This is a genomic window from Arthrobacter sp. SDR-2R (assembly GCF_057747955.1).
Genome location: NZ_CM173231.1, coordinates 3,755,206 through 3,984,359 on the forward strand (window position 1 = coordinate 3,755,206; position 229,154 = coordinate 3,984,359).

Genomic DNA, 229,154 nt, shown 5'->3' on the forward strand with positions numbered 1-229,154 from the left:
TGCACCGGAGGACACGTGGAAGGAGGGGGCGGGGGCAGCCGTGGCGGCGAACGTGTAGCTGTAGGCGGTCCGCGTGTTCGCCTTGGTGGGCGGTGTGGCCGCGGTGAACACCGGCGGTGCTGCGTCCACGGTGATGACCGATACCGTGTTGGAAACGGTGTTGACGACGTAGGCGGCCGACCCGTCCGGGGACACGGCAACACCGGTCGGATGCGTCCCGACCGTGACGGCGGAGGTCACCGTCCCCGAGGCCACGTCGATGACGGACACCGTGTCGGCACCGGAGTTGGTGACGTAGGCCGCCGACCCGTCCGGGGCGACCGCAACACTGTCCGGGGCAAACCCGACCGGGATGGTGGAGGTCGCCGTACCCGACGCAACGTCGATGACCGATACGGAGTCGCCCTCGTTGTTGGCGACGTAGGCTTTTGACCCGTCCGGGGTGAACGCCACGCCCGTGGGAGATGACCCGACCGGGATCGTGGAGGTCCACGTGCCCGAGGCGACATCAATGACCGACACCATGTTGGAGTCCTGCCCGTTGGTGACGTAGGCCTTGGACCCGTCCGGGGCGAACGCGACGGCATTCGGAAGCGGCCCCACCGGGATCGCGGAATCCACCGTGCCCGAGGCCACATCGATGACCGACACCGTGCCTGAACCGCTGCCGCCGCTGGTGACATAGGCAATCGACCCGCTCGGGGCAAACGCAACGGCGAACGGAGCCGCCCCGACAGGGATCGCGGAAGCCACCGTCCCCGAATCCACGTCGATGACCGACACCGCGTTGGAATCCCCGCTGGTGACGTAAACAATCGACCCGTCCGGGGCCACCGCAACACCCAGCGGACCCGCCCCGACCGGGATCGTGGAAGCCACCGTGCCCGACGCGACATCAATGACCGACACCGTGCCGGCTTCCCAGTTGGTGACGTAGGCTTTCGATCCGTCCGGGGTGAACGCGGCGTCCCTGGGGCTTGAGCCGACCGGAATGGTGGAGGTCACCGTGGCTGCAGCGGTTGCAGGGATAGTGCCCGCCAGGATGAGGGCCGCCAGGATCGTCCCGATAAGTGCCACACTCCGGCCGCGAAGGCGGGCAGCGGATGAAGGTGAACCCTGGTATCGCCCGGACCCTGTGCTCAGTAGCTGCATCACGTTTCCCCCATTTCGAGAGCAAATCCTGTTGTGGCGCGGGCGTTGCGGCCCGGACGAAGATCACCTGCTCAAGCCGGAGTCTATAGACCGGGCAACCCCAAGGTCACCGTTGGCCGGTACCTGTCTTTTGGGCTGCAACTACCTGTTTCGCTCCGCTTGGGAGGGCCGTTTAGTGTCACGTAAGCGGGGTGATGGGGGTTACGGAGAACGGTTCGGCCAGCAGTGACTGCACCCCTTTCACGAATTCCTTTACGTGGTCTTCTTCGTGGTGGGCGGCGAGGTCGGCGCGGCGGGCCCATCCCTCAAAAAGGATGAAAGTACCTGGCCTTTGACCATCGGAGAAGACGGTGTATTCCAGGCATCCGGCGTCTTTTCGGCTCGCGGACTGAAGCCCCATGAGTGCTTCATGAAGCGCGGCTTCGCGCCCTGCTTTTGCGGTGAACACTGGCATTAGCCAGGCTTGCGCTTCTACCTGGCTGACCGTTGTCTGTCCCAATTTTTACCTCCTGGGGTGCTCCTGTGCCGGCAGGAGGGGCGGCATGGCCGCCGCCCCTCCCTTTTGGTCATGCGTCGATCTGCGGAACCTCGACCCACGCTTCTTTTGCAGCGGACTCGACGATTGCGTCATCGATGAGGGCCACCTGGTAGCCGTCGGCGAAGCTCGGGCTGACGCTGCCGCCTTCCGCAATGGCCTTGAAGAAGTCGTGCGCCTCGATGATCTTCGTTTCGCCGTATCCAATGCCGAGGGCAGGGATGGGCCAGAGTCCTTCTCCGTAGGGGTGTGCGGGCCCGGTGTAAACGGTGCGGAATCCCCGGCGGTCACCCGGGTCGGATGCAAAGCAGACCTGCAGTTCATCCCGCCGCTCGTAGTTGAAGACGATGCTTCCTTCGGTCCCGTGGATTTCAAAGGTGATGTAGTTGTTCCGTCCGTGGGCATTGCGTGTTGCTTCCACCGAACCCACAGCGCCGTTGGCGAAGCGGATCATGGTCATGACCTCGTCGTCCACATCAACCTGGCCGCGTGGGCCTTCACCGCCGCGTACGGAGCCGAGCGCGTCGGCGCCACCGGTCTGCAGCGGCCGCTCGGGGATCCAGGTGGACAGGAGGGCATTGACGGCGCTGAACTCGCCGACCAGGTAGCGCGCCATGTCAATGACGTGCGTTGCGATGTCGCCGAGGGCGCCGGAACCTGCGATGGATTTCTGGAAGCGCCAGGACAGCGGGGAGTTGGGGTCGGCGCTCCAGTCCTGCAGGTAGGTGCCACGGAAGTTGAGGATTTGTCCGATTGCCCCTTCTTCGATGTATTTCTTTGCCAGCGCGACGGCGGGCGTGCGCCGGTAGTTGAAGGCGACCATGTGGACAATGTTCTTGTCTTTGACCGCGTCGTACATCGCTTTGGATTCTTCGCCCGTACGCGCCAGGGGCTTTTCGCAGATGATGTGCTTCCCTGCTTCGGCGGCGGCGATGGCAATCTCGGCGTGGAGGTGGTTGGGCGTGGCGATGTCCACCACGTGGATGTCCGGATCGTCGATGATGCTGCGCCAGTCCGCTGTGGAGTTCTCGAACCCGAAGCGGCGGGCCGCCTCCGCCGCGAGATCCGGGTTGGCTTCCGCAATGACTTTTCGGACCGGCATGGCTGGTGCGGGCCAGAAAAACATGGGCATGGCGGCGTAAGCCAGCGAGTGGGCCTTGCCCATGAAGCCGCCTCCGATGAGGCCGACGTTGAGGTTCTGCATGTGAATCGTGTTCCTTCCGGAAGGCGGGGCAGTTGCCGTCTGGGGCAGTCCCCGCGGTTGAAAAATTAGTGAGAGAGGAGCTTTTCGAGGTACTTCTTGCTGAGGGCCGCGGCTTCCCGGGGGTCACCGTCGTAGTTGTCGAGCTCCACCATGAGCCAGCTGTCATACCCGCTTTCCCGGATTGCGGCGATGATGTCCGGGAAGTCCAGCTCGCCCTGCCCCAGGGGGAGGAAGTTGAAGGGGTCCTGCTGGAAGTCTTTGAGGTGGACGTGCCGGATACGGTCCGGGTATTTGCGGATGACGGCGGCTGGGTCGGCCCCGCCGGCAGCAAGATGGGCCGTGTCCGGGCAGAAGCCGATCCGCGTGAGCGGCATCAGCTTCTCCAGCTCGTCCGGGCTCTCGACGATGGTGCTCAGGTGCGGGTGGTAGCTTGCCGACAGCCCGAAGCTTTCGGCGATGTCCGTTACCTGGTCCAGCGCGTCGCCGAGCCGGCGGTAGTCTTCGTCGGTGGTGCCGGCCGCGCGGCGTGCCCCGCCTCCCACGACAAGCCGTTCCGCTCCGAAGTTGCCAGCCAGCTCGGCGGCACGCCGGATCCGGTGCAGCTCGTCCGGAAGTATGTCGGCGTAGATGAAGTTCGCCCCGGTATAGACGCTGGTCAGCTCGATGCTGTTGCCGCTCAAGATCTCTTTAAGTTCTTCGGGCTTGTCGGCGTATTCGGCCAAGTTGCCGTCAAACATTTCAACACCTTGGTATCCGACTGATGCGATGTCCTGGACGGCGTCCCGCATGGACCCATGGGCCATGTAGAAGAGGTCCTTCACGCTCGTCACGCCTTGCGGGTGGCCGACCACGCCGCCCCAGGTGATGGAACAGTAACCGAGTTTCATTGCTTCTGCCTTTCAGCTGCCGGGGAAGATCTGAGTGATCCGATGAGGTTGTCTGTGTGGGGAACGTCGACCCACCGCTGCTGGGCAGCCGAGGCTACGACCGCCTCGGTAAGGAGTGCTGCGCGTAGTCCGTCGCGGAAGGTGGGCAGGCCAGCGGGTTCCTGACCGTGGACAGCCGCGTAGACGTCTGCGACGAAGGCGTTGAAGCTGTCCTGGTATCCCTGCGGGTGGCCCGGGGGAAGTTTGGCGTACCGCCGGCCGCCCGGGGTGGTGAGTGTTTGCGGGCCGACAGGGATTTCGGAGCGTGAGTCGATGCGGCCCACGTGCAGGGTGTCCGGCTGTTCCTGGTTGAAGCTGAATGATGCTTCGGTTCCGTCGAAAGAGAACCAGAGGCGGTTCTTCCTGCCGGGACTGACCTGGCTGACCACCAGGGACCCTGTGGCGCCCTTGTCCGTCTCGAACAGGAGCGTGGCGCCGTCCTCGGTGGCAACGGAGGACAACTGCCCGCCGGTTTCGCGTTGGTCGTACGCGCGGCTGGTCCTCGCCACGAGCCTGGTGATTCTGTGCCCGGTGGTGAATTCCATGAGGTCGCACCAGTGGACGCCGATGTCACCGAAGGCCCTGGAGGCTCCTCCGATGGTCGAATCCACCCGCCAGTTGGTGGATTCTGCGCCGGCCAGCCAATCCTGCAGGTACGAGCCGTGCAGGAGCCACAGGTTGCCCGCGTCGCCGCGTCCGATGCGGTCGCGTGCCTCGCGGACAGCCGGATAAAACCGGTACACGAATGGCACACCGGTGACCACGCCGGCCTGGTCCGCGAGGGCTTGCAGCTCCAGGGCATCATCCACGCTGGTGGCCAGGGGTTTTTCACAGATCACGGCTTTTCCTGCCGCAATGGCCTTGCGTGCCAGGTCGGAGTGGGTGGCGTTCGGGGTGCAGATGTGGACCACGTCCACGTCTGCTCGTGCGATCAGCGCTTCCGGGGATTCGGCTGCGAAGCGGGCACCGAGCGCGGATGCCGCGGCTTCGGCAGAAGCCTGGGTGCGTCCGGCGACTGCAATGACGTCACCGCCAGCTGCACGAACAGCGTGGGCGTGGACGGAACCCATGAAGCCTGTTCCGATAATTCCGGCGCGTAGTTGGGAAGCCACGGGTGCTACTTCTTCCGGGCCAGTGCGACGGCCAGGATGATGATTGCGCCGCGGACCACCTGCTGCTGGCTGCTGTCCAGGCCGGCCAGGATCAGTCCGTTGTTGATCAGGCCGATCAGAAGGGCGCCAAAGAGCGTTCCGATGATGGAGCCGAATCCGCCGAAGAGGCTGGTACCGCCCAGGATGACGGCGGCGATCGCGGAGAGCTCATCGCCCGATCCCCACTGGAACCGGCCGGACTGGAGGCGGCCGGCGTACAGCATGCCGGCAACGCTGGCCACCATGCCCGAGATGAGGAGCACCTGGAATTTGATGCGCTTGGTGTTGATGCCGGTGAACTCGGCAGCGTTGCGGTTACCGCCCGTTGCGAGGACCTGGCGGCCGAACCTGGTGCGGTTCAGGACGACGGCGCCGATGGCGACGAAGATTGCGCTCCAGACCACCAGGCCGGGCACCGGGCCAAAGTCTCCGGACCCGAACAGCGTGTTGAAGGTGTCGTCCAGGATCGGCTGCGGGGCCGAGGCGGTGATCCACTGCGCCACACCGACGGCGATGCCCAGCATGCCCAGTGTCACCAGGAAGGAAGGGATACCCAGGAGACTGACGAGTGCACCGTTGACGGAGCCCACCACGAGTCCGACGGCGAGGCCCGCGAGGATGCCGGGGACCAGGCCCCATTGTGCCAGGGCCATGGCCGTGCAGACGCTGGAAAGGCCTGCCACGGAGCCCACGCTCAGGTCGATTTCCGCGCACGAGATGACGTACGTCATTCCGACGGCGATGACCGTGATGGTGGCCGTCTGCCGGAAGATGTTGAGGAGGTTCTGCGGGGACAGGAAGCCCTGGTCCCGCAGCAGGACGGCGAAGAAGATAAAGACGACGACGAAGCCGATGTAGATGACGTAGCGCCGCCAGTCCAGCTCTTTCAGCATGGACCCGAAATTGCGGGGTACCGCGGCCTCGCGCGGGGTGATGGTGTTTGCGTTGCTCACTGGTCAGACTCCCTGGACTGCAAGTTGAAGATATTCCTCGTCAGCGATCTCGCTGCGGGGGATGTCACGGATGACGGAGCCGTCCTTGAGGACGAGGACGCGGTCACTGACCGCGAGTAGTTCGGGGTACTCGGACGAGATGACGATGACGGCTTTGCCGGCACTGGCGAGTTCGCGGATCATGTCCAGGATTTCGCTCTTGGTGCCGATGTCGACGCCGGCCGTCGGTTCATCGAGGATGAGGATGTCCGGGTTGGTGCCCAGCCACTTAGCGATGACCACCTTTTGCTGGTTGCCACCGGAGAGCAGCCGGACAGGACGGTGGGGGTGGGCCACCTTGACTGCGAACTTCTTGATCAGGGACGAGGACAATTCCTTGCCCTTGGCACCGTCCAGCAGGGGTCCCCGCTGAATCTGGCCCAGCAGCGGCAGCAGGAGGTTGTCGCGGACCGAATGGTCCAGGACAAGGCCCTGCGCCCGCCGGTCCTCGGGGATGAGGGCAATGCCGGCGTCGATGGCCTGCTGCGGTGAGGCTAGGGTGCTCTTCTTCCCCCGGATGAGGATGTCACCGCTGTCACGCCGGTCGATGCCGAACAGGGCGCGCGCAAGTTCGGTGCGCCCGCTTCCCATGAGCCCTGCCAGCCCAAGGATCTCGCCGGGCCGAAGCGTGAAGGAGATGTCCTTCACCCGCCGCCCGACGTTCAGGCCGCGGACCTCCAGCAGGGGTGCTCCCCCATGGGCCACGTCCGCCCGCTCGCGGTAGGCAAGTTGGCCTTCGATTTTCTTGCCAACGATGCCTTCGACGATCTGTTCGGGCGTCACCGCGCTTAAGGGTTCGGTCAGGAGCCGGCGGCCGTCACGGAGAATGGTGATCCGGTCCGCGAGCCGGTAGACCTCGTCCATCCGGTGGGAGATGTAGATGATGGAAATCCCGCGCTGCTTGAGCCGGTCAATCAGTTCGAAGAGCGCTTCGGACTCGTGCCGGGCAAGGCTGGCGGTGGGCTCATCCATGATCAGCACCTGGGCATTCTGCGAGAGTGCCTTGGCGATCTCGGTCAGCTGCCAGTACGCGGTACCCAGCCGGGAGACCTCAGCCTGGGGGTCTACATCGACCTCCATGTCGGCGAAGATCTCCTTGGCCCGCCGGACCGAGGCCCTGTCGTCAATGAACCCGCCCGCACCGAGTGGCTCGGCGGCAAGGAAAATGTTCTGGGCCACGGTCAGGCTGGGTACCAGGCTGAATTCCTGGAAGACCATGCCTATGCCCGCTGCCTTGGCTTCCTGGATCGAGTTGATGACGGTGGGTTTCCCGCCGATGAGGATCTCACCCGCGTCCATCTGGTAAACGCCCTGGAGGATCTTCATGAGCGTGGATTTTCCGGCGCCGTTGCCGCCTGCCAAGGCGTGGACTTCGCCCTTCCGGACGTCAAAGCTGACGTCCTTCAGCACGGAGACGCCATTGAAGCCTTTGGAGATCGAACGCATTTCGACGGCATTGTCTGCGGTGTTCATTGTTGCCCTTTCGGGACCATGCGGGGGCATTGCAGCCCCCGCACGGTCGGCTCTGGCTACTTCTTGTAGGACTCTTGGATGTCCTTGGGGGCGTCCTCGTGGTAGACCTGCTTCCAGGCTTCCAGGACGTTGGAGTGGTCCACCGGCAGTGCGCTCAGCGCCACGTAGGCCGGTGCCTGCTTGCCGATGAGGGCGCCTGCGGCCAGCCGGGCCTCAGTGACGCCCTGGTCGAAGGGAACCTGGGCGCCGAGCCCGACGACGAGCTGGTCTTTGGCCAGCGCGATGGCGACGTTCTTGCCGAGGTCCTCGGTGGCGATCTTCAAGTCCGGCCGGCCCGCGGCGCGGGCGGCAGCCATGACACCTTCGGCCGGGACATCCCATACCGCCCAGATGCCGGAGAGGTCGGCGTACTTGCTCAGCATGGCGTTTGCGGCTGCCTGCGCATCACCGGCGAAGTCCGGACCGGCGATCCCCTTCTCCTCGACGATCTGGATCCCGGGGTATTCCTTGGTGATCGTTTCCTTGAAGCCCTGGTAACGCTGCTTGGTCACAAAGAAGTCAGCCTGGTGGAAAACCAGCCCGATTTTGCCCTTGCCGCCGATGGCTTTGGCCATCTGGTGTGCGGAGACGACGCCGTTTCCGTAGTTGTCGGCGGAAACGACCGAAACGTAGTCCTTGCCGGCGGTCAGTCCCTGGGGGATGTTGTCCATGAAGACGAGCTTGGTTCCGGCGGCAGCGGCCTTCTTGTAGGCCGAGGAGGTGGCCACGGGGTCGGTGGGGATGGACACAATGATGTTCGGGTTCTGTGTCATCACGGTCTCGATGTCCGAGACCTGCTTGTCCGGCTTGAAGTTGGCGTCCGTTGTGGCAATCACCTGGATGCCGAGCTTTTCGAACTCGCTCTTGAGGCCGTTGGTCTGGGCGTTGGCCCAGTCGTTGCCGCCGTAGTGCATCACGATGGCGGCTTTGGCATTGAGTGCCTTGATTTTTCCAATCTCTTCGGGCGTCAGGTCCGCAGCGGAGGCCGGGGACGGAGTTTCGCCGTTGGGACCCTTGCTCATGACCTGTCCCTTGATCTTGTCGAGGGCCTGCTGGGCCTTCTCGGAAACGCCGGCATCAGGGGCATTGGAGGTGCCCGCTGCTGAGCTGCTGCAGGATGCGACGGAAAGGGACAGAGCTGCGGCCAAGGCCACCAGGGGAAGCCTGCGGATCATCATTGTTCTCCAGTGCTTGTTTGGAATGGGTGGTGTGGTTGTTTGAGTCAGGCCAGCGCTATGGCGAGGGCAGGGGGAACCGGCGACAGGACAAGGCCGCCTGCGGCTGCGGCTGTGCGGACAGCGGCCGCCTTGTCGGCAGCCTTCACGAAGGCTTCCGCGTGGACCTTGTCTACGAAAAGGCCCAATGAACACGGCCCGTGGTGGGTTTGCACCCACCGCACAGCCTCCCCTGCCACCTTTGCCATGCCACCGGCGGCCTGGACTACTGACCCCTGGATGGTCGTCAGTGACACAGGCGTGCCGGATTGGTCGAGGGAGACAACCAGGCTTGCCCACAGGATGTTGTCATCGAATACGCCGATAACTGCCGAGGAACCGGCGGGGACAAAAGTGCGGACAGCTGCTGCGAGATCATCACGTGCTGCGCCCGTAAGCAGTACCTCAAAATGAGCCCACTGGGCTTCATCGACGTTCCGGAAGCTGGTCCCTGGATTGAGTGAAAGAGCGGCCGCGATTGTGTCGCTCATACCGCTCACTCTCTAGTCCAAATTTGCCCCGTGAACGTTTACGAAGCTTCCGTGAACGTTTACGGTAATTAGCGTAAACGCTAACGGAGCGCGTGTCAACGATCACATGGCAGGCTGTTGCGGGGGCAGGGACGTAAGCTTAAGCGGGCTCACAGCTGTCCCAGGCTCAGCTCGCACAGCGCAGGACAAGGAGAGGCATGGCAGGCATGGCAGTCCGCCGGGAGGGCAATGACGGGCCTCCGGCAGCGCCGTCGCGCAGGAAACCCACCATCAACGATGTGGCGCAGATGGCGGGCGTCTCCTTTGGCACTGTCTCGCGGGTCCTGAACGACGCGCCGGACGTCAGCGCCTCAACCCGCGAACGCGTTCTCCAGATCATCAAGGACATCGGCTACCGGCGGAACCGGGCAGCCACCGCACTGGTCACCAACCGCTCGACGTCCATCGGCATACTCTCCGACGGCTCGCCGCGGTTCGGCCCCGTGGGAACGCTGCTGGCGCTTGAAAACGTTGCGCGGAAGAAGGGCTTCGCCACAACGGTCATCAGCGTCGAGAAACCCTACGAAGAGTCTGTCCAGGACGCCCTCGACAGCCTGGACGACAGCGGCGTGGGAGGGATCATCGTCATCGCGCCGGTTGTGGATATGGCGGCAGCCGTCTGGAACGCCACATGCCGTGTACCGGTGGAGATGATCGCCGCCGGAGCCTCCTCGACTCCCAATGTCTTCACCTACTCGGAAAACCAGGAACTCGGCGCCAGGCTTGCCACCCAGCACCTCATAGACCTGGGCCATACGGACATCGCCCATATTGCCGGGTCCATGGACTGGTTCGATGGACGGGTCCGCAAGCGTGGCTGGGAAGCGGCACTGCGGGATGCGGGGCTGGAGCCGGGGCTGTGCATCGAAGGCGACTGGAGCCCCAAGTGGGCCTATGAAACGGGCCTCCGGCTGGTACGCGAGGGGAAGGTTCCGCAGGCCATTTTCGCCGCCAGTGACCACACTGCGCTGGGGCTGATCCGCGCTTTCACCGAAAACGGCATCCGGGTTCCGGACGATGTCAGCATCGTGGGATTCGACGACGTTGAGGGGTCTGACTATTTCCTGCCTCCCCTGACCACCGTGCGGCAGGACTTCAACGCGCTGGCGCTGATGAGCACCGAGGTGCTCATCGGCGCCATGGAGGGGCGGGACGTGGACCGCACGCCCATCCCGCCCACCCTGGTGGTGCGCAACAGCGCCCGCCAGGCAGCCTCCCGCAAGTAGAAAGCTCGCAAAGGGAAGCACGACGGCGGCACTTGCGTCCCGCCGTCGTCCTTCCTCCCATGCCGGGCACCCGCCCGCCGGCCCCTACGGGTGCACCAGCACCTTCACCGCGGTGTCCTTGTGGTTGATGAGGGTGTCGAAGCCCTGCTCCACCAGGTCCTCCAGCGCGATCCGGCCGGTGATGAACGGCTTGAGGTCCACCTTGCCCTCCTGCACCATCTTGATCACGGCGGGATGGTCGCGGACGTAGGCGATGGTGCCGCGCAGGTCGATCTCCTTGAGCACAATCTTCTGCATGTCCACGGTGGCGGGCGCGCCCCAGATGGACACGTTGACCACCACGGCGGCGGGCCGGACGGAGTCGAGCATGGTGTCCAGCACCGCGTTCACGCCGGCACATTCGAAGGCGACGTCCGCGCCCGTCCCGCCGGTGAGCTCCCGCACCCGCTCCGGCACGTCCTCCTTGCTGGGGTCCAGGACGTGGTCCGCCACGCCGCTGGAGGTGGCCTTCTCCTTGCGCGCCTGGGTGAGTTCGCTGATGATCGTGGTTACCCCCATGCCCTTCAGGACCGCGGCGGTGAGCAGGCCAATGGGCCCGGAGCCGCCGACCAGCGCCGTGTCGCCCGCCTTCACGCCGCTGCGCGCCACCGCGTGGTGCGCCACGGACAGCGGCTCGATCAGCGCCGCCTCATCGAGCGGAATATCCCCGATGGGGTGCACCCACCGCTGGTCCACCACGATCTTCTCGCTCAGCCCTCCCCCGCCGCCGGACAGCCCGATGAAGCCCATCTGCCGGCACAGGTGGTAGCTGCCCGCCTGGCACATGTCGCAGGTCCCGTCCACAAAGTAGGGTTCGACGACGACGTTGTCCCCCTTCGCCAGGCCCGTCACCCGTTCGCCCACCTCGGAGACAGTCCCGGAGAATTCGTGCCCCAGGGTCACCGGGGATTCCTCGTGCGAGAGCGGGTGCGGGTGCCCGGGTGCCGGGCAGAAGATGGGGCCTTCCAGGTACTCGTGCAGGTCGGTGCCGCAGATGCCGCACCACGCGACGTCGATCTTCACCGCCCCGGGCCGGAGTTCGGGTTCCGGGATGTCTTCGATGCGGATGTCCTTTTGTGCGTGGAATCGGGCTGCCTTCATGATGGGTTCTTCCTTTAGCGGGTGTGGTGGCTGGGCTGCAGTTCGTACACCGGCGTCTCCAGCCCCTCCATCCGGGCCTTAAGCTGCAGCGCCAGGTAGGAGGAGTAGTGCCGACTCTGGTGCAGGTTGCCGCCGTGGATCCAGAGGTTGGGGACGTTGGTTGGTTTCCACATATTGCGCAGCTCCCCCTCCCACGGACCAGGGTCTTTTGGCGTGTCTGAGCCGTAGCCCCAGCATTTGCCCACGCGGTCCGCGATTTCGGGCGAGACCAGGTCCGCCAGCCACCCGTTCATGGACCCGTAGCCGGTGGCGTAGACAATGAGGTCGGCCTCCAGCTCGGTGCCGTCCGCCATCACCACGGCGTTGCCGGTGATCTTGGAAACCTGCCCGTTCTTCAGCTTCACCCGGCCGTCGATGATCAGCTGGGAGGCGCCGACGTCGATGTAGTAGCCGGAGCCGCGCCGCAGGTACTTCAGGAACAGGCCGGACCCGTCCACGCCGAAGTCCAGCTCAAAGCCGGCGGCCTCCAGCTGGGAGTAGAACTCCGCGTCCCGCTTGGCCATCTCCTGGTACACCGGCACCTGTGCCTCGGGCAGGATCCGGTACGGAAGGGACGCGAAGTGCAGGTCGGCCTTCTCGGTGGTGACGCCGTTGGCCAGCGCCTTCTCCGAGTACAGGTCCCCCAGCGCCAGGTCCATCAGGGATTCGCTGCGGGCGATGTGCGTGGAGGAGCGCTGGACCATGGTGACATCGGCGCCGTGCTCCCACAAGTCGGCGCAGATATCGTGGGCGGAATTGTTGGAGCCGATCACCACGGCCTTCTTCCCGGTCCAGTCCCCGCCGCCAGGGTGCTGGGAGGAGTGCCGCTGCTCCCCCAGGAAGCTCTCGGCGCCGTCAAAGGCGGGGATGTTCGGGTAGCCGGAGACGCCCAGGGCGAAGACGAGCTGCTTGGGCCGGAGGGTCACTGGTGACCCGTTGCGGAGGACGTTGACCGCCCATTCCTGCGTGCCGTCGTCGTACTCGGCGCCCACGCACTCGGTGCCGGACCAGTAGTTCAGTTCCATGATCCGGGTGTAGTGCTCCAGCCAGTCGCCGATCTTGTCCTTGGCGGCGAAAACGGGCCAGTCGTCCGGGAACTTCAGGTAGGGCAGGTGGTCGTACCAGACGGGGTCGTGCAGGTGCAGGGACTTGTAGCGGTTGCGCCAGGAGTCGCCCGGGTTCTGGTTCTTCTCGATCACGATGGTGGGCACGCCCAACCGCCGCAGCCGCGCCGCGAGGCCGATGCCGCCCTGCCCGCCGCCGATGATCACGCAGTAGGGCTGCTCCTCGTAGCCCAGCCGCGCCTCCTGCTCCTCCTTGAGCTCCTTCCAGGAGCGGCGGCCGCGGATGATCTCGTGCGCCACGCCCTGCTCGCGGCGCGGGCCCTTCTTCTCCTCGAAGCCCTTCAGCTCCTGCATGGTGGTGAGCAGCGTCCAGCATTTGCCGTTGCGCAGCCGGAGGTGGCCGTAGCCGCGGGCGGCGCCGGTCTCGAACGTGATCCAGGCTTCCACGGTCCCGTCCCGGCCCGCGTTGCCGGTGGCATCCTCCGCGAGCGCCCAGCCGGCGGCCTGAACATGGTCCAGCGTGGCTTCCAGCATCCGGCGGATGTCCGCCTTGCCTTCCAGCGTTTTCAGGTTCCAGGTGAACGCCACGAAGTCGCGCCAGTAGCTTTCCTCCTCAAAGAGGTCCAGCGCGGCGTCCACGTCGCGGCGCTGCAGGGCGCCATCCAGGCGGGCCAGCCAGGCCTGCGCGGCGGCGGTGGGTGTTTCGGTCATCTCCACTCCTTTGTGTGCGGTCCCTCAGGTGGTCCGGGCGGCTCCATCCCGCCGGGGTCCCTGCGGTATGCTGGGGCGGTCGTGAGCTGCATCACTATTGGAACGCGGCGGGGGTAACAAGCGCGTTACACGGGCGCTGCCGGCAAGGACGCCGGCGGTGAGGAGGAGACGGTGGACTACGGCCTGAGGTTCTCGGACCCGGCGAAGTACGCGCGTGCCCTGCGCCGCGCCCATGAACTGGTGATCTCCGGTGTCCCGCGCCCGGAGATCCCCACACCGCTGGCGGAATCGTGGCGACGGTCCATGGCGCTGGGCATCAGCCCGGACCAGCACAGCCCGCGGCACGTGCACGATCCGTCCGAGGTGGTTCAGCTGCGGCGCGAGCACCGGTTGCAGCGGGTGATGCCTGCGCTGCAGGACCTGCTGGCCGACGATTCCAGTTCCGGCCGCCACCTGCTGGTGCTCACTGACGCCACCGGGGAGATTCTGTGGCGGGTGGGCAGCCGGGAGGCCCTGCGCCGGGCGGACCGGCTGGAGTTCTCGGAAGGTGCGGACTGGTCCGAGGCGGGGATCGGCACCAACGCCATCAGCGAGGCACTGGTCAACGGCGGCCCGGTGCAGCTGTTCTCCGCCGAGCACCTGGTCCGCACCCACCACGACTGGGCGTGCACGGCCTCGCCCATTACGGACCCTTTGACGGGTGAGCTAGTGGGCGTGCTGGATGTCTCCGGGCCGCTGGACACCATCAGCGCGGACACGCTTCGGATGGTGCGGTGCGCGGTCCGGGTGGCGGAGTCGCTGCTGGGAACGCCCGACGACGGCGCCTCCCTGGGGGCGTCATCTTCCGTGCGTGCGTCGCGGCAGCCTGTCTTGCCCCGTGTTGCGGTGCAGCGGCTGGATCTCCTGGGCGACCGGCCAGCCGCTGTCTTTGCCGACGGAAGCCGGGTGCCGCTGACGCTGCGCCGGGCGGAGATCCTGGCGCTGCTGGATTCCCGCAGGCAGGGGTGGTCCGCGGACGAGCTGGCCTACGAGCTGCACGGCGATGTTGGAACGCCGCAGGGCATCCGCACCGAGATGTTCCGGGTGCGGTCGATGCTGGGCGATGCGGTGGAGTCAAACCCGTACCGGCTTGCTGCCGGACTTATTGGGTGCTCGGACTCGGGGCGGGTGTTGCGGCTGCTGCACGAGGGCCGCGTGGCCGAGGCGCTGGAGGCCTACACCGCTCCGCTGCTCAGCCGGTCCGGCGTCCTGGCGGTGCAGCTGCTGCGGGACCAGCTGAACCTGGCCGTTGGGTCGGCGGTAAGGGCCAATGGGGATGCCGGGCTGCTGATGCGGTGGTTGTCCACGGACATGGGTGCTGCCGATATTGAGGCGGTGGAGGCTCTGGGACAGCTGATGGGGCGCGGTGATCCCCGGTATTCGGCGTTCCGCGCTTCCTGTGCGTTCTTTGGCTGAGCCTGCCCGGACGCCGTAATTTAGCTTGGCAGGAGCCCGGTAATTGTGTTCGTCGGTTGAACGGGCTTCCACTTGTCCAACAAACGCGTCGGACGTTGAAGTAGGCTGGAAATCCCCGGACCACCACCACAAAAGCGAGGCTAAACGTGCACCAGGACGCCGCCCGGTTCCTGTCCCAGCCGGTGGCCGCCCAGCCCGGCTCGCCGCTGCGTGTGGCGGTGTACTCGCGCATCGCCGAGGCCATCCGCAACGGCCTCCTCACCCCTGGCTGCATGATCCCCACCGAAACGGAACTCGGCGCGGACATGAAGGTCAGCCGCACGGTGGTCCGCGAGGCCCTCATGCTCCTGGAGGAGGACGGCCTGATCAGGGCGCGGCGCGGCGTCGGACGCTTCGTCTCGGACACGCTCCCCCGCATCGGCATTGAACGCATCCGCCCCTTCGAGGAAGTCCTCGCCGGCCCCGGACAGACGCTCGAGGTCAAGCGCACCCAGGCCATCCGCCAGGCCGCGTCCGAGTTCGTCGCCCCCGGCATCGGCGTGGAGCCTGGCACCGACTGCTGGCTGTGGGAATCTGTCCTGATCCGCGACGGCGAGGCCATCGCCCACCTGCAGGAGAACGTCACGGCCCAGCCGGTCAGCTTCGGCAAGGGCCTCGCCGCGCCCCTTGAGATCAAGGACGACGGCGGCACCACTTTGCTTGCCGCGCTCAACAAGCAGCTGGGCAGGTTGGCCGGGCCGGGCGAATGCCAGATCAGCCTCAGCCAGGTGGGGCCCAGCCGGGCGAAGCTGCTGGACCTGCGCCCGTCGGACCCGGTACTGGTCCTCACGCAGTACGTGCGGCAGGGCAACCGGCCGTTCTACCTGGCCAAGTGCCTGGTCTCCGCCAAGGCAGGCCATCTTTCGGTGATGCAGCAGTTCCAGTCCTGACCCCAAGCCTCAGCGCGCCTGCGTCCCGTTCGTCCTTATCGGTCACGCATACACTGAGCCATGGCTACCTACACACCCGCGGAATTGGCTCGCGAGTTGGGCTACACCGATGAGCAGCGCCCGGGACTGATCGTTCGTGACTATCTCCGGAAAAAACCCTGATCATCCGAAGCACCAGCGGTGGCTGCTGGACGAAGCCCAGGCAGCCGACGTCCGCAACAACGTTCCACGAAAGCGCTGAACGCCGAGGCCAGAGAGCGAACCGGACGGAAGGCTACGCGATGACCTCGTCGCATATCGCTGGCAGTGGAGCATTTTCGAAGTGGCTGAGCAGCGTCTGCATCAGGTGCGGGGCGAAATCCTCCTCGAGCGACAGGACCAACCGGCACCGCGCGCTTTTCACCTCCGGGTACCCCGCGTACAGCCTCCGCATGTCGCACACCGTCTGCCCGTGGCCGGGCCCGTCAGAGGTGTCGACGGCGGCACGCACCACGGGTGCCAGCGCAGGCTTCACAGCGCCAACGGCGAGCGCCGCCGCCAGAGGATCGTGCATGGCGGAGCAGGGCCGGCCGTAGGTGCCCTCGTAGAAGCGGAAGTAGTAGCCCAGCATCTCCCCCAGCGCCCGCGGCACCGACGCAGCAGAAGCCAGCAGCACCTGCCGGTGGGACTCCTCCAGAACCGACGCCATGGTCACGTCCAGCGGCACCAGGGTCACGTCCCAGGCGGCGGACAGCATCAGGGCGGCGGCCTCGGGGTCGTGCCAGATGTTCGCCTCGGCCACGGGCGTGATGTTCCCCGGGGCCAGCGCGGCCCCGCCCATCACGGTCACGGACTCCACCAGGGACGGCAGCGCAGGCTCCAGCCGCAACGCCTGGGCAATGTTGGTCAGCGGCCCGATCGCCACCACCCGCAAGGTACCGGGATACGTGCCGGCCAGCCGCACCAGCATCTCCGCCGCGGACTCGGCAACAACAGAGGCAGCAGAAGGAGCCAGCACAAATTCCCCAACACCGTTCTCCCCATGCACCCATGGCGACCCGCCGCCAAAGGAGCCAACCAACGGATCGTGCGCACCGACGGCAACCGGCACAGAATCAGAGCCAGCCAACGAAAGCAGGTCAAGAGTGTTCCGGGCCCCGACGGCGGCACTGACGTTCCCGCTCACCGTCCCGATCCCCACAACGGAAGCAAGAGGCGAGGCGAGCAGGTAGGCCAGGGCGAGGGCGTCGTCGATGCCGGTGTCGCAGTCCAGGTAAACGGGGGCAGTCACAATAGGTTCCTTCGCAACACATTAACACTCGTGAATAGAACAAGTCAGAAGAACTGTATTTGTTCAACCGCCGGTAATACTCCCTTGGCAACGTGGCGCTCCTCGTTGATATCCAGCACTGAGGGCCATGCGACGCCATCGAACGAGAGCTTCTGAGCCAAATCGGTTACGCCTCGCCCGCTGCGGGTCTGGCTCCTGGGCAGAGTGTGATCTTCCGTTTAGCTTCTACGAGGAGCCGTGCCCACCTTCCTGGTTGCCATGGCCCTAGCCGCCCACCCGGAAGCATCGCGGCGGCAGCGTACCGGCGAGGCGTTCGAGTAGAAACACGCATCGCCCGCTGGGCGGCCGAGTGCCCGGGGAGAACATCCCGCTCGACGCCGGCTCCGCCGTGGGTGCCCTGGGGGGTTGAGGCGTTTTCGTAGTCGACCGGAGGAGGCAACCTCGGGGCGCAGAGACGACTACTCCTTCACCCGGGATACTGCTCGGAGGGTCGTCCTGCGAGTAGCGGAACCCAACTGCGGCAGCTGTGCCGCGAAGGCAGTGACTAGTGCAACTTACGTCCTGCCGCTTCTAGGATGGGTAGAATCCGGCACCTAACCCACCAGCTAAAGTTTGCAATATGACCGTTCTCAACACTGAAACTGCACTCTACGCCGCCTTAAAATTCCTCCCAGAGGGCACGACGATGACTGTTTATACGAAGGATAGCGGCCGCGCTCGAACGAACGTTGTGGCCAAGCTTCGAAAGGAGCCGGAAGGTGGATGGCACGACTGGCAGATTATTCGCCGCCCCGTCACTGCCGACGCTTCTCACCTCCCTGCGGATTGGCCCAACGAAGCCCCCGCCATCATCTCCACGCGAACGCTGGCGGACAGCCTCGAAGCGAATCCAGACCTATGGGCCGACATCGACGATTAGCTGTACCCGCTTATCGTCCGGTCCTGAGCTGAAACAGGAGTGCTGCGCGGCGTGGTGCCGTGTAATAAGTCTTAAGGGGTGAAGTGAGTCAGTTCAACCAGGAACTTCTGGATAAACGCAGGTGGAGAGACTTCCTTGACGTGCCAGCGAACACAGTGGGGGTCTCCGTAAGGGTAGATAACGACTCCCGACTGGCATGCCCGAACAGCGCGCTCATGACAGCCCACGTCATTAAATTTCTTCAGCGAGCGGGAATCAAATCTCAGTTCGCCGTGCCCGTCGGAGTTGGGGCACCGTCCGGATTCATACCTGGGGATGTCTTTCTGTTCATGAAGCTGATCGGGATCACCGCCCAGCTGGTGAAGGGAATACTTGCCTTGCTGGCATCCATCGCCAGGCGGAAGCGTAGAAAACTCCTGCCCCCAGCGATGGTCGTTCTGCTGGCCGATCACATCCAACCCAATCAGACAGGAGCAGATACATGGGAGGACATGGCCAGTTGGCTGGTGACTATCCTCCCCGATATGCAAAAGGACCTCGAAACAGAGTATCCAAGCTGCAACTTCCGATTTGAAGTTCGCGCCCGTGGCAAAAAGGTTTCAAGCTTTTACCTGAAAACGACTGGCGGAGTACCGGTCACGGACAGCAATGCCCTAAAGGTTCTCAAGTATCTCGATCGCGAAGTAGAAGACCTTACGCTCTTGCATTGTGAAGGGTGGTTTGCGCTACCGAAGGTTGTTGAAGCGACCATCGGCCTTAGGCCCACTCTGAACAACCCTGGGCCAGATCTCAACCCCAAGGGGTTGGGGGGTAGGCCCCCCTCGCAGTGACATTCCCTCCCCGCTCGGGTTAGCCGCTCCGTGCTTGTACGGGTTAGAAAGTCATCACTTTTTTGCGGAACGCCGGGTCTATCCAGCACTCCTAGAACGGCCTGGGATTCCAGCTGTATCCGAAGCGCAGTTCATAGCGCGTTGGTCAAGACGCGTGCGCGTTGGGCGCTGCCTTCCTAGCCGCTTATCACTGGCAATCTGAGCGGTCGGGAGAACAATGCTTACCTGCCAAGTGAATGCAGCAAGCCTGTGCGAAAATTCCCTGCAGCCGAAGCTACACTGAAGCGTCGGCAGCATAAGGAGGGCAAGAATGAGCGCATCGCTGAAAATTGAACCCGGCCTAAGCCGTCCGCAGCATCGGCTTGGGTCAGGAATGTATCCAGTCCAAAAGATGGTTAGAGCGCTCGAAGAGTTGGCTGCTGGCTCCCGGCACTGCTATAAGGGTACATTTCGTAAACGGTTCATCTCGTGCGCTTGACGGAATCACAGCCCTAACCAATATCTCCGACTATCGCAAAGTTCAGCGAGTTTTTCTTCACATCGTCTACGCAGACGGCTCGACAATTAGCGGAAACCCAGTCAACACGCTTAGGAGTGGGTTTCTGATCTTTGATCAGTTGCCTGGCGACGGGAAGGCAGGCCTTCCACACCCGGATGCAACCATCAGCTGTCAAAGAGGCGTGCGTTTCAAGGATCAATGGCAGCCCATCGAAAGTGGGATGGGAATCAGTTTCAAACGTACAGTCAAGTACATCAGCGCGTTTTTTGCCTTGGGCACGTTGTTTTGGGCCCTCGGTTCAGGGATTTTCATGCTGATGACAAGTTAGGTTGGCCTAAAAGTAACGCCCTTGGCACTGTCTCCTTCACGTACCACCTTTTCATCCCGGAAAAATTCTTCGCCACCCGTATTTACCGTCCTCAGGTGGGTCCTTTCTTAGTGAAGATGAAGGAAAGCATCAAAATAGGCCTCGGGGACAGGAAAGTCTTCCTGCGTACGCTCCTGGCCACCTTCGTTGCTCCTCTCCTGGCGGGTCTGATAGTGCCCTACACCGAAAAGGTACTTTGGTGGCGCACTCCCTACAAACCTCGCTCCAATTGGACTTGGCACAAAAGGGTGTAATAACAGTTCGGTCACGCGATGCCTCCTGGCACCGGCCGACCAGCCACCTTCCAGAAGAGATTGGCTGAACGAGCACCCTTTGAGCTTGCAGCCCATGCAGCAGCACTGGATAGACTTGAACGATGTCAGCGAGTGAAGGTTCATCCCGGCGATTTCTGACTGTGGAGCAGGTTGCGGAGGAACTGAACGTCGGCGTTCCACAGATCAGGGTGCTTCTGAAGTCCGGCGAATTGCGAGGATTTCAGATCGGGGGACGTGGCCTCTGGCGCATCGGCGTTGATGACGTTGAGGATTACATTCAGCGCGCATATGCACAAACCGCACAGCGTGTTAAGTCTGGCGAAAATCTCGGTACGGTCGATGAGCTCTGAAGAGTGGACCCTTAATATCGATTGGGCCTAACGCCACGGCGAATTGCCGCTCTTTGTGTGTACCGATAAGTCGTGTCAATCGGGCCTTGTTTTTGAGCAAGCATAGGGACCCACAACTAGGCGCCGAGCACGCAGACCATACATCTCAACAAGACCTAGGGGCCCGGCCTGCAGTGGCGGACACGGAGAGCTCAGTTTCTGGAGCTGCGGAACTTCGTTACTCGAACTGGCAGTTTGCCAGCTCTCCGTGGTTGAGGGTGAAACAGGTTTCGTGTCTTGAAAGCTGAAGGGCTCGTAGCCCTGCTGTGATGGATGTTTTCTACGCATTCATCAAGTCAGGAGCTACGAGCCTTGATCGAGCCTACTTCCCCGCGCCCCGATGCTGCCACCGCGATTTTCAACCTGCCCGACTATCGCGTCACCGATACTGAGGTCCTTGCCTTCGGTCAGCGGCGGATCCGCGTCGTGGCCACCGCCGAGGCCGGCTGCCCATCGTGCGGCGTGATCAGCAGCCGCGTGCATTCCCGCCGGCCACAACGCCTGCGTGATATCCCTGTCGCCGGTCCTGTCGACGATGTCTGGGCCAAGCGGAGATTCTTCTGCGATGAATACCTGTGCCCCCCGCCGGACATTCACGGAAGAGACCGCCCAGGTCCCGCGCCGGGCACGGTCCACCCGCCGGCTCCGTGAGGCCTTGGTGGCTGCCGTGATCGGTTCCGGCAGGGCCGCCGCTTCGTTCGGTGTCTCGTGGTGGCTCGTGCAGCGGGCTCTGGATTCGGCGGCGCTGACGCTGCCCGATGTCGACGCCTTGGCACCGCGGATGCTCGGCATCGATGAACACCGCTACCGGTCTCTGCGGTTCTTCCGCGACCCGGCCACCAAGGCTTGGAAACGCTACGAACCGTGGATGACCACCATCGTCGATCTGGACACCGGCCAGGTCCTTGGCATCGTGGACGGCCGCGACAGTGAGGGCGTCGGGGACTGGCTCTTCGCACGTCCGCTTCAGTGGCGCCTGGGCGTGCAGGTCGTTGCGATCGACCCGTCAGCGGCGTTCCGTAAGGCCCTGCGGATGTGGCTGCCGCGCACCGCTGTCTCGGTCGACGCATTTCACCTGGTCAAGCTCGGCAACGACATGCTCACCGAGGTCCGGCAGCGGCTCACCCAGCAGGTGCATGGCCGGCGGGGACGCTCCATCGATCCGGGCTGGGCCAATCGCAGACTGCTCTTACGCGCCGGGGACACACTCTCGGTCCGGGCACGGGACAGGCTCAGCACCGTGTTCGCGACCGATGACGCCACCGGAAAGCTGGAGGCCGCGTGGCTGGTCAAGGAACAGCTCCGTGCCCTGCTGACCACCGGCTCTCTTGCCGACGCTGCCGCCGCGAAAGACCGGCTGCAGGTCCTGGTCGAGCGGGCCGCGCAGCCGGAGACGAACCGGCTCTGGCGCACGGTCTGCAGGTGGTGGCATAGGGGCTCTTCACGGTTCGTGGGGAAGTGGATCCCTGGAATGAGCGTCATGCCGCCGTCCGGGCGGCACTTCTCAAGAGAATAACCGATGTGTAGTTTGGCGGGTTGCGGTAGCCGCGGGCCGTACGCTTGATGTTCTTGATGTTCTTGATGGCCGTGTTGTTGGCCTCGACCCTGCCTGTCGTGGCGCGGGCAATGACGAGCACCTCGATCTCCTTTCACCGGCTCTTCGCGGTTCGTGGGGAAATGGATCCCTGGAATGAGCGTCATGCCGCCGTCCTGACGGCACTTCTCAAGAGAATAACCGATTTGTAGTTGGCGGCGTTGCGGTACCCGCGGGCGGTTCGTTTGATGTTCTTGATTGCGGTGTTGTTCGCCTCGACCTTGCCTGTCGTGGCGCCGGTAATGATCAGCACCTCGATCTCCTTCCACCACCGGCAGACTGTACGGTACAGCCTGTTCGTCTCCGGCCGTGCGGCTTCCTTGACCAGCTCCTCGAGTACCTGCTTGGCCGCCGCGGCGTCCTCCAGGGAGCCGGTGCGCAACAGGGCGCGGAGTTGTTCCTTGACCTTCCAGACGGCCTGGAGGGTGCCGGTTGGATCGTCCAGGGCGAACACTTCCTCGAGTCGGAGGGCGGCCCTACACGTGAGGGTGTCACCGCCGCGCAGCAGGAGCATGCGGTGGGCCCAGGCCTTGTCGATGGCCCTGCCGCGGCGGCCCTTGACCTGTTGGGAGAGGTTCTGCCTGGTCTCGGTCATGGCCTGGTTGGCCAGCGAGATCAGGTGGAAGTGATCGACGGCGACAGCAGTGCGGGGAAGCCACATCCGTAAGGCTTTGCGGAACGCCGCGGAGGGGTCGATTGCGGGCTCTTCGCGGTTCGTGGGGAAATGGATCCCTGGAATGAGCGTCATGCCGCCGTCCTGACGGCACTTCTCAAGAGAATAACCGATTTGTAGTTGGCGGCGTTGCGGTACCCGCGGGCGGTGCGTTTGATGTTCTTGATTGCGGTGTTGTTCGCCTCGACCTTGCCTGTCGTGGCGCCGGTAATGATCAGCACCTCGATCTCCTTCCACCACCGGCAGACTGTACGGTACAGCCTGTTCGTCTCCGGCCGTGCGGCTTCCTTGACCAGCTCCTCGAGTACCTGCTTGGCCGCCGCGGCGTCCTCCAGGGAGCCGGTGCGCAACAGGGCGCGGAGTTGTTCCTTGACCTTCCAGACGGCCTGGAGGGTGCCGGTTGGATCGTCCAGGGCGAACACTTCCTCGAGTCGGAGGGCGGCCCTACACGTGAGGGTGTCACCGCCGCGCAGCAGGAGCATGCGGTGGGCCCAGGCCTTGTCGATGGCCCTGCCGCGGCGGCCCTTGACCTGTTGGGAGAGGTTCTGCCTGGTCTCAGTCATTGCCTGGTTGGCCAGCGAGATCAGGTGGAAGTGATCGACGGCGACAGCAGTGCGGGGAAGCCACATCCGTAAGGCTTTGCGGAACGCCGCGGAGGGGTCGATTGCGACGACCTGCACGGCCAGCCGCCACTGCAGGGGCCGGGCGAACAGCCAGTCCCCGACGCCCTTGTGGTCCCGGCCATCGACCACGCCGAGGACTTGGCCGGTGTCCAGATCCACGATGGTTGTCATCCACGGCTCGAACCGTGTCCACGCCTTCGTGGTCGGGTCCTGGAAGTAGCGCACGGACCGGAACCGGTGTTCATCAATGCCCAGCATCCGCGGACTGAGCTTGTCCACGTCGGGCAGCCGCAGCAGGCAGGCCTCGGTCACCGCAGCCCGGACCATCCACCAGGACACGGCGAAGCCGGCAGCTGTCTCCGAGAAAGCCCTGCCGGAGCGAATGACCGCGTCCACGAGCTGGTCCCGCAGCCGGCTCGTCGACCGGGCACGGCGCGGCACTTGCGGCGTGGATTCGAAGAACGAGAGCCGGTCGCACGCTGACTCTTCGCAGTACCAGCGGTACTTGGACCAGAGCACGTCCACCGGCCCGGCGACGGGAATATCGCGGAGCCGTTGAAGGCGGCGTTCCTTCCGCCGGGAGGCAATGACCCCACAGCTCGGGCAGCCCGGTAGCGCGTCAGTTTCGACGATGACCCGGCGCCGGCCATCGCCCAGCACACTGGCGGAGATGACACGGTAGTCAGGCAGGTTGAAGATGCTGGTGGCAGCATCGGCTGCGACCCCGGTAGGCTCATTCAAGGCTCGTGGTCCTGTTCCAGGTTGAATGCTAGACACACTCATCCCAGCAGGGCCACGGGCCCCTTTTTCAGCTACGACACGGAATCAATTCCCCACCAAACACGAAGAGCCCGATTGCGACGACCTGCACGGCCAGCCGCCACTGCAGGGGCCGGGCGAAGAGCCAGTCCCCGACGCCCTTGTGGTCTCGGCCGTCGACCACGCCGAGGACTTGGCCGGTGTCCAGATCGACGATGGTTGTCATCCACGGTTCGAACCTGGTCCACGCCTTCGTTGATGGGTCCTGGAAGTAGCGCACGGACCGGAACCGGTGTTCATCGAGGCCCAGCATCCGCGGGCTGAGCTTGTCCACGTCGGGCAGCTGCAGCAGGCAGGCCTCGGTCACCGCAGCCCGGACCATCCACCAGGACACGGCGAAGCCGGCAGCTGTCTCCGAGAAAGCCCTGCCGGAGCGAATGACCGCGTCCACGAGCTGGTCCCGCAGCCGGCTCGTCGACCGGGCACGGCGCGGCACTTGCGGCGTGGATTCGAAGAACGAGAGCCGGTCGCACGCTGACTCTTCGCAGTACCAGCGGTACTTGGACCAGAGCACGTCCACCGGCCCGGCGACGGGAATATCGCGGAGCCGTTGAAGGCGGCGTTCCTTCCGCCGGGAGGCAATGACCCCACAGCTCGGGCAGCCCGGTAGCGCGTCAGTTTCGACGATGACCTGACGGCGGCCAGCGGACATGGTCGTGGAGATGACACGGTAGTCGGGCAGGTTGAAGAGGATGGTGGCAGCATCGGCTGCGACCCCGGTAGGCTCGTTCAAGGCTCGTGGTCCTGTTCCAGGTTGAATGCTTAGACACACTCATCCCAGCAGGGCCACGGGCCCCTTTGTCTTCAACGACACGAACTCAATTCCCCATCAACCGCGAAGAGCCGGCATAGGTAAGGAGCGTTAGCCCGGGGAAACAGAGCAGAACGTTGCCGGCTGCCCGACACCATGCGCTTGCCTCAATTCCTGCCACTTCCTATGTCGCTTAGGGGAATTAGATGCGGCATAGGAAGTGGTCCAGATCCCGGTCCATCTTCGCTACAACGCAGTGACGGCAGCCTCTTCTGCCATGTCGTTGCGACGAACAGTCCAGACGGCATAGTCCCTAGGTTTGGGTGTGGCGGCAGCTGGTATAGCCATAGAGAAAAGAACAACCAGGTTTCCCGGGTCGGTCAGGACGCCAATGGGGTTACCCTCCCCGTCCCTCTTCCGATCGTCAACCAGGTATACAAGGACCGACCCTCGAGTCCTGCTTGGAGCAGCGAGCCCACCTGTTGGTCTTCCATGAGCTACCTTTTCGCAAACAGATCGATGCTTTATATCGCTACCGACAAAGTCCGTGCGCTTCGCTCGTCTCGAGCGCTTTATCACGGGAACCGGGAACTCGAACCCATCAATTGTGACCATCTCCGCCGACTTCGAAGGCTGTGGCCACACTATTTGCCAATCTTCGATAGTACCTTCCGCCGTCGCCTTTTCGATGAATGCCAGGACAGGCAAGAACTTTTCGGAGTAATCAGAATGCCATTTCATGAGCTTTAGCAATCTAAAGAAATCATTGCCCGCAATGACACCCGTGCGAGCGGAAAAGTGCGTCGAAGCACCAGGCAGATCGGACGCGAGTTGTGTTGTGTTGCGGCCTACAGAGCCCAACAACTTACGTCCAACTTGTTCAAAGTTGCTTTCCTTTAACTTTAGGTTGCGAAGATCAGGGTGATTGTAGAAGTCTTGCATTCGACCAGCAGTCGCCTTCTGGGCGAGCACGGCATTCCACATTTTATTGCGAGCAGTAGGCTTCAACCAAGGTAGATGCTGGCTGACCAGAGGAGGAATTTGACTCGGCAGCAAAATCGGCTGGCCGTCGTCATCGAAGCCATCGTACTGCTCCAGCTCGCGGCGGAATTTCTCCTCATCCATTAATAGGGCTTCAAATGCTTCATACAGATCCACATTATTGTCCCGCCTTATGAAGAGCCGAACCAGGTCGCGGTAGCCGCTTCGAAAACCAAACCAGCGTCCAGCCTGCATCAGAGTATCCCCTTGTCCCGCTTTCCTACGAAAATAGGAGATTGTCAAGCCTTCAACAGTAAAGCCACGAGAAAGCTTTGTACCGCCAATTAGGATCCGCCAGACCTGGTCGCGCTCAAAATCAAGTACCTTCTCAGTAACATCCTTATCGGAGTTAACAATCATGATGGGAGAGCCGTCTATAGTTATTTGCGCGACTGCTTCGCCTAAGTACGGGCGCAGCTCATCGAAAGAAGACGGAATGGGTTGCCCTTCATTGCGACTACGCATCACAGGAACGTAGTCCTTTTCCCAGAGGTCGCGTAGGCGGGCTATGCCTGCACCGGACGTGAAAGCGGCAGCATCCCAAGTCTTTTGGATAAAGTCCCTCGTTTGGATGTGCTCTTTGGTGTTTACCGACTCGTGGACGAGCATGGTGTGATGTCTGAAATCACGTCCCGTCAGTTGTGAACGATACTTCTTCACTGCACCACTAAGGACAAATGCGTCTAATGCATGGAGAAGTTCGCTCTGATATCGCTGGGGGTCGTCATCCTTGTCGCCTGACAGGGGCCGTATGTAGGCCATCTCATTGCAATTCTCCCAAGTGCGGTCTTCATCCTCCCAACGCTTATCCACGTCATGGAAGTCGCTGACGCCCATATAGCCCGGAGGACGGCGGATAGTCAGGAGAAAATCTGATGGAAAGAGATCCCGCTCATCATCTGGATCGATGAACACATTGGCAAACGGTGTCGCGGTGTAGCCAACATATTGCGATCTCTTGCACAGTTGCAGAACTTGAGAAATCAACTTATTTATCGTGGTCCGCTGCCGATCTTCTTTCGAGGGACGAACTGAGTTCCATCGCTTCGGGGAAGTGGTATCGACACTCGCTTCATCGGATTCATCATCGATAATCAAGACAGGAAGATTGTCAAGATCACCCTTGATTGGCGTTAAATCCTTGATCAGCTTTTCAAGAGGCGCCTTATTCTTCTTTACCACGGCAACATATGCATCCGCTGGGTATAAATTGTCGGGATGGTTAAACGGTTTGCTCTTATCCCGCCGTTCGAACCTGAGCTGAGTGCGTCCTTGACTGAGTCTCTCGTAGTCCTTCCCACGAGTAGTGAGTCGGCGAATGTAGGGCGCGTTTTGAACATCGGTCAGGTCCGTTCCGTGTTCGACAAACCTGCCCTTGATCCAATCGTCGTCATCCTGGTAGTCGAGCTCTTGCCTCACTTGGGGATCTTCAGGATCCTGTCCTGCTAGGATGTTTTCCCGCCCCATGAGCTCCATATCAAGCCGCCGTTGAGTTTGGGCGCGGAGTATTTCAATTCGTCCCGTAAGGACGATCACCATACGGTAGCCCGCATCCACGGCCTTCGCCACTACACCCGTAAAATTCGCGGTTTTACCACTCTGCACATAGCCGACAACGAGGCCCTTTGTCTGCTTGGCATCAACTCTGGTTGGATCGCTCAGCCGTTCAACGACCTCGGTCGTGGTCTCCTCAAGTCCCGCCAGCGCCTCAGCGTTCCAGCCCTTTACATCTCTTAGAAAGGCAGTGTAGTGATCCCAATACATGCTGGATCGGAGATTCTTCGACTCCCGATACCATGGTTCGAATGCCTTAGAAACGCGCGTGACGGGTTTCTCAAAAACGGGGCAACGCCGAGCGATAACTTCCCGAGACTTCTCATCTAGCTGCAGAGCACTATAGATCGAGTCACGTCTCTCGGGCGAGCGAGGCTCACCGCTTTCCTCAGTCACCGACAGATTGGGCAGCGAGTCCCATTTTGCTAGCGTTATTCTCAGTTGCGTCAGAGCTGCATCATTCTCGTCTGCACTATCAATGAATTCATTTAGCAAATCAAAACTAACGTCACCCCACAGCGCACTCAACACAGGAAGAAGCGGTCGCGGATTTTGATTGTACATTCCGACGAGTGCGTTATTGAGTGCACCCGCCCATTCTGGTCGATTACTCACGGTTACCCTCTCAGTTCCTGCTATCAGTTGTCGCTAAGGGCCAGACTGGCTTATTGCGGGCTGGATAATTTGTTAGGTCGATCTCATACCTGAGATCGGTTATATAGTCCATTGAAGGGACAACTGGCCTTAAAACATTAGGCGTGATGGCAGGAAAGTTTTCATCCACACGATAGGAGGCCGGTGTAGAACGAAGCTTCCAGGACGTGTGATAGAGATCGGCATGTTCAGGGTTCCAGCCAGCTGCCTCAAGCTTCATATCTAGGAGAACTACGTCAGTAAGCGCCTGATTCCGCAGGTCCCTCACCAGCTGGGATAGGGTTCTGCCACCGTCCGTTGTGCTCTTGGTGATCTGCAGCGAAAGAACAACTAATTCTGCATCTACGTCGGGCTCTAACTGCGTCCAACCAGAAAACCAATGGCGCCTGCGTTCCCTTGATGTGGTCTTGACCTCAATACAGGTGGAAGGGAATACAAAGTCATGTTCTTCCGAGTCCGGACCCATCCAGGTGTCAAGGGCAGAGTGCACGCCCACATCTGACATCAGGTATTCGAGATAAAGTAGCTCGCCATATAGGCCGACCTCTTGTTCGAGACTTAGCCCACCACGTCCTTCGAGGATTGATCGATGGGTTCTGAGCGCCACAGCCACGGCTGCGGCAAAGCTGATATGGCGGAGCTGCAGTTCATCCGCCACTAGGCAAAGAAACGAGTGGCCGGCCATTACTTGTTCTGAAACGTTCATGCGGAGTTCGCGCATCTGAGCCGAATCGTCCGTAACATGTAGTAGATCAATATTTTTCAACGCGGCAACGTCAGGATCGGGACCAGCGGCGGCCGTAAGCAATGAAATGCTCTGATGTTCTGGATTAAACTGAAGAATACATTTTGGGCTACCACTGATGGGTATGGCTATAGGGTTTCCCGCAGACCATAAACGCCGGAGAGTGTCATGAGACAAATGTCGACCGTCGGGAGCCTCAGCTGTCGCGCTCATACTTGTCAAACCCCTGCCATTCTACTTCCGCCGCAACTGCCAATATATCTTGCAAGTATTGCACCCGATCCTTGTCACGAGAACCCAGATACTGACCTTCAAAGACGCTGTGCGTCAACAGGAACACTAGTGTCTTCAGGATCTGAGCATCGTTTAGACTCGAAGATTCTCGGGAAAAGTGCGCTCGATACCTCATATTTAACCATACGGTTTTCGACTCGAAGTCGATTTCAAGGAAGCCGTTAGTTTTGAACTTCCGCCATCGCACATTGACGGGATCTACGTTCAGTAGCGGCACTTCATCTCGTTGGGCACGCCGTACCTGTGGCGCGAAGCCGCGGCCCAGGGGCGCAACTGCCTTACGCTTCTTCGTCCGAATGGAAGAAGTGCGAAAAACTGTCTCCGCAACCTCCAAGTATTCGGAAAACGAAAAGCCATCTTCGGTCGTCGCGTTACTTAGCCAATTGTGAAAGCCGGGATTAAATCGCACACCTCTTTTTTCAGAGTTCATGCTGATTTGAGAGCCATCTAAACTGTCAAATTCTATAGCGACACGAGCTAGTTGACGGGTTCGGCTGGGGTGGGCGGAGTTAGCCCAGCCACCCAAACTGAGAAGCCGGTTGCGTCTGTATACGTAAAAGCCTTGGAATTTTTCGCCTGGGACTCCTCCAATCCTGAAGCCGGTGATGTCAACCCGAGGAGGCCAGATGTGACATGTCAGAGCACTCGTGCCCGCTTCAGATGTCCCACTTGACGAGCTCAACTTTTTCGGAAAGTAGGGGTGACCACTCACCGGATAGGCGAAAGGGTCGATGGGTGGGCAGGGTTCTGCAACCGCCAGTTCAACGTCTTCCCTGGCAATCAATAGTGTAAAAATTTGTAGCTCTTTTGGCGTAAGCAGCCGGTGGAAGACCACCCCGAGGTGTGCCCGCAGCTCGGAAAGTGCTGATGTCAGCCAGGCAACGGCATCGACATCGCTTGCCCCTTTGTAAGCGTGGCGTAAGTCCTCCCACACAACAGTCGTCCCTGTGTTGCCAGGCAACAATTGTGACCGCAAGCCGAAAAATTTCTGCGCCAGCGATTGAAAAAGAAGTTCAATGCTGAAGTCTTTGGAGTACAGGCGTCGGTCCACCCGCCTCCCAGCGGGCTGCGAATCAGCGGACTTTGAGCACACCGTAGTGGTGTTGGCCTGGCTGAACGAAGCGGACTTGAGTCCGACACCGAAGTGTCCCAGGTCCCTGTCTGAATACTCGCGTGTGAAGCCGAGCGTCATAGCATGGTCAAGGGTGGTTTCGTCCATCCCCCTTCCGTTGTCTGCTATCTCGATGCGGACCAGGCGTTGACCCTCCGTCACGAAAGTTATGAGAACGACGCCAGCTCCCGCATCTACGCTGTTATCCACGATGTCTGCAAGGGCTGACGGAAGCGTGTGATTTCCTCCAAGGCTTTCACTCACGCCTCCGACGGGAGGAACCCTGCGGGTAGTCAGGGGCTCCTCGGGATGCACTTCCGTCGTTTCCTCTTTGGCCCAACTCGCGACGGTGTTCAGCTCCAAGGGTTCCACCGCCGAACACGACCCAGCTGGAGACAAAATTCGAACCGCGCTAGTGAGGGCGCGCGAAGGCTAGATAAGGCAATGTTACAGCCGTCGACACAGGTGTGAGCGTCCTTGCCGCCCAGCCGCCCGTCGCGCCCGCTCAAGCCTTCCTGCACTTCCAAACTGCCCCCAAGCTCCAATTTCTCAGGTGGATGCCAGCTGGCAGCCACTGCCCAGTCAAACTTACTACTGTGTCTATCAGTTTCATTCAAACCGGGCGGGTTGGCACGGCTTGTCGTTGCGGCCGGCTACTCTTGGTGGAATGAAGTTGAAAGATCGTGCAGCCCTAGCCCCAAGGAATATCCGAGTTCTCGACCTCTTTGCTGGCGCTGGAGGGCTTTCACGAGGTTTCACCGACGCTGACGAACGGTATGAGACTGTCAAAGCAGTCGAACTGGACATCGCTGCTGCTGCAACTTATGCGGCGAATCACCCTGGACAAGACCGTGTCTTCGCTGGGCGCATTGAAGACTGGCTATCGCAGGACGAGGTACCGTCCGTCGACGTGATCATCGGCGGCCCGCCATGTCAAGGTTTCTCAACCCTCGGCAAACAAGACGTCGAGGATGACCGCAACTTCCTTTGGCGCCATTATGCCTCAACAATTGTTAGAGCCAAACCAAAGTATTTTGTAGTAGAAAATGTTGCTACTTTCACTTCTTCCCCCCAGTTTGCCGAGTTTAAAGAGATGACTCAGCCTGGCGGGCTGCTTGAGCAGTATGCCTTCGACGCTAAGATTCTTAATGCTGCCGACTACGGTGCCGCCCAGTCTCGGAAAAGGGCTGTCCTTTTAGGGTGGCACCGTGATCTAGGCGCCCCGAATTTTCCAACCCCGACCCACTCCAAGGAAACATACGTCACTGTTGCCGACGTTCTCTCAGATCTCTCTACCTCAGTGTTCGAGACGGAGGCGCCAGTCCGGTCAATCGAGTTCCAAGGTTCCAAAATAAACGGCCTATTCAAGACAAACGAACTACATCTGACTCGCCGGTACCGCGATATTTCGATTGAACGTTTCAAGCATATAGGTCCAGGTCGAAACCGGTTTGATATACCTCCTCAGCTGCTTCCTGACTGCTGGAAGAATCACAAAACTGGAGCGGCGGACGTTATGGGACGTTTGAGTTGGAACAAACCATCCGTAACCATTAGGACTGAGTTCTTCAAACCGGAAAAAGGACGCTATTTGCATCCCACCGAAAATCGAGCCATAACTCATCATGAAGCAGCGCGTCTTCAAGGATTCCCCGATGAATATATGTGGGCCGGCTCGAAAACTTCGATCGCCCGGCAAATTGGCAATGCCGTGCCTATCCCCCTTGGTGCAGCCATTGCCCGCGAGCTTGCTCCAAGAATTCATCAGTGACTAAATAGCGGGGTATTGACGATTTTTGTTGCCATCGACAAATTCAATGAGTCACTAATTTTTCGCCTACAGCATCGAAAGTGCTGGTGGGACGACCGATACTGGGGGAGGGTCTTTGCGTGAACTAATTTTGAAGATTATGGACTTGCAACAGAGCTGGAGTGCGAAGAATACCGCAACGATGAAGATGCGGAGTTCACTAATCAGCCATCAACTTCCGACACAGCTCAAGGTTGCCCTTTCATCGTCAGCTGCGAGCCGGCACTTCGGCCTCGGCGACCTGCAGATTGAAGGCCGCGATGGAACAGGACTGAAGTCTGAGGTTCCCTGGGTTCGGCTCTATTCGGCTGCTCGTTCTCCCTCAGCTACTCAAGGGTGGTACGTCGTGTACCTCTTTAGCCCCTTCGGCGATCAAGTCTTTCTCTCACTGAACCAAGGGACGACACGCTGGGAGGAGGGCGAATACAAGGCAAGATCAGCAGAACAGTTGCAATCTCGCGTGGACTGGGCAAAGGGCGTTCTTGAAGCCGAAGCTAAAGCATACGTAGGCGCTCCAGTCGTACTCAAAGGCCGTGGCCGACCAGGCCTGGGCCGACAGTATGAGAGGGGAAATGTGCTTGCTTTTTCCTACAGCCGGTCAAATCTTCCGCCCGATTCGGTTATCAGAGCCGATCTCTTGACGGCGCTCGGTTGGCTCTCTGCTATTTACAGAGCTGGAGACGCATTGACCGTGAGCAATCCCAGCAGCTCCCCTGAGTTGTTCGATGTGAAGGTTGCTATATGTGACGAACTCGGCCAACCTGCCAATCGAAGTGATAGCTGGCCTCGACTAGACGCAACAGAGAAGGCGGTGGTCCAGCATCACGCGCGCCTTCGCGCCAGAGAACACTTCTTGGCCGAGGGTTACGATTCACCCGACCCATCGGCGAATAGTCAGCGGATAATGCAATTTATAAGGGGTGACACCGAGCTCACTGCCCTCATCGTTGGAACCGTATTTGGAGGGTCAAATATAGTTCTAAGCGAAGAAGAGGTGTCGACTTTAGACGGACAACGCGGGAAGTCCGCTTTAGTTATTGTGCATTCTATTGCCCTAGATCGATCCACCTACCCCCCTGTGGCGACGGCCGGCATCCTCAATATCCAACAACCATGGAGTCGACATCGCGATAAGATTTTTCCGATGGTTTATCGTTACTGTCCTGGGCAATTTAGCTACTAGTTTTTTCAGTACTTTGCATGAAAAGCTAAACAGGTCGGTCACCGTCCTTAGCCGCCATCTTCTTCACACGCGAGATGACAGGGTCATCATCGATTTAGGCTCTGTCCAGCCTCTTCCATGCGACGTCAATTGGATCGTTCGCCAGATACATAGGTTTACACTGGCGGAATGTCTGTTTTTCTTCATTGATTTGTATGTGGCTCTTTCTTTTCACGCAGTACACGCAGGGCCTTCTATGGAAATGAGGCAGTGGGGAAGTGACGAAAAAGTTGAGACGCAAGGCTCCAAATCTAGAATGGGTACTTATGTATCGGCGCGGCGTTACCACCGCGAAAATTGCTGCATTGGCGGAGACACCTGTTACTACTGTCAGGTATCACTTGCAGGTGGCTGCTCTCGTGGACCCCAATATTCGTAAGGAACATGCTGGGGCGCTCGAGTCCTTAGCACCCGAAATCTCAGAAGCAGGCCAGCGCAACATGGAGGAGATTGTTGCTTTCTTCCAGTCCGAAGGGCGGCTACCCTCAAACCGAGGTGCATCCTCTCGAGAACGTACATTGGGTGTCTGGCTCGCCCGGCGCCGCGCCGAGGCAGCCGAAGGTTCGCTCTCGCCCATCTATACGGAAGGCCTGGCCCGTATACCAGGGTGGAGCACGTCTACTACACAAACAGGAGAAAGAGATACACGCTGGCAGAAGCGCTTCGCGGAGGTCGCGGCCCTACGTGCGGCAGGGTCAGACTGGCCTCGTCATCAAAAGACGGATGACCTAGACGAACGGACTCTCGGCGTGTGGTTGCACGTTCAAAGGATAAATTACAACCAAGGTCGGCTGAGTCCTGCCAGGGAGTCCCTTTTGAACAATGAATTACCCGGTTGGCGCGAAGGAAGGCGACGGCGCAGCGGGCAGGGCCAAGAACAAACCTAGCAATTTTGGGACGACCTCAGGGAAATGTGATCTCCAGCCTAGCGGTGATTCGGTCTGTGATGGATGCGTATGTGTCGGCATTCGGGCCTGGCAATCCAGAAGCGTCTCCCAATAAAAGATGAGTCAGCGAAATAACTCAGGCGATTTAAAGCGGCGTCTCGCAGAGTAGATGACAGCATGCCGTTGAGTTCATCTTGTGACGTGTACCATCGCGAGGGCTCGATAGACCTTAGGACCAGCAACAACACGTTTGTGCTGTGGCCTGAGCGACCCGCGGCCGTCTAAGCTGATGCACCGAAACTGGCGACTGATAAGACATCATGAAACCTGTGAACCTTGCCCCAGAGCTACTGAACCGACTTGACCTTAAGCGCGCTGCCGAATTGGAACTGACGATGTCGAACCGTTTGATGCCCCGTCGACTCGATCGCAGCGCTCTGGCGGGGCAGGCAAACGAGGTGAGCCGACTGTTCCGCACTAATTATGCCAAGGGCCAGTTTGGTGACCCTGCTGACTTAATATTCATCGAAAAGAACCGGAGAGGCCGACGCCCCATAAGCGAACTGACTTTAAGAGACAAAGTGTTGTTTCGCGCGCTGGTCGATTTAATTGCTGAGTCCCTGCCGGCGCACCTCGTCACAAGGGCGCCGTATGAAGAGTTTAAAAAGTCTCCGTTGAAGGCAGACAAGGTGCGGTACGTCAGCAAGACCGATGTCACATCCTACTATGAGTATGTCGATCATGACCGCCTGGCAGATGAACTAGAGGCCCAGACTGGCGAAACGCCCGCCATCATTGCTTTGATTGATCTCTTGTCGCGTGTTATGGGCCGTCGAGTCGGCCTCCCTCAGGTCCATCAGTCAAGCGACATCCTAGGTGACACTTATATCGACCCGGTACGCCGGAGAATGCGCCGCGCTGGTTACCACGTAACTACCTACTCGGATGACTTCCGCATCGCTTCACCATCGCTCGGTCACGCACGGCAGGCGCTGGAGACATGCGCCCGGGAGGTTCGTTCGCTGGGTCTAACCCTGAATGAGGCGAAGACCTTCACCTACAGTGCACCCAACTACTTCATTTCGCTTGGCGCTTTCGTTGAAGCAGAAAAGAAGCTGTTTGAAGAGAGCGACGGTACCGATGAGGACTTTCGTCTGCTGTTCCTGGACGGCTATGCGGATGAAACGGACGAAGGTGCATCAGATGCCCCACACACGTTAGCCCTATCAGCGGTACAGCCCGCGCTTGAAGAAGATGTTCTGTTCTCCGCACCGCCGGATGAAGTAACTGTAGATAACCCTGAGCAGATGCGAGCTGCTCAGAAAGCCTGGAAAATTTGGCTGGACGAAGATGAATCAGAGTCGAAGCAGTCAACCACCGAGGCCGCCATTACCGAGACGCTTCTTGGACGGGCGCTTCCTATTTTGGGCCGTTCGGGCGACAGCGGGCCTGTAGCTAACCTTTCGCAACTCCTGCGCTTCGAACCTGCGCTCACTCCCCAGATCAGCACCTACATCAGTGAGCTGGCGGCCACTGGCCCAGCAGCTAGAACCCGGCTTCGTCGCACGTTGGATCTTCTAGTCGACGAGCAGAACTTCAGCGTGTGGCAGAAGGTATGGCTGGCAGAAGCAGCCGGAAGCATTCGTCCGGCTAAGGCGGCGCATAAGCACTACGCATGGTTGCAAGAGTGCGTGTCCGACACAAACCCGGCGCTTGCAGCAACCGCCGCTGTGGCCCTGAGCAAACTGCGCCGCGGTGACATCAGTAAGCTCACGGCTGCGCTGGATCAGGTCGGGCTAATTTGGCGGTCGCTGGTGCTTTGGGGAATCGCGCAAATTGATCTTTCAACAGCCCAGTCGGCCGCCGAGGACAAGATGGAGCGGCTCCTTTTGAAATCGCTTGAAGCATGACCCTGCCAGTTGTCCTCGGATGCGTGCGGAAGCAGCCTGCCGCCTTTTGAACCAGACTCTCGGGCTTCACCGAACGCAGATAGTCAACACTCGTCCTGCTACCGCCCCAGCTCGACTCGTGCCCCCTGCGTTTGATGGCGTGCAGGTACAGCGCCAGGCGACATTCTTACGGATGATCTCGATTACTGAAGCCTTTTGTGTGGACCGACTGTTGGACCTGGCGGAAGACGAATTCTCGCCAGCAGGTAACCACATCCGCACCATAATCTGGGACAAAGCGTCAACGTCGGCTGTTGGCAACTGGGCAGGCATCCAGGATGCCTACAAGAGCTGGTGCGGAATCAGGCCAGACTGGGCTCGCATCAATCAGTTGACCGAGGTTCGGAACGCTATAGCGCATGGTCTCGGGCAACTCACTCGTATGCAACTCGCCAAACACTCTTCGGTTGCCAACAAAATCCGCCAGGCCGGTATCCGCCTAAGTGAGAATCGCATAGTTCTCGAAGAGGACCACCTTCAGAACGTCAGAAACACATGCATTGATTTGATCTGCGAAGTTGACGGCCTCCTTCACGCGAAGACAGACGGCGCCAACTGAAGAAGACACTCCCGCCGTTAGTACGGTCGGACGACTATCCAGTAGCGCGCAACTGCAGCGTCGCTTCGAGTTTCCGGTGCCCGTGAGCAATCTATCAGCGCGTACGTGATGGATGAGGTCGAGTCCTAGGGGTCAAACGCATACGCTAAGGCCATGACGCGGCTGTCCCAAGCCGTGTGCAGCGCAACCAGAACTCGAACTCGCCGAAGTTACTCACGCTTGCCAACCTCGATGGCGCGTCCCGGATGGCGTTCTCCCGTGCCGAGCGACGTGAAGTGCCGCGGCGTTACAGGGCTCTTCGCGGTTCGTGGGGAAATGGATCCCTGGAATGAGCGTCATGCCGCCGTCCTGACGGCACTTCTCAAGAGAATAACCGATTTGTAGTTGGCGGCGTTGCGGTACCCGCGGGCGGTGCGTTTGATGTTCTTGATTGCGGTGTTGTTCGCCTCGACCTTGCCTGTCGTGGCGCCGGTAATGATCAGCACCTCGATCTCCTTCCACCACCGGCAGACTGTACGGTACAGCCTGTTCGTCTCCGGCCGTGCGGCTTCCTTGACCAGCTCCTCGAGTACCTGCTTGGCCGCCGCGGCGTCCTCCAGGGAGCCGGTGCGCAACAGGGCGCGGAGTTGTTCCTTGACCTTCCAGACGGCCTGGAGGGTGCCGGTTGGATCGTCCAGGGCGAACACTTCCTCGAGTCGGAGGGCGGCCCTACACGTGAGGGTGTCACCGCCGCGCAGCAGGAGCATGCGGTGGGCCCAGGCCTTGTCGATGGCCCTGCCGCGGCGGCCCTTGACCTGTTGGGAGAGGTTCTGCCTGGTCTCAGTCATTGCCTGGTTGGCCAGCGAGATCAGGTGGAAGTGATCGACGGCGACAGCAGTGCGGGGAAGCCACATCCGTAAGGCTTTGCGGAACGCCGCGGAGGGGTCGATTGCGACGACCTGCACGGCCAGCCGCCACTGCAGGGGCCGGGCGAACAGCCAGTCCCCGACGCCCTTGTGGTCCCGGCCATCGACCACGCCGAGGACTTGGCCGGTGTCCAGATCCACGATGGTTGTCATCCACGGCTCGAACCGTGTCCACGCCTTCGTGGTCGGGTCCTGGAAGTAGCGCACGGACCGGAACCGGTGTTCATCAATGCCCAGCATCCGCGGACTGAGCTTGTCCACGTCGGGCAGCCGCAGCAGGCAGGCCTCGGTCACCGCAGCCCGGACCATCCACCAGGACACGGCGAAGCCGGCAGCTGTCTCCGAGAAAGCCCTGCCGGAGCGAATGACCGCGTCCACGAGCTGGTCCCGCAGCCGGCTCGTCGACCGGGCACGGCGCGGCACTTGCGGCGTGGATTCGAAGAACGAGAGCCGGTCGCACGCTGACTCTTCGCAGTACCAGCGGTACTTGGACCAGAGCACGTCCACCGGCCCGGCGACGGGAATATCGCGGAGCCGTTGAAGGCGGCGTTCCTTCCGCCGGGAGGCAATGACCCCACAGCTCGGGCAGCCCGGTAGCGCGTCAGTTTCGACGATGACCCGGCGCCGGCCATCGCCCAGCACACTGGCGGAGATGACACGGTAGTCAGGCAGGTTGAAGATGCTGGTGGCAGCGTCAGGCGCCGCCCCGGTAGGCTCATTCAAGGCTCGTGGTCCTGTCCCTGGTTGAATGCTAGACACACTCATCCCAGCAGGGCCACGGGCCCCTTTTTCAGCTACGACACGGAATCAATTCCCCACCAAACACGAAGAGCCCGTTACAGCCGCCGCTGCCGGAACATCGGAAACGACTCCCGCACCCGCTCCACCGTCTCAAGCGAGACTTCCACCGCCCGCACACCGGGCTCCAACCCCAAGTCCGCTTCAACAACCCCCATCGGGTCCACCAGCACGCTCCGCCCAACCGACACCGGCGGCGCCTGGCACACCCCCGCCACGTACACGCTGTTCTCAATAGCCCGCGCCGCGTTCAGCGCCAGCCACTGTTCCGTCTCGTGTTCGCCCGGCACCCAGGAGGAGCAGACCAGCAGGACCTGCGCGCCGGCGTCGGCCAATGACCTTGCCAGCTCCGGGAACCGCAGGTCGTAGCAGGTCATCAGCCCGAACCGCACTCCCCCGTACTCGAACACCACCGGCTCGGTCGACGGGCCCGGCTTGATGAACTCGGACTCCCCGAAGCCCTGCGCGTCGAAAAGGTGGATCTTCCGGTAGGAAGCCAGCCGGCCGCCGTCGGGCCCGAAAGCCACCAGCGTGTTGTACGCCCTGCCCGGCTCATCCGAGGTTTCCACCACGCCCGCCACCAGCGCGATGCGGTGGCGGCGGGCAATGCCAGCGAGCTCCCGGCAGATCGGACCGTCGAGCGGCTCGGCCACCGCGGGAAACGTCGCGTCCACCTTTTTCTTCTCGTAGGTGGCGTACTCCGGGAAGGCGACCAGCGATGCGCCGTCGTGCGCTGCCTCGGCGGCGAACCGGTCGATCGCGGCGAGGTTCGCCTGGATGTCGGCGCCCGACTCCAGCTGCCCCAGCGCTATCCTCACGAACATTCCTTCCCTCGGCCCACCGGCCACCCTACAAACGAAACGGACTCACGCGGCTGCCTCGACCGTCGCCTTCTCCGTGGCAGCCATCTCCGGCGGCGCGGCCTTGAACCCGCGGGTGATCAGGGCCAGAACCAGGACGCCCAGCACCAGCCAGGACAGTCCCAGCGTAACGGCGTTGCTGTCCAGCTGGGAGAGCAGGTAGGCGCAGATGATGGCACCGATCACCGGGACCACCACGTAGGACACCGGGTTCAGCTGCTGCCCGGTCCGGCGCTGGCGCACATAGTGGAACACCACCGAGGCGTTCACCAGCGTGAAGGCGGTGAAGGCACCAAAGTTGATGAACGACGTCGACGTGGCCACGTCCAGGAAGATCGCGATCAGGCCCACGACGCCGGTGATCACCAAGTTCGCCACCGGGGTGTGGAACTTTTCGCTCAGCCGGCCGAAGACCGCCCTGGGCAGGACGGAGTCGCGGCCCATCGCGTACAGCAAGCGGGAGGCGCTGGCCTGCGCGGCGAGGCCGGAGGCGAACTGCGCCACCACCAGTCCGGCCAGGAACACGGCGCCGAACAGCTGCCCGCCGATCTGCAGGGCGATGGAGCTGGCCGCCGATGCCGAGTCCTCGAACAGACCGCCGGGGTGAACCAGCTGGGTCACGTAGGACACCGCCACGAAGATGCCGCCGCCGATCAGGGCCACGAGCATGATGGCGCGCGGCACGGTCCGGCGCGGGTTGATGGTTTCCTCGGTGAGGGTGGTGACGGCGTCGAACCCCAGGAACGAGTACGCGGCGATGGCCGCGCCGGCGGAGATGGTGGTGAAGCTGGCGGTGTCGTTGAAGAACGGCTGGCCGCTGGCCAGTCCCCCGGCGCCGTTGGCGGACACCACGCTGCCGATGGCCAGCGCCACAAAGAACACCAGGACCAGCAGCTGGAACGCCATCAGCACGTAGTTGGCCTTGTCCGCCACCTTGATGCCCAGGATGTTCAGCAGCGTGGTGACCACGATGAAGCCCACGATCCAGACGCCGATGGGGATGCCGGGAAACTGCGCGCTGAGGTAGGAGCCGCCGATGAGCCAGATGACCATGGGCAGGAACAGGTAGTCGAGCAGGACGGCCCAGCCCACCAGGAACCCGACGCGGGAGTCGATGGAGCGGCGGACGTAGGTGTAGGCGGAGCCGGCCACGGGGTAGGCGACGGCCATCCGGCCGTAGCTGTGCGCAGTGAACAGCATGGCCACGAGCGCCACGAGGTATGCGGCGGGCGCGGCGCCGCCGGTGGTTTCGGCGATGATGCCGAAGATCCCCAGGACGATGATCGGGGTCAGGTACGCCAGCCCGAATAGGACCAGCGAGGGCAGTTTCAGCGTGCGGGTGAGGGTGGTTGTCACGGTGTTTCCTTAGGGCTTGTAGGACGGCGGCGTCCAGGTGGCCGGGTTGATCCGGCCTTGGTAGACGGAAAGTTCGACGGCGGGCTCCCCCTCGCGGAACTGCGACCAGGGGCGGTTGAGGTTCTCCGTGCCATGCGTGCGGACGCGGTCGACGGCGGGAAGGTCCAGTTCCGCGGTGAGCAGTTGGGGTTGGTCGTCTGTTGCTTCTGTGAGGGTGTTGCCTTCCGGGTCCACGATGATGCTTTTGCCCTGGCCGGTGGGGCCGGCGCAGTTGACGCTGACCATGAAGACCTGGTTCACGATGGCGTTGGCCTTGGCGAGGATCAGTTCCTGTTTGCGGTCCGGGGTGGTGGTTTTGACCACGTTGAGGATCACCTCGGCGCCCATCCAGGCGAGCTGGCGGGACACCTCCGGGTACCAGGCGTCGTAGCAGATGTTCAGGCCCACCGTGCCGATGCCGGGCAGGTCCACGGTGGTGAACCGGTCGCCGGGATCGTAGGGCTCGAACGGGCGCCAGGGGAAGATCTTCCGGTAGTAGCCGGCGAGCTCCCCTTCCGGGGACAGGACCAGCTGGGTGTTGAACAGCTGGCCTTCGGGACCGCGTTCGCAGACGCTGCCGGGGAAGAGCCAGATGTTGAGGTCTTTGGCGAGCTGTTTCAGCTCTTTGACCCGGGGTCCGTCAAGGGGCTCGGCGCTCGCCTGGAGCATTTCGGTGCGCTGCAGGTCCGGGTCTTCATCGCCGAACAGGTGGAGCTCGGGGAAGACCACCAGCTTGCTGTGCGGCTGGGCTTCGAGGGCTTCTTTGACCTCATCGGCGAAGGCCGAGACGGGTTCGCCGATGAGCCGGGGCCTTGCTTGGGCTGCGACGAGGGGAAGGATGCGTTGCATGGGTTTTTCTCCGCTGTGGGGTGTGATCCGGGTTATATTAGATCAGAATGATCCAATAAAGGGAAGGGGGCTGGTGTGGGCCGTAAAGTAGCGGATATGACCGATCAGCTGGAGGACACCGCCGAGCCCGCGCGCCTAGGTTCCGGCAGGATGTCCGGGATGGAACGTCGCAGTGCCATGGATGCCGTGCGAATGCGGATCGGGATGGCGATTTCGCTCGGGCTGCTGAAGCCGGGTGAGCGGCTGCCGGACCAGGAGGACGTTGCTTTGGGTCTCTCGGTCAGCCCGATCACGGCGCGGCGAGCTTTGGCGAGCCTGGCGGAGCAGGGCGTGGTAGTGCGACGGCGCGGACGGGCCGGCGGAACCTTCGTGGCCGATGCGCCGCCTACGGATGTTCTGGCGGAACTTTCGGCTTCCCCGGCTGAATCCCAGGCGGTGAACCGGCTGGTGGACCGAAGGCTGCTGTTCGAATGCGCGGTGACGCACTATGCGGCCGTCAACGCCTCGCCGGAGCAGCTGGATGAGTTGGAGCGGCTGACTCGTGAGATGGCCGAGGCGACCGACTGGTCCTACTACCACCGGATGGACGAGCAGTTCCATCAACTGGTGGGTACTGCGTCATGCCTGGACTCCGCCGTCGAGGTTTATCACGAGACCCTCGCCGAGCTCTACGACTACTTCATCCCCTACCCCATCGAGAAGCTGCACACGTCCAACCAGGATCACATCGCGCTTGTGGCAGCCCTCCGTGCCGGCCGTGTTGAGGAAGCTGTGGAGGTCTCCCGGAAGCACGTGGACATCCTGCACCGGACGATGTTTATGGGACTAGCTCAGGGCGAACCCTCAGCCACGATCTCGGACTGATAGTGGCTGCGATGGCTAGTATCAGTCGGCTATCGACGTACGAATTTCCAACCAGGGCTTGGAATGAGGGCCCAAAAAAAGCATCAATAAATCGTCAAGATTCGCGACTAACAATCAGGATTCGCGCAGTTTTCTCCCAGAAACCAAAAAGGCGGCATTTTCTCAGATCTAATGAAATGACTTTGACGCTATTGGGGGAAGCGAAAATGTTGTTTCTGTCGGCTGGCTCGGTGTACCGCTTCTGCGGTCCACGCTCCACGCTGGATTTCCTCCATGTGTGTCCATCACTGCACCCAACCCCGCACGCTTTTTATCGCACGTCGGTCAGGTGTCCTATGGAAGGACTCTCATGAGCCAGCAACCCTATACCGCCCCCTATCCTCCGAACTACGGCTATGGTCTACCACCGGTAAGCAACAAGTCGTTCCTGGTGACCTGGCTGCTCTCGTTGCTCCTTGGTGTCTTCGGTGTTGACCGCTTCTACCTTGGCAAGGTGGGAACCGGCATCCTGAAGCTCGTCACCTTTGGTGGGCTTGGCATCTGGGCCTTGATTGACCTCATCTTGGTGCTTGCCAACAAGACCCGCGACAAGCAGGGGCTGCCGCTGGAAGGTTATGACAGGCATAAGAAGGTAGCCCTCATCGTCACCGGCGTTGTCTTTCTCCTCAGCATCGTCGTCAACTCGGCCCGCGCGGGCTCTGCACCCTCGTCAGCGCCCGTCGTCTCCACTCCCAAGGTCGCCACTGCAGCTCAGACCGCGTCTGCCACTCCAGCTCCCACAAAGGACCCCGCTGTTGCAGCGGCCGAAGCTGAGGCCGCTGCGAAAGCGAAGGCTGAGGCTGATGCAACGGCTAAGGCAAAAGCCGAAGCCGACGCTGCCGCCAAAGCGGAGGCAGATGCAGCGGCCAAGGCAAAAGCCGAAGCCGACGCTGCCGCCAAGGCCCAGGCTGAGGCTGAAGCCGCTGCCAAGAGGGGGACGGTCAGTCAGCAGAACGCTCTGCGTAAAGCTGCTGATTATCTCGACTACACCGCTTTCTCGCGCACGGGCTTGATTGAGCAGCTGGTGTACGAAAAGTATTCGGCCGAGGACTCTACCTGGGCAGTGGACCGCGTAACGGTTGACTGGAACGAGCAGGCGGCCAAGAAAGCCAAAGACTACCTCGACTACACCTCCTTCTCTCGCAGCGGCTTGGTCGAACAACTGCTTTACGAGGGTTTCACCCCTGAGCAGGCCGAATATGGAGTGAGCACCACCGGACTCTAGCTGGTCCAAAGACAATCCGTCCCATCGCGGCGCCGCGAAGAGGCTTCGGTGCCGAACTGGACAGCGAGCCGCAACGGGGCATCCAGATTTGCCAATACATTACGAGGGGAAATTAGGTTTGAAACTCACGACAACACTGGCCAGCGGCGCGCTCCTGTGCTTGGCCCTTTCGAGCTGCGCGGGATCACCGCAAGCAGCTCCGACCGTCACCCACACCGTAACTCAAACGGCCACGGCAACCGTCACTGCAACGGCAACAGTGACGGCGACCGCCACGGTCACCGCCGAACCTGTTGCTCCTGCCGTTGTGGCGGCCCCGGCACCGGCTCCTGCTGCACCAGCGACCGCCGTTATCCCGGCCAACGCCGCCGGAATGAATGCGGAAGCACTCGACGATGAATTGACCGCGCTTGGCTTCAAAAAGATCGTCTATAACTCTGACACCGGAAAGACCGTGCTGTTGCTCAGCAACTGGACAGTTACTGGAATCGACAACGCAGGAGCGGAACAAGCCGTCGATAAGGCAGTGGTAGTGCACGTAACCAAATAGCTCTGTCTCACGAAGGGGCGCGCCCGGCCAAAGCCGGATGCGCCCCTTCGTGGGCTCTGAACCCGCAACCGGGCCAACTCTACGACTACTTCATCCCCTAACCCATCGAGAAGCCCCACAAGTCCAACCAGCACCGCATCGCCCTCGGCACCGGCGATGTCCATGACGCTCGCTCCCGACCAGCCTCCGCCGTCGTACTTCCCGCCGTAAGGCGTGCTGCTGCCGACATGTCCCGCCTACCGCCTTCCATGCAGATACCACCACGGAAGAATGCCGCTCTCCGTGCACAGGCACGGCCCCCAGACTACGGCCAGGTGTCCCGGGTCACGATAGACTTTCGGTTACTAGTATGCATAAACGGAATCCGCTCGTATTCCTGCGTGGCGACCAAACGAGAGGTTGGAATGGCACAATCACTTTCGACAGGATCGGGCGTTGTCCTGGACCTGATCAGGTCCGGCCAGGCAACAACAAGGAATGACCTTCTGGAGCGGCTGGGGTGGTCGCGTATCACCCTTGCCCGGCGGCTTGAAGAGCTACTGAACGCCTCCATCATCATGAGCGTAGGTCAACTGGACTCCCGCGGCGGACGCCCACCCGAAACATTCGCGGTCAAGCCGGATTCCGGCGTGCTTCTGGCCCTTGATATCAGCGGCTCACACAGCATGGTGGCCATCACGGACCTGGTCTCCACCATCCTCAGCGTTGACGAGGCAGACATCGGGCCAAGCCAGGGGCCTGCTGAGATTTTCGAATGGGCAGGCCAGGTTTTCGACCACATGCTGCTCCGCCTGGGGAAGACCAGGGCTGACGTCGTGGGGATCGGAGTCGGCGTCCCCGGGCCCGTGGATGTCACAACCGGGTGTCTGGCATCACCGCAAGTCGATAAGCAATGGGACGGCGTGGCTGTCCGCGACTACTTCGCAAGCAGATATGGACATGCCGTCCTGGCAGTTGACCGGGACGTAAACACCATGGCCCTGGCGGAAGCAAGGCGGGGCAGGGTGGGATACCGGGACATCGTGGGCGTGAAAGCCGGCATCGGAATCGGGCTGGGGTTTGTGCTGGACGGGGCCGTGTACCGCGGCGCGCGCGGAGGAGCCGGCGACCTGAGCCGGCCCCGAATCGGTGGCGGCCGCCTCCAACGGCTCGAAACCGTAGCCAGCGGAGCGGTGATACGCGCCGAACTTGTGGCCCGCGGCTACAAAGTCAGGACAGGAGCGGACATTGTTGAGCTCGCGAACAACGGGGACCACCGAACCCTGACCCTCCTGGAGGAAACGGGAACCGCCCTTGGCCAGACGCTGGCCGACATCGTTGGACTGATCAATCCCGAGGCGGTCATTATCGGCGGAAGTCTCGCCGCAGCGGGCGAACCCTTCCTCACACCCATCCGCGAGGCTATCTTCGCCGGTGCGCGTGAATTCGCCACCCGGGAGCTCGTCGTCGAACGCTCCGGCCTTGGAGATGTGGCCGGCCTGACCGGAGCATCGCTGCTTGCGCAGGACACACTCTTCGCGCCCGACAGGATCAGCCGGCTTACCCACAGCGGAGCCAACTCTCTTGTCCTGGCATCCGGCTAGGAAGACCCGCCAACGAAAATACTTTGGTCTACTAATAGACTTAAGCCACCAATCCTTGCTACGGTGATATACCTCACATCGTCGTGATGTGATCCGTTACCTGAAGGATCCCCGTGGCTTTAAACCTCGCTGAAGAACTCTCGTCCATCGCCACCAATGTCGCCGCTTCCGACTGGAGGGAAGCCATCCGCTGTGCCGGAGATGGCCTGGTGGCAGGCGGAGTCACAACAGAGGACTACACCGAACAGATGATCGAGGCCGTCGAAGAGCACGGCCCCTACATCGTCATCGCCCCCGGAGTCGCCCTCGCCCACGCACGCCCCTCCGAATCCGTCAAAAAGGGAGGGCTCAGCTGGGTCAGCTTGGCCTCCCCTGTGGAGTTCGGGCACAAATCCAACGACCCCGTCTCCCTGGTCATCGGCCTGGCAGCCCTTGACCACACTGCCCACATCGAAGTCCTCAGGGCGGTCGCCGGAATCCTTTCGAATCCGGCGACCCGCAGTGGCCTTGACGCCGCGGCGAGTCCGGAAGAAGTTCGCTCCCTCCTGGCACGCGCCGCCTCACCGAAATAAGCAACTCCAACATCACCCCTGAATTGAAAGGCAACGAACCATGAAGATCGTCGCTGTATGTGGAATGGGCATTGGGACATCAGTGCTCTTGAAAATGAACGCAGAAAAGGTTCTCCAGGATCTCGGCATCGACGCCGATATTGAGGCCGCTGACATTGGGGTGGCCCGCGGTGCCGCCCAAACGGCGGACGTCGTGCTGACTTCCGAGGAGCTCGCACCTGAAATTGGCGACGTCCCCGCAGAAGTCATCGTTATCGAGAACTTCTTTGACCTCGATGAAATCCACAAGAAACTATCTGCCGCTGTCCGATAGTCACTGCCGGTGGTTCCGCCACCTGCAAGAACACAAGACCAATCAACTTTTCAGCAATAAGGGAGTGCCTACGGCATGGACTGGCTCGTAGTAGTACTGAATTTCATAGGGCAGCAAATTCTCAATGTGCCCGCGTACCTGATCGGCATCATCACCGCAGCAGGCCTGATCGCATTGCGGCGCAACTCGGGCCAGGTCATCGGAGGTGCGCTCAAGGCAACCTTGGGCTTCTTCATCCTTGGCGTGGGCGCCACCGTCGTCACCGGATCACTTGATCCCCTCGGTCAACTGATCCTCACCGTTACCGGCGCCCAGGGTGTCATCCCGACGAACGAGGTCATTACTGCAATGGCCCAGGAACAGTTCGGCGCCCAGAGCGCATACGTCCTGACCCTTGGCTTCCTCATCATGCTGGTACTGGCGCGCATCACTCCGTTGAAGTACGTCTTCCTGACAGGTCACCACATGGTGTTCATGGCCACCATGCTCACCGTGATCCTGTCCGTTGGCCTGGGAGAAGGCCTTGACTGGCTGGTGGTTCTCCTCGGAGCTGTCCTGCTGGGCGTGATCATGGTGGTCATGCCAGCATTCCTCCACCCGTGGACAAAGAAGATCACCGGCAATGACACCATCGCAATCGGCCACTTCGGTTCTTTGGGTTACATCGCAGCGGGCGCAGTCGGACAGGCCGCGGGCAAGCGCAGCAAGTCAGCCGAAGACATCCAGTTTCCCCAGGGGCTGAAGTTCCTCCGCGACTCCATGGTGGCCACGTCGCTGTCCATGGTCCTCATTTACATGGTTTTCGCCATCTGGGGTCTGATCGCCCTTCCGCTTTCCGAAGCGCTGGCAATCTTTGACGCCCCTGACGCGGGAGCCTTCATCATGGCGGGCTTCGAACAGGCGCTGCTGTTCGGCGTCGGTGTGGCCGTCATCCTCTATGGCGTCCGGACTGTTTTGGGCGAGCTCGTTCCGGCCTTCCAGGGCATTGCAGCCAAGGTGGTCCCAGGAGCCAAAGCGGCCCTAGATATCCCCATCGTTTTCCCGTTCGGCGCCAACGCCGTGCTCATCGGCTTCCTGAGCTCCTTCACCGGCGGCCTGATCGCCCTCGGCATTCTTGCTCTCTGGCTGAACCCCGCCTTCGGCCTGGCCCTGATCCTTCCCGGAATGGTGCCGCACTTCTTCACCGGCGGCGGAGCCGGCGTGTACGGCAACGCAACCGGCGGGCGCCGGGGAGCCATGCTCGGCGGCTTCGTGAACGGCATTATCATCACCATCCTGCCCGCCGTCCTGTTGCTCGTCCTAGGACAGTTCGGGCTCGCAAACAGCACCTTCGGTGACGCCGACTTCGGTTGGTTCGGCACCCTCATTGGCGTCAGCCTGAGCGGCGGCCCCGCACTCGGCGCCGTGCTTTCCATCCTTATCGCCACCGTCCTTGTTGCAGCCGCCATCGTCTTCCAACGGCGGGTTGTGGATACCGGATGGGTCCCCGGCGCGAGGCGTGATGCCTGGCTCGCCGAAGCCAAGGAAACCGAAAAGAGCGAGGCCGAACAAAAGAGTCCCGCCGCATAGCGGCACTTTCCCGGCCGTCCCCGCTAACCCACCCGAACTCCGAAACAAGGAATCAAATGCCCGAACGTACCGCAACGATCGCCAGCCGCGTGGGCCTCCACGCACGCCCCGCATCAGTTTTCGCTGAAGCGGTCAGCCAACTCGGCCTGGAGGTAACCATTGCCGCCGAAGATGCGAGCCCCGACGAAGCACTCGATGCGGCCAGCATCCTCTCTCTGATGAGCCTCGGCGCTTCCTGCGGCGACGTCGTCGTACTTCGTGCTGATGGGCCTGGATCGGATCAGGCCCTCAATCGCTTGGTTGCGCTTTTGGAGACGGACCTCGACGCAGAAGCGCACTAACCAGGACTGCGCTTCCAGGGGTGGCATGCACACGGTGCATGCCACCCCTGATGCTTTCCCCACGCTCCTGGAACGATGCCCGCATCCACACCGGAGGGCGCGTCCAGCAAACCGGACGCGCCCTTCGTATGCTCTGAACCCGAAAAGGGTTTGCGGCGGCCAGTTCAGTCGACAAGCACCGGCTGCTTGTCATCATCTGTAGATTCGACCCGCGCCCGGGCGTCCCGCTTGCGGTGGTTCATCCAGTTAGCCACCGCCAGAAGCGCAACGAGTCCGAAAGTGCTCAGGAGCTGCGGGCGGGAGTCCTCGCCGATGAAGCCCACCGTGAAGATCGCCGCGAGGATGAGCAGGCCGAACCCTGTGAGCCACGGGAAGCCGGGCATCCGCAGGGGAAGTTCCGTTCCCTCACGGTCGGCGCGGAGGCGCAGCGCGAGCTGGGCCAGAAGCGCGGACGTCCACACCAGCAGGCAGGTGGAGCCCACGATGTTCAGCAGGACGCCAAGGACCATCTCGGGGAACGCCAGCTCCAGCACCACCGTGACAACGCCGAAGGCAACGCTGGCCAGGACTGCGACCACCGGGACGCGTGCCTTGGATACCGCAGCGAGCAGCCGTGGTGCTTCGCCCCGCTCCGCGAGGGAGTACGCCATCCGGGAGGCGCCGTAGAGGTTGGCGTTGAGCGCTGAGAGCAGTGCGGCGACGGCTACCAGCGTGATGGCAGTTGCCGCGCCGGGCATGCCGGCGGCGTCCAGCACCGCGGCAAACGGGCTCTTCAGCCCCTCGGAACCAACCGGAACCACGGCCGCGATGATGAAGATGGCACCGATGTAGAACACCAGGATGCGCCACAGCACGGTGCGCACTGCCTTCTTCACGCTCCGGGCCGGCTCAGCTGTCTCAGCTGCAGCCACGGACACAATCTCGGTGCCGCCAAACGCGAACGCCACCACGAACAGTGCCGTGGCAATCCCGGCAAAACCGCTCGGCGCGAAGCCCTCGCCCATGAAGTTGGACAGGCCCGGCGACTGCACGCCCGGTACCAAGCCGAAGAGCAGTGCGAAGCCCACCAGCAGGAACGCCACGATGGCCGCCACCTTCAGCAATGCGAACCAGAACTCGAACTCGCCGAAGTTTTTCACACTGGTGAGGTTCACGGCGGTGAGCACCACGATGAATACGAAGGCCATCAGCCATACCGGCAGCGCGGGGAAGATGGTGGCCAGCAGGCCTGCCGCACCGAGGGCTTCGGCGGCGATGACCACCACGAGCTGGATCCACCAGAGCCAGCCCACAGTGGCGCCGGCCACCGGCCCGTAAGCCTTGGCGGTGTAGACGGAGAAGGCACCGCTGTCCGGATTGGCCGCAGCCATCTCGCCAAGTGCCCACATCACCAGAATGATGAGCGCGCCCGCCACGAGGTAGGAGATCAGTACGGCCGGGCCGGCGGCCTGGATGCCGGCGCCGGAGCCGATGAAGAGGCCCGCGCCGATGGCGCTGCCCAGTCCCATCATGGTGAGCTGGCGGGGTTTGAGGGCCGCGCCGAGGGCGCGGGCAGACGTCTTTGTCTGTTGTTCCATGGGGATTCCTCTTAGTTGTTGGTAACTGTTGGGGAGAAAAGTTCAGGCCGCGTGGGCTGCCAGGATCCGGAGCACGCGGTCGTTGGAGGCGGCATCGGCAACGGTGATCCGCACGCCGTCGCCCTGGTACGCCCGGACCATGATGCCCGCGCCATTGAACGCCTCCACCAGCGTCGCCAGGAGGGTTTCATCGGCACGGATCCACAGGAAGTTGCCCTGGCTTGGCTGCAGCGTCCAGCCCTGGGCTTCCAGCTCCGCGGCCATCCGGATCCGCTCCTCCTTGACGGCGGCCACCCGCGCTGCCATCTCCTCCCCCGCGTCCAAGGACGCGATGGCCGCCTTCTGCGCCAGCGCGCTCACCGAGAAGGGCAGGGCGGTCCGGCGCAACCCCTCAGCGATGGCCGGCGCCGCCACGGCGTATCCCACCCGCAAACCGGCGAGCCCGAACGCCTTGGAGAAGGTGCGCAGGATGCACACGTTCGGGTACCGGCGGTAGAGCGCCAGGGAATCGGGGCCGCTGCCAGCGTCGGCGTATTCCACATAGGCCTCGTCAATCACCACGAGGATGTCCGACCGGACAGCGCCCAGGAAGGCCTCGATGCGGTCGTGGCTGATCGGCACGCCGGTGGGATTGTTGGGGGTGCAGAGCAGGATGACCTTGGTCCGCTCGGTGACAGCCGCGGCCATGGCACTGAGGTCGTGGCCCTCAAGGTGGTCCAGCGGGATGCGGACCGGCCGGGCGCCCGCCAGCTCCACCAGGATGGGGTAGGCCTCGAAAGAACGCCACGCGAAAATCACTTCGTCCCCGGCGTCGCACAGTCCGGTGATGATTTGCTGGAGGACGCCCACGCTGCCGGGCCCCACCGCCACCTCATTGGGAGTGACGCCCAGGTGCCGGGCAATCCGTTCGCGGAGTTCGACGGCGGCCATGTCCGGGTAGCGGTTCATCTTGCCCGCCGCCTCGGCCACCGCAGTGATGGCTGCGGGCAGCGGCTCGTAATGGCTTTCGTTGCTGGCGAGGGCTGCAATGTCCGCGCCGGCGCTGCGCCGGCCCGGGACGTAGGACGGAAGGCCGGTGACGGCGCCACGAAGGGTGGGCAGCGCGGCGGCGGGAGCGGCCAAGAGTTGTTCAGCGGTCATGAGGACTGACTATGGAAGTGACCCGGCCCACATTGCAAGATACGCTCTAGCCATTGGGACTTCTGCTCAACTTCTAGTAACTGTGGTGAAAATATGACCATCGCGAACTCTCGCACCCTTGATTCGCTCGACGGCCGCATCATCCTTGCCCTCGACAAGGATCCCGAAGCCAGCGCCCTGGCACTCTCCCGGACACTCGGCGTCGCACGCAACACGGTCCACGCCCGGCTGGCGCGGCTAGAACGCAGCGGCGCGCTCCGCTCCTTCAGCCGGAGGCTTGACCCCGCCGCACTGGGCTACGAGCTGATGGCCTTCCTCTCGCTGGAAATCAGCCAGACGCGGTTCGGCTCGGTGGAAAGCGGGCTCGCCGCCATCCCGGAGGTCATCGAGGTCCACGCCACCACCGGGGACGCCGACCTCATGGCCAAGGTAGTGGCCCGCGGCACCGCCGACCTCTACCGCATCACCAACCAGATCCTGGAGATCGACGGGATCCAGCGGACCAGCACCGCCATCTCCGTCATGGAACTCATGCCACCCCGTTACGACGGCCTCATCAGCCGGCTGTCCGAGCAGGAATCACGCACGTCGGAGTAAGCGCGGGTGACGTGCACCACGTTTGGGCATTTTTTCACTTCTCCCGCCTGCGGCTGCCAAAAGTACCAACAGAATTTACCGGTATTGCAAATCTGAGATGCAGGCCACACGCTTCCTGCATGACTACTCTCACCGTCTCCGGCCGCGTGGCGCAGGTTCTCAGCAGCTATGTCAGCGACGTCTTCGGCGTCATGGGCAACGGCAACGTCTACTTCCTTGACGCCGCGGAGAAGCAGGGCCTCCGCTTCACCGCCGTCCGGCATGAAGGCGCCGCGATCGCCGCGGCCGACGCCTACTACCGCGCGTCGGGACGCCTCGCCGCGGGCACCACCACCTACGGCCCCGGCTACACCAACGCGCTCACCGCCCTCGCGGAGGCCGTCCAGGCGCAGATCCCCGTGGTGCTGGTCACCGGCGACGCCCCCACCAGCGGTGCCCGGCCGCAGGACGTGGACCAGGCGGCCATCGCCGCGGGCCTGGGCGCGGCCACCTTCACCGTCACCCGCGACGCCGCCGGCGCCGTCACCCGGCAGGCGGTGGAGTACGCACTCACCCGGCGCACCGCCGTCGTGCTTGCCATCCCCTACGACCTCGCGGCTCTCGAGGCTGCGGACGAGGAGCTTCCCGAGACGCACGCACCGAAGGTGACGGACGACGTCGACGGCGGCCTTGGGCAGGCAGCCCGCCTGCTCGCCGGTGCCAGGCGCCCGCTGATCCTGGCCGGCCGCGGTGCGCACCTCGCCGGTGCCGGCCCGGAACTCCGCGAACTCGCCGACCGGCTCGGCGCACTGACCGCCGGAACCGCCCTGGCGCTCAACCTCCTCAATGGCGAGGGGTACTTGGGCGTGGCCGGCGGATTCGGCACCGACACCGCGGCCGGGCTCATGGGCGAGGCCGACGTGGTCCTGGTGGCCGGGGCCAGCCTGAGCCCGTTCACCATGCGGTTCGGGCACCTGCTGGGCCCGGACAGCACCGTCATCCAGATCGACACCGCGCTGCAGCCGACCAACCCGCGGGTGGATGTGTTTGTCCAGGCGGACGCTAAGGCTGCTGCCTCGCGGCTCTTGTCTCTGGTTGAGGATGAGGCTGCTGCCGGTGCGTGGCGGGCCGAAGCTGTCCGACGTCTTGCTGCCGGACCGGGTCATTCTGCTGGGTCCAGCGAGACTGCGGACGGCCGGCTCGACCCGCGGGCCTTGGCCGCCGCGCTGGATGCTGTACTGCCGGAGCGCCGCACGGTGGTGCAGGACGGCGGGCACTTCATCGGGTGGGCGCCGATGTACTGGAATATCCCGCGGCCGCAGGACCTGGTGATGGTGGGGACCGCCTTCCAGTCGATCGGGCTGGGACTGGCGAGCGCCGTCGGGGCAGCGCGTGCTGTGGAGGACGGCCGCACCCTGGTGCTGGCCTCGGGCGACGGCGGCTTCCTGATGGGCCTGTCCGACCTCGAGTCACTGATCGGTGCCGCCCGCAGCGCCATTGTGGTGATCTACAACGACGCCGCCTACGGCGCCGAGATCCACCAATACGGCTCGCAGGGCCTAACCCAGAAGCCGATGCTGATCCCGGAGGTGGACTTCAGCGGGGTGGCTCGGGCTTTGGGTGCCGAGTCCGCGGTCATCCGCTCACTGGATGACCTGTCGGCGCTGCAGGAGTGGATCGATGCCGGCGCGAAGGGAACCTTCGTGGCCGACTGCCGGATCACGTCCACCGTCCGCGCGCCGTGGCTGACCGAGTGGATGAACGCATCCCGGGCGACCAAGGCGGCTGTGGCGGGGTAAGACCTATCGGTAACGGAAGGCCCGCAGCCGTTTTTGTCAGTCATCCGTCATAGGATTCCTTGCATGAGGATTGCCGTTGCAGGGGGAACCGGGACAGTAGGCCGCCACGTGGTGGCCGTCGCCAGGGAGCGCGGGCACCACGTGGTCAGCCTCAGCCGCGCCGAAGGGGTGGACCTCATCACCGGGCGCGGCCTCGACCAGGCACTCCAGGACGTCGACACCGTTATCGACGTCTCCGGCATCCAGGCCTTGTCCACCAAGAAGGCCGTGGATTTCTTCACCAACGCCACCCAGAACCTGCTGGCGGCCGGGAAGAAGGTCGGCGTGAAGCACCATGTGGTGCTGTCCATCGTCGGCATCGATAAAGCCAACTCGGGACTGTACGCCGGGAAGCTGGTGCAGGAGGACGAAGTCAGGCACGGCGGCATTCCGTGGACCATCCTGCGGTCCACCCAATTCCACGAGTTCGTGCCGATGTCCATCAAGGCCGCCTCCGTGGGCCCGCTGGCCTTCGTGCCCACGATGGTCACCCAGCCGGTGGCGGCAAAGGAGGTGGCCGCGGCCCTGGTGGACGCGGCCGAGGCCGGTCCGAAAGGTCGGCTCCCGGACCTCGGCGGCCCCCGGACCGAACACCTGAAGGGCCTTGTCACGGCCTACCTGGCCAAGACGAAGCAGAAAAAGCGGATCGTTCCGCTCCGGGTGCCGGGCGCCATGGGCAAGGCAATGCGCAACGGCGGGCTGATCCCGGCGCCGGGTTCCGCCGTCGGACGCCAGACGTTCCTAGAATGGCTGGAAGCCATCGACGCCGCGTAAAAGCCGATGCTAAATGGGGCAACTGCCCCATGCCCCTGCTGCGGCCCGGTCATAGTCTCGCCTCATAGAGAAAAGGAGGCGGCCATGACCATCTACCAGCCGCAGTCATCAGCAGAGGCAACACCGAACGTTGCCGACCTTCCCGAGGACCCAGCGGAGCACTTCGCCGGCTACGCCGTCCTGGGGCTGCCTTTCACCAGCGGCCACTACCTGGCGTTCCGGGATTTCCCGGTGAGCTCCGTTGGCCCCGGCTACCGCTCCGTCTGGCACCGCACGCCCGGCGGCGAGTGGACCATCTACGCCAATACCGCACCGGAGTTCAGCTGCGCCCGCTACTTCGGGGCGGCCGTCCACCATACGGTGGAGACCGACGTCGATATCCAGTGGAGCGGGCCCTTCACCGCCGTGATCACGGTCCCGGGAGTCCTCGACTGGGACCTGCAGCTGGGCACCTCCGCGGCCACCACAATGCTGACCGCCATGGCCGTGCGGATGCCGGAAAGCCTGTGGCGGAACGAGCTGGTGCTCCGGGCCATGGGGGCATTCGCCGGCCCGCTGCTCGGCGCGGGCAGGATGAAAGTATCAGGCGTTGTGCCCAATGGCCAGACGTTCCAGGCCCAGCCGCGGCAGCTGTGGCTCGTGACGGATTCCCAGGCCACCATCCGGGATGAGGATGCCGGAGTTCCGGGCCCACTGCCGGTCCAGGACCACCTGGCGGACTTCTGGCTTCCGCAGCGTGGACTGTTCGGAGCGCAGGTGGGCGTCAGGTTCCCGTCCACCGCACGATCCGCCGGACCAGGCCCCGTCCAGGCACGGACCGGGAAGAACCAGACGGCATAACAGCCGCACGCGTGGTCCCTACTGCCGTGGCTGGCGGCTTCCTAGAATGGCAGGTGTGATGCAGTCATCGGCTGCGCCCCGGCGCAGCGAAGTCCTGGCCGCGCTGTCGCTCGCCATTGACCTGGGGCTTGGGCAGCCGATGGAGCACATGCTGCGTGCGTCCCTGCTGGCGTTGCGGATCGCCGGGGCGGCGGGCGTGGACGACGCCGGCCAGGGCAGGATCTACTACGCCAACCAGCTGGCCTGGATCGGCTGCCACGCGGATTCCTTTGAACTCGCCGCGCTGTTCACGGACGATATCGCCTTCCGTGCCGACTATTACCGCCGCGACCAGCACGGCCTGCCCATGTACGCCGGCATGTTCAGCCACGCCGGCGCCGGCCTCCCGCCGCTGGCCCGCGTTGCCCGCTGGACGCGTTTCGCGGCGACCGGCAGCGGCGCGGTACGGACCATGATTGCCTCGCACTGCGTCTCCGCCGGGGTGCTGGCCAGCAGTGTAGGGCTCGACGACGGCGTGGCAGGTCTGCTCACCCACACCTTTGAGCGGTGGGACGGCAAGGGCCTGCCGGAGGGGGTGGCGGGGCCGGACATTCCATTGGAGATGCGGATCATGCACCTGGCGGATACGGCCGAGGTCTTCCTGCGGAGGGAAGGAGTGGCAGGCGCGGTGGCCATGGTGCGGGCACGCCGCGGCAGCCAGTTCGATCCCGCACTGGCCGGCCTGTTCATCGACCAGGCCCAGGCACTCACCGAAGGGCTCCTCGACGTCGACTGCTGGCAGGCGGCCCTTGACCTGGCGCCCACTGATGCTCCCCTGTCGGGCAGCCAACTGGATGTGGTGCTGCGCGCCATCGGCGACTTCGCGGACCTCAAGTCCCCCTACACGGCCGGACACTCCCGCGCGGTGGCGGCCCTGGCGGCCGCCGCGGGCGAGGAGCATGGGCTGCCGGCGGACGACGTCACGGAGCTCCGCCGCGCAGGCTGGGTGCACGACCTGGGCCGCCTGGGGGTATCCAACCAGGTGTGGGACAAGAAGGAGCCCCTCTCCGGGCTGGAGCTGGAACGTATCCGCATGCATCCGTACCTGGGCGAACGGATCCTCAGCCGCGTTCCCGGGCTGAAGGGCGAGGCGGCCCTCACCGGCTCACACCACGAGCGGCTGGACGGGTCCGGCTATCCACGAGGGATCGGCGGAAACGAGCTGGGGATAAAGCAGCGGATCCTGGCGGCAGCTGACTCTTACCATGCCTCCGTGGAGCCACGCCCGCACCGGCCCGCTCTGACGCCGGTCGATGCGGCCGCCAGGCTGCGGCAGGAAGTTTCGGCCGGGAGGCTCGCCGCCGGAGCAGTGGAGGCCGTGCTGGTGGCGGCCGGCCAGCAGCCCCGCCGTTCGCATGCCGCCGCGGCTGGGCTCACCCCGCGGGAAGTGGAAATCCTCGGCATGCTCTGCCGCGGCATGACTCCGGCCGAGATCGCCAGCGCTCTGTTTCTCGCCCGGAAGACCGTCCGCAACCACGTGGAGCACATCTACACCAAGATCGGTGCAACCAACCGGGTGGGGGCCACCTTGTTCGCGATCAGGAACGGCCTGACCGATTACGGGACGGCACCCAATTAGCGCCGGGCCGCGCAGTGCCCGCCTCGTGGGGCCCATCCCTTGGTGCTAGCGGGTGACAAGCCGCCACAATGATGTGACCTCGGCCGAGCGCGCCGCGAACAGGGGATCTTCGCGGTCCGAAGCTTTCGGATGCGTTGGCTTGGTGTCGAGCCGCTCCGTCACCTTCAGCCCGGCGGCTTCGACGGCGGCGAGCAGGTCCTCGCGCGAGCGGAGGCCGAGGTGCTCGGCCAGGTCGGACAGGACCAGCCAGCCCTCACCGCCCGGCTCCAGATGGCCGGGGAGTTCGGTCAGGAAGCGGAACAGCATCCTGCTCCCAGGGTCGTAGACGGCGCTGTCCAGGCTGGAATGCGGCGTGGCCGGAATCCAGGGCGGGTTGCACACGATCAGCGGTGCCCGTCCGGGCGGGAACATGTCGGTCAGGACGGCCTCGGCGCGGTCCTGGACCCCGAGGTTCCGGAAATTCTCCACGGCGCAGGCGATGGCACGTGGCTCGTTGTCGGTCGCGATCACGTGGCGGACGCCACGGCGCGCAAGGACGGCGGCGAGCACGCCGGTTCCGGTTCCCACGTCGAACGCGAGCGTGTCGGAGGGCAGTGCGGCCGCCGCCACGAGATCCACGTACTCGCTGCGGGTGGGAAAGAACGTGCCGTAATGCGGGTGGATGCGGCCCTCCAGGGCCTCGACGTAGACACCATTCCGCCGCCACTCGTGGGCGCCGATTGCCCCGACAAGCTCATGCAGGGACACCACGGACGCTTCGCCAATGCCTCCGTACGCTTCCGCCGCGGCTTCGCGGATGTCCGGTGCGCGGCGCAGCGGCACCACCGGGCCCGGATCGAGGGGAATCAGCAGCAGGCCCAGGATGCGTGCCCGGTGTGAGGCGGACTGCCGGTGCCGGTAGAACTGCTCGGCAGGGGTTCCGGCGGTCTTCTTTCCGGTACCTATCCGGCGGTCCAGGGCGTTGAGGATCTGCCGGGCGTTGTGGAAGTCGCCGTGCCAGAGCATCGCGACCCCCTGTGACGCCATGCGGTGCGCGTCATCGGCCGTGAGGGAGTCGTCCACCACTTCGACGCGTGCCGGTGCCGGCCTGCCATTGGCCGTATGCCACCGCGCGGCCATGCCGGCGCCGGCCTCATTCCAGGTCACGTATCCATCCACCGCAGCAGCGCGCGAAGGTTTGGGGTCAGCGGGTGGGATTCCCGCGGGAGCTGGGGTGTGAGTAGGGATGAAGATCCATTCCAAGATATTGGGGGCAATCGGATCCTGACGATTGCAGTGGCGGTTCGACGACGTCCAAGGCGGCGGGCCAGGATTCCAGACCGACATCCGGCAGTAAACCGGGCTTGGTCGATGGGGCGCTGAAGCCCTTGAACCTACCGTGTCAGGATACAGGAGCGGCACGGGATGCCTCTGGACGGAAATAGTCTGCGCGTAGATAATCTTTATATAGATCATCTGTCGAGGAGGCCACCATGTGGGAATGCGAGAACAGCAACGAAACCAGTGCCACGCCTGAGTCCATCTGGCGGCTGTGGTCCGACGTCGAGAACTGGGGCGCCTGGAACGGGGAGATCGAGAAGATCGAGATCAACGGCCCGTTCGCCACGGGCTCGCAGATCCTGATGACGCCCCCGGGCGACGATCCGATCCCCCTGGTCATCGCCGAGGCAGTCGAAAACGAACGGTTCGTGGACGAGGCCCGCTTCGGCGACCTTCTCCTAAGGACCACCCACCGCATCGACACCATCAAACCCAACCGGAACCGGGTGGTGTACCGGATGGAGATCACCGGTGACGGCGCCGACGAAGCCGGCCCGCAGATTGGGCCCGGCATCACCGCCGACTGGCCCGAGACCATGGCCGCGCTGGTCAGGATGGCGGGCGGCTGATGCCCCTCAACCCCGGCGAAAGTCCCGGATTCCTGCTCTGGCACACGACGCTGCGCTGGCAGCGGGACATCGCGGCAGCACTCGCGCCGCTCGACCTCACCCACGTGCAGTTCGTGCTGCTCGCCTGCGCCTGGTGGCTCAACAACCAGGGTGAGCACCCGAACCAGCTCGCCCTGGCACGGCAGGCCGGCACCGACGTCAAAATGGCCTCCCAGGTCCTTCGCGCGCTGGAAGCCAAGGGACTCATCGAACGGGAAGTCGATCCGGCGGACACCCGGGCCAAACGGCTGCGCGTCACCGACGCCGGAGCCCAGCTGGCGCCACGCGCAATCGCCGCCGTCGAACTCGCCGACGCGCAGTTCTTCCAGCCTGTGCCCGTCGACGATGCTGTCTCCCTGCTCCGCCGCCTGGCCCGTCCCGAGTTTGGAGCGCCCACGACGGCGGCCAAGGAAAGCCGTTCCAAGCACACTTGATGAAGCCGCGGTTACTTCCTCTTCGTCAGGGCAGGTCCATGGTCAGGTCCCGCTGCAAAAATCAGGCATGCCAGGCGATTGCGTTTTGAACAAAGGCGGCAATGCGTTGTACCGAAGCATCACCGGATGGATGGCCGGCTGAATAAGTAGCAGCCGCTTCCCGGACACAGCCGTCCAGTTCCGGCCAGGAGATCCAACAAAAAACCTCCGGTAGGCGGGCCATCAACTCGGATTCAGACGGAAGGGATACGTCGGCGACACGTTCCAGCACGGGACCGAGGAAGCGGCCTACGGCTTCGGCTAGCTCAAGTTGGCCAAGGCCTTTGACCCGAATCGGCGGGGCTGCACCCAAAAGAAAAAGCACAGGAGCAGCGGGCCCGGTTTTGGACATTAGGGTGATGTATTCGCGCGCCAATTGTTCGGGCTGAAAACTGCCGTACCTGATGCGTTTGGCTTCAACCAATGTGTACGTGCTTGGAGTCTCAAAGATTGCGTCCGGCTGGACTGTCAATTGGGCTTTGCCGCCACCCGCACCGAAAGGGCAAAGGTGCTACTCCCGGAACTTAATTCCGGGATGGCTTTTGACGATCCATGGCACGGGCCTTGAATTTCCCGGAGGTGTCACTCGTGAGAGGCTTGGAGAAACTCACATTGGGGGACACTGTGGATATTGCCTGGATGCTGTTGAATGCGGCGGTAATGGTTGTGCCTGTGGCACTTGGCGCAACTCTTTTGTATTGGATCATCCGGCTGGGCGTGAAGCATGGCCTGAGGTCGTACTACGCGCAGAGCAACCAGAAGCCGGACGCTGTCAGCCCGGCGCATCAGCCGGAGGGCTTGGGCTAGTCCAGCGCCCACACCTCGGCGCCGTCAGCCCCGCTGACCTTCCGGCGGCGGGGCAGCACCACAACAAGCAAGGCGGCGCCGCCCAGGAACAAAGCGCCCGCTCCGGCGGCGACTGCCGGAAGTGCCACATCGAAGGATCCCTGGGCGATGTCGGCACCTTCCGACCCGGCACCATCTGACCCGGCACCATCTGATGCGCCGCCGTCGGCTGCTGCTGCCGGCTCTCCCCCGCCCGTGGTGGGCGCCGCACCGGTGGCCGGTACGCCGTCGAGCACGGTCAGTGTCCTACCTATCCTGTTGACCACCACCACGGACCCGTCGCTCCGCTGCACCATCCGGGCAGGATCGTCCCCGGTGGCGATGGTATGCGCGGCAGCCGCCGCCCCGGCGGGAATGACGGACACGGTATCGTCCAGGCTGTTGGTCACGTACACGGTCCCGTCGGCAGCGGCCAGCACCTCCTGCGGCGCAGTGCCCACAGGAATCCGCCGCGCCACCGTTGTGCCGCCGGGCTCGATCACCGCAACATCGTTGGTGAGGATGTTGGCCACATAGACGGTCCCGTCCGGCGCTGCGGCGATCCCGTGCGGCTCGGCCCTGGGACCCACATCAATCGTGTGCGACGGCCACGGCGCACCGGCCGGAACCACGGTGACGGTGCCGGCCAGCTGGTTGGTGGCATAGGCCGTCCCGTCCCTGGCCAGTGCGACCTTCACCGGATACGGCCCGGCCTGGATGATCCGCTGCACCCACGCATCGCCCGGCTTCACCACAGACACCGAGTTCTGGTCCGAATTGACCACGTAGAGCGATCCCTCCGGCCCCACGGCCAGCCACCGCGTGCCGGCAGGAACCTTCATCACCAGCGAGACTTCGTCCGCGCCCGGTGCCACCACGCCGATTTCTGACTGCGCACCATTGCTCTGCGCCACGTACAGCGTCCCGTCCGGCGTTACGGCCAGCGAGGTGGGGAAGTGCCCGGTGGTGATGGTGCGGGACGGCACCGTCTCCCCCGGCCTGTAGGCGTTGACGCTGCCCGCCCAGTTGTAGTCGCTGAGGTACAGCGTGCCGTCCGGGCCGGACGCAATACCCAGCGGCTGGCCGACGGCGCCAATCACCTTCGGATCGGCCGCGGACGCGGGGGCGGCTACGACGGCGGATCCCAGCATGAGCGCGGCGCTGGCCAGCAGTGCCGTCCCGGCAGAAAAGGCCGCGCCTGCGGCACGGCGGAGCGGCAGATGCATCACGGTGTTCCCCCAAACGTATTGCCGACCCCCGCGGCAATCCTCCGATCCTACCTGCGGTCCACACCGTGGGCGCTCCGCTGGTCGCAGAAGTCTTTGGCACCGCGGAATAGCCCCACCTGCCGTGGTGCGCGTACGCGCACGCTGCCAAAAGGGCGCATAGTTAGAAGATGACAGGTCCTTACACCCGGGGTGACTCCTACAGCAGCGAGGTTTCCCGGAAACACATCAGGCAGGCGCTCGAGAACTACGGGGCAACGGACATCATCTTCAGCCAGCGGGGAAGCCTGGGCGCCGTCGCCTTCAAGGGCGACGGCAGGCAGTTCCGGATCGTCATGCAGTTGCTGCAGTCAGAAGGCGCCCTGGCCATCCGCGGGGACATCGCGGACAGCCGGCTCCACGAAGCGAACGCCAAGGTCCTGGAACGCGTCAACCGCAAATCCTGGCATGCCCTGGCGCTTGCCATCGACGCCAAACTCGGGGCGGCGGCAGCCGGCATTGCCACGCTTGAATCGGAATTCCTGGCCCATGTGGTTCTCCCCGGAAACCACACCGTGCTCGACGAACTCGAGCCCATCATCGACTCCGCCTACCGCTCCGGCCAGCGTCCCTCCTTCGGTCATCCAGCCCTGCCCTAGGGCCCACCGCCGGGTGGAACGCCCAAGCTGGCGGGCCGCCGTCGTAAATTCCCCGACGCCGGCCCACTGCAAAGCTGCAAACCCGCCTATTGTCCCGGGGCCCGGTAAGACGGCGTCTTCTTGGCGGCCTCGTCCAGGTCTTCCACGGTGAGGAGCGGCTTCAGGCGGACGTTGACGTTCCCGGTCGAATTGATCAGCAGCGACAGTGCCGCGGCACTTGCATCGTCCGGCGCCTCGAACACGCCAAGGACGTCATAGTAGCCAAACGCGTAGTAGAAGCTCTCCAGCGAGCCGCCCACGGACTTCAAGGCCTCCGCCAGGGCATCACGCCGCTTGGTACCGCCTTCCTGCATCAGCCCCTTGATCCCCTGGCCCACGTACGTTGCTTCAAACAAATACTTCGGCATGGTCTTTCCTCCCTGGCATGTGCATGCGACGGCGCCACATTCCGCGGATTACGGATGTCCGGCCCCGACAAGGCCGAAAGTATGCCTCCGGCTACAGGCAGTCAATATGCCGGGATACCTAATGGCGGGCGCCGTGGCAGCACCGCGATTAGGGGTATGCAGACGCTTCCGGAAGGCCGTTAGGCCCTAGCTGGCTCCCGGCGCCGCGGCACAGGCTGGAACATGTCAATTGCAGGGGGACGGCTCCCGGGACGCAGGCGGGTGTGCCGTCTGAAACGGCCGACGGCGATGCGCGGCAGGGGGACACAGTCATGACCTACGTCAAGGACTTGGGCGACGTGGGCCTGGACGACCTCGGCACAGCGGGCGGCAAGGCGGTGGGCCTCGGCGGCCTCATCCAGGCCGGCCTGCCGGTCCCGCCCGGGTTCGTCCTCACCACCGCCGCCTACTCGGAATTCGTCACCGGGAACAACCTCGATGCGGCCATCCGGGAACTGGCCTCCCTTCCACCCGACGCCTCGCCGGAGGACTACGAACACGCCTCCGGGCAGCTAAGGGCCCTGTTCGGCAAAGGCACCATGCCACCGGCCATCAAAACCGAACTCGCGGGCGCCTACCAACGCCTGGGCAGCGGGACCTCCGTGTCGGTGCGTTCTTCCGCCACCGCCGAGGACCTGCCGTCGGCCAGTTTCGCCGGGCAGCAGGAAACCTACCTGAACGTCCGCGGCCAGGACGCCCTGGCCCAAGCCGTGACCGACTGCTGGGCCTCCCTCTGGACGGCGCGCGCCATGGCCTACCGCGCCCGCGAAGGTGTGCAGCCCGGGCAGGTGCGGCTCGCCGTCGTCGTCCAGCAGATGGTGGAAGCCGGCGCCGCCGGCGTCATGTTCACCGCCAACCCCGCCAACGGCCGGCGCGACCAGACGGCGATCAGCGCCGCATGGGGCCTGGGCGAGGCCGTGGTCAGCGGAACGGTGACCACCGATGACCTGGTGGTTGAGTCCGCCACCGGCACGATCATCTCGCGGCAGACAGCCGACAAGGAGGTCATGACGGTTCCCGTGGAGAACGGAACCCGGGAGCAGCCGGTGGCGGAAGCCCGCCGTCGTGCGCCTGTCCTGGATGACGCGGCAGCTGCGGAGCTGGCCCGCTACGGCCAGCGGATCGCGGACCACTTCGGGTCTCCGCAGGACGTCGAATGGGCGCGGGCCGGCGGCCGGTTCTTCCTGCTGCAGTCCCGGCCCATCACCGCCCTTCCCGAACCCGCGGCCGACGTCCCCGAGACCTGGCCCGTGCCCTATCCCAACGGGCTCTACTTCCGGGCGAGCATCGTCGAGCAGATGCCGGACCCGCTCTCCCCGCTCTTCGCCGACCTCATTGACGGCTCGGTGTCCCGCTCGCTGTCCGCCCTGATGAACCAGGCGCTGGGCATTAACTCCCTCCGCGAAAGCGACGTGCGGTTCCCCACCATCAACGGCTACGCCTATTACTACTACCGCAACTGGGCCATGCTGCGGATGACGGGCCGGACGGTGCCGGCGATGGGGGCACTGTTCCGCGGCACGGCGCACATGGGCATCGCCGGGTGGCGCGACTATTCGCACCCGCGCTACCAGCAAGTGATCCGGGAGTGGTCGGTGAAACCGCCTTCGGAGCTCACCGGCGGGCAGTTGCTGGAGGGCGTTCAGGCCCTCCTGGACGCCGGAACCGTGTACTACACGGCCGTGCAGTCCATCATTCCGCTCGCCGCCATGAGCGAGATCTCGTTCCGGACGTTCTATGGCAGGGCCGTCCGGCGCCACGGCGATCCCCCGGCCCCGGCGTTCCTGCTGGGCTTCGACAGCGAACCCATCCGGGCGGAAAAGTCCCTCTACGATCTGGCGGGCTGGGCGCGCAGCGATCCGGGGCTGGCAGCGGCTTTGCTGGAGCGGCCGACGGCGGAGCTCGCCGGGAGCCAGCGCACCGGTGCCGCGCCGGAAGGGGTGGACGACGTCCTGTGGCAGGAATGGCGGCTTGCCTTCAAGGAGCACCTGGACCTGTACGGGCATGCCGTCTACAACCTGGACTTCGCCACCCCGGTGCCGGCCGAAGACCCGTCCGCCCAGCTGGAGACGGTGAAGTTCTACCTGCGCGGGCAGGGCACGGACCCGCACGAGCGGCAGCGGCAGCTCACCGAACGCCGGGAGGAACTGACCCGGGAGATGGCCGCCCGGCTGGGGCCGCGGCGCCGGGCCCTGTTCCACCGGCTGCTGAAGTGGGCCCAGGAAACGGCACCCGCACGCGAAGACGCGCTGGCCGACGTCGGGCTGGCCTGGCCGCTGTTGCGGCGCACGCTGCTGGAACTCGGCAGGCGCCTGGTGGACTCCCACGTGGTCGCGGCGCCGGATGACGTGTTCTGGCTCCGGCACCAGGAGCTGCGGAGCGCCGTCGAATTCGGTCTCGCCGAGCCCGGGGCTCCGGCCGCCGTGGTGATTGCCGGAGCTGCCCGTCCCGTCCGGGCCGCCGCCGTCGAGGAGCGCCGAATGCTGTGGCGGGGCCAGGCGAAGGCGAATGCACCGCAGATGCTTCCCGAGAGCAAGTGGATGGAACGGTCTTTCGGGTCGTGGATGCCGGCAGGCTCCCAGCACCAGGCCGGCGACGTGATCAAGGGCGCCGGCGCCAGTTCCGGCAAGGTCACCGCACCGGCGCGCGTCCTGCGCGGACCCGGGGATTTCGGCCAGATGCGGCCCGGCGAGGTGCTGGTGGCCCGCATTACTACTCCCGCGTGGACTCCGCTGTTCGCCATGGCATCCGCCGTGGTGACCGACGTGGGCGGCCCGCTGAGCCACAGCTCCATCGTGGCCCGCGAGTATGGCATCCCGGCGGTCCTGGGCACCGGGGTGGCGACGCAGCGGCTCAGCAGCGGGCAGCGGATCGCCGTGGATGGCGACGCCGGTACGGTCACCATGGGACGCCCCTGACCGGGCATCGGATGGCAGCCCCGCTGGCAGCCAGAAAATGCCAGGGCTTCCGGCACGTTGGAGCCCGCTATTGGGCGTACACTCAACGTACCCGGGACACCCGTGACTGGACATCCTGTCTCCGACAGTACGTCCCTTGGGTCCCTCCGCCGGGCAGCAGCCGACACTCTCTTCGACTCGCATCCGGCAACTGCCACGAAAGGCACACCATGACAGATCTGCGCATCCGCGACCACTGGAACCAGCTTCCCTCCGCTGTAACGCAGTGGCTGATGGAAAACCCGGGGTGCATGATCCTCCCGCGGACGCTCTCCGCGGAAATCAGTGCGGCCAATGGCGAAGCGGCCAACGACGACGTCCACGGCGAGACCACGCTGTCCCAGCAGGACATGGACTTCATCCGGATGAAATCACATGAGGCAGCGAACGGACAGCCGGACACCGGTTACACGTTCTTCGACTCCGTGCAGCCGTAACCACTTCCGGCCTGTACGCACGGGCGCAGTCCTGCGGCGAAGGGTCACAGAGTGGCCAGGGCACCCTTGGCGCTTTCCACCAGGACGTGCGTACCTGCCTGGATATGGACCACCTCGCCGTCGATCTGGCACGGCACAGCGTTCCGCGTGGAAAAGGCATAGCTGGTGACGCTGGGCTGCTCCCCCAGGCCCAGCGTCACGGCCCGGAGCGTCATCAGCGCCATCTTCATCAGCCCGGCGTGGGGCAGGGTCACTACCTCGAACCGGCCGTCGTCCGGATAATGCGACTCACTGACCGTTCCGTACTTCGCCATACGGGAGATGTTGGCCAGGATCAGGCTGTCGAACTTTGCCGTGGCCCCGTCGTCCCGCACCAGCTCGAACGGCCTCAGGTTCCGGAGCGTGCGGGCAACGGACACCAGTTCCAGGACTTTTCCCTTGCCGCCCTTTTCGATGCCGATGGCCATCAAGGGCGTCAGCCCGAAACCCACGTAGGAATGCGCGTACAGGACCTCCTCCCGGCCGCCGCTGCGGAACGTGACGCGCAGCAGGTCGATGGGCCGGACCGCTTTCTCCCGGATTGCCTGGCTGAGGGTCCGGGCGGGCAGGCTCCGATAATGGTCGTTGGCGTTGCCTGCAGGAATCACGGTGCACACCGCTTTGCTGCCGGAAACGTCCATCACGCCGTTGACCACCTCGTTGTACCCGCCGTCGCCGCTGACGGACACGATGAGTGGTGCACCCCGCCCAGCCTCGGTCCGCGCAAGCACGCGGGCGTGCCCCGCATACTCCGTGGGCAGCAGCTCAACCGGCAGGCCCGGCAGGTCTGCGGCCAGGTCCTGATGCAACGCCTCGATCCGCGCGTCCATCCCGGCCCTGCCCGGATTGAAGATCACAACGGCGCGGTCAAAGAGGGCCGCGGGTGCTCCGTCATCGGCCATGGCGTCCCGCTACTCCCCCATCCCGGGGTGGACGGGAACGTAGTCGACGCTGTTGCCGGAGTTGATCCGGCCCGCGGTGGTCCGGGAGTAGCCGCGCGCATCCAGCCCGTTTTTGGCGCGGAATTCCGCGAGCGCGGCGTCGTAGGCGTTGTTCAGGGTCCGGCCGGAGAACTCACCCGTACTGCCGTCTTTGAAAGCGATCCGGATCCGGACGCTGGCCGGGTAGTGCCGGTTCATCCGGATGAAGCCGTCTGCATCCTGCTCGAGGGTAATCAATTGGGTCTGCTTTCGTTCGTGGGAGCAGTCTCAAGTTTGCCGCAGATTCCTTGAAAATCCCTTTACGGCCGATGCCATACTGGTCCATGGCGATGGGAATGACCAGGCGCGGGGCGTGGCTGCGGTACGGACTGGTCTCGGTCCTGCTGATTTTGATCCACGTGGGCGCCCTGTGGTTCTTCTCCGACGGCGTCTACCACGGCAACGCAAACGTTCCTCTCTTCAAATTTCCGGAAGAAGTGGATGTCCTGTACATCCTGACGTTCACTCCCCTTTTCATCGGACTCAAGTACCGGGTCTACGACGCCGCGGTGCGGGCCGCCACCAGGAACTACAGGCCTCGCGCGGCGGTGGTCTGTTTCGTCGCCGGCTATGTGGTGGCCCTGGCGATGGACGTGGCATGCCTCGTCGCGGCGTCCAGGCCCATCGCGGATTCAGGGCTGTCCATCCTGGGCTCTGTCTTCCAGACGCCGCTGGTCCTCCTGGTTGCCGGCGCGCTCATTGCGGGGGCCGGTATGCAAAACGGCAGGCCACCGGAAACGGGGCCCGCTCCCTTCCCCGGGCGCTAAGTCCCGCGGCTACCCTTCGCAGGCCACCCCGTCGCCGTCGCCGTCCAGCCCGGCCCGATAGCCGGCCGTACCGGCATACAACGGAGCGGCTCCGCCAGCCACCGCCTCCGCGCAGTTCGCGTAGTAGACAACAGCCGCACCGGCGGCCGGTGCCACTGTTGCCGGCGCCGCCTGCCCGGGGCAGCTTCCCAGGACGCCGGCCATCGCGTCGTGCTCGGCCTGCGTCACCCAGAGGCCGTACCGCGCCTTGACGGACACCTGCCGGGCCACATACTCACATCGGAAGGCCTTGGCCGGCGGCAACCAGGTGGCCGCGTCGCCGTCGCCCTTTTGCTGGTTGGTGGGGCCGTCCGTTGCCTGCAGGTTCAGCGGATCATTCGCGAACGCCGTCCGCTGCTCGGTGGTCAGCTGCTGCGCGCCCTTCTGCCAGGCGTCACTGAGCGCCACCACGTGGTCGATCTGCACGACGCTGCTGGTGGTGGTGCCGCGGACGAAGTTGATGACCGTTCCGGTGTACGGGTCCGCCAGCACTCCGGTCTTGACCGTGCAGGTGACGCTGCCGGTGTAGGTGACCTCGGTAAGGTCCCGCCGCAGGATGTCGTTGCGGGTGTCGCAGCCGTTCTGGTCCACGTCCGCCCACGTCGGCCCGAACAGCGACCGCTCGTACCCCGTCTTCGGCGCCCGGCCCTTGACCGGGAGGGTCTCCAGCACATCGGCTGCATTGACGGCGACCGTGCTGCCGTCGGCAGCAACCGCCGGCAGGCCTGGTGTGAAGAGCGCCAACAACGCGGAAAGGACGACGGCGGCCGTCCAGCGCGTGCCTGACGCGGGCATTGTTTCGGGCAAGGACGTGAAGCTGGCGCTGCTCCCTCTTTCCGCGTTTCCCCGGGCGGCAAGGCCCCGGCGCATACTGGAACAGTCGCCCCTGCTGGGCACAATCCGCGTCCCGCCACCAGGACTGCCGAAAGGTATGCGCATGCCCGCCCGCTTCCTCCCCGCCCATCCGGCCAGGCTGCACCTGGTGCTCATGCTGGTCCTCACGTTTTCCACCGGGGTGCTCGACGCCGTCGGTTATCTGGGCCTGGACCGGGTGTTCACGGCGAACATGACCGGCAACGTGGTGATCCTGGGCATGGCGCTGCTGGGCGGGGACAACCTCCCGATCCTTGGCCCCATCGTGGCGCTCACGGGATTCATGACCGGCGCCGTCATCTCCGGCCGGGCGCTGCGGCCCACCACGTCAGGGTGGAACCGCCGCACCACCGGGCTGCTGGTGGGCGTCAGCGCTGTGATGGCTGTTGTGGCCACCCTCCTCCTCAGCGGCGTGCACCCCAGGCACAATGAAGCCCTGACCGTTGCCATCACCGGCACGCTGGCGGTGACCATGGGTGTGCAGGCCGCCACCGCGCGGCACCTCAACGTCAAGGATGTCCCCACCGTGGTGGTCACTTCCACCATCACGGGCCTGGCGGCCGACTCCCGCTTTGGCGCCGGCACGCACCCGTTCTGGGGACGGCGGCTCGCGGCGATCGGGCTCATCATGGCCGGCGCAGCGGTGGGCGCCGGGTTCGTGCAGCTCCACCTGGGGCTCGGGGTCCTGCTGACCGCACTCCTCACCCTCGGCGTCGCCCTGCTGGGCCGGACAGGCGTGCACAAGTACGGCGCAGACACGGCGACGGCGGCACCCGGGCCGGGTGCCGCCGTCGAAAGCCCTCCGGAGGCGGCTACGTAGGCTTCCGCTGCATCATCATTGGCTCCCGCTCACGGACCCGCCGGCCGCACCACGATGGCCGAGCCGCACTGGTTGATGAGCGTGCCCAGGCTTGAGGATGCCGTGGCGGCCTTCGTGCCGGTGGCGGACGTATCGGTCAGCGGAAGGGCGTTGACCTCAATGGCCGCGTTCGACTTGGCCGCGATATTGGAGGTGGCATCACCCAGCTCGGTGGTCCCTGCCGGGGGCGTGAAGGACGTGGTGGCCGAGTTGGTGCCGTTCCTGACGCCGTGGGCGGTCAACAACAGCGACCCCGGTGTTACCGGCGTGATGGACGGCGCCCGGACATCCGGGTAGGCCACCCCGCTGTTGGTGTCCGTGGTGGGCGTGACGTCCAGCGGCGTTGTGGTGTTTGCGCCCTGGACGGCAACAGTGGACCAGGCATACCGGGAGGCGGGCTCAGGCACGCTCGGCGCGGTGTCGCCGGCCTGCATCACCCGGTACCAGACTGCCTGGTGCGCCGAGGCGGAGCTGGCGCTGGTGAAATCGCCCACTGCCCGCGTCCACCCCGCCGGAGCGGTGGTGTTCGCGGACCCGGACACGGTTACCTGCGAGTACAGGAATACCGTGTCGCCAGGCTGCCAGCCTGCCGGCAGGGAGGGCGTATAGGACCCGGCCGCCGTCAGTTCACCCGATCCCGTGGCCGTCGACCGGACCGAGACGGCTGCCGCCGGGGGCGTCGTCGTCGTGGGCGTCGGCGTGGGCGTTGCCGTGTCAGTTGCGGTTGGTGTCGGGGTAGGCGTTGGCGTGGCCGTGGCAGTCGCTGTCGCAGTAGCTGTAGCTGTCGGCGTCGGGCTTGGTGAAGGGGCCGGCCGGGTGACCGAGAAATTGTCGGTGAACGTCCCGCCCGAGGCGCCGACGAATGACCCGCTCAGGGTGGTGCTGGTCACCGACACCTTCAGGAAGCCATACGTTGGATTGTTGTTGCTGCCCATGAACCGCTGGAAGTACGGAGCCGTCGTCGTGTTGCTCTCACTGTTGAGCGACCTGCCGCCCGAACCAACTGTGGCCAGGATGGTCCCGGTACCGGCGGCGAACTGCCCCGTCGGATCGGTGTCGGCCACACAGTCGGGATTGAAGCTGGTGACGGGGATGGACGTGCAGCTGCCCTTGAGCGCCAGCGGGTAGCTGCGAGCGTAGGCATGGTCGTGGGCCTGCAGGTACAGATCCACCTTCTTGGACACCAGCATGTTCATCAGGTCAGGACTGGCGGCACAGGGGTAGTTCACCATCGACAGGCAGTACATGTGCATGCCAACGATGATGAAGGGGATCCCGGCAGCACGGGCCGAGTCGATGGCCGACGTCACGAATTTGTAGCCCTGCGTCCCGGACTTGTAGGACCAGTCAAGGCCGCTACCGCTGTACGTCAGCTTCGGGGACACCATGATCAGCCGGACCAGGGGGCTGGTTGCCGGATAGTCCGTGTAGAACTGCTGGGCGTAATTCCCCACCGCGCCGAGCTTGTCCGGCAGGCACGAGGCGAAGTTGGACCAGACGCCGTCGGGCCCGTCGTCCTCGTGGTTCCCGGTGATGAACTCATAGGGCATGGTCCCGGCATGCTGCTTGACGAATGAACACCAGGCAGACTCCGGGGTGATCTGGGAGTAGGACAGGTCGCCGAGGTTGAACATGGCGGAGGTCCCGGCGTTGCGTGCCGCATCGATCACCTTGCCGGTGTTCGTGTTGCCGCCGGTGTCACCGGCGAACCCCAGGCTCACGGTGGTGGCCGCGGTGGCCTGCGGGTTCCACGATGTGGCAAGGAAGGAGACATTCGCAAGGACGAGGGCAGTGCCGAGAAGGACTGCCAGCGCCAAGCGCAGTGGGTGGCGCATGCGCCTGCGGGCGTTCACTTGCAGCTCCAAACAGTAGCGCGGCGCAGCCCGTTGGCTGCGGCGGAGTAGCCGGTGATAACGGTGGGGCCGGCCTGCCGTGAGGCCGACGTGGCCGCCCCGGACACTCCGGTGAACTGGCCGTCAGAGCCTGGCGGCAGGATCCGTGCGCTCTTGCCGATCCACATCACCGCTTGGGGGCGGTCCCCGCGGAAGGACGACGAACTGCCGGTTCCCACCGCGATGCCCGGAACGCCCGATGCCGCACTCGAGGAGGGGCCGGCTGCCGCGCCTGCATCGCTGACGGAGCCGGACTTGTCCCAGGTGGCAGCGTGGGTTCCCTCATTGACGGCGCTCTGGCCGATCGCCTGCCCGGCCGAGTCGATGGCAAGGACCACACCGCCGCGCCCGCTAAGGGTCGGAAGGGACGTCGGGGTACCGGCCGGCGACCACAGGACCGGCGTGCCGCCGCTGTCGAGGGCCACCCCGCCGATCGTGCCGTCCGGACCGATCGCGAAAGCATGCCCACCTTGTGCACCGGCGGGCAGGGTGAGCGCCCGGGGTGCCGTGGTCAGCGTGGACCAGACAGCGGGACGCTCGTCGTCATCGGCGCCCGGGCCGTCCGAGTGCTCCTCGTCGTTGATCAGCGCACCGACCACGACGCCGCTGTCCGAGACCATCGACGGGAGCGCGATGTCACCAGGGTTGACGGGAAGGGTGTGATAGACACCGTTCTGCCACCACCAGCCGACCAGGACCTCATTGGCCGTGTCATATCCCGTGCCGACGACTACTCCGTCCTTGTTTACGGAGGTGGGGACTGCGGCATCGAGTGGAATCGCCAACTGGGTGGGCTGGCCATCGCGCCAGAGCACCGGCGCGGATCCTCCGGAGGCAGTATCGGCGAGGCCTACCACCATGCCGTTGCTGCTCGACGCCACTGCGTTGCTGCCCTGGCCGCCGATGCCCGGGAGCAGGGTGGCCGAACAGTTTGTGGCAGCGGGCAATTGCGCGCCAGCGGCTGTCGCGGCAACCGGCACCATGACCATGCCGCCCTCGGCCGCAAGCAGGAGCGCCGTCAGCACCGCCCCGGGTTTCATGTCCTTCGGCCTGTTGAGCCAGGGAGGCCTGCCTCCGCTGCCCGGTAGACCCCTGTTGAAATTCCTATGCTTTGACAATGTCGCTCCCCGGAGTAGAACCCCACGTCCCCAGCAACGTGCAGCGCAAGAGGCCTCTGCATAACCGCACTGTCTTTCGAGACTACGTTGCCACCCGCCGCCGGGCACGGGTAAGGGGGTACTCGGATCGGAGGTTAGGGGCTACTTGCTTGGAGCGAACCGCCCTTCCAAGCCGCGACGGCGGCACCCAGCCCGGGTGCCGCCGTCGTACGTCCTGCCCAAAGCCCCTATTTGAGCTTGGGTACCAGCACGGGCGTGTTCTTCTTGTACTCCTCATAGTCCGCCTGGCCGCCCCACTTCTTGTCCGCCTTCTTCTCCAGGGGCGGCACGCCGCTGCCCTTGATCAGCAGCAGGGCCACGAAAACCGGGGAGATTAGGGCCGCCCACTGCCAGCCCTGCAGGACGGGCAGGGCGATGATGGCCACGCCCACCCAGAGCGTGATCTCGCCGAAGTAGTTGGGGTGGCGGGACCTGGACCACAGTCCGGTGCTGATGAAGCGGCCCTTGTTGGCGGGGTCGTCCTTGAAGCGGGTCTTCTGGAGGTCAGCCACGGTCTCGATGGCGATCCCTGCGGCCCATACCAGCAGGCCCACCCAGAAGAACCCGTCCAGGCCCACCTTCTGGTCGGACGTGATGGCCACCCAGGCCAGCGCCGCGGTGAGTACCACCCACAGGCCCTGGATGGTCCAGGTGTTCAGGAAACGGAAGAAGTCCGGCTTGAGCTCATCGAAGCGGTCGTCCTTGCCGTGCTTGCTGATCCGCATAAACAGGAAACTGCCCAGCCGCGCGGCCCACAGCACCACCATGGCTGCCAGCACCATGCCCCGCGCGTCCACGCCCGGGGAGGCCAGGACCAGGAACACCGTGATGGAGATGTAGGTCAGGGCGCCGGTAAGGTCGTAGAACTTTTCCGTCTGCGCCTTGTAGGACGGGATGAACACCAGCCACTGGATCACGAACGCGATGGCAACCCCCAGCGCGAACACCGGGAACCCGCCAATCCGGGAGCCGCCCTGGCTGCCGGCCAAGGCAATGAGAACCGCCACCACCACGGCAATTACGGTGCTGATGAGTGCCTTGCGGCTCTTTTCGTTCACGGACACGTTCCTTTCCCCTGGCCCGCCGCGCTCTGCTGCACGGCCGGTCCCAAATCATGCGGCCACCTTCATTCTCCACAACGCACGGCGCCTGCCACTTGGTCTTCGGAGCGGCGGGGGGCTTGTATGGGTGGCCCGCACGTTTGACCAGTCCATCCCTTGCCACGGCGCCGAACAGCTTCTGCAACCGTCACCGACACAAGGAGTCAAAGCATGGGCCCCCGCACCAGGAACTGGCTGATCACGTACGTTGTCAGCGCACTGATATTCGCGGTGCTGGATGTGGTGTGGATCCTGCTGGTGGCCAACCCGCTGTACCAGAGCCAGATCGGCCACCTGCTGGCGCCCAGGGCCAATCTGCCCGGCGCTGTCCTCTTCTATGTCATCTTCGTGGCGGGGATGGTGCACTACGGCGTCCGGCCCAACACCCCCGGCATTAGCCTGCGGCAGCGGGTGGGCGGCGCTGCCCTCTTTGGGTTCTTCACCTACGCCACATGGGCGCTGACCGGGTTCGCTGTGCTGAAGGATTTCACGGCCCTGGTGGCCGTGACGGACATCCTGTGGGGAGCCGCAGCCTGCAGCGTGGTCACGTGGCTGACCGCAACGGTGCTGCGCAGCCGGCTCGCCAACCCTGCCACGGCCTGACGCCTGGCGTGATGCGCGCCCAGAGTGGCCCAGTTTTCATGGTGAAACCCTGAGTATCGCGGGCGGCTCCCGTTGCTTGCCGACCAAAACTGGGCCACTGTGACGCACGGCCCAACGCTGGCCCAGCCCGGGCGGCTACCCGAACAGCGCCGCCACCTGGGTCAGCGTTTGGAAGACCCCAAAGGCCAGCGGGATTCCCACCAAAACCCAAGCCAGTACCAGCCTGCCGGTGGACCGGTGGACCGGCTGATGCGCGCCGTGGTTGTGTGCTGTGCTGCTCATTTCATGCCTCCAGGGAAGATTCGTGCCGCTCGGGGCGGCGTTCGTGGAACCGTGCGTCGACGGGCTTGACCAGCAGGTTGGCCACGAACCCGATGACCAGCAGGGCCACCATGGTCAGCAGCGCGGGCTGGTAGGACGCGGCATTCAGCTGCCCGGGCTTGCCCTGTGCGTCCAGGATGCTGTTGACGATCAGCGGCCCGGCCACCCCGGCCGCGGACCAGGCGGTGAGCAGCCGGCCGTGGATGGCGCCTACCTGGTACGTCCCGAAGAGGTCCCGCAGGTACGCCGGGACGGTGGCAAACCCGCCGCCGTAGAAGGAGATGATGACGAAGGCAAGCACCACGTAAAGGGCGGTGGCGGTGGATCCGGCCAACGCCAGCACCGTATACAGCACGGCACCTACGCCCAGGTACACCATGTAGATGCGCTTGCGTCCCGTGACGTCGGAGGTGGCGGACCAGGCGAAGCGGCCCGACATGTTGCCGATGGACAGCAGCCCGACAAAGCCCGCAGCAACGCTCGCACTGACCAGGGACTTTCCGTCGGACTGCCGGAAGAAGTCCTGGATCATGGGCGCCGCCTGCTCCAGAATGCCGATGCCGGCCGTGACGTTGCAGAACAGCGCCACCCATACCAGCCAGAACTGCCGGGTCTTGATGGCGTTCTTCGCCGACACGTTCTCCGTGGTGACGAGCTTGGCCGCCTTGACCTTGGCGGGGTCGAACCCTGCGGGCCGCCACCCGTCGGCGGGCACCCGGACGGTGAAGGCGCCGAACAGCATGTAGGCAAGATAGACGACGGCGAGGGTCAGGAAGAGCTTGCCCACGGCATCGCCGCTGGCCACCCAGCCCTGGGCGCCGGAGTTCGGATCGTACGCCTTCAGCAGGGCCTGGGACACGGGGCTGGCGATCAGCGCGCCGCCGCCGAAGCCCATGATCGCCATGCCGGTGGCCAGGCCGGGGCGGTCCGGGAACCACTTGATCAATGTGGACACCGGAGAGATGTAGCCGATGCCCAGCCCGATGCCGCCCACGAACCCGTACCCAAGGTAGACGAGCCACAGCTGGTGCGTGAAGATACCCACCGAGCCGATCAGGAAGCCGCCGGCCCAGAATATCGCGGAGGTGAACATCGCCTTGCGCGGGCCGTTGGTGTCCACCCAGGTGCCCATGACAGCGGCGGAAAGGCCCAGCATCACGATGGCGATGGAGAAGATGACGCCGATCTCGGTCAGGCTGGCCCCGAAGTGCTTGACCAGCGCCGTCTTGTAGACGCTGGTGGCGTAGGCCTGGCCGATGCACAGATGGACGGCGAGCGCCGCGGGCGGGACCAGCCAGCGGTTGAAGCCCGGCGGGGCGATGGAGTGGTCACGGTCCAGGAAGCCCATGGTTGATTCCCTTTGCTTGTCGATGACGTCGATGTCTGATCGATCCAGAGGCGAAAGGCCTTGTTGAACCCGGGCCCTTTGCCTTGGGCTATCATCATGCAAATCATCAGCAAACGTACTATTGGCGCGCCGAGCGGCAGGAATTGCGCGGCGAGCGGCTTGGTTGGCTGAGGCACTCCCCTGTCAGCCCTGCACAGCCCATCGGGCACGCACACGCAGCGCCTTGCTTTCCGCCCGCCGCGGCGGATGGCAGAGTGGGACGATGAGTGAGCAACCAGCCGCGCTGGTCCTGAACCTGGAGTGCACGGTCCCGTCTCCGCCGGAGACAACGTTCCTGCTGCTGACGGAACCTGCCCGGCTTGCCGAGTGGTGGGGCCCGCACGGCTTCAGTATCCCCGACGTGGACATCAACCTGGTGGCGGGCGGGCGCTACCGGTTCCGCATGGCCCCGCCGGAGGGCGAACCGTTCCACCTCTCAGGAGAGTTCCTGGAGATCGATCCGCCCTGGCGCCTGGTCTACACCTTCGCCTGGGAGGAACCGGCGCCGGACGACACCGAGACCGTCGTGGACCTCTCCCTCGCCAGCACCGGAACCGGAACCCGGGTGGTGCTCTCGCAGGGACCGTTCCTCACGGAGGAGCGGCTGGAACTGCACCGGAACGGGTGGAGCGATTCGTTCGAAAAGCTGGCTCGTGCCGCCGGGAGCGCCGGCCGCTCCGGTGCCGCCGGCAGCCGGGACAACGCCCGGTGACAGGCCTGGACGCGGACGTCATCATCATCGGCGGTGGCCTGGCCGGGCTGGTGGCCAGCAATGAGCTGGTCCGTGTGGGCAGGCGGGTGGCCATCGTGGACCAGGAAAACCCGGCCAACCTGGGCGGGCAGGCCTTCTGGTCCCTGGGCGGGCTCTTCCTGGTGGACACCCCCATGCAGCGGCGCCTGGGCGTGAAGGATTCCTTCGACCTGGCGTGGCAGGACTGGCAGGGTTCCGCCCGGTGGGACCGGCTTTCCGGCCTGCACCCCGAGGACGAGTGGGCGCAGCAGTGGGGCCGTGCCTATGTGGAGTTCGCCGCCGGTGAGAAGCGCGCGTGGCTGCAGGAACAGGGCATCCGGTTCACCCCGCTGGTGGGCTGGGCCGAGCGCGGCGACGGCAGGGCCGGCGGCCACGGCAATTCGGTCCCCCGCTTCCACGTCCCGTGGGGAACCGGCACCGGGGTTTCGGAGCCGTTCGCGGACAAGGCGCGGGCGGCCTCCGGGGCGGGCAGCGTCAGGTTCTTCTTCCGGCACCGGGTGGACGGTTTAACGTTCGACGGCGGCACGGTCACCGGGGTGCGGGGCGCGGTGCTGGCGCCTGATGATTCCCCGCGCGGGGTGTCCTCAAACCGGGATGTTGTTGCCGATTTCGAACTCCGGGCCCAGGCCGTGGTGGTCGCGTCCGGCGGAATCGGCGGCAACCACGGGCAGGTTCGGCGCTGGTGGCCTGCGCGGCTGGGGACGCCGCCGCGGAAAATGGTCACAGGCGTGCCGCAGCACGTCGACGGACGGATGCTGGACATCGCAGACGGGGCCGGGGTGCGGCTGGTGAACCGTGACCGGATGTGGCACTACACCGAAGGGATCCAGAACTGGAACCCCATCTGGCCGGACCATGCCATCCGGATCCTGCCCGGCCCGTCGTCCCTCTGGTTCGATGCCCTGGGCCGGCGCCTTCCCTCCCCCGGCCTGCCCGGCTACGACACCCTGGGCACACTCCGCCTGCTCCGGACAACGCCGGAGCTCCAGCAGCACGACCATTCCTGGTTCATCCTCAACCAGCGCATCATCGAAAAGGAGTTCGCCCTGTCCGGCTCCGAGCAGAACCCGGACATCACCAACCGGGACCTCAAGCTGCTGCTGAAGACCCGGCTGGGCCGCGGCGCGTCCGGTCCCATCGAGGCGTTCAAGGAGCACGGCGCGGACTTTGTGGTGGCGGACAACCTGGCGGACCTGGTCCGCGGAATGAACGGGCGGACTGACCAGCCGCTGCTGGACCATGCGCTGATAAGGCGGCAGATCGAGGAGCGCGACGCCGAGATCAGGAACCCCTTCTCCAAGGATGTCCAGGTGGCGGGTATCCGCAACAGCCGCCGGTACCTGGGCGACCGCCTCTTCCGTACCGTCAAGCCGCACCGGATCCTGGACCCCGCCGCGGGCCCTCTGATCGCCGTCCGGCTGCACGTTGTCACGCGGAAGACGCTGGGCGGGATCCAGACCAACCTTGACGGCCAGGCCCTCGGACAGGACGGCGCCCCCATTCCCGGGCTGTACGCCGCCGGCGAGGCAGCGGGGTTCGGCGGCGGCGGCGCCCACGGCTACAACGCGCTGGAAGGCACCTTCCTGGGCGGCTGTCTCTTCACCGGCCTGACCGCCGGCCGGGCGCTCGCCCGGGCGCTATGAACTGACTCCGCACTAAGCCCCGCGCTGCACTCAGGCGGGCGCTGCACTCAGGCCACGGGCCGCCGTCGAACACTATTGGCTGCTGCGCCGGACCAACCGGAACTCCGGCAGCCCCTCCCACTCGGGTGGCAGCGTGTTGCGCCTGCCGTCCGGCCGGAACCCCTGCTTCAGGTAGAAGGCCAGGGCGCGGGGATTGTTCTCCACCACCCAGAGGTAGGCCGGGCCGGAGCCGACGGCGGCGCTCACCAGGGCTGCCCCAAGGCCCGTTCCGTAGGTCCGCCGGAGGGTGTAGATCGAGTAGAGCTCCACCGCTTCGGGGCCGTCGTCGTCCCGGCCCGGGCCGGCGTCCGCGAAGCCCACCAGTTGGTTGTCGCCGTCCAGCGCGAGGATCCGCGGCTCGTCAATGGCCAGGAATGCCCGCCGGCGTTCCACCCGCTCGGGGATGCTGGCCCTGCGGCGGCGGAAGAATTCCGCAGAGAGCAGATGCGGGTAGCACTCCTCATGGGCCAGAGTCTGCATGAGCACCACCGCCTCGGCGTCCTCCGGTGTGGCCTGGCGAAGTCGAAAGTCCATGGCGCCAGCCTAACCAGTGGACCCTCGCTCCCACGCCGTGTTCCGCCGTCGAACCTCTATGCCTTGTCCGGTCCCCGGTGGGGCAGCCGGCGCACTTAAGATGAGGCATGAACTTCGAGGACGCGCTCCTGACGGTGATTGGTGCCGCGCTGATTCTGCTGATGGTCGCCGACGTCTTCCATACCCTGCTGTACCCGCACGGCTCGGGCCCGGTGGGCAGGACCATCATGCGCGGGTTCTGGCTGCTGTCCAGGAGACTCAGGGGCGGGGCCGCGTCCATCGCAGCCCCGCTGGCCATGGCGGCTGTCATCGCTGCCTGGGCGGCGCTGGCCGCCGTGGGCTGGGCGCTGCTGTACCTCCCGCATTTGTCGAACGGGTTCACCTACTCGGCCGACGTGCCCCGGCAGGCCGACTTTGCGGAGGCCCTGTACATCTCGCTGGTGGCCCTCTCCACCGCTGGATTCGGTGAGATCGTGGCCACGCACCCGCTGCTGCGGCTGGTGATGGCGTTCCAGGCTGTAGCCGGTTTCGGCCTGCTGACCGCCACGGTCTCCTGGATCCTGCAGACCTACCCGGCGCTGAGCCGCCGGCGCGCACTCGCCCACCAGTTGAACCTGTTCCGGGAAGCGGCGGGTCCGTCCGGCATCGCCTCACTTGATGCACGGCATGCAGCAGGACTGCTGGAATCCATGGCGGAAAACGTGGCGTCCGTGAGCATCGATCTCCTGTCCTTCCACGAGACCTATTACTTCCATGAGGTGGAGCAACGGGGTTCCCTTCCCGCCACCATCGCCTACGCCCACCACCTGGCCTCGGATGCGCAGGGCAGCGACAACCCCGAACTCCGGTTTGCCGGGCGGATGCTCTACGCGGCGCTGGACGACCTGGCCGAAGTGCTGCGCGGGAAGTTCGGCCACGTGGGAAGCACGTCCTCCGATGTGTTCGACCACTACGAGCTCCACCACAGGCACCGGCGGCCCCCGGAACCGCGGCCATAGCCGCAGGCGCTGCCAACCGTTTGCCGGCGGGTCACCCCCGCGGACCGGAGGACTCACGGACGATAAGGTCACAATCCACGATATGTACGCCCGGAAGGGGTATGCCGTCGAGCGCTGACAGCAGGGCCTCGCCCGCCCGCCTGCCAATAGTGGAGAGGTTCAGGTCAATGCTGGACAGATGCGGTCTGTACCCATCGGTGAACGGGGACCAGTTGTCCACGCCGATCAGTGCCACGTCGTCGGGGATCGACAAGCCATGCCGCTCAAGTTCGTAGGCGGCGCCACGTGCGATCTGGTCGCTGCCGCAGAAAATCGCATCGACGTCGGAGTGGCTGGCCAACAGCGCGCGGACCCCGTTGTGGCCCCATTCCTCCGTCCAACTGCCGTACCAGACATCCCCTACCGGCTCCAGTCCCTGGTCGGCCATTGCAGCGAGGAAACCGTCCGCCCGCAGGACCGCCGACGCGTGGTTTTCCAAGCCCGTGATATGGGCAATCCGGCGTCGCCCGGTCTTAACGAGGTGGTCAACGGCACGGCGGGCACCACCCCGCTCGTCCCCCGTGACGGAGCAGTCCCCCGGGTCCTTCGACGGCGCGAACGCATAGACTACCGGCACTGGCAGGTTTTCACCGAGCGGCGGCCGCGGATCCACTTTGCGGCCCACGACGATGATTCCGTCCACCTGCCGCGCCAGCAATGTACGCACGTAGTGCTGTTCCCGGATGGGATCATCCCTGCTGTCACAAAGGAAGCAAAGCATCTCGCCCAGGCCCAGGGCGTCCTCGACGCCGCGCAGGATGGGGATGCTGAAGCGTCCATAACTGTCGGTGGTGATAACCCCCACGGTGTAGGTCCTGCCACTGCGGATGCTCCGGGCGGCACCGTTCGGCAGCCAGCCCACCTCCTCCGCGGCGGCGCGTACCCGCAGCCGGGTCGATTCCCGCAGTTGGCCCGTCCCGTTCAGCGCCTTTGACACCGTTCCGGTCGATACTCCCGCCCGCGCGGCTACAGCCGCGATGCCGGAAGAACGGAAACTATTTTCCGTCACAAGTCCCCCTTTCACCGCCGGACCAATTCCTCATAGAGCCGAAAAGTCGCTTTTCCGCCCGCATAAAGCCTAGCAGAAGCCGTTGACAGGTGAGACGCAGGTCACTTAGGGTTGGGCCTCGGAAGACGATTTCCTGATTTTCCTTTTCCGGCTTTTCCGGATTCTGTCCCGTCTCCCTCCGATTCACACTTTGGAAGAGGTCATTGATGACATCTGTTCACCACAGTCCAGCACCGTCCGCAGGGCAGGGTACCGGCGGCGGGACCGCAGCGGGGCCCGTCGGGGCGACGACGTCCGGACACTACGCGCTGCGCCCGCTGGCCTTCGATTCCGTGCAGCTGCGCCCAGAGGGACATCTGGGCAGCTGGCAGGAGCTCAACCGGACCTCCACCATTCCGCATTGCATCGACAATCTGGAATCCAGCGGCGCCCTCGACAACTTCCGGCGGCTGGTCGGCGAGAGCGACGCGGCGTTCCGCGGATTCTGGTTCCAGGACTCGGACCTGTACAAGACGCTGGAGGCTGTGGGCTGGGAGGCCGGCAGGCAGGCGGATCCGCGGTGGGAAGAGTATGTGGCGTCCATGGGCGAGCTGCTGGCCAAGGTGCAGGAGCCGGACGGCTACCTGAACACCTGGGTCCAGGGCGTTGAGCCCGGGAAGCGCTGGGACAAGCTGCAGTGGAGCCACGAGCTGTACACCGCCGGCCACCTGCTGCAGGCGGCAGTTGCCGTGGCCCGCACCACAGGCAACGGAGCCGTCGTCGAGGTGGCCCGCCGCGTCGCCGACTGCATCGTGGAGAACTTCGGCCCCGGCGGCGCCGAAAAGATCGACGGGCACCCGGAAGTGGAAACCGCAATGGTGGAGCTCTACCGCCTGACCGGCGACAAGCGCTACCTTGAAACGGCCGTCCGGCAGCTGGAACTGCGCGGGCACGGCATCCTCCCCGACGACAGGTTCGGCCGCCAGTATTTCCAGGACCACCTTCCCATCCGCAAGGCGGCCCACGAGGCAACAGGTCACGCAGTGCGCCAGGTCTACCTCTCCACCGGAGTGGCCGATGCCTACCTCGAAAACGGGGACGTATCCCTGCTGGAGGCCGCGGAATCGCTGTGGGAGAACATTTTCACCCAGAAGGCCTACCTCACCGGGGCGCTCGGATCCCGGCACCGGGACGAGGCATTCGGCGACGCCTTCGAGCTGCCGCCGGACCGTGCCTACGCCGAAACGTGTGCCTCCATCGCGAGCCTGCACTTCAGCTGGCGGCTGCTGCTGGCAACCGGCAACAGCAAATACGCCGACGAGATGGAGCGGGCCCTCTACAACGGTATCGCCGCTTCCACCTCCGTTGAAGGCAACAGCTTCTTCTACTCCAACCCGCTGCAGCTGCGCACCGGCCATGACGGCTCCACCGAGGACGCGCCGTCGGAACGCCTGTCCTGGTATGCATGCGCCTGCTGCCCGCCGAACCTCGCACGCCTCGTGGCATCCCTGCACCATTACGTAGCCACGCAGGATGAGTCCGGCCTTCAGCTCCAGCTGCTGCACGACGGTGAGATCCGCGCCTCAGGTGAACCTTTCGGCGGCGAAGTAACTGTTGCCACAACCACCGAATATCCCTGGGACGAAAAGGCCAGCATCGAGGTCACGGCTCCTGCCGGCGAGTGGACGCTCTCCGTGCGCATCCCTTCGTGGTGCAAGGACCCGGAGGTGACCATCGGCGGGAAGCCCATCGAGGCAGTGACTGATGCATCCGGCTACCTCCGGCTCAGCCGCGACTGGGAAGGGAGCACCATCGTCTTGCTGACACTGCCGATGCCTGTCCAAATTGTTAGCGCTCATCCCCGCGTCGATGCTGTGCGCGGCACGGTCGCCCTGGTCCGTGGGCCCGTGGTCTACTGCCTCGAGCAGCATGACCAGGCGGACGGCGTCGTGCTGGAAGACCTTGCGGTCGACGCGGCCGCGCCGGTGGAAATTGCAGCGGCGGAGGGCATCCCCGGGGTGCGCACCGTGCTCAAAGCCGCAGGCGTCGCCCGTCCCCAGTCGGAGCAGGCGCTCTACCGCACCTCCGGAACGGAAGCCGCGGAACAGCGGCCCGTCGAACTGACTGCCATCCCGTATTTCCGCTGGGCCAACCGTGGGCCGGCCGCCATGCGGGTCTGGATCCCCCTCGCCTAGTTGCACCTCCCACCCATCCCTATGAAGAGGAAACGGTATATGAAACGCACAAAACTCGCTGCAGCACTGGCGCTGGCGGCATCCCTCACCCTCACGGCCACCGGTTGTGGCAGTTCCTCCGGCTCCGACTCCCTGCAGGCCTCCTCCGGGGAGCCGAGCGGGACCATCACGCTGTGGGCCCGCGATTCACAGAAGGGGTTCATGGATCTGCTCGCGGACGCGTACAACAAGTCCCACAAGGCGCAGGTCCAGGTCACCATCGTGCCCAGCGGAAACTTCGTGCAGAAATTCGGCACGGCAACCGCTGGCGGGTCGGGCCCGGACGTGGCTTCCATCGACCTGGTCTACCTGCCCTACTTCGCCTCCACCGGGGTCCTCCAGGACATCACCGACGACGCCTCGAAACTGCCGTACAAGGACAAGCTCAGCCCGTCGCACGCGCGCCTCTCCACGTGGGAGGACAAGACCTACGCCCTGCCCTTCACGGCCGAAGCATCCGTGCTGTTCTACAACAAAGATCTCTTCCAGAAGGCCGGCCTTGACCCTGCCAAACCGCCGGCAAACTACGAGGAGATCCTCAACGCCGCCAAGAAGATCCGCGCCCTGGGCCCCGACACCTACGGCTTCACGATGGCCGGCCAGTGCGGCGGCTGCAACATCTTCGAGTTCACCCCCAGCGTCTGGGCCAGCGGCGGCGACGTACTCTCCGACGACGGCAAGACCGCGAAACTGGACTCTCCCGAGGTCACCAAGGCGCTGACGTTCTACAAGCAGATGCACGACGCCGGCGTGATGCCGGAGGCGGCGAAGACCGACTCGGGCACCGCCCAGCCGGCCCTGTTCCAGGCTGGAAAAGTGGGCATGGTGGTGCTCGGCGCCTTCTTCACGCAGACGCTGAACACGGACAAGAAGGTTGACTACGGCATCGCCCCCATCCCGGGAGAGAACGGCGGCTCAGCTTCCTTCGCGGGCGGCGACAACATCGCGGTCACCACCGGGTCAAAGAACAAGCCTGCCGCATGGGACTTCGTAAAGTGGGCCACCGGCGACGAGGCCCAGACCCTGCTGGCGAAGAACTCCATCGTCCCGGTCAGGACTGACCTCGTAAAGAGCGTCTACGCCTCGGCAGACCCGCGCAACGAGATCTTCAGCAAGGCGCTGGAGACCGGCAAGACGCCGTACAGCGTCGTGGAAAACAAGCTGTTCAATGACAACAACGGACCATGGGCAACCATGATCAACGAGGCCGTCTTCGGCGGCGACATCCAGGCCGCGCAGCAAAAGGCGCAGCAGGCCGCCCAGCAGATCATCCAGACCGGACCCTGACATTTACGGGTGCTGCCGCGGACCCGCGGCAGCACCCGCCTCGTCCTCAAGGAGACCTACTTTGGCACACCACACCACCCTGACAACGCGCCCCGGCAAGCCCCAACGCCCAACGGCGCCCCTACGTCCGCCACGGAGCCGGCGGTCCCTCACCACCTCGCGCAGCAGGCTCGGCGCGTTGGTGGTCGCCCCCGCGCTGATCCTCCTCACCGTCTTCTTCTTCCTGCCCGTGGTCCTGATGCTGTGGATGTCCCTGAACCGCTGGCCGCTGCTGGGCAAGATCAGCTTCATCGGCCTGGGCAACTACGCGACGGCGTTCCAGGACCAGGACTTCCTGCGGGCAGCCGGGTTCACCCTCCTCTACACCGTGATCATGACTCCCCTGCTGCTGGTCATCGGGATCGCGTTGGCGCTCCTGATCCGGCGTCCAGGCAAAGCTTCCAGAATCTTCCAGTCCATCTATTTCCTGCCGGTGGTGGTCGGCTTCGCCGCCGCCGGTTACCTGTGGCTCTTCATGGCCCAGCCCAACATCGGGCCCCTGCTGGACCTGCTTACCCGCGGCGGGCTGGCCTCGCACTCGGACAACTGGTTCGGAAGCTTCGCCGGAGCGCTGGGCATCGTGTGCGCCATGGTGGTCTGGAAGGTTGCCGGCATGCAGATGCTGCTGCTGAACTCGGGCTTGCAGTCCATCCCCGTGGAGCTCGAGGAAGCGGCCAGGATCGATGGTGCAAGCCGAACACAGGTGTTCCGCTACATCATCCTGCCGCTGCTGCGGCCCACCCTCGCGCTGGTGCTCGTCTTTTCGGTAGCCGGCTCACTGCTGGCCTTCGACCAGTTCTACATCATGACCAGCGGCGGGCCGGCGAACCAGACCATCACCGCGGTGTACCACATCTACCGGGTGTCCTTCCAGGGTTTCCAGCTCGGCTATGGCGCCGCGCTCTCTGCCCTGCTGATGATCGTGCTCGCGGTCGTCAGCGCCATCCAGATGCTCATCCTCCGCAACTCGGACCACAACTAGTCCAATCCATCGGAAACGGACCCCTCCATGACTTCACTGCAGTCCAGACTCCGCCCGGTGCCGCGCACGGCCTGGTGGATTATCAACCTCAGCCTCGCGGCCCTGTTCCTCTACCCGTTCTGGGTAGTTCTCTCACAGTCGATCAAGTCCCCTGCCGAGGCTGCTGCCGCGCCGCCCACGCTTTTCCCGGGTTCCTTCTCGTGGGGGAACTTCGCGAAGCTATTCGGCAACGAGAACGGCGGTGCGGGCTTCGTCCAGCAGTTAGGCAACAGCGTCCTCGTCTCAGTTGGCGCAACGCTCCTGACGATCGTATTGAGCACGCTGGCCGGCTACGGCTTCGCCAAACTGCGCTTCCGCGGCAGCAACCTGCTGTTTTTCGCTACCCTCGCCACCTTCATGATCCCTTTCCAGGCGGTCATCACTCCGCTGTACCTGGTGCTGCACCAGATCGGCCTGACCAACAACCTCCTGGGCCTCATGCTGGTGTACACCACCTTTAACCTGCCATTCGGTATCTTCCTGATGAGGAATTCCTTCGCAGCGCTGCCGGCGAGCATTGAGGAAGCTGCCCTGGTGGACGGGTGCAGCGTGCTGCGTGCCATGGTCCGGGTGCTGCTCCCGGTGGCCATTCCGGGGGTGATCAGCACCGCGCTGTTCACCTTTTTCGCCTCGTGGAACGAGTTCTTCGCCGCGCTGATCCTCATGACAGACCAGTCCAAGTACACCCTTCCGGTGGCCTTGAACGTGCTCTCCAGCGGCACTTTCGGGACCTTGGACTGGGGGGCACTGCAGGCGGGCGTCGCGGTGACGATCGTCCCGTGCATCGTTATCTATGTCCTGCTCCAGAAGTACTACGTGGGAGGCATGCTTACGGGGGCGATGAAGTAAAGCCGCGTTCCCTTTCCGGCTTGCTAGGGTCTGCTTATGGCTTCCCACTCCCACTCGATGGACGACGTCATCAACGAACCTGCGCGTGTCCAGTTCGAGTTCTTCCTGGAGGAGCACCGGGCCGCGCTCAACGGGTGCCTGGACGGGCTGACCGAGGAGCAGGTCCGGCGTCGGCTGGTTCCCTCCCGCACCACCCTGCTGGGGCTGGTGAAGCATGCCACCTTCGTGGAGAAGGTCTGGTTCGACGAAGCCTTCACCGGCCGTCCCCGCAGCGAGATCGGCATCCCCGCCACTCCTGACGAGTCGTTCATCCTGGACGACGGCGACACCATCGACTCCGTCCGGAAAGCCCACCGGGACGCGTGCGCCGCGTCCCGGGCTGCTGCCGCCCCTCTGGGCCTCGACGACGTCGTGACCGGCAACCGGCGGGGACCGCTCCCGCTGCGCTGGTTGTACCTGCACATGCTGCGGGAACTCGCCCAGCACTGCGGCCACGCGGACATCCTGCGCGAACAGATCCTGGCCGGCAAGGGCGCGGACTGAGATGCCGCCTCGGCCGCGCAGCGCTCAGGCCGGCGCCGTCGTCGTTCTTCGATTCGTGAGGTCCCCGCGGCGGGCAAGGGCCACGGCAGCAACCAGCAGCCACATGGTGGCCGCCTGGCCCCAGGGATAGACCTGCTGCGGAATGCCAGGTGTCAGCGGGTTGAGGATGTACTGGAACGCCGCGAGGCTGACGTGCATCAGCGCTGCCAGGAGCACGCTGCCAGTATGGTCGTAAACCCACACCATGAGCACCCGGTACGCCGTAAGCTGGCCGACGAGGACGGCCACCAGCCACAGCGACAGGAAGATTCCCAGGGGCACCCCGCCATTGGTCCCGCCCCCACCCCAATAATTCACGAAGAAGTGCCACGCACCCCACAGCACCCCCACCAGGATTCCCGTCCGCAGAACACTGAACCGCTGCCTCGCCTTGGGGATGGCGAAGCCGGTCCAACCGATTTCCTCGAGAAATCCCGCCGCCAGCCCGATGGCCAGTCCAGTGATGATGGTGCCGCCCTTATCTGTAGCCGTGGCGATCCGAGGCGCGTAATCCGGGGACGCCAGCCAGAGCACCAGCACGAACGCGGCCAAACAGACCGGCGCCACCAGCAGGGCCAAATACCAGCGCCCGCCCACACGCCATCTCAGCAGCCGCGCCCGAAGATCCCGGTAGCCTGCCCGTCCCGACACAACTCCGGTAAGCACCAGGCTGGCCAACGCTGGTCCGAGCAGCATCGCCGGCACGGTTACGGGGATGGTGAGCTGGAACTGCTCCGGCGTAGGCGACAGGCCACCCGTGACCGCCCACACCGCGAGCACAATGGCGCCCCACGACAAGAGGAAGGTAACAACGTAGTACCACCACAGCGGGTGCGTGCGCACCGATTCCGCCAAGGCATGCATGGGATCCTCCGGTTGCCGGCTGTACCTCCAGCTTCCAGGGCGGGCGCCCCCGGACACAGAGTCCTCGGACCCGTTAAAACAGACTGCCCGTCAGGCCACGAGCCTGGCCACCAGCTCGCCCCGGCTGCCGACGCCCACCTTTTCAAAGAGCGACTTCAAGTGGTCGTGCACCGTGTGCGGCGAGATGAACAGGTGCCGGGCGATCTCCGCCGTCGAACTTCCGGCCAGCACCTCCAGGCAGACATCCCGTTCCCGGGCGGTCACGCCGTACGCCATCAGCAGCAGGGCCACGAGGTCGTGGGTGGTTGCCGGTTCCACGGTGACCACCATCTGTTCGGGATCATCGCCGGTGATGAGGCTGCTGGCCTGCAGCACCACCCAATTGTTCCCGGCGTCGCGCATCCTGGCCCGCGCCGTCCCGGATGCCGCCGCATGCGCCTGCGCCACCACCGAATAAAGCGTCTGGCTGAAGCGCCCGGGCGCAGCTTCCTCCACCTGGGCAAGCCAGGAGGCGGCGGCCGGCGTGGCCGCGCGGAGGTCGCCGTGCAGCCCGGCCAGGACAATGACAGGCCCGACGGCGGCCGGTCCCGCCGGGTGCGCCACGCGGACGGCGGCCCTGGTGGCCGACGCGAGCGTGGCAGTCACCGCGCCCAGGAATTCCACCTCCCGGTCGGTGAAGTCGCTGCCGCCTTCCCGGAAGATGCTCCCCACGCCCCAGCACAAGTCGTCCACGCGGAACGCGGCCCGCAACTCATGCTCGAAGCCCAGCGGCTTGATCAGGTCGTTGATCCGGACGCTGCGGACCACCTCACGGTGCGGCGCATCCGAAATCCTCGCGATGGGGCGGGGCCGGCGCAGCAGCTCGGCGAAGGTGTTGGGTTCCCGGCCTGTGTATTCGGACTGGGCAAAGCGGAGGAAATACTCCTCGAACTGGCGCCCACCCACCGGCCACGGCAGCCAGTTGGTAACGGAGGTCATCACCATGGAGGCGGGGTCGACGGCGGCCCAGCACCCTTGCTCGAACGGCACCTCCCGCTGCACCACGGCCAGCGCCGAGGTATAGAGGTCAGGCAGGTCCATCCCGCCGGCGGCCATGGCGGCGATGTCCCGCCGGGCACGCTCCGCGCGCTCCTCCCACACACCTCCAGTATCCGCCCGGCAGGCAGGCCGGCAATCCCCCAAATGGGTGGTTTTCCAGGCGCCCCGAAACCCCTGGTGCGGGGATCGCGGGGGTGTGTTCCGCCGCCGTACTTTTCCTTTTACGGACGCCGCACGAAGCGGGCCGTCCGTAGAGGAAAACCGGGAACCACAATGGAGGCTGCAATGGGACAGGCACGTGACGTCATGGGCCGGCTGATGACGGCCATGGACGCAAAGGACAGGGATGCGCTGGCAGGCTGCTACGCCGAAGGCGCCGTAATCAGCACTCCGGACCAGGGAGAGATCTCCGGCCGCGAGGCGATCACCAACTATTTCCTCCACTTCTGGGAGGCCATGCCGGACGTCACGTACCAGCAGGTGGCCACTCATGAGGCCGGGGACGTTGCCATCCTGGAGGGCTTCGTGGTGGGCACGAACACCGGGCAACTGAACCTGCCCACCGGCGGGACGCTGCCGCCGACAGGAAAGCAGGTCCGGGTGCGAAGCTGCGACATCACCAAAGTGGAGGCAGGCCTGATCACCGCGCACCACGCCTACTTCGACCAGATGGAACTTCTTGGCCAGCTGGGGCTGCTCCCCGAACCGTCCAACCAGTGAAACCGTCCAACCAGTGAAGGCGGTTCCGTCACCACCTGTCGGCAGTGGCGGAACCGCCCCTTTGATCGTCAAGCGTTCCCGGTCAGGCTGCCCCGACGGCGGCCACGGCTGCACCTTCCGAAGCGTCAGCTGAGGCCCCCGCGAGCCGAAGCCAGGTGTCCACCACGGTGTCCGGGTTCAGGGAGACGGAGTTGACGCCTTCCTGTACCAGCCACTCGGCGAAGTCGGGGTGGTCGCTGGGGCCCTGGCCGCAGATGCCGACGTACTTTTCGCGGGCCCTGCAGGCCTTGATGGCCATGCTCAGCAGCTTCTTCACGGCCGGGTCCCGCTCATCGAAGCTGTTGGCCACAATCGCCGAGTCCCGGTCCAAGCCAAGGGTCAGCTGGGTCATGTCGTTGGAGCCGATGGAGAAGCCGTCGAAGTACTCGAGGAACTCGTCGGCGAGCAGTGCGTTGGAGGGCAGCTCGCACATCATGATCACCTCGAGGCCGTTTTCGCCGCGGCGCAGCCCGTTCTCGGCGAGCAGTTCGATGACGCCCCGCGCCTCGTCCAGGGTGCGCACGAACGGGATCATGAGCTTGACGTTGGTCAGCCCCATCTCGTTTCGCACGAAAGAGAGGGCCTCGCACTCAAGGTCGAAGCAGTCCCGGAAGGACGGCTCCAGGTACCGGGACGCGCCGCGGAAGCCGATCATCGGGTTCTCTTCATGCGGCTCGTACGCCGGGCCGCCGATGAGGTTGGCGTACTCGTTGGACTTGAAGTCGGACATCCGGACGATCACCGGTTCCGGCGCAAAGGCGGCGGCGATGGTGGCCACGCCCTCGGCCAGGCGCTTGATGTAGTACTCGCGGGGGCTGTCGTAGGCGCTGATCCGTTCCCGGATCTCGGCGGCCACATCCGCAGGCTGGCTGTCCAGGTTCAGCAGGGCCTTGGGGTGGATGCCGATCTGCCGGTTGATGATGAACTCCAGCCGGGCCAGGCCCACGCCGTGGTTGGGCAGCTGCGCGAAGGTGAACGCCTGTTCGGGAGTGCCCACGTTCATCATGACCTTCACCGGCGCCTCGGGCAGGTTGGTGATGCCGGTTTCCTCAACGCTGAAGTCCAGCAGGCCCTCGTAGATGGCCCCCGTCTCGCCGTCGGCGCAGGACACGGTGACTTCCTGGCCGTCGGACAGCGTGTCCGTGGCGTTGCCAGTGCCCACGACGGCGGGAATCCCCAGTTCGCGGGCGATGATCGCGGCGTGGCAGGTGCGTCCGCCGCGGTTGGTGACGATGGCGGAGGCGCGCTTCATGATGGGTTCCCAGTCGGGGTCGGTCATGTCCGCCACCAGCACGTCGCCGGTCTGGAACGACGCCATCTGATCGATGGCGGTGAGGATCCGGACCTTGCCGGCCCCGATCCGCTGCCCGATGGCGCGGCCTTCCACCAGCACCGGGCCGGTTGCGTTCAGGCGGAAACGGCTCATGCTGCCCGGGGCCCGGCGGGACTGTACGGTTTCCGGGCGTGCCTGCAGGATGTACAGGCCGCCGTCGGTCCCGTCCTTGCCCCACTCAATGTCCATGGGACGGCCGTAATGCTTCTCAATGGCCACGGCGTGGCGGGCAAGCTGCTCCACGTCGTCGTCCGTCAGGCTGAAGCGCGAGCGCAGCGAAGCCTCCACCGGCACGAAGTCGATGGTGCGGCCGATCTCGCTGTTGTTGGTGTACGTCATCTGCAGGGCCTTCTCCCCCAGGCCGCGCTTGAGGATCGCCGGGCGGCCGGCCGCCAAGGCGGGCTTGTACACGTAGAACTCGTCCGGGTTCACCGCACCCTGCACCACGGCTTCACCCAGCCCGTAGGAGGAGGTGACGAACACGGCGTCCTGGAAGCCGGACTCGGTGTCCATGGTGAACATGACGCCGGAAGCGCCGACGTCGGAGCGCACCATGCGCTGGATGCCGGCCGAGAGTGCTACCTCGGCGTGTTCGAACTTGTGGTGCACGCGGTAGGCGATGGCGCGGTCATTGTAGAGCGACGCGAAGACGTCCTTGATGGCCTGCAGGATGTTCTCGATCCCGCGGACGTTCAGGAAGGTCTCCTGCTGCCCGGCGAACGAGGCATCGGGCAGGTCCTCCGCCGTGGCGCTGGACCGGACCGCCCAGGACAGGTCCGCGGAGCCGGCATGCTTGTCCACCAGCTGCTGGTACGCCTCGCGGACCTGTGCTTCGAAGTCGGGCAGGAAGGGCGTATCCCGGACCAGGGAGCGGATTTCCTGGCCGGCGGAGGCCAGGGCCGTCACGTCATCCGTGTCCAGCCCCACCAGGCGATCGGCGATCTTTTGGTCCAGTCCGGAGTCGGACAGGAACCGGCGGTAGGCGTCTGCCGTAGTGGCGAAGCCGTCCGGAACCTGGACGCCGGCCGAGGTCAGGTTCTGCACCATCTCGCCCAGTGAGGCGTTCTTGCCGCCCACCTTGTCCAGGTCCTTGAGTCCAAGTTCAGAGAACCACAGAACGTCTGTCGTCATGATTGCTGCTCCTTTGCAGTGGGTGGCGTAAGCAATGCTGGCCGTCACGGTAGTGCCGGCCGGAAGAAAAAACCCTGTCAACAGTGGCAGGTCTGCAGCGCACTTTCCACATGATGTGCGCTACGCCACGTTTGTGAAATGGCGCCTAGTGCTTGAGGTTCATCCGCTGCAGGATGGTGGCCGCCATTTCCTCCACGGAGACGGTGGCGGAGTTCAGGTACGGGATCCGGTGGGAAACGTACAGCTGCTCGGCGCTGCGCAGCTCAAAACCGCACTGCCGCAGGGATGCGTAGGGCGAGCTGGGGCGCCGTTCGGTACGGATCTGGCTCAGGCGCAGCGGGTTGGAGGACAAACCGAAACACTTCGACACGAAAGGCCGCAGCGGCTTGGGCAGCCCGTCCCGCTGGAAGTCTTCATCCACCAGCGGGAAGTTCGCCGCGAAGATCCCGTGCTGCAGCGCCAGGTACATGGTGGTGGGCGTCTTTCCGCACCGGGACGGGGCCACCAGGATCACCTGGGCCTTCTCCAGCGCACGCAGGCTCTGCCCGTCGTCATGCTCCATGGCGTACTCGACGGCGGCCATCCGGGACTGGTAGCGCGCGGCGTTCCCCAACCCATGCGCCCGGCCCGGCTCACCGCTGGCAGGGGTGCCCAGCGCCTGCTCCAGGACCCCCACATGGGTGCCGATCAGATCCACGATCACACCGTTGCAACCGCCAAGGATCTGCCGTATTTCGCTGTTGACGGCGGTGGAAAACACGAGGGGCCGGGGCCCGGCGGCAGCCAGGCCGTCGATGGTGCGGACCACGGACCTCGCCTGGTCGGGGGTGGTGATGAAGGGAATGGTGACGCGGTCGAAATTGTCCACCGGGAACTGCGTCAGCAGTGTATTGCCAAGTGTTTCCGCGGTGATGCCGGTACTGTCCGACAGGAAGTAGACAGGCCGTAGAGCAGCAGTGGTCATGGCACGACTTTAGCGGCCGCCGCGTTCCGCACCGAAAGTCCGGGCGTGCTGGGTCCGGCCCGCTCCTTGGCTGCGCGCGGGTCAGACAGCGGGTCAGGCCGCGGGTCAGGCCGCCTTTACAGGTGAGGGGCCGGCCGCGGACGCCGCCTGGTTCTCGCGCGCCAGGAACGCGGAAAGTTCGCCGATGGTGCTCATCAGCGGGGCGGGGAACACCACCGTGGAGTTCTTGTCCACCGCGATTTCCACCAGGGACTGCAGGTTGCGAAGCTGCAGTGCCAGCGGGTGGGCCATCATGGTGTCGGAGGCATCGCCGAGCGCTGCCGCAGCGATGGCCTCGCCTTCGGCCGCAATGATCTTCGCTCTCTTCTCACGCTCCGCCTCGGCCTGGCGGGCCATGGCGCGCTTCATGCTTTCCGGCAGTTGGATGTCCTTGAGTTCCACCAAGGTGACTTCCACACCCCATTCAACGGTGAGCACGTCGAGGATTTCGCGGATGTCGCCGTTAATCCGTTCGGTCTCGGACAAGGTCTGGTCCAGGGTGTGGCGGCCCACCACCTTCCGCAACGTAGTCTGGGCGATCTGGTCGATGGCGGAGGCCACGTTCTCAATGGCGATGACGGACTTCACGGCGTCCACCACCCGGTAGTAAGCCACGGCGGAGACGTCCACGCTGACGTTGTCCTGGGTGATGATGCCCTGCGACTGGATGGGCATGGTCACGATCCTGAGGCTGACCAGCGGCAGCCGGTCGATGATCGGAACAATCAGCCGCAGGCCCGGATCCCTGACGCCAATGACCCTGCCAAGCCGGAACAGTACGCCCTTCTCGTATTGCCGCACGATCCGGATGGACATTCTTGCAGCGATGAGAAGCAGGACAACGAGGACGATGACAACGATAGTGGTGGCGTCCACCAGGATCCCCTCCTGGTTACTCGAGTGGGACGTGCCGACGCCTGGGTGGCGCCGTGACAGGTGCCCTGCCTTTATTGTCCCACCAAAGGCGTGAGGGAGCCCAGGGAGGAGCTACCGGTTCCGCACATGGGGCCACAGCGGTGGCTTGTCGCCTCCTTGGAGGTCCTGGTTGCCGCCACCGGTGAGCAGGGCGGCGGAGAGCACGTCAGCGCGGAGTTGCGAAAGGGCCCTGTGCTCGTCCGGGCCTTGGAGTCCCCTGGCAATGGCGGTGGTGCGGCTCCAGACCGCCGAGGCTGTGGTGGCGGGCAGATAGGCGGAGATCCATGCCATCCCGTCACAGTCCGGCGTGTACTCCACGCGCCGGTCCGCTGCACTCCTGGCGTGGCATCCTTCCAGGGTCTCCGGGTGGTGGCGTTCGCGCCAGATGCGGGCTTTGGCCTTGAACCGGTGGGCCGGCATCTCTCCGACCGGGCAACCCCGGGCCGGGTTGCCCGTGTCAGGATCCAGGAAGTGCGCTTCCAGGGCGGCTGCGCCTGCAGGGTCCAGGCTGGCGGTTTGGTCCACCATGGTCCGGGCATGCTGCCAAGAGATATGCCCGGAGCGCAGGGCAGCAAGAGTTAAGGGCAGCGAACTGGCCAGCGCATATGTTTCGGCCAGCAAAGCACCAGCCGCGCGATGACTAATTGACAGTACGCACGCTGCCTCCGCCGCCACCGCCATCACATCCAGGCAGCCGTCGGCCAGCATTTTGGCGGGCGGGATTGACCGGGTCAACGGGGGTCCCGCGCGTCCCGCGGGCCGGCAAACCGGAGGCTAGACTGGCCGGGTAAGGACGGATTGGGGGATCCATGGCGGCGCTGCCGCTGTTCCGCTGGTCGGTCGCAGCCAGCGGACCCAAGGATCACCGTGACCTTCTTCCAGGACTTTCCAGTACCTCCGCTCCCACCGAGGCCGAGGTCTCAACGGTACGTCCCGCCGCCATGGGCGGGCGCCCCAGTCTACGAGCTGCCGTCCGTGGTCCACATCGGCAGGTTTGTGTCCAGGACTCCGTGGAGGGTGGTGGCGGTCAAAAGTGCGGACGTGTTCTCCACCGGCTGCGTGTTCAACCTGTCCTGGCTGTTCCGCCGTGACCAGCAATCCGACGAAGACTGGGCCGACCTGCAGCACCTCTTCTTCCAGCCGGGAAGGGGCATCCGCAGTGGCCGCGGACAACAGACCGGCCTGATGTTCGGCGTCCAGTTCCCCGATGGTTCCAAAGCCAGCACCGGCACCCTGGGTCCCCACGGCTTCGTGGAGCGTGGCCAGGAACCCGAACCTCCGGCGCTGGTCCTGAACAATGGCGGCGGCGGTGGCGGAGAGGATGAGTTCCAGGGCACCGGCTCGCTCTGGCTCTGGCCGCTTCCCCCTGCCGGCAGCCTCCGCCTGGTTTCCCAGTGGACCGATTTCGGCCTTGAGGAAACGTCCATCATGCTCGACGGCGGGAAGTTGCGGGATGCCGCAAAGGCAGCCCAGCAGTACTGGCCGGAGGAGGGCAGCAACCATGGGTGACTTCACAGGCTTGGTCCTGTTTGTCCTCTTCGGAGCGGTCTTCTTCTACATCCTCTACGGCGTCATCCGCGCCGCAGTCCGGGACGGAATCGGCCAGGCGGATGAGCGCCGCGCGGACCGGCGTCGTAGCTAAATCGAGGACACGATGCTTCCGTAGCCCTGCAGGAACATCCGGCGCCCCTGGCCTTCGTCCGTCCACACCCAAATGACCGAGTAGTCGGACGTGACGGCGTCCACCACCCCCGTGCCGGCCAGGGTTCCCTCGGCGAAGCGGACCCGGTCCCCCACCGCCAGCCGCGGGTGCCTGGTCCGCTTCCTCCTGGGCCGAAGCGTGGTGGACTCCTCTGCTGTTGCGGGGTCTGGCGGGCAGGTCGTGAGCTGCTGGCGCATGGGATTCCTTGGGCTCGCGGGCGGATGGTCAGCTCATTACAACCCTGCCCGCTGCTCCCAGGTCACGCACTCCGCGCGTGGTGATGCAAGACTAGCCCGCCACCGGCGTGGCATGCACCCACCAGACGCTCCGAACGGAGTGTGACTGGTGAGGGCGCCACGCCAGCCCGGGAATCAGTCGAGTTCAGCCACCGATCCCAGCGCATCCCACGCGAAGCTGGCCAGCCAGTGCGTGGACATGAAGTCCCCGCTTTCCAGTCCGGACAGCCCGGCCTTCAGGAGCGGGTCCAGCGCGTCGGACAGCACGGCCGCGGCGGCCGCGGCTTCCGGGCCGCTGGATTGACGAAGCGTGGCGATGATCCGTGCCACCTGTCCCGCGCGGGTCAGGTTCAGTCCGTGCAGGTGCACCAGGTAGCCGTCGGTCTCATCCGTCACGCTCACCGGCTGCAGGATGCGCGATGCGGTGGACAGCTCCGGCAGGAACCCCGCGAACCACCCGGCGAACTCGTCCGCGGAAAGCACGCGGCGCATCAGGTCCGCCTCGCTCAGGCCCGCGGAGAGGAAGTCCTGGCCGCTGAGCTCCCAGTCGCCCGGCCAGCCGCGGTCATCGGCAAACCAGGTGCGCGCCGCGTCCTCACACGCTTTGGCGGCATCAACCCTGCCCAGGGAGCGGAAGGCATCCAGCATGTACCCCACACCGAACGCGGCGTTGGTGTGCAGCCCGTGCCGGACGGGATACTGCGCCTTGGCCATCCAGGCGGCGCTGAGCTCCGCCACGGCATCCACCAGGGGTTCCAAAGCGGTGCCCCATTCGCGGATCTCCGCATCCGGGGAGGCGGAGCAGGTGGCGGCCAGCCGCATCAGCCAGGCCCAGCCGTAGGGCCGCTCCCAGGACGGGTTGGCCAGCAGGTAGTCCCGTTCCACTGCCAGCTTGGCCGGGGTCAGGTTGGCGCCCAGGGCTGCCCGGAGCGACGCCTCGGTGGCGGCATCCACCCAAGCCGCCGTGCCGCCGTCGGACGCTCCTGCCGCGGTAGTCCCAGCAAAGGGTGACCCTGGAGTGCCGCCCACCAGGCTCACCCCCAGCCAGTGCATGTGCACGCAGGAGTGCCAGTCGAAGGAGGTATAGAAGGCGGGGTGGATCTGCTCGGGGGTTGGCCTGTCGTCGGCTGACACCTGGGTGTGGTGGGCCGAGTGCGGGAAGGGCTCGGAAAGGTTGCCCAGCACCACGGCCGCGTAGTCCGGTGCCGCCTGTGCGCGAAGATCGTTGTCCATCATGCTCCTTTGAATGGCAGGGTCTGCGGAAGGGTTAGTGGAAGGCCAGGAAGTACATCAGCGCGATGTTCACCGCCAGCAGCGGGATGGCCGTGCCCACCTGTGCGGCGATGACGCCGTATTTGTTGTCCATTTCCAGCAGCGCGGACGGCACCAGGTTGAAGTTGGCTGCCATGGGCGTGCAGAGCGTGCCGCAGAAGCCGGCCAGCATGCCGATCGCGAAGACGATCGCGGGGTCACCGTGGAACGTCTCCACCAGCACGGGCCAGCCGATGGCAGCGGTCATGATGGGGAACGCAGCGAAGCCGTTGCCCATCAGCACGGTGAACAGGAACATGCCGATGCAGTAGACCAGCACGCCGGCGATCAGTGAGCCCTTGGGCAGCAGGCCGGAGGCGAGCGTGCCCACGGCGGTGCCCACGCCGGCTTTGGTGAAGAGGATGCCCAGCGTGGTGAGCATCTGGGGCAGCAGCGCGGCCCAGCCGATGGATTCGAGGATCCGGCGGCTTTCGAAGATGGGCGTGGCCGGGTTCTTGGGCTTGAGGATCACCAGGGCCACGACGACGGCAGCCACGGCGCCGATGGCCAGGGCTACCAGCGTGGTGTTCTTGGGGTCCAGCAGCGGGGTGCCGCCGATGGACAGCAGCGGGGCTGCGAGCACCAGGATGACGGTGACCAGGGGCAGCGTCAGGGCCGGGATGAAGAGCTTGTTGCCGAAGCGCTTGGCGAAGGCCTCGCGCTCGTGGCCGGTGGAGGTGCGGTGCTTGCCGTGGCCCAGCAGGCCGGTGGAGGCCAGCACCACCAGGACCAGGACGGCGATGCCCAGGATCCAGCCGGGCGCCGTGCCGGCCTGGACCCAGGTGCTGTAGAAGAAGCACAGGCCCAGCAGGCCCCAGAAGGAGGAGCTGCCCCAGCGGCGGGGGTGGTTGGTGTCGGCGGCAATGAGTGATGCCCAGGCGACGAACAGAAGGCCGATCAGCCAGTAGACGGCTTCAACGTTGATCATTTCGCTTCTCCTGCGGTTTCCTTCTGGGCGGTGAGCTCGTATTCGCGGTATTCCTTGTCCAGCTGCTTGTCCAGGCGCAGGAGCCGGAAGCCGTGGATGAGGAAGGCAGCAATGGCGGTGGGGATGGCCCAGAGGGCCAGCTGGAGCGGTTCCAGGTGGAGGTGGTACGTGGTGTCCACGAACGTGGTGATCAGCAGGATGGAGCCGACGGCGACGAACACGTCCTCGCCGAAGAACACGCCCACGTTGTCCGCCCCGGCGGAGTGGCCCTTGATCTTCTCGCTGATCTTGTCCGGGACGTGCCCGTAGCGGCGCAGCGCTGCGCCTTCGGCCATGGGGAACACCAGCGGGCGGACGGTCTGGGCGTGGCCGCCGATGCTGTTCAGGCCGACGGCGGCGGTGATCTGGCGGACGGCCAGGTAGCCGATCAGGACCCGGCCTGCCGTCAGCTTGGCGAGCCGGCCGATGAGGACTTTGGCCTGTTCCTGCAGCCCGAAGAACTCGATGATTCCCACCACGGGCAGCACGGCCACGAAGATGGTGACCGAGCGGCTGCTGGCAAAACCGGTTCCGAACGAGTCGAGGATCTGCGCGGGGTTCATGCCGCCCAGAAGTGCGGTGACGATACCCGCAACGGTGACGACAATCAGGGGGTTCAGGCGGATGGCGAAGCCAACGATCACCAGCAGCACCCCGATGAGTACAAGCATGATTATCCCTTCCCAGGGGACCCGTGACGGGTCTGCGAAAGTGGGGGCCGGCGCGTCCGTGAGTGTGGTGGTGGGGGTGACGGCGCCGAGGGGCGGGAGCCCCGGACACGTTAGGGCTGCAGGGTTAAGTGAGCTGCAGAACAACGGTGTGATCTAAAGCATAGCTTTTTGTTCAACAATCCTGCAACCCCCTTTTTTGGGGAAGGGTTGGCTAGCGGCCGACGGCGGCGAGCAGCTGCGCTTCCGCGCGGTCCAGGTAGGCGGCCAGGAAGTCCGCTGCCGCGGCCAGTTCGCCGGCTTCCAGGAGGTCCACGATCCGGGCGTTGTCCTCCACGTAGGGCTCGTGGAAGGCAGGGTTGGCCGCCATCGAGTGGAACACCAGGCGCATCTCGGCCAGCACCTGGTCCATGAGGCTGTTGAGCCGCTCGCTGCCGGAGCGGTCAACGATGGCGCGGTGGAAGTCCTGGTTGGCGCTGGCCATGCCGGGGATGTCGCCGTCGGCGGCGGCCGCCCTGGCGGCCTTGATGATTGCCGCCAGGGGCTCCAGCGGGGCATCGCCGGACCACAGGACCGCCGCGGGCTCCAGGAACCGGCGCACCCGGTAGATTTCGCGGATGTCGTCTGCCGTGGGGTGGGCCACGAACACACCACGGTTGGGGATGCGGGTCACGATGTGTTCGGCATGGAGCGCCGTGAATGCTTCCCGCAGGGTGTTGCGGGACACGCCGAGGGCCTCGCGGAGGGCTTCCTCGGCGAGCTTTGATCCGGGAGCCAGCTGCCCGGCGGCGATGCGGCTGCGCAGCTGGGCGGCCACCCAGAGGCCCGTTTCGGCGTGCTTTGTGGTCCTGGCCTGGGCTTGGAGATCGGCCAGTACCTCGTCAAACGTCATGGCACCACGATATCGGGCAGGACAGCGGTGCCCTGTCCGCACCGGACGTATTCCGCCATCATGGTGACCATGACGTGGCTTGACGGCCTCCGGTTCGACCCGATCGCCCCGCTGCTGTCCAGCGGTCACCCCGCCGTGCGCTCCTGGGCCGTCCGCGAGCTTGTCCCCGGACCGGGAGGGCTGCCGGCCACCCCGGCGGCCGATGAGGCACTCTGGGACCTTCCGGTCCCGCGCCGGATCCTGCGGCACCAGGCGGCGGACGGGTCGTGGGCCTATCCGGGAAGACGGCCCCGGGACCGCATGGATTACGACCTGCTGGAGACCTACCGGCAACTCGGGTTCCTCGTGGAGATGTTCGGGCTCACCCGCCGGCATCCGGCCATCGCCGCGGCCGCCGGTTATGTGCTTTCACACCAGTCCGAGCCAGGTGACATTCGGGGGATTTACGGCAACCAGGTGTCTCCCAACTACACGGCGGCCCTCATCGGGCTCCTGTGCAAAGCGGGGTACGGCGACCACCCGCGCGTGGAACGCGCGTTCAGCTGGCTTGAGGCGTCGCGGCAGGACGACGGCGGCTGGGCCCTTCCCCTCCGCACCCGGGGGAGGAAGCTGGACGCGCTGGACGAGCCGCAGACCATCACCGGCGATCCGTCGCAGCCGTTCTCGCACCTGATCACCGGGGTGGTGCTCAGGGCCTACGCGGCCCATCCCGCGCACCGCGCAAGCACCTCCGCACAGAAGGCCGCGGAAATGCTGGCGGGCCGCTTCTTCGAGCCGGACGCCTATCCTGATAAGGGCCGCGTCTCCGACTGGACCGAGTTCTGCTTTCCCTTCTGGATGACGGACCTCGTTTCCGCCCTCGACGCGATCAGCATCATCCACCCCGGCCTTCGAACGGAAAAAACCGGCCAGGCGCGCGACTGGCTGGCCGCGCACCAGGAGCCGTCAGGGCTCTTCACCGGCCACCTGCTCCGGGACAGGTTCCACGACCTCCAGCTCTGGTTCAGCCTGGCGGTGTGCCGCGTGTTCGCGCGGATGCCCTCGTGAGGTGCGTTCAGGAAATGGTGGTGAGCACCTGCCCGGGCCCGACGGCGTCTCCGGCCGCCGCGTACAGCTCACCGACGGTGCCGGCGCGGTGGGCGGCCACGGCCGTCTCCATCTTCATGGCTTCGAGCACCAGCACCGCTTCGCCTTCCTCGACGCTGGCCCCGGGCTCAGCCAGCCACTTGACCACGGTGCCGGCCATGGTGGCCAGCAGGTCGCCGTCGTTCTTCTCCGCCGCGGCCTCCCCGCCGGCCTGCGGAGCCGCTGCGCGTCCCCTGCCGCCGCCGTCGAGCAGGGAATCGAGCAGCGCCTTGGGGAGTCCCAGCTCCATCCGCTTGCCGTCCACCTCGATGCCGATGGTCCGGCGGGGCTCTTCCGGCGCGGCGGGACTGAAGGCCGGATCCGCCTCAAGGGCGGTGGTGAATTCGTTTTCGATCCAGGTGGTGTAGACGCCCAGCGTGTCCGTCCGGGTGAAGTCCGGCGCGTCCACCACCGCGCGGTGGAACGGCAGCACGGTGGCCAGGCCGCCGATGCGGAACTCCCGCAGGGCGCGGCGGGCACGGCGGAGCGCCTGCTGGCGGTCCGCCCCGGTCACCACGAGTTTGGCCAGCAAGGAATCGAACTGCCCGGGGACCACCGAGCCCGAACGGACGCCGGTGTCCACCCGGATCCCGGGACCCGTGGGGGCTTCGAAGGTTTCCACGGTGCCGGGGGACGGCAGGAAGCCGCGGCCCGGGTCCTCGGCGTTGATCCGGAACTCAAAGGCGTGCCCGCGCGCCTCCGGGTCCTCGAGGATGGGAAGCTTCTCCCCCGCCGCGATGGACAGCTGGGCGGCCACCAGGTCCACCCCGGAGGTCTCCTCGGTGATGGGATGCTCCACCTGCAGGCGGGTGTTGACCTCCAGGAAGCTCAGGAAGCCCGTGCCGTCCAGCAGGTACTCCACGGTGCCGGCACCGACGTAGCCCGCCTCGCGGCAAATGGCCTTGGCCGAGGCGTGGATGGCGGCCCGCTGCTCAGCGGTGAGGAAGGGGGCGGGGGCTTCCTCCACGAGTTTCTGGTGGCGGCGCTGCAGCGAACAGTCGCGGGTGCCCACAACCACCACGTTGCCGTGCGTGTCCGCGATGACCTGGGCCTCCACGTGGCGCGGCCGGTCCAAAAACTTCTCCACGTAGCATTCGCTCCGGCCGAAGGCGGCCAGGGATTCGCGGACCGCGGAGTCGAAGCTTTCCTCGATGTCAGCCTGGTCCCGGACCACCTTGAGGCCACGCCCGCCGCCGCCGAACGCCGCCTTGATGGCCACGGGAAGGCCCACCTGTTCGGCGAAGGCGCGGACCTCTGCGGCGCTGGCCACCGGTCCGTCGCTGCCGGGTGCCAGCGGGGCGCCGGCCCGGACCGCCACCTCGCGGGCGCTGACCTTGTCGCCCAGCAGCCGGATGGTCTCCGGGGAGGGGCCGATCCAGGTCAGGCCGGCGTCGATTACGGCCTGGGCGAAGCCGGCGTTCTCGGACAGGAAGCCGTAGCCGGGGTGGACGGCGTCGGCGCCGCTTTTCGCCGCAACGGCGAGGAGCTTGTCGATGTCCAGGTAGGTTTCCTGGGGCCGGGAGCCTGACAGCGAGTAGGCCTCGGTGGCGGCGGAGACGTGCAGCGCGTCGGCGTCCGGATCGGCGTAGACGGCCACGCTTTCCAGGCCTGCATCGTCGCAGGCCCGGGCGATCCGGACGGCAATTTCGCCGCGGTTGGCAATGAGGACTTTACGCATGGGGGCTTTCCTTAGGTGTTTCGGGCAGTTCTGCCGGAGGAGCTGCGGCGGTGAACCGGACGGTTGTGCCCGGGGGAAGCTGGGCGGCCTTGTCCAGGTCGGCATGGACGACGACGGCAATCACCGGGTACCCGCCGGTCACCGGGTGGTCGGAGAGGAACAGGACGGGCTGGCCTTCCGGCGGCACCTGCACGGCGCCGCGGACGGTTCCTTCGCTGGCGAGTTCGCCGTCCCGGCTGCGGCTGAGCGGCTGGCCGTTGAGGCGCAGACCGATCCGGTTGGACTTTGGCGTGACGGTCCATTCCTGGGCCAGGAAGTCCTGCAGTGTGTCGGTGCTGAACCAGTCCTGCCGGGGTCCGGGGACCACCCGCAGCACGGTTGCCCCGTCCTGAATCGGAAGGGGGGACACTTCCGGGTGGCCCACCACGCTGCCCGGTTTGGCGGCGTGCACCGGCAGGATGGTTCCCGCTTCGAGCAGCTCGGGGCCGATCCCTGACATGGTGTCCGTGGAGCGGCTGCCGAGAGCATCGGGGCCACCGAGTCCACCGCGGACGCCGATGTAGGAGCGGAGCCCTGCCGTGGGGGTGCCCACGGTCAGCCTCTCCCCCGCCAACAGCGCGAAGGGGGCGTCGCACGCTGGGTGCCGCGCCGCCGTCGTCCGCTGGATGTCCTCTTTTGAGTCTGCCCCCGGTGTGATCTGCAGCGGGACGGCCGCTCCGGCGACGGCCAGGACCTGGTCGGTGAGGGCCTCGAGCTCGAGGCCGCCGAAGAGGAGTTCGATGCCGGCTGCGCCTTCGGCGTTGCCCACCAGGCGGTTGGCGCGGCGGAGGGCTCCGCGGTCCATGGCGCCGGCGCTGCTGACACCCAGCGAGGCGAAGCCCGGCCGGCCCAGGTCCTGGACGGTGGCCTGCAGCCCCGGTTTGCGGACGGCAAGTCCTGCGTTCCCCTGGTGCTCTGCCGTCCGGTTGGCGGGGACTTTGGGCCGTTCCGTCATGATGGCGTGGCTGCGGACGGCCTTGAAGCGGACGGTATCGCCGGGGCGGATGAGGGCGGGATTTTCCCGGTCCAGGTCCCACATGGCGGCTTCGGTCCGGCCGATCAGCTGCCAGCCGCCCGGCGACTGCCGCGGGTAGACGGCCGAGTACGCGCCGCCCAAGGCCACAGCGCCGGCGGGCACGGCCGTGCGCGGGGATCGGCGCCGCGGGACTTCGAGGCTGGGGTTTTCGCCGCTGAGGTAGGCGAAGCCCGGTGCGAATCCGGCAAAGGCTGCGGTCCAGAGCTGGCCGGCATGCGCGGCCACCACTCCCTCACGGCCCAGTCCGGTGAGCGACGCCACCTCGTCCAGGTCCTCGCCGTCGTACACCACGTCGATGGTGACCAGCGCGCTCTCGGTGTCCGCTGGCGCCTCAAGGTCCAGCCCGCGGACGTGCGCGGCCAGCGCCTGGACTGCTTGGGCCGAATCCGCGGTGACAAGGACGGTTGATGCGGCTGCGATGACGTCGATCTGGCCCGGCTGCGGGTGTGCGGTCAGCTGCGCCTGGAGGCTGAGGACGGCATCGAGGGAGGACAGCTCCACCAGGATGGCCCGGTCACCCGCGCGCCGGATCCCGGTCAGCTCCGGGCGCGGGGCAGTGGCGGTGCGCTGCTGCTGCGTGGCGGCCATGCTAGGCGAAGCTTTCGATCCGGATGCCGGCGTCCACCAATGCGGCACGGACGGCGGCAGCCATTGCCACGGCACCGGGGGTGTCACCGTGCAGGCAGATGCTTTCGGCGTGGACGGGAACCAGCGATCCGTCGATGGCGCGGACTACGCCATCCCCGGCCAGGCGCAGTACGTGCTCGACGACGTCCTCCACCTTGTGCAGCACGGCGCCGGGTTCGCGCCGGGAGACCAGGGTGCCGTCCGGGTTGTAGGCACGGTCAGCGAAGGCCTCGGCCACGGTCCGCAGGCCCGCGGCTTCGGCCTGGCGCTGGATCTCGGAGTTGGGGAGCACCATAAGGGGCAGGGTGGGGTCCACTGCGAGGATGGCTGCCACAACGGCCCCAGCCTGCTTCGGGTGGGTGACGATGGTGTTGTAGAGCGCGCCGTGCGGCTTGACGTAGCGGACGGCAGTGCCGGCGGCGAGGGCCACGGCCTGGACTGCGCCGATCTGGTAGACCACATCGGCGGTCAGCTCGGCCGGGGTCATGTCCACGAAGCGCCGGCCGAAGCCGGCCAGGTCCCGGTAACCGGGGTGTGCGCCCACGGTGACGCCGGCCTTCACGGCGGCCTGGCAGGTGGCCATGATGCCTACAGGGTCGCCGGCGTGGAAGCCGCAGGCCACGTTGGCGCTGGACACGCTTTCAAAGATGGCCGCGTCGTCACCGAAGGACCAGTTCCCAAAGGACTCGCCGACGTCGCTGTTCAGGTCGATGCTGGGCATTGTGATCTCCGTCTCGGATTGCTGTTCATCCAAGAATGCCCTAAAAACTCGGATTGTTCAACAATTCTGAAGCCCCCTATTATGCTTCCGGCCCGTGACGCGCCATCACATCCTGCGGGTTTTCCATGATGCGCCATCACATCCTGTGGGTTTTCGAGGGATGCGCCATCACATCCTGCCCGTTCGCCGGCCACGCCTCATCACTTCGTGAGAGTCTTCTGTCGTGGCGCGGGACGTGGTGTCGCGTCACCGGTGGGGGAGGAAAGCTGATGTCGCGTCACCCATAACCGCACAGGACGTGGTGTCGCGTCACCGGTGGGGGAGGAAAGCTGATGTCGCGTCACCCATAACCGCACAGGACGTGGTGTCGCGTCTGCGGTGAGGGGACGAAAGCTGATGGCGCGTCACGGGGCCCAGGTGCGGGATCGCGTTGTGGTGTTGGTGGGTTAAATACTTTGGTGATTGGTGGGTTAAATGTGGGAGGCCCCAACCTGGTGGTTGGGGCCTCGACCAATGTGTGTCCGGCGGTGACCTACTCTCCCACACCCTCCCGGGTGCAGTACCATCGGCGCTGTGGGTCTTAGCTTCCGGGTTCGGAATGGGACCGGGCGTTTCCCCCACGCTATGACCGCCGTAACCCTTGTACCCGCCCGCCCGGTGTTTTGTTCGGGGGTGGGAAGTTTGGTGGTTACAACATTGTGGTGTTGTTATTCAGTTGTGGTGGTTCCGTGCCGTGACAACCCGTGTGTTGGGGGGGTTGTTGGTTGGGAACCACATAGTGGACGCAAGCAGAGTTTGTATGTATCTGTGTGGTGTAAGTTGTTGGCCTATTAGTACCGGTCAGCTTCACGAGTCGTTAGTCCTCGCTTCCACATCCGGCCTATCAACCCAGTGGTCTGGCTGGGGGCCTCTCACACCCGAGGGTGTATGGAAATCTCATCTCGAAGCGAGCTTCCCGCTTAGATGCTTTCAGCGGTTATCCCATCCGAACGTAGCTAATCAGCGGTGCACTTGGCAGTACAACTGACACACCAGAGGTTCGTCCGTCCCGGTCCTCTCGTACTAAGGACAGCCCTTCTCAAATTTCCTGCGCGCGCAGCGGATAGGGACCGAACTGTCTCACGACGTTCTAAACCCAGCTCGCGTACCGCTTTAATGGGCGAACAGCCCAACCCTTGGGACCTACTCCAGCCCCAGGATGCGACGAGCCGACATCGAGGTGCCAAACCATGCCGTCGATATGGACTCTTGGGCAAGATCAGCCTGTTATCCCCGAGGTACCTTTTATCCGTTGAGCGACGGCCATTCCACAATGTACCGCCGGATCACTAGTCCCGACTTTCGTCCCTGCTCGAGATGTCTCTCTCACAGTCAAGCTCCCTTGTGCACTTACACTCGACACCTGATTGCCAACCAGGCTGAGGGAACCTTTGGGCGCCTCCGTTACTTTTTAGGAGGCAACCGCCCCAGTTAAACTACCCATCAGGCACTGTCCCTGACCCGGATTACGGGCCGAAGTTAGATGTCCAAAGTGACCAGAGTGGTATTTCAACGATGACTCCACCCGAACTGGCGTCCGGGCTTCAACGTCTCCCACCTATCCTACACAAGCCACTCCGAACACCAATACCAAACTATAGTAAAGGTCTCGGGGTCTTTCCGTCCTGCTGCGCGTAACGAGCATCTTTACTCGTACTGCAATTTCGCCGAGTTTATGGTTGAGACAGCGGGGAAGTCGTTACTCCATTCGTGCAGGTCGGAACTTACCCGACAAGGAATTTCGCTACCTTAGGATGGTTATAGTTACCACCGCCGTTTACTGGGGCTTAAATTCTCAGCTTCGCCTTGCGGCTAACCGGTCCTCTTAACCTTCCAGCACCGGGCAGGAGTCAGTCCGTATACATCGTCTTGCGACTTCGCACGGACCTGTGTTTTTAGTAAACAGTCGCTTCCCCCTGGTCTCTGCGGCCCCGATCCCCTCCACACCGCAAAGGGTGTATCAAGGTTGGGGCCCCCCTTCTCCCGAAGTTACGGGGGCATTTTGCCGAGTTCCTTAACCATAATTCTCTCGATCGCCTTGGTATTCTCTACCTGATCACCTGTGTCGGTTTGGGGTACGGGCGGCTAAAACCTCGCGTCGATGCTTTTCTCGGCAGCATAGGATCACCAAATCCCCCCAAACGGGGGTCCCATCAGATCTCAGGCACCATGAGTGGCGGATTTGCCTACCACTCGCCCTACATCCTTAGACCGGGACAACCATCGCCCGGCTCGGCTACCTTCCTGCGTCACACCTGTTAATACGCTTGCCTCCCGGGATCAGGTCCTGCGCTCCACCAAAACCCTCACACCACAAGGGCGCTCGGGCAGGCTTCGGGCAGTTAGTATCCCCCGCTCAGCATGGGCGGTTTTTCGCCGGTACGGGAATATCAACCCGTTGTCCATCGACTACGCCTGTCGGCCTCGCCTTAGGTCCCGACTTACCCAGGGCAGATTAGCTTGACCCTGGAACCCTTGATCATTCGGCGGACGGGTTTCTCACCCGTCTTTCGCTACTCATGCCTGCATTCTCACTCGTGTAGGCTCCACCGCTGGTTTACACCGCGACTTCACCGCCCACACGACGCTCCCCTACCCATCCACACGCCTGAACCACAAGGGCTTAGCTAAAATGTGAATGCCACAACTTCGGCGGTGTACTTGAGCCCCGCTACATTGTCGGCGCGGAATCACTTGACCAGTGAGCTATTACGCACTCTTTTAAGGGTGGCTGCTTCTAAGCCAACCTCCTGGTTGTCTGGGCAACTCCACATCCTTTCCCACTTAGCACACGCTTAGGGGCCTTAGTTGGTGGTCTGGGCTGTTTCCCTCTCGACTATGAAGCTTATCCCCCACAGTCTCACTGCTGCGCTCTCACTTACCGGCATTCGGAGTTTGGCTGACGTCAGTAACCTTGTAGGGCCCATTAGCCATCCAGTAGCTCTACCTCCAGCAAGAAACACGCAACGCTGCACCTAAATGCATTTCGGGGAGAACCAGCTATCACGAAGTTTGATTGGCCTTTCACCCCTACCCACAGCTCATCCCCTCCATTTTCAACTGAAGTGGGTTCGGTCCTCCACGACGTCTTACCGTCGCTTCAACCTGGCCATGGGTAGATCACTTCGCTTCGGGTCTAGATCACGCCACTCACACGCCCTATTCAGACTCGCTTTCGCTACGGCTGCCCCACACGGGTTAACCTCGCGACGTAACACTAACTCGCAGGCTCATTCTTCAAAAGGCACGCCGTCACCAGAATCAGACTGGCTCCGACGGATTGTAAGCACACGGTTTCAGGTACTGTTTCACTCCCCTCCCGGGGTACTTTTCACCTTTCCCTCACGGTACTGGTCCGCTATCGGTCATTAGGGAGTATTTAGGCTTATCAGGTGGTCCTGACAGATTCGCACGGGATTTCTCGGGCCCCGTACTACTTGGGATACTCTCACAGGCGGTACAAACACATTACGGTTACGGGACTAACACCCTCTCTGGCCGGCCTTTCAAAACCGTTCACCTATGCGCGCACATCACACCCCACCAGCCCGGCAGAACTGGTATGGAAAGTCCCACAACCCCGACCATGCAACGCCCGCCGGCTATCACACATGGAACGGTTTAGCCTGATCCGCGTTCGCTCGCCACTACTAACGGAATCACTATTGTTTTCTCTTCCTGCGGGTACTGAGATGTTTCACTTCCCCGCGTTCCCCCCACGCACCCTATGTGTTCAGGTACGGGTCACCGAGTCACTCGCGCGCTCGGCGGGGTTTCCCCATTCGGACACCCTGGGATCACAGTCCGGTTATCGACTCCCCCAGGCTTATCGCAGATTCCTACGTCCTTCTTCGGCTCCTAATGCCAAGGCATCCACCGTGTGCTCTTAAAAACTTGACCACAAAGATCAAAAACATTTCTCGAGAGAACCACAGAAACCAACCACACCCCAACACCCAAAGGGCATCAACAGCGCAGCCAGATCCAGGTTCATTAATCTTGGAAATTGCTTCTTATACAAGATGCTCGCGTCCACTATGTAGTTCTCAAACAACAACCCCACACCACACACCCCACACACCCACAACAGGCGCACGGAACGTCACGGCAGGGAAACCAGAAACAAACAAACCCGACAAGGAACCACCACGACCAAAGCCGCAGCAACCCCTCCCCGGCCCTGTTGCCTCAGGACCCAACAGTGTGCCAAACACTACCCAGCAACCCAAACCAGCCGCGTTCCAGAACACCCGCCCTCCCCCGAAGAGAAGAACAAAACATTCGTACTAACCACACCGGTCCGTGCCACCAGGCACCTATTTGTTGATATTCCACCCATGAGCACCCGCCACGGAACAATCGTCCATGCTGCGGGCTTGCTTCCTGACAACCCCCCACACCGGCATTCACCAGCACAGAAGAGTTGGAGGTGCTCCTTAGAAAGGAGGTGATCCAGCCGCACCTTCCGGTACGGCTACCTTGTTACGACTTAGTCCCAATCGCCAGTCCCACCTTCGACAGCTCCCTCCCACAAGGGGTTAGGCCACCGGCTTCGGGTGTTACCAACTTTCGTGACTTGACGGGCGGTGTGTACAAGGCCCGGGAACGTATTCACCGCAGCGTTGCTGATCTGCGATTACTAGCGACTCCGACTTCATGGGGTCGAGTTGCAGACCCCAATCCGAACTGAGACCGGCTTTTTGGGATTAGCTCCACCTCACAGTATCGCAACCCTTTGTACCGGCCATTGTAGCATGCGTGAAGCCCAAGACATAAGGGGCATGATGATTTGACGTCGTCCCCACCTTCCTCCGAGTTGACCCCGGCAGTCTCCTATGAGTCCCCACCATCACGTGCTGGCAACATAGAACGAGGGTTGCGCTCGTTGCGGGACTTAACCCAACATCTCACGACACGAGCTGACGACAACCATGCACCACCTGTAAACCAGCCCCAAAGGGGAAACCACATTTCTGCAGCGGTCCGGTTCATGTCAAGCCTTGGTAAGGTTCTTCGCGTTGCATCGAATTAATCCGCATGCTCCGCCGCTTGTGCGGGCCCCCGTCAATTCCTTTGAGTTTTAGCCTTGCGGCCGTACTCCCCAGGCGGGGCACTTAATGCGTTAGCTACGGCGCGGAAAACGTGGAATGTCCCCCACACCTAGTGCCCAACGTTTACGGCATGGACTACCAGGGTATCTAATCCTGTTCGCTCCCCATGCTTTCGCTCCTCAGCGTCAGTTAATGCCCAGAGACCTGCCTTCGCCATCGGTGTTCCTCCTGATATCTGCGCATTTCACCGCTACACCAGGAATTCCAGTCTCCCCTACATCACTCTAGTCTGCCCGTACCCACCGCAGATCCGGAGTTGAGCCCCGGACTTTCACGGCAGACGCGACAAACCGCCTACGAGCTCTTTACGCCCAATAATTCCGGATAACGCTTGCGCCCTACGTATTACCGCGGCTGCTGGCACGTAGTTAGCCGGCGCTTCTTCTGCAGGTACCGTCACTTACGCTTCTTCCCTACTGAAAGAGGTTTACAACCCGAAGGCCGTCATCCCTCACGCGGCGTCGCTGCATCAGGCTTTCGCCCATTGTGCAATATTCCCCACTGCTGCCTCCCGTAGGAGTCTGGGCCGTGTCTCAGTCCCAGTGTGGCCGGTCACCCTCTCAGGCCGGCTACCCGTCGTCGCCTTGGTAGGCCATTACCCCACCAACAAGCTGATAGGCCGCGAGTCCATCCAAAACCACAAAAGCTTTCCACCAACCACCATGCGATGGAAGGTCATATCCGGTATTAGACCCAGTTTCCCAGGCTTATCCCAGAGTCAAGGGCAGGTTACTCACGTGTTACTCACCCGTTCGCCACTAATCCACCAGCAAGCTGGCATCATCGTTCGACTTGCATGTGTTAAGCACGCCGCCAGCGTTCATCCTGAGCCAGGATCAAACTCTCCGTTGAAGTAAAACAAAAACAGACACAACCACAACCACCGGAAATAACGGCAGAAACAGCTGCACAAAATTTGAAACCAGCTAAAAACACCATGCACACCACGGGGTGGCGGCACAGCACAATCAACCAATTACATACATAATCGGTATCAACAAACTTGGCACACTATTGAGTTCTCAAACAACAGACACACCCGGCACCACCCAAACCAACGTCCAGGCTCGCTCCGGAGCAACTTTCCAAACTTACCCGGTTCCAACAAGCTTCGCAAATCAGCGTTACCGCGATCCACTCCACTCCGAAACCAGCCCCACCCGCGTCCGGCACGCCAAGAGGCGAACCATTTCCAGGCCGTTCAGTAAGGGGTTTGGCCGCTATCTTTCCGCTTCAGCGGCGGCGACTCAGAAAACAATACCCGCCCCCACACCCAACCGCAAATCGACCCCCTAGCGGGTGAAGATCCGCGGAATCCCGGAGCAGGAACGGCCGTCGGGGCACCCAAGCGGCCTCCCGCCGTCGTAACTCCCTGGTGTGTGCTGCCGCACATGCTGTCTGGCCTCCCCCATCTCCGGCCCGACCTCAATTCCCTCGGTTGGCCCTTAAAGCCACGAGCCGCGGATACCTCCGGAAAGGAGGATCCGCGGCTCGCCTTGTTGCCCATAATGGTGGCCGAGTCAGCCCTGAGACAAGGACCTACCCAACCGAGCCAGCGTGGGCTACTTGGCAATGCCACCGTGCCTGCTACAGGCCCCCTGCCGCGTGGTGCCGGGCCAAACATAGCCGTCGCTGCAGATAATGGCTCCCCCACTATTGGGAACTGCCACAGGAGCAGGTGCGGGAGCCTGCGCGGCCTGCTTGGCAGCTGCAGCCCGCGCAGCCTGGTCGGCGGCAGCCTTCGCAGCGGCTGCCTGATCGGCGGCGGCCTTGTCGGCAGCGGCTTTCTCAGCGGCCGCCTTCGCAGCAGCAGCCGCCTTCTCGGCCGCGGCCTTGTCAGCTGCCGCCTTGTCGGCCGCAGCCTTCTCCGCCGCAATATCGTCAAGGCTCTTGACGCCGAGATGCACCGTGGACCCCTTGTCAGCCTTTGCACCGTTGGCTGGGTCCTGGGTGGTCACCTGCCAGTTGCTCTTGACCATGATCGACTTGCCGTGGGCCGTGTCCTTGGCATCAACTTCAAACCCAAGGTCTTTCAGCTGGTCCGTGGCCTTGTCCAGGGCCAAACCCGTCACGGACGGAACGGTGACGGTCTCGATCGTTTGCGCAACAGAGGTTGCGGCTGCTGCAGGCTGCGTCGCCGCCTGCTTGCCGCCGCAGCCCGTCAGGATGAGGCCGGCAAGCACAGCCAGAGCCAGCGTCTTCTTCAACCTGCCGGCGGCAGGCATGGGACTTGTTTTCATGATTCCCCCTAGGAATGCGTGTGATGGTGTTGAAATCGCGTCCGGAGAGTCCGGACAAGAACGGGCCTACTCGCAGGCGATGCCGTCGGAGTCGCGGTCCAGCGCGGACCGGTAGCCGGCCTGGCCGGCGTAGAGCGGCGCAGCTCCCGCAGCCCTCGCCGCAGTGCAGTTGGCGTAGTAGACGGCCGCAGGTGCCGGTGCGGCGGGAGCAGGTGCGGGTGCAGCCGGCGCAGGTGCCGCCGGGACAACGGGCGCGGGCGCCGGAGCGACCGGTGCCGGTGCGGGGGCAACCGCCGCCGGAGCAGGAGCAGCCGCGGCAGGCGCCGGTTCAGCCACCGCCGGTGCGGGAGCCGGGGACTGTTGGCTGGTCGGAGCCAACTGTCCGGAGCAGTCACCGAGGATGCGGGCCATCGCGTCGTGCTCCGCCTGTGTCACCCACAGCCCATATGTCGCCTTCACCGAGATCTGCCGGGCCACATACTCACACCGGAAGGGCTTGGCCGGGGGCAGCCAGGTGGCCGCGTCGCCGTCGCCCTTTTGCTGGTTGGTGGGTCCGTCCGTTGCCTGGAGATTCAGCGGATCATTCGCGAACGCCGTCCGCTGCTCGGTGGTCAACTGCTGCGCGCCCTTCTGCCACGCGTCGCTCAGCGCCACCACATGGTCGATCTGCACGGCAGTGCTGGTCCCCGAGCCACGGACAAAACTGATGGTCTTGCCCGTGTAGGGATCCGCCAGGGTCCCTGTCTGGACTTTGCAGGGAACACTGTTCGTGTAAGTGATGCCGGTGAGGTCCCGCCGGAGGATGTCGTTGCGGGTATCGCAGCCATTGCGGTCCACGTCCAGCCACGCCTGGCCGAACTGCGCCCGGTCATACCCCGTTTTCGGCGCCCGGCCCTTGATGGAAAGGGTGGCCAACAGATCGACCGCCTTTGTGGCGTAGGCCGGCTGCGCGTTGGGGGCGGTGGCGGTGACGCCGGCGGCAAGGACGGCCGGGTTCTCCGGGTCCAGCGGCTCACCAGTGCTGTCAGCGGTGGGAGTGGGCGTGGACGACGGCGAAGCCGTGGCTGTGGCGGTTGGGCTCGCTTTGGCGGACGCCACCTTGGCGGTGCTCTCCGAGGAGGCTGCCTCCAGGTCTGCGCTGGCAACGTGCGGCAAGGCGGCGGCCCCGCCGATGAAGAGGGCGATGGACGCGGCGATCGCGATGGCGCCGGCCTTGCGTTGCGCCGGGAGCCAGGCCCAGGAGCGCCGCCCTGTAAGCAGGACGTAAAGGCCGGTGAGTGCGGTTGAAACGCCCAGGAAAATCAGGGCTCCGCCCACTCCGCCGCTCAGCGCGCCCAAAAGCATGAACAGTGCGGTGATGCCGGCAACAATAAACGTTGAAATGCGTGGTTTCCGCGGCGGCTTCGGTGCCGCCGCAGGTGGAACAAACCCGAAAAGGGTGTCGTGGTCGGGCATTCTTTCCCCATTTTCACGGGGTCCCCATATGGGTCCCCCACATTTGGCGGGCCTGCTGCTAAGCCCGACAAACTCATCGTCATGAGCCTATGGTCCAACCGAAACCGAAAACGGGCGTCCTGCGCGTCCTCGGCCAACATTCAGCAAGTCTTGATCGGACCTTGAGGAAAGCCCGACGCAATACCGTGTGAGTGCTTCATAATTCGCGGTTTCGCGTGGCTAAACCCGTCTGTTCGGCTCCCATTCCCTTGCGTGAGCCGCAAAGATAGAGTGGCCGGATGCAGATGCGTCTTGAGGTTGTCCAGGTCCCGGTTTCCGACGTCGACAGGTCGAAAGCGTTCTATACCGAAAAACTTGGCTTCGTCCTGGACCACGACGTGGAACACATTCCGGGCATGAGGGTGGTCCAGCTGACTCCCCCGGGTTCGCCCACATCAGTAGTCATCGGCACCGGGATGACCGCCATGACGCCGGGCAGCCTGGAGGGACTGCAACTGGTGGTTCCGGACATCACCGAGGTCCGGGCCGAACTGGTCAGGCGGGGCGCGGACATCAGCGAAATCCAGGACCTGGGCGGCGTCCTGTTCGCCTACTTCAGCGATCCCGACGGCAACCGCTGGGTGATGCAGGGCCAGACCCCTGCGGACATCCGGGACGCGCACAAACCCTAAAAGAAGCTGCCAAAAGGGAGCGGGCGCCGGAGGGTGCGGACTACTTTTTAGCCGGCGGGGCAGTGGAACCCCGGACCACCAGCTCGGTGCCGAGCTCGATCCGCTGCGGCAGTTCCTCGTCACCATCCAGATGCCGAAGCAGGGCGCGCATGGCAGTTTCGGCCATCTGCACTACCGGCTGCCGGATCGTGGTCAGCCCCGGCTCGATCCACTCGGCCGCCGGAATGTCGTCAAACCCAATGACGGACAAGTCTTCGGGAATGCGGAGCCCGGCGGAACGCGCAGCCCGGTACGCACCCAAGGCCTGGTCGTCGTTGCCGGTGAAGATCGCCGTCGGACGGTCCGGCAACTCCAGCAGCTTGCGGGTTGCAGCCTCGCCCGCTTCGATGGAAAAGTCGCCGGGAACCATCAACGCCGTGTCCAGGGCTATGCCCGCGCGGCGCAGTGCCGAGATGTAGCCATCCTCTCGGGCGCTGCTGCACTGCAGGTCCTCGCGGCCGCCGATCATGGCGATCCGCTTATGCCCCAACTGCAAAAGGTGTTCCGTGGCCGAATAGCCACCCTCCCAATTCGCCGCCCCCACTGTCATCAGGTCCGGGCCAGGCTGGCCCACAGGATCGATCAGCACCACAGGTATCCCCAAGGACTTGATCCGCTGGATTTGCTTGGCATCCAACTGGTAGACGGCCATGAGCAGCCCATCCGATTTCCGCTCCGCGAGGTTGGCCAGCCACGGCCGGATGCGCGAGCCGTCCAGGCTCAGGCTGCTGACCACAGTCCCGTAGCCGGCGTCCTGTGCCACACGTTCTACGCCCTCGATGATCTCCAGGGCCCATTCCGAGCCCAGCCCCGGAAACACCAGGTCCACCAGGCCGGCCTTTTGCCTGCGTTTGGCAGGGCGGCGCGCATAATCGCGCCGGGCAATGATCTCCTCCACCCGGGCACGCGTCTCTGCCGCCACGTGCGCGTGCCCGTTCAGCACCTTGGACACGGTGGGAACCGAAACCCCGGCTTCACGGGCAATCTCACTGATCGTCGCGCGCCTGGTGTCCTGCTTGCTCACCACGGAAACCGCCCTCTCACCCGGGTCACGCGCCCGGTGCTATGTATCGGAAAGTTCCCACGTCTGGATCCGGCCACACATGCCGTAAATTCTGCGGTTTTCCCGTTTTCCCATCGTAGTTCGCGCACCGGCCAGATAGATACTTTCTGCCGTGTCCAGAGAGGCCAGCTGCTGCCGGGTGACTTCCGCCTGGCGGGCAGCTCCCTCCGCCAGAACGTCTGCCCAGGCGCTGGTCCTGTCCGAGACCAGACGGGCAGCGGCAGCATGGAAGTCGGCCAGTGCTGCCGGGCCGGAAACCAGCACGGCTTGCTTAAGCGCAAAGTAACCTTCCAGGGCCAAATCACGACGGCGGCGCGCGGCGTGCTCGCCCGCGTCCGGCCCAGCGTCGGCGTCCTTGTGTTCCAGCGCCGCTGCGCTCCGGTACTTTTCCGCGTGCGCAAGGTACTCGGGCGGAAATGTCATCACGGCATCGCCGTGTTCGGGCAGCCCGGCATTCTGCATGACTACAAGGACCTTCAGGTCACCCGAATCATTGATGGCGCGATGCACGGTGCCGGGGGTAAACCAAAGCACCACCCCAGGCGCCAACGGTGTCGAGGTGAAGCCGCGCGAGTCAAGTGTCTCCAGCCTGCCGATTCCCTGGAGCACCACGTACGCCTCCGTGGAAGCGGTGTGCACGTGCGGCGACCCGCCGGCTGCACCGTCGGCGCCCGGCCAGTCGTAGATGCTGATTTCGGAGAGCCCAGTGGCGCCCGGAAACGTTGAGGCCATCCGTTACGCCCAATCGCGAAGCGCTGCTTGCGCAGCATCCGCCAGCGCCTGGGCGCGTTCGGCGTCCACACCGCCATCGGCAATCACCACGGCGTAGCGGTAGGAAAGCGGCGCACCTTCACGGAGGGGCACCTCCTCGCTGAAGAAGGGGGCTGAGCCCAGGCACGCGAACATGGACGACCTGGCAAACCACTGGTTGGGTGCACCGGGGTTATTTCCGTCCTCCACGAACGCGATGGTGGAGGCCCGGCAGGTGACGTCATGCGTACCGGTGAAGGCGATCCACGGCGAGCGGGTGCCCATGAATTCGTCCGTACCCGCATCCTCCTGGTTGCGGAACACGCCGCCTGTAAAGGACCTGGGGCCGCGCCAAAAGAGGCCACCGTATCCGGCGTTGTGCCGGCCTTCCGTAGTGGGGCTGCCGATGCGGATCTCTTCGCCGGAGATATTGCTCATCCTGGTCTCAAAGAGGATGGCGTATGCCCCCTCGGTTTCGCTGTTCTCCGTGGCAGCGTCTTCCACCAACCGGAGGCTGAACCGGCGGCTCTCCGCAATGACCGGTTCCCCTTCCTGCGAGGTCCAGGTCAGGGATTCCGACGCCGTGATGCCGGGGCCGGATTGGTCGATGCCCGTGAAGGATCCGTGGGTCATGGCACCATTGTTGTCCAGGTTGGCGTACTCCGTGGCGCGTGTGTAGGTGGCTCCGCCCCAGAAATTGTGCTTGCCCACGTTGGGCAGCGCCCAGGAAAGTCCCTTATGCCAGACGTGGTCCCACGGGCGGGAAATTGTCACCTCGTCCCCGCCCAGGGTGGTCAGCGGATGGAAGAACGGCCGCGGACTCTCGTACTGGTCGTCCGTGGGCTTGTAGGTATAGGTGGCGATAGGCCTGCCTTTGGCTGTGAAGGTGAGGGCCGCTCCATCGTCGTGGAAACTGAGTGATGCCGCGGACACAGCGGAAAGGGACGCTGCTGTGGGGGTGGTCATGATGGTGCCTCCTTGGGTATGGGCTCAGACGCTGGTGGCTTTGAGGGCGGTCAGGTTGAAGGCTGTCTCCTCGAGGACTTTCGCGCCCAGCCCTTCGCCGTCCATGCCCCCGTAGAAGGGGTGGCCGGTGACGATCTCGCCGCGGTGCACGGATTTTCCGGTAAAGGCGGAGGCGTAGAGGGCGGCAGCGAACTCCAGAGTTTGCCGTGCGGAGTCTGCCCCGGCCGGAAGAGGGCGGCCGGCGTCGAGCGCGCCATACATGGCCAGGAACTGGGCCGCGTGTCCGCTTCCCTGATCCAAGGGCTCGCCGTTCCACGCTGTTCCTACCTGGTCCTCGTGGCCGGGCGCTGCCGTAATGGTCCAGTTGTCCGTGCTGTAGCCGTAGAGGTGGCTCAGCTCCACAGTGGCAAATTCGCAGTCGATTCGGATGTCCGAGGTTTCCCGCGGCGAGAGCAGCGAGTTGATAATGGTGGCCACGGCTCCGTTACTGAACCGGACCAGGGCGGCGGACAAGTCTTCAGTGGAAGTAGGCCGTGCCTGCCGGCTGGCGATGGCGGTGATTTCCTCCCACGGACCCAGCAGGTGCAACAGCAAATCGAACTGGTGAATGCCGTGACCCATGGTGGGCCCGCCGCCCTCGGCTTCCCAGGTTCCGCGCCAGGGAAGTTCCCAGTAGCTGTCCGGCCGGTACCAGAGGGTGTCGCACCGGGCCACCAGGGGACGGCCGAAGTCACCGCCGCCAATCAGCCGGCGGGCCGCGGCTGCCGCATCCCCGAACCGGTGCTGGAAGACGCAAGAGAACTGGGCGCCGCCCTTTGCCTGGGCGGTCTCCAGCCGGTCGAAGTCAGCGAGGCTTAGCGCCGGGGGTTTTTCGGAGAGGACATGGACGCCTGCTTCGAGGCATTCGATGGCCTGGCCGATGTGGAACATGGGCGGCGTGCAGAGGTGGACAATGTCCGGTTTGGCCTCTGCCAGAAGATCGGCCAGGCTCAGGTACGTACCAGGGATGCTGTGCTTCTCCGCGAAGGCATCCAGCCGGCCCTGGTCCACGTCGCATGCCGCCACCAGCTCCGCCCTGCCGTTTGTCCGGGCCAGGTTGTCAGCATGGACCGCCGCGATCCCGCCGGTTCCCACGATGGCCACTCTGTACGTCCGCATGTTTTCTCCGTCGTTGCAGTGATGTAGGTAGCGCCCCAGGGCTTCGAAGTGGTCCGAAGTGCCTCCGGGCGCCTGGTCCCAAAGTCAATGGAAAGTTTCTATTCCATTCACGAAGTTTCGTGGGTTCCGTCGCAGACTTATCCCACTCCCATCGTCAACCGTAGGAGGATTATCTTTGAAGAGTCAATGCTTTAGGACCTAGAAAGTAAACGATAGTTTCTGATAGTTTCTTAGAAACTTCCTACGATCCCAGGAGACGCCCGTGACCAGCGGTGCCGCCGAAAAGCAAGCCATCACCTCCCCGGCCTCCGGCAACGGCTCCCGTGACGCCGTCGAACGCCTCTCCATTGATGAGCTGGTGCGGCACATGACCCTGGAAGAGAAGCTGGCCCAACTGGCAGGTGTGTGGGTTAATGCGTCCACGGACGGAGACTCCGTAGCGCCTCTGCAGAATGAGATGGCCGGCGACGCGCGCTCGTGGGAGGAGATGATTGCCTCCGGACTGGGGCAGATCACCCGCATGTACGGCACGGTGCCCTTGGAACCTCTCGAGGGCGCCCGGCGGCTGGCCGCGGCGCAGGAACAGATCATGGCGGCCTCACGCTTCCGGATTCCGGCGCAGGTCCATGAGGAATGCCTCGCCGGCTTGGCTGCGTGGAAGGCCACGGCTTTCCCCGTCCCCCTGGCGTGGGGCGCGACCTTTAACCCTCCGCTGATCCGGCGGATGGCGGGTCTCATTGGTGGGCAGATGCGGGCACTCGGCGTCCACCAGGGGCTGGCTCCCGTGCTGGACGTTGTGCGGGACCTGCGCTGGGGCAGGGTGGAGGAGACCATCGGCGAGGACCCCTACCTGGTGGGCACGGTAGCCAGCGCCTACGTCTCCGGGCTGGAAGGGTCCGGAATCGTGGCCACGCTCAAGCACTTCGTTGGCTACTCTGCGTCCCGCGCCGGACGCAACCATGCACCGGTGTCCATGGGCCCGCGCGAGTTGGCGGACGTGATGCTGCCCCCGTTCGAAATGGCGCTTAAACACGGCGGAGCCCGCTCCGTGATGCATGCGTACACGGACACCGACGGCATTCCTGCAGCCGCCAACCGCGCACTGCTGACCTCGCTGCTGCGCGACGAGTGGGGCTTCGCCGGCACCGTGGTTGCCGACTACTTCGGCATCGCCTTCCTGCATGTCACCCACGGCGTTGCCGCCGATTCCGGCGATGCAGCCGCCTTGGCACTCAGAGCGGGCGTTGACGTGGAGTTGCCTACAGTGAACTGCTATGGCACGCCCCTGCTTGAGCGCGTGCGCTCCGGCGAGGTCCCCGAATCCCTGGTGGACACCGCCCTTCGCCGGGTGCTGCGGCAGAAGCAGGAGGCCGGGCTGCTCGCGCCGGATTTTGACCCCGCGCCCCCGGTCCTCAGCGCCGGAGCCGTCGACCTGGATCCAGCCGGGAACCGGGCTTTGGCCCGCGAGATCGCCGCCCAGTCATTGGTGCTGCTGACCAACGGGATGCACGACGGCGGCGCCAGCCTCCCGCTGCCCGTTACGGCGTTGGCCTCGCTTGGCGTGGTGGGGCCCCTGGCAGAGGATCCATTCGCAATGCTGGGCTGCTACTCATTTGACGCGCATGTGGGCGCATCACACCCGGACGTTCCCATGGGTGTCCACGTTCCCACCGTGGCCTCGGCAGGCAGAAACCGTTTCGGATCGCTGCGCAGCGCTGCGACCGGCACCTGCGAGGCCATCACGGACGAACAGATCGCGGAGGCCTGCCGGACTGCCGCGTCGGTGGACACCTGCGTAATCGTGGTGGGCGACAACGCCGGCCTCTTCGGCCGCGGCACCTCCGGGGAAGGCAACGACGCAGCAGACCTTCAGTTGCCCGGGGACCAGCACCGCATGCTCGACCAGGTGCTCACCGCGGCCGAGGCTGCCGGAACGCGCACCGTCGTCGTGGTCCTCAGCGGCCGGCCTTACGCCCTGGGCGACTTCGCGGACCGGGCCGGGGCGATCGTCCAGGGCTTCTTTCCCGGCGAAGAGGGCGCGGAGGCGCTCTGGGACATCCTGACAGGGGCCGTCAACCCGTCCGGCAAACTGCCCGTTTCCGTACCCCGAACTTCCGGCGGACAACCCGGCACCTACCTGCACAGCCGCCTGGCTGGGCCGTCCGGCGTCAGCGCGCTGGACCCCTCGCCACTGTTCAGCTTTGGGCACGGCCTGTCTTACACGACCTTCGACTTTTCCTGCCACTCGGCCAGTGCGGACGCCATGTCCACAGCGGATGCCGTCACCGTGGGATGCACCGTGACCAATACCGGCCCCGTTGACGGCGCCGAAGTGGTGCAGCTGTACCTCGAGGACCCGGTGGGCGAGGTGGTGCGGCCCCTCCGCGAACTGATTGGCTACGCCCGGGTGGACCTTGCCGCCGGCGCATCGGCGAGGGTCGAGTTCACGGTGCACGCCGACCGGACGTCCTTCACAGGGGTGGATCTGAAGCGGGTGGTGACGCCGGGCCTGGTGAAGCTGCACGTGTCGACCTCCAGCAGCCGGGACACCCACAGCCACGAACTCATCCTGCAGGGCGGTCGCCGCGTCGTGGGTTTTGACCGGGACATGCTGACACCGGCAACGGTGGCGCCGCTCCGGGCGTGTACTGACCCGAGAGGTTGATTGAGGACTCACCCCCGGCCGTGCACCGGCCTGGCGTTTGCCGGGGGTTCCCCAACCTCATGGATGCCATGGCCACTGCAGGCCGTCTTGGTGACGCTGGCCCGCTCGATACGCGAAACGGTGAACCACCGCATGGCGTTGCGCAGCCGGCACCACCCAACCAGGTACCACTGGCCGTTGGTGGCTGCGAACAGCACCGGCTCGACGTCGCGGGTGGTGGTGGTCCCGTCCCCGGATGTGTAGCGAAGGCGAATCACGCGCTGCTCGGCCATCGCCTCCTCCAGTACCGACTTGATGGCCCGCGACGAGGAGGGAAGGGCGTTGACCCAGACACGGTGGGCCAATGCGTCGGCTCGTGCCCGTGTTTTGGGATCGAGGACATCCATGATCTTCCGGACACCTGCTGCTGCCAGATCGGCGTAGGGGGCATCCGACGCAGCGGACACCGCTGCCATGAGCGCCACGGCCTGCGCCGGGGACAGGCTGACTGGCGGCAGGGACCCGCCTGCAGCCAACCCATAGCCACCGCCCGGACCTGGGCGGGACCATACCGGCGCACCGCTGTTCTCCAACGCATCGAGGTCCCTCTTGATGGTGCGAACAGATACCTCAAGTTCTGCAGCCAGCCGCCCGGCAGAAACCCCCTGCCTGCCGCTGCGGCGCAATATCTCGGAGAGGGCATGGAGCCGTTCGACCCGCTTCACCGTTTAAGCCCGGGCAGATTCATGACATAAATAGTGACACACCCTTGTCCAAGGCGGCTGCGAGGGTATTGGCATGACAACTACTGCAAGCCGTCCCATCATCATTCTCATCGCCGGCCACTGGCTGGGCGCCTGGGCGTGGGATGAAGTGCTGGAACACCTGGCAACCGACCAATCCCGCGCCGTCGCGATGACGCTGCCCGGTCTCGACGGGGACGATCCCGGGCGTGCGGCAAAGACCCTCGACGACCAGGCCGCGGCGGTCCTGGACGTCATCAGCCAGCTCGGGGCCTCTGGGGACCAGCCCGCCACTCTCGTCGCCCACAGCGGGGCAAACGCCCCCGTCAGCCTCGTCCTGGACCGACACCCTGAGCTTGTCCATCGAGTGGTGTGGGTCGACTCCGGCCCTGTGGCACCGGGAAGCGCCTTCGGCCCGGGCATCCCGGAGGAGTTGGCGGAGCTTCCGCTGCCGCCCTTCGATGTCCTGGCCCAGCAGGCGAGCCTCGACGGCCTGGACCCAGAAGTCCTCGAGCGTTTTCGGGCCGGGGCTGTCCCTGAACCCGGCTGTGCTTCGTCAGGCTGTCGAGCTCACGAACGATGCCCGCCACAAGGTCCGGACCACCCTGGTGTGCTGCTCGATCCCGGGCGCGCAGGTGCTGGAGCTCGCCCGCTCCGGGCATGCCATGTTTGCCGAAGTGGCGAACATTGAACACCTCGACGTCATCGACCTCCCAACGGGGCATTGGCCCATGTGGAGCCGTCCCCGCGACCTCGCCGGGGCCATCCAGTCAGCGGCTTCCCGGACCAGCTGAACTGCACCCATGACCGGTCAGGCGGCGGTGAATTTCTCCTCAACCAGCGCCAGCAGCGGCCGGGAGTTCAGGCACACCAGAAACACTACGGTGCCGGCGAGAACCGGCAGCAGGTACGCAGTGGTCACCAGCAGCAGGGTTCCCGCGACGAACAGGATCCCGGCGTTGCCCAGTGAAACCCGCTTCCGGGCACTGAAGCTGTACAGGGAGAGCCGGTAGAGGTCCCGGGTCCGGAACGAAAACCTGGACAGCAGCAGCAAAGCATTCAGGCCGGCGGTGGCCACGAGCACTGCGAGGAGCAGCATCGCCGGCCTGAGCGCGGGCGTGGCCGGGTTGCCCGGATGCAGCGAGGACAGCCCTGCCAGGTTGACCGCGATGACGGCCAGAACCAAAAGGTACGGCACCCAAACCTGCAGGGCCTGCCCCAGATTCATCCGGTACCCGCGGACGAAGTCCTGGTAAACCCCGCCCTCATGGCCGGCGGCCATTCGGTTGAATGCGTACATGCACGCCACCAGGGCCGGCCCCGCCGGAACGAGTGCCACCACAAGGGGCCAGGCCCCCGCGATGGGTGCCGCCACCAGGGCCGGCAGCAGCAGGATATTGGCCAGCCCCAGGAGGACCGAGCCCATCATCACGCCCGCAACGGTGCCGGCCGCCCTGAACAGGGGGCCGGCTCCGTACTCCGCCTTCTTCTGAACCACTGACTGCCTTTCGGTCACCGCGGAAGGCCCGCGGCCGCCGTCGTACGCCCTACTTCTTTTCGACGTATGCCTTGTAGGCCTTGTTGGCCAACTCTACGTATTTGCCCATGCCCTTGCTGTCCAGCTCTTTGACGTAGGCGTCGAACTCCGAGAGGCTGCGCTGGCCGGTGATGAACTTCAAGGTGTTCTGCTTGACGTGGTCCTTCAGTGGCGTGAGAGTCAGGGTGGCTTGCTCCCGGTCGGTGTCGCTGAACGGCACGGGCGGGGCAACGGGCCTGGGCTTCTTGCTCTTCATGGCCTTTTGGAAGGCCAGCTCTTCCTCATTGAAGGTGGACTGGAGCAGGTCCGTGGTGCCCCCGTAGGCGAAGTTGCCGCCGGAGAAGCCGTAATCCACGCGCAGGTCTTTGGTGCCGCCCGGATTCAGGCCCTGGAAGTTGATGTCCTTGGCCAGGACGCGTTTGCCGCCTTCCTTGTTGTAGGTGGTGCCCTGCACCCCCCACTTGGCGAACTCCTGGCCTTCGTCGCTGTAGAACAGCCAGTCGATGTACTGCATCAGCGCCACGAAGCTGTCCTTGTCCTTCACGGACGCGTTCAGCATGATGCCGTTTTCCAGCCGGGAACCGCCAATGACATCGCCTGCGGGGCCGCCGGGAACCGTGATCTTTCGGACGGCGAAGTTGCCCTTCCCCAGAGACTGCTCCATTGACGTGCGGTACGTGATGATGTTTTGGGAGTTGGCGCTGATCACAAACGACTTGCCCGAGGTGAACTTCTGGATGGCCGAATCATCGGTCTGCGTGAAGCTTTCCGGATCCATCAGCCCCTCCGAAACCAAGGAGTTGAAGTAGGTCACAAGATCCTTGAACTGGCCGCTGCCGGCACCGAAGGCGAACTCCTTCTTGCCTTCATCGAACGTCAGTCCGTCCACCAGGCCCCAGCCTGCCACGGTGCCAAAGGCGGTGCCGGCAATGTTCAGCACGCTGTTGCCGTTGAACCGGTCGGAAAAGGGCACCACATCGGGATGGTTCTTCTTGAGTTTGCGCAGCACCTCCCGGAACTCGTCCCAGGTCTTGGGCTCCGCGATCCCGTCCTTCTCCAGCACGTCGGTCCGGAACGCCAGTGTGTAGTCCGGCCAGAGTTCCTCGTGCAGACCGGGCAGGACGTAGTACTTGCCGTCCTCCTGGGTGAGGCCTGCAATCTCAGGCTCCAGCTTCCACTTCTTGATCTTGTCCTGGTAGTGCGGCATGAGGTCCACGTAGTCGCTGACGGGAAGGACGGCGCCGGAGGATACATACGCGCTCTCCTGCCCCGGGTAGGTCTTGGCAATTATCTCCGGAGCCTTGCCCGAACTGATCAACAGGCTGCGCTTCTGCTCGTAGTCGCTGCTGGGAACGATGGTCGGTTCCAGGGTGACGTTGTTGTCGCTGGCCATCTTGGAGAACAGGAGCCAGTCCTTCTTGTATGGGTAGGTGGGCTGATCGCTGAACAGGAAGGTGAAGCTCAGCGGCGCCGTCGCCTTGAACGTGTCCCCAACCCCAAAGCTGTCCATCGCACCATTGCGGGCCTTTGAGGTATCGGCCTTGCTGCCGGAGTCAGAGTCACATCCCGCCATCACCAGGCCGAAGGCTGCGAGCGCGGACAGGCCGAGGAAATCTCGTCTGCGGATCATGGGTTTTCCTTTCATAAGGGTTATTCCTTGACGGAGCCGAGCATGACGCCCGAAAAGAAGTACTTCTGGACAAAGGGGTAGACGCAGAGGATGGGGATCACGGTCAGGACGATGGTGACGGACTGGATGTTCGCGGCAATCTGGCCCACGTTCTCCGCCGTACCGCCGGCGGAGCCTGCCGTGGTGACGCCGGCAATCATGTTGCGAAGGTAGATGGTCACCGGGAACAGATCGGGGTTGTCCAGGTACAGGAACGCCTGGAACCAGGAGTTCCAGTTGGCTACTGCGTAAAACAGGACCATGGTGGCAACGATTGCCTTGCTCAGCGGCAGGACCACCTTGAAAAGCACCCCGTACTGGGTAAGTCCGTCAATGGCGGCCGCTTCCTCCAGTTCACGCGGCATGTTCTCGAAGAACGACTTCATGATGAGCAGGTTGAAGACGCTGATGGCGTTGGGCAGCACTACGGCCCATAAGGTGTCCCGCATTCCAAGCGAGGTGATGAGCACATAGTTGGGGATCAGGCCGCCATTGAAGAACATGGTGAACACCGCGATGCCGATGAACAGGCTGCGCCCCTTCAGGTCCTTCCTCGCGATTGCATACGCGAAGCTGGTGGTCAGCACCATGGAGATAGCCGTGGCCACCACGGTGTACAGAATCGTGTTGCCGTAGTTCCGCCAAAAGACCGAGTCGGCCAGGATCAGCTGGTAAGTCTCGGTGTTGAAGCCCATGGGGAACAGGTTGACCTTGCCGGCGTTAATGAATCCTTCGCTTGAGAAGCTCTGCGCCAGGATGTTCAGGAACGGATACAAGGTCAGGAACACCACCACCAGCAGGAAGGCCAGGTTCACCACCCGGAACAGCCGCATGCTGCGTGAAACCTTCATGTCCTTGACCAGGACACCTGTGTCCTTTGGTGCTGCTTTCGCGCCGGGTTCTTTCACGGCTGTCCCTTTCACAGTTGTCCCCTTCACCACAGGCTCGTTCCGGCGAGCCGCTTGGATATGGCGTTGGCGGAGAGAATCAGCGTGAGGCCGATGACGGATTCGAACATGCCGATCGCCGCCGCGTAGCTGAAGTTCGACGATTCAAGGCCCACCCGGTACAGGTAGGTGGAGATGACATCCGAGGTCTGGTAGTTCAGCGGGTTGTAGATCAGTAGGATCTTTTCGAAGCCCACGGCCATGAACGTGCCGATGTTGAGGATCAGCAGTGTGATGATGGTGGGCCGGATGGCCGGCAGGGTCACATGCCAGGTCTGCTGCCAGCGGTTGGCGCCATCGATCCGGGCTGCCTCGTACAGCGATTCGTCCACCCGGGTCAGGGCGGCCAGGTAGAGGATGGCTCCCCACCCCATGGTCTGCCACACCTCGGAGCTGATGTACATGGGCCGGAACCACGCGGCGTCCTGGGTGAAGTTAACCGTGGTGCCGAACAGCGAGTTGGCAATTTGGTTTACGGTGCCTGTCATGGAGAAGTTCTGCAGGATCATGCCGGCGATGATCACCACGGACATGAAGTGCGGCAGGTAGGCCACGGTCTGGACGAACTTCTTGAACTTCTGCGAACGCAGTTCGTTCAGCATCAGCGCGAAGATGATGGGCATCGGGAAGCAGAACAGCAGTGTCAGCACGCCCAGGATGATGGTGTTCTGGAACGCCTGCCAAAAGCTGGGATCGTTGATGAAGAGGGTGACGTATTTCAGGCCCACCCATTTCTCGCCGAAAATGCTGCCGCCGGGCTGGAACTGCCGGAACGCGATCACGTTGCCTGCCATGGGCAGGTACCGGAAGATGGCGAAGTAGGCCAGCGGCAACAGCACCAGGGTGTAGAGCCGCCAGTCCCGCCTGAAGGCCAGCTTCCAGCCTCCGGGTTTGTTCCGCGGTTTTTCAGTTCGCGCATCGGCGTCCGTGGGGACCGCCTCGGGAGGTACTTCCAATCGCATGGCCATGACTGCCTCCTACCGGCCCGTTTCCGCGGTTGAGTCTTTAGTGGGTATTTCCTCCAGCACCAGCACGCCGTTGGCGGCGAGCTCCACCGTGCCGGTGACATTGGCTCCGGTGAGCTGGTCTGTGCCGCCGTGCCCCACGTCCACCCTGGCGGGTGCATCGTTGTGGTTCAGGACCAGCAGGTAGCTGCGTCCGTTGCCGGCACGACGGCGGACCTGCACTCCCAGCGGCGCATCCAGTTCCGCGCGGATTCCCGCAGCGGCACGTTCAGTTGAGAGCAGTTCCGCAAGGAAGGAGCTGTCCACCCTGGCCGACAGGTACACGGCAGTGCCGGCGCCGAAGCTGTTGCGGGTGACGGCGGGCGAGCCTTCCAGCCGGCCGGAGGCATAGCTCGCAACAACGTCAGCCGTGGTGGTGTGCAGGTGCTCGGTCCAGTAATCGGCTGAGGCCGTACCGCCGTCGGCCGTTGAAAGCTTGACTGCCTCGCCCTCCCCGGCCAGCGGATGCATCTCCTCGCTCCACACCCCCAGGACGTTGCGCAGCGCGCCCGGGTAGCCGCCCAGGAGGATGGTGTTGTCCTGGTCCACGATGCCGGAGAGGTAGCTGGCCACCAGATGCCCGCCGCGGGCCACATAGTCCTCGATGTTCCCGGCGGCCTGGTCGGTGAGCAGGTACGACGCCGGCAGGACCACCATGCCGTACTGGCTGAGGTCGCTGGTGGTGTTCACGAAGTCCACGGATATGTTGGCGTCGAAGAAGGGGCGGTAGAGGCGGAGGACTTCCTGGGCGTAGTTCAGGTCCGAGCGCGGGGAGTTCCCCAGTTCCAGGGCCCACCAGCAGTCCCAGTCGAAGACCAGCGCGACCTTGGCGCTGGAGCGTGTGCCGGTGAGGCCGGCCAGGCCCTTGAGTTCCTGGCCCAGTTCACAAACTTCCCGGAAAATGCGCGTATTGGGCCCGGCGTGGTTGACCATGCCGGAGTGGAAGCGTTCGGTGCCGCCCCTGGCCTGGCGCCACTGGAAGAAGAGGATGGAATCGGCGCCCTGCGCGATGGCCTGGTAGGAGCCAAGCCTCATTTTGCCGGGCAGCTTGGAGACGTTGACGGACCACTGGCTGACGGCGCCGGTAGCCTGTTCCATCACCAGCCATGGCTGGCCGCGGCGGAGCGAGCGCATCAGGTCGAAGTTGAGCGCCGCGGCCACGTGGGCGTCTTCCTCGCGCGGGTCCGGGTAGATGTCCAGGGCCGCGGCGTCCTCCTCAGCAGCCCAGGCCCAGTAATCGTTGTTCTTGTAGAAGCGCATGAAGTTGGTGACAATCGGCAAATCTGGCGTGTACCGGCGCAGGATGTCCCGCTCGGCCTTGTAGTGCTCCAGCATGCTGTCCGAAGTGAACCGGTGGTAATCAAGGCGGCGGGACGGGTTGGACCACGTGCGCGGCCGGGCGGGTGCGTTCACCTGCGACCAGTCGGAGTAGCGCTGTCCCCATACGTCGGTGCTCCATGCCTGGTTCAGGTTCTCCAGGTCGCCGTATTTTTCCTGCAGCCATGCCCGGAAGGCGCGGTCGGCGTACGGGCCGTACGAGACCGGTCCGTACTCGTTGTTTACATGCCACATGCGCAGGGCCGGGTGGGCAGCGTAGCGCTCCCCCATCTTCTCTGCCATGGCCAGCGATTTTTCCCGGTAAGCAGGATGGGAGACGTCGAAGTGCTGTCGGGAGCCGAAGCCGAACGTAGAGCCGTCGGCCAGGACGGGCAGGATGTCCGGGTGCTGGGCGATCAACCAGGCCGGCGGGACGGCGTCCGGAGTGGCCAGGTCCACGCCGATGCCGTTCCGGTGCAGCAGGTCCATCACCTCGTCCAGCCAGCCAAAGTCGTAAAGACCGTCGGCTGTCTCAAGCCGGCTCCAGGAAAAGACGGCCAGGGTGACCAGGTTGACGCCCGCTTGCTTCATGAGCCGGACATCCTGGTCCCACACCTCGCGTGGCCACTGTTCGGGGTTGTAGTCACCCCCGTAGGCGATGCCGCCCAGACGTTCGTGCAGGCGTTTGAAGCGGTGTTCGGAGGTGCTGGTGCTGTGCTCGCGGGTCATCATCGTCCTTTTGTTGGCATCATGGCCGCGGGCTCCCACCAGTGCGACCTGCATCACAGTGAGAAACTATCGTAAAGTTTCAGCAATAACAACAGAAAACGGAAAGTGGGAGGAGACTCCGCGCCCCCTGCAACCACCCATAAGGGCGCCACTACCCAGAGAATGGGGCAGCGGAGTGCGGACTGGCCATCCTTTATGCATGGTTGCCCGAATAGGGATCTTTCCGGGCAGGCAGGAAAGTATCGGGTGGGGAGGGGGAAAGAAACCTACAGCGCTGCTTCCAGCTAAGCGCCCGGTGCCGTTCCACCCGCCTGGGGTTCCAGGACATCCTGGACAACCTCATTGTGGCGCAGGAACTACGGCTTGAACGGCGGGTCGAAGCGGGCGAATCTCGGCGTCCCCACGGGAGTCAGCCCGGCCAGGGTGAGCGCAGCCTGCAGGCCGTCGTTGCGCTTCTGGAAAGCCGATGCCGAACCGCTGCCGGAGAATCCCAGCACTGCGGCAAGGGAACCTGGCACCGCGCGGATCCTGACCATGGGATCGGCAGGGACCGGAGCGCCGTCAGCTGTCACGCCGGCCGGAAGGACGAACGCCACTGAATATTCGGCAGGCTCCCCCGACCCCGGCACCGGACCGGACTGGAGTACGGGGGTGGTCATTGCCAGTTTCCGGGGCCCTGGTTCCTGGAGCACCGGAGCGGTCATGGCCAGTTTCTGCCGGGCATTATTGCTGCCGCTGATGTAGTTGAAGAGATGCCGGAAGGCGGCATTGCCGGCGCGGTCAAAATCCGCGGTGACCGTCACTTCGGCCACCACGTAGTCCGGATACCGGCGCAGCTCGAAATGCGGATAGCGCCGGATCAATTCAAAGGGCTGCTGCTCGGTCATGGTGGACCGAGCCTACGCCCGCCGAGCCGCAGCGGCCAGACCCAAGAGCCGTGACAGTCTCAGACCACGTGGTTTGTGGCGGGTTTCCGGAATTTGGCACGGAGGGCCGCGGTGCCAACCCCAAGGCAGAGCAGTCCCAGCCCGCCGAAGATGACGGTCAGCACAATGCCCACGCCACGGAACCACACACCGTCGCTCTCATAACCCAGCACAACGGCCCTTGCCGGGTCATTTTCGGCATAGACCACCGTGGCTTCGCTGCCGACGACGGGATGCTGGTCGTGGTCAACGGCCGCGAACGTCCTGTGGGGCAGCCCGTCCGCCGCCGTGAATTCAACCTGCATCCTGCGCGAGGAGGCTTTGGCGACGTCCTTGAAGTGGACGATCGTTCCGGTGGCCTGTGTCCCGGTCCGCGCAAGCTCCTCGTCGGCGTTGATCATGAAACTGCCCACGCCAATCAGGATCGGGCCCAGGCAGATGACCAGGACGGCCACCGCAAGGTTCGCTTTTCCTTTCCACGACAACGCGGATTTGCGCTTTACATCAGCTCTGCCCCCAGTCACGCATCCCATTCTGCCGGAGCATGTCACCAAACCCACACCGCAGGCTGTTGCCCATTGATAAGCAAGCAGACCATAATAGTTAGCAGAACTAATTAGCACTGCTAAGGAACGTCAGCAGGAGGCGCACCCGCATACATGTCACCCACCCAAACGAAGAACACAGCAACCGCAGACCCCACCACGCCCGATACCCTCGCCATCGAGCTCCGCACCGCCGTGATGCGTACTTCACGCCGGCTCCGCGTTGAGGCAACGGGCGACATCATCACCCCCGGGCAATACACAGTCCTGGCCCTGCTGAACGGCAGCGGCCCCAGCACGCTCCGGGCACTTGCCGAGAGTGAGCACGTCCAGGCGCCGTCCATGACCAGGATCGTCAACGCGCTCGCCGACCAGGGCTTCGTCACCAGGAGCGCAGACCCCGACGACGGGCGGCAGGTCCGCGTGGACATCACGGATGCGGGAAGGACAGTCCTCGCCGAGGCGCGGAGCCAGCGGACGGCCTGGCTGGCCCAGCGGGTGGCCGGGCTCAGCGAGGACGACAGGCTTACCCTCAGCCGGGCGGCCCGCATCATGCAGGAAATGAGCGGCAAATGAGCGCGATGTTCCGGGCCCTCGAAAACCCCAACTACCGCATCTGGGCCAGCGGTGCGATCGTTTCCAACATCGGCACCTGGATGCAGCGCGTGGCCCAGGACTGGCTGGTCCTGACCGTTCTCACCGACCACTCAGGCGCCGCCGTCGGCCTCACCACGGGCCTGCAGTTCCTGCCCATGCTGCTGTTCGGCCCTTACGGCGGAGTCCTGGCTGACCGGTACCGGAAGCGCATCATCCTCATGTGGACGCAGTTGGCCATGGCATCCACCGGCCTCGCCATCGGCCTCCTGGTGGTGACCGGCACCGCCCAACTGTGGCATGCGTACGTGGCGGCCTTCTGCCTGGGCGTTGCCAGTGCCGTGGACGCACCGGCGCGCCAGGCCTTCGTCTCGGAACTGGTGGGGCAGGAGAACATCTCCAATGCGGTGGCCCTGAATTCCGCCTCCTTCAACACCGCCCGGCTCACAGGCCCCGCGATCGCGGGGGTGCTCATCGCCTGGGTGGGAACGGGCCCGGTGTTCCTGCTCAACGCGGCGAGCTTCGCGGCCGTCCTGGTCTCGCTGTTCAGGATCCGCATTACCCAGCCCGCCCCGGTGGCAAAGGGCGAGCGGAACAAGCACCAGGTGGCTGAGGGCATCCGCTACGTGCGCCGAAGGCCGGATCTGATGCTGATCATGGTCCTGGTGGGCGTCCTGGGCGCGTTCGGCATGAACTTTCCCGTCATCAACTCGCTGATGGCCACCACCGAATTCCGCATGGGCCCGGGTGAATTCGGGCTTCTCGGTTCCATCATGGCGGTGGGCACCCTGGCCGGCGCCCTCCTGGCGGCCCGCAGGTCCCGTCCTCGGCTGAGGTTCCTGCTGGGCGGGGCGCTGGGCCTGGGTGTCTTCACCATCCTGGGCAGCGTCGCGCCGTCTTTCTGGGCCTACGCTGCCCTCCTCATTCCCGTGGGGCTGGCGTCCATCACGTTCCTGAACAGCTGCAATACCAGCATCCAGCTGTCCGTGGAGCCACAGTTCCGCGGTCGCGTGCTGGCCCTGTACCTGGCCATCCTGCAGGGCGGCACCGCCCTGGGTTCACCGCTGGTCGGTTGGATCGGGAGCCAGTTCGGCGCCCGCTGGTCCGTGGCCGCAGGCGGGATCGTGGTGCTGCTGGCGGGTGTCGCAGCCGTCATCGCGGTAACCAGGCGGAACCGGCTCACCCTCCGCGCCGCCCTGCGGCTGGCGCTGGGGCGGCGCCAGCCCGCCGTTTGAATTGGCTGGCGGGGGAAGGAACAGACGGCTTATTTGGGCCGTGGGCCGGTCCCCCAATGTCACACGTTACCGACCCACGGCAGTCTTAGTCCCCCGAAGCGGGCGGGAGGGCCAGCCGGCGCGTGAGTTCGTCGTCGACCAGGCAACGGAGAGCGGACGCGTGGTCCGGTTCGGTGGAGGAATCTTGGCCGACTAGCGCGTGGCGCAGCAGGAGCAGGTCGGCGGCCGGGACGAGCGGCCAGCGCCGGAAGGCATGGAACACCCTGTCCTGTGAGCTGGTGCCGGGACGGATCCTCCCGGAAGGTGGCTGGTCAGCAGCGGCGTCCATCAGTGGCTCCCATGAGTAACTTGCCAGCTGACTGCTCAACCACGGGTATGCACAAGATACCCAGAACACGGCGGATAAGCCACCGGTTTCCACAGCACGTGGATTTATGACGGAAGCTTGGTGACGATATCCACGGAGACTTCCACCGCCGGGACCGTCCCCCTGTTCTCCAGCCAGTGGGTGGTGTTCCGGTCCTCCGGCCAGCCCACTCCGGGCCCATAGTCCGTGGCGGCGCCGTCGCGGTGGTCGGTGATGGTTCCCTGCAGGATGAAGACGGTTCCCGGACGCCCCACATGGTCATGGAGGGGCCCGAAGACCCCGCCGGGGTCGATCGTCACCCTCCGCATCCGCAGCTGCCGGCCTTCCATCCCGTCCATCTCGCCATCAAGGTCTACGGCCGCCAGCAACTCCACCGAGACGCCTTTTGTCTCCGGAACCATCTCTTCCGCGCCCATTCCCGCGCCTTCCTTTCAGGCCGCTTACGACGGCGGCGCCGGCCTGCCGCTGCCACGCACCCGGGTGCGGGTGCTTTGGGCGGCACGTGCCGGCGTCGTACTTATGGCTTTGCTGCCAGGTGATTGAGTATGCGCCTGTGCAAGGCGGATGGCTACGTGACGGGGATCGAGGAAATGTTCAGGATGTTGCCCTCGCTGTCGAGGAACCACGCACCCTTGCCCATGCCTTCCATCGTTGCGATGCCGTTCTCGGTCTTGAGTCCCGGCATGTCGTACTCCTCAAAGACGACGCCGCGGCCCCGCAGTTCCTCCACTTCCTTTTCGACGTCATCGACGCCCCAGGACATCTGGGTGTTCTTGGCCGAACCGGCGTTGTCCGTCTGGTAGAGCAGGAAGCCCGTTCCCTTGCCGCAGCGGTAGATAAGGTTGTCGTTTTCGACCGTCTGGACCGGCTCCAGCCCCAACTTGTCCCGGTAAAACTCCCGTGCCCGGTCAATATCCTTGGCCGGCAGCACAGCCATGATTTCCCTATCCTTGAGCATGACAATTCTCCTTGTGCATTTAGTGGCGTTGCTCTCCCCCTGAAACAGTCCGGCCGTCCCGGCCGGGCCTCGTGGCCGTCCTTCCCGCCGATTGCCGGGGCGGCCACCTGGAACCCCTGGTTCCGCCGTGGCACAGGACAGCGGCGGGAGGTTCCCGAAGTCTACGAGGCCATTATGGAACCGAATTACCGGGGACGAAATAGGGGAATTTTATGGAATGCCGGGCCGCCGGCCGGCGCTTATTTCCGGGCCGAGCGCGCCGCTTTCCGGAACGCCGCGCCGGCCACAGAAACCAATGGGACAAGGCACACCAGCATGGCGATGGTGTTGGGGCGGAAGACCGCGCGCCCATTCACGGTCCGGTACACGCCCAACGGGACAACGAAACCGCCGCCCCCGCCGCCCGATGCCCCCTGGTCCGATTCCGTGCCGCCGCCAAAACCGAAGGACACCAGCGCCACCGGCACAATGTCCTCCCCGCCCACATTTACGGGAGAGCCGTACGCGCGGGCAACGCCCATGTTCTTGAAGGAGTCTGCGAGGGAGGAGAGAGTATCAGCCATGGCACCACGCTATGCACTGGCGCGGCCGGCTGGAAGGACCATAGGTCCCGCCGTCGTCCTGCGCCCTATTTCCGTATTTCCGCCATCCGCAGCCGGACGATGTCAGCGAGCACGTCGTCCGGCACTGGATGGTCCGCCGTGAAGCGGATGGTTCCCTTGGACAGGGAGTACCCCTCCAGCCGGGCGGCCACTGCCTCCACCACCGCGGAGGAGAACGGGAAAACCGAGAGGTGCTTTGCTGCGGCCACGGCCGCCACCAGCGGTTTGCCGTCCAGTTTGAGGGCGGGCATGCCGTAGCTCATGCCCTCCGTGGCGTCGGGAGCCAGGGACCGCGCAATCTCCACCACGTGCTGGAGGCAACTGCGGTCCGGTCCGCCAATCCTGTCCAGGGCTTCGTCAACGACACCCATGTGGCGGCCTCAGCTCTTTCGTGCCGCCACTGTGGCAGCCAACGCGGCCAGGCCGCGTTCGAAATCGGCGCCCACCATCTTGTCCATGTTCATGAACAGTGCGAACACCCTCCCCAGGCCCTTGTTCTCGCCGGTCATCCGCCAGGTCACTTCGGTGCCGCCCGGGGCAGGGGTGAACGTGAAGGTGGTGGGGTTCAGGGCCTTGAAGGGCTTGGTGAACTGCAGCCGGATCCGGACCAGGTTCGACGGCACCGACTCCTCGATCTCCATGGTGCCGCTGCCCGCCTTGCGGTTGCCGCTCCACTCATACCCGGCCCCCGTGCCTGCTTCAGTGCCGAAGTAGCGGCGGCTCATGCCGGGGTCGATGGTCTCCCAGGGGGACCAGGCAGTCCATTCGTGGAAGTTGTTGACGAGCGGAAAGATGTCTTCGGCGGCGGCAGGGATGACGGAACTGCGGCGGACTTCAAAAGTGGACATGGGCCAAGCATAGGGGCGGGAACCGCCGCGGTTAAGGGAGGACCACGTTCACCGGGTCCTTGCCCTCCAACAGCAGCCCGATCTGCTTCCTGAGCAACCGGACCATCCGGGGGAACATGGCCGAACTGGCGCCGCCCACGTGCGGTGTGATGAGCACGCCGGGAGTGGTCCAGAGCGGATGGTCGGCGGGCAGCGGCTCCGGATCGGTGACGTCCAGCGCGGCCCGGAGCCGTCCGCTTGCGGTCTCTGCCAGCAAGGCCCCGGTATCCGCCACCGGGCCGCGGGCGACGTTGACCAGCAGGGCCCCGTCCGGCATGGCCGCCAGGAACTTCGCATCCACCAACTGCCTGGTGTCTTCGCCCAGGGGGACGCTGACCACCACAATCTCGTGCAGCGGCAGCTGCTGGTACAGCGAATCGATCCCGAGGATGGTCCCGCGCTCATCGTCCCGGGCGCGGCTGGCCATCCGGGTGACGTCGGTTTCGAACGGCAGGAGCCGGGCCTCGATGGCCTTGCCCACTCCCCCGTAACCCACCAGCAGCACGCGCCGGTCCGCCAGGCTGGGCCGCTGGCTGTTGTCCCACGTACCGGTTTCCTGGTTCCGGACAAAGTCCGGAATGCCGCGCTGGGAAGCAACCATCATCCCCACGGCGAGCTCCGCCGTCGAGGTTTCATGGACTCCCGCCGCGTTGGCGAAGGTGACGCCGGCGGGCAGCACCGAGGCGACGCCGTCGTACCCGATGGACTGGCTCTGCACCAGGCCGACGTCCACGCCCTCCAGTGCGGCGAGCGCCGCCGGTTTGCCCATGTAGCCGGGCACCAGCAGATCCAGCCGGCCGTCCGGCGCCGGCCCGGTGAGGTCCCACAGGACAAAGTCGACGCCGTCAATCGGCGCCAGTGCGTCCAGCAGGTCCCGGGACGGCAGGCACACGCGCAGGCGGGCCGTCATGCGGCAACCATCAGCTTGACGTTGGCGGCGCGCAGGGCTGTCTCGATCTCCCGCGGCGGCGGAGCGTCCGTGACCAGGATGTCCACCGCGTCGAACGCCGCCAGCCGCGCCAGCGCGTACCGCAGCATCTTCTGGTGGGTTGCCACCACCACTACCTGTTCCGCTGAATTCATAAGGGCGATCTTAGTGGCGCGCTCCACGTCGCGCTCAATATAGAACGCCTCGTCATGGATGCCGCTGACGCCAATAAAGGCTGTCTTGGCACGGAGCCCGGAGGCGGCGCTGACGGTCATCGGTCCGTTGAACGCCTGGCTGTCCAGCAGCAGCTCCCCGCCCAGGCAGATGGTGCGCGCCGCCGTCAGCTGCAGGCAGCGCTGGATGGCGGGCGCGGAGTGCGTGATGATGGTGCCGGTGAACGACGTGGGCAGTTCCTGCGCGATCTGGTACGTCGTGGTGCCGGCATCAAGGATGATGGCATCCCGTTCGCCAATCATCGAGAGGCACACCCTGGCCACCCGAAGCTTCGCGTCCGCGTCCTCCCGGACGCGCGCGGCGAAGTTCGCGTTCTGGCCATGACCGTCCACGGCGCTGACGCCGCCGTGGACCACCCGGGCCAGTCCGCGCTTGGACAGCACCCGGGTGTCCCTCCGCACCGTCATGTCGGAGACGGCAAAGGTCTCCGCCAGATCATTTGTTGAAATGAACCCCCGGCGGCCCAGCTCATCGAGGATGGTGCGCTGGCGGGGTGTCAGCGGCGCCTCTTTATCTGCGGTGCCCATTGGCTGTTCTCCCTCCCCCGTGCGCCGGGCAGGAGCCTGGCGGGATGTTGCAATTCCAACATGTATCTTCTTATGAACGTACCCCGAGGGCGGCATTGCCAAGCTCAACGGGGCGTCCTTCCGTAATAGAGCGTTCGGCGGCCAGGCCCATGCGTACGGACCGCAGTCCGTCCGCAATGGTGACTTCCACCGGCCCCTCGCCCAGGATGGCCTTCCGGAAGCCCTGGTGCTCATAGTAGGTGGAGCCGTGGTGCGCGCCGGCCGCCAGGACAGCCTCATCCACCGGAACCTCGTGCTTTTCGGGACCCAGCGGGGACCGTGGGCTGAATTCAACCGTCGCTTCAGCGTGGTCACCGGGAATCCAGTGGTTGGCGGCCACCGGGATGAGGGTTTCAATCTTGGCAGCATCCCCAACAATGGAGATGCGTTCCTGGAACTTGGATCCCTCGGCGAACATGGACAGCTCCAGCATGGCGCGGCGGCCGCCCTTGAAATCGACGATCACATAGGCGTTGTCCAACATGTCCGACACCCGGCCGTCGTAGACCTCATCCATGTGGTTCACGTCGTGGCCGCCGCTGGCGAAGACGCGTACGGGCTCGTCCTGCAGGATCAGGCGCATCAGGTCAAAGAAGTGGCAGCACTTTTCCACCAGCGTCCCGCCGGTCCGTTCCGCAAAGCGGTTCCACGCATCCACCTTGTGCAGGAACGGAAAGCGGTGCTCCACGATGGAGAGCATGTGGATGTTGCCCAGCCTGCCGCCATGCGCCGCCTGGATGATCTCCTGGACCGGCGGCATGTACCGGTATTCCATGGCCACCCACACCGGGGCCGGGTAGCTGCCGGCCAGCGCCTCCAGTTCGTCCGCCTGCTCCGCCGTGGTGCACACCGGCTTCTCCACGAGGACCGGAAGGTTGGTGCCGCTGGCGAAGATGTCCTTGAGGATGCCCAGGTGGGTGTCGTTGGGGCTGGCGATCACCAGCGCGTCCACCAGGCCCGAGGCCAGCAACTCCTGGTGGGAAGGGAAAGTCCGCACCTCATGGCCGATCTCCTTCACCGTCTCTTCCAGTGAAGAGGGTGTGGGATCCGAGACTGCGGTGATGCGGCTTCCCGGGATCAGGGCAAGGTTCCGGACGTGTTCGCGTGCCATATGGCCCGCTCCAATGAGGCCATACCGGATGGTCCGGACCGATTCCGCAGTAGGCAATGACATGAGCTGCTCCGTTTCTCTACGTTGAGTGGGCGGGACCGCGGCGTTGCATCCCAAACACAACTATACAGAAAGTGTTGTTTTTCCAACATGCTATGTGTATATTTCTTCAGTATCAGCCGGAACTACAACGAGGTGGAACGTGCCCCAACCGTCAACCGGAACCCTGCTCTTCGTAGGCTGCGCCACTCTTGACGCCATCGCCCTGGTGCAGGATTACCCTGCCGCGGACAGCCGCACCGTCGCCACGGACTTTGCCACGGCGGGCGGCGGACCCGCCGCCACGGCAGCCGTAGCGGCCGCCCGCGCCGGAGCCAGGACGGCCTTTGCCGGCGTCCTGGGAACCGACGAAGAAGGGGACCGCATCGTCAGCGGCCTTCAGGCAGAAGGCGTGGACACCTCCGCCGTGATCCGCGACGCCGGCGTCAAGACCGGTGCCAGCGTGATCGTGGTCAGCAGGGCCACCGAAAGCCGGGCCATCGTCACCCGTCCGGTCCCGCCGGTCAGCTTCCCCGGGGACAGCCGCTTCTCCGAACTGCTCCAGTCAGCGGCCTGGGTCCACACGGACCACCTGGGCTGGAACGCGGTGGCCAATGCCCCCGCGCGGCCGGCCGGCCTGGCCATCAGCGTGGACGCCGGCAACCCCATCCCCGCCTTCAGCCCCCGCGGCGTGGCCCTGTACGTCCCCACCATCGAAAGGCTCCGCGCAGAATACGGCGAGGACCTCTCCCCTGAGTCGCTGCTCCGGAAGGCAATTGACGACGGCGCCTCCGCCGTCGTCGCCACCGCCGGCTCCGAAGGTGCCTGGGTTTTGGAACGCGGCGCCGAACCCGTCCACGTCCCGGCCACGCCCGCCACCATCGTGTCCACCCTCGGTGCCGGCGACGTCTACCACGGCGCCCTGCTCGCCGCCGTCGCTGCCGGACTTCCACTGGTGGAAGCCGCCGTATTCGCCGGGCGCACCGCCTCCGCCTCCTGCGGCGGACTGGACGGCCGGTCCGCCATCCCGCACCAAACCGTCAATCTTGTCCCAGCGTCCAACTGACCACCGAAAGAAGCCACCCCATGAGCCATACCGACCTCTCCCCGCTCCAGCGCCCCTCAGGCGCCTTCGCCATGCTGGCCGTGGACCAGCGCGAAGCCATGCGGAACATGTTCGCCGAACACACCGACCAGCCCGTCACGGACCAGGACCTGCGCGACTTCAAGCTTGAAGCGGCCCGGATCCTGACCCCGTACGCCTCCGGCATCCTGATCGACCGTCAGTTCGCCCTGGACCAGGCCATCGAAGCCGGCGTCGTGGACCCCAACTGCGGGCTCATCGCCTCCGCCGACCACTTCGAATCCGCCCACGGCGAGCTCGTTGGCGAGGTCACCATCGACCGGCTGGTGGATCCGCAGAAGTACGCGGCCCTGGGCGTGAAGGCCCTCAAGCTGCTGGTCCTGTACCGCCCGGACGAGCCCGCCGAAGGCCGTGTGGCCATGGTCCGTGAATTCGTGGAAAGCTGCCGGTCCGCCAGACTGATCAGCATCATCGAGCCCGTCTCCCGCAAGCCCCTGGCCGGCGGCGACTTTGACTGGGATGCCGGCATCCTGGCCGCAGCCAAGGAACTCGGAAGCCTGGGCGCCGACCTCTACAAAGCGGAGGTCCCCTTCCACGGCCAAGCCCCCGAAGACCAGGTCCGCGCCGCCTGCGCCGAACTGACCAAGGCCATCGACGGCCCCTGGGTGGTCCTGTCCTCCGGCGTCCCCGAGGACGTCTTCCCGGATGCCGTTCGGTGGGCCTGCCTGGAAGGCGCCAGCGGCTTCCTCTCCGGACGCGCCGTCTGGGCATCCTGCATCGGTGCCCCCGACGTCGTCGAATCCCTCTCCACCGACGCCGTCCGCCGGCTGCAGCGCCTCTGCGCCGTCGTTGACGACGTCGTCTCCGCGCAGAGGACGCACGCGTAGCCATAAGTGGCGCGCACCAACGTCCTGACCGGGGCACACCCTTTCCGCAGTAAGCAAACAAGGCACACCAAACACTCAACGAGGAGATTATTGTGAGTCAGATTTCACGCAGGCAGGCAGTCGCCCTTCTGGGAGCCATGGGCTTCGGCGCCGCTGCGGCAGCGTGCGCCGGGCCCGGCGGTTCCACCAAACCCGGCGGTGCCACCGGACCGGCGGCACCCTCCACCGGCGCCGTGACCGGCAGGGTGTCGTTCGCCCACTGGCGCGGCGAGGACAAGGCCGTGTTCGACGAACTCATCAAGCGCTTCGCCGCCCAGCACAACGGCGTGGAGGTTGCCCAGGACATCTCCACCTCCAACGACTACAACGCCCAGGCCCTCCAGAAGCTGCGCGGCGGCTCGATCGGCGACGCTTTTGCCACCTTCCGCGGCGCCCAGTTCAAGAACTTCACCGAAGCCGGCATCTACACCGAGCTCAAGGACAGCAAGGCGGTGGGCAACTACCAGAAGGGGCTGCTGTCCGCGGGCCGGAACGGCGACAGCCAACTGGGCCTGCCCTACCAGGTGGTGTTCCCCATGCCCATGGCCAACGTGGATCTCTTTGACAAGGCCGGTGCGGAGATCGCCCCCAAGAACTGGGATGCGTTCCTGGGCATGTGCGAGAAGCTGGCCTCCGCCGGTGTCATCCCCATCTCCTGGCCGGGCGGCGATGTCGGAAACGGCGGCCAGCTGTTCAACTGCATGATTGCCAACAACGCCCCCGTTGACGACATGTGCGCCCAAATCGAACAGGGCAAGCTCAAGTGCACCGACGACTGGTTCATCAAGATGCTCAACCAGTACAAGGACCTGAAGCCCTTCGTTCAGCCCAACGCCACCGGCACCGCCGTGGAACCGGCCCAGAACCTGTTCTCCCAGGGCAAGGCCGCCATGCTGGCCACCGGCTCCTACCACATCGCCGCCGTGCGGGGACTCGGCGCCAAGTTCCCCATCGACCTGGTGTTCCCCAACACCACTTCCGACGGCAACGGCAAATACGAAGGCGCCTACAACGCCACGTTCATCCTCGGCGTCAACTCGGCCAGCAAGAACCAGGCCGCCGCGGCAGCCTGGATCGATTTCCTCTCCGAGCCCGAAAACGCCGGCTACTACGCCAACCAGACCGCCCAGCACGTGTCCGTGGACAAGGTGGAGTACACCAACCCGGACCTGAAGCGGCTGAGCCCCTGGCTGCAGAAGAAGACCGCGCTCGCAGCCCGCTTCCAGTTCCAGAACCTCGACGTCCGCAATGCGGTGGAGGCCAGTGCCACGGCGGTCATCTCCGGCACCAGCCCGGAACAGGCAGCCGCCGCCGCCCAGAAGATTGTTGATGAACGGCTATGAGCATCCATCCCGGAACCGCAGCCAAGGGCAAGGCGCCGGAGAGCCAAACCTCCGCCAACGCCCCCAAGGTGCGCCGGCGCTCCCCCACCCGGGTGAATCCGGCACTGTACCTCTTCCCACTGCCCGCCGTCGCCGTCGTCGCCTTCTTCCTGGTGATGCCCACGCTGCAGGCCTTCCAGTACGCCATCACGGACTGGAACGGCTTCTCGGCGGCCTTCAACTACGTGGGCCTGGACAACTTCATCCGTGCGTTCACCAAGGACTCGCTGTTCACCAATGCCCTGACCAACAACCTGAAGTTCGTGCTGCTGGTGGTCATCGCCCAAACGGCGTTCTCGCTGGTCCTGGCACTGCTCCTCACCCGGAACTCACGCGGCAGCATCCTGCTCCGCGCCCTGTTCTTCTTCCCCACCATCCTGTCTTCGGTGTCCGTGGCCTTCATCTGGAAGTTCATCTACGACCCCAATTTCGGTCTGGCCAACTCGGTCCTCAGAACCGTGGGGGTGGACGGCGGGGCCTACCTCGGCAATGACGCCCAGGCCCTCTACTGGGTTGCTGTCACCCAGGTGTGGTTCCATTCCGGCCAGATGATGGTGGTCTATATCGCGGGGCTGCAGGCCATCCCCAGGGAACTCTACGAAGCAGCCGAAATGGACGGCGCCAACAAGTGGCAGCAGTTCAAGTCCATCACCTGGCCATTCGTGGCCCCGGCCACGTCCATTGTGGTGGCCTACACCACCGTCCAGTCGTTCAAGGCATTCGACCTGATCCTCGGTATCGCGGGCAACCCGCCCAAGGCTGCCCTGGACATCCTGTCCACCCGCATTTACAGCACCTTTGCCAACTCGGAGTTCGGCTACGCCGCCGCCCAGTCGATCATCTTCATGGCGATGATCGCCCTGGTCACCTGGCTTCAGCGCCGACTGCTCCGGCTGACCCCGAAGGGGGAATAGCAGCATGCTCGCCTCACTAAGCCGCCGCGCCATCCTGGCCATCTATGCGGTCATCATCATCGTTCCACTGACCGTGGTGGCGTTCGGCAGTTTCAAGTCCACGCAGGAACTGTTCGCCGGGCCATTCAGCCTGCCGCACTCCCTCTCCGCCGACAACTTCGCGGAAGTGGTGGGCGGCCAGAACCTGGGCTCATCCTTCATGAACAGCGCGATCGTCACGGGTATCTCCGTGCCGCTCACCCTGTTCCTTGCCAGCCTGGCCGGCTACGCAGTGTCCCGGCTGAAGGGATTTATGGCCTGGGCCATCTTCGGGTTCCTGGTCCTGGGCATGGCCATCCCGGCGCAGGCCAACATGGTGCCGCTCTATGTGCTCTTCGGCCGGCTTGGCCTGCTGGACAACCTGGCCGGCCTGGTCGTGGCCAACGTGGTCTCCACGCTGCCCATCGCCGTGTTCATCCTGGGCGGGTTCATGCGGACCCTGCCCAAGGAACTCTACGAGGCCAGCTCCATCGACGGCAGCGGACCGTGGAAGACCTACTTTTCCATCGCCCTGCCGCTCTCGGCGCCCTCCATCGCCGCAGCCGCCATCTTCCTGTTCGTCATCCACTGGAACGAGTTGCTGTACCCGCTGCTGTTCATCCAGTCCCCCGGCAACCGCACCCTGCCGCTGGCTCTGCTGAGCTTCCAGGGCGAGTTCCAAACCAACTACCCGCTGCTGTTCGCCGGCGTGATCCTGGCATCCCTGCCCGTCGTCATCGCCTACGTCTTCCTGCAGCGCTACTTTGTAGCCGGCATCACCGCCGGTGCGAGCAAGGGATAAGGAACCAGGCCCCGGGCCCGGCTTTGGCGGCCGCCCGGAACTGCCGAATCTTTTCCCAGCCCTACGAAAGGCACAATCCATGAACCTCAAATCCGCCCGGCACCTCATTAACGGCACCTGGCACACCTCCGGAACCGCCAAGGACGTGATTGACCCGGGCAACGGCACCACCGTGGGAGAGGTAGCCTGGGGCACGGCCGACGATGCCACCAAGGCCGCCGGCGCCGCCGCGGAGGCCTTCAATTCCTGGTCCGGCTCCACCGTCCGCCACCGGGCAGACCTGCTCCGCAACGCCGCCGACCTCCTGGCAGAACGCCGCGACGAACTGGCCCACACCCTGGCACTCGAAGCCGGCAAACGGCTTCCCGAAGCGCAGGGGGAGGTGGACTTCTCCGTGGAGTACTTCCGCTGGTTCGCGGAGGAGGCGCGCCGGGCCACCGGCACCGTCAGCCCGCCTGAACTGCGTGGCCGCCGCCATCTGAGCCTGCGCAAACCCATCGGAGTGGCGCTCAGCCTCACCCCCTGGAACTTCCCGGTCTCCATCCAGGCGCGGAAGCTCGCCGCGATGCTGGCCGCAGGCTGCACGGTGGTGGGCCGGGTGTCTGAGAAGGCGCCGCTGGCTGCCACGGGACTGTTCGAAGTCCTGCACGACGCCGGCTTCCCCGCCGGCGTGGTCAACGTGGTCCACGGCCCCTCCCGTGACATCACCGCCGCCCTGATGTCCCACCCCGCGGTCAGGGCCGTCAGTTTCACCGGATCCACCGGCGTGGGCCGGCAGATCATGGCCTCAGCCTCGGAACGCGTGGTCCGGCCACTGCTGGAGCTGGGCGGCAACGCACCCTTCATCGTGTTCGAGGACGCCGATTTGGACGCCGCCGTCGACGGTGCCGTCCTGGGCCGGCTCCGCAACACGGGCCAGTCCTGCGTTGCCGCCAACCGGTTCCTGGTCCAGGAGGGCATCGCGGAAGAGTTTGCACAGAGGCTGGGCGCCCGCTTTGATGCGATGAGCATCGGCCACGGCGTTCCCGACGGCGGCGCACCGGTTCCGGAGCTCGGTCCCGTTATTGACGCCGAAAGGGTGGCCGCGGTTCAGTCCCTGGTGGACGACGCACTCAGCCGGGGCGCCCGGCAGGTCACCCAGCGCACCGACGTCCCGGCCAAGGGGTCCTTCCTGGCACCCACCCTGCTGACGGACGTCCCGGACGACGCACGCCTGGTGACCGAGGAAGTCTTTGGCCCGGCGGCCGGCGTCGTCACCTTCTCCTCCGAAGAGGACGCCATCAGGAAGGCGAACGCCACCGAGATGGGCCTGGCTGCCTACGTGTGGACCAGCAGCGCCAAGCGCGGCTGGGACATTCCCGAACGCCTCGAAGCCGGCATCGTGGGCGTCAACGATCCCCTGCCCTCCGTTGCTTTCGCTCCCATGGGCGGCGCCAAGCAGTCGGGCCTGGGCCGGGAAGGATCAAGCCTGGGCCTCGAAGAGTTCGAGGAGGTCCAGTACGTGGCCTGGCGGCCGTAAGTGCTGACCACCGGACTGGTGCTGGGTGCCGTCGTCATGGGCGCCGGGATGCAGCGGATCACCGGGATGGGCTTCGCTCTGGTGGCCGCGCCCTTCCTGGTCCTGCTCCTGGGCCCGGTGGAAGGAGTAGTGCTGGTGAATGTGTGCGGCGCCGTGACGGCGGGCGCCATCATCTTCCGGGTGGTGCGGGACATCGACTGGAAGCGGTACCTGATGCTCGCGGCCTCGGCGCTGCTCGGCATTGTCCCGGCCGCATTCCTGATCCGGCTGGTCCCGGCGGCGGTCCTGGAGATTTCCATCGGGGTGATCCTCGCCGCCGGACTGACCATCCTGCTGGCCCTGAAGTCCGCCACGCTGCCGGCGCGCCGGCGGTACCTGCTCACCGCCGGCAGCCTGAGCGGGTTCATGAACACAGCGGCAGGAGTGGGCGGTCCAGCCGTCAGCATGTATTCCATCGCCACCCGGTGGCAGCACAAGTCCTTCGCGGCCACGATGCAACCGTACTTCTTCACCATCGGCGTCTTCTCGCTCATCTCCAAGGCCATCACCGCGCCCCAGACGTTCCCCGTGATGCCCTTGGCGATGTGGCTCGCCGTCGCCGTCGCCTGCCTGGCCGGCCTGGTTCTCGGCGACCTCGCCGCCAAGCACGTCCCCACCCGCGCCGCGCAGATACTGCTGATCGTCCTGGCCTACCTGGGCGCGGCCGCCACCATCATCCGCGGCATATCCGATGCCGTCGCCTGATCCGACATTTTCACCTGCACCAGCACCAGAGAGAGGAATTAACATGACGTGGCTCGACAGTGCCGCCCACGCACGATGGCTTGAGGCGGAGACGGACCGGCTGGTCCGCTTTGCCGAGGCCTCCAAGGTCCCCACCGGATTCGGCTGGCTGGACAACTACGGCAAGGTGTTCGCCGACAAGCCCACCCATCTGTGGATCACCGCCCGGATGACGCACAGTTTCGCCGTCGCCGCGCTGATGGGCAGGCCGGGTGCCGCGCTCCTTGTGGACCACGGCATCGCTGCGCTCAACGGCCCCCTCCACGACGATGAGTTCGGCGGCTGGTACGCCGAGGTGGACGCGAACGGCCCCGTGAACGATACGAAGTCCGGCTACCAGCATTCCTTCGTGCTCCTCGCCGCTGCCAGTGCCGTCGCCGCAGGGCGGCCAGGGGCCCGCGAATTGCTGGACGAGGCGCTCCGGGTGGCTGACACCAAATTCTGGGACCACCAGGCCAACATGTGTTTCGACTCGTGGAACCGGGAATTCACGGAAACCGAGGCATACCGTGGCGGAAACGCGAGCATGCATTCCGTGGAGGCATACCTCATTGTGGCCGATGTGACCGGGGAGAACCGCTGGCTCGAACGGGCCCTGCACATCGCCGAAGTGCTCATCCACAACTTTGCCCGCAACAACAACTACCGGGTGTTCGAGCACTTCGACCCGGAGTGGAACCCCATGCCGGAGTACAACACCGATGACCGGGCCAGCCAGTTCCGGGCGTACGGCGGCACCCCAGGCCACTGGGTTGAGTGGGCGCGCCTGCTCCTCCACCTCCGTGCCGGGCTCGAAGCCCGCGGCCTAGACGTCCCGGCCTGGCTGCTCGACGATGCGCGCGGCCTGTTTGACGCCGCCATCCGCGACGCCTGGGAACCGGACGGCCACCCCGGCTTTGTGTACACCGTTGACTGGGAGGGCAAGCCGGTGGTCACCACCCGCATCCGCTGGGTGCCCGCCGAGGCAATCGGGGGTGCGGCAGCCCTCTACATCGCCACGGGGGACCAGAAGTACGCGGACTGGTATGAGCGGATCTGGGACCATGCCCGTGACTGGTTCATCGACTACGAGCATGGGTCCTGGAAGCAGGAACTCGACGAGAACGGCAATGTCTCCTCCACCGTATGGTCGGGCAAGGCGGACATCTACCACCTTTGGCACTGCCTGGTGGTCCCCCGCCTTCCGCTGGCCCCCGGGCTGGCACCGGCGGTCGCGGCAGGATTGCTGGACATACGCCTTAACCAAACCCTGCAGGCCAGCGAATCAGCCGGCCGCTGATTCGGCACTTCGTCCCGGGCGGCACGCCCCCGGCTTGCCACCCGGAAACACTCCTCCTGAACAATCCCCCTAAAACGACCCCCTTCCGAAAGGACAGCGATGTCTGCCATCTCCCCCGAAGAATCACTCCTGCGCGTCGCCGCTGCGGACCATGAGCCCGTGACCCTGCACCTGGACGCCGCGCGGCCGACGGCGGTGCGCATCGAAGTGCAGGGCACCTGTACCTGCCAAGGCAGTGCGTCCGGCCGGCCGGGGTCGTACACGGACACCGATTTCGGCCGCCGGTAGGACTTCCTGACCGGAATCACGGTTCGGGGATCACGGCCGGGGACCAGGTTCGGGGAGCCTGGCAGCGGGTCCCGCACGGCAGGAGCGGGAGCACGATCAGGACAACGTGTCATGTCTGTGACAGACCCTTCGATCCGGTAAATTTATGGGAGGAATTGTCAGGCGAGCAGCGCCGCATTCCACACCCTCCCCCTTGAATGGACGCTTCCCCCATGTCTTCCGCGATCCCTGCGCCGGAACCTGCCCGTTTTCCGTATGCCGCGATGGTGGTCCTCGCCACCATCGCTTTTACGGCCATCACCACTGAACTCCTGCCGTCCGGCCTGCTGCCCCAGATCAGCACCGGCCTGGGAGTGTCCGAGCCGGTGGCTGGCTACCTTGCCGCCGCCTACGCCGCCGTCATTGTTGTCACGGTGGTTCCGGCCGCCCGGTTGCTGGGGAAGATTCCCCGCCACGCCCTGCTGGTTGGGCTGGTCCTGACCTTCGCGCTCAGCAACGCGATGGTGGGACTCGCACCGGATTTCACCGCCGCGATGATCGCGCGTTTGGTGGGCGGGCTGGCGCATGGGCTGTTGTGGACCACCATGGCGCCGTTCGTATCCCGCGTGGTCCCGGCGGACAAGGTGGGCAAGGCCCTGGCCATCGTGTTCAGCGGCAACAGCCTGGGCCTGGCCATCGGTGCCCCCGTGGGTACGGCCCTGGGCGTATTCCTGGGCTGGCGCGCAGCGTTCCTGGTGCTCGCCGGGTTCGGCGTGGTCCTGACCGTGCTGGCGTTCTGGCTGCTTCCCCGCGTCCGGCGCATTACCGATTCGGTCCGGCCGTCACTGCGCAAGGCCATCGGCCAGCCCGGCGTGAAGTCGGTGGCCACCGCCTGGCCGCTGCTGGTCCTGGCCCACTTCGCGCTGTTCACCTATATCGCGCCGTTCATCCGCGAGGCGGCCCTGCCGGACTACGCCATCAGCCTCTCGCTCACGGTACTGGGCGGGTCCGGACTGCTGGGTATTTGGATCGCTGGACTCACCGTGGACTCGCGTCCCCGCCGCTCGCTGCTCATCACGACGGCGGCCATCGCAGCATCGATGTTCCTCCTGCCCCTCGCCGTGGGGAACCTGCCCGCGGCCCTGGTGCTGATGACCATTTGGGGAGCCGGCCTGGGCGCGATCGGCATTTACAACCAGTCGGCGATCCTCCGGGCCGGCGGCGAATACAGTGAGGCCGCGAACGGGCTCACCGTCCTGACCATCCAGCTGGGCATCACCGTCGGGGCACTTTACGGCTCCGCGGCCCTGGTGGTTGGCGGCCCGCTGCTGGTCCCGGCGGCGGCGGCGATTCCTGTGGTTGCCGCCCTGGTGATCACCCTTGCCGGTAAGCGCTACGCCTACCCACCAGGCCCCCGTGAACGCATCTGGCTGGAGCCCCGGCCGGTGAAGGACACCGTCAAGGACCCGGCCTGACCCTGGGTCAGTCCCGGTGCTTGGCCACCGTGAACAGGAAGGTGGAGTCCTCCTCTGCGTGAAGGCTGTGCAGACCGGGCGGGACGATCAGCAGGTCGCCGGACTTGCCCTGCCAGGATTCCCCGCCGGCGCGAAGGCTGACGCAGCCCCGGATCACGAACACCGTGGCGTCGCCCGGATTCTGGTGCTCACTCAGCTGCGTTCCCGCGGTCATCGCCATGACCGTCTGCCGGAGGATCTTTTCGTGGCCCCCGTACACCGTGTCCGCAGCCCTTCCGTTCGGGGAGCCGATGGCTGCTTCGAGCTGCTGCCGGGCCAGCGCGTCAATCGATATCTTCTGCATGGGCCCAAGGCTACCCACGTGGTGGGGAGATGAACACGTGCCAAACGGCCTTCCGGTGCGAGCGCGGGCGCCAGCGTCGGCGTGGGCGTCCAAGATCCCCCAATCCGGGGATGGAGCAGCCCGCAGGCGCAGCCCTACGCTGCAAGCATGAACGCCGCAGCGCAGGTCTTCGCGGTACTCGCCGCAGCCATCTACATCGTCGTGTTTCCAGTGGAGAGCTTCCTCCTCCGCCGTCACCGGTGGGCTCAGAAGTTCCTGAGTACGCCGCCGGAAAATGTGCGTGCAGTGATGATGTGGGCCATCCCCACCGGTTACAGGAACCTGGTGATTGCGCTGGGGGTGATCGCCGGAGTGGTTGCCGCCAACGCCGGGCAGCTCGTGGTGGGCTACACACTGGTGGTCTACTGCTGCGCCAACATGGTCCTCACCGCCCCCACCATGCTGCTCGCCGACATCCAGGGCCACTACCCAAGTAAATGGGAGAGTGTGCCGGGAACCCTCGCGGCCACCGTCCCGGCACTCGTTGCCTTGCTCCTGCTGCCGCTGGGGCCATAAGCGGGGCACGCCAAGGCGCCGGCGCGATTTCGGTCCTGCCGCCGAAGTTGGTAGTGGTTAACGGATGCCAGACCTACTTAACCGCGCCATACCCTTCCTTGCCGTCGCCGTGGCGGTGGCCGCCGGACTGGTCCTGTCCTGGCTCCTCCGCAAGGTGGTCCTCCATCTGAACCGGAACCGGCCCGAGCTGCAGGCAACCTCCCGGGTGGCCCGGCAGCCCTTGCGGCTGGCACTGTGCCTGGTGGGCGTCCGTGCTGCCCTCAGGCTCACGGCCAACAACGAAAGCTGGCACGCCGGCGTCGACCATCTCCTGCTGATCGCCCTCATCGGCGCGGTCGCCTGGCTCGCCGTCGCGGTGCTGCTCATCGTGGAAGCCGTGGTGCTGAACCGGCACAGCGTGGACGTGGCGGACAACCGGCGGGCACGGCGCCTGCGCACGCAGATGATCCTGGCACGGCGCATTGCCGTGGCACTGGTGGTGGTGCTCGCCGTCGGCACCGCGATGCTGACCTTCCCCGCCATCCAGGCGCTGGGCGCGGGGCTGCTGGCGTCCGCCGGGGTGATTTCCATCGTTGCGGGCCTCGCCGCGCAGACGTCGCTGGTGAACGTCTTTGCCGGCATGCAGCTGGCGTTCACCGATGCCATCCGCGTGGACGACGTGGTGGTGGTGCAGAAGGAATGGGGCCGGATCGAGGAGATCACCCTCACCTACGTGGTGGTGCACCTCTGGGACGACCGGCGGCTCATCCTGCCGTCCACCTACTTCACCACCACGCCGTTCGAGAACTGGACGCGCCGCCAGTCCGAGGTCATGGGCACCGTGGAGTTCGATCTCGATTGGCGCGCCCCTGTGGAGGACATGCGCACCGAACTGCGCCGCGTCCTGGCGGAGACCGAATTGTGGGACGAGCGCGTGGGCGTCCTGCAGATCACCGATGCCACCGGCGGCTTTGTCCGTGTCCGGATCCTGGTCAGCGCCGCGGACAGCGCCGCGCTCTTCGACTTGCGCTGCCTGGTCCGGGAAACAATGGTCATGTTCCTGCAGCAGAACCATCCGGAAGCCCTCCCGCACCAGCGCTGGGAGCAGGCGGCGGACGACGGCGGCACGGCCACACGGCGCAGGGCACCACTGCGCGGGCTGGGTTCGCCTCCGGCCGGCGGTGCCCGTCCCCCGGCGGACCCGCACGAATCGCAGCTGTTCACCGGCTCCATTGAGGCAGTGGAGAGGTCGCGCGCATTCACCGGGCCAGGCGATGAGGTGTTCGAGGAGCGGGACAGGAACCTCGCCTCCCGCAACTGAGGCAGGCAAAACCCCTTGATAGGTGACTATTAGGTCACATATCATTGCTGTCATGGACGACGTGTTCAAGGCACTCTCCGACCCCACCCGCCGGGACCTGCTCGATGAGCTCTACCGCGAGGACGGCCAAACCCTGAGCGCCCTTGAAGCCCGGTTCAGCATGAGCCGGTTCGGGATCGCCAAGCACCTCCGCATCCTGGAGGACGCAGGCCTGGTGGTGACCCGCCGTCGGGGGCGGGAAAAGCTGCACTTCCTCAATCCTGTCCCCATCCGCCTGGTCCACGACCGCTGGGTCAGCAAATACGCAGAACCATGGGCCGCTGCCCTCAGCGACCTCAAATCCAGATTGGAAAGTCCCATGGAAAAAATCTTCGAGATCTACATCAAGACCACGCCCGAACGGCTCTGGGAAGCCATCACGGACAGCGACATCCGCAGCAAGTACCAGTTCGGCAACACCATCGAGTCCGATTGGTCACCGGGCGGACGCTTCGTGATGGGCAACCCGAAGGCCGGGGAGGCCCTCGGCGAAGGCGAAAACCTGGAGGTGGACCCGCCGCGCCGCCTGGTCCAGACCATGCGCGCCCTGTGGGGCGAGGACGTCAAGGCCGAGGGCACGTCCACCATCACCTGGGAGATCGAACCGGTCGGCGATTCCTGCCACCTCACCGTCACCCACAGCGACCTGCGCGAGGGTGCCAACGAACAGCTTTACGGCGGCTGGCCGATGATCCTCTCCGGCCTGAAGACATGGCTGGAAACCGGCGAAAAACTCACTACGCCCGGCTCGCTGATGTACACCTAAGCCATAGATTTTGAGGTAACGCACGACGGCGGCGGGTGCTGCCCGCCGCCGTCGGTGTCTGGGCAGGGCTGCAGCGGAGTCCGTCGAAGGCAGGCGCCGGCGGGTCCGCGGCTGGGTAAGGTCGTGTCATGGACAGCGGCACCCTGGTTAATATCGCTTTGGTTCTCGGTTTCGTGCTGCTGGGCGGGGTGTTCGCGGCGGCGGAAATCGCACTGGTCTCCCTGCGCGAAAGCCAGGTGCGCCGCATCGAGAAATCCGGTGACACCGGCGCCCGGACTGCCGCCCTTGCCCGCAACCCCAACCGTTTCCTCTCCACTGTCCAGATCGGCGTGACCCTGTCCGGATTCTTCTCGGCGGCGTATGGGGCCTCGGCGATCGCTCCCGCCGTCGTACCCCTCCTTGAAGCCCTCGGACTTGGTGCGGCTGCCGGGCCCGTGTCCTTCATCGGCATGACCCTGCTGGTGGCTTTTCTTTCCCTGGTCCTGGGCGAACTCGCCCCCAAGAGGCTGGCGCTGCAAAGCCCTGTTGCCTTCACCCGCATCCTGGCCCCGCCGCTGATTGCCCTGTCGCATGCCATGCGGCCGGTCATCTGGCTCCTGTCGGTCTCGACGGACGCCGTGGTCAGGCTCTTTGGCGGTGACCCGCGCGTCAAGCGGGAAAGCATCAGTTCCGAGGAGCTCTGGGACATGGTGGCCGAGAACGAACTCCTCGAAGAGAGCAGCCGCCACATCCTGGCCGACGTGTTCGGCGCCGGCGACCGGACGCTGCAGGAGGTGATGCGCCCGCGCACGGAGGTGACCTTCATCGACGGTGCCATGACGGTGGCGGACGCCCGCCGGATGGTCAGGGACGGCCCGTACTCACGGTTTCCGGTGATCGGGCGCAGCCCGGATGACGTCCTGGGCTTCGTCCACATCCGCGACCTGATGCCCCGCGACGAGGTGCAGGACCATTCGCCCGTGCGGGACATCGCCCGGGAGATCCTGCCCCTGCCCGGCACCAACCGCGTGCTCCCCTCCCTCTCACGGATGCGCAAGACCAACCAGCACATCGCTTTGGTGGTGGATGAGTACGGGGGCACCGACGGCGTGGTCACGCTCGAAGACCTGGTGGAGGAACTGGTGGGCGAGATCTACGACGAATACGACACCGGCGCCGAGCACGAGGACCGGGTCAACGTGGCCAACGGAACCATCGACGTGGACGGCGGCCTGATCCTGCAGGAGTTCAAGGCCGCCGCCGGAATCGAACTCCCGGAGGGGCACTACGAAACGGTGGCCGGGTTCGTGATGGACCGCCTGGGCCGCCTCCCAAAGGCAGGCGACCGGGTGCAGATACCGGGGTACGTGTTGACGGTCCTCAGCATGGACCGGTTACGGATTGCCCGGATCCGGGTCACGCCGGTGGCACCCACTTAGCCCCTGACTGCTCACCCCAGCCTGATCCTGCGCCAAGGGCCGGCATCGGGGACCAATGGCCCTAGGGGGCGGATGGGGCGGCGGCCAGAATTGGAGCTCTCCATACCCCCGGCAGGCAGGACGAATAAGGATGTTCACGAAACGCACCGCCCTTATTGGCACCGCAGTGGCGCTGGCCGCTGCGGCTTTTGCGGGACCGGCACAGGCAGCAAGCAGCGATGGCGCGCAAGTCAGCAAGCCCGGCGAATGCGGCACCTACAGCGATCCCCGGTTCTGCCATTCAGGTGTCACAGTCAGCACTGACGTCTCCACACCCAGCGGCCTGGAATCGTCGTCGTACAACTCCTCCAGCACCTATCCGGACGATCAGTCAGCCGGTTCCACCGTCCGGACCCGGATCAATACCCATAGCCTCGATCGGAATGGGGAGTCCATCGAAGTGGGCCAGCACTATGCGCAGACCACCGGGCGGTGCACCGACCGGGAAGACAGCCAACAGGTCAGGGACCGGCTCCTGTACAACCGCGAGGTGTACTACTGCAGGTGAGCGCAGGCTGGACACACCTTTCCGGGGGCACCCGCGCAACGCACCTAGGCCTTCTGCTGCCGCCAGAACACGGAGATCCCGAACGTCACGGCACAGAGCACCAGCATGGCCAGCACCATCCGCATCCAGCTGTCCTGGTGCACCCCGCTTGATGCGAACACGCCGATCATCACGGTGGCGGTGATCGCGCCCACGTAGCGGCAGGTCTGGTAGATCCCGGCCGCCACCCCGCGGTCCTGCGGCCGGGTGGACACGAACATGCCCTGGTTGGAGGCGATGCTGACCGTGCCGTACGGGATGCCCATCAACGCGGTCAGTACCACCACAACGGGGATGGCCAGCGTGCCGGTCAGCAGCCACATGAGCGCCGCCACCACGGTCAAAAGGACGACGCCGGCAAGCAGCACCCGCCGGACACCGAACCTTCCCATGGCGGAGACTGCCCACGGGGTGGCTACCACGGACATGCCGGCCAGGGGCAGCATCAGCAGCCCCACCACGCCGGGGTCGTAACCGCCGGCTTCCTGCAGCAGCTGCGGGAGGCCGAAAAAGACGAAGTAGTACACGCTGCTGAACACGGCGAACGCCAGGTACACGAGCATCAGCGGCCGGTTCCGGCCCAGCAGCCGCAGGTTCAGGAAGGGTTTGGCGAAGCGCAGCTCCCGCCAGGCAAACAGCCCCGCGACCACGGTTCCGGCGGCCAGCATCCACCACCGGTAGTCCGGCGCGACGTTCAGCGCAGCCATCATGACCAGGAGAAGGGCGGCGATGAACCCGGCAATCCCCGGGACGTCGGAGTCCCGCACCAGTTCCGCCACGCTGCCGCGCTCCCGGACCTGGTCCGGCGGTGCGGCCTTCCGCACGGTCAGCAACGCCGCGAGTGCCAGCGGGACGTTGACCAGGAACAGCGACTCCCAGCCCACGAAGCCCACCAGCAGGCCACCGACCACCGGGCCCACCGCGGCTGCGGACGTGTTGGCCATCTGCAGCCGGCCCAGCGGGCGGGCCGAGTCCACCTTGGCCCGGTGCGCCAGAGCGCCCACCATCACCACGGCACTGGGATATGCGGTGGCAGTTCCCAGAGCCATGACCGCCCGTGCCACGCACAGCAGCGCGAAGTTCGGGGCCAGCGGGGCCAGCGCGCAGGTGACGGCTACCAGCCCCATGCCCAGCATGAACATCCGCCGCGGGCCGAACCGGTCGGCGAGCCGGCCCATCACCGGCTGCCCGGCTGCGGAGGCCAGGTAGAACGAGGTGACCACCCAGGTGACGGCAGCAACGTCGAGCCCGAAGTCGGCGCGCAGCACCACCAGGGCCACGGCGATCATGGAGGAGTTCAGTGGGTTCAGTGCCGTGCCCAGGCTGAGTCCGGCGACGGCCAGGGCAGTCCGGGGGTTGTTGCTCACGGTAACAGTCTGGCCTAAAGCTTCCACCGCAGGCGACTCGGCGGGCTCCCGGGCGGTGTGGCGTGCGCTATTTTCCTGCCACTCCCACCGGGAAGAGTGCGTCCTCCACCGCCCTGGTCAGGTCCCGGATCACCTCGGCCTGGCCCTCATCCGCCCCGCCGGCGGGGTTCTCCGTATAGATGACCAGGGCGAAGGTCGAACCGCGGTAGCTCAGGAGCGCGGCGTCGTGCAGTTCCCCGGACACTTCCCCGTACTTGTGGTACACGTCCACTCCGGACCGTGATCCCGCCGGGATGAGGTCCTCGTTGTTGGTGTCCTGCATGTAGCTGAGCAGCTGCGCCGTGTTGTCCTTATCCAGGAGTTCGCCTGCATAGAGCTTCTTCAGGATCAGGGCCATGTCCGCCGCGGTCAGGAGGTTTTCTTCGGGGTCGTAGGTGACGCCGATGGAGCCCGCGTAGGCGATCAACTGCGGGTACCCCACGGCATCCATCAGCAACAGCCAGGAGTCGTTGTTGCTGTCGTTGACCATGGCCTTGAGTTGGAACGCGGCGTCGTAGTCGCCCATGGGATCCTCCAGGCCCGCCTGCCCGTTTTCCACCAGGTGATAGTAGGCGGCAGCAGTGAGGATCTTGGCCGTGCTGGCCGCGGTGAACGTGTCCTGGTCGCCGAACGTCCGTTCCGCACCTCCGGACACATCGGCGAGCGCCAGCCCAATCCGGTATTCGGCCGCGTCACTGAGGATGTCGTCCACGCTGTCCTGCAACGACGGCGGAGCTGCCGCCACCGGCGCTGCGGGTACGGCCGGCTGGGTGGGGACCACGGCACCGGTGGGTGGCTCGGACCGGACCACGGCCAGGGTGATGGTCCCGACGATGACCAGTACTACCGCAAGGGCCAGCCACAGCAGCCTTCTGTGGCCCCGGTTCCTGCCCGGAGCTGGCTTGCCGTTTGATGGCCTGCCCGGCGGTTGCAGCGGAGCACCGCGGCCTGGTGTGGGCACCATGGGGTGCACGGACATACAAGGGCTCCTGTCCCGCCTCGGCAATCAAAAACAACACCAGCGCGGCGGTGAGCCGCGCTGACAGATGCTGATTAAATCACCGGCGGTTGGGAGCTTCCTGAAGGCTTGCGGGGTGTTCCGCCGGCTGTAATAGGGATGCGCTAGCCGCGGGCGCGGGCGGACAACGCGCTGTCCAGGAATTCCAGGTGCGCCGGCGCCACAGGCACCACGTTGGCCGAGTATTCCGGGTGCTTTGCAAGGAACTTCTTGATGAACGGGCATACCGGGATGATGCTGCTCCCGGCCTGGACCGTGCTGTCCAGGGCAGCCGTGGCCAGCCGCCCGGCAAGGCCCTGCCCGCCGTATTCCTCGTTGATCACCGTGTGGTAGAAAATCCGCTGCGGCGACTCCCCGCCGTCGTACTCCTTGTACACCGCCTTGCCGATCACGTTGCCGGCGTCGAGGATCTCGAAGCGTTCGCGCCCGGGATTGTGGCGGACGGTGATGTCACTCAAGGGAAACTCCTTCGTTTGCGGTTTGTGTTGCCCGTGCAAAGCCTAACCCGGCCCGGGCAACAGTTATTTCCGCAAGCAAGGGGCCCTTGGTGGCATCCCCGCCCGCCGCCGCGTCAGCTTAAGTAGCCGTTGGGATTGAGGACGTACTTGGTGGCTGCGCCGGCGTCGAACTCCGCGTAGCCCTTCGGTGCCTCCTCCAGCGGGATGGCCTTGGCGTTGACGTTCTTGGCGATGTTGACCCTGTCATTCAGGATGGCCATCATCAGCTGCCGGTTGTACTTCATCACCGGGCACTGGCCAGTGGTGAAGCTCAGCGATTTTGCCCAGCCGGTGCCGAGGCTCAGTGACAGTGCGCCCTTCTTGGCGGCCTCGTCGATGCCGCCCGGATCGCCCGTGACGTACAGGCCTGGGATACCAAGGGCTCCACCAGCGGCCGTGAGCTCCATCAGGGAGTTCAGGACCGTTGCCGGCGCCTCCTTGGCATCGTGGCCGTGGCCCTTCGCTTCAAATCCCACGGCGTCGACGCCGCAGTCCACCTCCGGGACGCCCAGGATCTGCTCGATCTGGTCCTTCGGATCGCCCTTGGTCAGATCCACGGTTTCGCAGCCGAAGCTGCGCGCCCGTGCCAGCCGGTCTTCGTTCATGTCGCCCACGATGACGACGGCGGCCCCCAGCAGGTGCGCGCTGGTGGCTGCCGCAAGACCCACGGGACCGGCCCCGGCAATGTACACGGTGGAACCGACGCCCACCCCTGCCGTGACTGCGCCATGGAACCCTGTGGGGAAGATGTCCGAAAGCATGGCCAGGTCCATGATCTTCTCCATGGCCCGGTCCTTGTCCGGGAACTTCAGCAGGTTCCAGTCTGCGTACGGCACCAGAACGTAGTTGGCCTGGCCGCCGACCCACCCGCCCATGTCCACGTAGCCGTACGCGGCTCCGGGGCGCGCGGGATTCACGTTCAAACAGATGCCGGTCTTGCGCTCCTTGCAGTTCCGGCAGCGGCCGCAGGCGATGTTGAACGGCACCGAGCAGAGGTCGCCCACCTTGATGAACTCGACATCGCGGCCCACCTCCACCACTTCGCCGGTGATCTCGTGGCCCAGCACCAGGTTGGGCGGAGCCGTGGTACGGCCGCGCACCATGTGCTGGTCCGATCCGCAGATGTTGGTGGCCACCGTTTTGAGGATCACTCCGTGGTTGACCGGGCGTCCCACGTTCGCGGGGTTGACACCTGGCCCGTCCTTGAGCTCAAACGTCGGATAGTCAATGTCGATTACTTCCACCTTGCCGGCTTCTTTGTAGGCAACGGCTTTGTTCCCTGTCATCTATCGCTCCTGTAGTCAGGCGTCCGGTGGGACGGCCGTGATCTGGTTGGGTGGCACATCCCGCGAGGGGAACAGCCCTGGCCGATTGGTGCGTCCTGATATGTGAAGTGGTCAGGCAACGGTTCCGGGTGGGGATTCGCCCAGTCTAGGCACGGCCCACCAAGGGGTCTAGGGGTATGAAGCCCCTTGTTTAGGGGAGCAATCCATGAGGGAAACCCCTATAGTGGCGTACGCTGCACCAACCGGTTCCGCTGCCCTGGAAACGGACGCTGCCGGCTGGTTTCCGAACACGTTCTACCGTTGAGGAGCACCCATGAAAACGCGCACCATTGGACAACTCACAGTGTCCGCCCTGGGCCTTGGCTGCATGGGCATGAGCGAGTTTTACGGCGACGGCGATGAGCAGGAGTCGATCGCCACCATCCACGAGTTCCTGGATGCCGGCGGCTCCTTGCTGGACACAGCGGACATGTACGGCCCCTTCACCAACGAAAAACTGGTGGGCCGCGCCATCGCCGGCCGCCGCGAAGAAGCGGTCCTCGCCACCAAGTTCGGAAACGAGCGCCGCGAAGACGGTTCCTGGGTGGGCATCAACGGCCGCCCCGAATACGTCAGGTCCGCCTGCGACGCCAGCCTCCAGCGCCTGGGCGTGGACCACATCGACCTGTACTACCAGCACCGGGTGGACAAGACCGTTCCCATCGAGGACACGGTTGGCGCCATGGCGGAACTGGTCCAGGCCGGAAAAGTCCGGCACCTTGGCTTGTCCGAAGCATCCGCCGCGACCATCCGGCGGGCCCACGCCGTGCACCCCATCACCGCCCTGCAAACCGAGTATTCGCTGTGGGAGCGGGAGCCTGAAACCAAGGTGTTTCCCGTGCTCGCGGAACTGGGCATCGGTTTTGTGCCCTACAGCCCGCTGGGCCGTGGGTTCCTCACCGGGCAGATCCGCAGCGTGGACGATTTCGCCGAGGACGACTTCCGCCGCCACTCCCCGCGTTTCCAGGGCGACAACTTCACCCGCAACCTGGAACTCGTGGACCGGGTCACGGAGCTGGCCGACAGGAAACAGTGCACTCCCGGCCAGCTGGCCCTCGCCTGGTTGCTGGCGCAGGGGGAACATATCGTCCCCATCCCGGGCACCAAGAAACGTGAACGGCTGCGCGAGAACCTGGGCGCCGTGGACATCGAGCTCAGCCAGGACGAGCTTGAGCTGCTGGACCAGCTGGCACCGGCCGGGACAACTGCCGGCGCCCGCTACCCCAACATGTCCACCATCGACACCTAAACGCACCAACGGCGCTAAGGAGAACCCCATGGCAATGAACGACGACGAAGCACGGGTGCTGGACCAGTGGAGCCACCGGCTGGCCCAGGCACTGCAGATCCTTGACCTCAACATGGACCAGGAGCTGCTCCTTGACCTGGCCCGCAAATCCTCCGAGAACGTAATCCATGCCGCCGCCCCCGTCACCACGTTCCTGGTGGGCTACGCGGCAGCGCTGGAGGCAGGCGCGGGCAGCGCCGGGAACAGGGAAGCCGCTGGTGCAGCCATCGAGAAGGCTGCCAAGGTGGCGTTCCAGCTGATCGACGACGGCGCCCACGGCGGGCCGGCGGGCAGCGGGTGGGCGGACACCGGTCAATAGCCGGCGAGAACAGTCAGCCCGCGGCGGTGGGCTCGTCCTCCAGTACCTTCACCGGCTCCAGGCGGACGATGACCGCCTTGGACACGGGTGTCTGGCTGCCCTCGGCCACGCTGTCCAGCGGAACCAGGACATTGGCCTCGGGGTAGTACGCCGCGGCACAGCCCTTCGCGGACGGATAGGACACCACGCGGTAGTTCCAGAGGACCCGTTCCACGTTGTCCTTGTATACGCCACGGATGTCCACGCGCTGCCCGTCGGCCAGCCCCAGTTCGGCAAGGTCTGCCGGATTGACGAAAACCACTTCGCGGCCCTTCCTGATGCCACGGTAACGGTCGTTGTTGCCGTAGATGGTGGTGTTGAACTGGTCATGCGAGCGCATGCTCTGCAGGATCAGGGTGCCGGCGGGGCGTTCCACGTGCTCAAGTTCGTTGACCGTCAGGATGGCCTTGCCGGTGGGAGTGTGGAAAGTCCGTGAATCCCGCGGGCCGTTGGGCAGCACGAAGCCGCCGTCCTGCCGGATCTTGCGGTTGTAGTCCCCGCACCCGTTGACAACGCGGGAGATGTGGTCCCGGATGAGGTCGTAGTTCTTCTCGAAGCCGGCCCAGTCGGCGTTGATGGTGTCTCCCAGCGTCGCCTGGGCCAGCCGGCAGATGATCGCCACCTCGGACAGCAGGTTGGGTCCCACCGGTTCCACCGTGCCGTGGGAAGAGTGCACCGCGCAGACGGTATCCTCCACTGAAACAAACTGCGGCCCGGTTTCCTGGCGGTCGATCTCCGTCCGGCCCAAGGTTGGCAGGATGAGCGCTTCAGCCCCGGCGACTCCATGCGAGTGGTTTAGCTTGGTGGAGATCTGCACGGAAAGTTCGGTGTTCTCCATGGCGCTCTCGGCCGTTGAGGTGTCCGACATCGCGCCCACGAAGTTGCCGCCAAGCCCCACAAAGACCTTGATGCCACCGTCGCGCATCTGCCGGACGGTTTCCACGGCATCCGCGCCGTGTTCCCGGGGCGGTTCGAAGCTGAACTCCTTGCCCAGGGCGTCCAGGAAGGCAGGCGGCATCTGTTCCCAGATGCCCATGGTGCGGTCACCCTGGACGTTGCTGTGGCCGCGGATTGGGGAAGCCCCGGCGCCGGGTTTTCCGATGTTGCCGCGCAGCAGCAGGAGGTTGATGATCTCCTTGATGGTGGCGACGCCCTTTTTCTGCTGGGTTATGCCCATGGCCCAGGTGATGATGACCTTGTCCGCAGCCAGATAGCGGGCGGCCAGTTCATCGATTTCCCCGCTGCGCAGACCCGTGGCTTCGAGGACCGCGGCTTCGTCGAGGTTGGCCAGGTGCGCCCGGAGTTCAGCCAGCCCCTCGCAGTGTTCCTGGAGGAAGGCGTGGTCCAGGACGTTGCCCGGATTGGCATCCTCGGCATCCAGCACCCGTTTCGAAACGGCCTGCAACAGGGCCATGTCCCCGCCGATCCGCACCTGCAGGAACTGGTCGGCAATCTGGGTGCCGTGGCCGATGACGCCCTTGACCTTTTGCGGGTTCTTGTACCGCATCAGTCCGGCCTCGGGCAGCGGGTTGATGGCGACGATGTGGCCGCCGGCCTCCTTGGCTTCTTCCAGTGCCGTCAGCATGCGCGGGTGGTTGGTGCCCGGGTTCTGGCCCATGACGATGATCAGGTCGGCCTTGCCGAAGTCGTCGTAGGAGACGGTCGCTTTGCCCACGCCGATGGTCTGGCCCATGCCCCAGCCCGAGGACTCGTGGCACATGTTGGAACAGTCGGGCAGGTTGTTGGTGCCGTAGGCCCGGATGAACAACTGGTACAGGAAGGCGGCCTCGTTGGAGGTGCGGCCGCTGGTGTAGAACGTTGCCTGGTTGGGGTTGGGCAAGGACTTCAGCTTGTCCGCGATGATCGTGAAGGCATCCTCCCAACTGACCGGACGGTAGTGGTCCTCCCCCGCGGGCTTGTACACCGGTTCGGTGAGCCGGCCCTGCATCCCCAGCCAGTACTCGGTGCGCCGGCGCAGTTCGCTGACGGGATGCCCGGCCCAGAATTCGCTTCCGACCACCACAGGGGTGGCTTCCCAGGTGACCGCCTTGGCCCCGTTCTCACAGAATTCGAAGGTCTTGCGGTGGCCCGGGTCCGGCCACGCGCAGCTCATGCAGTCAAAGCCGTCCTTCTGGTTCAGCGCCAGCAGGGTCTTGCGCGAGCGCTCCACGCCCATGTGCTTGAGGGCAGGCTGCATCGAGTGGTAGACGCCGGGCACGCCGGCAGCCCAGGTCTTGGGATGGCCGCTCACCTCAAGTTCGGATTCGTCGGGTTCTTCGACCTTCGGGTTTTCGCGCGCCACGTTGGGTTCTCCTTGCTTGCCGGTCCCAGATGCGCCTGCTGCCCAGCCGTTTCGGTAATTTCCACAGTTGTTGAGGCTGCCCCTGAAGTCAAGGACGGCCGCCGGCCGGCAGGCCCGTGGGCTGACACCCTGTCCGGCCTGCTTTTCCACATACGCCCGAAGGTTTACGACGGCGGCGCGGGGCTGGCGTAGGGTGGTTCCTACGGCTGAAGCAAGCGGCCGCAGTTTTCTTCTGTGCGGAGCCGCTTTCCATGGCCGACGAACCAGCCCTCCGGGCCCTTGCTGAATCACCCTTCTCGCTGCCCCACCTGCGGGACGGCCAATTGGCCGGCATGGCAGCCCTTGCGGACGGCCGCGACGTCCTGGCCGTGATGCCCACCGGATATGGCAAATCCGCCATCTACCAGGTCGCCGCCCTGCACCTGCACAGGACCACCGGACGTCCCGCCGTCGTGGTTTCACCGCTTATTGCCCTGCAGGAGGACCAGTTGGACGGCCTGGCCCAGGCGCTCGGGCCGGATGCCGCTGTGGCCATCAACTCCTCGCACAGAGACGCCGAAGTCGAGGCTTCATGGCAGGCCGCCGAGGATGGCCGGGCCGTGTTCCTGTTCCTCGCCCCCGAACAGCTGGCCAAGCAGTCAACCGTGGACCGGATCAAAGCCCTAAACATCTCCCTCTTCGTGGTGGACGAGGCCCACTGCGTTTCCTCCTGGGGCCACGATTTCCGACCTGACTACCTCGCCCTCGGCAATGTCCGGGAACAGCTGGGCAATCCGCCCGTGGCTGCCTTGACCGCTACGGCCTCCCCGCCGGTCAGGGACGAGATCGTGGAGCGGCTGGGCATGAACCAGCCACTGGTCCTGGTCCATGGCTTCGACCGGCCCAACATCAGCCTCGATGTGGTCCGCCACCATGAGGACAAGGGCAAGCGCAAGGCCGTCCTTGAGCAGGTGGCGGAGCTGGCCGGGAAGGGTCGAGGCCTGCTGTATGCGGCCACCCGGAAGGACACGGAGAAATACGCGGCCAAGCTGGTCAAGGAGGGGCTGCGCGCGGAGGCTTACCATGCCGGCCGTTCCGCGAGGGACCGGGAACACATCCATGAGCTGTTCCTGGCTGACCAGCTGGACGTCGTGGTTGCCACCACGGCGTTCGGCATGGGCATCGACAAGCCGAACGTCAGGTTCGTGGTGCATGCCGACATTCCGGAGTCGCTGGACTCCTACTACCAGGAGATCGGACGGGCAGGCAGGGATGGCGAATCCGCATCCGCCGTGCTGCATTACCGCTCCGAGGACCTCGGCCTGCGGAAGTTCTTCGGCACCCACTCCCCCGACCCCGGTTCCCTCCTGGCCGTGCTGAAGATCCTCAAGGCCGCCAAGGCTCCCGCGCCGAAGGCGTCCCTGGCCGAGCTCACCGGGTTACCCGCCCGCCGCATCACGGGACTCATCAACCAGCTGGAGGAGGTTGGCGCCGTCAGCACAGGCAAGCGGGGCATCCGGCTGACCTCCAAAGCCAAGCTGCCCGCACTGGTGGACGACGCCGTCGAACTCGCCGAAGCCCGGCAGCGCGTGGACCAGTCCCGGCTGACCATGATGCGTGCGTACGCGGAGACGGACGGCTGCCGGCGGCAGTTCCTGCTGGGCTACTTCGGCGAGGACCTGCCGGAGCCGTGCGGAAACTGCGACGGGTGCGCTGCTGCCGCTTCGGGGGACGCGGGGCAGCTGGGCGAGGGGAAGGCGGGAAAGAAGTCCCAGGCCAAGCAAAAGCAGGGGAAGAAACAGCCGGGCAAGGCGTCCGACGGCGGCGGGCCGGCTTCCGCCGCCGCCGAGCCTTTCCCGCTGCAGTCCGCCGTGGTGCACAAGGAGTGGGGGCCCGGCCTGGTGATGCGGCACGAGGACGACGTCATCACGGTGCTCTTTGAACAGGAGGGGTACAAGACGCTGTCCCGGACCGCCGTCATGGAGCACGAACTCCTGAAGCCCGCTTAGGTAGGCTGGAGGGACCCTCCGACGAAAGGCCCGCCGCGTGGAAGTATCTGCTTATATCTGGACCCTGACCATTGCGGGAATCGTGGGGCTGCTGGCCTTCGACTTCTTCTTCCACGTCCGTAAGGCGCACACGCCCTCCCTCAAGGAATCCGCCACCTGGTCCGCGATCTACGTGGGCATTGCCGTGCTGTTCGGGCTGGCCGTACTGGTGTTCGGCGGACCCGACATGGGGACGGAATATTTTGCCGGCTACGTGACGGAGAAGGCGTTGTCAGTGGACAACCTCTTCGTCTTCCTCATCATCATGGCCAGTTTCAAGGTGCCCCGCGCGGACCAGCAAAAGGTGCTGCTGTTCGGCATCGTGTTCTCCCTGATCGCCCGCACGGCGTTCATCTTCCTGGGCGCGGCACTGATCAACAGTTTTGCCTGGGTGTTCTACATCTTCGGGCTCATCCTGCTGCTCACCGCCGGCAACCTGCTCAAACCCGACAGCCACGACGACGACTCCGAAGGCCTGGTGGTCCGGCTCGCCAGGAAGCTCCTGCCGGCGTCGCAACACTACGACGGCGACAAACTCTTCACGGTGGAGAACGGCAAGCGGGTCCTGACGCCGATGCTGCTGGTGATGGTGGCCATCGGCGGCACGGACATCCTGTTCGCCCTGGATTCAATTCCGGCCATCTTCGGCCTCACCCAGAACGTGTTCATCGTGTTCACCGCCACCGCGTTCTCGCTGATGGGCCTGCGCCAGCTGTTCTTCCTGATTGACGGACTGCTGGACCGGCTGATCTTCCTTTCGTATGGCCTGGCGGTCATCCTGGGTTTCATCGGCGTGAAGCTCATCCTGCACGCCCTGCACGAGAACACCCTTCCCTTCATCAACGACGGCAAGCACGTCAACGTGGTGGAGGTCAGCACCGTCGTCTCGCTGGGCGTCATCCTGGGTGTCCTGGTGGTGACCATCCTGGCGTCCATCTTCAGCCCCAAGGGCAAGGCCAAGAACGCGGTGTCCGGGGCGCGGCGCCACGCCACGGAATACATGGACCTCAACTACGAGACGGACATGGCCGAACGCGACAAGATCTTCGCCAAGATGTGCCGCGAAGAAAACCAGATCCGCAAGCTTCCCGAGAAGTACAAGCGGCTGGTCCGCAACGAAACCGAGTTCATGGAGCTGCTGCGCAACGCCCACGCGGAGCACGACAAGGCCCAGGTCCGGGCTGCCGCAGCCGAGAGCTGACGCCCGGCCGGCTTGCGGGGATGGGTTACCGGCCCAGCGCGGCCGCCCCGCTGGCCAGGCTGGTGATCCGCGCCCAGTCCTTGGCCGCGACGGCGTCCGCCGGAGTGAGCCAGCTGCCGCCCACGCAGGCCACATTCGGCAGCCGAAGGTAATCCGGGGCGGTGGCCAGGCTGATGCCGCCGGTGGGGCAGAACTGCACGTGTGGGAGGGGCGCCCCGATGGCCGCCAGATAGGACGGACCGCCTGCAGGCCCGGCGGGGAAGAACTTCATCGCATCCAATCCGGCTTCCAGGACGGCCATTACCTCGCCCACGGTGGCGACGCCGGGCAGCACCGGGACGTCCAGGGACAGCATGTGCTTGAGCAGGGCCGGGGTGACACCGGGGCTGACCAGGAATGTGGCACCCGCTTGGACGGCGGCGTCGGCCTGGCCCGGCGTGAGGATGGTGCCGGCGCCCACCAGGATGTCCGGCACCTCCTCGGCGATCAGCTTCAGCGAGGTCAGCGCGGAGTCGGTGCGCAGCGTCAGCTCGATGGTCTTCACGCCGCCGTCCACCAGGGCACGGGCCAGGGGCACCGCATCCTGGGCGTCGTCGATGGTGACCACCGGGATGACAGGTGAAACGCCAAGGACGCCTGATGCGTCAGCCATGGTTGATCTCATTTCCCAGGCCGTCCGGCCCGTTGGTTTCGATGATGCGGTACCAGTGCAGGAGCAGGTTGCGGAAGCCGCCATGTTCCGCCAGGTCCTGGTCAAAAACGGGCCGGAAGCCCAGCAGTGCAGGCACCACGCTGTCGGCGTCCCTGGCGGCCGGCAGTGTTGCGTTCAGCTCCGCGGCCAGCGGATCGTTGAGGTCGGTTTCCAGGGTGGCGGCCACATGGTGCATCCACGCGGCAATGGCGAGCGCAGCCCAGCGGGGTTCGCGACCGGCGTCGAGCGTTCCCCTGATGGTGGGCAGCAGGCGCAGCCCTATCTTCTGGGAACCGTCGCTGCCCACTTTCGCGGTGGTGTGGCCCAGGGCGGGGTTGGCGAAGCGGCGGAGCACCTCGTCGCAGTACTGCTCCCCGCCCAGCCCGGCCGGGAGGGTGATGGTGGGCAGCGCTTCCTGGAGCATCATGCGCCGGCAGGCGGTGTGGAACGCGTCCACGGCCACGGCGTCGCTGATGGTTTCCTTGCCCGCGGCGAGCCCCAGATAGGCCAGCATCGAATGGCTGGCGTTCAGCAGCCTCAGCTTTGCTGCCTCCCACGCGGCGACGTCGGTGCTGAACACCGCCCCGGCATCCTCCCAGCGCGGCCTGCCGGCGGCGAAATTGTCCTCAATCACCCATTGCTTGAAGGGTTCGGCCACCACGGCGGCTTCGTCCCGAAGGCCAAGTTCACGTTCGACGCCGGCCAGGTCGCCTGGCATGCTGGCCGGCACCATCCGGTCGACCATGGTGTTGGGGAAGGTTGCGTTTCCTGCCAACCAGGCCAGCAGGGGTTCGCTTTCAGGTGCGGGCAGGGCGGCCGCGAAATTCCGGACCAGGGTTCCGGTCAGTTCGCCGTTGCCGGGCAGGTTGTCGCAGGACACCACGGTGATGGCTCCGGCACCCGTGAGTGGCCGTTGCTGCAGGCCACGGACAATTTGCCCGATGGCGGTACGCGGCGGGCGTCCCGAGAGGTCCGCCTGGACATCCGGGTCCTGCAGGTCAAGGGTGCGGGTTTTCGGATCGAACCGGTATCCCTTTTCCGTGATGGTGAGGGTGACGATCTTTGTGGCCGGTGCGGCGATCCGCTCGACCACCAGTTCCGGGTTGTCACGCCCGGATATGGCGTCGACGATGCTGGAGACCACACGCAGCGGGGCGGCGTTGCCTCCCCGTTCTGCCACGGTGAACAAGCCATCCTGGGGCGCCAGTTGCCGGGCCACGGTGCTGGAACGCTGGGTGACCCCGATGATCCCCCACTCGAAGTCGCCGGCGGCAAGCATTGCGTCTTCCGTGAAGACCGCGGTGTGGGCGCGGGCGAAGGCTCCCAGGCCCAGGTGGACGATGCCGGGCTGCAGTTTGTCCCGCTTGATGCCGGCGTGGTGTCCGCTGGTTGCCAGGGAAGATGTAGTCAGGCGTTCGATGGCTGCGCTCCTTCGGAGAAGTTCCCGGAGGCGTGCGCCCTGGTCTGTTCGAATGTGGGGATGCAACCGGTACCGCCCTTACCGCCCACCACCAGCGACGATGCGGCAGCTCCGAAACGTGCCGCCGTCGGGAAGTCGTCGCCCAGCACCAGACGCGCGGTGAGCGTCCCAACGAACGCGTCCCCGGCACCGGTCTGGTCCACCACGGCGGGGGCGGGAACCGCCGGCACCCACGCAGAGCCGGCACCTTGGGCGGCGTCGCCGCTCCATTCGAGCTGGACCCCTTCCGCCCCACAGGTGACGGCAACGTTGGCGGTACCCAGCGAGCGCAGCTTGGCCGCGGCCTCCTGCGGAGAGGCAACGCCCAGCAGCGCATCCGTCTCGCCGGGGAATGACGGCGTGACCAGGAAGGCCTGCGGCGCCAGGGCGGTGAGTGCCGCCGTCGCCTCTTCCACGGTGGTGAGGCGGGGGCGGTAATTGGGATCGTAGACAAAGCGTGTGGCCAGGCCGGCAGCTTTGACGACGGCGGCGCGCGACGTTGGTGAAATGGCGCAGGCGATGCCGCCCGCCACCAGGGCCCCGGCTGCCGCGACAACTTCGGGATCGACGTCCTCCGGGCCCAGGGTGGAACCCACGCTGCCGCTGCGGGCGTAGGAGAACTCGCGTTCGCCGGCGGGATCGCTGTGGACCAGGTAAACGCCCTGCTGGCCGCGCCGGAACTTTAGAAGGTCGGTCGAAACGCCCAGTTCGGCGATACGGGCGGCAATGGCGTGGCCCAATTCGTCATCGGTCAGCACGGACAACAGGCCTACCGTGGCGCCTGCGGCGGCGGCGGAGGCTGCGACGTTGAGGGCGTCGCCGGAGATGCCAAGCTGCGCGGGAACGCCGTGGGCAAAGGGAAGGTCGGTGGCGACTTCGACGAGGATCTCCCCCATCACCACCACGTCAAAGGGTTGGTGGGCTGCAGTGTTCACCAGTCGTGCACCGATCCGTCCAGGCGCCGGTTCACCGGCAGGTACTTGGGGTCGAAGGGGAAGCGTGCGGCGGCTTCCTCATTGAACTCTACGCCGATGCCGGGAGCGTCCCCGGGGTGCATGTAGCCGTCGCTGAAGGTGTAGGAGGTGGTGAAGACTTCCCCGGCGGGGTCGCGGTGGCCCATGTATTCCTGGATGCCGAAGTTGGGGATGCTCATGTCAACGTGCAGTGCGGCTGCGAACGAGGCCGGCGACAGATCACCCGCGCCGTGCGAGCCGGAGCGGACGCCGTAGAGGTCCGCGAGCGAGAAAATGCGGCGCAGGTGCGTGATGCCGCCGGCGTGCGAGACGGAGGTGCGGATGTAGTCGATCAGGCGTTCGGTGATGAGCTGCTGGCAGTCCCAGATGGAGTTGAACACCTCGCCCACAGCCACGGGCGTGGTGGTGTGCTGGCGGATCAGGCGGAATGCCGACTGGTCTTCGGCCGGCGTCGGGTCCTCAATCCAAAACGGCCGGTACTGCTCAAGGGAGGCGCCAAGCCGGCCTGCTTCGATGGGCGTGAGCCGGTGATGGACATCGTGCAGGACGTGGACGCCGTAGCCGAACTCCCCTCGGACGTGGGCCATCATTTTCGGTGCGAAGTCCAGGTAGGCGGTGGTCTCCCAGGTGTCTTCCTGGGGCACGTTGCCGCTGGCCGGCTCGTAGAGTCTGCCGTCCACGGGGGCGATCCCGTAGGTCTTGTCCAGGCCGGGCACGGCTGCCTGGGCGCGGATGGCCTTGTAGCCAAGGTCCAGGTGATGCTGGAAGTCTGCGCTGAGGTCCTCAAGGGTAGTGCCGCTGGCGTGTCCGTAGACCATCACGCCCTCGCGGGCCGCGCCGCCCAGGAGTTCATAGACCGGCATGCCGGCCGCCTTGCCCTTGATGTCCCAGAGTGCGACGTCGATGGCTGCGATGGCCGTCATGGTCACCGGGCCGCGGCGCCAGTAGGCGCCCTTGTAGAAGTACTGCCAGGCATCCTCGATGCGGCGGGCATCGCGGCCGATGAGCAACGGGCAGAGGTGCTCGGAGAGATAGGAGGCTACAGCCAGCTCGCGACCGTTCAAAGTGGCGTCGCCGATGCCGGTGATGCCGTCCTCGGTTTCAATTACGAGCGTGACGTAGTTCCGTCCGGGCGACGAAACCACAACCCGTGCGTCGGTGATCTTCACTGGGAGTCCTTCTCATGGTGGTATGCAATGTTCGGTGGCGGTAAGTGCCCGCTGTGAGGGTTCAGAACGGGCACTTACCGCTGTTTTGGTGGGGGTGGGTGTCAGTCCGAGCTGAGGCGGAGCATGACCTTGCTGCTGCCGGCCGCGGGGTCCGCGGCCGTTTGCATGGCTTGCGCCGCGTCCTCGATGGCGAACTTGTGGGTGATGATGGGCGAGACGTCCAGGCCGTCCTTCATGGCCTGCAAGGCATCGGTGATTTCATCCACGAACCTGTAGGACCCGATCCAGGTGATTTCCCGGGTGACCAGGTCCCCCAGCGCGGAGGCCGCAGGGGTGCCGGGCAGGTTGCCCACCTGGACGACGGTGCCGCCGCGGGCCGTGGCGCGCAGGACTCCGCCCAGGACTGCGGGGATGCCGGTGGCCTCGAAGACGAGCTCCATGTCCGTGGGAAGTGCCCCGTGCGAGACGTTCAGTACCTCGTCGGCGCCCATGGCCTTGGCAATCCGCAGAGACGCGTCGCTGATGTCGGTGGCAATCACGGTCCGGGCTCCGGCGTACTTGGCGGCCGCCGTGACCAGCGACCCGATGGGCCCGGCACCGTTGACCAGCACGTCCCGGCCTTGCAGGCTGCCGGCGCGGCTGACGGCATGCATGGCGACGGCGAGCGGCTCCGCCAGTGCCCCACGGAGGGTGTCCACCCCGTCCGGAAGCGGCCGGACCTGGAATGCCTTGGCGAGTTTCCGTTCGCTGAACCCACCGTCGGTGTGGGGGTCGAACGCCGCCGAGCCGAAGTAGCGGATCTGCGGGTAGAGGTTGGTCCGGCCCCGGAGCCGCTCCGGCAGCGCGCCGTCCCCCACCAGTTCGGCGGGATGCACCGTGACGGGCTGGCCCACTTCGAGATGTTCGACGCCGGCGCCCAGCTTGGCGATCCGGCCCGCCACCTCGTGCCCCAGGACGAGCGGTGACTTCAGCGCCGCGGTACCCGACGCTCCGTGGCGCCAGTACGAAAGGTCGCTGCCGCAAATGCCGCCCCATTCGACGTCGAGCACTACCTCTCCGGGCCCGGCGACGGGCTCGGGCCGGTCATCGATGCGGAGGTCGTTGGCACCGTGGACGACGACTGCCTTCATACTGCGTCCTCCAGGCGGACCATGTCGCGGCCGCGGACCTCGGGGCCAACAGCTGCGGAGACCAGGGTGATCAGCGAGTAGCCGATGACCATGGCGGCGAGCGGCCACCAGTGTCCGGTGACTGCGGTAAGCGTTGCCGCCAGCAGCGGGCCGATGGCTGTGGCCAGGATGCCGCCGATCTCCTTGGCGAGCGCCAGTTGCGTGAAGCGGGTGCGGGCACCGAAGAACTCGGCCATGGTGACGCTTTCCATGGCGAAGAGGCTCAGCACGCCCAGGTTCAGGCCGATGACCATGGCGATGGTGATAAGCGCCGAATTGCCGCTGGTGATCATGAGCATCATCGGGATGGCGTAGAGGGCAGTGAGGGCGCTGAGCACCAGGTACAGGGGGCGGCGGCCGAAGCGGTCACCAAGGAGGCCAATCAAGGGGATGGTGACGAAGCCGAGGATCGAGCCGTACATGATCGCGTTGGTGCCCACGCTCTTGTCCGTCATCAGGACGGTGGCCAGGTAGCCCACCAGGAAGGTCTGCACCAGTCCGGAGTTGCCGGCCTGGCCAAAGCGCAGGCCCAGTGCGATCAGGAACGCCTTGCCCTTCTTCTGGTGCAGGGCAGCTTCGATGGTGCTGGTTCCCGCGAGTTCGGGGGCCTTTGCGGCTGCGCTCTTGATCTTGTCCTTGGTGAGTGCCACGCCGTCAACCACGTCGGCACGCTGTTCGAAGACCGGGCTTTCCTTGATGGAGCGGCGGATCCAGACGGCGAACAGCATGATCACGAAGCTGGCAAGGAACGGGACGCGCCAGCCCCAGCTCAGCAGGTCCTCCTGCGAAAGGGAACTGACCAGGATGGCCCACAATGCCGAGGCGCCCAGGGTTCCGGAGTTGGTGCCCAGGCAGACCAGGGAAGAGATGATGCCGCGTCGGCGAGCCGAAGCGAACTCCGCCAGCATCACCGTGGCACCCGCGATTTCCGCGCCGGCCCCGAAACCCTGGATGAGGCGCAGGGCCACCAGGAGGATGGGTGCCCAGATGCCCACCATGGCGTAGGTGGGAAGTACGCCGATCAGGGTGGTGGAGGCACCCATCAGGGCGATGGTGATGTACAGGACCTTCTTGCGGCCGATGCGGTCGCCCATGCGGCCGAAGTAGACAGCACCGAAGAGGCGGGCAACGTACCCCACGCCGTAGGTGGCCATCGCGGCGATCAGGCCGATGACGGGGCTGACGTCCGGGAAGAAGATCTTGTTGAAGACGATGGCGGCTGCCAGGGAGTACAGCTGGAAGTCCATGAATTCCATGGCCGTGCCAAGCCAGCCGGAGACGGCCACCTTTGCGAGGTCGCGGGTGTTCCGGGCTTCAACCTTGCTGCTGGTAGGCGGTGCAATGCTTTCGGTCATCAGTTGCTCCTTTGCAGGTGATGCTGTCTAGGGGGAGGAAAAACGTTGAAGGGGATTGAACAGCGGAAAGCTGTGGACTGCCCGGCCGGGCCCCTCGGATGGGCATCAGTGAACCGGCAGCACTTCGATTTCTACTACCATACAAGCACTACCATTCTAGTGTGTCAACGGGCTAGACTAATGGCATGGCAACGGACAAAAGAGGTGCTTCCCCCCGGCTTTCGGTGCGCGACCAAACCCTCGAGACGCTCCGCAGCAGGATCATCTCGCTGCAACTCCCGCCGGGCGAGCCCCTATCCGAGAACGAGCTGGCGCAGGAGCTGGGCGTCAGCCGCACGCCGGTACGCGAGAGCCTCATCCTGCTCCGCGAGGAAGGACTGGTGCAGGTCTTTCCCCAGATCGGCTCGTTCGTCTCGCTGGTGGACCTGGCGCGGGTCTCCGAAGCGCAGTTCATCCGCGAAGCCATCGAGTGCGCGTCGCTCCGGGATCTCGCCGTGGACGCGGAAGGCATCGGCGTCCTGCGGGGTATTCTCAAGGCGCAGTCGGATGCTGACGCCAGCGGCGACGTGGAGGAATTCTTCCGGCTGGACGAGGATTTCCACCGGGAACTCCTGCGCCTGGCCGGACACGAATCCGCCTGGAGTGCGGTCAACTCCGCCAAGGCACACCTGGACCGGGCGCGCCGGATGAGCCTGCTGGACACCCGGCCCGTTTCCACCTTGATCGAGCAGCACACGGCCGTGGTGGACGCACTGGAAGCCAACGACCTTTCCGATGCGGACAGCCGCCTGCGCCTTCACCTTCGCGCCGTCTTCGAGGACGTCCAGCGCATCCAGGAATCCACCCCGGAGCTGTTCTCCGACGCCGCCGCCCGGCGTCCTTCACGGCGGAGCGTTGCCCGCCTGACTTAAGTCACCCAAGGTGTGCGGCCGACGACGGCGGGAAGTCCCGCCGTCGCGCGCGCCCTGGTCAGGCTGGCTGATCAGGAGCTAATCAGGAAGGCATGCCTCCATCGAGCCGTAGTGCAAGTGCGCACCGCCTTGGACGAATTGCCCGAAATTGGGTGCGTCTTCGTCATCAGCCAGGTCCTTGAAGTAGTTCACGTCAAGCTCCCCTGCCTGCGCCTGGGTGGAAACAATAATTCCGACGCAACTGGCGGCGTCGTTGGTTGCCTGGGCCGGAGCGGCGCTCCCAGCGAGGATGGACAGCCCGGCGAGGCTGAAGATGGCAGCGCGGCGAAGAAGGACAGTCATGACTGGAACCGTTTCTGGGATATGGGATTTCCGTTAGCTGCCGGCGGCGGCCAAGGCCCGCAGCAGCCGATAGGGCCGGTTGGTTGCCCCCAGATCGCAGACCCAAACGCGGCGCCGGAGTTGGATGGGCGCCTTCTTCATCTCCCGGCCAGGCGCTTGTGGCGGCTGCCCGCACTGAAAGGGTACTGCTGCGGGACTCCGGCGTCCACGGAAATTCCAACCACCCAAATGGGCTAACCAATTACCCACGGTGCCTGTTTGTCAGTCCGTCTTGCTAGGTTTGATTCCAGGCCAGGGAAACCGTCTCCGGGCCCGCAAACAGTTGGGGAGGCCCCGTGTTTCTGCTGGACGCTGCCGGTCATCATGCCGGATCCGCTGCGCCGTCGGACCTGGTCTTCTCCGCCAGCGACCTTGTGGCAGCTTCCGAGTGTGAGTACCGCACGCTGCGAATCCTGGACGAAAAGCTGGGGCGTACTCCCAAGGCAGAGTTCCCGGTCGATGAGATGCAGAAGCGCGCCGGCGAACTGGGCGACCGGCATGAACAGACCGTGCTGGCCAGCCTGGTGGCCAAGTACGGCCAATGGGACGCGGGCCGCGGGTCCGGCGTCTACTCACTGGACCGCGGCCAAAACCTCCGCGGCGAGCTTCAGGCGAAACACGCAGAGACCGAACTTGCCCTGCGGTCCGGGGCGGACGTCGTGTTCCAGGCCACCTTCTTCGACGGCGAGTTCCTTGGTTACGCGGATTTCCTGGTCAATGAGGCGGCAGGCACCGGGAACCCCGGCCGGTACGAGGTCTGGGACACCAAGCTTGCCCGGCACGCCAAGGTGGGGGCCCTGCTGCAGCTGGCTGCCTACGGCGACCAGCTCCTCGGGATGGGGCTGGATCCCTCCCCCGCCGTCACGCTGGTCCTCGGCACCCGCGTCGGCGACGATTGGCTGCGGAGCAGCCATTCGCTGCCGGACCTGCTGCCCGTTTTCCGTGAACGACGGCGGCGCTTCCGCCAACTCACAGCCACCCACCGGGCGGCCGGTGGTCCCGTCCAGTGGCAGCAGCCCGGCGTTATGCATTGCGGGCGCTGCGACTACTGCGCCGAGCAGGTGAAGTTGCACAGGGATCTGCTGATGGTGGCGGGCATGTCCGTGGTCCAGCGACGGAAACTTCATGCTGCGAAGATCACCAGCATCGATGAACTGGCAGCCATGCCGGCCGGCGAAGCCAGGAACTCCGTGGCCCGGCTCCGCGCCCAGGCGAGGATGCAGCTGGGCCTGGACCAGCCCGCAGGCTCGAGGACATTTACCAAGGATGGCCAGCCGCACACGGTCTCCTACACGGTCCTTCCGGACAACACCATCGGATCGCTGCCCGCCCCCAGTGCCGGGGACATCTTTTTCGACTTCGAGGGCGATCCGCTGTGGCAGGACCCGGCCACCGGCGCGTGGGGCATTGAGTACCTCTTTGGCGTCATCGAGGCCCCGGTGCCTGGTGCGGAAGGCGATCCCGTCTTCCGCCCGTTCTGGGCGCACTCCCGTTCCGGGGAGCGCCGCGCCTTCCTGGACTTCCTGGACTACGTGGAGAAGCGGCGTGCCCGGTACCCGGACATGCACGTCTACCACTACGCCCCGTACGAAAAGACCGCGCTGCGGAACCTTTCGCTTGCGCACCAGGCGGGCGAGGACACGGTGGATGACTGGCTCCGGCAGGGGCTGCTGGTGGACCTGTACGCCACGGTGCGGCATTCCCTTCGGATCTCGGAGGCGTCGTACTCCATCAAGAAGCTTGAACCGCTGTACATGGGAGACAACCTCCGGTCCGGGGACGTCAAGGACGCCGGCGCTTCGGTGGTGGCCTACGCCGCCTATTGTGCCGCCCGCGATGAAGGGCGGCAGGACGAGGCCGACACCATCCTGGCGTCGATTTCCGACTACAACCGGTACGACTGCCTCTCCACCCTTCGGCTGCGTGACTGGTTGCTTCGAATCGCTTCCGTGGCCCGTGCGGACGCCCAAGCGTCAGGGGACGCCCCTGCGGCGGCTGCTTTGACCGTTGCTCCCCCGACAGATCCCGCAGTCGACGGACGCCAGGATGCACAGGACGAAACCGCCGAAGAACGTCGGCTCCGCGAGTATCTTGCCGGCCTGCCGGACAACCGCCCGTGGACTGACGACGAGCGTGCCATCGCCATGGTTGCGGCAGCCACCGGATATCACCGGCGTGAGCGCAAGCAGTTCTGGTGGCAACACTTCGACCGGGTCGAGGCGCCGCTGGAAAACTGGTCCGACCAACGCAACGTGTTCGTTGTATCGTCAGCGGAAGTCGTCTCGGACTGGGCGTTGGCCAAGCCCCGGGAACGGATGCAAACCCGCGTCCTGAAGCTCCGAGGCACCATGACGGAGGGCTCCGATTTCCGCGCCGACTCCAACTGGTGCCGGCTGTACGACGCCCCGGGACCTGATGGCATGACCGCCCCGGACGCTGCCCCGGGGACCAGGGCCTACTCCTTCGGGACCAGGATCAGCGAACTGGAGCCGGCACCGGACAGCCCGGAACACTTCGTGACCATTGCCGAGCGGGAGACCGGGAAAGTTCGCGCCTATCCGCACCTTCCGGTGGCACTGACGGAGGACCAGCCCCTGGCCACCGCCAGCATTGAAGCAGCCATCGCGGACATCGCCAGCGCTGTCGGGGCTTCGGTGCCGTCCCTCCCCGCGCAACCGGGCCTGGACATCCTGCGCAAGTTGCCGCCGCGGTTCCACTCGCTGCCAGGGCCGGCGGACGTCCGGCATGGCGACGATGGTTCAGCCGATTACGCGCCGGCCATCACCGAATCTTTGCGGGACCTGGACCACTCCTATCTGGCCGTCCAGGGTCCGCCAGGGACAGGCAAAACCTACGTTGGTGCCCATGTCATCGGCAGGCTGGTGGCCGAGGGCTGGAAGGTCGGGGTGGTTGCCCAGTCCCACAACGTGGTGGAAAACCTGCTCTGCCGGGCAATCGAAACCGGCGGAGTGGACCCCCAGGTGGTGGGCAAGAAACTGGCCGCACCCCATCCTGTCCCCTGGAACCTCACCTCAGAAGGCGACGTGTCCCGCCTGCTGGCATCCCCGGGCGGATGCCTGGTGGGCGGCACCGCCTGGACCATGACCGGCAAGGAAGTCCCCGCCGGGTCCCTCGATCTCCTGGTCATTGACGAGGCCGGGCAGTTCTCGCTGGCCAACACCCTGGCGGTCAGCGTCGCGGGTACGCGGCTGCTCCTGCTTGGCGATCCCCAGCAGCTCCCGCAAGTCACCCAGGGCGCGCACCCGGAACCAGTGGACCAGTCCGCGCTTGGCTGGCTCGCGGCCGGCCACGCCACCCTTCCCGTAAGCCTGGGCTACTTCCTCGCCGATACCTGGCGGATGCATCCGGACCTGTGCCGGGCAGTGTCGAACCTCAGCTACGAGGGAAGGCTGGCATCGGCTCCGGCCGCGTCCCTTCGCGAACTGGAGGTCCTGGCGCCCGGGGTGGAGACGGTGTTCGTCAACCACACCGGCAACGCCACCGCGTCAAAAGAAGAAGCTGCAGAAGTGGTAAGCCAGGCCCGCCGGCACCTTGGCCTGAAATGGACCTGCGGCCCGGAGACCGAATCCCGCCCCCTCGGGCAGCAGGACCTGCTGGTGGTGGCCGCCTACAACGCCCAGGTCCACCTGATCCGCAGGCACCTGGCGGAGGCCGGACTGCCCGATGTCCGGGTGGGCACCGTGGACAAGTTCCAGGGCCAGGAAGCTCCCGTGGTGCTGGTCTCCATGGCATGCTCGGCCGTGTCAGAGGCTCCGCGGGGAGCGGAGTTCCTGCTCAACCGGAACCGCATCAACGTGGCGGTGTCCCGCGGCCAGTGGCGCGCGGTCATCATCCGTTCCCCCGACCTCACCAGCTACATGCCGCACAAGCCCGCGGGGCTGGAGGAACTCGGGGCCTTCATCGGGCTTAGTCCGCGGGATTAGCGCGGGACAGGCCCCCTGACGGCGCCGCGGGAACGTCGCTGCCGCGGGAGCGACTCAGTGCGCCCGGAAGCCCCGGAATTGACCGGAGGCTTCGGACATCGATGCCTCCACGTTGTCCACCCGGCCCGGCGTGCGGCCGGATTTGAGCCACTCCAGGAGCTGGCGCACCTTCGGCTCGGGCCCCTCGGCCACCACGGAAACCGAACCGTCGTCGAGGTTCTTCACTTCGCCGGAAAGTCCAAGGTCCTCAGCCTGGCCCATGGTCCGGAAGCGGAAGCCCACAGCCTGCACCATGCCGGACACGCGCGCGTCCAGCCGGATATTGGCCTGCGCCGGGTTTTCCTGCGCGGGCCCTGCGTGCCTACCCATGGTGGACCTCCTCGTCCGCAGCTTGCCGTCCCGGCCGGGCCGCGCTACCTGTCACCGTTGTTTGGAAACGACAGTCAGCGCGGCCCGGCCGGGCGGATGCATTCCTTAGTTGATGGTGATGTCGCGGGTGGCGTGGTTGTAGCGGATGGTCACCTTGCCGCCGGCGTGGTGCAACTCGTGGTTGGGACCGTCGAACGTGCCGAAGGCACCGTAGTTCTCAGTCCAGGATCGGTTGAGGGCGATCTTGAAGGTGTAGAACCCGGCGGGAAGCTCGGCGCTCTTCTTCCACAGCTGGTCCAGGAAATCGAATTCCATCTGCGCTTCGTCGTACTGCGGTGCCCAGTTCTCCGGGGCACCCAGGATGGTGTTGAAGTCACCAGCCAAGGCCACAGCTTCGGGCTGCGGAAGGGTTTCAACGTCCGGGCCCTCGAACGGCTCGGTGGCGGCGGAGGTCTCGGCAGCGGGGGCTGCTGCTGGTGCCTTGTCCTTGGCCGAAGCCTTGCCCTTGCGTACTGCCTTCACTACGGGTTCGACGGCGTCTTCGATCGCCTTGGCTGCCTTGCCCACCGCCGAGGCGGCCTTCTTCGCGGGAGCCTTCCTGGCGGTCTTCTTCGGAGCCTCCTCCTTGGCCGGAACCTCCAGCGTCGCCGCGGCGGCGGAGACCGGGCGGACAAAGCCTTCGGGAGCCGTGGGAACGGGAGTATCGGCAGGGACGGGAGTGCCGGCGTCGAGCGCTGCGGCGAAGGAATCAGCGTCGGGGAAGGCGACGGTAGCGCGCATGCCGTCCTCGGTGATGGTCCAGCCCGAGCGGCCCTTGATCAGCCAGCCGGCCTTGACCAGCTTGGCGGTGGCGGAGGTGAGGGTCTTGTGGCCGCGCGGGATTCCGCCGCTGAGAAGTTCTGCCTCATGCTCGTTGAACGGCACGCGGGCAGTTGCTTCCGCCAGGACCTGGCCTGCATTCAGTGCATCGCCGGACCACACGCCTTCGGTCAGGACATCGAGCACGGTCTTGAGTCGAAGGTAGGTGTTTTCTGCGGTGGACTTGGCCATGATTCCCCTTATATAAAAGCGATCGGTCTTAGGCATCTTGCCAACAGCCGATTAAATCGCGCGACTTTAATTGGTAAATTCTGCGTGTCGTGACCGACTATGAAGCGGATAGTGCCGCAAGTGAGGCGGAGGTCTCGGGTAAGGGCTGTCTGCATAACCCTCAAGTGCTGGCATGGATGCTGCCCTGCACTCCCCAGACACGCCTGCGGCACTTAGTTTACCGGGCAGAAAGACCGGCTGTTGCCCCCGACACAGCAGCGGTCAGTCGGACACTTCCCTGCCGTTCAATTCCGCCAGCAGCTCCGCTTTCCGCTCCTCTGACGCGAACGAGGAATGGATGGAGTTCGCTGCAAGGCGTGCCCTGTCGAAATCAGAGAGTTCAAACACCGAAGTCAGCTGCGCAAAGTTGTCATCCACGTAGCCGCCGAAGTAGGCGGGATCGTCTGAGTTGACCGAGACGTTGAGTCCGGCGGCCAGCATCGCGGGCAACGGATGGTCGGCCAGAGTATCCACGGCACGGAGCCGGACGTTGGACAGGGGACAGACCGTCAGGGGAATGCGTTCGTCCACCAGGCGCTCCACCAGGTCGGGGTCATCCATGCAGCGGATGCCGTGGTCGATCCGCTCCACGCCCAGGAGGTCCAGGGCTTCGATGATGTACGACGCCGGGCCCTCCTCCCCCGCGTGCGCCGTCAACCGCAGGCCTGCTTCACGCGCCTTCGCGTACAGCCGCTCAAACTTGGACGGCGGGTTTCCCACTTCGGCCGAATCCAGGCCGATGGCACCGATGGGCGCATTCATGGCCAGCAGCCGGCCGAGGACTTCCAGCGCGGAGTCCTCCGGCAGGTCCCGGAGGAATGCCGCGATCAGGATAGTGGAGATACCGTAGTCCTCCTCCGAGGTCGCCAGCACCGATGCCACACCCCTGACGCACGCCTCAAGGGGAATGCCGCGGGAGAGGTGCGCCTGCGGGTCCATCATGATTTCCGCGTGCCGGACCCCGGCGGCAGCAGCCCGCTCCAAGTAGGCCCGGGTCATGTCCGCAAAGTCCTGCTCGGTACGCAGCACCGCCATGTTGGCGTAGTAGAGGTCAAGGAAGGACTGCAGATCCGTGAACTCATACTTCTCGCGGAGTTCGTCCAGACCGGAATACGGCAGCGCAATACCGTTGCGCTCGGCCAAGGCAAAGATGAGCTCGGGCTGCAGCGTGCCCTCGATGTGCAGGTGCAGTTCTGCCACCGGGAGGGGCTTGGCAGGGGCTGCGGGTTCCGCAGGGTCCGTTTCGGTTTCGGGCATGGTGCTGCCGCCGGCAAAGTTGTCCATCCGGTCAGGATAATGCCCCTCCCGGTTTTGCGCCTGCCCGGGACTTCGACGCCTTAAAGACCGCCGGCTCCCCGCAGATGCACTGCACCTACCCGACACCCCTGCTGGAATCTCGATTTGATAACGCCCAAGCGATGTCCTAGCGTGAAATGCATGCCCGCCCGGCGGGCTCTTTGATTGCCCGGTGCTGCCTCCACCAGAACTGCCCAGCGGCAGCCACCGACAGTGACCTCTATTTGTCAGGGGCGGGCAGTGGCGCGACGATCTCCGGGGACGGAACCAGCGCTGGTGGCCTTCAGGAGCATCACCATCATGAAAAACACCAAATTCCGTACTGCCGCACGCCGTGGAGTCACCCTGGCCGCCGTCTCCGCGGCAGGTTTGGCCCTCTCAGCCACGGCGGCCAACGCAGCCACCCCGACCTCCACCTGGGATGCACTCGCCCAGTGCGAGAGCGGCGGCAATTGGTCCATCAACACCGGTAACGGCTTCTCCGGCGGCCTGCAGTTTACCTCCAGCACCTGGGCCGCTTACGGCGGAACCGGCTCCCCCGCGGATGCCAGCCGTGAACAGCAGATCGCGGTAGCGGAGCGGGTCCAGGCCTCCCAGGGTTGGGGTGCCTGGCCCTCCTGCGCGTCCCAGCTCGGCCTGAGCGGGGGCGGCGGAGCCCCGGTCCAGAGCGCGCCCGTCCAGGCTGCTCCCACGCAGAGCGTCCAGGTTCAAAGTGCCCCGGCTCAAAGTGCTCCGGTTAAGCAGGCACCGGCGCCGCGGCATGCTACGTCGGTTGCCCTTAGCGGCGAGACCTACACGCTGCAGGCCGGGGATACCTTAAGCATTGTTGCCGACAAGCTGGGCATCCAGGGCGGCTGGCAGCATCTTGCCGACGCCAACCTGGACACCATTTCGGATCCGAACCTCGTGTTCGAGGGACAGGTCATCCAGCTTCCCGCGTAACGCCTGAGGCGGCATCCCCAGCGGCCCCCTGGCCGCCCGCCTTTTGGAAGGCGACACAGACAGGTCGGCGATAGACAAATTCCGTTGACCAAAAGACGACGCCGGCACACCCCCACAAGGGATGTGCCGGCGTCGTTCTTTTAATTCCCGGGCCGCTGCCGGAGTCGGCAGGGAACCGCCGGTCAGTTGGCCGGCAGTTCGCGGACGATCCGCACCTTCCAGGCGGAGTCATCGCTGGTGTCCAGCAGGGCAACCGTGCCGTGCGCAAGGTTCAGGGCGACACGCTTGACGGCCAGCAACTCCAGGTAGAGGTGCTCGTTCATGCGGCTGGGGGTGTCGATCATGTATTTCACGGCGTCGCGCACCTTGCGGTAGTTGGCGCTGCGTTCGCGGTGCATGTGCAGTTCCAGGGCGGAGCGCTGCTTGAGCCGCGGTTCGTGCCGGTTGAGCAGCGTCACTGCTGCGTGGACCGCAACGACCAGGGCGAGTGAGACTCCGTAGATCCACACGCCGCTGGACAGCAGGAACAGGGGCAGGTTGCCGATGGCCACGAGCGCGATGACCACGCGAAGGGCGGCGATCCGCCGGACCGTCCTGGCCACGGTGGCCATGCCGTCGCGGAACCGGTGCTGGTCCTTGCGCGCGGCGGCGGGATCGATGGTGAACTCGTCGAGGACCAGGATTCCCTGGGCTTCCGGGGCCAGCATCTGCCCGAAACGGGGCAGGGCGGTGCGGGCGTGGGCGACTGCTTTGTCAGGTGTAGATGTCATGAGAGAGCTTCCGAAACGCGGTTGGGGTTGCGGTGATCTTAGTGGTTTAACCTGAACGTCGTATGCATGCGTCCACTATTTGGACATTAACCTCTCCGCGATGTGGCCGTTGGCACAGCAATTGGCACTTCCGCCGGGGACCGTCAGACTGAATAGATGCAAACCTTCCTCCCGTACCCTGACTTCCGCCAAAGCGCCAAAGCCCTGGACACTGCACGGCTGGGCAAGCAGCGGGTTGAAGCGCTGCAGACCCTCCGCGCCCTGGTGATTCCCGGGTACGGTTGGCAGACCCACCCCGCCATCCGCATGTGGATGGGCCACGTGCCGGCCCTCACCATGTATGGGCTGGCGATGGTGGACGAATGGATCGAACGTGGCCACCCGGACAACACCCGGGCGAACATCGCCGAGTTTGCGCCGCAGGCTGCCCATCCGGACTACGCCGCCAAGATCATCCTGCCGCCCTGGCTCGGGGACCCCGACTTCCACCTGAGCCACCGTTCCAAGCTGGTGCACAAGGAACCGAAGTTCTACACGTCCGTTTTCCCGGACGCCATTCCGGACATGGACTACGTCTGGCCAGAACCCCGGCACGAATTCCTGCCGCAGGAACCGGAGGGGGACATTCTCTGGATCCTGCGGGAGCCGCATGACGACGTCGACCCCCAGTCGCTCAGGACCGTTGCGCTTCCGCCGGTGAACCGGAGCGCTGCGGCCGCGGCCGCGATGTCGGCCGGAGATGACGGTTACTCCCCTGTCTACGTGGACGACGGGTCCCGCCGGCCGTCACGGGCGCCCAAGAAGGCGCCCCCGAAGCCTCAGGAGAAGAAGCCCACCCGCAAGCGCGCGGCGCAGGAGGAGGCGTTCCGGACCCTCCCGGGGAAGACGCCGGTTGCGGTTCCGTTCGAGAACGGAGCCAGGTTCGCCGTGGGACAGGTCGTGGGGCGCCCCATCACCCTCGATGACGGCCGCTTTGGCAGGAATTTCGAGGTCATGGAGATCATTGACCGCTCCGCGTTCGCGTACCCGGCGCTGTTGCAGGATCCGCGCGTGTTCTTCCCGGTTGAGGCGCCGTAGGCCGTGACGATTCTTTTGGCAGGGTGCGGCGACCTGGGTACCGAAGCGGGGCTCAGGTTCGCTGCGTCGGGGCACAGGGTTGTGGGCTGGCGCCGGTCCCCTGCGAAGCTTCCGGCAGCCATTGAAGGTGCTGCGGCGGACCTGGGCTCGCCCGAACTGCCGCCAGTCCCTGCGGACACCACCGCCGTCGTCATTGCCGTCGCTGCCGATTCCCCCTCGGAAGAGGCATACCGGACGGCGTATGTACGTGGTGTGGCACATGTCCTGGATGCGCTCGAGCGTGACGGCGTGCACCCGGACCGGGTGTTATTTGTTTCCTCCACGGCCGTCTACGGCGATGCGGGTGGCGGCTGGGTGGACGAATCCACGGCGCCGGATCCGGGCGGCTTCTCCGGACGGGTGCTGGTGGAAGCCGAGGATCTCCTGCACAACAGGCTTGCGGGAACCGGGACCACCGGTATTGCGCTCAGGTTGGGAGGCATCTACGGGCCGGACCGGACGCGGCTGATTGACCACGTGAAGACAGGCTCGGCCGTGGTTCCCGAGGACGTGCGCTACACCAACCGGATCCACCGTGACGATGCAGCGGCCGCCATTGTGCACCTTGCCACCATGGAGGCTGCGCCCGCGCCGGCATATATCGGCGTGGATGATGAGCCGGCCGAGCTGGGTTCCGTGTTGCGGTTCCTTGCAGCCGAACTTGGGCTTCCAGAACCCCGGGTGGGTGACGCCGGTCCCGCTCGTGGAGGCAACAAGCGTTGCCGTAACCACCTGCTCCGAAGCACCGGGTTCACCTTCACGTTTCCCACGTTCCGGGAAGGGTACAGGGACGTCATAGCAGGGAACGGCATCCGCCATCCGTGACGAAGGCCGCCGTCCAATGGGTTACAGCCAGGTTGGCCGCGGGATGCCTGGCCCGAGCTAAGGCGGGGCATGGAATTTCGGCAGGTCATTGAGGCAGTTGGGCAGCTTGTCGACTTTGCGGGAGTCGCGGTGATGGTGATCGGGGCCGTGGTGTCCCTCCCGCTGGCGATCCGTGGCCATCAGCCGCGCCAGCTTCCGCCGGGGGCCGGGAAGCTGGGTTTCTACCGGTCCTACCGCCAGTTGCTGGGCCGGTCCATCCTGCTGGGCCTTGAACTGCTCGTCGCCGCCGACATCATCCGCACCGTTGCCGTCACGCCCACGTTCGCCAGCGTTGGGGTGCTGGCCATCATCGTGCTGATCAGGACGTTCCTCAGCCTCTCCCTGGAATTGGAAATCACGGGGCGCTGGCCCTGGCAAAAGGAGCCGGCCGCGGCCCGTACCGGCTCCGCCGCCGCCCCACGCTGAGCACCCGGGGTTGGGATTTCCACATAGGGGTTTTGGGGGCTCTTGATTGTCGGTGGTGGCTGGCAGAGTTGGGTTATGGAGGCCATTGGGAAGCAGCTGGACGGGCCGTTCGGCGGGTTATACGGTGGGTTGTTCGGCGGGAACGCTGACGACGCCGGCAGCCGGCGGACGAGTCCGGCCCGCCTTCGCGCCGTCCCCGGCGGGGAGGGATCCGGCCCTGCCATCCTCGGGGCACTTGCCGAAGAACTCGCCACCGCCGCCCTGGCCGCCCCGGGCGTGCTGGCCACCGCCACCTATGTCGAGGCCGCCGATTACGCCGCCCGGGTCGAGAACCTTGCCCGCACCGTGGAGTACCTGCAACTCATCTCAGCCCTGACTGTGGACCGGACCCGCACCCAAGCCATCACCCAGGCCGCGGCCAGGACCACCCACCCTGCCGTGCCCTCCCCTGCCGATGACGGCTGCCGCAACACCGCAGAGTTCCTCCGCCTCAGGCTCCGCATCCCCATCCGCGAAGCACGCCGCCGCCTCACCCTCGCCCAGCACACCCTGCCCCGCACCAGCCTCACCGGCGAACCACTCCCGCCAACCCGGCCCCACCTCGCCACCGCCCTCACACCCCACCCCGGCACGGACAGGACCCCGCAACCGCCCACCGGAACCCTCCAGGCACCGGCCGTGTCCTCCCACGCCGCGACCCTCATCACCGCCACCCTGGACCGGCTCCAACACCACACCACCCCCCACACGCTGGACCGGATCGAAGAGCACCTCACCACCGCGGCCACCACCACCGACCCCGACTTCCTCGCCCGCCTGGCCCAACGCTGGACCGACACCATCGACGCCGACGGCACCGAACCCACCGAAGAAGCCCTCCGCCACACCCAAGGCGCCTTCATCCGCAAACCACGCCACGGCCTGCACCACCTCGAAATCTTCGCCACCACCGACCAATACGAACACCTCCTCACCGTCATGAACACCGCCACCAACCCCCGCACCACCACCCCAAACACCAGCACCGGCACCGGCACCGAACACCACGGACGAACAGCCGAAACAGCAGCCGTGCCCGACCTGCCTGCCCAGCCGGCCCCGCCCGACCTGCCGGACCTGGACCGGCGCACCCGCGCCCAAAAACAACTCGACGGCATCATCACCGCCGCCAAAACCGCACTCGCCACCAACACCCTGCCCACCACCGGCGGCAACAAACCCCAAATCATCGCCACCATCCACTACCGGGACCTCTTCCCCACCCACACCACCACCCACAGCCCAGAAACAGGGACAGGGAAAGGGCCGGGAGCAGGAACACAGGACCGGCCGGGAGCAAAACCGGGAATACCCGCACCACCAGGGACACAGACAGGCACAGGGACAGGGAAAGGGGCTTTCGCGTTCACCGGCCCCGTCGCCGCCACCACCCTGCGCAAAATCGCCTGCGACGCCGACATCATCCCCGCGCTCCTGGGCACCAACGGCGAAATCCTCGACCTCGGCCGCAAAACCCGCCTCTTCACCCCAGCCCAACGCACCGCCCTCACCACCCGAGACCAAGGCTGCGCCTTCCCCAACTGCACCATCCCCGCACCCTGGTGCGAAGCCCACCACATCACCTACTGGTCACACGGCGGACCCACCACCACCAACAACGGCGTCCTGCTCTGCAGTCACCACCACCACCTCATCCACAAAGAACAATGGACCATCACCACCACCAACCACACCCCAACCTTCATCCCCCCACCCCACCTCGACCCCACCCAAAAACCCCAACAAAACCACTACTTCAAACCCCCACCACCACCCCACCAATACGAATGAACCAGACGGCCTTGCCACTACGGTTGCCCAGAAGTCCCGGCAGGGACCCCCCCCTTGCCATCAGGCTCTTCCGGCCCGGCCCGGCCCTTCCTTCGACAACACCACCCGGGGACCGGCAGCCTCAGTTAGGCTTCAAGCATGACGGGCACATCAGTGCGAACGTTGCTGAATTTCTCTGCCTAGATCAGTCCAGCGAGCCTATTCAGCCGGGCCAATCGAAGGAGCACATGGGCCTTGACCGGAAACTTGGGTGCCCCGGCAGTGTGGCCGCGGCCACCGGAACTTCCTGCGCCGGTATTCTCCGACCAGCGGTGGCTCGACGCAGTCTTCCTCCACTGGCGCATCACGGAGGAAGAGGCAGCAACTTTCATGCCCGATGGCGTCCGGCCGGACGTGTTCGACGGCAGTTCGTGGGTGGGCCTGATCGGTTTCCGCATGGAACAGGCGGGACTTGGACGCGGGCCGGGCATTCCCTATCTGGGGAGCTTCAACGAGGTCAACGTTCGGCTGTATTCGCGGGAACCAAATGGGACCCGCGGCGTAGTGTTCCTGAGCCTGGATGCGAACCGGCTGCCCGTCGTTCTGGCAACGCGAGCGGTGGGAATTCCCTACGTGTGGTCCCGTATCCGGCAAAGGCCGCCTTTTCCCGGCAGTAGCGTCGTCCGGCGCCAGCATGGCCACAGCGAGGTCGAGGCCGCCGCGATCACTGATGAATTTCCTGTGGGCTACTCCGTGCGCCGGTTCGGCAGCGCGGCGGCACGCAGCGACTTCACGGTGGTTCCCAGACTCCGCGCCGCCGCCGGCGATCCCCTGTCAGTCTTTCTGACCGCCAGGTTCGGCATGCATGGGCACTTCTTCGGAAGGACGGCCTTCATACCGAACACGCACCAAGCGTGGCCACTGTTCGGAGCTAATGTCCACCAGCTCAGCGACGGACTCATCAAAGCTGCCAGCATCAGTGTGGGCGGGCCGCCCGAGTCTGTCCTCTACTCGCCTGGAGTCCGGACCAGATTCGGCAGGCCACGCCTGGTCTGCGCCAGCGCCACCGGCTAAACCTCACGATCCGGCTGATGCAAACCTTTAGACGTCCTGCCAGCCCTGGCCTTCGCTGAAAGTACTCACCAGCGTGCCCACCCCCGCCTGCAGGGAGTTCGACGGGTCGAAGTACAAGGATGCCTCCGAGGCGCGGCTGTGGGTGATCAGCTGCTCAGCCTCGAGCTTCGCCTCGGGCACGGTAGCTCCGATAATTGCCGTACGGGCCGGGAGCTCGGGCGTGTGCACCACGTCGGCGCCGGTCTGGGTCAGCGGAACCGTGGTGCCGGTGTTGATCTCGTCGTGCGGGAACTCGAACTCGGCATCACCGGGAGCGGCAGGAACTGTGTACTCCAGGAAATAGGTCATACTCCACCCTTGCAGAAAAGCCGCCACTGCCAAAAGCCCTGATGGACTACTTGCCCAGGCCGGCCTTCCTGAGCGCCTCCGCCATTGCCGTGTTGACGGGCTGGGCTACAGGAGTGGGACGGCCACCACCCACGGTCCTGCCTGACGGCTGCTTCCCTGGCTGTTGCCGGTCCGGACGTCCACTGCGCTCACCCTTGCCGCCGCCCACTCCCCGGCGGTTGTCGTTCCCGCCCGGTCTCCCTGCCCCGGGCTTCGCCGAGCCGCTCCGCCCGGAACCTGCACCGCCGCTGGCCGGTTCGTCGTCGAGCCTTAGGGTCAACGAAATCCGCTTCCGCTCAGGATCAGCTTCCAGGACCTTGACCCTGACCACCTGACCGGACTTCACCACCTCGCGCGGATCGGACACAAAGCGGTTGGCCAGGGCGGAGACGTGGACCAGGCCGTCCTGGTGGACTCCGATGTCCACGAAGGCACCAAACGCCGCAACGTTGGTCACGGTTCCTTCGAGAATCATGCCCGGCAACAGATCAGCGATCTTTTCGATCCCCTCCGAGAAGGTGGCGGCGGCAAAGGCGGGCCGGGGGTCGCGCCCCGGTTTGTCCAGCTCAGCCAAGATGTCCCTGACCGTCGGCAGACCGAAGGTATCGTCAACGAACTTCTGTGGGTCCAGGGACGACGCCGGGGCCGCGCCGGCGGCCTTCAAAACCTTGCGCGCGACGGCGTATGCCTCCGGGTGCACGCTCGACGCGTCCAACGGCTCGGCTCCTCCGGAGATCCTCAGGAAGCCGGCACACTGTTCGAAGGCCTTCGCGCCCAGCCGCGGTACCTTCTTGAGGTCGGTGCGCTTGTTGAAGGGTCCGTGCTCGTTCCGGTAGGCCACAATGTTTTCGCTCAGCAAAGGACCGACGCCGGCCACCCGGCTCAGCAGCGCGGGCGAGGCGGTGTTGACGTCAACACCCACGGCGTTGACGCAGTCCTCCACGACGGCGTCCAGGCTGCGGTCCAGCTTCGACGCCGTCACGTCGTGCTGGTACTGGCCCACGCCGATGGATTTGGGGTCGATCTTCACGAGTTCGGCCAGCGGATCCTGCAGCCGCCGGGCAATGGAAACGGCGCCCCGGAGCGAAACGTCCATTCCCGGCAGTTCCGCGGCGGCGAGCGCGGAAGCAGAGTAGACGGACGCGCCAGCCTCGGACACCACGAGTTTCTGCGGTTTCCAGTCCACGTCCGGGAGGAGCTTGATCAGTTCGGCAGCCAATTTGTCCGTCTCGCGGGACGCCGTGCCGTTGCCGATGGCTACGAGTTCGACGGCGTGCTGCCGCGCCAACCGCACCAGGGTGGCCAGGGCGTCGTCCCACCTGCGTGCCGGGGCGTGCGGGTAGACCGTGTCTGTGGCCACCACCTTGCCGGTGCCGTCCACCACTGCGACCTTGACGCCCGTGCGCAGTCCGGGATCCAGCCCCAGCGTGGCGCGGTTTCCAGCAGGGGCGGCCAGCAGGACGTCGCGGAGGTTTGCTGCGAACACCCTGACCGCTTCGTCTTCCGCCGCCGCGAATAATCTTGCCCGGAGATCAGAGGTGAGGCGGGACAGCACGCGCGAGCGCCATGCCACCTGCGCGGTCTGCAGCAGCCAGGCGTCGGCGGGGCGGCCGCGGTCGGCGACCCCGAGGAACCTGGCCACGGCGGACTCGTAGCGGGCGCGGGCGGCGGTGAGGGCGGCCTCGTCCGATGGATCGGCTTCGGCGAGGTCCAGCTCAAGGATGCCGTCCTTCTCCCCGCGGAACAGCGCGAGGACCCGGTGGGACGGCATCCTGTCCGGCGCCTGGGCGAACTCAAAGTAGTCCGCAAATTTCTGGCCTTCTGCCTCTTTGCCCTTCTTGACGCGGGACACCATCCGGCCCTGGACCCACAGCCGGTCCCGCAAATTCGCTGCGAGGTCGGGATCCTGGGCCACCCTTTCCACCAGGATGGAGCGTGCACCTGCGAGCGCGGCGGCGGCGTCATCAACGGAATGCGCGCTGTTGAGGTACTTCGCGGCCTCGCGGTCGGGATCCAGGTCCGGCCGCTTCAAGAGTGTGTCCGCGAGCGGCTCCAGGCCTGCTTCCCGGGCGATCTGGGCCTTCGTCCGCCGCTTGGACTTGAACGGCAGGTAGATGTCCTCAAGCCGCGACTTGGTGTCCGCCGCCAAGATTGCCTTGCGCAGTTCCGGCGTCAGCTGGCCTTGCGCTTCGATCGCGTCGAGGACGGCACGACGGCGGTCCGCCAGCTCCCGGAGGTAGCGGAGCCGTTCGTCGAGGTCGCGGAGTTGGGTGTCGTCCAGCGTCCCGGTGGCTTCCTTGCGGTACCGGGCGATGAACGGAACTGTCGAGCCGCCGTCGAGCAATTCAACTGCAGCCTTCACTTGCCAGGCCTTGACCCCCAGCTCAGCAGCGATCTGGGCAAAGAGTTGGTCCTCCCCTGATGCGCTGGGGCGGACGGAAGCGGCGGAAGGTCCTGGCATTTGGGTCACCAGAACATCTTGCCTTACCGGCCTGCGGGGCTCCACCGCCGCCGTACTCGCTGAGGCGCCATAGGGAGAAGCAGGTATTCCCCTGGGACGCGCAAAGTGCTGTAGTGGACTAGCCATCACTGGCACCCATGCTCGAGGAAGAGGCCACCATGCGGGAATTGCTGGTTGTGTTTCAGGACGGGTTCGACGAAGCGAACGTCACCGTGACCGTGAACGGGAAGGCTGTGCGCAGGGATGTGGGGATTTCCACGAATCCGCTTCTCGGCATCGCGTCAGAGGTCTCGGTAGAGCTGCCGGCCAAGGGTGCCCAGGTGGGCGTTGAGGTCACCAACCGTGGGCTGAAAGCCATCACCAAGGTCAGCGGCAGGCCCAAGAGTGTGCTGGTGTCCATCGAGGACGGGCGCTTGGTGATGAAGGAAGGGACCGGCCGGGAAGCCGTGCTCTAGCGCTTTTTCCTTGCGGCAAAACTGGCTCTGGTAAGAGTCCATTCGTTGGAGTAGCATCTGATCACCGCCGGCATCCGATGGAGTCCGGCGGGCCACATAATTCTTCAGCTGTGAGGTCGTCGGATGACCTTCCGGTGTTGCTGCCCGGGACCAGCACCCCAGACAGCCAACGACGGCGGCACCCATGATGGGTGCCGCCGTCGTCGTTTTGTTCGACTCGGCCGATCCGCCGCTCAGCCCTGGTAAGCCGCTCAGCCCTGGTAGGCCGGGTAATCCGTGTAACCGGTGGCGCCTTCGGCGTAGAAGGTGGAGGCGTCGGGCTCGTTCAGCGGAAGGCTTTCCTTCCAGCGGCGGGCAAGGTCCGGGTTAGCGATCGCGGGGCGGCCCACCACCACGGCGTCCGCATGGCCCTCAGCCACCAGGCTCACGGCTTCTTCCCGGGTGGTGACCACGCCGAAGCCTGTGTTCACCAGGAAGGTGCCGCCGAAGCGTACGCGAAGGTCCTGGACAAGTTCGCCGGCAGGTTCGTGGTGCAGGATGCTCAGGTAGGCGAGGTTGAGCGGCGCAATGCTGTCCACGAGGACTTCGTACGTAGCACGAACATCCGCGGCGTCGGTCTCGGCAATGCCCTGGACGTTGTGCTCCGGGGAAATGCGCAGGCCCACCCGGTTCGCGCCGAGGGCGGCAACCACTGCGTTGACCGTTTCGATCACAAAACGGGCGCGGTTCTCGGGTGATCCGCCGTAGCTGTCGGTCCGGATGTTGGAATTCGGCGCTAGGAACTCGTGCAGGAGGTAACCGTTGGCCGAGTGCAGTTCCACACCGTCGAACCCTGCCTCAATTGCGTTCAGGGAGGCGTTGACGATCTCCTGGATGACGACGGGGAGTTCGTCGGTGGTCAGTGCCTGCGGCACCGGGTAGGGCTTCTTGCCGGCCGGCGTCCGGACGTCGCCGTCAATCGCTACGGCACTGGGGGCGACGATGTGCAGACCGCCGGTGATGTCAGGGTGCGAAACCCGGCCGCCGTGCATGATCTGGGCGAACATGCGCCCGCCTTCGGCGTGGACGGCATCCGTAACCTTTTTCCACCCTGCAACCTGCTCCTGGGTGACGATGCCCGGCTGGCCGGGATAGGCCTGTCCTGCGGGGGTGGGGTAGGTGCCCTCGCTGACGATGAGGCCAAGGGACGAGCGCTGGCGGTAGTGCTCGACGACGAGCGGGCCCGGGATGCCTTCCTGGCCGGCGCGGAGGCGGGTCAGGGGTGCCATCACCAGCCGGTTGGGAAGTTCAAGTTCGCCGAGGGTGAGTGGGGAAAACAGCATGCGCAGTTCCTTTCGAAGGCTGAAGACGTACTGCCTTTGCCAACTGTGGGGCGCGTGCAACTATTCCGGACTTTCGCTGGTGCGATGGGGATCACAGCCAGTTCTGCCCTGCTTTTGAACCTACCGTGGCGCTCCGGCACCCGGACAGCCCTGCCCCTGGGGATTGGCGTTGCAGTCGTCGGCGTAGTTGCGGGTGAGCGAGCGCCAGACGCTGATCCCTTGCGGGGGCGCGCTGAACTGGCCCTGGCCGGGTATCGGAAGGGGTGGACCGGAGTTCACCGAATAGGTGCCTTGGAACGAGGTTGTCAGCACCACCTGGAAATCGCCGGTGGATGCGTAGGCGTGGCTGGTCCGGGTCTTCTCGCCCCACCTGTCCTGCGGCAAGGCGCCGCCCATTGACGGCTGGGGGCCGAAAACCGTGCCGTCCCCGTAGTTCCAGGTGTATTGGACGGGTGTCGCCACCACGTGTACCTGTTGGCCGAACATGGTGATGTCGAACTGCTGTTCAATCGCTTCCGCGTAAAAGTTCGTCTCCGCGCCCCGGAGGGTATTGGGGCTGGGCTGCGCCACAACCTTCCCCGCGTTGACCGGCAGGTTCTGGAACTGACGCTGGATATCGGCGGCGATCCGGGGCAGGAGGTCCTCGGGCTTCGGATCGTAAAGGCAGGTGGGTCCTGAGTGATGCGCCCAAACCGCGCCGGGTACGCCCCGCGGCCGCGACAGCCACACGACCGGAATGCCCTTGGCACCGTCCTCCCGGTCCTTGCAGTCGAGCTGGCGGGCAAGACAAGGGGTGTCAAAGTCTCCTCCGCCGAGGTGGCATTGGAGCTCGTACTTGTACTCGTTGGGGTCGGTGCTTACAGTCCCAGGTTCAGCACGACTAAATTCGCCAGTACCGGGATCAGGCACCCAATTATCAGCCCCTACGCGAACTCCGGTGTTCACAAAGCCCCCGCCGATCCGTGGCTTCGAGTCCGAAGTGTCTTCTGCATAGGCAGTCAAAAAAGACGTAATCAAAAGCACCACACAGCAGGCGAGGACTGCGAGGGCCTTGCCTAGGTAGGCCATGGCTATCGGGTCAGCCCAAGGTCGTTGACCACCCATGCTGCGTCGGCGAACTTCACCATCGCGACGCTTCCCGCATTTGTTGCGGCTGTCTTCTCTTGATAGAGGCTTCCGTCGTGGTTATGGATAGCCAGTTCTTTCTGAAGTACTTGTAGAACCACCTGCATAGAGCCGTTGGTGGAAGGCTTGGCGGTAGCAACCGGAACTTCTATTTGGCCGCCAGAAATCCACTTACCTTCAGCCCAAGCAGCTTCGATATCGTCAACGAGACCCCGACAGAAGGTGCATTCAGCTTTGGAAAGCTTCGATAGAGCAACAGTGTCACCCGTCTCATATGCATAGCTCAGGACGGAGAACCAATACTTAGAAAATGCCTCTGCCCCTTCTTTCGTTTCCGTCTTGGCTACTTCCGGCAACACGGGAACCGGCACGTTTTGGGCGGGGCCGGACGCGTCGGCTGGCTTATAGACGGCGCTGGGTGTGGGGGTGGGAGTCGGCGTGGTGCTGGCTGTGGGCGTCTCGGCCGCCACGGGGGACGAAGTGCCGCCCGGCCCCGGAGAGCCCCCGGAATTGCAGCCGGACAGAGCCAGTGAAAGACCAATAACAAGGGCTGCTGCCCCGGACCGCACAGCGCGGGACGTAAAGATGTTCTGTGATGTCATGGGCCGCTGTACCCCCAGTAAATTTCAAGACGGCTTGCTCCGGACAGTGAGTTAAGGGTAGCCCACGTCACAATTCGGCGACCGAACTTATCCACAGGCGGACCCGGTTCCGTTTCTACCATCCGGAATGCGACAGAAGAAGTCATAAAGGAAGCCGGCACACCACGTGCACCGGCTTCCTTTTTGTAATGACCGCCAGAACTAAAGCGCCTATTTTCCGGCCGGGAGCACCAACTCCCCTGTCTTGTCCGTCGACAAGGCGAGCGAAGAAACGTACTGGATACCGCCGTCGGGAGCGTCCTGCGCGGAACGCACCATGTCCGGCCGCTCGAATTCCAACCCCGTCACGTGGCACAGGAGCTTGGCGTCGCTCGGGTTCCCATCGGCGTCGAACATGGGCAGATCAATGCCGTCTTCGGTGCGGCGAAGATAAAACCTCCCGCGGGTCAGCACAGCGAGAACCGGTGGCAGGACCAGCGCCAGGCCAACCGCGAAAATGGGCGAGTACGGCTGGATTGCGGCACCGAACGCACCAAAGAACACGGCAATGGAAACTCCTGCGGACACCAGCATGGACACGAATCCGACCGGGTTCACGGCGTACAGCATGCCGCGGCGGAACTCCGGCACCTTCGGCGAGATCTTCAGCAGGTACTTGTTGATGGCGATATCGGACGCCACCGTGACCACCCAGGCCATGGCGCAGTTGGCGTAGAAACCGAGGATGGTATTGAGGAAATCGAACATGTTCGCTTCCATCAGAACCAGCGCAATCAGCAGGTTCACCACGACGAACACCATCCGGCCCGGGTACGTCTTAGTGATGCGCGTGAACGAGTTGGTCCACGCCAGGGAGCCCGAATAAGCGTTCGTGACGTTGATCTTAATCTGCGAGATGACCACCAGCACCACGGCCAGCGTCATGGCCAGCCAGGCCGGCATCATCTCCTGGTAGACGCCCAGGAACTGGTGCACGGGCTCATTGGCCGTGGCAGAGGCGGCGGGGTCCAGTGTGGCGATCAGGTAGATGGCGATAAACAGTCCCACAATCTGCTTGATCGCCCCAAAGATCACCCAGCCCGGACCGGCAAGGATCACCGCACGCCACCAGGCTCCCTTGTTGGCCTCGGTACGCGGCGGCATGAACCGGAGGTAGTCGATCTGCTCGGCGATCTGCGCCATCAGGGACAGGCACACTCCGGCTGCGAGCATCACGGACGCCAGGTTCGGTCCGCCATCGCCGGACGCACCCGTGTACGCGAAGAAGCTGTCGATGCTCTCCGGATGGGACATCAGCAGGTAGCCCACGGGAACCACCATCAGCAGCAGCCACAGCGGAGTGGTCCACACCTGAAGTTTGGCCAGGGTGTTCATCCCATAAATCACCAGCGGGATGATGATCACGGTGGAGGCGGCATACCCCAGCCACTGCGGGACGCCGAGCCCGAGCTCCAGGCCCTGCGCCATGATGGAGCCCTCCAGCGCAAAGAAGATGAAGGTGAAGGTCGCGAAAATAACGTTCGTGACCACCGATCCGTAGTAGCCAAAGCCGGAACCGCGGGTGATCAGGTCCAGGTCGATGTTGTACCGGGCCGCGTAGTAGGCCAAGGGGAATCCGGTGGCGAAGATGACGACGGCTGCCACCAGGATCCCCAGGATCGCGTTGACAGTGCCGTACGAGATCCCGATGTTCGCGCCGATCGAGAAGTCCGCCAGGTAGGCGATGCCGCCCAGCGCGCTCGTTGCCACCACTCCTGCACTCCACTTGCGGTAGGAGCGCGGCGCGAACCGCAGCGTGTAGTCCTCCAGGCTTTCCTTGGTGGCGTTCAGCGCCGCGGTGTTGCCTGCCGTCGGGGTTGCCGGGGAATGTCCGACGACGGCGGCACCGGATGGTGCCGCCGGTTCCAGTAATTGCGTTGTATCTGTGTCGTTGCCCATTAGGTGCGTCGCTTTCGTTTGCGTTTAGCCATCACGGCCCTGCGTGCGACGCTATCCAGCAGGAAAGACAGTCCGGTCACAAGCCTGTTTCGGAAGTGTTAAGCCTTGACGGACCTGTCACAAACAGGCGGAGATGGGTACAAAGCCTCTGGCGCATTTCTACTGCGAGTAGAACAATGGCCGCATGATGTTTGAACACGCGGACGGCAATCCCGTCCTGGAACTCGATGACGAGCAGTCCTGGCGCCTGCTGGCGGCAACGCAGCACGGGCGGCTGGTGGTTTCTGTTGCGGGGGAACCGGACATTTTCCCGGTGAATTACGTGACCTCAAACCGGAAGGTCTACCTGCGCACGGCGCCGGGAAACAAACTCGCGCAACTGACGATCAACGCCCAGGTGCTGTTCGAGACCGACGGCATCCTATCGCAGGAGGCCTGGTCGGTTGTCCTGAGGGGCACAGCGCGTGTGCTCAGCAATTCGGATGAGCTCGCAGCCATTGAGGAGCTTGGCCTGAAGACCTGGGTTCCAACACTCAAGGACTTCTACGTGGAGATCGAACCGAAGTCCGTCAGTGGCCGGCACTTCGTGTTCGGCGAACAGCCGGAACGGGAGATCTAACCGCTCCTAGACTGGAAGGATGGCGGACAGGTCCACTGCAGACAAGCTCACCCCAGAGCAGCGCAGCTGGAACATGTCCCGGATCCGCGGCAAGAACACCAAACCCGAGCTTCTGGTCCGCAGGTTGCTGCACGCCAAGGGCTATCGGTACCGCCTGCACGGCAGGTCCGGCGGCACCAAACTGCCGGGAAATCCGGATCTCGTCTTCGCCGCCCGGCACAAGGTGATCTTCGTCAACGGCTGCTTCTGGCATTTCCATGACTGCAGGGTGGGCCTGCACGCTCCGAAAGCCAACGCCGAGTTCTGGGCCGCCAAACGCACCCGGACGCGAGAGCGCGACGAAGGTCAGCGCCGGCAGTTGGAAGACGCCGGCTGGGAAGTGCTGACAGTCTGGGAGTGCGAGCTGAAGGACCGTTCAGCCCTCGAAACCCAGTTGGTGAACTTCCTGGACGCCGGCGGCTGACGCAGGAATTCTTGAGGAAATCTTTAGCCGCTGCCGGCACTGTCCTTGATCCTGGCGAGGCAGGATGAACGGGTTGCCGCGATCAGGCAGCACGCCACTGGCAGTTTAGGAGCGGCTATCCCGTATCCCCTAGCTTCTCCGGGCCAACAGGGCGGACTTGAAGGCGGATGCCGACGAGTCACTGCTGTTGATGCGCCAGTCCGTTTCCTTCTGCAGATGGAACCAGACGAAGCCCATCACGTCCGGCTGCGCGGCCAGATAAGACACCAGGTCCGTGTTCCAGGCGGCTTTGGAACCACCCAACTCACTGGACGCTGTCTCCGCGATCAGGACGGGTTTTCCGGGTGCCAGGGTGCGGAGCTGGGAGATGCCGGGGCCAAGGAGATCCACCGGGGAAACCCAGCTGCTCCAGGTTTGGGACGTGCCCCAGTTGTAGCCGTCCAGCGCCACGATGTCCACGTAACCTGCCCCCGGGTACAGGCCGGCCATGTCGGTCGAGCCCCAGTAGGGCACGTTCGGGGACCAAACCCACTGGACATTGGCGGCACCCGTCGCGGCGACAACGTCGTGCACATGACGCCAAGCGGCCACATAGTCTCCGGGCTGGTTGCCGTTGACGCCCTCGGCCCACGGATACCAGTTGCCGTTCATCTCGTGCGCAAAGCGCAGCATGACCGGCTTGCCCCAGGCCGCCAGCGACTGGCCCCACTGGGTGATATGTGCGTCGAAGTCACCGGCAGCCACCCGGTCAAGCGAATAGGCCGGCTGTTCCACCCCGCCGCCCCAAACCCACGGCTCCCAGGTCACCAGGGGCGTGGCACCCCGCGAGCGCACCGCATCCATCTCGGTGATTGGCGGAGACTGCAGGAAATCCTTGTAGATCATGACCATCGAGGGACTTTCCCCGGCCAGGGTGGCCACCTCGTCAAGCTCGGTGCCGGCCAGCGCTCCCCCGGCGGTTGCCACTCCGAAGCGCAAGGGAGCCGTGCTGACTGTGGGCGGCTGCGGGGCGGGCGCTGGTGCCGGAGCCGGAGCCGGAGCCGGGGCAGCCTGAACCACGAAAATCGCGGAAGCCTTGATGGACGAGGTCTTGGCAGTGATGGTGAGGTTTCCGGTTGACGCCGCTGGAATGGTTATCCCCGTACTGAAAGCACCCGTCGATGTGGTCTGGAACGCGAAGGTCGTGGAACCCACAATCACTGTCCCGGTAGTGGAGACCTTGAACCCTGTTCCGGTAACGGTCACCGCGGAACCGGCCGGACCGGAAGCCGGGTTGAGCGTAACTTGAGGTGAAGTGGCTGCGCTGGCCGGCTGGATTATGGACACGGCCAAACCAGCCACGATTAAGAGCGCGGCAAATAAGGTCCTGAGCGTTCGGAACACGGCAATCTATCCCCAGATTGAAGGCGGTTTTGGGCCGCTGTTGACGTCAATGCGGAAAGCACTGGCCTTGATCCTATGGGCAGCAAACCGCACTCCCATCAAGAAAACCACAATTCTTGCCGAGTCTTCTGCAAGGTAAAGGGAACGGTCCTAACCTGAAAAAAGACGAAGCACCTCCGCATTACCACCCTGTTTTCCGAGTCAGCAATTCCAGCAGAAAGGAGTGTCATGAGCACTTCAGATGATGCGCCCAGGCCGCTGGTAGACCAGTCCGTCCTGGACCGGCTGCGGGAAGAGCTTGAGGAGGAAGAAGGCTACAGCAGGGTCTTCGTGGGGAACTTCATCGAGTACCTGCCACAACGGCTGGCCCGTTTGCGGCTTGCCCTGACCACCGGAGACCTCGACGGATCGATGGATGCCGTCCTCAGCTTGAAGACCTCAAGCCAGATGGTTGGAGCCGAGCGGCTGGCGGGGCTTGCCCTGGAACTGGAGAACGAGATCCGGGCCGAGGCGCGACACGCTGACATGACGGTGGCATTGCCCAGGCTGGCAGCCGCGTACCTGCGGCCCATCACCCAGTGCAGCAGGCAAACCACGCACCGGCTGCAGGCTCAGTGCTGCCCGGGCGCCAAGCGATAACCCACTCCGCGGACTGTTTGCAGCCACCGCGGCTGCTGCGGCGAGTCGCCCAGCTTTTTGCGCAGGTTTCCCATGTGGACCTCGACGGAACGTTCGTCGGCCTCGCTGATGTAACTGCCGACGTCGTAATCCTCATCCCGAAGCCTGCGCACCAGGTCGGACTTGGTCCGGACCGTCCGGCCGGCTTCCAGGAGCGCGTACAGGAGTTCGAACTCCGTTCGGGTCAGGTTCATCTCTTTGCCGTCGACGGCCACCGTGCGGGACGCGTAGCTGAGTTCCAGCCCGTTGTGGCTGAAGTTTCCACGCTCGGGGTGGGCGGTTCCGTCTTGGGAAGCATCCACCGTTACCTCGCCGGGCTCGGGAACGGAGCGTGGCCGCCGCATCATGGCCGCGACGCGGGCGCGCAATTCGCGCGGCCGGAACGGTTTGGTGAGGTAGTCGTCCGCACCCGACTCGAGCCCGATCAGGGTGTCCAGTTCCTCGGTGCGGGCCGTGAGCATCACGATGTAGGCATCCGAAAACTCGCGGATCTGCCGCGACACCTCGAATCCGTCGATGTCCGGCAACCCCAGGTCCAGGGTGATGACGTCAGGATTCAGGCTCTTTGCCATCAGGACGCCCTCCGCGCCGCCGCTGGCGACCGAGACGTCGAATCCAGCCTGGGTCAGCACAGTGCGAACCAGTTCCCGAATGTCGTGGTCATCCTCGATGACCAGACCCACACGTGCCTCACTCATAGAGCCCCCTCAGTGCCAACGTCAGAAGTATAGCTGGCTGCGGATATCCTGCTGGTATGGCCCTGCAAACCCCCACATCCGCGTCTTCCACCCCATGAGCGACCCCACAGCCTGGTCCTCCGGACGGCTGCGGTTTTTCAAGCGGCCCTTTCACGAGTACCGGCTGACGGACCGGGTGGCCATGAGCCAGATGCCGTTGTTCGTGACCACCATCCTGACGGCCCTGCTGGTCTGGGCGTTCTTCCCGGACACCATGGACAACCCCCTTTTCGTCACGTTCCTCATCTCCCAGCTGGCGATCATGGCGCTGTGCTACCTCATCCCCTGGGAGCGGCTGCCCTACACCAGCTTCCTGGCCATCCCGCTGCTGGACTTCATCTCGATCGCCGCCGGCCGGGAGGGCGGACAGGAAAGCCTCGCGGGTATCAGCCTGCTGGCCGTGTTCCCGGTCATCTGGCTCTGCGCGTCGGGCTACTACCCGCGGGCCGCCTTGTGGCTCTCCTTCCTGGGACCGCTGGCCATTATCTGGGTGCCGTTGCTCGTGAAGGGAAACTACACGCCACAGGACTTTGCCCGGTCGCTCCTGCTGCCGGTCATGATGCTGGGCATTGGCGTCTCAGTGAGCGTCCTGACCCTGAGCATGATGCGCCAGCAGACGCAGCTGGAGGAGAAAGACGAGCAGCTGAGGGCCAACCTGCGCATCAGCAAGCGCCAGGAGGCCCTGTTAAACACCGTGCTGGAAACCGTGCACCTGGGCGTCCTTGCCGTCGACGCCGACGGCCACGACGTCCTGATGAACCGGAAACAGCGCGCCAACCATGAACTGGCCAGGCCAAAGAATATCGCGGACCCCAACGAGTCACAGCTGCTGGTCTTCGGCCCTGACCGCAAGACGCTGGTCGCCGTGGAGGAGCGGCCGGTCCGCCGGGCTGTCCTGGGGGAAACCTTCACCGATTACCTCGTCTGGCTGGGCGAGGGGAAAGAACAGCGGGCCTTTGTCACGACGGCACGCGCCATGAAGGATTCCGATGGCAACCTCGGCGGCTCCGTCATCGTCTTCAGCGACGTCACGGACCTGGTGAACGCGCTCACCGCCAAGGACCACTTCGTCTCCAGCGTCTCCCACGAATTCCGCACGCCATTGACCTCCATCCTCGGGTACGTGGAGATCCTTCTGGCCGATGAGCTGGAAGGGCCGCAGCGCGAGATGCTGGAGATCATCCGCCGGAACTCTGAGCGGCTCCTGACCCTGGTGTCGGACCTGCTGTCCAGCAGGAACGGCCAGTTGATCGTCACGCCCCACGCCGTCGATGTGGCCGAACTCGTGCGCAGCAGCGTCTCCTCCGCGATGCCGCGGGCCGCCGCCGCCGGCGTCGAACTGCGGGCCGAAACCCCGGAGCGCCTGGAAGCTCACGTGGACAGCGCCCGGATCTCCCAGGTCCTGGACAACCTGGTGTCCAATGCCATCAAGTACTCACCGGACGGCGGCGAGGTGGTGGTGTCGCTGGCGCAGGAGGACGGCCACGTGGCCTGCCGCGTCACCGACACCGGCATGGGGATGAGCCCGGAGGACGCCTCCGAAGTGTTCGCCAAGTTCTTCCGCACCAGCAGCGTCCGCCGCACCGCCATCCCCGGCGTGGGCCTGGGCCTGCCCATCAGCAAGGCGATCGTCGAGGCACATGGCGGCACCATCGGCGTCGACAGCACGCTGGGTGAAGGGACCACCTTCATGTTCCGGGTGCCGGTGTAGCGGCCCCGCGCCCGCGGGGTTACCTGGCCGGGCCTGCGGGGGCAGGACGCGGGTGGGAAACCACCTCGCCCCAGGACTGGCGGGCGAGGTCCCTGACGGAGGCAAGGATGGCCGACGGCGGCTGGCTGAGATCCAGCGGGAACTCCACGATGTCGATATCGGTGTTAAGGATGCGGCGGAGTTTCATTTCGCCCTTGCCGGCATAGACGAGCCAGGCGGTGGGTACGGCCAGCGCCGTGCAGTGCGCCAGCATCTGGTAATGGTCTGCGGTGAGGGACGCACCGGCGTCCGACGCGGCCCGGTACTTGGCGTTGTACGCCACCACCGGCCGCCCACCCAGCAGGTGGACAGCATCCGGGCGCACGGACAGGCGGTCCGAGTCGCGCACCGCCTCGCTGAGGAGGGCGTTGTACCGCAGCCGAAGCTCCCCCGGATACGCGGCCATCGCCGCCCGCAGTGCGGTTCCCACGAAGTCCCCGAACACCTGGGCCATGTCCACCACGAACGAGGCCGTCCGCTGCCTGCCCTCCCCCGCTTCCGCGGACGCGTTGCGCAGGATCAGCTCCGCCAGGCGCAGCACGGCGTGGTAGCGCAGGTTCATCCTGGTGGGCTTCCACGGCGGCACCGGCGCCCCGGACGGAAGGCGTGTGACGGCGTCGAGCTTTCCCTTCAGCTGCCGCAGCCTGCCCAGCACCTCCGGCCGTACCCCCGGCACCTGCCCCATCCGCTCCAGCGCAGCGCGCAGGATCCGGTTTTCCGCGATGTCCTCGGTGAACTCGTCGTAGGAGACCTCCAGGGGAACCAGCATCCCGGGACGGCGGGAGATCTGGTCCGAAATCCGGATGCGTCCCTTGACCGTCCGCAGCGACTCGTCCACGGTGAGGTAGCCCTGCAGGACACCACGGCCCAGGGCCCGTTCGGCCAGCTGCGCCAGCGACTCGGCCAGGGCGCTCCACAGGTCCCGGTCCTCGTCAGCGGCCACCAGGTCCGGCCGGAAGCCCTGATCCCCCGCATAGCTGAGGAGGAAGAGGAGCCGGCTGAGCCCCAGCCTGTCCTTGGGCCGGACGTCCAGCTGGAGCGTGGGGGTCCGGACGGAGCCCACCTTGCCCACCGGTTCAATCCGGTACAGCCCCATGCCCATGGGGGATGCCTTGGCCAGCCCGCTGGAGTTCAGGAAGGAAGCACTTGGCGCGTCCAGCCGTTCCACCAGGCCGCCTGACAGCTCGTCCAGGACCAGGTGCCGCACGGACGCCCGGGGATCAGCGCGCTGCAACGCGTCCCAGCAGCTGGTCCAGCCCGAAGCGCTCCTCCAGCTGCGCCCGCGTGAGCTGGCCGTGGTAGTGCTCCTGCAGCAGCGGCATCAGCTCATACTTCCAGATCCGGCGGAGCCCGGCCGGGGTTTGGGCCGCCGGCTTCATGAAGTAGGACGGCCCGATCATCAGGTCCCGGTCCCACTCGTCGATGGCACCGTTCAGCGCATCCAGCAGCAGCGCCGGGGTGGTGTCCAGCTGCCGGGCCTGCAGGAACCGGAGCAGGGAGCCCTTGACCGGCTCGGTCTGCGGGTGCAGCTCAATGAAGGAGAACCGGCGGCGGATGGCTGCGTCCATCATGGCGATGGAGCGGTCCGCAGTGTTCATGGTGCCGATGATGTAGAGGTTGTCCGGCAGCGTGAACGGTTCGTTGGGGCTGTACTGCAGGTAGATCCGGTCGTCGCGGTATTCCAGCAGGAAGTACAGCTCGCCGAACACCTTGGCCAGGTTGGCGCGGTTCATCTCATCGATGATCAGGAAGTACGGCTTCTTCTCGTTCCCGGGCTTGGCGGCTTCCTCGGCCAGGCGGCGCAGCGGGCCAGCCACCAGCTTGAAGGACACCTGGCCCTCGTCCGTCTTGTCCGGCCGGTAGCCCTCGAAGAAGTCCTCGTAGGCATAGGACGGGTGGAACTGGACCAGCTTGACGCGCTCGTCGGTGGTGTCGTCTGCCAGCTCGGCGGCGAGGTGCTTGGCCAGGTAGGTCTTGCCGGTGCCCGGAGGGCCGTAGAGGACCAGCTGGCGGTTCTCCTCCAGCAGGTCCGCGATCTCCTGGAGCGGTTCCAGCTCCATGTGCAGCGACGCCGCGAATTCCTGCGTCAGCGGGCGGAAGCCCTCCTGGACAGGCTGGACGACGGCGGCACCGTCAGTGTCGCCGTCGGGCTCGGTTTCCGCCTCGGCAGGCAGCAGCGCCTGCAGCGCCTGGACCACCCGGGTCACGTCCACCACGATGCCGGGGGTGGCGAGCTGGCGCTGGACGTGCCGGGGAAGGCTGGTGGTGGTGTGCCCGTCGTCGAACCAGCGCACCTTACGCCGCAGCCGGCGGTTGTCGTCGTTGTACTCGGGCTCCCCCAGCACGCCGCCCAGCCGGACAGTTCCGGCGTGCTGGTAGAGCACCAGGTCACCCGGTTTCATGACGGTCAGGAAGGCAAACACCGCAGTCTTGGTGTCCTCGCGTTCCACGTAGCCAAGGTGTTTGTAGTCCTCGTCCACGGCGTGCTGGACCAGGCCGGCGGTGACGCCGGGGTCCAGGTGCCGGAGATGTTCGACGTCGAGGGTCACCTTTTCCTCGCCGTGCCAGGCCGTGAGCAGCTCGGCGTGGTCGCTGTGCGTGCGGAGCAGCCAGGCCCGCCGGCCGGGGTCGCCCACTTTGCGCCACTGGCTGACCAGCTGGCGGGAGTACCAGTCCGTGCGCTGGCCCGCCTGATCGTCCAGGTGCAGCCGGATGCGGTGGATGTCCGCCGTGATGTCCTCTTCGCTGTCGCCGTTGGCCCCGCCCACCAGCGACGCGAACGCGTCCCGGATTTCCTGCCGCTCCACGTCCGCCACCACCGGCTCGAAGTAGCTGGGCCAGGCCAGGAACTCAATGCTGCGGCGGATGGCGGGCTGATCGTCGGGAGTTGATGCAGCGAGGCGGTGGAACTGCACGGGGTCCTTGATGGCCGCCTGCACCACGCTTGCCGGCCGCTGCGCAACGTTCTGCACAAACCGGCACAGCCACTTCAGGTGGTCCCAGATGGTCCAGTTGAATTCGGCGGTCCGGTCGCGGATCACGCCGTGGTCCGTCATGCCGGCGTACAGCTCCTCGGGAAGCTCCAGCGGCGGCTCAAGCCAGCCCGCGGCCTCGGCCACGCGGGCGCGCTTGACCTTCAACGACTTCACTTCGTGGGCCAGCGGAAGCGACTGCAGGAACAGCAGCTCCACGGCCAACTGCTTGGCCCCGCGGGTGGCGCCCTCCAGGTTCTCGCGGAGGTTGGTCATCATCGGGGCCTTGGAGTCGGCGATGCCCCGGTCCAGGCGGTCGAGCAACTCCGCGGCCGCCGGAACCGACCAGGTCCGGGTGCGGCCGTCCAGGGGTGAAGCCTTGCCTTGGAGACCGGGCCCCAGCACGAACCACGCCGCATCCTCGATCTCCTTGGAGATGCCGAGGGCGCGGGTCATGGCAACAGTGGCAGTGGGGGTCATGCCTCCAAATTTACAGGGTCAAGCTGGGCGGCCGCTCCAAACCGTCCGGCCGCCCATCCGCCATGCCGGGCTAAATGCCGGTGGCGGGCCGCTTCCTGCCGAAGACGAAGTACCCCATGGGGCCGATGAAATTGATGAACGAGGCCGCCCGCCAAACAGCCTTTGGGCCGTTAATCAGCTCGGCGGGCCTGCGCGAGATGTCCCGTTGGGCGGCAACCAGCAGGGACACCTGCATGATCGCGGTAAGGATGATGCCCGCCCTGCCGGATGGGGACATTTCCTTCCATGTCTTCTTGTTCCGGCGGCCATGGGTCTTGTTCTTGGCCATCTTGTTTTTAGCCATCGGGGCTTCCTTTCACCGTTCGCTGGTTGTTCCAGTCCAGTGTGTCCAGACCGGCCCTGTCCAGAGGCTTACTGCCTGTAGGGGGCCATCCGTTCCTTTTGTTCCTGGCTGAGTCTCTGCACCCGGCCGGTCGTTTCGTCCACGAACGCCAGGTGGCTGCTCGCCTTCACGCAGTCCTCGCGGGTGACGGGGTCCTGGAGCAGGTAGTGGATATCGAAGCTGGCTCCCTTGACGGCGCCGATCCAGAGCTGCACCACCGCCGGAATGTTGCGGTACTCCAGCGTCCGGACGTAGCGGATCCTGTGATCCACCACCAGCGCCATGGTTCCGGCCGGAACGTCGTTGAACAGCGATACCGGCGGCTCCACACCGGGCAGACCCGCGCCCCGGGGCGGCCCGAAGGCGGCGATCCTTGCCTCCTCCAGCATCCTGACGATCTGGACATTGTTGATATGGCCGTAGGCGTCCATGTCTCCCCAGCGCATCGGCACCAGGACCTCAATGCGCTTACCGCCGTCCGGCCCGGCCCCTTCCGCGGCCTCCCGTCCGTCTTCCTGCCGCTGCAGCTGCTGGGCTGCCTCGGCCTGCTGGGCGCTCAGCTGCGCACCGCCGTCGAATCGTCCACCGGTACTTCTCCGGCATCTGCACCCGCGAACTGTGACATGTAGAGGCGGTGGTAGGCGCCCCGGGCATCGAGCAGCAGCTGGTGGTTGCCCTGTTCCACGATTTGTCCGTTTTCCATGACCAGGATGGTATCGGCATCGCGGATGGTGGAGAGCCGGTGGGCGATGACGAAGCTCGTGCGGTCCGAGCGCAACGCGGCCATGGCCTTCTGCACCAGGAGTTCGGTGCGGGTGTCCACGGAACTGGTGGCCTCGTCCAGGATCAGCAGCGAGGGGTTCGCCACGAAAGCACGGGCGATGGTGATGAGCTGTTTCTCGCCGGCGCTGACGTTGTTGCCCTCCTCGTCAATCACGGTGTTGTAGCCCTCGGGCAGCGCCCGCACGAAGCGGTCCACGAAGGTGGCCTTCGCGGCGGCCATCACCTGCTCGTGCGTGGCGTTGAGGTTGCCGTAGCGGATGTTGTCGTAGATGGAGCCGCCGAACAGCCACGCGTCCTGGAGGACCATACCCACTTTGGAGCGCAGCTCGGAGCGGCTGAGGTGCGTAATGTCCACGCCGTCGAGCATGATGGAGCCGGCGTTGAGCTCGTAGAACCGCATAACCAGGTTCACCAGCGTGGTCTTGCCGGCGCCCGTGGGCCCCACAATCGCCACTGTGTTGCCGGGCTCTGCCGTGAAGGACAGGTTCTCGATGAGCGGCTTGTCCGGGGTGTAGCTGAAGGTGACGTTCCGGAAGTCCACATGCCCGTCGGTCTTCGGCGGCAGGTGTTCGGTGGCGGTCTCGGCGTCCTGTTCGTCGGCGTCCAGGAATTCGAAGACGCGCTCGGAGGATGCCACGCCGGACTGCAGCATGTTGGCCATGCCCGCCATCTGGCCCAGGGGCTGGGTGAACTCACGGGAGTACTGGATGAACGCGGTGGCATCACCCAGGGACATGGCGCCGGATGCCACCCGCAGGCCGCCCACCACTGCGATGCCCACGTAGCTCAAGTAGGAGACGAACTGCATGACGGGGAAGATGATTCCGGACACGAACTGCGCCCCAAAGCTTGCCTTGTAAAGGGCCTCGTTGCGTTCCTCGAACCGGGCCAGCATGTCCGCATCGCGGCCGAAGACGCGGACCAGGTCGTGCCCGGAAAAGGACTCCTCGATCTGGCCGTTCAATGACCCGGTGTTCTTCCACTGGGCAGCAAAGAGCTTCTGGCTCCGGACTCCGATCAGGCCAGCGGCCACCCCGGACAGCGGAAGCGCGATCAGGGCAATCAGGGCCAACTGCCAGGAGACGATGAACATCATGATCACGATGCCCACCACGCTCAGCACGGAATTGACCAGTTGGGCGAAGGCCTGCTGGAGTGCCTGCTGGATGTTGTCGACGTCGTTGGTCACCCGGGACAGCACGTCGCCGCGCTGCCGGGTGTCGAAGTAGTTCAGGGGAAGCCGGTTCAGCTTGGCCTCGGTGTCATCGCGCAGCCGCCGGATGACCTTCATGACGATCCGGTTCAGCACGTACCCCTGCAGCCACATGAAGATGTTCGCCACGAAGTACATGAGCAGCACGATGGCGATGAGCATGGTGAGCTTGTCGAAGTTGATGCCGGTGCCGGGCACAAGTTCCATGCGGGCCACCATGTCCGCAAAGTTGTCCTGCCCCTGCTGCCGGAGGCCGGCAACGAACTGCTCCTTGCTGGCCCCGGCGGGAAGTTGTTTGCCAACCACCCCGGCGAAGATCACGTCCATGGCCTGGCCCAGGATCTTGGGGGCGATGACGTTGAGGACCACGGAGATGACCACCAGCCCCACCACGGCATAGATGCCCAGCGCTTCGGGCTTCAGCAGCCCCATGAGACGTTTGGCAGACGGCCAGAAATGCTCGGCTTTCTTGGCCGGCATGGCACCGAACATGCCGCCGTCGGCTTCGGTGGGCTGGAACTCCTCTTCGACGTAGTCGTCATCCTCCGGCTGCCCTGCGCCCGGTTGTGCCTCCCCCGCGGGCGGCTGGACGGACATTGGCGTCTCTTCCACGGGACTGGAGTCCTTCTTGCGCGGGCTCATGCCACTTCCTCCACACTCAGCTGGGATTCGACGATTTCCTGGTAGGTGGGTGAGGTTTCCAGTAGTTCCTCATGGGTTCCACGGTCAACGATCCGCCCGTTGTCCAGGACCAGGATCTGGTCAGCCTCGGTAATGGTGGAGATCCGCTGGGCCACGATGATCACCGTGGCGTCCGAGGTGGTGCGTTTGAGGGCGGCACGGAGCCGGGCGTCGGTGGCAACGTCCAGGGCGGAGAAGGAGTCGTCAAACAGGTAGACGCGCGGTTTGGTCACCAGCGCGCGGGCGATGCACAGGCGCTGGCGCTGGCCGCCGGAGACGTTGGTGCCGCCCTGCGAGATCCGGGAATCGAGTCCGTTCTTCTTTTCCCGGACAAATGATTCACCCTGGGCTGTCCGGAGCGCATCCCACAGTTCCTGGTCGGTCGCCTCGGTCTTGCCGAACCGGAGGTTGTGCCCGATGGTGCCGGAGAACAGGTAGGGACGCTGCGGCACCAGGGCGACGCGTTTGGTGATCTCCGCGCGGTCCAGCCTGTCCACCGGGACGCCGTCAAGCAGCACCTGGCCTTCTGCGGCGTCGTACAACCGCGGCAGGAGGGAAAGGAGGGACGTTTTGCCGGCACCGGTTGACCCAATGATGGCGATGGTCTGGCCGGGGCGTGCAGTGAAGCTGATGTTGCTGAGCACCGGGGACTCGGCTCCCGGGTAGGCAAACGTGACGTTGCGGTACTCAACCACGCCTTGCAGGGAGGCCGGGGCTTCGGGACGCTCGGGGTCGTGGATGGAAGGTTCGACGCCGAGCACCTCGCCGATGCGGTCAGCACAGACTGAGGCGCGCGGGATCATCATGGCCATGAACGTGCCCATCATGACGGCCATCAGGATCTGCAGCAGGTACTGCAGGAATGCGGTCAGCGAACCCACCTGCATGGCACCGGCGTCCACCCGCTGCCCGCCAAACCACAGCACAGCGGCAGTGGACAGATGCAGGATCATGCTGATGGCCGGGAACATCAGGACGAACAGGGCGCCGATGCGGAGGGAGACGTCCGTGAGTTCCTTATTGGCGCCACCGAACCGGTCCGTCTCATACGGTTCGCGGACGAAGGCCCGGACCACGCGGATACCGATGATCTGTTCGCGCAGGACGGCGTTGATCCGGTCGATCTTCCGCTGCATGGAGCGGAACAGCGGCATGAGGCGGACCACCAGGTACCCCACCACCACGGCCAGCAGCGGGACGGACACCCACACCAGCCAGGAGAGGTTGATGTCCTCACGCAGCGCCATGATGATGCCGCCGATGCACATGATGGGGGTGGCGACCATGAAGTTCAGCGCCATCAGCAGGAGCATCTGCACCTGCTGGACATCGTTGGTGCCGCGGGTGATGAGCGTGGGAGCGCCGAACGCGTTGACGTCCTTGGCGGAGAAGCTGGTGACTTTGCGGAACACCGCGCGGCGCAGGTCGCGGCCCACCGCCATGGCCGTCCTGGAGCCGAAGTAGACGCCGGCAATGGCCGCAGCTATCTGGGCGAAGGCCACCAGGAGCATCACTGCACCGGTGCGCCAGATGAAATCGGTGTCTCCGCGGGCCACCCCTTCGTCAATGATCTGCGCATTCAGGCTGGGCAGATACAGGGCGGCAATGGTGGACGCGAGCTGGAAAACGAGGACAGCCAGGATGTACGGCAAATACGGTTTGGAGTAGCGCCGTATAAGGGTGAGGAGCATGGACTCAACTCTAGTGATGCCCACCGACATTGGGTCCCCTTGGAAGCAGGTTTTCCGGCCGGAGCCACTGGTGGAGGGCCAGTCTACGGGGGCACCATGGGCAGCGGCATTCCCCGCAGTCCGCAGTAGAAGCCGCAGCCCGCACCGGGAAGTGTCTTCCCAGTGCGGGCTGCGGCGTTGGTGTTGCCGGTGCGGGGGGCCGCGCCCTGCTGTCGATGGCCTGCCAGGCGCTGCTAGGAGCCGGCCCCGGCGGACGGAGCCTCGGCTGACAGGGCATCGGCTGACGGTGCGTCAGGCGCTGCGGCACTGTGCTTCCCGCGCCCTGCCAGGTACAGCGCGGCCGCTGCCTGGATCTTTCGCTCCTTCAGGAGCTTGCGCTGCATCCTGCTGAGCTCTGCCGCGGTGGCCGCCTGCCTGGCCGCCACGTCCTGCTGGGAGCGCAGCTGTTCCTGGATGTCCAGCACCAGGCCGCCCAGTTCCGCCTGCTGGCGGGCCAGCAGGTGCTGGGTGTCCTGCAGTTTCTGCAGGGTGGCGGCGGCGCTGGCCACCGCGTCGGCAGCCTTGTCCATCGTGTCGGCAGAGCGCAGGTCCAGCCCTTCGGAACGGAAGCTCCTGGCGAAGACTTCCTCGAAGTCCTCCGTGGCCACCCGCCCGGACGCCGCGGCAGCAGCGGCAGCACCGCCGTCGTACATCTTGGCCGGCGCTGAACCCAGCCCTGCAGGTGTGGCACTCCTTGCGGGCAGTCCGTTCCCGGGGGCGTTCCCGGCCTGCGGGACCACGGGCAGCTGGCCGGTCATGGCGGTCATTCCGGCTTCGCCGGCGGCGTTGGCCTGCAGTGTGGCCTCGGGGGTGATGTCCACGGTCCTGCGCAGCGGCACCTCCTTGATGAAGATCACGGCGATGAGGGCAACCGCGCTCACGACCGCGGAAATCATGAAGATGCCGGCAGTCGCGTCACCGTAGGCCGCCCGCATGATGTCCGCGACCGGTGCGGGCAGGTCCTTGAGGTCCATGCTGGCGCCGCTGTTGCCGGAAGCCTGGATGCCCAGCTTCGACAGTCCATCGGTGGCCAGGTCCTTGACGTGGTTGGCCATGACGGCGCCCAGGACGGACACGCCGATGGCGCCGCCCACCGAGCGGAAGAACGCGACGGAGGCACTCGCGGAACCGATGTCCTTGGCCTGGACCGTGTTCTGCACGGCGAGGACCAGGTTCTGCATCAGCATGCCCAGACCGATGCCGAAGATGCCGGTATAAAGGCCGGTCAGCCAGAGTTCGGTGGTGTGGTCCATGGTTCCGGCTAGCGCCAGGCCGCCGATCAGCAGGACGGTGCCGCCGATCAGGAAGCGCTTCCACTTGCCGTAGCGGCTGATCAGCTGGCCGGACAGGACGGAACCGACCAGGTTGCCGGCGATCATGGGCAGGGTCAGCAGGCCCGCCTCGGTGGGCGTGGCGCCGCGGGCCACCTGGTAGTACTGGCCCAGGAAGGTGGAGGAGCCGAACATGGCCACGCCCACGGCAACGGATGCCACGATGGCCAGCGCGGTGGTGCGTTCGGAGATGATCTTCAACGGGATGACCGGCTGCGAGACCTTGGATTCAACCAGGACCAGCAGTGCGAGCAGGAGGACGCCGCCGCCCACCATTACCGCGGTCTGCCAGGACCACCAGTCGTAGTAGTCGGCTTTGCCTGCGAAGGAGACCCAGACCAGGAGCAGGCTGACGCCGGAGGTGAGCAGGATGGCACCGAGCCAGTCGATCTTGGCCGGGCGCTTGATGTGCGGAACCTTGAGCGTGACCTGGAGCAGGATCAGGGCGACGACGGCGAGCGGCACGCAGACGAAGAACGTCCAGCGCCAGCCAAGCGAGCTGTCCACGATGAAGCCGCCCAGCAGCGGTCCGCCGGCGGTACCGACGGCCATGACGGCACCCATGTAGCCGGAGTACTTGCCGCGTTCACGCGGCGGAATGATGGAGCCGATGATCGCCTGGGCCAGGGCAGTCAGCCCACCCATGGCGATGCCCTGGATCACGCGGGCGGTGAGCAGGAACGGGATGTTTTCGGAGAAGCCTGCCATCACCGAGCCGGCCACGAAAATCACGATGCTGAGCTGGACCAGGACCTTTTTGTCGAAGAGGTCGGCGAGCTTGCCCCAGATGGGGGTGGTTGCTGCGTTGGCCAGCAGCGCGGCTGTGATGACCCACGCGAAGTCCGTCTGGGTGCCCTTGAGCTCGGACATGATGGTCGGCAGCGCGTTGGCCACGATGGTGCTGCTGAGGATTGCGGTAAAGAAGGCAGCGAGGAGACCGGTCAGGGCCTCCATGATCTGCCGGTGGTTCATGGGTGCGCCGGGTTCGTGGCGCTTGGATTGCCGCGACTCCTGTTTGGCGCTGCGTTGGCGCTGGCGCTCCTGTTCCTGGTCCGCGGCGGCGGTGACGTTAGCCATTAATGGACTCCTGCGTTTCGTGTTCAATGGTGGTTCCGGCCGCCCTTGCCCGGATGGAATTCTTCAGCGATGTGGTGAGCTTGCTCAGCATCGCGGCTGTTGCCACGGCGTCGTCCTCGTTCCAGTCGGCGAGGTAGGCCTGCAGGGTCTCCGCCCGGTGCCGCACCAACTCCGCAAGCTTTTCCTTTCCCCGTGGGGAGAGGGCCAGCAGCTGGGCCCGGCCGTCGTCCGGATCCGGGGTGCGGACCACCAGGCCCGCGTCCGCCAGCTCCGCCACATGCCGGCTCAGCACCGGAGGGCTGACCCCCAGCCGCTCAGCCAGGTGCGCGGCACGGGTCTCCCCTTCGCCGATGAACTTGAGCACGCCCTGGAGGGCGATGCCCGTGTCCTGGCCCTTGATGTTGATCATGGTGACGCAGCGCAATGCGCGCTGGAGGTCATAGATGTTGCTGACGAGGTCGGCTGCAGTGGCCGGTGCGACAGACATGATCCTCCCTAAAGAATTAGTTGCTGCAAGCAACTGTATCAGGAAAAGGTTGCTTAGGGAAACGAAGTTGTTGTCGCTGGCCCTTAAACACACACGCTCCCCCACTTCAGCCGTTGTGGCAGAAGTGAGGGAGCGTGTGAGCGTTATTGGCTACATCAGTCGCTCAGGTGGGTGGGCCCGAACATCTTCAAAAGCGTCTCAACCACGACGACGTTGGGCCCGTCCCCGGCGAAGCCCGCCTTCAGCGCGTCCCCCACATCCTCCGGGGCAACCCGGGTGGCGGGAATGCCGAAGGACTCGGCAAGCCTGACGAAGTCCGGGCGGGCCAGTTCGGTAGCGGTTGCCTTGCCGAAGGCACCCACCATGTATTCACGCAGGATGCCGTAGCCGCCGTCGTCCACGATCAGCCAGGTGACCGGCACGTTGTGCTGTTTCGCCGTAGCCAGTTCGGCGATGGAATACATCGAGGAGCCATCGCCGGACACGGCGAGTACCCGGCCCGGCCTCCCCTGGGTTTCCAATCCCACGGCCGCTCCAATGGCGCCGGGAAACGCGAAGCCCAGGCCGCCGGCGCCCTGGGCTGAGTGGAACTGCCCCTGCCGCGCGTCCCAGCAGGACCAGCCCCAGTAGGCGGCGATGGTCATGTCCCAGAAGGTCTGCATGTCCGCCGGCACGGCCTCGCGGATGTCGGCCATGAACTTCAGTTCCTTGCCCAGGTCCTGGGATTCCAGCCGGGCGCGGACCTTGGCGAGCGATTCCTGCACCAGCGACTCCGGGGTGGCACCATGCCAGTCCGGGGCCGCGGCCCTGCCGGGCTGCAGTGCTTCATCAAGGGCCGCGAGCGCCTGCCCGGCGTCGGCACGGATGCCAAGGCCAGGCCGGTTGGATTCCAGCACCCGCGGTTCGGCGTCGATCTGGATGATCCGCCCGCGTGGTTCGAACGTGAAGTAGTTGGACGTCACCTCGCCCAGCGAGGAGCCGATCACCACCAGGACGTCGGCGTCCTCCAGGACGTCGGTCATGTAGCGGTCCTCGATCCAGGCCTGGAGGGACAACTCGTGGTTCCAGGGGAACGCGCCATTGCCGCCCGGCGTGCAAATCACGGGAGCGCGGAGTTTCTCCGCGATGGACAGGAGGGACTTCTCCGCCCTGCCGCGGCGGGTGCCGCCTCCTGCAATGATTGCCGGGCGCCTGGCTGCTTCCAGCCACTTCACGGCCTCCCGCACCAGTTCGATCCGCGGCGGGTTGTCCGCTGCCTCCGCCAAGGCATCCTCCACTGGAGGCACCATGATGGGATCCAGCAGCACGTTTTGCGGAATCTCAAGCCAGACCGGGCCCTGCGGCGAGGAGATGGCCTCGGTCCAGGCGTCCTGGATGGCGGACGGGATGCCCGATGCATGCTGGATCAAGCGCTGGCTCTTGGTCACGTTCGCCGCCGACGCCTTCTGGTCATCAAGCTGGTGCAGCATCCCCTTGCGCCTGGCACCCAGCCCCTCCAGGGGAATCTGGCTGGCCACCACCACCATGGGCACGCCCGTGGCGTAAGCCTCCTGTAGGCCGGCCAGGGACGTCAGCGCGCCGGGGCCGGTGGACAGGAACAGCACGCCCACTTCCCCGGTGGCGCGGGAGTAGCCGTCCGCGGCAAAGGCGCTGTTGTTCTCGATCCGGGAGGAGACGAAGTGCAGGTTGCCGCGTCCCATCGCGTCGAACAGTCCCAGGGCATGCTGCCCCGGGATGCCGAACACCGTCTTGGCACCCAACGCTTCGAGGGTCTCGACGACGAGGTCCCCGCCATTGCGGGCACCCCTTCCCTCCGCGGGGGCGGGTGCCGCCAGTTCGGTCACCGCCCTACTCCTTGGTGGCCGCGGCGAAGCCGGCGGGACGGCGGGCCTCCTGGCCCAGGGCCTGCGCCTGGTAGCCCGTTTCGGCTCCGAAGCGGCTCCCGGGAACGGCATTGTCCGCCATGAGGGTCACCAGTTCGTACGCCACGTGGCTGGCGGCAACACCGGTAATTTCGGCATGGTCGTAGGCGGGCGCTACTTCAACGACGTCGGCCCCCACCAGGTTCATGCCGCGGAAGCCGCGGATGATCTCCAGGAGTTCGCGGCTGGTGATGCCGCCTGCTTCCGGCGTGCCGGTGCCCGGTGCGTGTGCCGGATCCAGGACGTCAATGTCCACCGAGATGTAGAGCGGGCGGTTGCCGATCCGGTCGCGGACCTTGGCGACGGTTTCCAGCACGCCCTGATAGTAGACGTCCGCTGAAGTGACAATGCCAAACCCAAAGCGGTGGTCGTCGTCGAGATCCTTCTTGCCGTAGAGCGGGCCGCGGGTGCCGATGTGGCTGATGGCTTCAGTGTCCAGGATGCCTTCCTCCACCGCGCGGCGGAAGGGCGTGCCATGGGTGTATTCGGCGCCGAAGTAGGTGTCCCAGGTGTCCAGGTGGGCATCGAAGTGGAGCATGGCAATGGGCCCGCCGGCGCGCTCGGCAGCGGCCCGCAGCAGCGGCAGCGCGATGGTGTGGTCCCCACCCAGGGTCAGCAGCTTGCTCCCGGCGGCGGTGAGGTCCAGCGCGTTCTGCTGGATGGTTTCGATGGCTTCGTTGATGTGGAACGGGTTGACGGCCATGTCGCCGGCGTCGGCCACCTGGATGTTCTCGAACGGGCTGACATCCCAGGCGGGATTGTAGGGACGCAGCAGCCGGCTGGCCTCGCGGACATGGTTGGCGCCGAAACGGGCCCCGGGGCGGTAGGAAACACCTGAATCGAACGGCACCCCCACCACGGTCACGTCAGCCTTGGCCACCTGGTCCAGGCGGGGAAGACGGGCATAGGTGGCAGCTCCGGCATAGCGGGGAATCCGGGATGAATCGATAGGGCCAAGGTTGCCGTTGGCTTCAATGCGCAGCTCTTCCAATGGAGGCCTCTCCTTCGAGGAGGTAAGGGACAGGTGTGACTGCAATCATACACTCCTGTTTCCCCTAGAGCATCAGGTGTTTACCAAACCTACCCCCGAACCCCGAGGACAAGTCAGCGGCTGGCGGCGGGCACCAGGACCCAGAGCACCTCTACGGGCTTGTCCGTGGGGTTGGCCCAGGTATGGGGTTCGCGGCCGGGAAAGGTTACGGTGTCGCCGGTGCTCAGGTCGTATTCCTCGTTGGTGAGGATCAGCTTGATGGACCCCTTGATCACATGCAGCACATCCACGTCGCAGTCCACCGCATAGAGCTCGGACTCGCCGCGGCCGTGCGGCTCGATCACGGCCTGGATGATCTGGACCCTGCGCTCCGAGCGCGCCGTCAGGAGCCGCTCCACGATGCCCTGGCCGCCGAGCGAAATCCGGGGGCCGTCGTTCCGCTTGGTCAAGTGGGTCTCGGGTGCCGCAAAAAGGTCGCCAATGGAAATGGACAGGACCTGGCAGAGCGTCACCAGTGAGGCCACCGACGGTGAGGTCAGGTCCCGCTCCACCCTGCTGAGGAAACCCTTTGTCAGGCCGGTGGCATCGGCAACCTGCTCGATGGTGAGCCGCTGGGACTGCCGGGCGGCCCGGATCCTTGAGCCGATGGCAACAGGGACGTTACTGGGCTCAACTGGCAGTGCCTTCATCTACGAACCTTTCATGGCCGGCAGTCCGGCTCCACTCTCGAGCCATACTAATCTGCGGCGCTTTTGTGACACGCGCATGCCACACGGGAGCGGCACCGGCGTTCCGATCCTTGACTGTTGCAGCCGTCACACTCTAGTCGTTGGAAACTCCTGTTGCCTATAAGGCAATACCAGGAACCCCTCTCCGTTCGTCCGCGGCGGTGCCGGGCGCCGTCGCCCCCGGCACCACACCCGGCCCACAGCTCCAAGGAGCCAACTATGGATGCAAGTGCCATCAACATCGCCATCGTGGTGGTGTATCTGCTCGCAATGCTGGCCTTCGGCTGGTGGGGCAAATCCCGCACCAGGAACAACAGCGACTTCCTCGTTGCCGGCCGTCGCCTGGGACCGTTCCTGTACACCGGGACCATGGCCGCCGTCGTCCTCGGCGGGGCGTCCACGGTGGGCGGCGTGGGCCTTGGCTACAAGTTCGGCATCTCCGGCATGTGGCTGGTGGTGGCCATTGGCGCCGGCGTCCTGCTGCTGAGCCTTCTCTTCGCCGGGACCATCCAGAAACTGAAGATCTACACCGTGTCCCAGATGCTCACCCTCCGCTACGGGAGCAAGGCCACCCAAGCCTCCGGCATCGTCATGCTCGCGTACACGTTGATGCTCTGCGCCACGTCAACCGGCGCCTATGCCACCATCTTCGTCGTGCTGTTCAACCTGGACCGGGCGCTGGCCATCGCCATCGGCGGCGCGATCGTCCTGGTGTACTCCACCATCGGCGGCATGTGGTCCATCACCCTTGCGGACCAGGTCCAGTTCGTGATCAAGACGGTGGGCATCTTCTTCCTCATGCTCCCCTTCACCCTGAACGCCGCGGGCGGCCTCGACGGGATCCGCAGCCGCGTGGATGCCAGCTTCTTCCAGATGGACGGCATCGGCGTCCAGACGATCATCACCTACTTCGTCGTCTACACCCTGGGCCTGCTGATCGGCCAGGACATCTGGCAGCGCGTGTTCACCGCCAAGACCCCAAGGGTGGCCCGTTGGGGCGGCGCCACCGCCGGCATCTACTGCATCCTCTACGGCGTGGCCGGTGCGCTGATCGGCATGGCCGCCAACGTGGCCCTGGCCAACGTCAAGATCGCGGCGAAGGACGACGTCTACGCCGAGGTGGCCCAGAACCTGCTCCCCGTCGGCATCGGCGGACTGGTCCTGGCCGCCGCCGTGGCTGCCATGATGTCCACCGCGTCCGGCGCCCTCATCGCCGCCGCCACCGTTGCCCGTGCCGACGTCCTGCCGTTCGTTGCCGGCTGGTTCGGCAAGGACGTCAACACCGGCGACACCGAAAACCCGGAGCACGACGTCAAGGCCGACCGCATCTGGGTCCTGGCGCTGGGCATTGTGGCCATCGTCATCGCCATCATCACCAAGGACGTGGTAGCGGCCCTGACCATTGCCTACGACATCCTGGTGGGCGGCCTGCTGGTGGCCATCCTGGGCGGCCTGGTGTGGAAGCGGGGCACCGGCGTGGCAGCCGCCGCGTCCATGGCTGTCGGTTCGGTCATCACCCTCGGCACCATGATCATCCTGGAAGTGAACGCCAAGGCCCCGCTGGACGGGATATACGCCAACGAGCCCATCTACTACGGCCTGATCGCCTCCGCGGTTGTCTACATCACGGCTTCGCTGCTTACCCGCCCCACGGACCCCGCCGTCATGCGTGCCTGGCAGCTTCGTGTTGCCGGCCAGGAGCCGGAAGAAGCGCCCGAGGAAGTCCTCGCCGGCCGCTGACCTGACCAAGCATTAAGCACGACGGCGGCGCCTCCTTTCGCATTCACGCGCAAGGAGGCGCCGCCGTCGTAAGTCCTACCCTCCTGGGTCCCTACCCCTCAGTGTCGCGGGGCTCGTCGTCATCCAGCGGGACCTCGCGGTCCTCGGCGTCGATGACTATCGGTGGCGGCTGGACCACCGGTTCCCCTTCATCAAGGACCCCGTCCTCCGCGTCCGCATCGTCTACCGGTGCATCCTCGGCGTAATCGTAGGCGGGGTCCGCTTCCACGGCGTCCAGGTGCGGCATGTCCGGGTGCTGTCCGGTGGTGCTCATGATTCAACCTCCGTTATTCGCCTGACGTGCTCTTTAGGGTAGGGCGCAGGCTGCGCCACACCTTCATCACAGCACCCGCCGGGCGGACGGGTCAATAGTCGTGGCGGCGCCCGGAAGAGTGGCCAACGGGGGCGGTATAGGCCCCGGTTTTAAGGCAACCCGAAACTTCCCAGCGAGGTTTGCCAGCCAAAAAACCGCGGAAATACGCAGTACGCTGGCAAGGCAAAGGCGCGATAAACATGCCCTTTCCAGCCCAGGAGTTACCAGTGTCGCAGCACGCCCAGTCCAACAACGTCGGGTCCAATTCCCGGACCCCGCACCCGGAGGCCGCCGGCACCCCGCAAAGCCAGCCCTCGCCGTCGAACATCAAAAGGTGGCGCCAATACCTGGCGGACGAGCGCGCGGAAGCAGCGGTCTACCGGGACCTCGCCCAGAACCGCGAGGGGGAGGAACGGGACATCCTCCTGGCCCTGGCCGAGGCCGAAGGCCGGCACGAGGCCCACTGGCTGGCCCTCCTGGGAGAGCACGCAGGCAAACCAAAGAGGGCCTCGGCGCGAAGCCGGTTCCTGGGGTTCCTGGCGCGGCACTTTGGCTCGGTGTTCGTGCTGGCCCTCGCCCAGCGCGCCGAGGGCCGCTCCCCCTACGCCAAGGACCCCAACGCCACTCCGGCCATGGCTGCCGATGAGCAGATCCATGAGGAAGTGGTGCGCGGCCTGGCCACCCGCGGCCGCAACCGCCTGGCCGGCACGTTCCGGGCAGCCGTCTTCGGCGCGAACGACGGCCTGGTCAGCAACCTCTCCCTGGTGATGGGCATGGCGGCGTCCGGCGTGGCCAGCACCGTGGTGCTGCTGAGCGGCATCGCCGGGCTGCTGGCCGGTGCCATGTCCATGGGCGCCGGGGAATTCATCTCCGTGCGTTCCCAGCGCGAGCTGCTGGCGGCCACCCGCCCCACGCAGATCACGCTGGCGGCCGCGCCCCAGCTGGACCTTGAACACAACGAACTCCTCCTGGTGTACCTGGCCCGCGGGATGTCCCGCGAGGCGGCGGAACACCGGGTGGCCGAGCGCATGGGGCTGCTGTCCTGCGACTGCGACCCCAGCCTGTCCCTGCAGCCGGATCTGCCGGAGGAAGAGGACCAGCACGAGGCCGTGGGGACGGCCTGGGGTGCGGCGCTGTCCAGCTTCTGCTTCTTCGCCTCCGGCGCCATCGTGCCCATCCTGCCGTTCCTGTTCGGCCTGACCGGGGTCGCCGCATTGGTGGTGGCCGGGGTGCTGGTGGGCATCGCCCTGCTGGCCACCGGTGCCGCCGTCGGCCTGCTGTCCGGCACCTCCCCGCTGACCCGCGGCCTGCGCCAGCTCGCCATCGGCCTCGGCGCCGCCGGCATCACCTACCTGCTGGGCCTGCTCTTCGGCACGGCGGTCGGATAGGGCTCAGCCCCGGAGGACCTCCACGGCCTGATCCACCGTATCCACCAGGTGAATGTAGTCCGCCATGGGCCGCCCGGCGGCCAGGCTGCGCAGCATGGGCCAGGCCGGGTACTCCTGCTCCCAGTGGCGCCGCCCCACCAGCACCATGGGCGCCACTTTCTCGCGGGCGCCATAGTAGTTTTCGCAGGCGTCCTGGAAGATCTCCTGGACGGTCCCGGCTGCTCCGGGCAGGAAGACGATTCCGCCGTGGCACAGTTCCAGCAGGATGGCCTCCCGGATGGCGTTGGCGAAGTATTTGGCGATGTGCGTGGCAAAGTAGTTGGGCGGTTCGTGCCCGTAGAACCAGGTGGGGATCCCCAGGGATGCAGTCCCGCCCGGATGGCGTTCGACGACGGCCGCCGCCGCGCGTGCCCACGCCGACACCGAGGGACGGAACCCGGGGACCGCGGCAAGCGTGCCTAGCGCTGCGTCCAGGTCGCCGTCGGACGCCTGGCTCAGGTAAGCGCCCAGGTTGGCCGCCTCCATGGCGCCGGGCCCGCCGCCGGTAGCCACCGAATACCCCTGGAGGGCCAGGAGCCTGCCCAGCCGTGCCGCCTCCGCGAACTCCAGGCTGCCGCGCGGCGCTGCATGGCCGCCCATGACCCCGACGATGGAGCGGCGGGTCCAGGCCGCCGACCCCGTCAGCTCTTCCAGCGCGTCCCCGATGGCATGGTCGTGCAGGGCAGAGGCCAGGGTCGCATCCACCCGGCGCCGCTGGCCGGACTGGATGCTCCAGTGGTAGATGCGGGCGTCCGGCAGTTCCTCGTAGGGAGACGATGCCAGTCCGGCATACAGTTCAGCCGGGGAGTACAGCGATGCCCGGTATGGGTCGAAGGGGACGCCTTCCAGCCGGGGAAAAATCAGGGCACCGCGGCTGCGCAGGTTGCCTTCCATGCCGTCGTCGAACAGGCAGCCGAGGAACATGGCACCTTCGACGGTGACGCTCTTCAGGGCGGCCGACCGGCCCCGCAGGTCCAGCGACTGCGCGTGCCAGCCATGCAGGCTAACTGCGCCGCCGGCCACCAGGCGGTCGAAGCTGGCCAGATCCTGGACCTCGAGGTTGCGGGGACGGGGACCAAGGCTTCCGGCGAAATTCACGGCTGCCGCCTTCCAGTCCACATCATGGAGCCAGCCTAGGCCACGCAACGCAACGCTGGCCGGACCTTGTTGCCTCTCAAATTCTCCCGGGGACCGGAAGCCTGCCACCGCGCCTGCTTCTGCCTGCCTCCCTTGACCCGGGAGTAGCGCCTGTTACGATCGTGGAAGAAGAGTATGTCCTATCAAGCGAACATATGGTGGCAGTGCGCCACTGGCGCAGGCGCCGGTCGGGCGGACGCGCAGACATGAACATGAGGGAACGCACCGTGGCGAACAATCTGGGACTCAGCATCGACCGCTCTTCTCCCGTGCCCCTGTACCACCAGGTGGTCCAGGGCATCGAAGCGGCCATCTACAGCGGGGTGCTGGAACCCGGAAGCCGTCTGGAGAATGAAATCGACCTGGCCGCCCAGCTCAACCTGTCCCGGCCCACCATGCGCAAGGCCATGGACGAGCTGGTCCGCTCCGGACTCCTGGTCCGTAAACGCGGCGTGGGAACCCAGGTGGTCTCCAGCCAGGTGCGCCGTCCGCTCGAGCTTTCCAGCCTCTACGACGACCTCACCAACGACGGCAAGAAACCCACCACCGAAGTCCTGAGCTTCTCCCACGTTGAAGCCGACGACGCCACCCGGGCAACACTGCAGCTTCCGGCAGGCTCAAAGGTCTATCACTTCACCCGGCTCCGGAAGGTAGGCGGCAATCCGCTGGCCCTCATGGAGAACTGGGTTCGGGACGACATCGCGGAAATGGATGAGGCCATGCTCGCCGCTGAAGGCCTGTATTCGATCCTCCGGCGCGGCGGGGTCAACTTCCGCCTGGCCAACCAGCGCATCGGCGCCGTCAATGCCAACGACTACCAGGCCTCCATGCTGGACACGACGCCGGGATCCGCGCTGGTCACCATGGAACGTACTGCCGTCGACGACACCGGGCGGCGCGTGGAAACGGGCCACCACGTGTACCGCGCCGATTCCTACAGTTTTGAAATGACTCTCGTACAGCGATAATCCAAGGAGCCAACTCCATGACCAACTGGGTTTACCCCCGGGGCACCGCCGCTGACGGCAAATGGGACATTTCGATCGGAACCTCCGACTCCTCCCTCGCCGTGGACGGCTGGGCGCACACCGGCCTGAAGGTGGCCACGGTGCCGGCCGGTGCCGCCGTCGAACTCTCCGCCGCGGACGAGGAACGGATCGTGGTGCCCCTCAACGGGGCCTTCACTGTGACGGTTGACGGCACCGACTATCCCCTGGCGGGCCGGCCCTCGGTCTTCTCCGGGCCCAGCGACGTCCTTTATTCCGGCGCCGGACGCGCCGTGAGGATCAAATCCGCCGACGGCGGCAGGGTGGCAGTGGCCACGGCCCCCGCGAAAGCCTCCTACCCCACCCGGCTGGTCCATGCCGCGGAGACCCCCGTGGAACTGCGCGGCGCCGGCAACTGCTCGCGCCAGGTCCACAACTTCGGCACCCCGGCAGCGCTGGAGGCCGACCGGTTCATCGTCTGCGAGGTCCTCACCCCCGCAGGGAACTGGTCTTCCTACCCTCCCCACAAGCATGACGAGGAAAAGGACGGCGAGACCCAGCTCGAAGAGATCTACTACTTCGAAACCCAGGTGGCGTCCGGCTCCGCAGCACCACCCGACGCCGACGCCATCGGGTACCAGCGCGTCTACGCCTCCGATGAGCGGCCCATCGATGTGTCGGCCGAGGTGCGCACCGGCGACGTGGTCCTGGTCCCCTACGGCTGGCACGGCCCGGCGATGGCCGCGCCCGGCTACGACCTCTACTACCTCAACGTCATGGCAGGTCCGGGCCCGGTGCGGGAATGGCTGATCAGCGACGATCCCCACCATGGCTGGGTGCGTCAGACCTGGGAGACCCAAAACATCGACCCGCGGCTTCCGTTCGGTGCCTAAGGAACCCCGCCGCCTAGCGGCTGGCCAGCTCCTCGACAGGCACCGGCACCTGGCCTTCAAGCTGCCGTTCCCGCTTGGCCGCGGCGGCGGCGAACGCCATGACGGCCAGGCCCGCAACGGTGATCACGGCCCCCGCCCAGATGGGTGAGGTGTAGCCGAGGCCGGCGGTGATGGTGACCCCTCCCAGCCAGGCACCCAGGGCGTTGCCCACATTGAAGGCACCGATATTGGCGCCGGAGGCCAGGGTGGGAGCCCCGGAGGCATACTTCATCACGCGCATTTGCAGGCCCGGCACGGTGGCGAAGCCGAAGCCGCCCATCAGGACCAGCGACATGACCGCCAGGACAGGGCTGGCGGCCGTCAGAGCGAACACCACCATGACCACGGCCAGCGCGGCGAGCACCACCACGAGCGTCCGGTCCACGTTGCGGTCTGCGGCTTTGCCGCCAAGGGTGTTCCCGGCGAAGAGGCCCGCCCCGAAGACAATGAGCAGCCATGGCACGGTGGAGGCCGCAAATCCGGACACCTCGGTGAGGGTGTACGCAATGTAGGTGAACGCGCCGAACATGCCGCCGAAGCCGAGGATGGTCACCAGGATGGAAAGCCACACCTGGCCGGAGCGGAAGGCCCGAAGCTCGGAGCGGAGGCTTCCCGCCTGCCCCGCTTCACGGGCCGGCTTGGGAACCAGGGCCAGGATGCCGGCGAGCGCAGCCACGCCAATGACCGTGATGGCCCAGAAGGTGGCACGCCAGCCGGCCGCCTGGCCCAGCAACGTCCCGAACGGCACGCCAAGGACGTTGGCCGCGGTCAGTCCCGTGAACATGAGCGCGATGGCGCCTGCCTTCTTGCTGGGCGGGACCATGCCGGCCGCCACCACTGCCCCGATGCCAAAGAAGGCGCCGTGCGAGAGGGCGGCAACAACGCGGCCCAGCATCATTGGCCAGTAACCGTCAGCAGTGGCGGAAAGCAGGTTTCCGGCAATGAACAGGACCAGCAGTGCGGCCAGTACGGGCTTGCGCTGGAATCGCGTCACGGCTGCCGTCAGGCCCAGCGCGCCCACCACCACGGAGAGTGCGTAGCCGGAGATGAACCAGCCGGCCTCCGCTTCGGTGACGCCAAAGTCGGTTGCCACCTGCGGGAGGAGGCCGGCGATGACGAATTCCGTGAGTCCTATGCCAAACCCGCCCAGGGCGAGTGCTATCAGGCCAACAGGCATGCGAATGCTCCTTTGAGCTGTACGTGTGGTTGTTCCGTGAAGTGGAAGGCGCCTAAGATAGTTGCAGGCGCGGTATTTATTGTTGCACATGCAAATATGCCGCGCAAGCAACTATCTCTACCCGCGGCTGCCGGAGGGCTCTCCCGCCGGGACAATTCGTAAAGGAGCAACCATGGGCATCAAGGACGACGCCGTCGAGGTCCGCGCCCAGGGCTGGCGCACCCTGGCGGCCCTGCATGGGCTGATCGAAGGCGAGCTGGAGCGCTCCCTCCAGGCAGAGTCGAAGCTCTCCGTGGTGGAGTACACAGTGCTGGACGCCCTCAGCCGGCAGGACGGCTGGCACATGCGGATGCAGCAGTTGGCGCGTGCCACGGCGCTCAGCCCCAGCGCCACCACCCGGCTGGTGAACCGGCTTGAGGACCGCGGCCTCCTGACCAGGATCCTGTGCGACGACGACCGCCGTGGAATTTATACGGAACTGACGCCCACCGGCCTGAGCCTCCTTGAGGAAGCACGGCCCGTCCACGATGCCACGCTTGAGCGGGCCCTCGGCCGCGCGATGGCCATGCCGGAACTCGCACCGCTGGTTGACGCACTGCCCGGGCTGCATGCGCGCGCATAGGACAGCAGAGCCCCTTTGAGGATCCTCATAGGGGCTTTGCAAGGAGCAGCGGGGCGCTGGTCCGGTCAGGGAACCTTCGCCGCGGCGGCCCCGGCCTTGCTGCCGGCCACATTCTTTAAGTAGTGCTCCAGGTCCTCCAGGCTTTTGTCCTTGGTCTCGGGCACGTATTTGGCGGCAAAGGCGATGGCGCCAACACCCAGCACGGCGAACACGAAGAACGTGCTGGAGATCCCGATGGCCGCAAGCAGCTGCGGGAAGCCGAAGCCGATCAGGAAGTTCACGATCCACAGCAGGAAGGCCGACGCGCCCATGCCCAGCCCACGGATCTTCAACGGGGTGGAGGCCAGCCAGCGTGGACTCTCGGGCATGACGTTCATCCCGATCCACAGCGCGATGGCCGGCAGGGTGGCGATGACCAGCATCCAGCGCCAGATGCCGTGCGATTCGCCGAAGGAGTTGCCCAGGTAGGCGTTGAAAATGAAGGCCAGCAACTGCCCGGTGACGATCATGAGTTCGTTCTGGGTGACGATCCGGCCGCGCCGGTCGCGCGGCGATATCTCGGCCAGGTAGACCGGAACGGTAACGGATGCCCCGCCCACGGCAAGCCCCAGGATAAACCGCGCGGCGATTAACACTTCGGTGTTCGGCGCGAAGGTGCAGCCCAGGGTGCCCAGCAGGAAGACGACTGCCAGGACCATGATCATCCCGCGCCTGCCGTTGCGGTCTGCCAGGCGGCCGCCGAACAGGGCGCCAAACGCGGCGCCGAACAACAGGGACGAGGCCACCAGGCCCTCGGTCAGCGGGGTGAGGCCCAGATCCTGCTGCATATAGGGCAGCGCGCCGTTGATTACGCCGGTGTCGTAGCCAAACAGCAGGCCGCCAAAGGTGGAGATGATCGTGGCGGTCCGCAGGGCGCGCTGGTGGTTGCCGGGCTGCCGTATGGTCGTTTTCCCCTCCGTCCCCTTCTCCTGTCCTACTTGTAGAGGTCGGGCTTCGCAGCCAGCTTCACGGCGACCTTTTCGCCGTTCTTCTGCGCCTCGACGCCTGCCTCGCAGCATGCCGCGGTGGCGTACCCGTCCCAGGCGGAGGGGCCACCGATTTCGCCCCTCAGTGCAGCGTCCACCCATGACTGGATTTCGACGTCGTACGCGGCGCCGAAACGCTCTTCGAAGCCTGGGGTGACGCTGCCGCCCCAGCGGCCGGAACTGCGGGTGTAGGGACCCTTGTCGCCGCCGATGCTGACGATGCCGTCCTCGAAGGAGGCCTGGGTGGCCACCTCGTAACCGAATTTGGCGTTGACGTAGATCTCGACGTCCGCCAGGACGCCGGACTCGGTCTCGATCAGGACGTGCTGGGGGTCGTGCTGGCCGTTGGGAGCATTGCGGGTGGGCTTGCCCAGCCGGACCTGGATGCTGGTGATTTCCTCGCCGGTGAAGAACCGGATGGCGTCGAATTCGTGGACCACGGAGTCATTGATGAGCATCTCGTTGGTGAAGCCCTCAGGGGTGTTGGGGTTGCGGTGCTGGTGGTGCAGCATCAGCAGTTCGCCCAGCTCATGGTTGCGGATGATGGAGCGGAGCGCTGCGTATTCGGCGTCGAAGCGGCGCATGAAGCCCACCTGGATGCGCTGGTGGCCCAGCGCCACTTCGGCTTCGACAATCTTCCAGGAGGATTCGGCGTCCGGGGTCAGCGGCTTTTCGCAGAGGATCGGAATGTCCCTGGCGATGGCCTTGAGCAGGATGTCCTGATGCAGGAAGCCCGGGGTGGCGATGAGAACGGCGTTGACGTCGCCGTTGTTGAGGGCTTCGTCAGCGTCGGCCAGGGCGACTGCGCCGGGGATGTCTTCGACGGCGGCCTCGGCGCGGGCGAGGTCGACGTCGACGACGGCGGCCACTTCGGCGCCATGGATCCGCTTGTTGAGGCGCTGGATGTGGTCGGCGCCCATGCGGCCGGCGCCGATGACGGCGACGCGGAGGGTTTCAGTCATTGTTTGGTCCTTTTGGCGTTAGCAGGAAGAGGTCAGTTAACGGCGGTGCGGGAGCCGCAGGTCAGCAGGTAGTTGCGGGTGCGCTTGGCGATCGGCATCGGGACGTCGAAGGCCACCGGGTACATGTCCTGTTCCACGATCCCGAAGATGGGGCGGTTCAGGGCTTCCACGGCCTCGATGACGGCGCGGAGGTCGGGCAGCCCGCTCGGCGGTTCGGTCATGACGCCGGCGAGGTTGGCCGCGGCCCATGTCATGTTTTCCTCGTTGACTCGCCTGAGGATGTCCGGATTGATCTGCTTCAAATGCAGGTAGCCGATGCGGTCAGGGTAGTTCTTGATGAGCTCCAGGCTGGAGGCGCCGCAGTATTCCGCGTGGCCGGTGTCCAGGCAGAGGTTCAGGTACTGCGGATCGGTAGCTCCCAGCAGCGTTTCGATGTCCTCCTGCGCGCCAACGTGGGAGTCAGCGTGGGAGTGGAACTGCTGCTTCAGGCCGAAGTCCTCCAGCAGGGTCTTGCCCAGGCGGTTGTGGCCGGCGAACAGGTCGCTCCAGGCCTTGTCGCTTAGCGTGCCGCTTTCCACGGCCTCGCCGGTGACGTCGTCGCGCCACATGGCCGGAATGACCACGATGTGCCCGCCGCCCATTGCCGCGGTGAGTTCGGCGACCTTGCGGGCCGGCTCCCAGGCGGTCTCCCACTGGTCCACGCCGCGGTGGAAGGCGGTGAACACGGTGCCGGCTGTGACTTTCAGGTCGCGCTGCTTGAGTTCCTCCGCCAGGCGGGCCGGGTCGGTGGGAAGGTAGCCGTACGGGCCAAGTTCGATCCACTTGTAGCCGGACTCGGCCACTTCGTCGAGGAAGCGTTCCCACGGGGTCTGCTTCGGATCGTCCGCAAACCAGACGCCCCAGGAGTCCGGCGCCGTGCCGATGATCAGCTTGTTCTCAGTCATGACAGCGTTGTCTCTCTGGGTGTTAGTTGGACGGGAAGTTGTAGGAGGCTTCGGAGGCGTGGTGGGTTTCGGGCCAGCGGGAGGTGACGACTTTGCCGCGGGTGTAGAAGGAGACGCCTTCGGGGCCGTAGATGTGTTTGTCGCCGAAGAGGGATGCTTTCCAGCCGCCGAAGGAGTGGTAGGCCACGGGGACCGGGAGGGGCACGTTGATGCCGATCATGCCGACGGTGACGGAGCGCTGGAACTTGCGGGCGGCGGCGCCGGAGGAGGTGAAGATGGCGGTGCCGTTGCCGTAGGGGTTGGCGTTGATCAGCTTGATGCCGTCTTCGAGGGTGTCGACGCGGACCACGACGAGGACGGGTCCGAAGATCTCTTCCGTGTAAGCCGTCATTTCGGTCTTGACGTGGTCGATCACGGTAGGCCCCACCCAGAAGCCGTCTTCGTGGCCCGGGACCACCAGGTCGCGGCCGTCCACCACCATGGCGGCGCCGGCGGCCTCGGCTTCGGTGACGATCCGTACGATGCGTTCCTTGGAGGCCGGGGTGATGACCGGGCCCATTTCGGCGTCGGGGGCGGTGCCGTTGTTGACCTTCACGGCCAGGGCGCGTTCTTCGACTTTCTTGACCAGCAGGTCGGCGGCGTCCCCGACGGCGACGGCGACGGAGATCGCCATGCAGCGTTCGCCGGCGGAGCCGAAGGCGGCGGCAGCGAGGTGGTCGGCGGCGTTGTCCAGGTCGGCGTCGGGCAGGATGATGGCGTGGTTCTTCGCCCCGCCCAGGGCCTGGACGCGCTTGCCGTGTTTGGTGGCGGTTTCGTGGACGTACTGCGCGATCGGGGTGGACCCGACGAAGGAGATGCCGTCCACGTCCGGGTGGGTCAGGAGCCCGTCGACGGTTTCCTTGTCGCCGTGCAGGACCTGGAACACGCCGTCGGGCAGGCCGGCTTCCTTCCAGAGCTTGGCCAGCAGCAGGGACGCGGAGGGGTCGCGCTCGGAGGGCTTGAGGATGAAGGCGTTGCCGGTGGCGATCGCCATCGGGGCCATCCACAGCGGCACCATGACCGGGAAGTTGAACGGGGTGATGCCGGCGACCACGCCGAGGGGCTCGCGGAAGTTGAACACGTCGATACCGGTGGAGACCTGGTCCGAGTAGTCGCCCTTGAGCAGGGTGGGGATGCCGCAGGCGTACTCGATGACTTCCAGGCCGCGGCCGATTTCGCCCTTGGCGTCGGAGAGGACCTTGCCGTGCTCGGTCGTGATTAGTTCAGCGAGGTCGTCCACGTGGGCGGCGACGAGTTCGCGGAACTTGAACAAGACGGCGGTGCGCTTGGCCAGGGAGATGTCACCCCAGCTGTCGGCAGCCTTCCGGGCGGCGGCGACGGCGGCGTCAAGGTCGGCGCGGTTGGCCAGGCGCAGCTCGCCGGTCACGGCCCCAGTGGCCGGGTTGTACACGGGGGTGGTGCGGTCGCCAGCGCCGGCGGTTTCGGCGCCGTTGATGAAGTGGTTGATCACGGTGGTCTGGGTATCGGTGGTCTGGGTATCGGTGGTCTGGGTGGTGGCAGTCATGGGGACTCTTCCTTGAGGGGGTGGTGTCTGGAGGAGGGTTAGCCGAGCAGTTTGCGCTGGCGGGACTTGTGGTCGACGTAGGTATGGAAGGCCTGCTTGGTGGAATCCAGTTCGGAGACCTGGGAGACGGGGACGTCCCACCAGGACTCGGAGGATGGTGCGTCCAGGAGCGGGTCGGACTCGACATGGATGAGGATGGGCCCGCTGCCCTCGGGGGCGGCCTTGGCGTCGCGGATGGCCTGTTCCAGTTCGGCGATGACTTTCTCGCCGGGTTCGATCCGGATGACCTTCACGCCCAGGGACTCGGCGTTCAGGGCAAGGTCCACCGGCAGGGTGTCCCCTTCGTCGAAGCTGTGCTGTTCTTCGTCCAGGGCCCGGTAGCGGGTGCCGAAGCGCTGCGAGCCCAGGGATTCGGACAGGGAGCCGATGGAGGCGTATCCATGGTTCTGGATCAGGACCACGATCAGTTTGATGCGTTCGGCGACGGCGGTGACCAGTTCGGTGTGCATCATCAGGTAGGAGCCATCCCCCACCATCACCACGACGTCCCGCTGCTCGCCGCCGCGCGCGGCTTCGGCCAGGGCTGCGCGCTTGACCCCGAGGCCTCCGGGGATTTCGTAGCCCATGCAGGAGTAGGCATATTCGACGTGGTAGCCGAACGGGTCCCGGACACGCCACATCTTGTGCAGGTCCCCGGGCAGGGACCCGGCCGCGCAAATCACCACATCCGCAGCGTCCATGGCCCGGTTGGCGGCGCCGATGATTTCGTTCTGTGCCGGCAGCGGGGTGTAGCGGGTGTCAAAGGCCTCGTCCACAGTGGCGTTCCAGCGCTTTTTCTCGGCGGCGACCTTCTGCTCCAGGTCGGCGCCTACCCGGTAGCCGCCCAGTGCTGCGTTGAGCTTGACGAGTGCCTTGCGGGCGTCGGCGACGATCGGCAGCGTGGTGCCGTGCTTGTAGGCGTCGATCGGGGCAACGTTGATGTTGATGAAGCG

Annotated in this window: 204 protein-coding genes, 3 rRNA genes and 3 pseudogenes (2 of these 210 only partly in view); 87 read left to right on the forward strand and 123 right to left on the reverse strand. The window is 65.0% G+C overall.

Annotated features, from left to right (window positions below):
- The 9 genes from AC3ANU_RS17340 to AC3ANU_RS17380 all read right to left on the reverse strand — a co-directional run.
- A protein-coding gene (locus tag AC3ANU_RS17340; RefSeq protein ID WP_488314940.1) for a beta-propeller fold lactonase family protein crosses the window boundary here: on the reverse strand, positions 1–1,077 show its 5' portion. Its footprint begins 162 nt before the window's first position; 1,077 of the gene's 1,239 nt are visible here — the first part of the coding sequence; its start codon is at positions 1,075–1,077; its stop codon lies off the left edge, out of view.
- A gap of 253 nt (positions 1,078–1,330) precedes the next feature.
- Positions 1,331–1,651, reverse strand: coding sequence for a putative quinol monooxygenase (locus AC3ANU_RS17345; protein WP_488314941.1), 321 nt, complete (start codon positions 1,649–1,651; stop codon positions 1,331–1,333).
- Positions 1,652–1,718: 67 nt separating this feature from the next.
- Positions 1,719–2,891, reverse strand: coding sequence for a levoglucosan dehydrogenase (locus tag AC3ANU_RS17350; RefSeq protein ID WP_018770467.1), 1,173 nt, complete (start codon positions 2,889–2,891; stop codon positions 1,719–1,721).
- Positions 2,892–2,956: 65 nt separating this feature from the next.
- Positions 2,957–3,778, reverse strand: coding sequence for a sugar phosphate isomerase/epimerase family protein (locus tag AC3ANU_RS17355; protein ID WP_488314942.1), 822 nt, complete (start codon positions 3,776–3,778; stop codon positions 2,957–2,959).
- A complete protein-coding gene (locus AC3ANU_RS17360) occupies positions 3,775–4,929 on the reverse strand; it encodes a Gfo/Idh/MocA family protein (protein ID WP_488314943.1) in 1,155 nt (384 codons plus the stop codon). The genes AC3ANU_RS17355 and AC3ANU_RS17360 overlap by 4 nt, the downstream gene beginning before the upstream one ends.
- Positions 4,930–4,934: 5 nt before the next feature.
- Positions 4,935–5,921: an ABC transporter permease gene (locus AC3ANU_RS17365; protein ID WP_224084344.1), complete on the reverse strand. Its 987-nt coding sequence runs from the start codon at positions 5,919–5,921 to the stop codon at positions 4,935–4,937.
- Between the two features lie 3 nt (positions 5,922–5,924).
- Positions 5,925–7,433: a sugar ABC transporter ATP-binding protein gene (locus AC3ANU_RS17370; protein WP_018770471.1), complete on the reverse strand. Its 1,509-nt coding sequence runs from the start codon at positions 7,431–7,433 to the stop codon at positions 5,925–5,927.
- Positions 7,434–7,489: 56 nt separating this feature from the next.
- Positions 7,490–8,650 (reverse strand): substrate-binding domain-containing protein, encoded by a 1,161-nt coding sequence (locus AC3ANU_RS17375; RefSeq protein ID WP_224084342.1) that lies wholly within the window; start codon positions 8,648–8,650, stop codon positions 7,490–7,492.
- 44 nt (positions 8,651–8,694) lie between these two features.
- Positions 8,695–9,177: a hypothetical protein gene (locus tag AC3ANU_RS17380; RefSeq protein ID WP_488314944.1), complete on the reverse strand. Its 483-nt coding sequence runs from the start codon at positions 9,175–9,177 to the stop codon at positions 8,695–8,697.
- A 197-nt stretch (positions 9,178–9,374) separates the two neighbouring features.
- Between AC3ANU_RS17380 and AC3ANU_RS17385 the strand changes: the two genes are divergently transcribed.
- A complete protein-coding gene (locus AC3ANU_RS17385; protein WP_488314945.1) occupies positions 9,375–10,442 on the forward strand; it encodes a LacI family DNA-binding transcriptional regulator in 1,068 nt (355 codons plus the stop codon).
- Between the two features lie 84 nt (positions 10,443–10,526).
- Here AC3ANU_RS17385 and AC3ANU_RS17390 read toward each other — a convergent pair whose 3' ends face one another.
- Positions 10,527–11,582: a 2,3-butanediol dehydrogenase gene (locus AC3ANU_RS17390; protein WP_488314946.1), complete on the reverse strand. Its 1,056-nt coding sequence runs from the start codon at positions 11,580–11,582 to the stop codon at positions 10,527–10,529.
- A 14-nt stretch (positions 11,583–11,596) separates the two neighbouring features.
- A complete protein-coding gene (locus AC3ANU_RS17395) occupies positions 11,597–13,396 on the reverse strand; it encodes an NAD(P)-binding domain-containing protein (RefSeq protein ID WP_488314947.1) in 1,800 nt (599 codons plus the stop codon).
- A gap of 171 nt (positions 13,397–13,567) precedes the next feature.
- Here AC3ANU_RS17395 and AC3ANU_RS17400 point away from each other — a divergent pair, with 171 nt between their 5' ends.
- Both AC3ANU_RS17400 and AC3ANU_RS17405 read left to right on the forward strand, forming a co-directional pair.
- Positions 13,568–14,851, forward strand: coding sequence for a GAF domain-containing protein (locus AC3ANU_RS17400; RefSeq protein ID WP_488314948.1), 1,284 nt, complete (start codon positions 13,568–13,570; stop codon positions 14,849–14,851).
- Positions 14,852–14,997: 146 nt separating this feature from the next.
- Positions 14,998–15,780, forward strand: coding sequence for a GntR family transcriptional regulator (locus AC3ANU_RS17405; RefSeq protein ID WP_488314949.1), 783 nt, complete (start codon positions 14,998–15,000; stop codon positions 15,778–15,780).
- Between the two features lie 274 nt (positions 15,781–16,054).
- On the opposite strand, the gene AC3ANU_RS17410 is transcribed toward AC3ANU_RS17405, so the two are convergent.
- The gene (locus AC3ANU_RS17410; RefSeq protein ID WP_488314950.1) at positions 16,055–17,050 is read right to left on the reverse strand and encodes a nucleoside hydrolase; all 996 of its coding nucleotides are present in this window, start codon (positions 17,048–17,050) and stop codon (positions 16,055–16,057) included.
- A gap of 619 nt (positions 17,051–17,669) precedes the next feature.
- Here AC3ANU_RS17410 and AC3ANU_RS17415 point away from each other — a divergent pair.
- The 4 genes and pseudogenes from AC3ANU_RS17415 to AC3ANU_RS17430 form a co-directional block, all read left to right on the forward strand.
- A complete protein-coding gene (locus AC3ANU_RS17415; RefSeq protein WP_488314951.1) occupies positions 17,670–17,969 on the forward strand; it encodes a hypothetical protein in 300 nt (99 codons plus the stop codon).
- Between the two features lie 83 nt (positions 17,970–18,052).
- Complete coding sequence (locus AC3ANU_RS17420) at positions 18,053–18,799, forward strand: hypothetical protein (protein WP_488314952.1); 747 nt, start codon at positions 18,053–18,055, stop codon at positions 18,797–18,799.
- A 1,242-nt stretch (positions 18,800–20,041) separates the two neighbouring features.
- A complete protein-coding gene (locus AC3ANU_RS17425) occupies positions 20,042–20,290 on the forward strand; it encodes a helix-turn-helix domain-containing protein (protein WP_488314953.1) in 249 nt (82 codons plus the stop codon).
- Between the two features lie 351 nt (positions 20,291–20,641).
- Positions 20,642–21,758 (forward strand): annotated as a pseudogene (locus AC3ANU_RS17430) (ISL3 family transposase); the annotation flags it as partial.
- A 49-nt stretch (positions 21,759–21,807) separates the two neighbouring features.
- Here the strand turns inward: AC3ANU_RS17430 and AC3ANU_RS17435 are convergent.
- The 7 genes from AC3ANU_RS17435 to AC3ANU_RS17465 form a co-directional block, all read right to left on the reverse strand.
- Complete coding sequence (locus AC3ANU_RS17435) at positions 21,808–21,966, reverse strand: transposase (protein ID WP_488314954.1); 159 nt, start codon at positions 21,964–21,966, stop codon at positions 21,808–21,810.
- 60 nt (positions 21,967–22,026) lie between these two features.
- Complete coding sequence (locus AC3ANU_RS17440) at positions 22,027–22,671, reverse strand: ISL3 family transposase (RefSeq protein ID WP_488314955.1); 645 nt, start codon at positions 22,669–22,671, stop codon at positions 22,027–22,029.
- Positions 22,668–23,960, reverse strand: a complete 1,293-nt coding sequence (locus AC3ANU_RS17445) for an ISL3 family transposase (RefSeq protein WP_488314956.1) — start codon at positions 23,958–23,960, stop codon at positions 22,668–22,670. Before AC3ANU_RS17445 ends, AC3ANU_RS17440 begins: the two co-directional genes overlap by 4 nt.
- 67 nt (positions 23,961–24,027) lie before the next feature.
- A complete protein-coding gene (locus tag AC3ANU_RS17450; RefSeq protein WP_488314957.1) occupies positions 24,028–24,771 on the reverse strand; it encodes a transposase family protein in 744 nt (247 codons plus the stop codon).
- A gap of 264 nt (positions 24,772–25,035) precedes the next feature.
- Entirely contained in the window at positions 25,036–27,999 is a 2,964-nt protein-coding gene (locus AC3ANU_RS17455) for a Z1 domain-containing protein (protein ID WP_488314958.1), read from the reverse strand.
- 10 nt (positions 28,000–28,009) lie between these two features.
- Positions 28,010–28,996 (reverse strand): PD-(D/E)XK motif protein, encoded by a 987-nt coding sequence (locus AC3ANU_RS17460; protein ID WP_488314959.1) that lies wholly within the window; start codon positions 28,994–28,996, stop codon positions 28,010–28,012.
- The gene (locus tag AC3ANU_RS17465; protein WP_488314960.1) at positions 28,980–30,452 is read right to left on the reverse strand and encodes an ATP-binding protein; all 1,473 of its coding nucleotides are present in this window, start codon (positions 30,450–30,452) and stop codon (positions 28,980–28,982) included. Before AC3ANU_RS17465 ends, AC3ANU_RS17460 begins: the two co-directional genes overlap by 17 nt.
- Before the next feature lie 403 nt (positions 30,453–30,855).
- Between AC3ANU_RS17465 and AC3ANU_RS17470 the strand changes: the two genes are divergently transcribed.
- The 5 genes from AC3ANU_RS17470 to AC3ANU_RS17490 all read left to right on the forward strand — a co-directional run bounded on the left by AC3ANU_RS17470 (position 30,856) and on the right by AC3ANU_RS17490 (position 36,615).
- Positions 30,856–31,959, forward strand: a complete 1,104-nt coding sequence (locus AC3ANU_RS17470; protein WP_488314961.1) for a DNA cytosine methyltransferase — start codon at positions 30,856–30,858, stop codon at positions 31,957–31,959.
- A 115-nt stretch (positions 31,960–32,074) separates the two neighbouring features.
- Positions 32,075–33,181 carry an MrcB family domain-containing protein gene (locus tag AC3ANU_RS17475; RefSeq protein ID WP_488314962.1) on the forward strand — a complete coding sequence of 369 codons (1,107 nt, stop codon included), beginning with the start codon at positions 32,075–32,077 and terminating at the stop codon, positions 33,179–33,181.
- A gap of 479 nt (positions 33,182–33,660) precedes the next feature.
- Positions 33,661–34,107: a helicase associated domain-containing protein gene (locus AC3ANU_RS17480; RefSeq protein WP_488315990.1), complete on the forward strand. Its 447-nt coding sequence runs from the start codon at positions 33,661–33,663 to the stop codon at positions 34,105–34,107.
- Positions 34,108–34,427: 320 nt separating this feature from the next.
- Positions 34,428–36,017, forward strand: a complete 1,590-nt coding sequence (locus tag AC3ANU_RS17485; RefSeq protein ID WP_488314963.1) for an RNA-directed DNA polymerase — start codon at positions 34,428–34,430, stop codon at positions 36,015–36,017.
- A gap of 172 nt (positions 36,018–36,189) precedes the next feature.
- Positions 36,190–36,615, forward strand: a complete 426-nt coding sequence (locus tag AC3ANU_RS17490; RefSeq protein WP_488314964.1) for a hypothetical protein — start codon at positions 36,190–36,192, stop codon at positions 36,613–36,615.
- A 335-nt stretch (positions 36,616–36,950) separates the two neighbouring features.
- On the opposite strand, the gene AC3ANU_RS17495 is transcribed toward AC3ANU_RS17490, so the two are convergent.
- From AC3ANU_RS17495 to AC3ANU_RS17510, 4 genes are all read right to left on the reverse strand, one after another.
- A complete protein-coding gene (locus AC3ANU_RS17495) occupies positions 36,951–38,243 on the reverse strand; it encodes an ISL3 family transposase (protein ID WP_488314965.1) in 1,293 nt (430 codons plus the stop codon).
- Positions 38,244–38,356: 113 nt separating this feature from the next.
- The gene (locus AC3ANU_RS17500; protein ID WP_488314966.1) at positions 38,357–39,142 is read right to left on the reverse strand and encodes a carbon-nitrogen hydrolase family protein; all 786 of its coding nucleotides are present in this window, start codon (positions 39,140–39,142) and stop codon (positions 38,357–38,359) included.
- A 42-nt stretch (positions 39,143–39,184) separates the two neighbouring features.
- Complete coding sequence (locus tag AC3ANU_RS17505) at positions 39,185–40,534, reverse strand: APC family permease (protein ID WP_488314967.1); 1,350 nt, start codon at positions 40,532–40,534, stop codon at positions 39,185–39,187.
- Positions 40,535–40,543: 9 nt separating this feature from the next.
- Positions 40,544–41,422, reverse strand: a complete 879-nt coding sequence (locus tag AC3ANU_RS17510) for a carbon-nitrogen hydrolase family protein (RefSeq protein WP_488314968.1) — start codon at positions 41,420–41,422, stop codon at positions 40,544–40,546.
- Between the two features lie 96 nt (positions 41,423–41,518).
- Here AC3ANU_RS17510 and AC3ANU_RS17515 point away from each other — a divergent pair, with 96 nt between their 5' ends.
- From AC3ANU_RS17515 to AC3ANU_RS17550, 8 genes are all read left to right on the forward strand, one after another.
- On the forward strand, positions 41,519–42,286 hold the full coding sequence (locus AC3ANU_RS17515) for a FadR/GntR family transcriptional regulator (protein ID WP_488314969.1): 768 nt from the start codon (positions 41,519–41,521) through the stop codon (positions 42,284–42,286).
- 349 nt (positions 42,287–42,635) lie between these two features.
- On the forward strand, positions 42,636–43,550 hold the full coding sequence (locus AC3ANU_RS17520; protein ID WP_251424340.1) for an Ltp family lipoprotein: 915 nt from the start codon (positions 42,636–42,638) through the stop codon (positions 43,548–43,550).
- A 118-nt stretch (positions 43,551–43,668) separates the two neighbouring features.
- Positions 43,669–44,100 (forward strand): hypothetical protein, encoded by a 432-nt coding sequence (locus tag AC3ANU_RS17525; protein ID WP_377086508.1) that lies wholly within the window; start codon positions 43,669–43,671, stop codon positions 44,098–44,100.
- Positions 44,101–44,504: 404 nt separating this feature from the next.
- Positions 44,505–45,683 (forward strand): ROK family protein, encoded by a 1,179-nt coding sequence (locus AC3ANU_RS17530; RefSeq protein ID WP_488314970.1) that lies wholly within the window; start codon positions 44,505–44,507, stop codon positions 45,681–45,683.
- 113 nt (positions 45,684–45,796) lie between these two features.
- Positions 45,797–46,255: a PTS sugar transporter subunit IIA gene (locus AC3ANU_RS17535; RefSeq protein ID WP_370460405.1), complete on the forward strand. Its 459-nt coding sequence runs from the start codon at positions 45,797–45,799 to the stop codon at positions 46,253–46,255.
- Between the two features lie 40 nt (positions 46,256–46,295).
- On the forward strand, positions 46,296–46,568 hold the full coding sequence (locus tag AC3ANU_RS17540; protein WP_174175731.1) for a PTS sugar transporter subunit IIB: 273 nt from the start codon (positions 46,296–46,298) through the stop codon (positions 46,566–46,568).
- 75 nt (positions 46,569–46,643) lie between these two features.
- Positions 46,644–48,137, forward strand: a complete 1,494-nt coding sequence (gene ulaA / locus AC3ANU_RS17545; protein ID WP_488314971.1) for a PTS ascorbate transporter subunit IIC — start codon at positions 46,644–46,646, stop codon at positions 48,135–48,137.
- 56 nt (positions 48,138–48,193) lie between these two features.
- Positions 48,194–48,478, forward strand: coding sequence for an HPr family phosphocarrier protein (locus tag AC3ANU_RS17550; protein WP_174175735.1), 285 nt, complete (start codon positions 48,194–48,196; stop codon positions 48,476–48,478).
- A 164-nt stretch (positions 48,479–48,642) separates the two neighbouring features.
- On the opposite strand, the gene AC3ANU_RS17555 is transcribed toward AC3ANU_RS17550, so the two are convergent.
- Positions 48,643–50,055, reverse strand: coding sequence for an amino acid permease (locus tag AC3ANU_RS17555; protein ID WP_488314972.1), 1,413 nt, complete (start codon positions 50,053–50,055; stop codon positions 48,643–48,645).
- Positions 50,056–50,097: 42 nt separating this feature from the next.
- Positions 50,098–51,195, reverse strand: coding sequence for a histidinol-phosphate transaminase (hisC, locus tag AC3ANU_RS17560; RefSeq protein WP_488314973.1), 1,098 nt, complete (start codon positions 51,193–51,195; stop codon positions 50,098–50,100).
- 93 nt (positions 51,196–51,288) lie between these two features.
- Here hisC and AC3ANU_RS17565 point away from each other — a divergent pair, with 93 nt between their 5' ends.
- The 5 genes from AC3ANU_RS17565 to AC3ANU_RS17585 all read left to right on the forward strand — a co-directional run bounded on the left by AC3ANU_RS17565 (position 51,289) and on the right by AC3ANU_RS17585 (position 56,841).
- Complete coding sequence (locus AC3ANU_RS17565) at positions 51,289–51,792, forward strand: Lrp/AsnC family transcriptional regulator (protein WP_188813887.1); 504 nt, start codon at positions 51,289–51,291, stop codon at positions 51,790–51,792.
- A gap of 119 nt (positions 51,793–51,911) precedes the next feature.
- Positions 51,912–53,570, forward strand: a complete 1,659-nt coding sequence (locus AC3ANU_RS17570; protein WP_488314974.1) for a thiamine pyrophosphate-binding protein — start codon at positions 51,912–51,914, stop codon at positions 53,568–53,570.
- 63 nt (positions 53,571–53,633) lie between these two features.
- Complete coding sequence (locus AC3ANU_RS17575) at positions 53,634–54,383, forward strand: SDR family oxidoreductase (protein WP_488314975.1); 750 nt, start codon at positions 53,634–53,636, stop codon at positions 54,381–54,383.
- A gap of 84 nt (positions 54,384–54,467) precedes the next feature.
- Entirely contained in the window at positions 54,468–55,223 is a 756-nt protein-coding gene (locus tag AC3ANU_RS17580; protein ID WP_488314976.1) for a hypothetical protein, read from the forward strand.
- Positions 55,224–55,281: 58 nt separating this feature from the next.
- Positions 55,282–56,841, forward strand: a complete 1,560-nt coding sequence (locus tag AC3ANU_RS17585; protein ID WP_488315991.1) for an HD domain-containing phosphohydrolase — start codon at positions 55,282–55,284, stop codon at positions 56,839–56,841.
- A 45-nt stretch (positions 56,842–56,886) separates the two neighbouring features.
- Here AC3ANU_RS17585 and AC3ANU_RS17590 read toward each other — a convergent pair whose 3' ends face one another.
- Positions 56,887–57,960 (reverse strand): methyltransferase, encoded by a 1,074-nt coding sequence (locus tag AC3ANU_RS17590; RefSeq protein ID WP_488315992.1) that lies wholly within the window; start codon positions 57,958–57,960, stop codon positions 56,887–56,889.
- Positions 57,961–58,313: 353 nt separating this feature from the next.
- On the opposite strand from AC3ANU_RS17590, the gene AC3ANU_RS17595 reads away from it, so the two are divergent.
- On the forward strand, positions 58,314–58,730 hold the full coding sequence (locus AC3ANU_RS17595; protein ID WP_488314977.1) for an SRPBCC family protein: 417 nt from the start codon (positions 58,314–58,316) through the stop codon (positions 58,728–58,730).
- Positions 58,730–59,203 (forward strand): MarR family winged helix-turn-helix transcriptional regulator, encoded by a 474-nt coding sequence (locus AC3ANU_RS17600; protein WP_488314978.1) that lies wholly within the window; start codon positions 58,730–58,732, stop codon positions 59,201–59,203. The genes AC3ANU_RS17595 and AC3ANU_RS17600 overlap by 1 nt, the downstream gene beginning before the upstream one ends.
- 61 nt (positions 59,204–59,264) lie before the next feature.
- On the opposite strand, the gene AC3ANU_RS17605 is transcribed toward AC3ANU_RS17600, so the two are convergent.
- Both AC3ANU_RS17605 and AC3ANU_RS17610 read right to left on the reverse strand, forming a co-directional pair.
- Complete coding sequence (locus AC3ANU_RS17605) at positions 59,265–59,666, reverse strand: hypothetical protein (protein WP_488314979.1); 402 nt, start codon at positions 59,664–59,666, stop codon at positions 59,265–59,267.
- Positions 59,667–60,045: 379 nt separating this feature from the next.
- Positions 60,046–61,293 (reverse strand): Vgb family protein, encoded by a 1,248-nt coding sequence (locus AC3ANU_RS17610; RefSeq protein ID WP_488315993.1) that lies wholly within the window; start codon positions 61,291–61,293, stop codon positions 60,046–60,048.
- Positions 61,294–61,463: 170 nt separating this feature from the next.
- On the opposite strand from AC3ANU_RS17610, the gene AC3ANU_RS17615 reads away from it, so the two are divergent.
- The gene (locus AC3ANU_RS17615; RefSeq protein WP_018770521.1) at positions 61,464–61,931 is read left to right on the forward strand and encodes a hypothetical protein; all 468 of its coding nucleotides are present in this window, start codon (positions 61,464–61,466) and stop codon (positions 61,929–61,931) included.
- An 86-nt stretch (positions 61,932–62,017) separates the two neighbouring features.
- On the opposite strand, the gene AC3ANU_RS17620 is transcribed toward AC3ANU_RS17615, so the two are convergent.
- Complete coding sequence (locus AC3ANU_RS17620) at positions 62,018–62,338, reverse strand: GYD domain-containing protein (RefSeq protein WP_018770522.1); 321 nt, start codon at positions 62,336–62,338, stop codon at positions 62,018–62,020.
- Positions 62,339–62,601: 263 nt separating this feature from the next.
- Here AC3ANU_RS17620 and AC3ANU_RS17625 point away from each other — a divergent pair, with 263 nt between their 5' ends.
- Together AC3ANU_RS17625 and AC3ANU_RS17630 are read left to right on the forward strand one after the other, a co-directional pair.
- Complete coding sequence (locus AC3ANU_RS17625) at positions 62,602–65,295, forward strand: PEP/pyruvate-binding domain-containing protein (RefSeq protein ID WP_488314980.1); 2,694 nt, start codon at positions 62,602–62,604, stop codon at positions 65,293–65,295.
- A 209-nt stretch (positions 65,296–65,504) separates the two neighbouring features.
- Positions 65,505–65,771, forward strand: coding sequence for a hypothetical protein (locus tag AC3ANU_RS17630; RefSeq protein ID WP_488314981.1), 267 nt, complete (start codon positions 65,505–65,507; stop codon positions 65,769–65,771).
- A gap of 44 nt (positions 65,772–65,815) precedes the next feature.
- Here the strand turns inward: AC3ANU_RS17630 and AC3ANU_RS17635 are convergent, their stop codons facing one another.
- Positions 65,816–66,712: a diacylglycerol/lipid kinase family protein gene (locus tag AC3ANU_RS17635; protein ID WP_488314982.1), complete on the reverse strand. Its 897-nt coding sequence runs from the start codon at positions 66,710–66,712 to the stop codon at positions 65,816–65,818.
- 9 nt (positions 66,713–66,721) lie between these two features.
- The gene (locus AC3ANU_RS17640; protein ID WP_488314983.1) at positions 66,722–66,988 is read right to left on the reverse strand and encodes a hypothetical protein; all 267 of its coding nucleotides are present in this window, start codon (positions 66,986–66,988) and stop codon (positions 66,722–66,724) included.
- Positions 66,989–67,074: 86 nt separating this feature from the next.
- Between AC3ANU_RS17640 and AC3ANU_RS17645 the strand changes: the two genes are divergently transcribed.
- Complete coding sequence (locus tag AC3ANU_RS17645) at positions 67,075–67,557, forward strand: hypothetical protein (RefSeq protein ID WP_488314984.1); 483 nt, start codon at positions 67,075–67,077, stop codon at positions 67,555–67,557.
- Between the two features lie 9 nt (positions 67,558–67,566).
- Here AC3ANU_RS17645 and AC3ANU_RS17650 read toward each other — a convergent pair whose 3' ends face one another.
- Positions 67,567–68,403, reverse strand: a complete 837-nt coding sequence (locus AC3ANU_RS17650; RefSeq protein ID WP_488314985.1) for a GmrSD restriction endonuclease domain-containing protein — start codon at positions 68,401–68,403, stop codon at positions 67,567–67,569.
- 130 nt (positions 68,404–68,533) lie between these two features.
- On the opposite strand from AC3ANU_RS17650, the gene AC3ANU_RS17655 reads away from it, so the two are divergent.
- Positions 68,534–69,289: a YoaK family protein gene (locus AC3ANU_RS17655; protein ID WP_144601514.1), complete on the forward strand. Its 756-nt coding sequence runs from the start codon at positions 68,534–68,536 to the stop codon at positions 69,287–69,289.
- A gap of 29 nt (positions 69,290–69,318) precedes the next feature.
- On the opposite strand, the gene AC3ANU_RS17660 is transcribed toward AC3ANU_RS17655, so the two are convergent.
- The 3 genes from AC3ANU_RS17660 to AC3ANU_RS17670 all read right to left on the reverse strand — a co-directional run bounded on the left by AC3ANU_RS17660 (position 69,319) and on the right by AC3ANU_RS17670 (position 73,435).
- Positions 69,319–71,181, reverse strand: coding sequence for a metallophosphoesterase family protein (locus AC3ANU_RS17660; RefSeq protein WP_268002698.1), 1,863 nt, complete (start codon positions 71,179–71,181; stop codon positions 69,319–69,321).
- Positions 71,178–72,260 carry a hypothetical protein gene (locus tag AC3ANU_RS17665; protein ID WP_488314986.1) on the reverse strand — a complete coding sequence of 361 codons (1,083 nt, stop codon included), beginning with the start codon at positions 72,258–72,260 and terminating at the stop codon, positions 71,178–71,180. The genes AC3ANU_RS17660 and AC3ANU_RS17665 overlap by 4 nt, the downstream gene beginning before the upstream one ends.
- A gap of 305 nt (positions 72,261–72,565) precedes the next feature.
- Positions 72,566–73,435, reverse strand: coding sequence for a DUF1295 domain-containing protein (locus AC3ANU_RS17670; RefSeq protein ID WP_488314987.1), 870 nt, complete (start codon positions 73,433–73,435; stop codon positions 72,566–72,568).
- Positions 73,436–73,648: 213 nt separating this feature from the next.
- On the opposite strand from AC3ANU_RS17670, the gene AC3ANU_RS17675 reads away from it, so the two are divergent.
- Positions 73,649–74,080 (forward strand): DUF2177 family protein, encoded by a 432-nt coding sequence (locus AC3ANU_RS17675; RefSeq protein WP_018770534.1) that lies wholly within the window; start codon positions 73,649–73,651, stop codon positions 74,078–74,080.
- A gap of 135 nt (positions 74,081–74,215) precedes the next feature.
- Here AC3ANU_RS17675 and AC3ANU_RS17680 read toward each other — a convergent pair whose 3' ends face one another.
- Complete coding sequence (locus AC3ANU_RS17680; RefSeq protein ID WP_200830938.1) at positions 74,216–74,362, reverse strand: MFS transporter small subunit; 147 nt, start codon at positions 74,360–74,362, stop codon at positions 74,216–74,218.
- 1 nt (position 74,363) lies between these two features.
- Entirely contained in the window at positions 74,364–75,749 is a 1,386-nt protein-coding gene (locus AC3ANU_RS17685) for an OFA family MFS transporter (RefSeq protein ID WP_224084300.1), read from the reverse strand.
- A gap of 262 nt (positions 75,750–76,011) precedes the next feature.
- Here AC3ANU_RS17685 and AC3ANU_RS17690 point away from each other — a divergent pair, with 262 nt between their 5' ends.
- Entirely contained in the window at positions 76,012–76,500 is a 489-nt protein-coding gene (locus tag AC3ANU_RS17690) for an SRPBCC family protein (RefSeq protein WP_488314988.1), read from the forward strand.
- A 5-nt stretch (positions 76,501–76,505) separates the two neighbouring features.
- Entirely contained in the window at positions 76,506–78,182 is a 1,677-nt protein-coding gene (locus AC3ANU_RS17695) for an FAD-binding dehydrogenase (protein WP_488315994.1), read from the forward strand.
- A gap of 72 nt (positions 78,183–78,254) precedes the next feature.
- On the opposite strand, the gene AC3ANU_RS17700 is transcribed toward AC3ANU_RS17695, so the two are convergent.
- Entirely contained in the window at positions 78,255–78,755 is a 501-nt protein-coding gene (locus tag AC3ANU_RS17700; protein ID WP_488314989.1) for a GNAT family N-acetyltransferase, read from the reverse strand.
- Positions 78,756–78,862: 107 nt separating this feature from the next.
- Between AC3ANU_RS17700 and AC3ANU_RS17705 the strand changes: the two genes are divergently transcribed.
- Complete coding sequence (locus tag AC3ANU_RS17705) at positions 78,863–79,753, forward strand: potassium channel family protein (RefSeq protein ID WP_488314990.1); 891 nt, start codon at positions 78,863–78,865, stop codon at positions 79,751–79,753.
- A 31-nt stretch (positions 79,754–79,784) separates the two neighbouring features.
- Here AC3ANU_RS17705 and AC3ANU_RS17710 read toward each other — a convergent pair whose 3' ends face one another.
- Complete coding sequence (locus tag AC3ANU_RS17710) at positions 79,785–80,801, reverse strand: LacI family DNA-binding transcriptional regulator (RefSeq protein WP_026265967.1); 1,017 nt, start codon at positions 80,799–80,801, stop codon at positions 79,785–79,787.
- Positions 80,802–81,007: 206 nt separating this feature from the next.
- On the opposite strand from AC3ANU_RS17710, the gene AC3ANU_RS17715 reads away from it, so the two are divergent.
- The 5 genes from AC3ANU_RS17715 to AC3ANU_RS17735 all read left to right on the forward strand — a co-directional run bounded on the left by AC3ANU_RS17715 (position 81,008) and on the right by AC3ANU_RS17735 (position 86,753).
- Positions 81,008–82,975 (forward strand): glycoside hydrolase family 127 protein, encoded by a 1,968-nt coding sequence (locus tag AC3ANU_RS17715; protein ID WP_235509880.1) that lies wholly within the window; start codon positions 81,008–81,010, stop codon positions 82,973–82,975.
- Between the two features lie 39 nt (positions 82,976–83,014).
- A complete protein-coding gene (locus tag AC3ANU_RS17720; protein WP_056393237.1) occupies positions 83,015–84,301 on the forward strand; it encodes an ABC transporter substrate-binding protein in 1,287 nt (428 codons plus the stop codon).
- A gap of 61 nt (positions 84,302–84,362) precedes the next feature.
- On the forward strand, positions 84,363–85,322 hold the full coding sequence (locus AC3ANU_RS17725) for a carbohydrate ABC transporter permease (protein ID WP_488314991.1): 960 nt from the start codon (positions 84,363–84,365) through the stop codon (positions 85,320–85,322).
- Between the two features lie 27 nt (positions 85,323–85,349).
- Entirely contained in the window at positions 85,350–86,210 is an 861-nt protein-coding gene (locus tag AC3ANU_RS17730; RefSeq protein ID WP_056393234.1) for a carbohydrate ABC transporter permease, read from the forward strand.
- A 36-nt stretch (positions 86,211–86,246) separates the two neighbouring features.
- Positions 86,247–86,753 carry a DinB family protein gene (locus AC3ANU_RS17735; protein WP_488314992.1) on the forward strand — a complete coding sequence of 169 codons (507 nt, stop codon included), beginning with the start codon at positions 86,247–86,249 and terminating at the stop codon, positions 86,751–86,753.
- A 24-nt stretch (positions 86,754–86,777) separates the two neighbouring features.
- Here AC3ANU_RS17735 and AC3ANU_RS17740 read toward each other — a convergent pair whose 3' ends face one another.
- Positions 86,778–87,656 carry a CPBP family intramembrane glutamic endopeptidase gene (locus tag AC3ANU_RS17740; protein ID WP_488314993.1) on the reverse strand — a complete coding sequence of 293 codons (879 nt, stop codon included), beginning with the start codon at positions 87,654–87,656 and terminating at the stop codon, positions 86,778–86,780.
- Between the two features lie 90 nt (positions 87,657–87,746).
- Positions 87,747–88,796, reverse strand: a complete 1,050-nt coding sequence (locus AC3ANU_RS17745) for a helix-turn-helix transcriptional regulator (RefSeq protein ID WP_488314994.1) — start codon at positions 88,794–88,796, stop codon at positions 87,747–87,749.
- Between the two features lie 183 nt (positions 88,797–88,979).
- Between AC3ANU_RS17745 and AC3ANU_RS17750 the strand changes: the two genes are divergently transcribed.
- Positions 88,980–89,414, forward strand: coding sequence for a nuclear transport factor 2 family protein (locus AC3ANU_RS17750; protein ID WP_018770549.1), 435 nt, complete (start codon positions 88,980–88,982; stop codon positions 89,412–89,414).
- Positions 89,415–89,496: 82 nt separating this feature from the next.
- Here AC3ANU_RS17750 and ppsA read toward each other — a convergent pair whose 3' ends face one another.
- The 4 genes from ppsA to AC3ANU_RS17770 all read right to left on the reverse strand — a co-directional run bounded on the left by ppsA (position 89,497) and on the right by AC3ANU_RS17770 (position 94,570).
- Positions 89,497–91,917 carry a phosphoenolpyruvate synthase gene (ppsA, locus tag AC3ANU_RS17755; protein ID WP_134165530.1) on the reverse strand — a complete coding sequence of 807 codons (2,421 nt, stop codon included), beginning with the start codon at positions 91,915–91,917 and terminating at the stop codon, positions 89,497–89,499.
- A 145-nt stretch (positions 91,918–92,062) separates the two neighbouring features.
- Positions 92,063–92,881 carry a pyruvate, water dikinase regulatory protein gene (locus AC3ANU_RS17760; RefSeq protein WP_018770551.1) on the reverse strand — a complete coding sequence of 273 codons (819 nt, stop codon included), beginning with the start codon at positions 92,879–92,881 and terminating at the stop codon, positions 92,063–92,065.
- Between the two features lie 105 nt (positions 92,882–92,986).
- Positions 92,987–93,796 (reverse strand): slipin family protein, encoded by an 810-nt coding sequence (locus tag AC3ANU_RS17765; protein WP_018770552.1) that lies wholly within the window; start codon positions 93,794–93,796, stop codon positions 92,987–92,989.
- 111 nt (positions 93,797–93,907) lie between these two features.
- Complete coding sequence (locus AC3ANU_RS17770) at positions 93,908–94,570, reverse strand: DUF222 domain-containing protein (RefSeq protein WP_488314995.1); 663 nt, start codon at positions 94,568–94,570, stop codon at positions 93,908–93,910.
- A 285-nt stretch (positions 94,571–94,855) separates the two neighbouring features.
- Between AC3ANU_RS17770 and AC3ANU_RS17775 the strand changes: the two genes are divergently transcribed.
- Both AC3ANU_RS17775 and AC3ANU_RS17780 read left to right on the forward strand, forming a co-directional pair.
- Positions 94,856–95,344 (forward strand): hypothetical protein, encoded by a 489-nt coding sequence (locus AC3ANU_RS17775; RefSeq protein ID WP_224084294.1) that lies wholly within the window; start codon positions 94,856–94,858, stop codon positions 95,342–95,344.
- On the forward strand, positions 95,337–95,477 hold the full coding sequence (locus AC3ANU_RS17780) for a hypothetical protein (RefSeq protein WP_018770555.1): 141 nt from the start codon (positions 95,337–95,339) through the stop codon (positions 95,475–95,477). Before AC3ANU_RS17775 ends, AC3ANU_RS17780 begins: the two co-directional genes overlap by 8 nt.
- Here the strand turns inward: AC3ANU_RS17780 and AC3ANU_RS17785 are convergent.
- The 5 genes from AC3ANU_RS17785 to AC3ANU_RS17805 all read right to left on the reverse strand — a co-directional run bounded on the left by AC3ANU_RS17785 (position 95,474) and on the right by AC3ANU_RS17805 (position 99,611).
- Positions 95,474–95,734: a hypothetical protein gene (locus tag AC3ANU_RS17785; protein ID WP_223994044.1), complete on the reverse strand. Its 261-nt coding sequence runs from the start codon at positions 95,732–95,734 to the stop codon at positions 95,474–95,476. The genes AC3ANU_RS17780 and AC3ANU_RS17785 overlap by 4 nt on opposite strands.
- Before the next feature lie 174 nt (positions 95,735–95,908).
- Positions 95,909–97,009: a DUF2891 family protein gene (locus AC3ANU_RS17790; RefSeq protein WP_488314996.1), complete on the reverse strand. Its 1,101-nt coding sequence runs from the start codon at positions 97,007–97,009 to the stop codon at positions 95,909–95,911.
- Positions 97,010–97,040: 31 nt separating this feature from the next.
- Positions 97,041–98,012, reverse strand: a complete 972-nt coding sequence (locus AC3ANU_RS17795) for a DUF979 domain-containing protein (RefSeq protein WP_018770558.1) — start codon at positions 98,010–98,012, stop codon at positions 97,041–97,043.
- Positions 98,009–98,722 (reverse strand): DUF969 domain-containing protein, encoded by a 714-nt coding sequence (locus AC3ANU_RS17800; protein WP_018770559.1) that lies wholly within the window; start codon positions 98,720–98,722, stop codon positions 98,009–98,011. The genes AC3ANU_RS17795 and AC3ANU_RS17800 overlap by 4 nt, the downstream gene beginning before the upstream one ends.
- Positions 98,723–98,933: 211 nt before the next feature.
- The gene (locus AC3ANU_RS17805; protein WP_056393210.1) at positions 98,934–99,611 is read right to left on the reverse strand and encodes a GntR family transcriptional regulator; all 678 of its coding nucleotides are present in this window, start codon (positions 99,609–99,611) and stop codon (positions 98,934–98,936) included.
- Between the two features lie 69 nt (positions 99,612–99,680).
- Between AC3ANU_RS17805 and AC3ANU_RS17810 the strand changes: the two genes are divergently transcribed.
- Complete coding sequence (locus AC3ANU_RS17810) at positions 99,681–100,658, forward strand: prenyltransferase/squalene oxidase repeat-containing protein (RefSeq protein ID WP_488314997.1); 978 nt, start codon at positions 99,681–99,683, stop codon at positions 100,656–100,658.
- A gap of 7 nt (positions 100,659–100,665) precedes the next feature.
- Here AC3ANU_RS17810 and AC3ANU_RS17815 read toward each other — a convergent pair whose 3' ends face one another.
- The 8 genes from AC3ANU_RS17815 to AC3ANU_RS17850 all read right to left on the reverse strand — a co-directional run bounded on the left by AC3ANU_RS17815 (position 100,666) and on the right by AC3ANU_RS17850 (position 113,682).
- Complete coding sequence (locus tag AC3ANU_RS17815) at positions 100,666–102,414, reverse strand: acetyl/propionyl/methylcrotonyl-CoA carboxylase subunit alpha (protein ID WP_488314998.1); 1,749 nt, start codon at positions 102,412–102,414, stop codon at positions 100,666–100,668.
- A complete protein-coding gene (locus AC3ANU_RS17820) occupies positions 102,407–104,077 on the reverse strand; it encodes a 5-oxoprolinase subunit B/C family protein (protein ID WP_488314999.1) in 1,671 nt (556 codons plus the stop codon). Before AC3ANU_RS17820 ends, AC3ANU_RS17815 begins: the two co-directional genes overlap by 8 nt.
- 1 nt (position 104,078) lies before the next feature.
- The gene (locus AC3ANU_RS17825; protein WP_018770564.1) at positions 104,079–104,837 is read right to left on the reverse strand and encodes a LamB/YcsF family protein; all 759 of its coding nucleotides are present in this window, start codon (positions 104,835–104,837) and stop codon (positions 104,079–104,081) included.
- A 519-nt stretch (positions 104,838–105,356) separates the two neighbouring features.
- Positions 105,357–105,473 (reverse strand): 5S ribosomal RNA (gene rrf / locus AC3ANU_RS17830).
- 173 nt (positions 105,474–105,646) lie between these two features.
- Positions 105,647–108,776 (reverse strand): 23S ribosomal RNA (locus tag AC3ANU_RS17835).
- 540 nt (positions 108,777–109,316) lie between these two features.
- A 16S ribosomal RNA gene (locus tag AC3ANU_RS17840) occupies positions 109,317–110,839 on the reverse strand.
- The 16S, 23S and 5S rRNA genes sit together here, the layout of an rRNA operon.
- A 710-nt stretch (positions 110,840–111,549) precedes the next feature.
- Positions 111,550–112,227 carry a PASTA domain-containing protein gene (locus AC3ANU_RS17845; RefSeq protein ID WP_488315000.1) on the reverse strand — a complete coding sequence of 226 codons (678 nt, stop codon included), beginning with the start codon at positions 112,225–112,227 and terminating at the stop codon, positions 111,550–111,552.
- Positions 112,228–112,293: 66 nt separating this feature from the next.
- Entirely contained in the window at positions 112,294–113,682 is a 1,389-nt protein-coding gene (locus AC3ANU_RS17850; RefSeq protein WP_488315001.1) for a GmrSD restriction endonuclease domain-containing protein, read from the reverse strand.
- Between the two features lie 278 nt (positions 113,683–113,960).
- On the opposite strand from AC3ANU_RS17850, the gene AC3ANU_RS17855 reads away from it, so the two are divergent.
- Positions 113,961–114,353, forward strand: a complete 393-nt coding sequence (locus AC3ANU_RS17855) for a VOC family protein (RefSeq protein ID WP_488315002.1) — start codon at positions 113,961–113,963, stop codon at positions 114,351–114,353.
- A 40-nt stretch (positions 114,354–114,393) separates the two neighbouring features.
- Here the strand turns inward: AC3ANU_RS17855 and AC3ANU_RS17860 are convergent, their stop codons facing one another.
- The 4 genes from AC3ANU_RS17860 to AC3ANU_RS17875 are packed head-to-tail and all read right to left on the reverse strand — an operon-like array spanning position 114,394 to position 118,329.
- A complete protein-coding gene (locus tag AC3ANU_RS17860) occupies positions 114,394–115,419 on the reverse strand; it encodes a LacI family DNA-binding transcriptional regulator (protein WP_142068363.1) in 1,026 nt (341 codons plus the stop codon).
- A 36-nt stretch (positions 115,420–115,455) separates the two neighbouring features.
- Complete coding sequence (locus tag AC3ANU_RS17865; protein WP_488315003.1) at positions 115,456–116,187, reverse strand: cupin domain-containing protein; 732 nt, start codon at positions 116,185–116,187, stop codon at positions 115,456–115,458.
- 3 nt (positions 116,188–116,190) lie between these two features.
- Positions 116,191–117,171: a DUF6807 domain-containing protein gene (locus AC3ANU_RS17870; protein WP_018771325.1), complete on the reverse strand. Its 981-nt coding sequence runs from the start codon at positions 117,169–117,171 to the stop codon at positions 116,191–116,193.
- 24 nt (positions 117,172–117,195) lie between these two features.
- Positions 117,196–118,329 (reverse strand): Gfo/Idh/MocA family protein, encoded by a 1,134-nt coding sequence (locus AC3ANU_RS17875; RefSeq protein ID WP_488315004.1) that lies wholly within the window; start codon positions 118,327–118,329, stop codon positions 117,196–117,198.
- 262 nt (positions 118,330–118,591) lie between these two features.
- Here AC3ANU_RS17875 and AC3ANU_RS17880 point away from each other — a divergent pair, with 262 nt between their 5' ends.
- A complete protein-coding gene (locus AC3ANU_RS17880; protein WP_488315005.1) occupies positions 118,592–120,994 on the forward strand; it encodes a glycoside hydrolase family 3 N-terminal domain-containing protein in 2,403 nt (800 codons plus the stop codon).
- Positions 120,995–121,002: 8 nt separating this feature from the next.
- Here the strand turns inward: AC3ANU_RS17880 and AC3ANU_RS17885 are convergent, their stop codons facing one another.
- A complete protein-coding gene (locus tag AC3ANU_RS17885; protein ID WP_144601335.1) occupies positions 121,003–121,698 on the reverse strand; it encodes a helix-turn-helix transcriptional regulator in 696 nt (231 codons plus the stop codon).
- Positions 121,699–121,771: 73 nt separating this feature from the next.
- Between AC3ANU_RS17885 and AC3ANU_RS17890 the strand changes: the two are divergent.
- Positions 121,772–122,510: pseudogene (locus tag AC3ANU_RS17890) on the forward strand (alpha/beta fold hydrolase).
- A gap of 17 nt (positions 122,511–122,527) precedes the next feature.
- On the opposite strand, the gene AC3ANU_RS17895 reads toward AC3ANU_RS17890, so the two are convergent.
- From AC3ANU_RS17895 to AC3ANU_RS17925, 7 genes and pseudogenes are all read right to left on the reverse strand, one after another.
- Positions 122,528–123,214 (reverse strand): DUF624 domain-containing protein, encoded by a 687-nt coding sequence (locus AC3ANU_RS17895; protein ID WP_134165941.1) that lies wholly within the window; start codon positions 123,212–123,214, stop codon positions 122,528–122,530.
- Between the two features lie 49 nt (positions 123,215–123,263).
- The gene (locus AC3ANU_RS17900) at positions 123,264–124,898 is read right to left on the reverse strand and encodes an ABC transporter substrate-binding protein (protein WP_488315006.1); all 1,635 of its coding nucleotides are present in this window, start codon (positions 124,896–124,898) and stop codon (positions 123,264–123,266) included.
- A 5-nt stretch (positions 124,899–124,903) separates the two neighbouring features.
- Positions 124,904–125,773: a carbohydrate ABC transporter permease gene (locus AC3ANU_RS17905; protein WP_026266084.1), complete on the reverse strand. Its 870-nt coding sequence runs from the start codon at positions 125,771–125,773 to the stop codon at positions 124,904–124,906.
- Positions 125,774–125,856: 83 nt separating this feature from the next.
- Entirely contained in the window at positions 125,857–126,837 is a 981-nt protein-coding gene (locus AC3ANU_RS17910; protein WP_018771333.1) for an ABC transporter permease, read from the reverse strand.
- Between the two features lie 9 nt (positions 126,838–126,846).
- Entirely contained in the window at positions 126,847–128,973 is a 2,127-nt protein-coding gene (locus tag AC3ANU_RS17915; RefSeq protein WP_224084468.1) for a beta-galactosidase, read from the reverse strand.
- Positions 128,974–129,278: 305 nt separating this feature from the next.
- Positions 129,279–129,806: pseudogene (locus tag AC3ANU_RS17920) on the reverse strand (SOUL family heme-binding protein); the annotation flags it as partial.
- Between the two features lie 59 nt (positions 129,807–129,865).
- Positions 129,866–130,369, reverse strand: coding sequence for a DUF3592 domain-containing protein (locus AC3ANU_RS17925; protein ID WP_488315007.1), 504 nt, complete (start codon positions 130,367–130,369; stop codon positions 129,866–129,868).
- A 135-nt stretch (positions 130,370–130,504) separates the two neighbouring features.
- Between AC3ANU_RS17925 and AC3ANU_RS17930 the strand changes: the two genes are divergently transcribed.
- Both AC3ANU_RS17930 and AC3ANU_RS17935 read left to right on the forward strand, forming a co-directional pair.
- Positions 130,505–130,966 carry a MarR family winged helix-turn-helix transcriptional regulator gene (locus tag AC3ANU_RS17930; protein WP_018771337.1) on the forward strand — a complete coding sequence of 154 codons (462 nt, stop codon included), beginning with the start codon at positions 130,505–130,507 and terminating at the stop codon, positions 130,964–130,966.
- Entirely contained in the window at positions 130,963–132,219 is a 1,257-nt protein-coding gene (locus AC3ANU_RS17935) for an MFS transporter (RefSeq protein WP_134165937.1), read from the forward strand. The genes AC3ANU_RS17930 and AC3ANU_RS17935 overlap by 4 nt, the downstream gene beginning before the upstream one ends.
- A gap of 85 nt (positions 132,220–132,304) precedes the next feature.
- Here AC3ANU_RS17935 and AC3ANU_RS17940 read toward each other — a convergent pair whose 3' ends face one another.
- From AC3ANU_RS17940 to AC3ANU_RS17980, 9 genes are all read right to left on the reverse strand, one after another.
- The gene (locus AC3ANU_RS17940) at positions 132,305–132,547 is read right to left on the reverse strand and encodes a hypothetical protein (protein ID WP_144601331.1); all 243 of its coding nucleotides are present in this window, start codon (positions 132,545–132,547) and stop codon (positions 132,305–132,307) included.
- A 104-nt stretch (positions 132,548–132,651) separates the two neighbouring features.
- A complete protein-coding gene (locus tag AC3ANU_RS17945; RefSeq protein WP_488315008.1) occupies positions 132,652–133,002 on the reverse strand; it encodes a cupin domain-containing protein in 351 nt (116 codons plus the stop codon).
- Positions 133,003–133,154: 152 nt separating this feature from the next.
- Positions 133,155–133,544 (reverse strand): VOC family protein, encoded by a 390-nt coding sequence (locus AC3ANU_RS17950; RefSeq protein ID WP_018771341.1) that lies wholly within the window; start codon positions 133,542–133,544, stop codon positions 133,155–133,157.
- 239 nt (positions 133,545–133,783) lie between these two features.
- Positions 133,784–134,107 carry a hypothetical protein gene (locus tag AC3ANU_RS17955; protein ID WP_026266086.1) on the reverse strand — a complete coding sequence of 108 codons (324 nt, stop codon included), beginning with the start codon at positions 134,105–134,107 and terminating at the stop codon, positions 133,784–133,786.
- A gap of 65 nt (positions 134,108–134,172) precedes the next feature.
- Entirely contained in the window at positions 134,173–134,517 is a 345-nt protein-coding gene (locus tag AC3ANU_RS17960; protein ID WP_144601329.1) for an iron chaperone, read from the reverse strand.
- Between the two features lie 9 nt (positions 134,518–134,526).
- Entirely contained in the window at positions 134,527–134,994 is a 468-nt protein-coding gene (locus AC3ANU_RS17965) for an SRPBCC family protein (RefSeq protein WP_056389409.1), read from the reverse strand.
- 31 nt (positions 134,995–135,025) lie between these two features.
- The gene (locus tag AC3ANU_RS17970) at positions 135,026–135,943 is read right to left on the reverse strand and encodes a 2-hydroxyacid dehydrogenase (protein WP_268002677.1); all 918 of its coding nucleotides are present in this window, start codon (positions 135,941–135,943) and stop codon (positions 135,026–135,028) included.
- Positions 135,940–136,722: a DeoR/GlpR family DNA-binding transcription regulator gene (locus AC3ANU_RS17975; RefSeq protein WP_018771346.1), complete on the reverse strand. Its 783-nt coding sequence runs from the start codon at positions 136,720–136,722 to the stop codon at positions 135,940–135,942. Before AC3ANU_RS17975 ends, AC3ANU_RS17970 begins: the two co-directional genes overlap by 4 nt.
- 70 nt (positions 136,723–136,792) lie before the next feature.
- A complete protein-coding gene (locus AC3ANU_RS17980) occupies positions 136,793–137,935 on the reverse strand; it encodes a Gfo/Idh/MocA family protein (protein ID WP_488315009.1) in 1,143 nt (380 codons plus the stop codon).
- A gap of 139 nt (positions 137,936–138,074) precedes the next feature.
- Here AC3ANU_RS17980 and AC3ANU_RS17985 point away from each other — a divergent pair, with 139 nt between their 5' ends.
- The 10 genes from AC3ANU_RS17985 (at position 138,075) to AC3ANU_RS18030 (ending at position 148,360) form a co-directional block, all read left to right on the forward strand.
- Positions 138,075–138,977 (forward strand): PfkB family carbohydrate kinase, encoded by a 903-nt coding sequence (locus AC3ANU_RS17985; protein WP_018771348.1) that lies wholly within the window; start codon positions 138,075–138,077, stop codon positions 138,975–138,977.
- 20 nt (positions 138,978–138,997) lie between these two features.
- Positions 138,998–139,882, forward strand: a complete 885-nt coding sequence (locus AC3ANU_RS17990; RefSeq protein WP_488315010.1) for an aldolase — start codon at positions 138,998–139,000, stop codon at positions 139,880–139,882.
- Between the two features lie 92 nt (positions 139,883–139,974).
- Positions 139,975–141,264 carry an ABC transporter substrate-binding protein gene (locus AC3ANU_RS17995; protein WP_134165929.1) on the forward strand — a complete coding sequence of 430 codons (1,290 nt, stop codon included), beginning with the start codon at positions 139,975–139,977 and terminating at the stop codon, positions 141,262–141,264.
- Positions 141,261–142,217 carry a carbohydrate ABC transporter permease gene (locus tag AC3ANU_RS18000; RefSeq protein WP_018771351.1) on the forward strand — a complete coding sequence of 319 codons (957 nt, stop codon included), beginning with the start codon at positions 141,261–141,263 and terminating at the stop codon, positions 142,215–142,217. The genes AC3ANU_RS17995 and AC3ANU_RS18000 overlap by 4 nt, the downstream gene beginning before the upstream one ends.
- 4 nt (positions 142,218–142,221) lie before the next feature.
- On the forward strand, positions 142,222–143,037 hold the full coding sequence (locus AC3ANU_RS18005) for a carbohydrate ABC transporter permease (RefSeq protein ID WP_018771352.1): 816 nt from the start codon (positions 142,222–142,224) through the stop codon (positions 143,035–143,037).
- A gap of 79 nt (positions 143,038–143,116) precedes the next feature.
- A complete protein-coding gene (locus tag AC3ANU_RS18010; RefSeq protein ID WP_488315011.1) occupies positions 143,117–144,556 on the forward strand; it encodes an NAD-dependent succinate-semialdehyde dehydrogenase in 1,440 nt (479 codons plus the stop codon).
- A complete protein-coding gene (locus tag AC3ANU_RS18015; protein ID WP_018771354.1) occupies positions 144,557–145,300 on the forward strand; it encodes a sulfite exporter TauE/SafE family protein in 744 nt (247 codons plus the stop codon).
- Positions 145,301–145,343: 43 nt separating this feature from the next.
- Positions 145,344–146,618 carry an AGE family epimerase/isomerase gene (locus AC3ANU_RS18020; RefSeq protein ID WP_056389393.1) on the forward strand — a complete coding sequence of 425 codons (1,275 nt, stop codon included), beginning with the start codon at positions 145,344–145,346 and terminating at the stop codon, positions 146,616–146,618.
- A gap of 99 nt (positions 146,619–146,717) precedes the next feature.
- The gene (locus AC3ANU_RS18025; protein WP_018771356.1) at positions 146,718–146,906 is read left to right on the forward strand and encodes a hypothetical protein; all 189 of its coding nucleotides are present in this window, start codon (positions 146,718–146,720) and stop codon (positions 146,904–146,906) included.
- 212 nt (positions 146,907–147,118) lie between these two features.
- The gene (locus AC3ANU_RS18030) at positions 147,119–148,360 is read left to right on the forward strand and encodes an MFS transporter (RefSeq protein ID WP_488315012.1); all 1,242 of its coding nucleotides are present in this window, start codon (positions 147,119–147,121) and stop codon (positions 148,358–148,360) included.
- A gap of 7 nt (positions 148,361–148,367) precedes the next feature.
- Here AC3ANU_RS18030 and AC3ANU_RS18035 read toward each other — a convergent pair whose 3' ends face one another.
- Positions 148,368–148,703, reverse strand: a complete 336-nt coding sequence (locus AC3ANU_RS18035) for a cupin domain-containing protein (protein WP_018771358.1) — start codon at positions 148,701–148,703, stop codon at positions 148,368–148,370.
- A 147-nt stretch (positions 148,704–148,850) separates the two neighbouring features.
- Between AC3ANU_RS18035 and AC3ANU_RS18040 the strand changes: the two genes are divergently transcribed.
- The 5 genes from AC3ANU_RS18040 to AC3ANU_RS18060 all read left to right on the forward strand — a co-directional run bounded on the left by AC3ANU_RS18040 (position 148,851) and on the right by AC3ANU_RS18060 (position 153,328).
- Positions 148,851–149,258 carry a DUF1304 family protein gene (locus AC3ANU_RS18040; RefSeq protein WP_488315013.1) on the forward strand — a complete coding sequence of 136 codons (408 nt, stop codon included), beginning with the start codon at positions 148,851–148,853 and terminating at the stop codon, positions 149,256–149,258.
- Positions 149,259–149,322: 64 nt separating this feature from the next.
- Entirely contained in the window at positions 149,323–150,558 is a 1,236-nt protein-coding gene (locus AC3ANU_RS18045) for a mechanosensitive ion channel family protein (protein WP_488315014.1), read from the forward strand.
- A gap of 52 nt (positions 150,559–150,610) precedes the next feature.
- On the forward strand, positions 150,611–151,363 hold the full coding sequence (locus tag AC3ANU_RS18050; protein WP_142074042.1) for a metalloregulator ArsR/SmtB family transcription factor: 753 nt from the start codon (positions 150,611–150,613) through the stop codon (positions 151,361–151,363).
- A gap of 128 nt (positions 151,364–151,491) precedes the next feature.
- A complete protein-coding gene (locus AC3ANU_RS18055) occupies positions 151,492–152,781 on the forward strand; it encodes a hemolysin family protein (RefSeq protein ID WP_134165901.1) in 1,290 nt (429 codons plus the stop codon).
- A 130-nt stretch (positions 152,782–152,911) separates the two neighbouring features.
- Positions 152,912–153,328: a hypothetical protein gene (locus tag AC3ANU_RS18060; RefSeq protein WP_056389367.1), complete on the forward strand. Its 417-nt coding sequence runs from the start codon at positions 152,912–152,914 to the stop codon at positions 153,326–153,328.
- 44 nt (positions 153,329–153,372) lie between these two features.
- Here AC3ANU_RS18060 and AC3ANU_RS18065 read toward each other — a convergent pair whose 3' ends face one another.
- The 4 genes from AC3ANU_RS18065 to fdhA form a co-directional block, all read right to left on the reverse strand.
- Positions 153,373–154,734, reverse strand: a complete 1,362-nt coding sequence (locus AC3ANU_RS18065; protein WP_144601323.1) for an MFS transporter — start codon at positions 154,732–154,734, stop codon at positions 153,373–153,375.
- A 67-nt stretch (positions 154,735–154,801) separates the two neighbouring features.
- Positions 154,802–155,752, reverse strand: a complete 951-nt coding sequence (locus tag AC3ANU_RS18070; RefSeq protein ID WP_144601322.1) for a serine hydrolase — start codon at positions 155,750–155,752, stop codon at positions 154,802–154,804.
- A gap of 143 nt (positions 155,753–155,895) precedes the next feature.
- On the reverse strand, positions 155,896–156,249 hold the full coding sequence (locus AC3ANU_RS18075; RefSeq protein WP_018771376.1) for a GNAT family N-acetyltransferase: 354 nt from the start codon (positions 156,247–156,249) through the stop codon (positions 155,896–155,898).
- Positions 156,250–156,362: 113 nt separating this feature from the next.
- Entirely contained in the window at positions 156,363–157,574 is a 1,212-nt protein-coding gene (fdhA, locus tag AC3ANU_RS18080) for a formaldehyde dehydrogenase, glutathione-independent (protein ID WP_018771377.1), read from the reverse strand.
- Between the two features lie 313 nt (positions 157,575–157,887).
- Here fdhA and AC3ANU_RS18085 point away from each other — a divergent pair, with 313 nt between their 5' ends.
- Positions 157,888–158,862: an aldo/keto reductase gene (locus tag AC3ANU_RS18085; protein ID WP_488315015.1), complete on the forward strand. Its 975-nt coding sequence runs from the start codon at positions 157,888–157,890 to the stop codon at positions 158,860–158,862.
- A gap of 28 nt (positions 158,863–158,890) precedes the next feature.
- On the forward strand, positions 158,891–159,220 hold the full coding sequence (locus tag AC3ANU_RS18090; protein WP_488315016.1) for a DUF6457 domain-containing protein: 330 nt from the start codon (positions 158,891–158,893) through the stop codon (positions 159,218–159,220).
- A gap of 13 nt (positions 159,221–159,233) precedes the next feature.
- Here the strand turns inward: AC3ANU_RS18090 and AC3ANU_RS18095 are convergent, their stop codons facing one another.
- Positions 159,234–161,561: an FdhF/YdeP family oxidoreductase gene (locus AC3ANU_RS18095; protein WP_488315017.1), complete on the reverse strand. Its 2,328-nt coding sequence runs from the start codon at positions 161,559–161,561 to the stop codon at positions 159,234–159,236.
- Positions 161,562–161,812: 251 nt separating this feature from the next.
- Between AC3ANU_RS18095 and AC3ANU_RS18100 the strand changes: the two genes are divergently transcribed.
- Positions 161,813–163,549 (forward strand): RecQ family ATP-dependent DNA helicase, encoded by a 1,737-nt coding sequence (locus AC3ANU_RS18100; RefSeq protein ID WP_488315018.1) that lies wholly within the window; start codon positions 161,813–161,815, stop codon positions 163,547–163,549.
- Between the two features lie 37 nt (positions 163,550–163,586).
- The gene (locus AC3ANU_RS18105; protein WP_018771382.1) at positions 163,587–164,789 is read left to right on the forward strand and encodes a TerC family protein; all 1,203 of its coding nucleotides are present in this window, start codon (positions 163,587–163,589) and stop codon (positions 164,787–164,789) included.
- 25 nt (positions 164,790–164,814) lie between these two features.
- Here AC3ANU_RS18105 and eda read toward each other — a convergent pair whose 3' ends face one another.
- From eda to AC3ANU_RS18135, 6 genes are all read right to left on the reverse strand, one after another.
- Positions 164,815–165,441, reverse strand: a complete 627-nt coding sequence (gene eda, locus AC3ANU_RS18110; protein ID WP_056389346.1) for a bifunctional 4-hydroxy-2-oxoglutarate aldolase/2-dehydro-3-deoxy-phosphogluconate aldolase — start codon at positions 165,439–165,441, stop codon at positions 164,815–164,817.
- Positions 165,434–166,966 carry a mannitol dehydrogenase family protein gene (locus tag AC3ANU_RS18115; RefSeq protein ID WP_488315019.1) on the reverse strand — a complete coding sequence of 511 codons (1,533 nt, stop codon included), beginning with the start codon at positions 166,964–166,966 and terminating at the stop codon, positions 165,434–165,436. The genes eda and AC3ANU_RS18115 overlap by 8 nt, the downstream gene beginning before the upstream one ends.
- The gene (locus AC3ANU_RS18120) at positions 166,888–167,874 is read right to left on the reverse strand and encodes a PfkB family carbohydrate kinase (RefSeq protein WP_235509746.1); all 987 of its coding nucleotides are present in this window, start codon (positions 167,872–167,874) and stop codon (positions 166,888–166,890) included. Before AC3ANU_RS18120 ends, AC3ANU_RS18115 begins: the two co-directional genes overlap by 79 nt.
- Complete coding sequence (gene manD / locus AC3ANU_RS18125) at positions 167,871–169,082, reverse strand: D-mannonate dehydratase ManD (RefSeq protein WP_056389343.1); 1,212 nt, start codon at positions 169,080–169,082, stop codon at positions 167,871–167,873. The genes AC3ANU_RS18120 and manD overlap by 4 nt, the downstream gene beginning before the upstream one ends.
- A gap of 101 nt (positions 169,083–169,183) precedes the next feature.
- Complete coding sequence (locus AC3ANU_RS18130) at positions 169,184–170,212, reverse strand: L-idonate 5-dehydrogenase (RefSeq protein ID WP_056389340.1); 1,029 nt, start codon at positions 170,210–170,212, stop codon at positions 169,184–169,186.
- A complete protein-coding gene (locus AC3ANU_RS18135) occupies positions 170,209–171,606 on the reverse strand; it encodes an MFS transporter (protein ID WP_018771388.1) in 1,398 nt (465 codons plus the stop codon). The genes AC3ANU_RS18130 and AC3ANU_RS18135 overlap by 4 nt, the downstream gene beginning before the upstream one ends.
- 185 nt (positions 171,607–171,791) lie before the next feature.
- Between AC3ANU_RS18135 and AC3ANU_RS18140 the strand changes: the two genes are divergently transcribed.
- Positions 171,792–172,517 carry a GntR family transcriptional regulator gene (locus AC3ANU_RS18140; protein WP_056389338.1) on the forward strand — a complete coding sequence of 242 codons (726 nt, stop codon included), beginning with the start codon at positions 171,792–171,794 and terminating at the stop codon, positions 172,515–172,517.
- Between the two features lie 78 nt (positions 172,518–172,595).
- Here AC3ANU_RS18140 and AC3ANU_RS18145 read toward each other — a convergent pair whose 3' ends face one another.
- Entirely contained in the window at positions 172,596–172,859 is a 264-nt protein-coding gene (locus AC3ANU_RS18145; RefSeq protein WP_018771390.1) for a hypothetical protein, read from the reverse strand.
- A gap of 335 nt (positions 172,860–173,194) precedes the next feature.
- On the opposite strand from AC3ANU_RS18145, the gene AC3ANU_RS18150 reads away from it, so the two are divergent.
- Positions 173,195–176,842 (forward strand): TM0106 family RecB-like putative nuclease, encoded by a 3,648-nt coding sequence (locus AC3ANU_RS18150; RefSeq protein WP_488315020.1) that lies wholly within the window; start codon positions 173,195–173,197, stop codon positions 176,840–176,842.
- 54 nt (positions 176,843–176,896) lie between these two features.
- Here the strand turns inward: AC3ANU_RS18150 and AC3ANU_RS18155 are convergent, their stop codons facing one another.
- The 3 genes from AC3ANU_RS18155 to AC3ANU_RS18165 form a co-directional block, all read right to left on the reverse strand.
- Positions 176,897–177,211, reverse strand: coding sequence for an acylphosphatase (locus AC3ANU_RS18155; protein WP_018771392.1), 315 nt, complete (start codon positions 177,209–177,211; stop codon positions 176,897–176,899).
- 105 nt (positions 177,212–177,316) lie between these two features.
- Positions 177,317–178,261 (reverse strand): pullulanase X25 domain-containing protein, encoded by a 945-nt coding sequence (locus AC3ANU_RS18160; protein WP_488315021.1) that lies wholly within the window; start codon positions 178,259–178,261, stop codon positions 177,317–177,319.
- Between the two features lie 261 nt (positions 178,262–178,522).
- The gene (locus AC3ANU_RS18165) at positions 178,523–179,584 is read right to left on the reverse strand and encodes an adenosine deaminase (RefSeq protein WP_488315022.1); all 1,062 of its coding nucleotides are present in this window, start codon (positions 179,582–179,584) and stop codon (positions 178,523–178,525) included.
- Positions 179,585–179,896: 312 nt separating this feature from the next.
- Between AC3ANU_RS18165 and AC3ANU_RS18170 the strand changes: the two genes are divergently transcribed.
- The gene (locus tag AC3ANU_RS18170; protein ID WP_056389450.1) at positions 179,897–180,538 is read left to right on the forward strand and encodes a LysM peptidoglycan-binding domain-containing protein; all 642 of its coding nucleotides are present in this window, start codon (positions 179,897–179,899) and stop codon (positions 180,536–180,538) included.
- Between the two features lie 182 nt (positions 180,539–180,720).
- Here the strand turns inward: AC3ANU_RS18170 and AC3ANU_RS18175 are convergent, their stop codons facing one another.
- On the reverse strand, positions 180,721–181,308 hold the full coding sequence (locus AC3ANU_RS18175; RefSeq protein ID WP_488315023.1) for a hypothetical protein: 588 nt from the start codon (positions 181,306–181,308) through the stop codon (positions 180,721–180,723).
- Between the two features lie 156 nt (positions 181,309–181,464).
- Between AC3ANU_RS18175 and AC3ANU_RS18180 the strand changes: the two genes are divergently transcribed.
- The 5 genes from AC3ANU_RS18180 to AC3ANU_RS18200 all read left to right on the forward strand — a co-directional run bounded on the left by AC3ANU_RS18180 (position 181,465) and on the right by AC3ANU_RS18200 (position 186,597).
- Complete coding sequence (locus AC3ANU_RS18180; RefSeq protein ID WP_142068461.1) at positions 181,465–182,385, forward strand: MSMEG_6728 family protein; 921 nt, start codon at positions 181,465–181,467, stop codon at positions 182,383–182,385.
- 3 nt (positions 182,386–182,388) lie between these two features.
- Entirely contained in the window at positions 182,389–183,249 is an 861-nt protein-coding gene (locus tag AC3ANU_RS18185) for an SDR family oxidoreductase (RefSeq protein ID WP_488315024.1), read from the forward strand.
- Positions 183,250–183,318: 69 nt separating this feature from the next.
- Positions 183,319–183,714: a DUF1622 domain-containing protein gene (locus AC3ANU_RS18190; RefSeq protein WP_488315025.1), complete on the forward strand. Its 396-nt coding sequence runs from the start codon at positions 183,319–183,321 to the stop codon at positions 183,712–183,714.
- Positions 183,715–183,789: 75 nt separating this feature from the next.
- Positions 183,790–185,544: an HNH endonuclease signature motif containing protein gene (locus AC3ANU_RS18195; protein WP_488315026.1), complete on the forward strand. Its 1,755-nt coding sequence runs from the start codon at positions 183,790–183,792 to the stop codon at positions 185,542–185,544.
- Between the two features lie 234 nt (positions 185,545–185,778).
- Positions 185,779–186,597 carry a YqjF family protein gene (locus tag AC3ANU_RS18200; protein WP_488315027.1) on the forward strand — a complete coding sequence of 273 codons (819 nt, stop codon included), beginning with the start codon at positions 185,779–185,781 and terminating at the stop codon, positions 186,595–186,597.
- 27 nt (positions 186,598–186,624) lie between these two features.
- On the opposite strand, the gene AC3ANU_RS18205 is transcribed toward AC3ANU_RS18200, so the two are convergent.
- Together AC3ANU_RS18205 and AC3ANU_RS18210 are read right to left on the reverse strand one after the other, a co-directional pair.
- Entirely contained in the window at positions 186,625–186,945 is a 321-nt protein-coding gene (locus AC3ANU_RS18205; protein ID WP_018769623.1) for a hypothetical protein, read from the reverse strand.
- A 46-nt stretch (positions 186,946–186,991) separates the two neighbouring features.
- A complete protein-coding gene (locus tag AC3ANU_RS18210) occupies positions 186,992–189,445 on the reverse strand; it encodes a Tex family protein (RefSeq protein WP_488315995.1) in 2,454 nt (817 codons plus the stop codon).
- Positions 189,446–189,582: 137 nt separating this feature from the next.
- Here AC3ANU_RS18210 and AC3ANU_RS18215 point away from each other — a divergent pair, with 137 nt between their 5' ends.
- Positions 189,583–189,900 carry a hypothetical protein gene (locus tag AC3ANU_RS18215; protein WP_018769621.1) on the forward strand — a complete coding sequence of 106 codons (318 nt, stop codon included), beginning with the start codon at positions 189,583–189,585 and terminating at the stop codon, positions 189,898–189,900.
- Positions 189,901–190,151: 251 nt separating this feature from the next.
- Here AC3ANU_RS18215 and AC3ANU_RS18220 read toward each other — a convergent pair whose 3' ends face one another.
- The 4 genes from AC3ANU_RS18220 to AC3ANU_RS18235 form a co-directional block, all read right to left on the reverse strand.
- On the reverse strand, positions 190,152–191,222 hold the full coding sequence (locus AC3ANU_RS18220; RefSeq protein ID WP_488315028.1) for an alkene reductase: 1,071 nt from the start codon (positions 191,220–191,222) through the stop codon (positions 190,152–190,154).
- A 120-nt stretch (positions 191,223–191,342) separates the two neighbouring features.
- Complete coding sequence (locus tag AC3ANU_RS18225; protein WP_043424992.1) at positions 191,343–192,131, reverse strand: PKD domain-containing protein; 789 nt, start codon at positions 192,129–192,131, stop codon at positions 191,343–191,345.
- 161 nt (positions 192,132–192,292) lie between these two features.
- Complete coding sequence (locus AC3ANU_RS18230; protein WP_488315029.1) at positions 192,293–192,817, reverse strand: DUF6318 family protein; 525 nt, start codon at positions 192,815–192,817, stop codon at positions 192,293–192,295.
- Between the two features lie 342 nt (positions 192,818–193,159).
- Positions 193,160–194,887 (reverse strand): purine-cytosine permease family protein, encoded by a 1,728-nt coding sequence (locus AC3ANU_RS18235; RefSeq protein WP_488315030.1) that lies wholly within the window; start codon positions 194,885–194,887, stop codon positions 193,160–193,162.
- Between the two features lie 184 nt (positions 194,888–195,071).
- On the opposite strand from AC3ANU_RS18235, the gene AC3ANU_RS18240 reads away from it, so the two are divergent.
- On the forward strand, positions 195,072–195,506 hold the full coding sequence (locus AC3ANU_RS18240; protein WP_026265824.1) for a pyridoxamine 5'-phosphate oxidase family protein: 435 nt from the start codon (positions 195,072–195,074) through the stop codon (positions 195,504–195,506).
- Positions 195,507–195,525: 19 nt separating this feature from the next.
- Entirely contained in the window at positions 195,526–195,969 is a 444-nt protein-coding gene (locus AC3ANU_RS18245; RefSeq protein WP_018769616.1) for a very short patch repair endonuclease, read from the forward strand.
- Between the two features lie 129 nt (positions 195,970–196,098).
- Here the strand turns inward: AC3ANU_RS18245 and AC3ANU_RS18250 are convergent, their stop codons facing one another.
- Positions 196,099–197,352 carry a glycosyl hydrolase gene (locus tag AC3ANU_RS18250; protein ID WP_488315031.1) on the reverse strand — a complete coding sequence of 418 codons (1,254 nt, stop codon included), beginning with the start codon at positions 197,350–197,352 and terminating at the stop codon, positions 196,099–196,101.
- A gap of 228 nt (positions 197,353–197,580) precedes the next feature.
- On the opposite strand from AC3ANU_RS18250, the gene AC3ANU_RS18255 reads away from it, so the two are divergent.
- Positions 197,581–197,991: an Hpt domain-containing protein gene (locus AC3ANU_RS18255; protein ID WP_018769614.1), complete on the forward strand. Its 411-nt coding sequence runs from the start codon at positions 197,581–197,583 to the stop codon at positions 197,989–197,991.
- On the opposite strand, the gene AC3ANU_RS18260 is transcribed toward AC3ANU_RS18255, so the two are convergent.
- Complete coding sequence (locus AC3ANU_RS18260; RefSeq protein WP_186447835.1) at positions 197,964–198,728, reverse strand: response regulator transcription factor; 765 nt, start codon at positions 198,726–198,728, stop codon at positions 197,964–197,966. The genes AC3ANU_RS18255 and AC3ANU_RS18260 overlap by 28 nt on opposite strands.
- A gap of 94 nt (positions 198,729–198,822) precedes the next feature.
- Between AC3ANU_RS18260 and AC3ANU_RS18265 the strand changes: the two genes are divergently transcribed.
- Complete coding sequence (locus AC3ANU_RS18265) at positions 198,823–200,478, forward strand: sensor histidine kinase (RefSeq protein WP_488315032.1); 1,656 nt, start codon at positions 198,823–198,825, stop codon at positions 200,476–200,478.
- Positions 200,479–200,497: 19 nt separating this feature from the next.
- On the opposite strand, the gene AC3ANU_RS18270 is transcribed toward AC3ANU_RS18265, so the two are convergent.
- The 11 genes from AC3ANU_RS18270 to AC3ANU_RS18320 all read right to left on the reverse strand — a co-directional run bounded on the left by AC3ANU_RS18270 (position 200,498) and on the right by AC3ANU_RS18320 (position 215,255).
- Positions 200,498–201,751 carry a 5-methylcytosine restriction system specificity protein McrC gene (locus AC3ANU_RS18270; protein WP_186447836.1) on the reverse strand — a complete coding sequence of 418 codons (1,254 nt, stop codon included), beginning with the start codon at positions 201,749–201,751 and terminating at the stop codon, positions 200,498–200,500.
- Entirely contained in the window at positions 201,738–203,969 is a 2,232-nt protein-coding gene (locus AC3ANU_RS18275) for an McrB family protein (RefSeq protein WP_268002643.1), read from the reverse strand. Before AC3ANU_RS18275 ends, AC3ANU_RS18270 begins: the two co-directional genes overlap by 14 nt.
- 70 nt (positions 203,970–204,039) lie before the next feature.
- Positions 204,040–204,297: a PLDc N-terminal domain-containing protein gene (locus tag AC3ANU_RS18280; RefSeq protein ID WP_026265820.1), complete on the reverse strand. Its 258-nt coding sequence runs from the start codon at positions 204,295–204,297 to the stop codon at positions 204,040–204,042.
- Between the two features lie 83 nt (positions 204,298–204,380).
- The gene (locus AC3ANU_RS18285) at positions 204,381–204,797 is read right to left on the reverse strand and encodes an acyl-CoA thioesterase (protein ID WP_268003354.1); all 417 of its coding nucleotides are present in this window, start codon (positions 204,795–204,797) and stop codon (positions 204,381–204,383) included.
- Positions 204,798–204,907: 110 nt separating this feature from the next.
- The gene (locus AC3ANU_RS18290; RefSeq protein WP_326498086.1) at positions 204,908–206,944 is read right to left on the reverse strand and encodes an ABC transporter ATP-binding protein; all 2,037 of its coding nucleotides are present in this window, start codon (positions 206,942–206,944) and stop codon (positions 204,908–204,910) included.
- A gap of 41 nt (positions 206,945–206,985) precedes the next feature.
- Positions 206,986–208,719, reverse strand: a complete 1,734-nt coding sequence (locus AC3ANU_RS18295; RefSeq protein WP_223995117.1) for an ABC transporter ATP-binding protein — start codon at positions 208,717–208,719, stop codon at positions 206,986–206,988.
- 233 nt (positions 208,720–208,952) lie between these two features.
- Positions 208,953–211,166 carry an MDR family MFS transporter gene (locus AC3ANU_RS18300; RefSeq protein ID WP_488315033.1) on the reverse strand — a complete coding sequence of 738 codons (2,214 nt, stop codon included), beginning with the start codon at positions 211,164–211,166 and terminating at the stop codon, positions 208,953–208,955.
- Entirely contained in the window at positions 211,159–211,653 is a 495-nt protein-coding gene (locus tag AC3ANU_RS18305) for a MarR family winged helix-turn-helix transcriptional regulator (protein WP_018769604.1), read from the reverse strand. The genes AC3ANU_RS18300 and AC3ANU_RS18305 overlap by 8 nt, the downstream gene beginning before the upstream one ends.
- A 155-nt stretch (positions 211,654–211,808) precedes the next feature.
- Complete coding sequence (locus tag AC3ANU_RS18310; protein WP_488315034.1) at positions 211,809–213,497, reverse strand: thiamine pyrophosphate-binding protein; 1,689 nt, start codon at positions 213,495–213,497, stop codon at positions 211,809–211,811.
- 4 nt (positions 213,498–213,501) lie between these two features.
- Entirely contained in the window at positions 213,502–214,566 is a 1,065-nt protein-coding gene (speB, locus tag AC3ANU_RS18315; RefSeq protein ID WP_018769602.1) for an agmatinase, read from the reverse strand.
- Positions 214,567–214,679: 113 nt separating this feature from the next.
- Positions 214,680–215,255 (reverse strand): helix-turn-helix domain-containing protein, encoded by a 576-nt coding sequence (locus tag AC3ANU_RS18320; RefSeq protein ID WP_488315035.1) that lies wholly within the window; start codon positions 215,253–215,255, stop codon positions 214,680–214,682.
- 258 nt (positions 215,256–215,513) lie between these two features.
- Between AC3ANU_RS18320 and AC3ANU_RS18325 the strand changes: the two genes are divergently transcribed.
- Positions 215,514–217,034, forward strand: a complete 1,521-nt coding sequence (locus tag AC3ANU_RS18325; protein WP_488315036.1) for a sodium:solute symporter family protein — start codon at positions 215,514–215,516, stop codon at positions 217,032–217,034.
- A 91-nt stretch (positions 217,035–217,125) separates the two neighbouring features.
- Here AC3ANU_RS18325 and AC3ANU_RS18330 read toward each other — a convergent pair whose 3' ends face one another.
- The gene (locus tag AC3ANU_RS18330) at positions 217,126–217,347 is read right to left on the reverse strand and encodes a hypothetical protein (protein WP_018769599.1); all 222 of its coding nucleotides are present in this window, start codon (positions 217,345–217,347) and stop codon (positions 217,126–217,128) included.
- Between the two features lie 266 nt (positions 217,348–217,613).
- On the opposite strand from AC3ANU_RS18330, the gene AC3ANU_RS18335 reads away from it, so the two are divergent.
- Positions 217,614–218,774 (forward strand): VIT1/CCC1 transporter family protein, encoded by a 1,161-nt coding sequence (locus AC3ANU_RS18335; RefSeq protein ID WP_056389060.1) that lies wholly within the window; start codon positions 217,614–217,616, stop codon positions 218,772–218,774.
- Between the two features lie 3 nt (positions 218,775–218,777).
- Here AC3ANU_RS18335 and AC3ANU_RS18340 read toward each other — a convergent pair whose 3' ends face one another.
- Positions 218,778–219,911 carry an LOG family protein gene (locus AC3ANU_RS18340; protein ID WP_488315037.1) on the reverse strand — a complete coding sequence of 378 codons (1,134 nt, stop codon included), beginning with the start codon at positions 219,909–219,911 and terminating at the stop codon, positions 218,778–218,780.
- A 266-nt stretch (positions 219,912–220,177) separates the two neighbouring features.
- On the opposite strand from AC3ANU_RS18340, the gene AC3ANU_RS18345 reads away from it, so the two are divergent.
- Positions 220,178–220,918, forward strand: a complete 741-nt coding sequence (locus tag AC3ANU_RS18345; protein WP_056389192.1) for a GntR family transcriptional regulator — start codon at positions 220,178–220,180, stop codon at positions 220,916–220,918.
- A 17-nt stretch (positions 220,919–220,935) separates the two neighbouring features.
- Positions 220,936–221,829, forward strand: a complete 894-nt coding sequence (gene iolB, locus AC3ANU_RS18350) for a 5-deoxy-glucuronate isomerase (RefSeq protein WP_134165622.1) — start codon at positions 220,936–220,938, stop codon at positions 221,827–221,829.
- 13 nt (positions 221,830–221,842) lie between these two features.
- Here iolB and AC3ANU_RS18355 read toward each other — a convergent pair whose 3' ends face one another.
- Positions 221,843–223,045, reverse strand: coding sequence for an MFS transporter (locus tag AC3ANU_RS18355; RefSeq protein ID WP_478222299.1), 1,203 nt, complete (start codon positions 223,043–223,045; stop codon positions 221,843–221,845).
- Positions 223,046–223,217: 172 nt separating this feature from the next.
- Here AC3ANU_RS18355 and AC3ANU_RS18360 point away from each other — a divergent pair, with 172 nt between their 5' ends.
- Positions 223,218–223,667, forward strand: coding sequence for a MarR family winged helix-turn-helix transcriptional regulator (locus tag AC3ANU_RS18360; RefSeq protein WP_134165624.1), 450 nt, complete (start codon positions 223,218–223,220; stop codon positions 223,665–223,667).
- A gap of 65 nt (positions 223,668–223,732) precedes the next feature.
- Here AC3ANU_RS18360 and AC3ANU_RS18365 read toward each other — a convergent pair whose 3' ends face one another.
- The 5 genes in view from AC3ANU_RS18365 to iolD are tightly spaced (at most 38 nt apart) and all read right to left on the reverse strand, a layout consistent with a single transcriptional unit that may run on beyond the window.
- Positions 223,733–224,722, reverse strand: coding sequence for an MFS transporter (locus AC3ANU_RS18365; protein ID WP_488315996.1), 990 nt, complete (start codon positions 224,720–224,722; stop codon positions 223,733–223,735).
- Entirely contained in the window at positions 224,641–225,654 is a 1,014-nt protein-coding gene (locus tag AC3ANU_RS18370; RefSeq protein ID WP_018769591.1) for a Gfo/Idh/MocA family protein, read from the reverse strand. The genes AC3ANU_RS18365 and AC3ANU_RS18370 overlap by 82 nt, the downstream gene beginning before the upstream one ends.
- A gap of 32 nt (positions 225,655–225,686) precedes the next feature.
- Entirely contained in the window at positions 225,687–226,598 is a 912-nt protein-coding gene (locus tag AC3ANU_RS18375; RefSeq protein WP_223993925.1) for a sugar phosphate isomerase/epimerase family protein, read from the reverse strand.
- A gap of 22 nt (positions 226,599–226,620) precedes the next feature.
- A complete protein-coding gene (locus tag AC3ANU_RS18380; protein ID WP_488315038.1) occupies positions 226,621–228,162 on the reverse strand; it encodes a CoA-acylating methylmalonate-semialdehyde dehydrogenase in 1,542 nt (513 codons plus the stop codon).
- 38 nt (positions 228,163–228,200) lie between these two features.
- Positions 228,201–229,154: the 3' portion of a 3D-(3,5/4)-trihydroxycyclohexane-1,2-dione acylhydrolase (decyclizing) gene (gene iolD, locus AC3ANU_RS18385; RefSeq protein WP_268003350.1), read on the reverse strand. Its footprint extends 975 nt past the window's final position; the window shows 954 of its 1,929 coding nt (coding positions 976–1,929); its start codon lies off the right edge, out of view — the gene reads right to left on this strand; it ends in the stop codon at positions 228,201–228,203.

Coding starts and splice junctions, on each gene's coding strand:
- AC3ANU_RS17600 (WP_488314978.1), top strand. CDS start 58,730: ATGCCCCTCAACCCCGGCGAAAGTCCCGGATTCCTGCTCTGGCACACG.
- AC3ANU_RS17820 (WP_488314999.1), bottom strand. CDS start 104,077: ATGGCCGCCACGCAGCAGCAGCGCACCGCCACTGCCCCGCGCCCGGAG.
- AC3ANU_RS18380 (WP_488315038.1), bottom strand. CDS start 228,162: ATGACTGCCACCACCCAGACCACCGATACCCAGACCACCGATACCCAG.
- AC3ANU_RS18220 (WP_488315028.1), bottom strand. CDS start 191,222: ATGCTGTTTTCCCCACTCACCCTCGGCGAACTTGAACTTCCCAACCGG.
- AC3ANU_RS18190 (WP_488315025.1), top strand. CDS start 183,319: ATGGAATTTCGGCAGGTCATTGAGGCAGTTGGGCAGCTTGTCGACTTT.
- AC3ANU_RS17960 (WP_144601329.1), bottom strand. CDS start 134,517: ATGGGTGTCGTTGACGAAGCCCTGGACAGGATTGGCGGACCGGACCGC.
- AC3ANU_RS18010 (WP_488315011.1), top strand. CDS start 143,117: ATGAACCTCAAATCCGCCCGGCACCTCATTAACGGCACCTGGCACACC.
- AC3ANU_RS17610 (WP_488315993.1), bottom strand. CDS start 61,293: ATGCATCTGCCGCTCCGCCGTGCCGCAGGCGCGGCCTTTTCTGCCGGG.
- AC3ANU_RS18130 (WP_056389340.1), bottom strand. CDS start 170,212: ATGAAGGCAGTCGTCGTCCACGGTGCCAACGACCTCCGCATCGATGAC.
- AC3ANU_RS17470 (WP_488314961.1), top strand. CDS start 30,856: ATGAAGTTGAAAGATCGTGCAGCCCTAGCCCCAAGGAATATCCGAGTT.
- AC3ANU_RS17800 (WP_018770559.1), bottom strand. CDS start 98,722: ATGCTTGTACTCATCGGGGTGCTGCTGGTGATCGTTGGCTTCGCCATC.
- AC3ANU_RS18260 (WP_186447835.1), bottom strand. CDS start 198,728: ATGAGTGAGGCACGTGTGGGTCTGGTCATCGAGGATGACCACGACATT.
- AC3ANU_RS17590 (WP_488315992.1), bottom strand. CDS start 57,960: ATGGCCGCGCGGTGGCATACGGCCAATGGCAGGCCGGCACCGGCACGC.
- AC3ANU_RS17630 (WP_488314981.1), top strand. CDS start 65,505: ATGACAGATCTGCGCATCCGCGACCACTGGAACCAGCTTCCCTCCGCT.
- AC3ANU_RS17530 (WP_488314970.1), top strand. CDS start 44,505: ATGGCACAATCACTTTCGACAGGATCGGGCGTTGTCCTGGACCTGATC.
- AC3ANU_RS17945 (WP_488315008.1), bottom strand. CDS start 133,002: ATGGGCGCGGAAGAGATGGTTCCGGAGACAAAAGGCGTCTCGGTGGAG.
- AC3ANU_RS18285 (WP_268003354.1), bottom strand. CDS start 204,797: ATGCGCTGGGGAGACATGGACGCCTACGGCCATATCAACAATGTCCAG.
- AC3ANU_RS18060 (WP_056389367.1), top strand. CDS start 152,912: ATGTTCACGAAACGCACCGCCCTTATTGGCACCGCAGTGGCGCTGGCC.
- AC3ANU_RS18135 (WP_018771388.1), bottom strand. CDS start 171,606: ATGACCGAAAGCATTGCACCGCCTACCAGCAGCAAGGTTGAAGCCCGG.
- AC3ANU_RS17900 (WP_488315006.1), bottom strand. CDS start 124,898: ATGAAAGGAAAACCCATGATCCGCAGACGAGATTTCCTCGGCCTGTCC.
- AC3ANU_RS18295 (WP_223995117.1), bottom strand. CDS start 208,719: ATGCTCCTCACCCTTATACGGCGCTACTCCAAACCGTATTTGCCGTAC.
- AC3ANU_RS17790 (WP_488314996.1), bottom strand. CDS start 97,009: ATGATGGACAACGATCTTCGCGCACAGGCGGCACCGGACTACGCGGCC.
- AC3ANU_RS18180 (WP_142068461.1), top strand. CDS start 181,465: ATGCAAACCTTCCTCCCGTACCCTGACTTCCGCCAAAGCGCCAAAGCC.
- AC3ANU_RS17570 (WP_488314974.1), top strand. CDS start 51,912: ATGACTACTCTCACCGTCTCCGGCCGCGTGGCGCAGGTTCTCAGCAGC.
- AC3ANU_RS17680 (WP_200830938.1), bottom strand. CDS start 74,362: ATGAGCAGCACAGCACACAACCACGGCGCGCATCAGCCGGTCCACCGG.
- AC3ANU_RS17850 (WP_488315001.1), bottom strand. CDS start 113,682: ATGCCCGACCACGACACCCTTTTCGGGTTTGTTCCACCTGCGGCGGCA.
- AC3ANU_RS18275 (WP_268002643.1), bottom strand. CDS start 203,969: ATGACCCCCACTGCCACTGTTGCCATGACCCGCGCCCTCGGCATCTCC.
- AC3ANU_RS18045 (WP_488315014.1), top strand. CDS start 149,323: ATGCCAGACCTACTTAACCGCGCCATACCCTTCCTTGCCGTCGCCGTG.
- AC3ANU_RS17395 (WP_488314947.1), bottom strand. CDS start 13,396: ATGACCGAAACACCCACCGCCGCCGCGCAGGCCTGGCTGGCCCGCCTG.
- hisC (WP_488314973.1), bottom strand. CDS start 51,195: ATGACCGCTGAACAACTCTTGGCCGCTCCCGCCGCCGCGCTGCCCACC.
- AC3ANU_RS18245 (WP_018769616.1), top strand. CDS start 195,526: ATGGCGGACAGGTCCACTGCAGACAAGCTCACCCCAGAGCAGCGCAGC.
- AC3ANU_RS17865 (WP_488315003.1), bottom strand. CDS start 116,187: ATGGCCTCAACGTTTCCGGGCGCCACTGGGCTCTCCGAAATCAGCATC.
- AC3ANU_RS18330 (WP_018769599.1), bottom strand. CDS start 217,347: ATGAGCACCACCGGACAGCACCCGGACATGCCGCACCTGGACGCCGTG.
- AC3ANU_RS17940 (WP_144601331.1), bottom strand. CDS start 132,547: ATGGACGCCGCTGCTGACCAGCCACCTTCCGGGAGGATCCGTCCCGGC.
- AC3ANU_RS17730 (WP_056393234.1), top strand. CDS start 85,350: ATGACTTCACTGCAGTCCAGACTCCGCCCGGTGCCGCGCACGGCCTGG.
- AC3ANU_RS17615 (WP_018770521.1), top strand. CDS start 61,464: ATGACAGGTCCTTACACCCGGGGTGACTCCTACAGCAGCGAGGTTTCC.
- AC3ANU_RS18375 (WP_223993925.1), bottom strand. CDS start 226,598: ATGACTGAGAACAAGCTGATCATCGGCACGGCGCCGGACTCCTGGGGC.
- eda (WP_056389346.1), bottom strand. CDS start 165,441: ATGGCTGACGCATCAGGCGTCCTTGGCGTTTCACCTGTCATCCCGGTG.
- AC3ANU_RS18140 (WP_056389338.1), top strand. CDS start 171,792: ATGGCAACGGACAAAAGAGGTGCTTCCCCCCGGCTTTCGGTGCGCGAC.
- AC3ANU_RS18325 (WP_488315036.1), top strand. CDS start 215,514: ATGGATGCAAGTGCCATCAACATCGCCATCGTGGTGGTGTATCTGCTC.
- AC3ANU_RS17740 (WP_488314993.1), bottom strand. CDS start 87,656: ATGCATGCCTTGGCGGAATCGGTGCGCACGCACCCGCTGTGGTGGTAC.
- AC3ANU_RS17805 (WP_056393210.1), bottom strand. CDS start 99,611: ATGACGTTTGACGAGGTACTGGCCGATCTCCAAGCCCAGGCCAGGACC.
- AC3ANU_RS17735 (WP_488314992.1), top strand. CDS start 86,247: ATGGCTTCCCACTCCCACTCGATGGACGACGTCATCAACGAACCTGCG.
- AC3ANU_RS17425 (WP_488314953.1), top strand. CDS start 20,042: ATGTCAGCGAGTGAAGGTTCATCCCGGCGATTTCTGACTGTGGAGCAG.
- AC3ANU_RS18360 (WP_134165624.1), top strand. CDS start 223,218: ATGGGCATCAAGGACGACGCCGTCGAGGTCCGCGCCCAGGGCTGGCGC.
- AC3ANU_RS18160 (WP_488315021.1), bottom strand. CDS start 178,261: ATGGCCAAGTCCACCGCAGAAAACACCTACCTTCGACTCAAGACCGTG.
- AC3ANU_RS18155 (WP_018771392.1), bottom strand. CDS start 177,211: ATGGGTAGGCACGCAGGGCCCGCGCAGGAAAACCCGGCGCAGGCCAAT.
- AC3ANU_RS17490 (WP_488314964.1), top strand. CDS start 36,190: ATGATCTCGATTACTGAAGCCTTTTGTGTGGACCGACTGTTGGACCTG.
- AC3ANU_RS17715 (WP_235509880.1), top strand. CDS start 81,008: ATGACATCTGTTCACCACAGTCCAGCACCGTCCGCAGGGCAGGGTACC.
- iolB (WP_134165622.1), top strand. CDS start 220,936: ATGACCAACTGGGTTTACCCCCGGGGCACCGCCGCTGACGGCAAATGG.
- AC3ANU_RS17500 (WP_488314966.1), bottom strand. CDS start 39,142: ATGTTCGTGAGGATAGCGCTGGGGCAGCTGGAGTCGGGCGCCGACATC.
- AC3ANU_RS17565 (WP_188813887.1), top strand. CDS start 51,289: ATGACCATCGCGAACTCTCGCACCCTTGATTCGCTCGACGGCCGCATC.
- AC3ANU_RS17935 (WP_134165937.1), top strand. CDS start 130,963: ATGAGCGCGATGTTCCGGGCCCTCGAAAACCCCAACTACCGCATCTGG.
- AC3ANU_RS18030 (WP_488315012.1), top strand. CDS start 147,119: ATGTCTTCCGCGATCCCTGCGCCGGAACCTGCCCGTTTTCCGTATGCC.
- AC3ANU_RS17855 (WP_488315002.1), top strand. CDS start 113,961: ATGCAGATGCGTCTTGAGGTTGTCCAGGTCCCGGTTTCCGACGTCGAC.
- AC3ANU_RS18035 (WP_018771358.1), bottom strand. CDS start 148,703: ATGCAGAAGATATCGATTGACGCGCTGGCCCGGCAGCAGCTCGAAGCA.
- AC3ANU_RS17795 (WP_018770558.1), bottom strand. CDS start 98,012: ATGATCAACGTTGAAGCCGTCTACTGGCTGATCGGCCTTCTGTTCGTC.
- AC3ANU_RS17620 (WP_018770522.1), bottom strand. CDS start 62,338: ATGCCGAAGTATTTGTTTGAAGCAACGTACGTGGGCCAGGGGATCAAG.
- AC3ANU_RS18195 (WP_488315026.1), top strand. CDS start 183,790: ATGGAGGCCATTGGGAAGCAGCTGGACGGGCCGTTCGGCGGGTTATAC.
- AC3ANU_RS18145 (WP_018771390.1), bottom strand. CDS start 172,859: ATGACTGTCCTTCTTCGCCGCGCTGCCATCTTCAGCCTCGCCGGGCTG.
- AC3ANU_RS17385 (WP_488314945.1), top strand. CDS start 9,375: ATGGCAGGCATGGCAGTCCGCCGGGAGGGCAATGACGGGCCTCCGGCA.
- AC3ANU_RS17540 (WP_174175731.1), top strand. CDS start 46,296: ATGAAGATCGTCGCTGTATGTGGAATGGGCATTGGGACATCAGTGCTC.
- AC3ANU_RS18215 (WP_018769621.1), top strand. CDS start 189,583: ATGCTCGAGGAAGAGGCCACCATGCGGGAATTGCTGGTTGTGTTTCAG.
- AC3ANU_RS18300 (WP_488315033.1), bottom strand. CDS start 211,166: ATGGCTAACGTCACCGCCGCCGCGGACCAGGAACAGGAGCGCCAGCGC.
- AC3ANU_RS17685 (WP_224084300.1), bottom strand. CDS start 75,749: ATGGGCTTCCTGGACCGTGACCACTCCATCGCCCCGCCGGGCTTCAAC.
- AC3ANU_RS18005 (WP_018771352.1), top strand. CDS start 142,222: ATGCTCGCCTCACTAAGCCGCCGCGCCATCCTGGCCATCTATGCGGTC.
- AC3ANU_RS17555 (WP_488314972.1), bottom strand. CDS start 50,055: ATGGAACAACAGACAAAGACGTCTGCCCGCGCCCTCGGCGCGGCCCTC.
- AC3ANU_RS17970 (WP_268002677.1), bottom strand. CDS start 135,943: ATGACGGCCCGCCTGCGCGTGTGCCTGCCGTCCCGGGACCTGCTGGAC.
- AC3ANU_RS18040 (WP_488315013.1), top strand. CDS start 148,851: ATGAACGCCGCAGCGCAGGTCTTCGCGGTACTCGCCGCAGCCATCTAC.
- AC3ANU_RS18370 (WP_018769591.1), bottom strand. CDS start 225,654: ATGACTGAAACCCTCCGCGTCGCCGTCATCGGCGCCGGCCGCATGGGC.
- AC3ANU_RS17825 (WP_018770564.1), bottom strand. CDS start 104,837: ATGCCCAGCATCGACCTGAACAGCGACGTCGGCGAGTCCTTTGGGAAC.
- AC3ANU_RS18175 (WP_488315023.1), bottom strand. CDS start 181,308: ATGACATCTACACCTGACAAAGCAGTCGCCCACGCCCGCACCGCCCTG.
- AC3ANU_RS17460 (WP_488314959.1), bottom strand. CDS start 28,996: ATGAGCGCGACAGCTGAGGCTCCCGACGGTCGACATTTGTCTCATGAC.
- AC3ANU_RS17720 (WP_056393237.1), top strand. CDS start 83,015: ATGAAACGCACAAAACTCGCTGCAGCACTGGCGCTGGCGGCATCCCTC.
- AC3ANU_RS17950 (WP_018771341.1), bottom strand. CDS start 133,544: ATGCTCAAGGATAGGGAAATCATGGCTGTGCTGCCGGCCAAGGATATT.
- AC3ANU_RS17845 (WP_488315000.1), bottom strand. CDS start 112,227: ATGAAAACAAGTCCCATGCCTGCCGCCGGCAGGTTGAAGAAGACGCTG.
- AC3ANU_RS17510 (WP_488314968.1), bottom strand. CDS start 41,422: ATGCAACGCATCCTTCCCCTCGTCGCAGCCCAAGCAAGGCCCCGGCTC.
- AC3ANU_RS17975 (WP_018771346.1), bottom strand. CDS start 136,722: ATGGGCACCGCAGATAAAGAGGCGCCGCTGACACCCCGCCAGCGCACC.
- AC3ANU_RS18320 (WP_488315035.1), bottom strand. CDS start 215,255: ATGAAGGCACTGCCAGTTGAGCCCAGTAACGTCCCTGTTGCCATCGGC.
- AC3ANU_RS17390 (WP_488314946.1), bottom strand. CDS start 11,582: ATGAAGGCAGCCCGATTCCACGCACAAAAGGACATCCGCATCGAAGAC.
- ppsA (WP_134165530.1), bottom strand. CDS start 91,917: ATGACGACAGACGTTCTGTGGTTCTCTGAACTTGGACTCAAGGACCTG.
- AC3ANU_RS18100 (WP_488315018.1), top strand. CDS start 161,813: ATGGCCGACGAACCAGCCCTCCGGGCCCTTGCTGAATCACCCTTCTCG.
- AC3ANU_RS17910 (WP_018771333.1), bottom strand. CDS start 126,837: ATGGCCATGCGATTGGAAGTACCTCCCGAGGCGGTCCCCACGGACGCC.
- AC3ANU_RS18055 (WP_134165901.1), top strand. CDS start 151,492: ATGGACAGCGGCACCCTGGTTAATATCGCTTTGGTTCTCGGTTTCGTG.
- AC3ANU_RS18265 (WP_488315032.1), top strand. CDS start 198,823: ATGAGCGACCCCACAGCCTGGTCCTCCGGACGGCTGCGGTTTTTCAAG.
- AC3ANU_RS18000 (WP_018771351.1), top strand. CDS start 141,261: ATGAGCATCCATCCCGGAACCGCAGCCAAGGGCAAGGCGCCGGAGAGC.
- AC3ANU_RS18050 (WP_142074042.1), top strand. CDS start 150,611: ATGGACGACGTGTTCAAGGCACTCTCCGACCCCACCCGCCGGGACCTG.
- AC3ANU_RS17870 (WP_018771325.1), bottom strand. CDS start 117,171: ATGACCACCCCCACAGCAGCGTCCCTTTCCGCTGTGTCCGCGGCATCA.
- AC3ANU_RS18165 (WP_488315022.1), bottom strand. CDS start 179,584: ATGGACAACTTTGCCGGCGGCAGCACCATGCCCGAAACCGAAACGGAC.
- AC3ANU_RS17750 (WP_018770549.1), top strand. CDS start 88,980: ATGGGACAGGCACGTGACGTCATGGGCCGGCTGATGACGGCCATGGAC.
- AC3ANU_RS18170 (WP_056389450.1), top strand. CDS start 179,897: ATGAAAAACACCAAATTCCGTACTGCCGCACGCCGTGGAGTCACCCTG.
- fdhA (WP_018771377.1), bottom strand. CDS start 157,574: ATGACAGGGAACAAAGCCGTTGCCTACAAAGAAGCCGGCAAGGTGGAA.
- AC3ANU_RS18305 (WP_018769604.1), bottom strand. CDS start 211,653: ATGTCTGTCGCACCGGCCACTGCAGCCGACCTCGTCAGCAACATCTAT.
- AC3ANU_RS17520 (WP_251424340.1), top strand. CDS start 42,636: ATGAGCCAGCAACCCTATACCGCCCCCTATCCTCCGAACTACGGCTAT.
- AC3ANU_RS18025 (WP_018771356.1), top strand. CDS start 146,718: ATGTCTGCCATCTCCCCCGAAGAATCACTCCTGCGCGTCGCCGCTGCG.
- AC3ANU_RS18355 (WP_478222299.1), bottom strand. CDS start 223,045: ATGCCTGTTGGCCTGATAGCACTCGCCCTGGGCGGGTTTGGCATAGGA.
- AC3ANU_RS17690 (WP_488314988.1), top strand. CDS start 76,012: ATGAGTGAGCAACCAGCCGCGCTGGTCCTGAACCTGGAGTGCACGGTC.
- AC3ANU_RS18020 (WP_056389393.1), top strand. CDS start 145,344: ATGACGTGGCTCGACAGTGCCGCCCACGCACGATGGCTTGAGGCGGAG.
- AC3ANU_RS17700 (WP_488314989.1), bottom strand. CDS start 78,755: ATGGACTTTCGACTTCGCCAGGCCACACCGGAGGACGCCGAGGCGGTG.
- AC3ANU_RS17355 (WP_488314942.1), bottom strand. CDS start 3,778: ATGAAACTCGGTTACTGTTCCATCACCTGGGGCGGCGTGGTCGGCCAC.
- AC3ANU_RS17595 (WP_488314977.1), top strand. CDS start 58,314: ATGTGGGAATGCGAGAACAGCAACGAAACCAGTGCCACGCCTGAGTCC.
- AC3ANU_RS17785 (WP_223994044.1), bottom strand. CDS start 95,734: ATGCGCCAGCAGCTCACGACCTGCCCGCCAGACCCCGCAACAGCAGAG.
- AC3ANU_RS17760 (WP_018770551.1), bottom strand. CDS start 92,881: ATGACCACTGCTGCTCTACGGCCTGTCTACTTCCTGTCGGACAGTACC.
- AC3ANU_RS18210 (WP_488315995.1), bottom strand. CDS start 189,445: ATGCCAGGACCTTCCGCCGCTTCCGTCCGCCCCAGCGCATCAGGGGAG.
- AC3ANU_RS17370 (WP_018770471.1), bottom strand. CDS start 7,433: ATGAACACCGCAGACAATGCCGTCGAAATGCGTTCGATCTCCAAAGGC.
- AC3ANU_RS17440 (WP_488314955.1), bottom strand. CDS start 22,671: ATGACGCTCATTCCAGGGATCCATTTCCCCACGAACCGCGAAGAGCCC.
- AC3ANU_RS17875 (WP_488315004.1), bottom strand. CDS start 118,329: ATGCGGACGTACAGAGTGGCCATCGTGGGAACCGGCGGGATCGCGGCG.
- AC3ANU_RS18255 (WP_018769614.1), top strand. CDS start 197,581: ATGAGCACTTCAGATGATGCGCCCAGGCCGCTGGTAGACCAGTCCGTC.
- ulaA (WP_488314971.1), top strand. CDS start 46,644: ATGGACTGGCTCGTAGTAGTACTGAATTTCATAGGGCAGCAAATTCTC.
- AC3ANU_RS17515 (WP_488314969.1), top strand. CDS start 41,519: ATGACCGATCAGCTGGAGGACACCGCCGAGCCCGCGCGCCTAGGTTCC.
- AC3ANU_RS17575 (WP_488314975.1), top strand. CDS start 53,634: ATGAGGATTGCCGTTGCAGGGGGAACCGGGACAGTAGGCCGCCACGTG.
- AC3ANU_RS17415 (WP_488314951.1), top strand. CDS start 17,670: ATGACCGTTCTCAACACTGAAACTGCACTCTACGCCGCCTTAAAATTC.
- AC3ANU_RS17780 (WP_018770555.1), top strand. CDS start 95,337: ATGGGTGACTTCACAGGCTTGGTCCTGTTTGTCCTCTTCGGAGCGGTC.
- AC3ANU_RS17705 (WP_488314990.1), top strand. CDS start 78,863: ATGAACTTCGAGGACGCGCTCCTGACGGTGATTGGTGCCGCGCTGATT.
- AC3ANU_RS17635 (WP_488314982.1), bottom strand. CDS start 66,712: ATGGCCGATGACGGAGCACCCGCGGCCCTCTTTGACCGCGCCGTTGTG.
- AC3ANU_RS17655 (WP_144601514.1), top strand. CDS start 68,534: ATGCCCGCCCGCTTCCTCCCCGCCCATCCGGCCAGGCTGCACCTGGTG.
- AC3ANU_RS17380 (WP_488314944.1), bottom strand. CDS start 9,177: ATGAGCGACACAATCGCGGCCGCTCTTTCACTCAATCCAGGGACCAGC.
- AC3ANU_RS17585 (WP_488315991.1), top strand. CDS start 55,282: ATGCAGTCATCGGCTGCGCCCCGGCGCAGCGAAGTCCTGGCCGCGCTG.
- AC3ANU_RS17915 (WP_224084468.1), bottom strand. CDS start 128,973: ATGCAGGTCGCACTGGTGGGAGCCCGCGGCCATGATGCCAACAAAAGG.
- AC3ANU_RS17990 (WP_488315010.1), top strand. CDS start 138,998: ATGAGCCATACCGACCTCTCCCCGCTCCAGCGCCCCTCAGGCGCCTTC.
- AC3ANU_RS18070 (WP_144601322.1), bottom strand. CDS start 155,752: ATGTCCGTGCACCCCATGGTGCCCACACCAGGCCGCGGTGCTCCGCTG.
- AC3ANU_RS17550 (WP_174175735.1), top strand. CDS start 48,194: ATGCCCGAACGTACCGCAACGATCGCCAGCCGCGTGGGCCTCCACGCA.
- AC3ANU_RS17675 (WP_018770534.1), top strand. CDS start 73,649: ATGGGCCCCCGCACCAGGAACTGGCTGATCACGTACGTTGTCAGCGCA.
- AC3ANU_RS18240 (WP_026265824.1), top strand. CDS start 195,072: ATGATGTTTGAACACGCGGACGGCAATCCCGTCCTGGAACTCGATGAC.
- AC3ANU_RS17375 (WP_224084342.1), bottom strand. CDS start 8,650: ATGATGATCCGCAGGCTTCCCCTGGTGGCCTTGGCCGCAGCTCTGTCC.
- AC3ANU_RS17905 (WP_026266084.1), bottom strand. CDS start 125,773: ATGAAGGTTTCACGCAGCATGCGGCTGTTCCGGGTGGTGAACCTGGCC.
- AC3ANU_RS18290 (WP_326498086.1), bottom strand. CDS start 206,944: ATGTCCGTCCAGCCGCCCGCGGGGGAGGCACAACCGGGCGCAGGGCAG.
- AC3ANU_RS17665 (WP_488314986.1), bottom strand. CDS start 72,260: ATGAAACCCGGGGCGGTGCTGACGGCGCTCCTGCTTGCGGCCGAGGGC.
- AC3ANU_RS17645 (WP_488314984.1), top strand. CDS start 67,075: ATGGCGATGGGAATGACCAGGCGCGGGGCGTGGCTGCGGTACGGACTG.
- AC3ANU_RS17810 (WP_488314997.1), top strand. CDS start 99,681: ATGACGTGGCTTGACGGCCTCCGGTTCGACCCGATCGCCCCGCTGCTG.
- AC3ANU_RS17980 (WP_488315009.1), bottom strand. CDS start 137,935: ATGTCATTGCCTACTGCGGAATCGGTCCGGACCATCCGGTATGGCCTC.
- AC3ANU_RS17930 (WP_018771337.1), top strand. CDS start 130,505: ATGTCACCCACCCAAACGAAGAACACAGCAACCGCAGACCCCACCACG.
- AC3ANU_RS18090 (WP_488315016.1), top strand. CDS start 158,891: ATGGCAATGAACGACGACGAAGCACGGGTGCTGGACCAGTGGAGCCAC.
- AC3ANU_RS17480 (WP_488315990.1), top strand. CDS start 33,661: ATGGAGGAGATTGTTGCTTTCTTCCAGTCCGAAGGGCGGCTACCCTCA.
- AC3ANU_RS18280 (WP_026265820.1), bottom strand. CDS start 204,297: ATGGCCAAGAACAAGACCCATGGCCGCCGGAACAAGAAGACATGGAAG.
- AC3ANU_RS18235 (WP_488315030.1), bottom strand. CDS start 194,887: ATGGGCAACGACACAGATACAACGCAATTACTGGAACCGGCGGCACCA.
- AC3ANU_RS17485 (WP_488314963.1), top strand. CDS start 34,428: ATGAAACCTGTGAACCTTGCCCCAGAGCTACTGAACCGACTTGACCTT.
- AC3ANU_RS18085 (WP_488315015.1), top strand. CDS start 157,888: ATGAAAACGCGCACCATTGGACAACTCACAGTGTCCGCCCTGGGCCTT.
- AC3ANU_RS18205 (WP_018769623.1), bottom strand. CDS start 186,945: ATGACCTATTTCCTGGAGTACACAGTTCCTGCCGCTCCCGGTGATGCC.
- AC3ANU_RS17815 (WP_488314998.1), bottom strand. CDS start 102,414: ATGCGTAAAGTCCTCATTGCCAACCGCGGCGAAATTGCCGTCCGGATC.
- AC3ANU_RS17965 (WP_056389409.1), bottom strand. CDS start 134,994: ATGTCCACTTTTGAAGTCCGCCGCAGTTCCGTCATCCCTGCCGCCGCC.
- AC3ANU_RS17955 (WP_026266086.1), bottom strand. CDS start 134,107: ATGGCTGATACTCTCTCCTCCCTCGCAGACTCCTTCAAGAACATGGGC.
- AC3ANU_RS17350 (WP_018770467.1), bottom strand. CDS start 2,891: ATGCAGAACCTCAACGTCGGCCTCATCGGAGGCGGCTTCATGGGCAAG.
- AC3ANU_RS17580 (WP_488314976.1), top strand. CDS start 54,468: ATGACCATCTACCAGCCGCAGTCATCAGCAGAGGCAACACCGAACGTT.